This window comes from Achromobacter sp. ACM01 (assembly GCF_014851745.1).
In the GTDB taxonomy this organism is placed as follows: Bacteria; Pseudomonadota; Gammaproteobacteria; order Burkholderiales; family Burkholderiaceae_B; genus Achromobacter; species Achromobacter aegrifaciens.
In genome coordinates this window covers 854,042-1,080,362 of the sequence record NZ_JACVAF010000002.1, presented here as the reverse complement: position 1 = coordinate 1,080,362, position 226,321 = coordinate 854,042, and the positions used below count along the sequence as shown (strand labels likewise).

Sequence of the window (226,321 nt, the reverse complement as noted above, 5' to 3'; positions counted from 1 at the left end):
TGCAATTGCCACAGGAACAGGCCGCTGCCGCGCTGGCGGCGGGGCGGGTCGACCTGGTCCTGGCCGACGGCGCGTCGGCCCAACCGGACGCGGTCGCGACGCAAGCCACAGGCTATGCCGCCCGACCCAAGGCCGTGATCCGCAGCGACACCAGCCTGCGCAGGCCCGCCGACGTGCGCGGCCGCAGCGTCTGCATGGCGGAGGCCGCAAGCGCTTCCCGCGCCCTGGCCGAAAGCTGGGGCGCCGTGGTGCGCACCTACCGCGTGCCGTCCGATGCGCTGGTCGCCGTGCGCGAGGGCAGCTGCGATATCGGCCTGGTCGACGACGCGGTCTGGGAGCCGCTGGTGCGCTTCCCGGAATGGAAGAAGTTCTCCTCGACGCTGGCGGCCGATGGCGCGCGGCGTGAACGCGTGTGGCTGCTGCCGGCCTCCGACTCCGCCAGCCGCAACTGGCTGAGCCAGGAAATGCGCGCCTGGGACCGAGCGGGCGCCTGGAAGGCCATGACCGCGAAGTGGGCCCGCGACGTGGCCTTCGATGTCTATCTCGACCAGGAAGTGCCCGACTGCCACGGCTAGGGACTGCCGGCACATACAATGCCGGTCATGACGCACACGCTGACCGCCCCTTGCACCTACCAGGAAGACATCAAGAAAAGCCGCTTTGTCGCGTATGCAGCGCCCGTGTCCGGCGTGGACGAAGCCATGCGCTTCTTTGCCGAACATAGCGACGCCGAAGCGACCCACAACTGCTGGGCCTACCGCATCGGCCAGGAATACCGCTTCAATGACGACGGCGAGCCGGGAGGCACGGCCGGCCGTCCCATCCTGCAAGCCATCGAAGGCCAGGACATGGATCGCGTGGCGGTGCTGGTAGTGCGCTGGTACGGGGGCATCAAGCTCGGCGCAGGCGGACTGGTGCGCGCCTACGGGGGCTGCGCGGCCAACTGCCTGCGGCTGGGGGAGCGGACCGAGATCGTGGATCTTGCAACCGTCGCCTGCGCTTGCGGTTTTGGCGAACTGGCGTTGCTGAAGTCGCGCCTGGCTCAGGCAGGCGCGGCCATCCAGCAGGAAGACTTCAACGAGGAAGGGGTGGCGCTACGGTTCACGGTGCCGCGCGCAGCGGTGGCGGACCTGGAAGTGACCGCCGCCAACATCACGCGCGGGCGTGCGGCCTGGGAAGTCGAGTCCTGATCCCAGGAGCGCACGGCCCGCGCAGCGTTCAGGCGTCCTGCCCGTTCTGGGCAGCTGCGATTTCCTGATGGACCTTTTCCATGTCCACTTCCTTGATCTTGGCGAGCAGCTCATTGAGCTGGCCGCCCGACAAGGCGCCCGGTTGCGAGAACAGCAGGACCTTCTCGCGGAACACCATCAGGGTCGGGATGGAACGGATGCCCAGCGCGCCGGCCAGTTCCTGTTCCACGTCGGTATTGACCTTGGCGAAGGTGACGTCGGGATGCTCGGTGGCGGCCTGTTCGAATACCGGCGCGAAACCGCGGCAGGGGCCGCACCAGGGCGCCCAGAAATCGACGATCAGCGTACCGTCGGGGGTAATGGCTTCCTGGAAGCTGTCTTTGGTGAGTTCAACAATACTCATTTTGAATCCTTGCCGGCGAGCGGCGTAAAAAGCGGTGTCAGAGGCCCGGGGTATGCCCGTCCCGGACCCGATGGGGCGTTGCGGCGGCGTTCGGTGCTTTAAGAACGATAGTAGAGCGGGTAATGGCCGCGTCGCAATGGTTGGCGCCTGAGGCGCGGGCTGCGGCCCTCAGGCCGCGGTGCTTGCCGGGGCGCCGTTTTTCAACGACGCGACGATCTCGAAGGAACGCAGGCGGTCGGCGATATCGTAGAAATCCGAGACGATCATGACTTCGTCGGCCTCGGTCTCGGCCACCAGCGCTTCCAGTTCGCGCCGGACGGTATCCGGGCCGCCCACGATGGCCGCGCCCAGTCTTTGATGGACCGCCTCGCGCTCCCATTCGTTCCACAGGCCGTCCATGCTGTCCACGGGCGGTTGCAGCTGCAGGCGGTTGCCGCGCACCAGCGACAGGAATTTCAGCTGCTGGGTGGTGGCCTGGCGCCTGGCGGCTTCATCGGTTTCGGCGGCCACGACCGGCACGCCTATCATGGCGTAGGGCCGCGCCAGCGTTGCCGACGGCTTGAACAAATGGCGGTACAGGCGCATGGCCGCCATGCCTTCGGGCGAAAAATGTCCCGCGAAGGAGAAGGGCAGGCCCAGCTCCGCGGCAAGCCGCGCGCTGAAATCGCTGGACCCCAGCAGCCAGATCGGAATGTCCAGGCCTTCGCCGGGAATGGCGCGCACGGGCTGGCCAGGGCGCGAAGGCGCGAGGAAACCGCGCAATTCTTCCACCAGCGCCGGGAACTCCAATCCGCTGCGCGGACCGCGGCGCAATGCGTGTTGCGTGGCGCCGTCGCTACCGGGCGCGCGGCCCAGGCCCAGGTCGATACGGCCAGGGTAAAGCGTTTCCAGCGTGCCGAACTGCTCGGCGATGATCAGCGGCGCGTGGTTGGGCAGCATGACGCCGCCCGAGCCCACGCGCAGGGTGCTGGTGTGCGCGGCGACGTGGCCGATCAGTACGGCGGTGGCGCTGCTGGCCACGCCGTTGATGTTGTGGTGTTCCGCCAGCCAGAAGCGCTTGTAGCCCAGGCGTTCCACGTGCTGCGCGACCGCAACCGTGTTGCGGAAGGCGTCAGCCGCGTCGCGACCTTGCACTATCGGGGCCAGGTCCAGTACGGAGAAAGGGATGCGGGCCAGGCTGCTCATGCGGAAACCTCCGTGTACACGGTGGGACAGGACAGCGGGGCGGAAACAAAGCGGGTAAGGCGCAAGGCGGACTCCATATGCCGTTATACATGGGGAGTGTATCGGTGAAATCAAGCGGACCCGCCAGCAACCATATGGCGCGGCGGGTTGATTGATTTCCGCTATTGCCGCGATTGGCCCGCCTTGCGAGCGGCCTTGGGGCTTGGGCCTAGCCGGGGAAGAACGCGTAGCGGATCACGAACAGCGCCGCGACCAGCCAGGTGGCGGGATGCACGTCGCGGACCTTGCCGGTGGCCGTCTTCAGCACCACGTAGCTGATGAAGCCGAAGGCGATGCCATTGGCGATCGAGTACGTGAACGGCATGACCAGGGCGGTCAGCGCGGCCGGCGTGGCCTCGCAGACGTCGTTCCAGTCGATGTCGATCAGTTCGCGCATCATCAGGCCGGCCACGTAGAGCAGGGCGGGCGCGGTGGCGTAGGCCGGCACGGCGCCGGCCAGCGGCGAAATGAACAGCGCGGCCAGGAACAGCACCGCCACCACCAGCGCGGTCATGCCGGTACGGCCGCCGGCCTGCACGCCGGAGGCGCTTTCCACGTAGGCGGTGGTGCTGCTGGTACCCAGCATCGAACCGGCCACGATGGCGCTGCTGTCGGCGAAGAGTGCGCGGCCCAGGCGGTTGGGGCGGTTCTCGGGCATCAGGCCCGCGCGCTTGGCCACGCCGACCAGCGTGCCGGTGGCGTCGAACACTTCAACCAGCACGAACACCAGGATCACGTGCACGAAGCCGCTGTGCAGCGCGCCCAGGATGTCCAGCTTCATCAGCGTGGGGGCCAGGCTGGGCGGGGCGGCGAAGATGCCCTTGAATTCGTTGTAGCCCAGCGCCATCGACAGCACCGTGACCACCAGGATGCCGATCAGGATCGCGCCGCGCACGCGCAGCGCATCCAGCGCGGCGATGATGAAAAAGCCCAGGATGGCGAACAGCGGACCGGGCTGGGTCAGGTCGCCCAGGGTGACCTTGGTGGCGGGATGCGCAACCACGATGTTGGCGCTGGATAGCGCGATAATGGCAAGGAACAGCCCGATGCCGGCGGCGATGGCGCTGCGCAGCGAATGGGGAATGCCCTTGACCAGCCAGACCCGGATGCCCGAAAACGTCAGGAACAGGAAGATCACGCCCGAGATGAACACGGCGCCCAGCGCCTGCTCCCAGGTGTAGCCCATGGTCTTGACCACGGTGAATGCGAAGAAGGCGTTCAGGCCCATGCCCGGCGCCATGCCGATCGGCCAGTTGGCGATCAGCGCCATCACCAGCGAGCCCAGCGCGGCGGCCAGGCAGGTGGCGACGAACACGGCATCGCGGTCCATGCCCGTCGACGACAGGATGTCCGGATTGACGAAGATGATGTACGACATCGTCAGGAATGTCGTCAGGCCGGCGACCAGTTCCGTGCGCGCTGTCGTGCCGTGTTCACGCAGCTTGAATAGCTTCTCGAGCATTCGAGTCCCCAATGTGTTTGCAGGATTGCGGGTTGTTGTGGGCGGGCTGGGTTGCCCGCCGGTTTTTCATGAAAGGGCGTATTTTCGCATCAGTTGTAAACTCTGCCGCCATGATTATTCTCGGCTTTGAAAGCTCCTGCGACGAAACCGGCGTCGCTGCCGTCTGTACGGAACGGGGCCTGCTAGCGCACGCGCTGCATACCCAGATCGCCATGCACCAGGAATACGGGGGCGTGGTGCCGGAACTCGCCTCGCGCGACCATATCCGCCGCGTCGTGCCGCTGACCCGGCAGGTCCTCGAAGAAGCGGGCCTGCAAATGTCGGATGTCGGCGCCGTGGCCTATACGGCCGGCCCCGGCCTGGCCGGCGCCTTGCTGGTGGGCGCCAGCGTCGCGCAGTCGTTCGCCTGGTCGCGTCATTTGCCCGCCATCGGCATCCATCACCTGGAAGGCCATCTGCTGTCGCCGATGCTGGCGGATCCGCGGCCTGAATTCCCCTTCGTGGCGCTGCTGGTGTCCGGCGGACACACGCAGCTGATGCGCGTGGACGGGGTGGGACGCTACGAATTGCTGGGCGAAACGCTGGACGACGCGGCGGGCGAGGCCTTCGACAAGTCGGCCAAGCTCATGGGCCTGGGCTATCCCGGCGGACCGGCGCTGTCCCGGCTGGCCGCCAGCGGCGATGCCGCGCGTTTCGATCTGCCGCGCCCCATGCTGCACAGCGGCGACCTGGATTTCAGTTTCAGCGGCCTGAAGACGGCCGTGCTGACCCGGGTCAAGGCTGCCGAAGCCGCGGGCGGACTGGACGAACAGACCCGCGCCGACCTGGCCGCGGCCACGCAGGCCGCCATCGTGGAAGTGCTGGCGGCCAAGGCCATCAAGGCCCTGAAGCAGACCGGCCTGAAGCGCCTGGTGGTGGCCGGGGGAGTGGGGGCCAACCAGCTGCTGCGCGCCAAGCTGGACGCGGCGCTCAAGCCGCTCAAGGCGCGCGCCTATTTCCCGCCCCTGGAACTGTGCACCGACAACGGCGCCATGATTGCCTTTGCCGCCGCCGAGCGGGTCAAGGCTGGCCTGGCGACGCTGGATCCGGATGCGCACAGCTTCACTGTGAAGCCGCGCTGGGACCTGGCCGACATCGCCTGAAAATGAAAAGGGCGGCCATGCAGGCCGCCCCGAAGCGCATTCCTTGCGCGTTTATTTCTTCTTGCCGCCGCCGATGCGGCTTTCCGTGCCCTGGACCAGGCGCGTGATGTTGGCGCGGTGGCGGTAGAACAACAGCACGCCGATGACTGCAAGCGCCACGCCCATGGACGGCTGCGCATACCAGGCCAGGCCGGAACCGAACACGTAGTAGACGGGGGCGAAGAAGGCCGCCACCAGTGAAGCCAGGGACGAATAGCGGAAGAACACCGCGACGATCAGCCAGGTGGCCGCCGTGGCGACCGCCAGCCAGGGCTGGATTGCCACCAGCACGCCCAAGGCGGTGGCCACGCCCTTGCCGCCCTTGAAGCGCAGGAATATCGGGTACAGATGGCCCAGGAAGGCGGCCAGCGCCACCAGCGCCAGCGCGACGGGGGAGATCCCGGGAGCCAGTTTTTCGGCCAGCCAGATCGCGAACCATCCCTTGGCGGCGTCGCCCAGCAGCGTCAGCGCGGCGGCCGTCTTGTTCCCGGTGCGCAGCACATTGGTGGCGCCGGGATTCTTGGAGCCGTAGCTGCGGGGGTCTTGCAGGCCCATGAGCTTGCTGACGACCACTGCGAAGGGCACGGAGCCGATCAGGTAGGCCAGCAGGATGAGCGCAGCGCTGAAGACCAGGGAGGGGTCGTTTATCGCCATGGATAGGATCCGTTGTTGTTGTGTTGTTGCGGTAATGGGTGCGGATTCTACCGCGCCCGGGGCCGGGCCCGGCTACGGGTTATCGAGCGGGGCTGCGGCCCCCGTCCGCCAGTCGATCGCACGGATACCGGCCGCGGACGGTACAATCCGACGCGTTCACCCGCGTTTTATTTTCTTTCGGATGCACAATGCGAATTCTGGTTTCGAACGATGATGGTTATTCGGCCCCTGGGCTCGAGGCGCTGGTTGACGCGCTGCAGGGCCTGGGCGATCTCACTGTCGTCGCGCCTGAAACCAACCATAGCGGCGCGTCCAACTCCCTGACGCTGAACCGGCCGCTGTCGGTACGCACCGCCTCCAACGGCTTCATTGCCGTCAACGGCACCCCGTCCGACTGCGTGCACGTGGCGCTCACCGGCCTTATGGATACCCGGCCCGACCTGGTCGTGTCCGGCATCAACAACGGCGCCAACATGGGCGACGACACCCTGTATTCGGGCACCGTGGCCGCTGCCAGCGAAGGCTATCTGTTCGGCATCCCGGCCATCGCGTTCTCGCTGGCCGAGAAGGGCTGGGAGCACATCGATTCCGCCGCGCGCGCCGCGCGCCTCGTGGTGGAACGCCATCTGGCCCAGCCGCTGGCCGCGCCGGTGCTCCTGAACGTCAATATCCCCAGCCGCCGCTTCGAAGACATGCACGGCTTCGCGGTCACGCGCCTGGGAAAGCGCCATCCCTCGCAGCCGGTGGTGCGCACCACCACGCCGTATGGCGATACCGTCTATTGGATCGGACCCGTGGGTTTGGCGGCCGACGCCACGCCAGGCACGGACTTTCATGCCGTCGAGCAGGGTACGGTGTCGGTCACGCCGCTGCGCCTGGACCTGACCCAGCACAGCCAGCTCGACGAGATCCGGACCTGGGCGGAGCCACTATGCGTAAACGTGTAAGCCAGCCGGACGTGACCCAGCCGGTGCCCGGGCGTACCGGTCCGGTGCGCTACGACTCGGGTCGGCTCAGTCCGGGCGTCACGCCCGCCAACAGCAACACCCGCATTTCCGCAGCCACGCTGCAACGCCAGACCCAGGCGCCGACGCCTGCATCGGGCAGCAATCTGGGGCTGAATTCGGATCGCCTGCGCCAGGCCATGGTCGAGCGCCTGCGGGCGCAGGGCATTACCGACGAGCGCGTGCTCAACGCCATGGGCGCGGTGCCGCGCCATCTGTTCGTCGACGAGGCGCTGGCCAGCCGCGCTTACGAAGACGCCGCGCTGCCCATCGGTCATTCGCAAACCATCTCCCAACCCTGGGTGGTGGCGCGCATGATCGCCGCCGCCTGCGACGACCGCACGCCCACCCGCGTGCTGGAAGTCGGCGCGGGTTGCGGCTACCAGGCGGCGGTGCTCGCGCAGTTCGTGCGCGAGGTTCACACCATCGAACGCATCCGCGGATTGTATGAACTTGCGCGCGAGCATCTGCGCGCCCTGCGGCTCACCACCAGGATCCGCTTGATCTACGGCGACGGCATGCTGGGCCTGCCCGGCGTGGCGCCGTTCGATGCTATCGTTGTGGCTGCCGCTGGCCTTGCCATCCCGCAGGCGCTGCTCTCGCAGCTCGCACCGGGTGGCCGCCTGATCGCTCCTGAAGGGGGCGCCAACCAGCGCCTGGTTCTCATCGAACGCACAGGCGCGGCCAGCTGGAAACGCACAGAATTAGAGGCCGTGCGCTTTGTGCCGCTACGGGCCGGAATACAATCTTGAGCAAACAGGAGAAACGTATGCTCAACGGGCAGTTGCAACTGACCGATATCACCCTGGGCGCGTCCATGACGCGCCTGCGCCGCCCGCTCTTCATCGCGGGGGCTCTCAGCCTGTCCATCCTGGCTGGCTGCGCTTCCAAAGGCACGCGCGCCCCGGTGGTCGACATGACCGGCGGGCAACCCGCGCCGGCGACCCAGACCGGCGGCACCTATGTGGTGAAACCGGGCGACACGCTCTACAAGATCGCCCGCGCCAACAATGTGGATGTCGAAAACGTCAAGCGTTGGAACAACCTCAGCGACCCCAACCAGATCTCGGTCGGCCAGGTCCTGAAGATGTCCGGCAGCGCCAGCGGCGGGGCACAGACCGCGCCGGTCGCGGGCTCCAAGACGCAGCCGCGTCCGCTGGACCAACCGGAAACCCTGCCGCCGCCGACCACTGAAACCACCACGCCGCCGCCCACCGCGCCGGTCGAGACCAAGCCCGCCACGCGCGCGGCCGACGCGGCCGTCATCAATTGGGCCTGGCCCGCCAACGGCCAGATCGTGCAAGGCTTCAACAACAGCAGCAAGGGCATCGACATCGCCGGCGCGCTGGGCGATCCGGTCACCGCCGCCGCCGACGGCCTGGTCAAGTACAGCGGCAACGGTGTGCGCGGCCTGGGCAACCTGATCATCGTCGAACACCAGAACGGCTTCATCACCGCTTACGCGCATAACCGCGCGGTGCTGGTGAAGACGGGCCAGAACGTCAAGCGCGGCGCCAAGATCGCCGAACTCGGCCAAAGCGATACCACGTCGCCGCGCCTGCACTTCGAGATCCGCCGCCAAGGCCAGCCGGTGGACCCCATGCAGTATCTGCCTGCCCGATGACGCCCACTCTCGTCTTCGACCTGGAAACCATCCCTGACGCCGAGGGGCTGCGCAAGCTCAACGGCTGGGGGGCTGATGTTTCCGACCAGGAGGTGGTCGAGCGCGCGCTGACCGCGCGCCGCGAGGCCGTGGGCCATGATTTCCTGCCGCTGCATCTGCACAAGGTGGCGGTGGTGGGCTGCGTGTTCCGCGACGACCAGGGCTTTCGCGTCAAGACCCTGGGCCAGCCCGACGATCCCGAAGCCGCCTTGCTGGCGGGCTTCTTCAAGACCATCGAGCGCTACACGCCCAAGCTCGTGAGCTGGAACGGTTCCGGCTTCGACCTGCCGGTGCTGCATTACCGCAGCCTGATCCAGGGCGTGCCCGCGCCGCGCTACTGGGACATGGGCGAGGAAGACCGCGACTTCAAGTTCAACAACTACATTTCGCGCTACCACTCGCGTCACCTGGACCTGATGGACCTGCTGGCCAAGTACAACGGCCGCGCCAACGCGCCGCTGGACGAACTGGCCAAGCTTTGCGGCTTTCCCGGCAAGCTGGGCATGGACGGCAGCAAGGTGTGGGAAGCCTGGAGCCAGGGCCGCGCCGATGAGGTGCGGGCCTATTGCGAAACGGACGTGGTCAACACCTGGCTGGTGTATTGCCGTTTCCGTTTCCTGCGCGGCGAACTCGACCGTACTTCCTACGAAGCGGAAATCGCGCTGGTGCGCGACACCCTCAGCGCCAGCGATGCGCCGCACTGGAAGGAGTACATGGCGGCCTGGGACGCCAACTGAGCGGCGTCTCGGCCGGAGGATCCGTCTTCCGGCGGACAGGATCGAACGGGGCCCGCGAGGCCCCGTTCTTGCGTCTGGATCATGCGCAATCGACTGAAACATTGCTTGCGCCAGCGAAACCTGGATGAAACCGGGCCAATCGCACAATGGCCTCGCTTTCTTCACTTTCAGGAGACCTACATGTCCCGATTCGCTATCCGCTCCAATTTGGCCGCTCTTGCATTTGTCGCCGCGACGGGCGGCCTGGTGGCCGGCTCCGTCATGGCTGCGCCTCCTCCTCCCGCTGACGGCGGCCCCGCCGCCATGCACGATGGCCAGCGCGGCGGCTTCCACAAAGGCATGCGCGACGGCCTCTTCATTCCCGGCCTGGGTCCCGTGACCAAGGCGCAGGTCGCCGAGCTGAAGCTGGACGACAAGCAGCAGGCCTTGTTCAAGACCGCGCAGGACGGCCAGCGCAGCCTGCACGAAGCGATGCGTGCCTCGGGCGGCAAGCGCCACGACCTGCTCAAGGCGCAGCTGGACAGCGGCAAGCTGGATCCCCGCGCGCTGGTCGAACAGTCCGAAAAGTCGCGTGATGCCTTCGGTCCCCAGGCCAAGCAGGTGCGCGACCAATGGCTCGCGGTCTGGGACAGCCTGAACGACACCCAGCGCGGCCAGGTGACCAAGTTCGTCAAGGAACGCCAGGACCGCATGCAGGAGCGCCACGCCCGCATGGAAGGGCGCCACGGCAAGGGCAAGGCGGATGCGCCCGCTGCCGCCGCGCCGGCCAAGCCTGCCGCCAACTAAGCAGTGCGGCCGGCCGTCCCGGCCGGTGCACGCCAGCAACCCCGGACACGCGACCGCGTGCCGGGGTTTTTCATTTGGCGTCCGGGATGGCGGCTGGCGGCGGCTCGCCATGCGTACCGATAGGGAGCGGGTTCCCCGTTTTGACGCATAAGCGCGTGCGCCGGCACACGCGTCCGCACTGTTCTGGTGCGGCGCGGGCGCCGTCAGCGGACGATGCGCCTGCGTATCGGCTTGCCGCAGACCTGGCACGGACATTGCTTTGTGGAGTAGGAACCGGTTTCAAACGCTGCATCGCCGGTCCTAGTGATGCGCCTCGGCCATCTACCTACTCGACAAATCCGATCAGGACTCCGCACCATGAAGAAGACGTTGCTAGCCGTGCCCTTTGCGCTCGCCGCTTGTTTCACCGCGACGGCGCAGGCCGAACCCACCGACCTGGGCGGCGGATTTTCGCTCAGCGGCAACGCCGCCATCGTCAGCGACTACCGTTTCCGCGGCTACTCGCAGACCGACTTCCGGCCCGCCGTGCAGCTGGGCTTCGACCTGACCCACAGTTCCGGCTTCTATCTGGGCAACTGGAACTCCAATGTTTCCGATTTCGTGTTCACCGACGGCAACCTGGAAATGGATTTCTACGGCGGCTGGAAGGGCGACGTGGGCGGCGGCTTCACGCTGGATGCGGGCGTGCTGCATTATTACTACCCGGGCTCCAGCTCGCCGAAGGGCGGCAACTACAACAACACCGACCTCTATCTGGGCGCGTCCTACGGCAACTACAGCCTCAAGTACTCTTACACGCCCAGCGACTTCTTCAGCACGCCGGACAGCAAGGGCACCTGGTACCTGGACGGCACGGCCAACTTCGACCTGGGCGACGGCTGGGGCCTGGTCGGCCACCTGGGCTACCAGAAGCTCAAGAACCAGACCAATATGGACGGCGACTCGATCGGCCATTACGTCGACTACAAGCTCGGCGTGACCAAGGACCTGAAGGGCTGGATCCTGGGCCTGGCCGCCGTGGGGGCGACCAAGGACAACTGGCTGCCGACCAAGTACGGCCATCCTTCGGGCCGCCTGGGCGCCGTCTTCTCGGTGGCGCGTTCCTTCTGACCGATATCCGTGGCGGCGCCTGGCAGCGCCGGCTTTCGGGCTTGCCGACGATTGGCGGTGACCGCCGTCCGGGGCAAGCCCTTTTTTCATCGGGAGACCGTTCCGGCCCCACATCGCCATTTCCAGGATTGGCCGCAGTCCTTCTACAATAGAAGGTTGCGTGTAATTCTTCTGGACTGCGTGAGATGTCTGACGTTTTGAGTATTGAATCCCTGGACCTGGAAGCCAGGGGTATCGCCCGCCGCGACGGGAAGGTCGTCTTCGTGGAAGGCGCCTTGCCGGGCGAACGGGTCACCACGGTTACGCTGCGCCGCAAGCCGTCCTACGAGATTGCGCGCGTGGACGAGGTGCTGCGGCCCTCGTCGCAGCGCGTGGCGCCGCGCTGCCCGCATTTCGGCGTCTGTGGCGGCTGTGCCATGCAGCACCTGGAACCCAGCACGCAGGTCGCCATCAAGCAACGTTCGCTGGAAGACACCTTCTGGCACGTCGGCAAGCTGCGTCCCGCGCGCATCCTGGCGCCGCTGCAAGGCCCGACCTGGGGCTACCGCTACCGCGCCCGCCTGTCGGTGCGCGTGGTGCCCAAGAAGGGCGGCGTGCTGGTCGGTTTCCATGAGCGCAAGAGCAGCTATGTGGCCGACATGCGCGAATGCCATGTGCTGCCGCGCCACGTCAGCGACCTGCTTATCCCTTTGCGCGAAATGATCGGTTCCATGTCCGCGCCGGACCGCATGCCGCAGATCGAAGTGTCGCTGGGCGAGGGCGTGACCGCCCTGGTGCTGCGCCATCTGCTGCCGCTGACCGATGGCGACATCGCCATCCTGCGCGCCTTCGCCGCCAAGCACAACGTGCAATGGTGGCTGCAGTCCAAGGGTCCGGAAACCGTGCACCCGCTGGAGCGCGAGCACGGCGACACGCTGGCCTACACCATGCCGGAATTCGGCCTGCGCATGCCGTATCGGCCCACCGATTTCACGCAGGTCAATCACGCCATCAACCGTGCGATGGTGTCGCGCGCGCTGAAACTACTGGAGGTGCAGCCTACCGACCGCGTGGCGGATCTGTTCTGCGGGCTGGGCAACTTCACGCTGCCGCTGGCGACGCAGGGCAGGGAAGCCGTGGGCGTGGAAGGCAGCAAGGCGCTGACCGACCGCGCTTTCGACGCGGCATCGCGCCACGGCCTGGGCGATCGCACCAGCTTCGCCACCCTGAACCTGTTCGAGGTGGATGTGGAATGGCTGCGCGGCCTGGGCTACTTCGACCGCATGCTGATCGATCCGCCGCGCGAAGGCGCGCATGCCGTGGCGCAGGCCCTGTCGCTGTTGGAGGCGCACGAGCGCCCCGTGCGCATCGTCTACGTGTCCTGTAATCCGGCCACGCTGGCGCGCGATGCGGCCATCATGGTGCATGAAGGCGGCTATGTGTTGAAGAGCGCGGGCGTGATCAACATGTTCCCGCACACGGGCCATGTGGAGTCCATTGCGGTGTTCGAATCGCTGGACGCCGAAGGTATCCAGGCCGTGCGGGAACGCGCCCGCCAGCGCGCCATTCAGGCGGCGGCCGAAGCGGCAGCCGCGGAAGAAGCCAAGGCCGCGGCCGCCGCCGAGAAGGCGGCCGCCAAGCAGGCCGCCACCGACGCCTATCACGCCAAGGTCGCGGCCGAAGCGCAGGACTGACGCCGCGGGAAGGGCCTGGGCCGTTTCAGTGCTTGCAGCCCAGGCCTTCCAGTATCGGGCAGTCCGGCCTGTCATTGCCCTGGCAGTGTTCGGCCAGATGCTTCAAGGTGGCCGCCATGTCGCGCAGCGCCTCGGCCTTGCGCTCCAGTTCCTGCACGTGTTCCAGCGCGATGCGCTTGACGTCGGCGCTGGCGCGGCTGCGGTCCTTCCACAGCGCCAGCAACTCATTCATCTGTTCCACCGAAAAACCCAGGTCGCGCGCGCGGCGCACGAAGTGCAGCGTATGCAGATCGTGTTCGCTGTACACGCGGTAGCCGGAATCCGTGCGTCCGGCGGGGCTGATGAGGCCGATGCTTTCGTAGTAGCGGATCATCTTGGCGGAAATGCCGGAACTCCTGGATGCCTCGCCGATATTCATTGCTGTGCTCCTGTGTAGCCTGAGTGCGATTCTACGCTTGACCTTTCCATCATGGGAAGGTTTAAGCTGCTTTCCATGGTGGACGAAACGTAGTCCATCGCCCTTGAATCCTATGGAGATAACTATGAGCATCGAGTTCCAAGTGGCTGACATGACCTGCGGCCATTGCGCCAAGACCATTACGGCCGCGGTGGCCCAGGCGGCTCCGGGCGCGACTGTCACGATCGATCTGCCCACGCACCGCGTGACCGTGACCGGGGCCGATGACGCCGACAAGATCGAAGACGCGATCCGCGACGCCGGCTACCAGCCGCAGCCGGTGTAATTCCTCCAGGCGCGAGGCCGGGCTATGATAGATCCGGTCTCGCGCTGGTTATTTATTCATTGCTAAAATCTATCGATTCATTGAATTTATTAAATTTGAATAATTGATAGTAAGGATTTATCATTCTTTCCATGGTGGTTAATCAAACAACCCCGCTACCCCAAGGAGAGATTTGAATGCTGCAAAACCGCGAAGGCCAACGTGTTCCGAACGTAACGTTCCCGGTCCGTGAGGACAACACCTGGAAGAAGGTGACGTCCGACGACCTGTTCAAGAACAAGACCGTCGTGGTCTTTTCCCTGCCCGGCGCCTTCACGCCGACCTGCTCGTCGACCCACCTGCCGCGTTACAACGAACTGGCTCCCGCCTTCTTCGCCGCTGGCGTGGACAGCATCGTCTGCGTGTCGGTCAATGACACCTTCGTCATGAACGAATGGGCCAAGGACCAGGAATCGGCCAACATCACGCTGCTGCCCGACGGCAACGGCGAGTTCACCGAAGGCATGGGCATGCTGGTCGACAAGAGCGACCTGGGCTTCGGCAAGCGCAGCTGGCGCTATTCCATGCTGGTCAAGGACGGCGTGGTCCAGAAGATGTTCATCGAGCCGGAAAAGGAAGGCGACCCGTTTGAAGTGTCGGACGCCGACACCATGCTGGCGCACTTCGCCCCGTCGGCCAAGAAGCCCGACCAGGTGGTCGTGTTCTCCAAGCCGGGCTGCCCGTTCTGCGTGGAAGCCAAGGCGCTGCTGGATGCCAAGGGCTACGCCCCGATCGAGATCCCGCTGGAAAACAAGGTCCGTGGCCGCGTGATCGGCGCTGTCTCGGGCAAGGGCACCGCCCCGCAGGTGTTCATCAATGGCGCGCTGATCGGCGGCCTGGAAGACCTGAAGGCGCACTTCGCCTAAGCGTCTGCAACGCTACCGGTCCCGGGTTCGCCCCGGGGCCGGGCAGCAGGGCGGTTCGCCGCCTGCTGCACCCTTCACGAGTTTCCCTTTTTACGCATCTTTGTGCGCGGCCCCCGGCGGGCGCTGCGGGACTGTCCACGTCCATAGGGTGCGGAAAAAGGCGGAATCCGCCTTTGAATTCCTGCTCCACGCCACATCGGGGGATACCCAGTCATGAAAACTCTGCATACCGATATCGCTGTCATCGGCGCCGGCACGGCCGGCCTGGCCGCCTACCGCGCCGCCCGCGCCGCGGGCCAGCGCGCGCTGCTGATCGAAGGCGGTCCCTACGGCACGACCTGCGCCCGCGTCGGCTGCATGCCGTCAAAGCTGCTGATCGCCGCCGCCGAAGCGGCCCACAGCGCGGCCCACACCGAGCCGTTCGGCGTGCATGTGGGCGGCGAGATCACGGTCGATGGCGCCGAAGTGATGGACCGCGTCAAACGCGAGCGCGACCGCTTCGTCGGTTTCGTGCTGGAAGGCGTGGAAAGCATCCCGGCAGAGGACAAGCTGCGCGGCTATGCGCGCTTCGTGTCGGACACGGTGCTGCAGGTGGACGAGCACACCGAAGTGCATGCGTCCCGCGTGGTGATCGCCACCGGTTCGCGGCCGTCTGTGCCGCCGCCGTTCCGTGCGCTGGGCGACCGTCTGGTGCTGAACGATGACGTGTTCGCCTGGGATGATCTGCCTGGCCGTGTGGCCGTGTTCGGTCCTGGCGTGATCGGGCTGGAACTGGGCCAGGCGCTGGCGCGCCTGGGCGTGGAAGTGCGCGTGTTCGGCGTCAGCGGCAGCCTGGGCGGCATCAGCGATCCGCAAGTACGCAATACGGCCCGCAAGATCTTCCAGCGCGAGTTCTATCTGGACCCGGACGCCCGCGTGCTTGAAACCACCCGCGTAGGCGATGAAGTGGAAGTGCGCTACGTGACGCTGGACAACACCGAGCGCACCGAACGCTTCGACTACGCGCTGGTGGCCACGGGCCGCCGCGCCAACGTGGACGGGCTGGCGCTGGAAAACACCTCGCTGCAATTGGACAAACACGGCGTGCCGTTGTTCGACCGCGAAACCATGCAGGCGGGCGATGCGCCCATCTTCATCGCGGGCGATGCCAACGCCGACGCGCCGCTGCTGCACGAAGCCGCCGACGAAGGCCGCATCGCGGGCGAGAACGCGGCGCGCTATCCCGAAGTGCGCAAGGGCCTGCGCCGCGCGCCGTTGGCCGTGGTGTTCTCGGACCCGCAGATCGCCATGGCCGGGCTGGGCCACGCACGGCTGGTGCCGGGCACCTTCGTGACGGGCGAGGTGGACTTCAGCGACCAGGGCCGTTCGCGGGTCATGCTGAAGAACCGCGGCATGCTGCATGTCTATGCGGACATCGAAACGGGCCGTTTCCTGGGCGCCGAGATGGTCGGCCCCAGCGCCGAGCACATCGGCCACCTGCTGGCCTGGGCCGTGCAGCAGGAGCTGACCGTGGCGCGCATGCTGGAAATGCCGTTCTATCACCCCGTGATCGAGGAAGGCCTGCGCACTGCCTTGCGCGACGCGGCGGCCAAGCTGGCCCGGGCGCAGGAGGCGCTGCGGCGGGAAGCTCCGGAGAATGAACTGGCTTGAACGCCAGCGCGATCCGCGACACCAGCAAAAAGGCCACGAAACATCGTGGCCTTTTTGCTTTTCGTATCGGATCAATCGTCCGACTGCTTCTTTGGCACCGGGAACGGATTCTCGCGGAACTGCAGCGTGAAGCCGGCGCGCTCGTCCTGTCCCAGCGTGCGGGCCAGATACGGCATGGCTTGCTTCAAGGCGTCGTGCAACGTCCAGGGCGGATTGATCAGGAACATGCCGCTGCCGTGCAGGCCGTAGCCGTCGATGGCTGCTTTCTTGACCGTCAAGGTCGCGTGCAGCCAGCTCTTGACCTTCAGGTTCTCCAGGTGGCGCGCCATTTCATTGGCTTCGCGGCGCTGGACCAGCGGGTACCAGACGGCGTAGGTGCCGGTGGCGAAGCGCTTGACGCATTCCTTGACCGCGTTGAGCGTGCGGCGATAGTCGTTCTTGTCTTCGTACGAGGGGTCGATCAGCACCATGCCGCGGCGCGTGGGCGGCGGCAGCAGCGCCTTGACGCCTTCAAAACCGTCGTCGCCGTAGATCGTGGTCTGGCGTTGCGCGGCGCGGCCCTGGTGTTCCAGGTTGCCGACCAGCGTGTCGATCTCGGTAGGGTGCATTTCGAATAGGCGCAGCCGGTCGGACGGACGCAGCGCGTCCAGCGCCAGCCATGGCGAGCCCGGATAGCGCCTGAGGCGGCCGTTGGTGTTGTAGCCGCGGATCCGGGCGACGTAGTCGGCCAGGATGGGCGGCAGGTCCTCGGCTTCCCACAGGCGGCCGATGCCGTCGGCGAACTCGGAGGTCTTGGCGGCCCAATCGCTATCCAGGCTGTAGAGCCCGGCGCCGGCGTGGGTATCGACGACCCAGTAGGGCGCGTCTTTCTTGTTGAAGTAATCCAGGGTGTGGATCAGGATGGCGTGCTTGAGTACGTCGGCGTGGTTGCCGGCGTGAAAGGCGTGGCGGTAACTGAACACGGGCGTTCTGCCTCAGGCGGCGGGCCGGATCGCGGCCAGCTCGTCGGTGAAAATGCCGTCGATGCCCCAGTCGAGCAGCAGGCGGGCGCGCTCCGGGTCGTTGACGGTCCAGGCGGCGATACGGTAGCCGGCGGCATGCACGGCATCGATCAGCTCACGGGTGGCGTCCTTCTGATTGATGTTCAGGGCCACGCACTCGTACTTGGCCAGGCGTTCGCGCCAGTCGGCGGGTACCTTCTCCGCCAGCAGCGCGCGCGGCAATTCGGGGGCCGTTTCCAGCGCGGCCTGCAGCGCTGCTTCCGCGAACGAGGACAGGAGCGGCGCTTCGGCCGCGCCTTGCCACAGCTGGCGCGCGGCCAGCGCCACGGCGCGGCCGGTCTCGGCCTCGCGGCCCGGGCAGGGCTTGATCTCGACGTTGCTGGCGATGCCGTTGGCCACCGTGTAGCGGGCGACGGCAGCGAAGGTGGGCAGCGGCTCGCCCGCGTAGGCGGCGGAATGCCAGCTGCCGAAATCCAGCTGGGCAAGCTCGGCGTAGGTCTTGGCAGCGGCGGGTCCGCGGCCGTTGGAGGTGCGGTCCACGTCGTCGTCGTGCATCAGCACCAGCACGTTGTCGCTGCTCAGCTTGACGTCGTATTCGAACATCGTGAAGCCGTGCTCGGCGCCTACGCGCATGGCGGCCAGGGTGTTCTCCGGGGCCAGACGGCCGCCGCCGCGATGCGCGATGTAACGGGAGTAGGGCCAGGAGGGGAGTTTTGCGCTCATTTGGGGTGTTGCTTCGGGTTCTTTTGGTCAGGGTTGCAAGGATACTCCTTCTGCACGCTGTTTCCGCCCATGCCGCGGCGCAGGAAAACGCCGCGGCATGTCCATTGGCCTATTTCATGGGCGCCTTGTCCTGCGACACGTCCATGATCATCCGCGCCGCCAGGTACAGGCGCGGCACGATGCTGTTGATCTGGATGTACTCGGCGTCGTTGGAATGCGCGCCAAAGCCGCTCAGGCCCATGCCTTCGATTACCGGGCCGCGCGCCTTCAAGGCGGCAAAAGCGGCGTCGGTGCCGCCGCCGCTGGCGCGGTCCACGACCGTCATCGGCAAGTCCAGCTCTTTGTAGATCTGCACGCCGTGTTGGGCCAGGGCGCGCGAGGCCGGCGTGGCTTCCAAGGGCGGGCGGCGCACTTCGAACTTCACGCTGACCTTGGATTCGGGCAGCAGCTTCTTCTGTATGCGTTCTTCCAGCGTGCGCGACAGCGCATCGAAATCGGAGACGCGCAGGGCGCGCGCGTCCGCCTGGGCGGTGGCCTGGCCCGGAATGACGTTGCGGTTGGTGCCGGCCTGGGCCACGGTCCAGTTCAGCTTCAAGCCTTCCTCGGGCTTGGACAGCTTGTCCAGCTGCAGCACCTGGTGGGCCAACTCATACAGCGCGTTGACGCCGCCTTCGGGCCGCGCGCCCGCATGCGAGGTCTTGCCCTGCACGGTCAGGTAGGCCGCGCCGATGCCGCTGGTGGCCAGCGTCAGGCGCGCTTGCGCGCCGCCGCCTTCGAACGAGAACACCGCATCCTGGTCGGCGCCCAGGCGGGTAATGGTGCTGCGCGCGCCGGGCGAGCTGATTTCCTCGTCGCCGTTGATCAGCACGGTAATGGTGCCGTAGTCCTCGAAGCCCAGTTTTTGCAGCAGGGTCAGGGTGTGGATGATGGCGGCCACGCCATGCTTGTCGTCGGCGATGCCCAGGCCGTAGGCCTTGTCGCCGTCGATGCGGAAAGGCTGGTCCTTGAGCATGCCGTTGCGGTAGACGGTGTCCATGTGGGCGATCAGCATGATCTTCTTCTGGCCTTTACCCTTGAATTCGGCATGGACCATGGGGCCGACCTTCTCTGGCGTGTCGTCCAGGCGGAACACGTCGGTGGGCTGGATGATCTCCACCGTTCCGCCCAGCGCCTTGAGCCGGTCGCGGATCAGGACGGCGATGCGCTCCACGCCCTCGACGTCCTTGCTGCCCGACTCGATGCCGACCAGGTCGCGCATGGTGTCCAGCATGCCTTGCTGCTGGGCTTGCGCGGCTTCGTGGACGGCGGCGACGGGCGCGGCCAGCGCGGCGGGGGCGCCGCCGACGAAGGCCAGGGCGATGCAGGTGCGCAGGAGTTGCAGGCGGGGAGATGTGTACGGCATCAGTGTGTACCTCTGAGCGTGCGTGGAAGGGGCCGCATCCTTCGGGGGCGGCGTCGGGTAATGCGGGCTTACCCTGACAGGCCACGATACGAGGGCCGCAAGGGGCTGGAAATGGTGGTTCCCCGGGTTGACTCGGTCCCCGGTTTCGTGCCGTTTGAGCCCGGGGGCAGGCCCGGATGACATTCGAAAGATTCCTGGGCTGCGCGGCGAATGAGAAATGGTAAAATCCGCCCGCTGATCCGGTATTGACCGGTATGGGAACAGGGCGAATCTGGTTCGCCTTTTTTTATGCGTTTTCTTGCGGCTTTGGGCTTGCGCCCGGGGTGCGGCAACAGGGATTCCATGTTCGAATTTATTCGCAGCCATCGGCGCTGGATGCAGTTCATCCTGCTGCTTCTGATTGTGCCGTCCTTCTTCCTGGTCGGTATTCAAGGCTATGACAGCTTCATGCGCGCCGAGCCTGAATTGGCCACGGTCAATGGCCAACCCGTGTCGCGGGCCGAGTTCGATCAGGCGCACCGCAACCAGCTGGAGCAGTTCCGCCAGCGCCTGGGCGCCCAGTTCGATCCGGCCGTCATCGACACGCCGGCGCTGCGCGAAGGCTTGCTCAATCAGTTGATCAACCAGCGTCTGCTGGCCAACGTTGCCGTCGACAACCGTTTCTCGGTGTCCGACGAAACGCTGCGCAACACCATCGCCGCGATTCCGGAAGTCCAGGACAACGGCCGCTTCTCGCCCGAGCGCTACCGCCAGGTGCTGGCCGCGCAAGGCATGTCGCCGACCTCGTTCGAAGCCGGCCTGCGCCGTGACCTGGCGGTTGCGCGCGTGCTGGAACCCGTTGGCCAGTCGGCCCGCGCACCCGGCGAGGTCGTGACCGCGCTGGAAACGGCGCTGACGCAGCAGCGCACGGTGCAACTGCGCCGCTTCGCCGCCGCCGACTACCGCTCGCAAGTCACCGTCAGCCCGGCCGACATCCAGGCCTGGTACGACGCCAACAAGCAGCAGCTGCAGATTCCCGAACAGGTCCAGGTCCAGTACCTGGTGCTGGACGAGGCCGCCGCCACGCAAGGCGTGCAGGTCAAGGACGAGGACCTCGCGTCCTACTACGAGCAGAACAAGAACCGCTTCGGCCAGCCCGAACGCCGCCGTGCCAGCCACATCATGATCAACCTGGCTCCCGGCGCGTCGGAAGATGCCCGCAAGGCTGCCCGCGCCAAGGCCGAAGACCTCGCCAAGCAGGCCGCCGCCGATCCGGCGCAGTTCGCGGAACTCGCGCGCAAGAACTCGCAGGACGCGGGTTCGGCGACCAATGGCGGCGATCTGGGCTGGCTCGCGCCCGGCATGTTGACCGGTCCGCTGGAAAAGGCGATTTTCGGCCAGTCCAAGGACCAGGTGTCCGGCGTGATCGAAACCCCGTCCGGCCTGCACGTGGTCAAGGTCACCGAAATCCAGCCCGCCGCCATCAAGCCGCTGGCCGAGGTCAAGGACCAGATCACCGCCGAAGTCCGCAAGCAGCTCGCCGCCGTGCGCTTCTCGGAAATGGCCAGCCAGTTGAACAAGCAGGTCTATGACCAGCGCGACAGCCTGCAGCCCGCCGCCGACGCCGTCGGCCTGAAGCTGCGTACCGCTTCCGGCGTGACCCGCGAAGGCTTGTTGCCCGCCGACAAGGCGGGTCCGGGCTCGGCCGCCGCCGGCCCCGATGCCGCGCTGCTGGACAACCCGCGCGTGCGCCAGGTGCTGTTCTCGCCCGACGTGCTGCGTGAAAAGCAGAACTCCGGCGTGATCGAACTCTCGCCCGACACCATGCTGGCCCTGCGCGTGGCCGCTGTCGAGCCGTCCCACGTGCCGCCGCTGGACAAGGTCTCGGACACCATCCGCGCCAAGCTGCTGGACGAGCGTTCGGCCGAAGCCGCCAAGAAGGCCGGCGAAGCCGCGCTGGCTGCCGACAAGGCTAACCCCGCCGCAACGCCGGAAGGCTTTGGCGCGCCGGTGGTTGTGTCGCGCCAGGATCCCAAGGATCTGCCGCGTCCGGTGCTGGACGCCGTCATGCGCCTGCCCGCCGCCACGCTGCCGGCCTACGCCGGCGTGCAATCGGGTTCGGACTACACGCTGGCGCGCCTGGAGAAGGTCGAGGCCGGCACGGTCGATCCGACCGACAAGGAGCGCCTGGCGCAGCAGCTGTCGGGCGCCTGGGGCCAGGCCGAAAACGAAGCCATGCTGCGCATGCTGCGCGAAGAGTACAAGGTGCAGGTGCTGCCCGCCGCCGCCGCCGTCATCCGCGGCGATCAGCCGGCAGCCGGCTGATCAGCCCAGGATCAGTTCAACAGTGGTCGCAGCGTCGGCCACACGTTGTCCAGTAGCAAAGGCTGGGCATCCTCGTTCGGATGGATGCCGTCAGCCTGGAACATCGCCCGGTTCGTTGCGATACCTTCCATCAGGAAGGGCACGAGCCGGGCGTTTTCGTCTTTGGCGACCGTTGGGAACACCTGCGCGAAGCGCTGGGTGTAATCCCGGCCGTAATTCGGCGGAATCTGCATGCCGACGATCAGGACCTGCGCCTCGGCCTTGCGGGCGGCCTGGGCCATGGTGCGCAGGTTCTGCTCGGTCATGGTCAGCGGCAGGCCGCGCAACGCGTCGTTCGAGCCCAGCTCCAGCACCACCACGGCCGGCGCATGCTGGCGCAGCAGCGCGGGCAGGCGGGCCACGCCGCCGCTGGTCGTGTCGCCGCTGATGCTGGCATTGACGACCTGGTACTTGGGGTATTGTTCCGCTACGCGGGCCGAAAGTAGCGGCACCCAACCGGTGCCGCGCTTGATGCCGTATTCGGCCGACAGGCTGTCGCCCAGGACCAACACCGTGCGGGGCGCGGAACCCTGGGCCGCGGCGGCGGTCTGAGCGTGGGCGGGTGCCACGACGGCGGTCGCCATGGCGGTCATGAGTAGCAGACGGGAAAATAGGCGCATGGATAACAAGAATTCGATCGAGGTGAAAGGGCTGGGCAAGCAGGTGGCAGATGCCGGCGGCACGCTCTCCATCCTGGAAGGTATAGATTTTACGGTCGAGGCGGGCAGCGCCGTGGCCATCACCGGCAGTTCGGGGTCGGGCAAGTCCACCTTGTTGGGACTGCTGGCAGGCCTGGATGTTCCCAGCGCGGGCAGCGTGCGTCTGGCCGGGCAGGACCTGTTCTCGCTGGACGAGGACGGCCGCGCGCGTTTGCGGGCCAATCATGTGGGTTTCGTATTCCAGTCATTCCAGCTGCTGCCCAACCTGACGGCGCTGGAAAACGTGATGCTGCCGTTGGAGCTGGCCGGGCAATCGGCGCGGGACGCGGCCCAGGCCATGTTGGAGCGGGTGGGGCTGGGCAAGCGCCTGCATCACTACCCGCGCACCCTGTCGGGCGGCGAGCAGCAACGCGTGTCGCTGGCGCGCGCCTTCGTGGTGCAGCCGGACCTGCTGTTCGCGGACGAGCCCACCGGCAGCCTGGACGCCGCCACAGGGGTGACGGTCATCGACCTGATGTTCGACCTGCACCGCGAGCACGGCACCACGCTGGTGCTGGTGACCCACGATCCGCAGCTGGCCGCCCGTTGCGGGCGTCAGCTGGTGCTGGCGGCGGGGCGGATGGTCAACGGCGCCTGATGCCGCCGGCCCCACCGCCGGGCTTCCAAGTTGGACCAGCCCCTCGGGGGGGCTGCGAGCCCCGGAGGGGCGCGGCGTGAGGGCCTTACCCTCTTACTTGGATTTCGCGACCGCCTGGTTCCAGGCGGCGACCACCGCCTCATACTCCTTCGCCGCGGCATCCTGGCTGACCGGGAAGATCTTGATGGTCTTCAGGTCGGGCAGGGTGGTCAGGCTGGCCACGGCCACGTCCGTGCGCGTCGGGCGGCGGAAGTTCTTCACCAGTTGCGCTTCCTGCGACTCCTTGCTCAACAGGCCGTCATACAAGGCCTTGGCCGCGTCCATGTTCTTCGCGCCCTTGATGATGAACATGCCTTCCGGCGCCAGGTAGCTGCCCTCGGTCGGGTAGACCAGCTTGATTTCCTTCTGGCCGCCGGCTACGTATTCCTGCGCGGCGTACTCCAGCGTCATGCCCACGGCATACTCTCCCGCGGCCACGCCCTTGTAGGTGGTGCCGGACGATGCCGTGACCACCGCGTTGGCGGCGATCTTGTCCAGGCCTTCCTGGCCGAATTGCTTGAAGAGGCCATACACCAGCATGTAGGCCGTGCCGCTCTTGGACGGGTCGGTGATGGCGAACTTGTTCTTCCAGTGCGGCTGCATCAGGTCGGACCAGGTGGCCGGCGCGGGCTGGCCCTTGAGCTGGCGCTCGTTGACCATCATCACCATGACGTGCACGTTGGTGCCCACCCACAGATCGTCCGGACCGCGGAACTCGGCTGGGATCTTGTCCAGGTCGGCCGGGCGGTAGGGCTGCAGATGCTGGCGGTAGGCGCCCAGCGTGCCGAAGCCGCCGCTCCAGAACAGGTCGCCGCGCGGATTCTGCGCCTCGGCCTCGATGCGCTTCATCATCGTGCCGGTGCCGCCGGTGACGGGCTGCACGTTCAATTTCGGCGACTTCTGCTTCACCGCGTCCAGCGCGGTTTCGATCGTCTCCGTGTTGTTGGACGAATAGAGCACGACGTTCTGGGCCTGGGCGGCGCCAGTAGCCAGGGCGGCGGCCAGGACGCTGTACTGAAGTAGGTGCTTGAATTGCATGGTTAGCCTCTGTGCAAGTGGGTTATTTACCGGAGAACAGCTTGATGCGGAACGCCTTGACCGACACGATGATGGGCAGCACGATGACCGTGACCAGCGCCGCGCCATAGGCCGACGCCATGCCCAGCCTGCCGCCGTCGACCTGGCGGAAGATGGCGATAGGCATGGTCTCCAGGCCGCCGCTGTAGGCGACGATGGAGGCCGACAGCTCGGAAATGGTGGTGAGCCACATCAGGATGGCTGCCGAGATGATGGACGCCTTCATGGCGGGCAGGATCACCTTGAAGAAGGTCATGAGCGGCGACACGCCCAGGCTGATCGACGCTTCCTCGATCGACTCGGGGATGTTGAACAGCACCGACGAGGCGTTGCGCACCGCGAAGGGCAGGCGCCGCACCGTGTAGCACAGCACCATGATTCCCGACGTGCCCGCCAGCACCAGCCAGCCGGTGTTGAAGGTCTGCACCAGTGCGATGCCCAGCACCGTGCCGGAAATGGTCAGGGGCAGCACGACGATGTAGTCCAGCACCTGGGTCGAGGCGCTGCGCTTCTTGATCGTCAGATAGCTGACCAGCACCGCGAAGGCCACGCCCAGCACCGTGGCCAGCGAGGCGAACTTGAGCGAGTTCAGGATGGGCTCCGGCGCGCCATGCAGCGCGCGCTGCATGCTGGCCAGCGACCATTGTCCCCATTGCATGACCGGGCCGCTGGTCTTGGTGAAGGCAGCGATGAAGACCACGATCAGCGGCAGCAGCGAAATGAAGATGATCAGGCCGACACCGCTGGTGTAGAGCAGGGCGGTCCAGGAGCGCACGCGGGTAGCGGCCGGCGCGCGCCCCTGCGTCATGGTGTAGACCTTGCGTTCGACCACGCGTTTCTGGAAGAACAGCACGATGGCGACGATGGCAATGGACACCACCGACATCGCGCTCTGCAGGGTCGGGCTACCGCCCATTTCGCTGACAAAGGTGTTGTACGTCATGACCGACAGCAGCGGCACGCGGCTGCCCAGCAGCATGGCCAGCGCGAAGTTGCCCACCACCAGCGTGAACACCACCAGCGCGTTGACCAGGACCGCCGGCAGCAACACCGGCACCAGGACGCGCAGCTTGGTCAGCAACGGCGGCGTGCCCAGGCTCAGGCCCGCTTCTTCCAGCTGGCCGTCGAAGCCGCGCAGCGCCGCCAGCACGCCCAGGTAGATGTAGGTGTAGTAGACCAGCGTCATGGAGAACACCATGCCGGTCCAGCCGTAGAACGAGGGCAGCGAAATGCCGGCGTCGCCCAGCAGGTTGGTCAGGATGCCGTTATTGCCCAGGATCAGCAGCCAGGACTGGCCCACGATGATCTCGGGGATCACGATGGTCAGCACCGGCAGGATCGCCACCAGGTTCTTCAGCGGAAAGTCGAAGCGCGCCACCATGTAGGCGAAGGGCACGCCCACCAGCACCGTGCAGGCCGTGACCGCCAGGCCCAGGATCAGGGTATTGCCGAAGGCCTCGACGTATTGGGAGTCGGCCAGCAGGGCCTTGAAGCCCTCCAGCGTGAAACCGCCATCCTGCCCGGTGACGCTGTTGCTGAATAGCACGGCCAGCGGGTAGAGCACGAAGAACAGCAGCAGGGCCAGGCTGATTGCCGTCAGGACGCCCCAGGGCCACCATTTGATTTTCATGGTCGGCGCGTCCTCAGGCGTTGACGACGCGGCTGTCGGCGGGAATCAGCACCTGCACGGCTTCGCCGGGCTGGAACTGCGCCACCATGTTGCCGGCATGCAGCTCGACGCGGATCTCGGAGCCGTTGTCCAGCGCAATGCGGTATGCGGTCTTGAAGCCCAGGTATTGGCGTCGCAGCACCTTGCCCGGCAAGGTATTGGGCACGTAGGGAGCGGGCGCCATCAGGGCCAGCTCTTCCGGGCGCGCGATCAGCACACCCTTGCCGTCCAGCTGGTCGCTGCCTTGCACGCCGTCAAAGCCCAGGCCGCAGATCTCGTAGCGCACATGGCCGGCGGGGGCGCCGGCCTGGCCGTTGCGGGCGGGCACGGGGATCACGTTGGCCGAACCGATGAAGTCCGCGACGTAGGCGTTTACCGGCGTGCCGTAGAGTTCTTCCGGCGTGCCCAGCTGGGCGATGTCGCCGCGGTCCATGATGGCGATGCGGTCGGACATCGCCAGCGCTTCTTCCTGGTCGTGCGTGACGAACACGGTCGTGATGCCGGCCTCGCGCACCAGGTCCAGGATCACGTCGCGCATCTGCAGGCGCATCTTGGCGTCCAGGTTGGACAGCGGCTCATCCATCAACAGCACGCGCGGCCGGATCACCAGCGCGCGCGCCAGCGCCACGCGCTGGCGCTGCCCGCCGCTCATCTGCGCCGGATAGCGTTCGGCCAGCGTCAGCAGCCCGACCTTGTCCAGCGCCTCGTTCACGCGCCGCGTGATCTCGGCGCGCGCCACGCCGCGGGCGCGCAGGCCGTAGGCCACGTTGTCGAACGCGGTCTTGTCGGGGAACAGCGCATAGTCCTGGAACACCATGCCGATATCGCGGCGGTGCGCGGACACGTGGGTCACGTCGTCCTGGTCGAACAGCAGGCGTCCGCCGTCGGGAGCATAGAAGCCCGCAATGCAGCGCAGCAGCGTGGTCTTGCCGCAGCCGCTGGGGCCCAGCAGCGTGTAGAACGCGCCGTCGGGGATGTGCAGCGACAGATTGCGCAGCACTTGCTGCCCGCCGAAAGTCTTGACGATGCCGTCTACGGTGATTGATGCCATGTTTCGCTTCCTGCCTGAGGTTGCGGGCATCATAGAAACGCGCTGGGCGCCCGACCAGCGGTGTTTTTTAAGGGTAGTCGTTAGTTTTTCTAAGAGGTCGGCGCGCGGGCTATCACCTAGAATGCGGCTGGATAGGACAGGCGCGCGCAAGCAGCGCCGACAAAAAAATAGACGACAAGGGAAAACGTGGGAAAGAGCAGCACAGCGCGGCGCCGGGCCGGCGCGCGGGCGGGCCGCAACTGAGATGGCGGGGCAGAGCCTGCCGCCGCTGAAGGCCTTGCGCGTGTTCGAAGCCGCGGCGCGTCTGCGCAGCTTCACCGCGGCCGCCGACGAACTGAGCATCACGCATAGCGCGGTCAGCCAGCAGATCCGCATACTCGAAGAGTACGTGGGGCAGCCTCTGTTCGCGCGGGAGGCGCGCGGCGTGGCGCTGCTGCCTTGCGCCCAGGCCTACTTTCCGGAAATCCAGGCCAGCCTGGAACGCATCGCGGCCGCGACCGCCAAGCTGAAATCGCCCGCCTACGGCGGCGTGCTACGCGTCTGCGCCACGCCGTCGCTGACCATGAAGTGGCTGATCCCGCGCCTGTCGGCGTTCCAGGCCCGGCATCCGGGCGTGGACGTGCAGCTCACCACGCAAGGGCGGTCGTTCCTGGACCGCGGCGGCGACACGGGCAGCGACGTGCTGATCCGCCACGGCTACATGGCGCATTCGGACCTGACCTGCGTGCACTGCCTGGACGACTTCCACGTGCCGGTGGCATCGCCGCGCTTCATCGAGCGCAACCGCCTGGCCGCGCCCGCGGATTGCCTGGGGCATCCGCTGCTGAAGATCGCGGGCGGCATGGACCACTGGCCGCGCTGGTTCGCGCTGGCCAAGGTGGACGTGCCTGCGCAATTGCCGGGGCCGGTGTTCGACCACCAGTTCCTGTGCATGCAGGCCGCCATGAACGACCTGGGCATCGCCTTGGCGCCCTGGTGCCTGCTGGAAGACGACATCCGCGCCGATCGCCTGCGCCCGCTGTTCGACGGCCCGCAGCTGCCGAACGCCGGCATCCACGCGCTGTACCGCCAGGACGGCCCGGCCGCCGCGTCGGCGCTATTGTTCATCGAGTGGTTGCGCGAGCAAGGGCGCGACCCCTCACATACTGCATAGACCAAGGATCCCCCATGCATTCCGCCTCTACGACACCCGGCCTTTCCTGGCGCGGCATTACGCCTCCGCTTGCGCTCACGGACTACAAACTCATCGCCTTCGACATGGACTCGACGCTGATCTCGATCGAGACGCTGGACGAAATGGCGGACCTGATGGGCAAGAAGGCCGAGGTGGCGGCGCTGACGGAAGCCGCCATGAGCGGCGAGATCAAGGACTACAAGCAGAGCCTGCGCGAGCGCGTGGCGCTGCTGGCAGGCATGCCGGAAGCGGCGCTGGACGAGGTCTATGAGCAGCGTGTGCGCATCAATCCGGGCGCCGAAACGCTGATCGCGGCGTGCAAGGCCGCGGGCCTGACCTGCCTGCTGGTGACTGGCGGCTTTACCTGCTTCACCGACCGGCTGCGGGTGCGACTGGGGCTGGACGACGTGCGCGCCAATGTGCTGGAAATCGTGGACGGACGCCTGACCGGCCGGCTGCTGCCGCAAGCCTGGGGCGACATCTGCGATGGCGAGGAAAAGCGCCGCAAGCTGCTGGAAGTGTGCGCGGCGCTGGGCGTGGGGCCGGAGCGCGCCATCGCCGTGGGCGACGGCGCCAACGACCTGCCGATGATGCGGGCGGCGGGCCTGTCGGTGGGCTACCGCGCCAAACCGGCCGTGCGCGAGGAGGTCAATGTCGCAATCGACGAAGGCGGCCTGGACCGCCTGCTGGAGCTGATGGCGCGCTAGCGCCGGGGCTCAAGCCAGCCCGCGGATTTCCACGGCCGGATCGGTGTCGGCTTCATAGTCGACGCCTTCGATTTCGAAGCCGAACAGGCGCAGGAAGTCCTGCTTGTAGCCCGCGAAGTCCGTCAGCTGGTAGATGTTGTCGTTGGTGACCTGGCCCCACAGCGCCTGCACGCGGGCCTGCACCTCGGGATCCAGTTCCTTGTAGTCGGCGCGCAGGCGTCCGTCCTGGTCCAGGATCGGCGTCTTGCCGCACAGGCTGTCGCGGTACAGGCCATAGACCTGTTCGATGCAGCCCTCGTGCGTGCCGGCCTCCTTCATGGTCTTGAACAGCAGCGACAGGTAGAGCGGCATCATGGGGATCGCCGAGCTGGCCTGCGTCACCACCGCCTTGAGCACCGACACGCGGGCGTCGCCGCCGCGCGCGGCCAGCTTGGCGCGGATCTCCAGCACCTTCTGGTCCAGATCCTTCTTGGCGGCGCCGATCGAGCCATTCCAGTAGATGTCGTGGGTGATCTTCTCGCCCAGGTAGGTGAAGGCCGTGGTGGTGGCGCCTTCGGCCAGCACGCCGGCTTCCAGCAGCGCGTCTATCCACATCTGCCAGTCTTCGCCGCCCATGACGGCGACAGTCGCGTCGATCTCGGCCTGGGTGGCGGGTTCCAGCACGGATTCCTTGACCACTTCGCGGTCGGTGTCCAGGCCGCGCAGGTTGACCGCCTGGCCGATGGGCTTGAGGGTCGAATTGAAGACTTCGCCGGTTTTCGGGTGCGTGCGGCGCGGCGCGGCCAGGCTGTAGATCACCTGATCGACCTGGCCCAGATCCTGTTTGATGAGGTCTATGGTCTTGCGCTTGATTTCGTCGGAGAAGGCGTCGCCGTTGACGCTCTTGGCATAGAGTCCGGCGGCGTGGGCCTGCTCGTGGAACTCCGCCGTGTTGTACCAGCCCGGCGTGCCGGCCTTGGCGGCGTCGCCCGGCCGCTCGAAGAACACGCCCAGCGTCTGCGCGCCACAGCCAAAGGCCGCGCTGATCCGCGCCGCCAGGCCATAGCCGGTCGATGCGCCCAGCACCAGTACGCGTTTCGGCCCGCCAGCTATCGGCCCCTGGGCGCGGACGTAGTCGATCTGGTTGCGGACGTTGGCGGCGCAGCCGGCCGGATGGGTGGTGACGCAGATGAAACCGCGCACGCGGGGCTTGATGATCATGGGAGCCTCGATTCGGGGAAATGCCTGGATCGCCCATGCGCGAAAGCGCAAAAAGCGACCCGCATTGTACGGGAGGCGGCGCCTGCGCGCTGCCGGCTCAGCGTGCGTCGGCCCCGGCCAGCGGCGCGGCCTGGGCGCGGCTGCGGCGCCATTCGATCAGGCCGATGCCTATGCCGCTGGCGCAGATGATGGCGATGCCCAGCCAGGTCAGCGGGTCCGGGAAGTGGCCCCAGACCAGCCAGCCGACCGAGGTGGCGCTGATGATCTGCAGGTAGACGAAGGGCGCCAGGGTGGAAGCGGGCGCGCGGCGGTAGGCGGCGATCTGGAACAGATGGCCCAGGCCGCCGGTGATGCCGGTGGAGATCAGCACAACCCAGTCCAGCGGCGCCAGGGCCTTGAGCACGGGCAGGGCAGGCGGCAGGATGAAGGGCAGGGACAGGGTCAGGCAAAGCGTGCCGACGGCGCCGCTCCAGATCAGCGAGGTAAACGGGTCGTCGCCCGCCACGCGCCGCGTGGCGATGAACTGCACGGCGAAGCAACAGGCCGTGAGCAGGCCGAACACCGTGCCCACCGGATCCAGGCCGCCGCCCGGGCGGATCACGATGATCACGCCGATGAAGGCGATGCCGGCGGCCACGAAGCGCGACAGGTGGGCGGGTTCCTTGAGGACCCAGGGCGCGGCGGACAGCACCAGCAGCGGCGCCAGGAAGTTGATGGCGGTGGCCTCGGCCTGCGGGATGTAGCTCAGCGTGGTGAAGAACATCAGCGTGGCCAGGAACATCGAGCCGCCGCGCAGGATCTGTTCGCGCGGCTTCTTGCTGCGAAAAACGCCCAGGCCGCGCGCGGGCAGCACCAGGGCCAGCACCAGCGCCAGGTGCACGGCATAGCGGAACCACGACAGCACCAGCAGCGGCACGCCCGCATTCATGACCCACTTGCCGCTGGCATCCAGGCACGACAGCGTCCACATCGACAGCACCAGCAACAGCACCCCCATCATCGGGCCGCTGGAAGCGGGCGCTGAGCGGCGCGTGCGACCGTCATCGGCCGGGGTCATCGACAAACTCCTTTGTTGGCTGAAACGCCGGTTTGCAGGTACCGGGCGGCTGCCATGATACGCTCATCGCGCCGGGGGAACAGGCTCATGATAGAACTACGCAACATCGAAACTTTTTTTTGGGTGGCCACGCTGGGCAGTTTTCGCGCCGCGTCGGAGAAACTCAACACCACCCAGCCTGCGGTATCGCAGCGCATCGCCTCGCTGGAGGCCGACCTGGGCGTGCTCCTGTTCGAGCGCGAGGCGCGCGGCGTGAAGCTGACCGCCAAGGGGCATGAACTGCTGTCGCATGCCGAACGCATGCTGCAGGTGCGGCGCGACATGTTCGAAGCCGCGCGCGAGCAAAACGTCATGAGCGGCACCGTGCGCATCGGCGTGGCCGAGACCATCGTGCAGACCTGGCTGCCCACGCTGATCGAGCTGATCCATTCGAACTATCCGGCGCTGGTGCTGGAAATAGAGGTGGACACGACGCATGTGCTGCGCTCGCACCTGATGTCGCGCCAGATCGATCTGGCCTTCCTGATGGGGCCGGTGCTCGAGGCGCGTGTGGAAAACCTGCCCCTATGCACCTATCCGCTGGCTTGGGTCGCCAGCCCCCTGTTGGATCTGGGGCCGGAGCCGCTGACATTGGAGCGGATAGGCAAGCTGCCCATCATCACCTATCCCTCCAACAGCGCGCCTTACCGCGTGGTGCGCGACATGCTGACTCGCGCCGGTGTGACGTCGCCGCGCATGTACGGCAGTGCGTCGATGTCGATGGTGGTGCGGATGACGCAGGACGCCATCGGCACCAGCGTCATCGCGCCGGTGTTCCTGGGCAAGGAGCTGGCGCGCGGCGAATTGCGCATCCTGCGCGTGGAGGCGGATCCTTTGCCGGAACTGAGCTTCACGGCTACCTGGGTGCAGGGGCCGGATAGTCACGCGGTACGGGTCATCGCGCAGATGGCGCAGAAGGTGGCCGAGCAGGCTGCGGACGGGATTCCGCTCTAGGTGTTTACCCCAGCAGGGGCTGCGCCGCCGGCCGTAGCGGCCGTGCGACGCGGCCACGTTGCGACGCGCCCAACTGCCCGCCAAGCCGCGCCACCGCGTCGTTTGCGCGAAACGCGGGGCGCTTGCCGCACGAGACCAAAGAAAAATTTATACCCCCGTATCGCAACATACGATTGGACGCTCCGCGCCCCTGACGCTGCAATGGCGCCACATCAATAACGATCGCCTGGATGCATAGAGCGGGGGAAAGCATGAACCAGCGTATGTCCCATTCCCGGAACCGGGCGGCAAGCCATGCCGCGCAGGCGCGACGCGCGCCGCTGCGCGGCTGATCTCCAGACTCTTCGATTGCCACCGCGCGCCGCCAGGATAACGGGATCCGGCGCGCGGCATACCATCCCGCCAGCCAGGAGTTTTGTCCATGAAGAAGTCGCTAGTTTTCGCCGCCGTCGCCGCCAGCTTGTTGGCCGGCGCCGTCCAGGCCCAGGACCTCCCCAAGACCCAGTTGAAAGTCGTGGGCGGCCTGAGCAACCTGACCGCCTACAACGATTACGAAAAGCCGTTCTGGACCAAGACCATCCCCGAGCTGTCCAAGGGCCAGGTCACGGCCGACATCAAGGGCTTCAACGAAATGGGCTTGAAGGGCCCCGAATTGCTGCGCCTGATGTCGCAGGGCGTGGTCGAATTCGGCACCGCCACCCTGGCGTACTTCGCCAGTGACAATCCCATCAACGAAGCGATCGACCTGGCCGGCCTGGCGCCCGACGTCAAGACCGCGCGCGCCGTCACCGACGCGTTCGAACCGGTCTACGCCAAGCTGTATGGCGAGGGCAGCAACGTCAAGCTGCTGGGCATTTCCACCTATCCCGCGCAGGTGCTGTTCTGCAACGCCGAAATCAAGGGCCTGGCCGACATCAAGGGCAAGAAGGTCCGCACCAGCAGCCGTACCACCGCCGAGTTCGTCGAAGCGCTGGGCGGCTCCAGCGTGACCATGGCCTTCGGCGAAGTGGTGCCGGCGCTGCAGAACAAGGTGGTGGATTGCGCCATCACGGGTTCGCTGTCCGGCTATTCGGCCAAGTGGTACGAAGTGTCGACCCACCTGGTCGCGCTGCCGATCAACTGGAACCAGCAGATCCACGCCGTGAACCAGAAGGCCTGGGACAAGCTGGATCCCAACGTGCGCACTTTCCTGCAGACCAATGTGAAGACGCTGGTCGACAACATCTGGGACGCCGCCGCGCGCCAGACGCAGGAAGGCTATGACTGCAACACGGGCGCTGCCGCTTGCCCGTTCCCGGTCAAGGGCAAGATGGTCCTGGTCCAGCCCTCGGATGCTGACCGCGCGCTGCTGAAGAAGGTCACCGAAGAAGCCGTGCTGCCGAAGTGGGCCGCGCGCTGCTCGGCCCAGTGCGTGAAGGACTTCAACGCCACCATCGGCAAGACGCTGGGCGTGGTGGCGAAGAAGTAGTCTCCCCCCCGAAGCGCTACCGCGCTTCCCCCCCAGGGGGGCATGCCTGCGGACCGGCGGAGCCGGATCCGCGGCATCCCGATCGGGGGAGGGGGGCGATGGATCGGGAGAGCTGGCTCCGTGGGGCGTCCCGATAGGGCGGTTCTCGACATAGCTGGGGCGGCGATGTGTGCCTGGCCCTGCAAAGGTTTTACTCATGACTCAATCTGAACACTTCCGCCTGCTGGGCGGGCTATTGCGGCGCGCCGAGAGCTTTTCGCGCTTGGCCGTGTGGGCCGGCGGCGCGCTGACGGTGGCCAGCGTGCTGCTGATCTCGTTCGATGTGCTGGCCCGCAAATTCCTGGGCTTCACGACCGGCGGCGCGGACGAGCTGTCCAGTTATGCCTTCGCCATCAGCACGTCCTGGGCGCTGGCGTTCGCCACGTTGCAGCGCGCCAATGTGCGCGTGGACGTGGTCTACCAGTACATGCCGGTGCGCGTTGCGGCCGTGCTGGACTGGATTTCCATGGTGGCCCTGGCGGTCTTCATGGTGTACCTGACTTACTACGCGTCGGAGGTGGTGCAGACCTCCTGGGCGCAGAAATCCGCGGCCAATACGCCGCTGGCCACGCCGTTGTGGATTCCGCAGGGCCTGTGGCTGCTCGGCCTGGGCTGGATGTGCATCACCGTCGCGCTGATGCTGGCGCGCGCTTCCGCCGCGCTGGTCACGGGCGATATCGAACTGGTCAGGAGCATTTGCGGCGTGCGTTCGGCGCAGGAAGAAGCCGACGAGGAAGCCGCCGCCGGCGAGCGCATGGTGAAGGGAGAGGCCGCATGATTTCCACCGCATTGATACTGCTTCTGGTGCTGATCGGCCTGTCCATTCCGGTGGGCGCGGCGCTGGGCGTGCTGGGCCTGATCCTGGACCCGCTGTTCTCCATGCTGCCGCTGACGCGCGCCATCGGCGAAGTTTCCTGGAGCACCAACAACGAATTCCTGCTGGTGGCGATTCCGCTGTTCATCATGCTGGGCGAGGTGCTGCTGCGTGCGGGCTTCGCCGAACGCATGTATGGCGCGATGAGCCTGTGGCTGTCGTGGCTGCCGGGCGGACTGATGCACGCCAACATCGGCGCCTCGACGCTGTTCTCGGCCACCTCGGGCTCCAGCGTGGCGACTGCCGCGACGGTCGGCACCGTGGCGATCCCGCAGATCCGCAAGTACGGCTACAACGAGCCGCTCTTCCTGGGCAGCCTGGCCGCCGGCGGCACGCTGGGCATCCTGATCCCGCCTTCGATCAACCTGGTCATCTATGGCGTGCTGACGAATTCCTCGGTGCCCAAGCTCTACCTGGCCGGCATCATCCCGGGTTTCGCGATGGCCGCGCTGTTCATGCTGACGGTGGTCATCGCCTGCGTCGCCAAGCCGTCCTGGGGCGGCAAGAAGATCCAGGCGACCTGGGGCCAGCGCTTTGCCAGCCTGGTGCATCTGGCGCCGCCCATGGGGATCTTCTTCCTGGTGGTGGGTTCCATCTACGCCGGCCTGGCCACGCCGACCGAGGCGGCCGCGCTGGGCGTGCTGGGCGCGTTCATCCTGGCGGCCTGGTTCCGCCGCCTGTCGTGGTCGATGCTGCGCGAGGTCATGGAAGGCACCATGCGCTCCACGGCCATGATCATGCTGATCGTGGTGGCGGCCAGCTTCCTGAACTTCGTCATGTCCGCGACCGGCCTGACCGATGCGCTGACCAAGTCGATCACGGGCCTGGGCCTGTCGCCCGGCTGGATGCTGCTGATCGTGGTGATTTTCTACCTGGTGCTGGGCTGCTTCATGGAAACGCTGTCCATGATGATCACGACCATCCCCATCGTGGCGCCCATCATGATCGGCCTGGGTTTCGACCCCATCTGGCTGGGCATCGTCATCATCATCCTGGTCGAAGCCGCCTTGATCACGCCGCCCGTGGGCCTGAACCTGTTCGTGGTGCAGAGCCTGCGCAAGAGCGGTTCCATGAGCGCGGTCATCATGGGCAGCCTGCCGTTCGTGGCCGCTATGTTCGTGATGCTGGCGTTGCTGGCCTTCTGGCCGGACGTGGCGCTGTGGCTGCCGCGCGTGTTCGGCTGACCTTCGTTCCCTAGACATTCCGGGGCGCGGCGAACCGCCGCGTCCTTCATCCCCTTATTCTCAGCAGGACAGATATGAAAGCCGTATTCCAGATCGAAGACTCGCAACCCCGCCAGGTGGAAGTGGAGTTCAACACCCTGATCGTCGCCGGCTGGGCCGGACGCGACATGGCCGCGATCGAGCACCACATCGAAGAACTCGCCGCCATCGGCGTGCCGCGCCCCAGCAGCGTGCCGCTGTACTACCGCATCGCCGACAACCAGCTGACCCAGAAGGAAACCGTGCAGGCGCTGGGCGAAGATTCGTCGGGAGAAGTCGAGACCTTCGTGTTCTCCGTGGACGGCGAAATGTACGTCAGCATCGCGTCCGACCATACCGACCGCAAGCTGGAAACCTATAGCGTGGCGATGTCCAAGCAGGTCTGCGTCAAGCCCGTGGCCACGAGCGCCTGGCGTCTGGCCGACGTGGCGGACTACTGGGACGAGCTCATCATCCGTTCCTACATCGTCGAGAACGGCGTGGAAGTGCTGTACCAGGAAGGCCCGCTGGCGTCGCTGCGCACGCCGCAGGACCTGATCGCAGGCTATACCGGCGGCGCCACGGTGCTGCCGGCCGGCGCGGGCATGACCTGCGGCACGGTGGGCGCGATCGGCGGCATCCGCGCCGCGGCCGACTTCACCATGGAGTTGCACGATCCGCGGCGCCAGCGCAGCCTGCGCCACCGCTATCATGTCGAGACGCTCCCCGTGGTGGCCTGATTCAGGCCCCAGGCGCTGATCGCCAGGCGTGCCCGCTGGCGCGCCCGTTTGCACTCAAGCCGCAAGACGGCACTAGGATGACTATGGTTCCGACTTTGAATGATCTGACCCAGGCCCTGCAAGAGGGCCGCAGCACCTCCGTGGAACTGACGCAGGCGGCGCTGGCCCGCGCGCAGGACGAAGCGGGCGAGGGCGCCCGCGCGTTCACCCGCCTGTACGCCGAATCGGCATTGGCGCAGGCGCAAGCCTCCGACACGCTGCGCGCCGCCGGCATCGTCCGCTCCGCGATCGAGGGCCTGCCCATCAGCATCAAGGATCTCTTCGACGTCGAAGGCGAAACCACGATGGCGGGCTCGGTGGCCCGCGAGGGCGAACCGGCGGCCGACGCCGACGCCGAAGTCGTGCGCCGCCTGATCGCCGCAGGCGCGGTCATCATCGGCCGCACCAACATGACCGAATTTGCCTATTCGGGCCTGGGCATCAATCCCCATTACGGCACGCCCCTGAACCCCTACGACCGCGCCACCGGCCGCATCCCGGGCGGCTCGTCCTCGGGCGCCGCGGTGTCGGTTGCCGACGGCATGTCGGCCGCGGCCATCGGCTCGGACACCGGCGGTTCCGTGCGCATTCCGGCCGCGCTGTGCGGCCTGACGGGCTTCAAGCCCAGCGCCTGGCGCGTCTCCATGGAAGGCGTGCTGCCGCTGTCGGCCAACCTGGACTCCATCGGCCCGATCGCCGCCAGCGTGCGTTGCTGCGCCGAGCTGGACGCCATCCTGTCCGGGGACGGCGGCCCGGTGCCGGAAGCGGCCGTGCTGCACGGCCTGCGCCTGGCCATCCCGACCACGCTGGCGCTGGACGCCATGGACAAGCATGTCGCCGACAGCTTTGCAGTCGCCGTCAGCCGCCTGAAGGCCGCCGGCGCCCTGGTCGAAGAGATTGCGATTCCGGAATTCGCCGAACTGGCCGCCATCAACGCCAAGGGCGGCTTCACCGCCGCCGAGGCCTGGGCCTGGCACCGCGACTTGATCGCCCGCGCCGGCAAGCGCTATGACCCGCGCGTGGTGTCGCGCATCATGCGTGGCAAGGACATGAGCGCGGCCGACTACCTGGACCTGCTGGATGCGCGCGAAGCCTGGGTCGCGGCGGTGGACCGGCGCATCGCCGGCTACGACGCCCTGATCATGCCGACCACGCCCATCGTGGCGCCGGCGGTGGCCGACCTGCAGGCCTCGGACGAGGCCTACTACGCCGCCAATGGCCTGATCCTGCGCAATCCGACGCTGATCAATTTCCTGGATGGCTGCGCGCTGTCGCTGCCTTGCCATGCCGCAGGCACGGCGCCGGTGGGCCTGATGATCGCGGGCAGCAACGGCGCCGACCGCCGCATCCTGAGCATCGGCCTGGCGGTGGAAGCGCTCTACGCCGGCCAGTGACGCGCAGCGGGGGCGGGCGGCAGCCGCCGGGCCCGCCCCGGGCGCTAAGATGGCGGCTGCATAGCCGGATGCCGCCGCCATGATCGATCTGCGCAATATCGAAACGTTCTTCTGGGTCGCCACCCTGGGCGGTTTCCGGGCGGCCGCCGAAAAGCTGAACGCCACCCAGCCCGCCATTTCCCAGCGCATCGCGTCGCTGGAATCCGATCTGGGCGTGCGCCTGTTCGACCGCGATGCGCGCGGTATCAAGCTGACGGGCAAGGGACGCGAACTGCTGTCGCACGCCGAGCGCATGCTGCAGATGCGGCGCGACATGCAGGAGGCCGCGCGCGCCAAGAGCGTCATGAGCGGCATGTTGCGGCTGGGGGTGTCGGAAACCATCGTCCATACCTGGCTGCCGACCCTGATGGAGTATCTGCACGACGTCTATCCGGCGCTGATGGTCGAGATCCAGGTGGATACGACCACCGTGCTGAAGACGCAGCTCGCTTCGCGCCAGATCGACTTGGCGTTCCTGCTCGGGCCGATGGAAGAGCCGCGCATCGAAAACCTGTATCTCTGCAACTACCCGCTGAGCTGGGTGGCCAGTCCCAAGCTCAAGGTGGGGCGCCAGCCCATCCCCTTGAAGCGGCTGGCCGAATGGCCCGTCATCACCTATCCGTCCACCACCGACCCGCATCGCGCCGTGCGCCAGCTGTTGCAGCAGGCCGGCGTGGAGGCGCCGCGCATGTACGGCAGTTCGGCGCTCAGCGTCATCGTGCGGATGGCGCAGGACGGCATCGGCACCGCGGTCATCGCGCCCGTCATCCTGCACAAGGAGCTGGCGCAAGGCGAATTGCGCATCCTGGACGTGAAGGCGCCGGCCTTGCCGCCGCTGCACTACACCGCCTGCTGGATGCAGGGGCCGGACAGCCAGATACCGCGCGCGGTGGCCGAAGCAGCGCAGCAGATCGCGCGCGAAGAGGCGCTGCGCCATCCGGCATAACCCTGATAAGTAATTTTGATCGGGGTCTATCGCAACTTGTGATTGGACGCTGCTGCGCGGTTCCTGTGCAATGTCCCCATACTTGAATCGTCATTGAAGGGATGGACATGCATACGAACCCTGCCGCGCGCACTAGCGTGGAATTGGCCCGCCAGGCGCGCCTGGATGCGCGCAGCGGCAAGCTCACCGGCCCCACCGCCAACCTGGCGCCCGGCCATGTACAGGCCAACCTGGCTATCCTGCCGCGCGCGCTGGCGGCGGATTTCCTGCATTTCTGTCAACGCAATCCCAAGCCCTGTCCCTTGCTCGCCATGTCCGAACCCGGCGATCCCGCTGTGCCGGAACTGGGCCAGGACATCGACATCCGCAGCGACATCCCGCGTTATCGCGTCTGGCAGAACGGTGAGCTGGTGGCCGAGCCCACCGACGTGCGCGATCTGTGGCGCGACGATCTGGTGTCGTTCCTGATCGGCTGCTCGTTCTCCTTCGAGGAAGCGATGCTGGACAACGGCCTGCCCGTGCGCCACATCGAGCAGGGCTGCAACGTGCCCATGTACCGCACCAGCATCCCGACCCATGCCGCGGGCGTGTTCGGCGGCCCCTTGGTCGTATCCATGCGTCCCCTGAAGGCCGCGGACGCCATCCGCGCCATCCAGGTCACTTCGCGTTTTCCCTCGGTCCACGGCGCGCCGGTGCATATCGGCGACCCCGCGTTGATCGGGATTGCCGACGTCAACCGCCCGGACTATGGTGATCCGGTGGAGATACGCGAAGGCGAGATGCCTGTGTTCTGGGCCTGCGGCGTGACGCCGCAGTCGGTGGTCGCAGCCGTGCGGCCGGAGTTCTGCATTACCCACGCGCCGGGCCACATGCTGGTCACGGACCTCATCAATAGCCGGATGGCGGTGTTCTGACCGCCTGCGATCCGCTTTCTCAGCAGCGCGTAAGCGGGTAACGGTTAGAAGTCGTACTCGCGCTGCAATACCAGTTGTGCCACCAAAACGATCCATTAAAGGACAAGGGGAAATGGCGACAACCGCTTTGAATCTGGGGCCTTCCAGCTTGCCGGACGGTCTCGTGCCGCCGCGAACGCGGCCATGCATTGCTTTCATACCCAGCCGGTCCAATCCAGGAGTCCAGTTATGAAGATGAAGCTCATCGCGGGTGTCGCCGCGAGCCTGGCGCTGATGTGCGCCGTTCCCGCGCAGGCGCAACAGGCCGTGCGCATCGGCGCGATCTATCCGCTATCGGGCGCCTTGGCGTCGACGGGGTCTGAAATCAAGGCGGCCGTCGAACTGGCGGTCGAAATCATCAACAATCCGCATCCCGAACTGGAAGGCATACCGCTGGCCGCGGGCAGCGGGCTGCCGGCGCTGGGAGGCGCCAAGATCGAAGTGGTGTTCGGCGATTCCCAGGGCAAGCCCGAAGTGGGCCTGGCCGATGCCCAACGCCTGATCGACCAGGAAAAGGTCGTGGCCCTGACCGGCGCCTACCAGTCCGCCGTGACCAAGACCGCCAGCCGCATCGCCGAGCAGCGCGGCATTCCCTATGTAAACGGCGAATCCAGCAGCCCGGACCTGACCGAGCGCGGCTACAAGTGGTTCTTCCGCACCTCGCCCAATGACGATACCTTCGTCGAGAACATGATGCAGTTCCTGGACGGCGTGAAGGCCGTGCCGACCGCCAAGATCGCCGTGGTGTACGAGAACACCGACTTCGGCGTGAACACCTACAAGGCGGTCGAAAAGTTCGCCAAGCAGTACAAGCGCCAACTGGTCGCCAACATTGCCTATAGCGCGGGCTCGGCCTCGGTGACGGCGGAAGTGCAGAAACTCGCCGCCGCCAAGCCGGACGTGGCGATCTTCGCCAGCTATACGTCGGACGCCATGCTGTTCGTGCGCACCATGCGCGAAAGCAAGTACGCGCCGCCGGTGCTGCTGGCCAACGACGCGGGTTTCATCGATTCGCGCTTCGTGCAGGAAGTGGGGCCGCAGGTCCAGGGCGTGCTGACGCGCGACGTCTGGGGCAATGACGTGGCCGCATCCAAGGCCGGGCTGAAGAAGATCAACGACATGTACAAGGCCAAGACGGGCAAGGATCTGAACGGCAACAACGCGCGTTCGATGCAAGGGGTGCTGGTGCTGGCCGACGCGATCAACCGGGCCGGCTCGACGGACCCCGAGGCGATCCGCAAGGCGCTGGCCGCCACCGATCTGGGCGAGGCGCAGGTCGCGATGCCCTGGGCCGGCGTGCAGTTCGACGCCAAGGGCCAGAACACCAAGGGTTCGGGCCTGATCCTGGAGCTCAAGGGCGCCGCCTACCAGACCGTATGGCCGGAAAAATACCGTACGGACAAGAACCTGCCCACGCTGCCGTTCACCTGGAAGTAAACATAGTCTGACGCGGCGGGCCGCGGGGCCTGCCGCGAGGAGCACTCCATGTTCGAAGCTCTCTCGGCAGGCCTGTTCAACGGCCTGATCTATGCCGCGGTGGCGGTGGGGCTGGCGCTGATATGGGGCATCACCGACGTCATCAACTTCGCCCATGGCGAGTTCCTGATGCTGGGCATGTATGCCGCCTATTGGCTCTACACGCTGGGCCACATCGATCCCACGCTGTCGGCGCCGCTGGTGGCGGTCCTGCTCGCCTTCGTCGGCTTCCTGACCTATGCGCTCATCATCCGCCGCCTGCAAAAGGGGCCGGCGATGGCGGTCATCCTGGCCACCTTCGGTCTCGGGCTGGTGCTGCGTCAGATCGCCTTCATCGCCTTCAGCCCCGACTACCGCAGCCTGCCGGACACGCTGGTGTCGGGCAGCGTCACGGTTGCCGGCATCTCGCTGGGCAGGCCCCAGGTGGTCACGGGCCTGATCGCGCTGGTAGTGGTGGTGGCGTTGTTCATCCTGGTGTACCGCACGCGCTGGGGCCATGCCTTGCAGGCCGTGGCGGAAGACCGCCAGGTGGCGGCGCTGGTGGGCATTTCGCCGGACCGGGTCAACGCCCAGGTCTGGATGCTGGGCAGCGCGGCGGTGGGGCTGGCTGGCGCCTTGCTGACCACCTTCTTCTATGTGTTTCCTTCGGTGGGCACCGTGTTCGGCCTGCTGGCTTTCGTGGCCGTGTGCATGGGCGGCTTCGGCTCGCTACCGGGCGCCTTCATCGCGGGCATCCTGATCGGGATCATCGAAGCCATGACGGGTTACTTCGTCGCGCCGGCCTTGAAGACGGTGAGCGTCTTCATCCTGTTCATCCTGGTTCTCTGGTATCGGCCGCGCGGCCTGTTCGGGCGGTGGTGAGATGAACAAGACAGACAACATCGATACCCCGTCCGCCGGCGTGCCCAAATGGCCGGTCCTGGCCGCGGCCGTGGCCGCCATCCTGATGGCCCTGGTGCCGCTGGCGGTAAAGGACGCCTTCACCCTGCAGGTGCTGCTGCTGGCCATCATGTTCGGCGCGCTGGGCGCGTGCTGGAACCTCGTGGGCGGCTTCCTGGGGCGGATCTCGTTTGGCCATAGCGTGTTCGTGGGGGTAGGGGGCTACACCACCTTGCTGCTCCTGCACCATCTGAAGCTCACGCCGCTCTTGGGCATCCCGCTGGGCGGGGTGATCAGCGCCGCGCTGGCCTGGCTGGTGGGCGGACCTACGCTGCGGCTGTCCGGCCACTACTTCGCCATGGCCACCATCGCGCTGCTGCAGATCGGCCTGCTGCTGATGATCAACTGGGAATGGGCGGGCGGCGCGGTCGGCCTGGAGGCGCCCATCGGCGACGCCGCCTGGATGCTGCTGTTCCGCAGCAAGGTGCCGTACTACTGGATCGCGGTGGGCCTTGCCTTCCTGACCTTTTGCGCCACGTTCTTCCTGGTGCATTCCAAGACCGGCTTCTATTGGCGCGCCATCAACGGCGACGAGGCGGCCTCGCGCAGCCTGGGCGTGCCTGCGGACCGCTACAAGATGCTGGCTTTCGTGATGTCGGCGGGCATGACGGGCGTATGGGGCGGCTTCTTCGCCATGTACGTGGGCTTCATCGATCCGGAATCCATGTTCAACCTGACGATGTCGGTGCAGGTCGTGCTGGTGACCATCCTGGGCGGGGTCGGCACGTTGATCGGCCCGTGGCTGGGCGCGGCGGTGCTGCTGCCGCTATCCGAGGGTACGCGCGTGCTGTGGGGCAGTTCGGGCATGGGCCTGGACCTGCTGGTTTTCGGCCTGGCTATTTTGTTGGTCACCATGTTCCTGCCGGGCGGGCTGGTCACACTGAGGAGGCGCCGTGGCTCTGCTGGACGTTAAGAACCTGACCAAGCAATTCGGCGGCCTGGTCGCGAACAAGGACATCTCGCTGTCGGTCGAGGCGGGCGAGATCGTCGCCATCATCGGCCCGAACGGGGCGGGCAAGAGCACCTTGTTCAACGGCCTGGTGGGACATCACGAGCCCACCTCAGGCTCGGTGACCTTCGACGGCCAGTCGATGATAGGCCGGCGGCCCGAACAGGTGGCTGCCATGGGCCTGGTGCGCACTTATCAGATCCCGCGCAGCTTCGGACAGATGACGGTGTTGGAAAACGCCATGGTCGGCGCGCTGTTGCGCCATCCGCGCCTGCAGGACGCGCGCCGCGAATCGGCCCGTGTGCTGGAACTGGTGGGCCTGGCCGAGCGCGCCGACGTGAGGGCGTCCGAACTCAATGTGGCGGGACAGAAGCGGGTCGAGCTGGCCCGGGCGCTGGCCACCGAGCCGCGCATGCTGCTGCTGGACGAAGTGGCGGGCGGCCTGAATCCGGCCGAGGCCATCGCCCTGTCCGAGATCCTGCGGGGCATCCACGCGTCGGGCGTCACGCTCATCATCGTGGAGCATGTGCTGGAGGTGGTCATGCGGCTGGCGCAGCGGGTACTGGTGCTGAACTTCGGCCAGATGATCGCCGAGGGCGCGCCGCAGGAAATCGTGCGAGACCCGGCTGTGATCGAAGCCTATCTGGGGAGAAAGCACCGTGCCTGATGCGATGCTGAAAGTGGAAGACCTGAGCGTGGCCTACGGCGGCGTGCAGGCGGTGCGCGGCTTGTCGCTGGAGGTCAGGCCGGGCGAAATCGCTGCGCTGCTGGGCGCCAACGGCGCGGGCAAATCCAGCACCCTGATGGCGATCGTCGGGTCGGTCAAGCCCAAGAGCGGCCGGGTAATTTTCGAAGGCCGGGACATCACTGGCACCCCGCCGGACAGGCTGGTGACCCAGGGCATTTCCATGATCCCCGAAGGCGCCCGCGTCTTCGCGCGCCAACCCGTGGAACAGAACCTGCGCCTGGGCGCCTATACGGTGCGCGATGAGCGCGTGTACGGGGAACGCCTGGAGCGGGTCTATGCCTTGTTCCCGCGCCTGAAGGAGCGTCGCACGCAACTGGCCGGAACCATGTCGGGCGGCGAGCGGCAGATGCTGGCTATCGGCCGCGCGCTGATGAGCGGGCCGCGACTGCTCCTGATCGACGAGCCCAGCCTGGGCCTGTCGCCCCTGCTGGTGGAACAGGTATTCGACGCGTTGGCCGCCTTGAACCGCGACGACGGCCTGTCGGTCTTGCTGGTGGAGCAGAACATGGCCCAGGCGCTGGAAGTCGCGGCGCGCGCCTACGTGATGCAGAGCGGCAGGGTGGCGCTGTCGGGCGAAGCGGCGGAACTGGCAGCCTCGGACGAGGTGCGCAAGGCGTATCTGGGGATGTGAGGACGGGGGTGTGACGAAACCGCGCCGGACGCGCAAGGCGTCCGGCGCGGACTGCCATCAGAAGATGTGGCGGAAACCCACTGCGGCGCCGAGCTGGCTGGTCTTGCCGGCGATTTCGCCGCTGGCGGCATCGTTGACCTTGTTCCAGTCGACAGTGCCGTAGATCTGCGAGCGCTTGGACAGCGAGTACTCGGCCACGGCGACCAGCGCGTAGCGCTTGCCCTTGTCGCCATCTTCGACCACGTTCTTGCTCTGGTCGTAGTAGGCGGCGCCGGTGATGGCCCAGCGCGGCGTGGCCTGCCAGGTGACGCCGGCGAAGTAGCCGTTGTCCTTGCGATTTAGGCCGGGCGCCTGTTCGCCGCCCATGACGGCGTTGACCCAGCCGGTTTCGTCGCGGCCGTTGTAGTAGCCGGCGAAGACCTTGGCGGCTTCGAACTGGTAGGAGGCGTTCAGGTTCCAGACGCGCTGGCGCAGATCGGAATCCGTGCCGTCGTAGGTCTGCTGATAGGCAGCGCCCAGGCCCAGCTTGCCGACCGTGTAGCGCAGGCTGGCGCCGTACTGCTGGCCGGCCTTGTGGTCGTTGTAGTCGTCGCCGTTGGCCCAGGACAGCACGAAAGCCAGGTCTCCGATGGTGTTGGAGTACTTGGTCATGTTGTTGGTGCGCACGCGCGACATGGCGGCGGGCAGCCAGGCGTTCTGGTCGTAATTGCCCACGGTCAGCGGGTCGAAGTAGTCAGCCAGCAGGTCGAACATCGGGGTGTTCTGCAAACCCAGGGTCAGCGCGCCGATGTTGCCGCCGTCCAGGCCGATGTAGGCCAGGCGGCTGAACGTCTTGGACGGATCCGAGCCGCGGCCGTTCTGCATGTTGAAGCCGTTTTCCAGGCGGAAGAAGGCGCGGTTGCCGTCGCCCAGGTCTTCGGAGCCGCGCAGGCCCCAACGGCTGTTGGAGATGGCGCCGTTCTCCATCGACACGCGGCTGCCGTCTTGGCCGACGCTGCCGGCGCTGGTGCTCAGGTAGCGGATGCTGACGTCGGCGATGCCGTACAGGGTGACGCTGGTTTCGGCTTGGGCCGCGCCGGCGGCCAGGCCCAGGCTTGCAAGGGCGAGGGATAGGGTAATGCGTTTCATGCTGGGGGCTCCTCCTGGGTAGCGCTATTTTTTAGTGGCGCCGGGCTTTTGGCCCGGCTGTTTGCGCCTGGCGGATCGTCAGGCGCTGGGCCGTCGCACCGACGCTTACGGTAAGCGCGGGTCCGGGCGATGGCCGCATATGCACATATACGCTGTAATGTTGCAACGTAGCAGCGCCTGGGAATTCTAGAAAAACTGGGGCACGAACAACACCTGTTGTTTTTTGGAGTTTTCCCTGGTTTACAGGACGGCAAAACAGGGGGAGCGGGTAGGGCGCCAGCCCTGGCGAAAAAAAACCCCGTTTCAGAAACGGGGTTTTCCGGGTGACGTCGTCCTACAGCGTCATGTGCAGCGGCAGCCACGTCGCTATGCCAGGCACGGCATAGAGCAGCAGCACGGCCAGGATCATCAGGAAGAACATAGGCAGCGAGGCGCGCGCGATGTAGGGCAGCTCCCTGCCGCTCATGCCGGAAAGCACGAACAGGTTGAACCCGACCGGCGGCGTGATCTGTGCCATTTCTACAACGAACACGATGAAGATGCCGAACCAGATCAGGTCGATGCCGGCGGCCTGCACCGTGGGCAGCAGCACGCCCATGGTCAGCACGACGATGGAGATGCCGTCCAGGAAGCAGCCCAGGACGATGAAGAACACCATCAAGGCCATGATCAGCCCGAACTGCGACAGGCCCAGGCCTCCGATCCATTCGGCCAGCGCACGCGGCAGGCCGATATAGCCCATGGCCAGCGTCAGGAACTGCGCGCCCGCCAGGATCAGCGCAATCATGCAGTACAGCCGGGTGGCGCCCAGCAGCGACTGCATGAAGGTGGAGCGGTTCAGCGATCCCTGCAGCGCCGAGAGGATCAGCGCGCCCACCACGCCGACGGCCGCCGCTTCCGTGGCGGTGGCGATGCCGGTATAGATGGAGCCCAGCACCGCGCCGATCAGGAGCATCACGGGGATCAGATGGCGCGAGCGCGACAGCTTCTCCAGCAACGTCAGGCCGGGGTCGGCCGCCGGAACCTGGCCGGGATTGCGGATCGCCCACCAGGCGATGTAGCCCATGAACAGCAAGGCCAGCAAGATTCCCGGCACGATGCCCGCGATGAACAGCTTTGCGATGGACACGTCCGCCGCCACGCCGTACACGATCATGATGATGGAAGGCGGGATCAGCAGGCCCAGCGTGCCGGCGCCCGACAGCGTGCCCAGGATCTTGTCCTCGGGGTAGCCGCGGCGCGTCAGTTCCGGGATGGTCATCTTGCCGACCGTGGCGCAGGTCGCCGCGGACGAGCCCGAGACCGCCGCGAAGATGGCGCAGCCGATCACATTGGTGTGCAGCAGCCGCCCGGGCAGGCGGTTGAGCCAGGGGGCGAGGCCCTTGAACAGGTCTTCCGACAGCCGAGTGCGGAACAGGATTTCGCCCATCCACAGAAACAGCGGCAGGGCGGTCAGGGTCCAGCTGGACGACGCGCCCCAGATGGTGACGGCCATGGCATCGCCCGCGGGCCGGCTGGAGAAGATCTCCATGCCGATCCAGGCGGTGCCCGCCAGGGTCAGGCCGACCCAGACCCCGCAGCCCAGCAGCGCGAAGATCGAGACGACCAATAGGGTTATGACGAGTAGTTCATTCATGGGTTTGCTGCGAAGTGGCGGCGGCCAGGCCGCGTGAGCGTCGGATCAGCTCGTCGATCAGGGCGACCAGGAACAGCACCGTGCCCACGGCCATGCTGAGCTGGGGGATCCAGAGCGGCGTGGCGTCGTTGGACGTGGAGATGTCGTTGAACTGCCAGGAGTCGTAGGTCAGCTTGATGCTGAAGAACGCGAAGGCGGACGCCAGCAGGCAGCCGACCGCCAGGGCGAAGATATCCAGCTTGCGACCCGCGGCGGGCTTGAGCGAATTGAGCAGCAGCGTCACGCGGATGTGTTCGCCGTGCTTGAACGTACTGGCAAGGGCGAGAAACCCGGCGGCGGCCATGAAATACCCGGCATAGGCGTCCGTGCCGGGTATGTTCATGCTGAGCTGGCGCGCGATGATCGCGGCCAGCACCGACACCAGGACGCCGATCGTGCACAGGCCGGCCAGCAGGCCGGCCGCGCCGTAAAGACCATCTAGAAAGCGGCGCATGGAAATATCACTGCTTCTTGTAGGCGTCGATCATGGCCTGGCCGTCGGCGCCAGCCTTCTTCAGCCAGTCGTCCAGCATGCGCTTGCCGATCACGGACAGGCCTTCCTTCAGCTCAACCGTGGGCTGGATGGTTTCCATGCCGTTCTTGGCCAGTTCCGCCTGATACCACTTGTTCTTTTCCTGCGACAGCTTCCAGCCGCGTTCCTCGGCTTGCGCGCCAGCCTTCTTCAAGGCGGCTTGGGCCGCGGGGTCGAGCGCGTCGAACGCCTTCTTGTTGACGATGATGGCGTTCTTCGGCAGCCAGGCCTGGGTGTCGTAGAACTTCTTGATGTACTCGTAGGTCTTGGTGTCGTAGCCGGTCGACGCCGAGGACATGTAAGAATCGATCACGCCGGTGGCCATGGCCTGGGCCAATTCAGCCTGCTGCACCGTGACGGGCTGCGCGCCGACCAGTTCGGCGATCTTGGCCGTCACCGGGCTGTAGGCGCGCCACTTCAGGCCCTTCATGTCGCTGATCTGCTTGATGTCCTTGTTGGCGAAGATGCCCTGGGGCGGCCAGGCCACCGCGTACAGCAGCGTCATGCCGTGCGCGTTCAGCTTCTTTTCGAGGAAGGGCTTCTGCGCCTGGTAGAGCTTGAACGACGCGTCATAGCCGGTGGCCAGGAAGGGCAGGCCGTCCAGTTCGTAGATCGGGTCTTCGTTCGCAAAGTTGGTCAGCAGGATCTCGCCGATCTGCGCCTGGTTGCCTTGCACGGCGCGCTTGATCTCGGGCGCCTTGTACAGCGAGGCGTTGTTGTGCAGCGTGATCTTCAGCTTGCCCTCGGACAGCGTGTCCACGTCCTTGACGAAGGTGGTCAGGTTCTCGACGTGAAAGTTGCTGGCCGGGTAGGCCGTGGGCAGATCCCATTTGGTTTGGGCCTGTGCGCCTGCGCTGAACGCCAGGACGATGCTGCCGGCGAGCAGGGAGATTTTCTTGTGCATGGGTGGGTCCTTCTTTGCGAATGGTGAAGCCGGGTTGTGCCCGATAGGCATTGCGAAAAAGAGAGCGCCGCGGCGATGACGCGCAGCTGAAAAGCCGTGCCATTCTATGTTGCTATGCGGCGGCGGGGCGCGCGAAATCGCGTCTTTACGGGTTATTCCTAACAGGCGTGCGCACTGCCGATCATTGAGGGTTCAATCTTTGCGCAAACGCATTGCGGCAGCCGTTTTTCTTCTAACATTGCGCTATCGAAAGCGTGATGCCGAGGCATGTGTGAACTTCGTTTTTCGTCGTGATGAGTTGTTGGTGGAAGAGACTTCGGCCGTCCTGCCGGACACTGCATTGTGTGTACGGATAGGCGTGGCGGCCACGGCCCTGCAGCCGATCTGGACGCTGCCCGGTTCGCCGTACCGCACCGTGCACGTGGATCCGGGCGTGGAGCCGCCGCAAGGCTATGCGTTCAGGAAGCTGCGTTCGCTCTTTGGCGTGCTGGATGACGAGCGCATGGCGCTGGCCGGACGCGCCTACCAGATCGCCGAATGGGCGCGCACGCACCGGTTCTGCGGCGTCTGCGGTACGCCGGCGGAGCGGGTGCCCACCGAATTCTGTCTGCGTTGCCCGTCCTGCGGTTTTTCGGCCTATCCGCGCATTTCGCCCGCCATGATGGTGCTGATCCGCAAGGGCGACAGCATCCTGCTGGCACGCCATACCACCACCGCGACCTCGCGCTATACCGCGCTGGCCGGCTTCGTCGAACCCGGCGAAAGCATCGAGCAGACCATCCACCGCGAGGTCCACGAGGAAGTCGGCCTGAAGGTCGGCAACCTGCAGTATTTCGGCAGCCAGTCCTGGCCGTTCCCGCATTCGCTCATGGTCGCGTTCACAGCGGACTACGTGTCCGGCGACATACGCGTGCAGGAAGACGAGATCGCCGATGCGCGCTGGTTCGGTCCCGGCGACCCCATGCCCGATATCGCGCCGCGGATTTCCATCGCGGGGTGGTTGATCCGGGCGAACCTGCCCATGGGCTGGTCGGCGCCTTAAGACGGCCTGTTTCCGCTGTAGTCCTGTAGGGGTATTCCCTTGAAAGAGGGGATTTCCGGCGTCTTGTTCGTATTTTTTATTGATGAAATATAGATAAATTATTAGTATTTCGTTCAGATAAACTCGGCTTGCGTCTTCCATGACCCCCACTTTGATTGCATCGTCGGCCCATTTGGCCGGCGGCAGCGCGCCCGACCTTTCCGAAGTGGAATTCGGTCTGATGATCGCCAGCCACGCCTTCGACCGCTGGACCGTGCGCTGCATGGCGGCGGCCGGGCTGCCCGACCTGACGCCCACCGACGTGATGGTCTTTCATCATGTCTATCACCGCGAGCGCCCCAAGAAACTGGCCGACATCTGCTTCACGCTGAATGTCGAGGACACGCACATCGTCAGCTACGCGCTGAAGAAACTCGACCGCCTGGGTGTGGTCAAGGGCGAGCGCAGCAGCAAGGAAGTGTTCTACAGCGTGACCCCGGAAGGCGCGGCCATACTCAAGCGCTATGCCGAGGTCCGCGAGCAATGCCTGACCGCCGGCCTGGACGCGCCAGGCGGGGGCGGGCTGGACTTCAGCCGCCAGCTGGCGCATACGCTGCGCGCGTTGTCCGGCCTGTACGACCAGGCGGCCCGCGCGGCGACCTCTCTCTGATTCCGTTTACCCGTGCGCGGCCGCAGGCGCCGCGGCGACCCTTTGTTTGCAAGGACAGCTATGAAGTGGCAATTCTGGATTGACCGTGGGGGTACCTTTACCGACATCGTGGCGCGTCGCCCCGACGGCACGACCACCACGGCCAAGATGCTCTCGGAAAACCCCGAGCAGTACCGCGACGCAGCCGTGGCCGGCATCCGCAAGTTGCTGGGTATCGCGCCCGGCCAGCCCGTGCCCGCCGATCAGGTCGAGTGCGTGAAGATGGGCACCACGGTGGCCACTAACGCCTTGCTGGAACGCAAGGGCGAGCGCACCTTGCTGGTCACGACGAAGGGGTTCCGCGACGGTCTGCGCATTGCCTACCAGAACCGTCCGCGCCTGTTCGACCGAAATGTCGTCCTGCCCGAGATGCTCTACGAGTCCGTAGTGGAAGCGGATGAGCGCGTGGCCGCCGACGGCGAGGTGATCCGCGAACTGGATCAGGAAGCGCTGCGCACAGCCATGCAGGCCGCCTACGACAGCGGCATCCGCGCCGTGGCCATCGTCTTCATGCACGCCTGGCATGCGCCCGAGCACGAACGCATCGCGGCCCGCATCGCGCGTGAAGTGGGCTTCCCGCAGGTGTCGGCCTCGCACGAGGTCAGCCCGCTGATCAAGTTCGTGTCGCGCGGCGACACCACGGTGGTGGACGCGTATCTGTCGCCCATCCTGAAGCGCTATGTGGACCAGGTGGCCGGCGAACTGCCGGGCATCCGCCTCATGTTCATGCAATCGAGCGGCGGCCTGACGGACGCGCATCGCTTCCGCGGCAAGGACGCCATTCTGTCGGGTCCCGCCGGCGGCATCGTCGGCATGGTGCGCACCAGCGAGATCGCGGGCTTTCCCAAGGTCATCGGCTTCGACATGGGCGGCACTTCCACCGACGTGTCGCATTACGCCGGCGAATTCGAACGCGAATTCGAAACCCAGGTGGCCGGCGTGCGCATGCGCGCACCCATGATGAGCATCCACACCGTGGCGGCGGGCGGCGGCTCGATCCTGCATTTCGACGGCGCGCGTCTGCGCGTGGGCCCAGATTCAGCCGGCGCCAACCCGGGGCCCGCCTGCTACCGCCGCGGCGGCCCGCTGGCGGTGACGGACTGCAACGTCCTCCTGGGCAAGATCCAGCCCGACTTTTTCCCCAAGGTCTTCGGACCCGAGGCCAATGAACCTCTGGACCGCGATGCGGTCGTGGCGCGCTTTACGGCCATGTCCGACGAAGTGCGCGCCGCCACTGGCCGCGAAATGAGTCCCGAACAGCTGGCCGAAGGCTTCCTGGAAATCGCCGTGGGCAACATGGCCGAGGCCATCAAGCGCATCTCGGTCCAGCGCGGCCACGACGTGACCGAGTACGCGCTGACCGTGTTCGGCGGCGCGGGCGGCCAGCATGCCTGCCTGGTCGCCGACGCGCTGGGCATGACCACGGTGTTCGCGCACCCGCTGGGCGGCGTGCTGTCGGCCTACGGCATGGGCCTGGCCGACCAGACCGACATGCGCCAGAAGACGGTCGAGAAGGTTCTCGATGCCGAACTGATGCTGGCATTGAAGGGCGAATTCGACGAGCTGGCCGGCCAGGCGGTCGGCGAACTGCGCCGCCAGCACGTGGCGGAAAGCGACATCAGCGTGCAGCGCCGCCTGCATCTGAAGTACCGCGGCACGGACACCTCGCTGGAAGTGGCGTACACGGACCTGGAACAGGCGCGCAAGGAATTCGAAGCGGCCTACCGCCTGCGCTATTCCTTCCTGATGCCCAACCGCGAACTGGTGGTGGAAACCATCTCGGTCGAAGCCACGGGCGGCGGCGAGCGCGTCGGCGACGCGTCCGCGGCGCGCGTGCGCGACGGCGCGCTGGCTCCCAGCCGCGTCGTCAGCATGTACAGCGGCGGCGCCTGGCGCGACACGCCCTTGTACGTGCGCGAGGACATGGCGGGCGGCGACGTGGTGGCGGGACCCGCCATCATTTCCGAACCCAACCAGACCACGGTGGTCGAGGCCGGCTGGCAGGCGGAACTCACGGCGCAGGACCACTTCGTGATCCGCCGCGTGGAAGCGCGTCCGGAGCGCCGCGCCATCGGCACGCAGGCCGATCCGGTCATGCTGGAGGTCTTCAACAACCTCTTCATGTCGATAGCAGAGCAGATGGGTTACCGCCTGCAGAACACGGCGTACTCGGTCAACATCAAGGAGCGCCTGGACTTCTCTTGCGCGATCTTCGATGCGCAGGCCCGCCTGATCGCCAATGCCCCGCACATGCCGGTGCATCTGGGTTCCATGGGCGAGTCCGTGCGCACGGTCATGCACGCCAACGCCGGCAGCATGCAGCCCGGTGACGCCTACGTGGTGAACGATCCGTACCACGGCGGCACGCACTTGCCCGATGTCACGGTCATCACCCCGGTGTTCGACCGCGATGGGCGGGAGATCCTGTTCTACGTCGGTTCGCGCGGCCACCATGCCGACATTGGCGGCACCACGCCGGGTTCCATGCCGCCGGATTCCAAGACGGTGGAAGACGAGGGCGTGCTCTTCACCAACTTCCAGCTGGTGAAGAACGGCGAGTTCCGCGAAGCCGCGGCGCGCGGCATCCTGGGCTCGGGCCGCTGGCCGGCCCGCAATCCGGACCAGAACATCGCCGACATGCACGCGCAGATCGCCGCCAATGAAAAGGGCGTGCAGGAGCTGCTGCGCATGTGCGACCACTTCGGCCTGGACGTGGTCCGGGCCTACATGGGGCACGTGCAGGACAACGCCGAGGAGGCGGTGCGCCGCGTGATCTCGGTGCTGAAGGACGGCAGCTACGAGTACCCGCTGGACAACGGCGCGGTGATCCGCGTGGCCGTTAAGGTGGACACCGAGGCGCGCAGCGCCGTGGTGGACTTCACCGGCACGTCCAACCAGCTGGACAACAACTTCAACGCTCCGGGCGCCATCGCCGTTGCGGCGGTGCTGTACGTGTTCCGTACCTTGGTCAATGACGATATTCCGCTGAACGACGGCTGCCTCGTGCCGCTGTCCATCATCCTGCCGGAAGGCTCGATGCTGCGCCCGAATCCGCCGGCCTCGGTGGTGGCGGGCAACGTGGAAACGTCCATGTGCATCGTCAACGCGTTGTATGGCGCGCTGGGCGTGCTGGCCGCAAGCCAGGGCACGATGAACAACTTCACGTTCGGCAACGCGCGTCATCAGTACTACGAGACCATCTCGGGCGGCACGGGCGCGGGTCCTGTGCGCATCGACGCGGCGGGGCCTCGCGATGAAGGTTTCGCCGGGACCTCGCTGGTGCAGGCGCACATGACCAACTCGCGGCTGACGGACCCCGAAGTGCTGGAGTTCCGTTTCCCGGTGCGTCTGGAATCCTACGAAGTCCGCAAGGGCTCGGGCGGCGCCGGCCGCTACCCGGGCGGTGACGGCGGTGTGCGCCGCATCCGTTTCCTGGAGGACATGACCGCCGCCATCCTGTCGAACAACCGCCTGTATGCGCCGTTCGGCCTGGCGGGCGGGCAACCCGGCGCCATGGGACGCAACTCGGTCGAACGCGCCGACGGTTCGGTCCAGGAACTGGGTCCGCAAGACAGCGCACAGCTGCGTCCGGGCGATATCTTCGTCGTCGAAACCCCGGGAGGCGGCGGGTACGGGGCGGTGTAATCCGTCTGCACCGAAAGACAACGGCCGCGTCAGTGATGACGCGGCCGTTGTGTCGATGGGTCAGGCGGCAATCTCACTCCGTATCTGACATCACATCCAGCACGATCTCCGCTTTCGCCTTCCGGTCATACACCCGCAAGGTCACTTCGCTTTCCCCAATTTCAAAGACCGCCGTCGCCAGCGTGTTCTCGTCATCGGGATCATCCGGCGAGGTCCGCAGGATAGGCAGTTCGCCTTCGGTGTCGTGCAGCGCGGCGAGCAGATCCGCGCTGGCGGTCGCGCTGGACCAGCCGTCCACGATGCCCTCGATGCGGTTCTGTCGCGCCCGCGACGAGTCGGTGACGATCTGCGCGATGCCGCCCATGTCGGCATGCACCATGTGATTGGCATGGCCGTAGCGCGTGCCGATCTCCAGAATGGAAACCTCGCCCGGCGCCACTTCCGCGCTGAGCAGGCGGGCGTCGCCGGCCGCGCCCAGGGTGTGGTGAAAGCCGCCGGAGTGCGGTAGGTCCCGCAACAGGCCGAGCGCCTCGTCCAGCGTCGTGCAATCCAGCACCGCGCGCGCCATCAGCATGCGCGGCACGCCGGGATGCCGCTGCCGGATGCGCAGGTTGTTGATGGTCTGCACCAGTCCGGCGCGGTTGGCGCCGAAGGTATGGCCGGGCAGCGAGCCCGGATAGTAGAAGCTGAGGTAGCCGGGCGCGTCTTCCAGCGCCACGTCGACCAGATGGCAGCGCCCGCGCAGATAGGGATCGCCGTCCTCGTTGTGTGCGATCCAGCGCGTGCCGTCGGCCGCTTTCAGCGCGACGGACGTGCAGCCGTCGGTGGTGCTGTGCAGCAGGTCGCCGCGGCAGTTCCACAGCAGCACGTCCTCGATCGGCATGTGCAGGCCCTCGGCCATGCCTTCCAGTTCTTCCCAGATTGCGGGCAGCGCAGCTTGCGCCTGTTGCGCCAGCTCGTCGAGGAAGGCGTGGCCGCGCCATGGCCGCAGCGCGTCCCAGGTGCGGCTTTGGTCCAGGTAGGTCGCCATCAGGGGCCGCGCCAGCTTGCCCAGCGCGAGGCCCGTCTGACGCCGGTTTCCGGCAATGCGTACATGTTTGTAGGCCATGGGAATCCTCCGGGTGTCATGCGGATTGTAAATTTTCCGGCCGCTGCCGGGTGGGGACGTATGCGTTAAGATCGGCGGTAAGCCGTGCCGGAGACCCCGGCGCAGCCCAGGAATCATGCCCCTACAACAACCCCGGGGTGCCGACTGGTCCCCAAGAGGAGAGTTTCATGATCAAACGCAAAGTCGCCGCCGCACTGGTCGGCCTGTCCGTGGCCATGTTCGGTGCCGTCTCAGGCGCGCATGCCCAAGGCAAGGAATTGGTGGTGGCCACCGATACCGCTTTCGTGCCGTTCGAGTTCAAGCAGGGTAATACCTACGTGGGCTTCGACGTGGATCTGTGGGCGGCCATCGCCAAGGAACTCAACCTCAAGTACAAGCTGCAGCCCATGGACTTCGCGGGCATCATCCCGGGCCTGCAAACCAAGAACATCGACGCGGCGCTGGCCGGCATCACGATCCGCGACGACCGCAAGAAGGTCATCGACTTCTCCGATCCCTACTACGAAAGCGGCCTGGCCATCCTGGTCGGCGAAAAGAACACGGACATCAAGGACGCCAAGTCCCTGGCCGGCAAGACCGTCGCGGTCAAGACCGGCACCGCCACCGTGGACTTCCTGAAGGCGCAGGTGCCGGATGCGAAGCTCAAGCTGTTCCCGAACATCGACAACGCCTATCTGGAACTGGCCACCGGCCGCGTCGACGCCGCGGTGCACGACACGCCCAATGTCCAGTACTACGCCAACACCGCCGGCAAGGGCCGCGTGAAGGTGGTCGGCTCGGTCAAGAGCGGCGACTTCTACGGCATCGCCTTCCCCAAGGGCAGCGATCTGGTGCCGCAGGTGAACAAGGCGCTGGCCACGCTGAAGGCCAACGGCCAGTACGACGCCATCTATACCAAGTGGTTCGGCAAGAAGCCCTGAGCATCCGGGTCCGCATTGCATTCCGGGACCGCCCGGCATCGGCCTGCGCCGGCTGATGCCGGCAGCTACGCCGCAGTCGGGCGTATGGTCCCGCGCCGCTCCCGCCGCGCTACGGCGCGGCGCCGCGCCATAGGGGGAATATCGTGGAGTTTGACTGGACTGTAATCAGGGACGCGCTACCCAATCTGCTCGAGGGTACGCTGATGACCATCAAGATCACGTTCTGGGGCTTGTTCGGCGGTTTTTTGCTGGGCGCGCTGTCCGGCGTGACAAGGGCTTACGGGCATCCCATCCTGTCGGCCATCGCACAGGTCTACGTCGCGGTCATCCGCGGCACGCCGATCGTGGTGCAGGTGATGTTCATCTACTTCGCCTTGCCTTTGCTGGCGAACATCCGGGTGGACGCGGAGTGGGCGGCCATCGTCACGCTCATCATCAATTCCGGGGCCTACATTTCCGAGATCGTGCGCGGCGCGCTGCTATCGGTGCACAAGGGCCTGAAGGAAGCCGGACAGGCCATGGGGCTGCCGTTCCACAAGATCCTCTTCCACATCATCGGGCCGGTGGCGTTCCGCCGCATGATTCCGCCGCTGGGCAACCAGTGCATCATCAGCCTGAAGGATTCTTCGCTCTTCATCGTGATCGGCGTGGCCGAACTGACCCGGCAGGGCCAGGAAATCATGGCCAGCAACTTTCGCGCCGTCGAGATCTGGTCGGCGGTGGCGATCGTCTACCTGATCCTGACCGGCCTGATGGCGCTGGGCCTGCATCTGATTGAAAGAAGGATGCGCATACTATGAGCATGGTTGAATTCCACAACGTCACCAAGACTTTCGGCGAGTCCGTGGTGCTCAACGGGATCTCGCTGAACATCGACGCGGGCGAGGTCGTGGTGGTGGTTGGGCCCTCGGGTTCGGGCAAGTCCACCTTCCTGCGTTGCATCAACGTGCTTGAAACCATCAACGATGGCGATCTGCTGGTCGATGGCCTGAGCGTGAACGGCGGGGCCGCGCAAGTGCGCGAAATCCGGCGCGAGGCGGGCATGGTGTTTCAGCAGTTCAATCTGTTCCCGCAGATGACGGCGCTGGAAAACGTCATGTTCGGCCCGATCCATACCCGTGGGCAAAGCCGCGCCGAGGCGCGTGAGCTGGCCGAAAGCCTGCTGGCCAAGGTCGGCCTGGCCGAGCGCATGGACCACTATCCGTCCGAGCTTTCAGGCGGCCAGCAGCAGCGCGTGGCGATTGCGCGGGCGCTGGCCATCAAGCCCAAGCTGATGCTGTTCGACGAGCCCACGTCGGCGCTGGATCCGGAGCTGCGCCACGAGGTGCTCAAAGTCATGCGCGACCTGGCCGAGGAGGGCATGACCATGGTCGTGGTCACGCATGAGATGGAGTTCGCGCGCAAGGTGGGCAGCCGCCTGATCTTCATCGACGCGGGCAAGATCGCGCATGACGGGCCGCCTGGCGAATTGCTGAGCAATCCGCCCAGTCAGCGGCTCAAGGATTTTCTGCAGCACGTGACCTGAGCAGAGCAGTGCAGGGCTGGCGATTCAGCCCTGCACTGAAGAACTGCTCAACCCTTCACGCGCACGATCTTCTGCACTTGCGGCACGTGCCGGATGGCGCGGATCACCTGCGCCAGGTGCTTGCGGCTGTCGACCTGGATCGTCAGATGCAGCGACACCGTGGCGACCGCGTCGTCGTGCATGGTGACGTGCACGATGTTGGCGTCGGCCGCCGTGACTTCCGCCGCCAGCCGGCCCAGCACGCCGCGTTCGTTGCGCGTGACGATGTCCAGGCGCGTGGCCAGGTGCTTGGCGGTGTTGTTGGGGTCCCAGGCGACGTTGATCCAGCGTTCCGGTTCGCGCAGGCGCTGGCGCATGGCCACCGGGCAATCGGCGGTGTGCACCACCAGTCCGTGTCCCATGCGCATGCCGGCGATGATGGGGTCGCCCGGCAGCGGGCCGCAGCAAGGCGCCAATTGCACCGCCTGGCCCTCATTGCCCTGGATCAGGATGGGGGCGCTGCGCGCCGAGGTCAGCTCGTCCACGGCAGCGGCCGTGGTTGCGACCAACTGGTGTTCGGGCGCGAAGCGGCGCGCCACCACGGCGGCCAGGCGCTTGCCCAGGCCGATGTCGGCCAGGATTTCCTCGCGCGAGCTGGCGCCGGTGCTGCGCGCCAGCTTCTGCCAGGCCGGGTCGTCGGTGGCGGGCAGGGGCATGTGCAGCTCTTGCAGCGCCTGGCCCAGCAGGCGTTCGCCGAAGGCCACCGATTCTTCGTACTTGACTGTGCGCAGGTAGTGGCGGATTTCAGAGCGCGCGCGGCCGGTGCGCACGTAGTTCAGCCATTGCGCGTTCGGACGGGAGGCGGGGGATGTGACGATTTCCACCGTGTCGCCGCTGTTGAGTTCGGTGCGCAACGGCACGAACTCGCCGTTGACCTTGGCGGCCACCGCCTGGTTGCCGATGTCGGTGTGGATCGCGTAGGCGAAGTCCACCGGCGTCGCGCCGCGGGGCAGCGAAATGATCTTGCCGCGCGGCGTGAACACGTAGACCGCGTCGGGGAACAGATCGACCTTGACGTGCTCCAGGAATTCGCCGGAATCGCCGGTCTGGCTCTGGATGTCCAGCAGCGATTGCAGCCACTGGTGGGTGCGCTTCTGCAGGTCGTTGAGGGTCAGGTCCGCGCCCTTGTAGAGCCAGTGCGAGGCCACGCCTTCTTCCGCAACGTGATGCATGTCGCGGGTGCGGAACTGGAACTCTACCGGTGTGCCGTAGGGGCCGACGAGCGTCGTGTGCAGGGACTGGTAGCCGTTCACCTTGGGGATGGCGATGTAGTCCTTGAACTTGCCGGGCACGGGCCGGTAGAGCTGATGCAGCGTGCCCAGCGCCAGGTAGCACTCGGGCAGGGTGTGCACGATGACCCGGAAACCGTAGATGTCCAGGACGTCGGAGAACGACTTCTTCTGGTCGACCATCTTGCGGTAGATGCCGTAGAGCGTCTTCTCGCGGCCGGTGACCTCGGCTTCGATGCCGGCGGCGGGCAGCGAAGCCCGCACCGAATCGGCGATCTTGGTGATGACCTCGCGGCGGTTGCCGCGTGCGGCCAGCACGGCCTTGTACAGCACCTGATAGCGGTTCGGGTACATGGCCGCAAAGCACAGGTCCTGCAGTTCGCGGAACAGCAGGTTCAGGCCCAGGCGATGCGCGATAGGCGCGTAGATGTCCAGTGTTTCGCGCGCGATGCGGCGGCGCTTTTCCGGATTGACCGCGTCCAGCGTGCGCATATTGTGCAGGCGGTCGGCCAGCTTGATGAGGATGACGCGCACGTCGCGCGCCATCGCCAGCAGCATCTTGCGGAAGCTCTCGGCCTGTTGTTCGGCCTTGGTGGCGAAGTCCAGGCGGTCCAGCTTGGACAGGCCGTCGACCAGTTCTGCGACTTCAGGGCCGAATTTCTCGGCCAGCTCATGCTTGGCGATGCCCTGGTCTTCCATCACGTCGTGCAGCAGGGCGGCGGACAACGCGTTGACGTCGAGCTTCCAGCCTGCGCAGATTTCGGTGACGGCGATGGGGTGAGAGATGTAGGGCGAACCGCTGGCGCGGAACTGGCCCAGATGCGCCTGGTCCGCGAAGCGATAGGCTTCGCGCACGCGCTCTACGTCTTTCTTGTCGAGATAGCTGCCGATGATTTCGGTCAGCGGCGCCAGCGAAGCGACCGGCGAGGCGGTCGCGTCCGCCGCTTCTTGCGCGGCGACGGACGGTGGCGTGGGGGGAGTCTTGTCTTTCTTGCCGGTGCGGCGCCCGAGACGGGAGCCGGCACGCAGTGCGGCAAGCAGACCTGATGAAGCGTACTTCAGCCCGGGAAAAGCCATGCTTGCCGCCCCCGGAGATTATCAGGTGGGTACTTTACGCAGCATTTCCACGCCGGTGAGGCCGCCCGCGATTTCGCGCAGGGCAGTGACCGTGGGCTTGTCTTTGCTGTCCAGGCGCGGGGCATGGCCTTGCGCCAACTCGCGGGCGCGGTAGGTCGCGGCCAGCGTGAGCTTGAAACGATTGGGGATTTGATTCAGACAGTCTTCGACGGTAATGCGAGCCATTAGGACACCTGGTGCTGATGGAGGATAGGGAGAATGCGTTCGGCTCAGTGCTCGGCCGGGATGCCCAGCTGCGAGAACAACTGGCTGTGGCGGGCGGCCTGAGACGAAAAGCGCAGCCGTGCGGCGCTGACTATTTGAGTCAATTCCGACAAGGCCACGCTAAATTCTTGATTAATAATAACATATTCGCATTCAGGCGCGTGGGCGATTTCGCCGCCCGCGGCCATCAGGCGGCGCGCGATCACCTGGGGCGCGTCCTGGCCGCGCGCCTTGAGCCGGCTTTCGAGTTCATCGATGGACGGCGGCAGCACGAACACGCCGATCGCGCCGGGGAAGCGCTGCTTCACCTGGCGCGCGCCTTGCCAGTCGATCTCCAGCAGCACGTCGCGGCCGGCGCGCGTGGCTTCGTCGATGCGGTCTCGCGGCGTCCCGTAAAAGTTGCCATGCACTTCCGCCCATTCCAGCAGGCTGTTGCCCTCGCGCAGGAGCTTGAATTCCTCCGTGGACACGAAGCGGTATTCGCGGCCGTCTTCCTCGCCGGGGCGGGGCGCGCGGGTGGTGCAGGAAATGGAGAGCAGGATGGAGGGGTCTTGCTGGAGCAAGGCCTTGACCAGGCTGGACTTGCCGGCGCCGCTGGGCGCGACGACCATGAAGACGTTTCCGGGATTGGCGGACATGAATGTGGCAGGCGTGTGATGCTAAGACACGAAGAATAACAAATCACGCGGCCGGGCAGGGGGGAACCCGCAAGCCGGCCGCGTGATCTGCGCCTGCCGGACTCAGCCGCCCGCCTTGGCGGCGGCCTGGGTCAGCTTGCCACCGGCTGGCGGCGAGTCGCTGCCCAGCAAATGGCCGTTGACCTCGATACCGTAAAGCGAGTCGTCGGAGTCGTGGTACTTGGCCCGGGTTGCGGCGACAGACTCTGTATAGCGCGGATCCTGCGGACGCTCGTGCGCATTCATGAAGTAGGCGACGTCCCAGGCTTCCTGGTCGCTCAGCATGCCGGCCTGTCCGAGCGGCATGTTGGCCTTGATGAAGCCGGCGGCATTGCCGATCTGGTGCATGCCCGCGCCCCAGTTGAAGGAGTCCGCGCCCCACAGGGCGGGGAACACCCAATGCTTGCCGTTCTTCTGGCCTTGGCCCTCGGCCCCGTGGCAGACCGCGCAGTATTGCGCATAGACCTCGCTGCCGCGCAGGTAGTCGGCCTTCTTGGCTGGCGCGGGCAGCTTGCGGTAGCCCTGGCCCTCCAGCACCACGCCGGTGGGCGCCTTGCTGGCCAGCCAGAACATATAGGTCTGCAGCGCGGTCAGGGTGGGATCGTCCGCGGCGGGCGCCTTGCCATTCATGCTGAAGCGGAAACACCCTTGCAGGCGTTCGGCCAGGGTGTTGACGTGGCCGTTCTTGGCGCGATAGGCGGGGTAGAGCACGTAGGCAGCCCACATAGGCGCTGAGTCCGGCCGGCGGCCGGCGTCCAGGTGGCAGCTGACGCAGTTCAGGTTGTTGCCGACAAACTTGGCGGCGTTCTGCGGGGTGTGCAGGAAGATCTGTTCGCCTTCGCGCACGGCTTTGCCGAAATCGTTGTCGGGGATGGACGCGGCCGACGGCGGCGTGAAGGACGGGCGGGGTTCGGCCGCAAACGTGGCGGCGGACGCGAACAGGCAGGCGGCGGACAGCAGGCGCAGGCTGGTGGCGGTCATTGCTGGGCTCCCGCGGCGGTGTTGGCTTGCGCGGCAAGCTGGTCGGCGGCCTTGGGCAGGCCTGCATAGTAGGCGGAGACGGCGTCGATCTCGGCGCTGGACAGGCGCGTGGCCACGGCCGGCATCAGGCCCAGCGGACCCGGAGGGCGCTGGCCTTGCTGCCAGGCGCGCAGTTGGCCCGCGATGTAGGCAGCGGGCTGGCCCGCCAAGGCGGGGAAATTCGCGCCGACGCCGATGCCGCCCGGCCCGTGGCACTGGTTGCAGGCGGGCACGTTCTTGTCCCAGGCGCCGCGGGTGGCCAGCCAGGCGCCGGTGTCGGCCGGCTTGGCCGGATGCATGGCGGTGGCGGCCAGTTTGTCGATGTCCAGCGCGGAAGGCAGCGAGGCGTAGTACTGCGCTACAGCCTTGCGCTGCGCCGGGTCCAGCGCCTTGGCGGTGGCGGCCATGACCGGGCTGACGCGCGAGCCATTGGCCATGGCTTCGAGCTGTTCGTCCAGGTACGCACTGCCCATGCCGGCCAGTTGCGGAAAGCCGGCGGCGGGATTGCCCTCGCCACGGGCGCCGTGGCAGGTGATACAGGCGGGCGCGCCGTTGGCGCCCTGGGTGCTGATCTGCTTGCCGTCGGGCGCGCTTTGCGCACCGGCCGAGGCGGCGTACAACGCGCTCAGGACCAGTGCGGCGGGTAGGGACCTTGGGGTCATAGAACCTGCTCCGTGGGTGTTATTGGATTTTTGGTAATAAGCTAATTTCCAGGAATTATATAAAGACTTGTGACGGATCAACACGGGATTGTCGGCCCTGTGGCATGCGTTGCGCGGATTTTTTCTGCGCGGAATAGCTGAGCGGGCGCGGATCCGCCGGTCGCGATCGCTTCAGGAAAAACGGGTCTTCCGGCGCATTCGGCAGCTTGTCCATGCCGGGTAATTTTTGCTTGCGTGTGACGCGTTCGAATGTGTCACGGCTGGAACCTTCGCTTGCAGCATGGCCAGAATGATTGGGGTAGCATTCCGCCGATCGATAACAAGGAGAATCCGATGCAAGCGAACGAGATCGAACACCCGCGCGTGGCGCTGGTCACCGGCGCCGGTACCGGCATAGGCCGCGCGGTGGCGCTGGAATTCCTGGCGCAAGGCTATCGGGTCGTGTTGGCCGGCCGTCGCCGCGAACCGCTGGAAGCCACCCGCACCGCGGCGGGCGAGGACGGCGTGAGGGCGCTGGTGGTGCCCACGGATGTATCCGACGAGCAGGCCGTGCGCGAACTATTCGACGCGGCGCAGCGCGAATATGGCCGGCTGGACGTGCTGTTCAACAATGCCGGCCGCGGCGCGCCCGCGATGCCGATCGAGGAGTTGCCCGTATCGCTGTGGCGCGAGGTGGTGGACACCAACCTGACCGGCATGTTCCTGTGCGCGCAAGCCGCCATTCGCGTGATGAAGGCGCAGAATCCGCGTGGCGGGCGCATCATCAACAACGGTTCGATCTCGGCGCATGCGCCGCGTCCGTTCTCCATCGCCTACACCGCCACCAAGCACGCGGTGACCGGGCTGACCAAGTCCATTTCGCTGGATTGCCGGCCCTACAGCATCGCTTGCGGCCAGATCGACATCGGCAATGCCGCCACCGACATGACCGAACGCATGGCCGCAGGCATCCTGCAGGCGGACGGCAGCACCAAGGTGGAGCCGCGCATGGATGTGGCGCACGTGGCGCAGGCGGTGGCCGCCATGGCGCGCCTGCCGCTGGAGGCCAACGTGCAGTTCATGACCATCATGGCGACCAACATGCCCTTCGTGGGCCGGGGCTGAAACGCGGCAAGCCTGCGGCGGCGCGTCCTTGCTGGACTGGCCGCGGCAGGCTGTGGTGCCTCCCCCAAGGGGCGTCGGCAGCGACGCCCCGATTTTTTCCGTCAGCGGGCGGAAGCCTGGGCCAGCATCTGGCCCGGTTGCATATCCAGATAGCGCCGGGCGCCGACGTAGCGCTTGGTCCAGTACGAATTCTTCATTTCGTCCACACGCACCTTGGTGCCGCGGCGCGGAGCGTGGACAAACTTGTTCTGGCCGATGTAGATGCCGACGTGCGAGGTCACGCCGCGGCCGCGCGTGGCGAAGAACACCAGGTCGCCGGGGCGCAGATCCTGCTTGTTGGCGACGGATTCGCCAGCGGTGCGTTGAGCGCGCGCCGTGCGAGGCAGCTCCAAGCCGGCGATTTCACGGAAGACGTGCAGGACCAGTCCGCTGCAATCGAAACCGTCGGCATCGTCGCCGCCCCAGCTATAGGGGGTGCCGATGGCATCCAGGCCGGCTTGCACGACACGGTCGCGCAGGGTGGGGACGGTGGGTTCCTGGGCCAGGCGCAGGCCGGTAAGCGAGGGGCGGGCCTGCTCGGAGCGGACGGACGCCTGGGCGGCGTCGGGAATCCAGGAAAGGGTCAGGGCGATGATGGGCGCTGACAGGAATACGGGAATGCGTAGTTGGGCAATTCGGGCTTTTCGCGTGGGCGGCGTCATTACGTCACTTCAAGAATCGGAGTGGGCGGCATGGCTTTGCCTGGACAGGCAAGCCGGCGGAAAGGGGGGCAACACCGGGACGTAAAACCCCGGACTGCCATGTGATTGTAATGGAATAATGTTTCATTACATTTGTAGTGCAATGCAGCATTCTTGTCGGTGGAAGTTACGGCGCGCGCAGCTTCCCGGGCCGTCGAATATGACACTTCATCTGGCGCGGGCTCGGGCATAATCGTCGCAATCGGCCCTGCGGCCCGGCAAGCCGGCAGCGGCCGCGGTTACAGATAAGATGAGAAGCGGAGTAAAGCTCGATGATGAACGCAGTGCACCCTTTGTCTTCCATGAGCCGGCCAGAAGCCTTGCCCTTCGAGCCGTTCCAGGATGCGGTGGCGGCAGTGGAGCGCCTGATCGAAATCTATGCGCGCAATACCGCATTCCTGCGCGCCGCCTTCCGTGAAGTGCTGAAAGGCTCGACCAACGGCCGCGAGCGCGCCCGAGCCTACTACCCGGCCATCCGCATCGTGGTGGAAACCTACGATCCGATCGATACCCGGCTGTCCTACGGCCACGTCGCCGAACCGGGCATTTACCAGACCACCATCACCCAGCCCGCGCTGTTTCGCGACTACCTGATCGAGCAGGTCAGCCAGCTGCTGCAGAACCACCGCGTGGCGGTCGAAGTCGGCGAGTCCGATTCGCCCATTCCGCTGCATTTCGCCTTCCCCGAGGGCGCCTACGTCGAGGGCGAGCACCTGGAGGCACTCAAGCGGCCCCTGCGCGACCTGTTCGACGTGCCCGACCTGGCGGTGACGGACGATGCCATCGTCAACGGTTCCTGGCGCGGCAAGGAGGGCGAGCCCAAGCCGCTGGCGCCTTTTACGGCCCAGCGCGTGGACTATTCGCTGCACCGCTTGCAGCACTACACCTCGACCGCGCCCGCGCATTTCCAGAATTTCGTGCTGTTCACCAACTACCAGTTCTACGTGGACGAGTTCTGCGCCCGCGCCCGCGCGCTCATGGCCAGCGGCAACGAAGACTACGAAATGCTGGTGGAGCCGGGCAACCGCATCACGCGCCGGGGCGAAAGCGGCCCGGGCGACGAGGACCAGGCGGTCCGCCTGCCGCAGATGCCGGCCTACCACCTGGTGCGCGGCGACCATTCGGGCATCACGCTGGTGAACATCGGCGTGGGACCGTCCAACGCCAAGACCATTACCGACCACATCGCCGTACTGCGCCCGCACGCCTGGCTGATGCTGGGCCACTGCGCGGGCCTGCGCGATTCGCAGCGCCTGGGCGACTACGTCTTGGCTCATGGCTATGTGCGCGAGGACCACGTGCTGGACGCCGACCTGCCAACCTGGGTGCCGGTGCCGGCGCTGGCCGAGGTGCAGGTGGCGCTGGAGCAGGCGGTCGAAGAAGTGGCCGGGCTGTCGGGCTGGGATCTGAAGCGCATCATGCGCACGGGCACGGTCGCCACCATCGACAATCGCAATTGGGAACTGCGCGATCATCTGGAACTGGTGGAGCGTTTTGCACAGTCCCGCGCGATTGCGCTGGACATGGAATCCGCCACCATCGCGGCCAACGGCTTCCGCTTCCGCGTGCCGTACGGCACCTTGCTGTGCGTGTCGGACAAGCCTTTGCATGGCGAACTGAAGCTGCCCGGCATGGCCAGCGCCTTCTACCGCCGCCAGGTGAATCAACATCTGGAAATCGGCATCCGCGCCCTGGAGCGGCTGCGCGACATGCCGCCGGAACGCCTGCATTCGCGCAAGCTGCGCACCTTCATGGAAACGGCGTTTCAATAGGTTCGTCGATCCGTCCCCGAGGCCGTCCGATTTCACCGGATGGCGCCTCTTGCGCTATTCTCGCCGGTTGCTTGGAAATTCCCAGGCACCTGGCGTTGCGCACAGGTGCCTTCATGACCTGAAGGAAATGCATTTTGGCACCATCGGAACACGATGAACGTCGCTCAGGCGGCACGCGCGAGGCGAAGGCGAACCCGCCTTCCGAACTGCGCCGCACGCTGTCCGCGCGCCACCTGACCATGATTGCGGTGGGCGGGTCCATCGGCACCGGCCTGTTCGTGGCCTCCGGCGCGACCATCGCCAAGGCCGGCCCCGGCGGGGCGCTGCTGGGCTACGTGCTGATCGGCATCATGGTCTATTTCCTGATGACCAGCCTGGGCGAACTGGCCGCCGCGATGCCGGTTTCCGGTTCCTTTTCCACCTACGGCGCGCGCTATGTCGAGGACGGCTTCGGCTTCGCCCTGGGCTGGAACTATTGGTACAACTGGGCGGTGACCGTGGCGGTGGACCTGGTGGCGGCGCAGCTGGTCATGGCCTACTGGTTTCCGGACGTGCCGGGTTTCTATTGGAGCGCCTTGTTCCTGGCGATCACCTTCGGCCTGAACGCCATGTCGGCGCGCGGCTTCGGCGAGGCAGAGTTCTGGTTCGCGCTGATCAAGGTGATCGCGGTGCTGGCGTTCGTGGCCATGGGCGTGATGATGCTGCTGGGCATCATCCGCGGCGGAGAGACGGGCGGCCTGGCCAACTGGACCGTGGGCGATGCGCCGTTCTCAGGGGGCTTCGCGGCGCTGATCGGCGTGGCCATGGTGGTGGGCTTTTCGTTCCAGGGTACCGAGCTCATCGGCATCGCCGCCGGCGAATCCAAGGACCCGGCGCGCAACCTGCCGTGCGCGGTGCGCCAGGTCTTCTGGCGCATCCTGCTGTTCTACGTGGCGGCCATCCTGGTCATCGGCCTCTTGATTCCCTATACCGACCCGCACCTGCTGCGCAACGAGGTCGAGGACATCAGCGTCAGTCCCTTCGCGCTGATCTTCGAGCGCGCCGGCCTCCTGGGGGCGGCTTCGGTCATGAACGCGGTGGTGCTGACGTCGGTATTGTCGGCGGGCAATTCCGGCATGTACGCGGCTACACGCATGCTTTACAGCCTGGCCCGCGAAGGCAAGGCGCCGCGCATCTTCGGCCGCATCTCGCGCAGCGGCGTGCCGCTGTGGGCGCTGCTGGCGACGACGGTCGTGGCGGCGCTGTGTTTTTTCACCTTCATTTTCAGCCCCAACGCCGTCTACATCTGGCTGCTGAACACCTCCGGGATGACGGGCTTCATCGCCTGGCTGGGCATCGCCATCAGCCACTACCGGTTCCGCCGCGGCTACGTGAAGCAGGGCCATAACCTGGCCGATCTGCCGTATGTGTCGCCGTTCTTCCCGTTCGGGCCGATCTTCGCTTTCGTGCTCTGCCTGATCATCACCCTGGGGCAGAACTACCAGGCGTTCCTGCAGGACAAGATCGATTGGGGCGGCGTGGTCGCGACCTACATCGGGATTCCGCTGTTCCTGCTGATCTGGGCCGGCTACCGGCTGGCGCGCGGCTCGCGCTTCGTGAACTACCGGGACATGCATTTCCCGGATGCGCGGGCGCGTAGTGCTTATCTGGATTCAGCGCTGCGGGGCGAGCCTGCGGCGGGCGAGGCGAGGTGAGGGCTGGTCAAGCCAACGCTTCGATGACGGCCTCAGGGTTCCGTTCGATGACGTTAAGTAGTACCAGGGCAGGGCCGCGCGGTGAGCGATCACCGCGTTCCCAATGTCGCAGCGTGGCAGTCGAAAAGCCGAATCGGGCTGCGAATTGTTCCTGGGTCATTCCGACTTTGGCGCGTACGGCTTTGACGTCAACCTCGCGGGGGCGATGCAGGCGAACGCCGCGTGTATCTCCCTGCGCGTGGGCAATCGCTTCTTGCAAGCCTTGCTTGATGCCGTCGAATGCAGTGCTCATGATCTTGTTTGTCCTTTCCAGATATTCACCAGCAAAGTCACCATGCCGGCTAGCTCGTTGCGTTGGGCCTTAGTCAGATTGGCTTTATCGTTTTTCGCAAAAAGCGTCAGCAAATATAGCGGCATAAGATCATCGTGGTAGTAATAGATGATGCGCGCGCCGCCGCTCTTGCCTTGCCCGCTACGACGCCAGCGCAATTTGCGGACTCCACCGGTGCCCTCCATGATGTCTCCCGCCTTCGGATGCCCGGCCAGGTAGTCAATCAGGTCTTGACGCTCGTTTGGCAGCAATAGTCTGTCGGCAAGACGAATGTAATAGGGCAGTTCCGCAATGCCATGCATGGGTTGTCGCAAAGTTAATTCTAATCCATTGGATTAGTTCGGCAAGGTCAGACTTCCGGCATCGAGGCCAGGACGCAAGCACGTATATCAACAGCTACAGGCCAATGCGGGGCGGGCGAGCCCTTAAAACCAGACGAAAAGCAGCCCTTACGTACTGGATCATCCATCCAGCAGGTAAGGGCTGCTTTTTTTTACCCAGGATCCGGCGCCCATTCAGAGGCGCCATCGCGTATCCCGCTATTCGATGTTCTGCGCCTGTTCCCGCATCTGCTCGATCAGCAGCTTCAGGTCCATGGCGGCGCGGGTGACTTCCATGCTGCCGGCCTTGGAGCCCAGGGTGTTGGCTTCGCGGTTCATTTCCTGGAACAGGAAGTCCAGGCGCTTGCCCGCGCTGCCGGCGTTCTTTTTGCCGGAGGCGGGTTTGTCGCCGCCGTCGCCCAGCAGGTGGCGCAGTTCTTCCAGGTGCGAGCGCAGGCGGGAGAGTTCTTCGGCCACGTCGATGCGCAGGGCGAACAGGTTGGCTTCCTGGGACAGGCGTTCGGACAGTTCCGCGCCGGAAATGTGGGTGAAGCCGCCGGGGAAGGCGGATTCCACGCTTTCGCGCAGCTTGGAAGCCAGCTTGTCGCGGTGGTCCGCCAGCAGTTGGGGCAGGTGCGCCTGCACCAGCTCGACGATGCGCGCGACGCCGTCGGCGCATTCGCGCATCATGCCGGCCAGGCGTTCGCCTTCGCGCGCGCGGCCTTCCTGCAGCTGGGTCAGGGCCTGCTGGGCGGCCTGCATGCAGGCGGCGCCCCAGACTTGCGGGTCGAGCGCGTCGTTGGCGCGCTGGCCCGGCCAGTTGAACAGTTCCACCAGGCGCGGGGCGGCGATGTCGGGGAGGATGCGGCGCGCGGCCTGCAGCTGTTCGGCCAGGCTTTCGAGCCAGGCCGGTTCCAGTTTGGACAGGTCGGTGCTGGCGTTGCGCGTGTAGGAAACGCGGATTTCGACCTTGCCGCGCGCCAGATTGGCGGTCAGCAATTCGCGCAGCGGCGTTTCCACGTGGCGCAATTCGTCGGGCAGGCGGAAGTAGAGGTCAAGGAAGCGGCTGTTGACGCTGCGGAATTCGAGCGCAAGCGTGCCTTGCTCGAGATCTGCGCGGGCGTTGCCGAAGGCGGTCATGCTGCGAATCATGATGTGCGTGTCCTGGTAATGCTTTTTATTGGGAACCGGCGGGTGTGCGCGCCAGCCGGTTTTTCGGCGCGGACCCTTTCATTTGTACCGGTTATATCGCGGCAGGATACTCCAAGCGGCGTTTTCCTGCGGCGCCACCCCGTACAATGCGGCGGATCTAAGCCACGTCTGGAGTTTGCCTGTGACCACTACCCCCGCCATCGCCCGTCCTTCGGGCCGCGCCGTCGACGAACTGCGGCCGTTCAGCCTGGAGCGCGGGTTCACGCGCTACGCCGAAGGTTCGGTGCTGGTGAAGGCCGGCAACACCCATGTGCTGTGCACGGCCAGCGTACTTGAGAAGGTACCGCCTTTTCTGAAGGGCAAGGGGGAAGGCTGGGTAACGGCTGAATACGGCATGTTGCCGCGCGCCACCCATACGCGCGGCGACCGCGAGGCCGCGCGCGGCAAGCAGAGCGGCCGCACCCAGGAAATCCAGCGCCTGATCGGCCGCAGTCTGCGGGCCGTGTTCGACATGAAGGCGCTGGGCGAACGCACGCTGCACCTGGACTGCGACGTGCTGCAGGCCGACGGCGGTACGCGCTGCGCCAGCATTACCGGCGCCTGGGTGGCCGCGGCCGACGCCGTCGCGTTGCTGATGCAGCGGGGCGACCTCGCCGCCAACCCGATCCGCGATGCGGTGGCAGCGGTGTCGGTCGGCTTGGTACAAGGTCGCGCGGTGCTGGACCTGGATTACGAGGAAGACTCGGCCTGCGACGCCGACGTGAACGTGATCATGACCGGCAGCGGCGCATTCGTGGAAGTGCAGGGCACGGGCGAGGGCGCCACCTTCACCCGCGCGGAACTGGACACGATGCTGGTGTTGGCCGAAAGCGGCATCGCCGGCCTGGTGCGGGCGCAGCGCGCGGCGCTGGCCTGATCGGCGCCAAAAGAAACGGGTTGGACGCGCACCCCGCGGCCAACCCGTAGATTCGTCTGCAGGCTTTACTTCGACGCCAGCAGCATTCCCATTTTTTCCGCCTTTTCCAGATTCCAGATCGCGGCGATCAGCCCGCGCAGCTCTTGCTCGGTAGCGGCGTCCGCGTAGCGGCCCAGGCTTAGCGTCTTGTCCTCGATTTCCGCCCGGCTCAGGGTATTGCCCGGATCGCCCTTGGGTTCATCCACGCGGCCATGCAGCTTGCGGCCGTCGCGGGTGTAGACCGTGACCTTGCCGATCCAGCGCTGAGGGTAGGCCCCGTCGACCTCCGGGTCGAGTTCCATTTCGACCTTGCCGCGGAACGTGGCCACGCCCGGATCGTCCAGGCCGGCATCGAATTCCGCCAGGCCTGCGCGGCCCTGGCGGGCGATCAGGGCCAGGACGGTGCCCATCGAGAACTTGGACTGGTGCACGGTCTGCGGATTGACTACCGGCCCCAGCACGTCGATGGCGCCCTGGTGCACGTGGGCCACGACGCGCTCGATGTCGGCTTCGGTCAGCTTGTTGTCGCGCAGCGCTTGCTGTAGCGCGTCGGCAGCGGGGTGGGTGTGGCGGCAGGAAGCGTGGAACTTGAACGAGGTCTCGGCCAGCGCCCAGCGTTCGCCCAAGCGGTCGCACAGGCGGCTCGGGTCGGCGTCGGTGGACATGCCGGCCGCCATGCCCTGCGGACCTTCCAGGATGTGGCGCGCGCCGGTGAAACCTTCGCGCGCCAGATAGGCGGCGGTGATGCCGTCGGCCGCGGCCTTGGCGGTGTGCAGTTGCTTGGAGTCGGCGGCGTCGCGCAGGAACTCCCAGAGGCCCGCAGCCTGCGTGCCGGCCGAGCCCAGCGCGTGCAGCATTTCCTCGGGGGACAGGTTCAGCAGCCGGCCGGCGGTGACGGCGGCGGCCAGCGTGCCTGCGGTGCCGGTGGTGTGGAAGATCTTGTAGTGCGAACGGCCCAGGAATTCGCCGACGCGGATTCCCACTTCGTAGCCCGCAACAGACGCGACCAGCAGGTCGCGGCCCGAGCGGCCCAGCGCTTGCGCCACGGCCAGCGCAGGCGGGAACACCACGGCGGCGGGGTGGAACACGGAACCGTTGTGCACGTCGTCCTGCTCGACCACGTGGGCGGCCGCCGCGTTGACCATGGCGGCGAACAGCGGCGTGGTGCGGCGGCGGGTGATCAGGACTTCGCTGGGGCCGTCGGCCGGACCCATGGCGGCGGCGTAGCGGTCGATGGCCTGCACCGCGCGCGCCGAAGCGCCCGCCAGAATGGACGCCAGGCAGTCCAGCAACAGGTCCTCGGCGCGGCGCAGCACCGGCGCCGGGATGTCTTCATAGCGCAGGTTGGCGGCGAAGGCCGCGAGTTCGGCGCTCAGGTGCGGGATATCTTTGGCAGCGGTCATTGATGTCGGGGTCCGGTCAGAAGGAGCGGGGCAGGCCCAGGATGTGTTCGGCCACGTAGGACAGGATCAGGTTGGTCGAGATCGGCGCGACCTGATACAGGCGGGTTTCGCGGAACTTGCGCTCCACATCGTATTCCGTGGCGAAGCCGAAGCCGCCGTGGAATTGCAGGCAGGCATTGGCGGCTTCCCAGGACGCGTCGGCAGCCAGCAGCTTGGCCATGTTGGCTTGTGCGCCGCAGGGCTCGTGGGCGTCGAACAGGCGGCAGGCTTCGTAGCGCATCAGGCTGGCGGCTTCGACGTTGATGTGGGCGCGGGCGATGGGGAACTGCACGCCCTGGTTCTGGCCGATGGGGCGGCCGAACACCATGCGTTCCTTGGCGTAGGCGGTGACCTTGTCCACGAACCAGTAGCCGTCGCCGATGCACTCGGCGGCGATCAGGGTGCGTTCGGCGTTCAGTCCGTCCAGGATGTACTTGAAACCCTTGCCTTCCTCGCCGATCAGGTTTTCCTCGGGGATTTCCAGGTTGTCGAAGAACAGCTCGTTGGTCTCGTGGTTGACCATGTTGGGGATCGGCCGGATCGACATGCCGTGCTTCACCGCATGATGCAGGTCCACCAGGAAGATGGACATGCCTTCCGACTTGCGCGTGACCTGGTCCAGCGGCGTGGTGCGCGCCAGCAGGATCATCAGGTCGGAGTGCTGCACGCGCGAGATCCAGACCTTCTGGCCGTTGATGACGTAGCGGTCGCCGCGCTTGACCGCGGTGGTCTTGATCTTGGTCGTGTCGGTGCCGGTGGTGGGTTCGGTGACGCCCATGGACTGCAGGCGCAGTTCGCCGGCGGCGATGCGCGGCAGGTACTCGCGCTTCTGGGCTTCGGAGCCGTGGCGCAGCAGCGTGCCCATGTTGTACATCTGGCCGTGGCAGGCGCCGGAATTGCCGCCGCTGCGGTTGATTTCTTCCATGATGACAGACGCTTCGGTCAGGCCCAGGCCGGAGCCGCCGTATTCCTGCGGGATCAGCGCGGCCAGCCAGCCGGCTTCGGTCAGCGCGCGGACGAAGGCTTCGGGATAGCCGCGTTCTTCATCGACCTTGCGGAAGTATTCGGAGGGGAACTGGGCGCAGAGATCGCGCACGGCTTCGCGGATGTCCTGATAGGCGTGGGAGGCGTTGGTCATGATGCTGTTTTCTGTATGGGTAATGGATCGGTACACCGTGGAATGTGCCGCATGCCGCCGCCCCTGCCAATTCACAATTGCTTAATACGGGGTTCGGTTTCATGACGGGAGTTTGTCATCCCGGCGCCGGGGTTGTGTCAAGAAATTGCCAAACTGGGTGTCCATAATCCATGCGAACGCCGCCGCTGGCGGCAGGTTTTGTATGGACTGATATGCGGAAAAACATCAGGGTCACGACGGCGTTGTCGGCCATTCTTGCGTTGTTCGTGGTGCTGTTCGCGCTGGCGGCAGCGGCAGGAATCTCGGTGCTGCGGGAAAACCGGACGGACATAGAAGCGCTGGGCCGGGGCAGCATCGAACGGGCAGGCGACCTGGCGGACATGACCAGCCGGCTGTTCCAGGCGCGCGCGGCGCTGACGGATGCCAAGACGGCGATGGAAGGCGGGCTGGAAGAGGCGCGCAACGAGTCGCTGGCGCACGCCGAGGCGCTGCTCAAGCAGGCCGGGGAAAGCCTGGGACGCTTGCGCGCCAATCCCGACATCAGCGCCGAGGGCGCGCCGTTGTTCGATGGCGTATTGGCGGCCTACGCCGCCTTCGCGGACAAGACGCTGGCGCCCATGCATGCGGCGATCAAGGGCTGGAACGGGATCGAGGTGAACCGCCTGGTGGACAAGGCGCTGCCGGCCAGCGGCGCTGCCTACGTCAAGCAGGCCGACGCCTACCAGACCTACGCCCGCGATCAGGGGCAGGCGGCCGTGGCCAGCGCCAGCCTCACGCTGCAGCGGGTGATCGCGGTGGCGGCCGGGGTGCTGGCGCTGGTGCTGCTGTTGGCTGTGCTGATCCGCCTGGCGTTCCGCCGCAGCATCCTGCGGCCGCTGAATGAAGCAGGGGCGCATTTCGACCGCATCGCCGACGGCGACCTCACGGGTGCGATCGCCATGCGCGGCGACAACGAGATCGGTGTCCTGTACAGCGCCATGCGGCGCATGCAGAAAGGGCTGTCGGCGGCAGTGGCCTCGGTGCGCCATGGCGTCGAGGAAATCCATACCGGTTCCGGCGAGATCGCCGCGGGCGGGGCGGACATGTCGGACCGTACCGCGCGTCAGGCGGGCTCGCTGCAGGAAGCGTCGGCCAACATGATGCAGCTGGCGCAAACGGTGCAGCTGACCGCCGGCAACGCCGACCTGGCCAGCCGCCAGGCGCTGGGCGCGACCCAGCTGGCGCAGCGCGGCGGCGCGGCGGTGGAGGAAGTGGTGCAGAGCATGCAGGGCATCGCCGAAAGCGCCCGCCGCATCGGCGAGATCGTGGGCGTGGTCGACAGCATCGCGTTCCAGACCAACATCCTGGCGCTCAATGCCGCGGTGGAAGCGGCGCGCGCGGGAGAGCAGGGAAAGGGCTTTGCCGTGGTGGCGGGCGAGGTGCGCTCGCTCGCCCAGCGCAGCGCGCAGGCCGCCAAGGAAATCAAGGGCCTGATCGAGGACTCCGCGGCGCGCGTGGAGGCGGGCGTGCGTCAGGTCAGCGTGGCCGGCGACACCATGCGCGACATGATGCAATCGGTGGACCGGGTCACGCAGATCGTGGCCGAGATTTCCAGCGCGACGGCCGAGCAGGCGGCGGGCATCGCCTCGGTGAACCATGCGGTGGCGGACATCGAACGCTCGACGCAGGAGAATGCCGCCATGGTGGAGCAGACCGCGGCCGCTGCCGCCGCGCTGGAAGCCCAGGCGCAGGGTCTGCGCCGGGCCGTGGCGGTGTTCCAGATCGCCCAGCCGGCCGATGGCGCGGCCGGGCAGGGTTCAGCTATCCAGCTGCGGCAGGATGCCGCCGGTGTAGCGCTCGGCCACCAGCGACAGGTTCCCGTGCTTGACCTTGTGCTTGACGTGAGCGGCGGCCGACGCGATGTCCTCAGGGCGGATGCGCTCGCATAGTGATGGCGTGACGGTGAGGGCGCCCACGCCCAGCGTCACGAAGGGAAAGAAGCGCGGCACGCCGTAGCGGTCCTCGGCCTCGATCCCGCCGTTGCGGCGGCCCTGGTCGTCGTACAGGTCCATGGCGCGGTCGTTGAATTCCGCGATGATGCGCTGGGCGCGCGCCATCCAGTCGGGGCTGCGCAACAGCACCACGAAGTCATCGCCGCCCACATGGCCGACGAAGTCGCGCTGCGGATCGCAGTGGCGCTTGATGACTTCGGCGGTCAACATGATCATGTCGTCGCCGCGCCAATAGCCATAGACGTCGTTGAAGGGCTTGAAGTTGTTCAGGTCGCCATAGCAGATGGTGAAGTCGTCGGCGTCTTCGAGCAGCGTGGCGATGTGGCGGCTGATGGGGATGTTGCCAGGCAGCGAGGTCAGCGGATTGGCGTAGCGCGCCGCCTCGATGCGCATCTCGGTGACCGAGCGCACCAAGGTTTCGCCGGTGGCCAGGCCGTCGTAGCGGCCTTCGCGCGTGATGATCAGGCCGTCCATCAGATAGCGCTGGTCTTCCGAGATCAGCACGTGGCTCAACTGGTCGATGGATACGTTCAGGTCCACCAGCACCGGTTCGGCATTCATGAAGGTGGAGCAGGCGTCCCGCCCGAACAGCTCGCGCGTGTAGCGCTGGGCGTAATGTTCCGAGAAATCGCGCCGGTTGATGATGCCGACCGGCCGGTTGTCGTCGTCGATCACCGCCACCGCGTGCATTTCCTTGTGTTCGATGAACAGCCGGTGCACGTCGTCATTGGTGTGTCCGGTCAGCCGTACCGCCGGCGCTTCGACGCGCAGGCTGGCCGCCGTGCCGCCGACGCCGCGGGCGGGCGTTGCGGCCGGCGCGCGTTGGCGCAGCGAATCGCGCAGCGGCGGCGCCAGCTCGGTCAGCAGCATTTCCTCCGGCCGGCCCAGCAGCCAGCCTTGCGCGTAGCGGATGTCCAGCTCGCGCACCACGGCCAGGTCCTCGGCGGTCTCGATGCCTTCGGCAACGATGGTGGTGCCCAGGTGCTGCGCCACTTTCAGGATGGCGCGCACCATGTTCTGCTTGCGCTCGTCCTGGCCGATGCCGTCGAAGAAATAGCGGTCGATCTTGACCAGGTCCGGCTGCATCTCGGCCCAGAGCTGCAGATTGGAGTTGCCCACGCCGTAGTCGTCCAGCGCGACACGCATGCCATGCGCCCGCAGGCAGGCAAATGCGCTGGACAGCTCCGCCATGTGCTCGGACAGCGGATCCTGCTCGGTGAGTTCGACGATGATGCTGGAAGGCGCGAGCGAACAATTCTTGAGCAGGCGCTCGGGCATTTCCTCGCCCCACAGGGTCCAGTAGTGCAGCAGCGCCGAACCGGACAGGTTCAGGAACAGCATGCCGGAGGCGTCGTGCTGGTGAAAGCCCTGCGCGCCGGCGCGGAAGCTCGCCAGCTCCAGCTGCGGATGCAGGCCCTGGCGGCGGGCCTCGGCGAACAAGGCGTCGGGAAAGTGCAGGGCGGTGTCGACGGGGCCGCGGATCAGGCTTTCATGGCCGTAGATGCGGCTGTGCGAAAGATCGACCACGGGCTGGAAGCGTGGGCGCAGCAGCCGTTCCCGCAGGATGCCAGCCAGGCTCACGTGCGCTGACGCGCTGTCCAGGGGGGATGAGGGCGCGCGGGCCGCTACCGGCCGGGGCAAAGCGTGAATGGGGTCCATCGCCGGTGCGTTCAGATACTATCAGTGACAAGTTTGATCATGTTGACAACAAAATATGTCCGCGTTGTTTCGTCGATGGCAGGCGCGCCATATTCAATTAGGGTCAGTATCACTGTCAACCCTGGCGCAAGGTATATCCTTTCGCCTCGCGGGGGCATGCCGCCCGCGGGCGGCGGATGGGGCCCGCGCCCTATACAATTTGCCCCATGACTGCTCCCAAGATTCCCGATTCCCTGCGCCGCGTGGTGCTCGCCTCCAACAATGCCGGCAAGCTGCGCGAGTTTTCCGCCCTGTTCGCGCCCCTGGGCATCGAGCTTGTGCCCCAGGGCGAACTGGGCGTGCCCGAGGCCGAAGAGCCGCACGTGACGTTCGTCGAGAACGCGCTGGCCAAGGCTCGCCATGCCAGCCGCCTGACGGGACTGCCGGCCCTGGCCGACGATTCCGGCCTGTGCGTCGCGGCGCTGGATGGCGCGCCTGGCGTGTATTCGGCGCGCTATGCCAAGATGCTGGGCGGCGAAAAATCCGATCAGGCCAACAACGAACTGCTGGTGCGCAATCTGGCCGGCGTGACCGACCGCAGCGCCTGGTACGTGGCGGTGCTGGCGCTGGTGCGTTCCGAGAACGATCCGCAGCCCCTGATAGGCGAAGGCCTGTGGCATGGCGAGATCATCGACCAGCCCGAAGGCGCCAACGGCTTTGGCTACGATCCGCATTTCTACCTGCCCGACCAGGCCCTGACCGCCGCCGCCCTGGAGCCCGAGGAAAAGAACCGGCTGAGCCATCGCGCCCGCGCCCTGCGCGAACTGTTGAGCAAGCTGAGCCAGGCTTGACTAGGGCGCCGCGTGGCGCCCGGTTCAGGAATTACGCATGTCCATCATCATTCCCATCCGCAACGACATGGGCGCGCAACCGTCGCGCCTGAAGCTGCCGGCCGGCGCCACGCTGACCAGCCTGCCGCCGCTGTCCGTCTATGTGCACGTGCCGTGGTGCGTGCGCAAATGTCCCTATTGCGACTTCAATTCCCACGCGGCGCCGGGCGAAATCCCGGAACGCGCCTATCTGGATGCCCTGCGCAGCGATCTGGAGCAGGCGCTGCCTTCGATCTGGGGGCGGCAGGTGGTATCCGTCTTCATCGGCGGAGGCACGCCCAGCCTGCTGTCGTCCGAAGGACTGGACGAACTGCTGGCGATGCTGCGCGCCTGTCTGAACCTGTGGCCCGACGCCGAAATCACCATGGAAGCCAATCCCGGCACGGCCGAGGCCGGGCGTTTCCGCGACTACGCCGCCAGCGGCGTGACGCGGTTTTCGCTGGGGATCCAGAGTTTCGACGATGCGCAGCTGAAGAAGCTGGGCCGCATCCATGACAGCACGCAGGCGAGGGCGGCGATCGAGATGGCGCAGCGTGCGGTCTCGCGCGTCAACCTGGACATGATGTTCGCCTTGCCCGGCCAGACTCTGGAGGCCTGTGTGGCCGATCTGCGGCAGGCCGTGGCTTTTGGCACCGAGCACCTGTCGCTCTATCACCTGACGATGGAGCCCAATACCGTCTTCGCCAAGTTCCCCCCCCAGGACCTGCCCGACGACGACACCAGCGCCGCCATGCAGGACGCGGTGGAGGCCGAGCTGGCGGCGGCCGGCCTTGCCCGCTATGAGGTTTCCGCCTACGCGAAGCCCGGCGCGCGCTGCCGGCACAATCTGAATTACTGGGAATTTGGCGATTACCTGGGCCTGGGCCCGGGGGCGCACGGCAAGCTGTCCTTCCATGACCGCATCGTGCGCGAAGCGCGGCTGCGCGGGCCCGACTCGTGGATGCAGGCCGCCATGGCCCGCGACGGCAGCCACATCGCCGAAAGCCGCCAGGTCGGGCCGGACGAACTGCCGTTCGAGTTCATGCTGAACGCCCTGCGCCTGAAGGACGGCGTAGCCGCCACCGCGTTCAACGAGCGTACCGGCCTGTCGCTGGCCGCCATTGCGCACCAATTGGAGGCGGCCTCCAAGCGCGGGCTGTTGGACGCCGATCCGACCCGGCTGCGGGCGACTCCATTGGGCTGGAGATTCCTCAACGACCTGCAGGAAATGTTCCTGTAGCGTTCATGCACCATAGTGGGGCAATCATGCTCCACTATTTGCACCATGATGGTGCTACATTTTCCCATGATCGAGCCGATTTCCCCGGGGAATCCCGGAGAGGAAACCTGGCACGCTTATTGCTTCCCTCTTTTATGCCAGTCGACGGGCAAAGCCCTCGACCTTTTTATCTAATGGAGATGACATGGCAAGCCCGAAAGATGTCCTGAAACAGATCGCCGACAACGAAGTCAAATTCGTGGATTTCCGCTTTACCGATACGATTGGCCGTGAGCACCACATTTCGGTGCCGATCAGCCAGATCGACGAAGACAAGCTGGAAAGCGGGCAGGCCTTCGACGGTTCGTCGATCCCGGGCTGGAAGGGCATCGAAGCCTCCGACATGCTGCTCATCCCCGACCTGTCCACCGCCAACCTGGATCCGTTCCGCGAAGAGCCGACCATGATCCTGTCGTGCGACGTGGTCGAACCTTCCGACCTGAAGGGCTACGACCGCGACCCGCGCTCGCTGGCCAAGCGCGCCGAAGCCTACCTGAAGTCCTCCGGCCTGGGCGACACCGCCTACTTCGGTCCGGAACCCGAATTCTTCGTCTTCGACGGCGTGACCTGGAACAGCGACATGTCCGGCACCTTCGTCAAGATCAAGTCCGAAGAAGCCCCCTGGTCCTCGGGCCTGGAATTCGAAGGCGGCAACACCGGCCACCGTCCCACCGTCAAGGGCGGCTACTTCCCCGTGCCCCCGGTCGACTCGTTCCAGGACATGCGTTCGGAAATGTGCCTGCTGATGGAACAGATGGGCGTGCCGGTCGAAGTGCACCACCATGAAGTGGCCGGCGCCGGCCAGCTCGAAATCGGCACCAAGTTCAGCACGCTGGTGCAGCGCGCCGACTGGACGCAGATCGTCAAGTACGTGATCCACAACGTGGCCCACGCCTACGGCAAGACCGCCACGTTCATGCCCAAGCCCATCGTCGGCGACAACGGCTCCGGCATGCACGTCCACCAGTCCATTTGGAAGGACGGCCAGAACCTGTTCGCGGGCAACGGCTACGCCGGCCTGTCGGAATTCGCGCTGTACTACATCGGCGGCATCATCAAGCACGCCCGCGCGCTGAACGCCATCACCAACCCCGGTACCAACTCGTACAAGCGCCTGGTTCCGCACTACGAAGCGCCCGTGAAGCTGGCTTACTCGGCCCGCAACCGTTCGGCCTCGATCCGTATTCCGTACGTCGGCAACCCGAAGGGCCGCCGCGTCGAAGCGCGCTTCCCGGACCCCCTGGCCAACCCGTACCTGGCTTTCTCGGCGCTGATGATGGCCGGCCTGGACGGCGTGCAGAACAAGATTCACCCCGGCGATCCCGCCGACAAGAACCTGTACGACCTGCCGCCGGAAGAAGACGCCAAGATCCCGACGGTCTGCGCCTCGCTGGAACAGGCTCTGGAAGCGCTGGACAACGACCGCGAGTTCCTGACCCGCGGCGGCGTGTTCAGCAACGACATGCTCACGGCCTACATCGACCTGAAGATGGCCGATGTGAACCGTCTGCGCATGACGCCGCACCCGGTCGAGTTCGACATGTACTACAGCCTCTAATGTCCTGAGGCAGTGGCTGGAGGTGGCGCGATGATGCAGGCAGAAACCAGGGCCGGCAGCACGCGCACCGCCAGATCGCGGTTCGACGTGCTGTCCGCCAGGCCTTACGCCTGGTGGACAGGGCGCCGGCTTCCGGCGCGGCCGTCGCGTTCCGCCGTCCCCTCACATTCGGGTATGTAGAAAATGAATGTAGAAGCTCTCGATTTGCTAGCCACGTCCGTTTTCCTGGTCAACGAGCGCGGTCATATCGAATACGCCAATGCGGCCGCTGAAGATCTGTTCGGCCGCTCGCGCAAGCAACTGGGCGGGCAATCCGCCGCCACGCTGTTCGACAGTCCGGAAAACATCCAATCCTCCATCGACCGCGCAGCCGCAGGGCGCTATGCCGACGTCAGGCAACTGGCCTCGTTGCGCCGCGCCGCGGAATCCGTGGAAGTCTCCGTGACGACGGTCGGACTGACGGGCCAGCGCTGGCCCGTGCTGATAGAAACCCGCGAGATCGAGCAGCGCGTGCTGGCCGACCGCAACCACCGCCTGGTTGACGAGATCGAAGCCCACCGCGAACTGCTGCGCAATCTGGCGCATGAAGTCAAGAATCCCCTGGGCGGCCTGCGCGGCGCCGCGCAATTGCTCGAAGCCGAACTGCCCAGCGCGGCGCTGGCCGAGTACACCCAGGTCATCATTTCCGAAGCCGACCGCCTGCAGGCGCTGGTGGACCGCCTGAGCGGCCCGCAACGTGTGCCGCTGAACGCGCGGCCGGTGAACATCCATGAGATCTGCGAACGCGTCTGCGCGCTGATCCAGGCCGAATTCCGCAATGACGTCACGCTGCTGCGCGACTACGACGCCTCGGTGCCGGACCTGAAGGGCGACGCCGCCCGTCTGATGCAGGCCGTCCTGAATGTGGCGCGCAACGCCGCGCAGGAACTGGTGGCGCGGCCCCAGGGACCGCAGACCGAACCCGGCGTGGTCACGCTGCGCACGCGCGTCGCGCGGCAGGTGATGCTGGCCCACCGCCAGCATCGTCTGGCGCTGGTGCTGTCCATTACTGACAACGGTCCCGGCGTGCCGGATCAGATCCGCGACCGCATCTTCCATCCGCTGGTCACGGCGCGGGCGGGAGGCACCGGCCTGGGCTTGAGCCTGGCGCAGGACTTCGTGCAGCAGCACGGCGGCATCATCGAATTTGAATCCCGGCCCGGCCGCACCGAATTCCGCCTGGTCCTACCGATGGAGCCTGCACACTGATGAAACCCGTATGGATCGTCGATGATGACCAGGCCATCCGCTGGGTCCTGGAAAAAGCCCTGGCGCGCGCCGGTGTGCCCACCCGCAGTTTTTCGCAATCGGCCGACGTGCTGGAAGCGCTGTCGCACGAAGCGCCCGCCGCGCTGGTGTCCGACATCCGCATGCCAGGCGGCAACGGCCTGGAGCTGCTGCGCCAGTTGAAGGAACGCAACCCCGGCCTGCCGGTCATCGTCATGACCGCGTTCGCCGACCTGGACAGCACCGTTTCCGCCTTTCAGGGCGGGGCGTTCGACTACCTGGCCAAGCCGTTCGATGTGAACGAGGCGGTGGCGCTGATCCAGCGCGCCATGCAGGAATCCGCCGAGCCTGAAAGCCCCGAAGGGCAGGGCGAATCGGCGCAGAACAACGAGCGGTGGATGATGACGCAGTCCTCGTCCACCGCCATGCAGGAAGTGTTCCGCGCAATCGGCCGGCTGGCGCAGTCCAAGGTCACCGTGCTGATCACCGGCGAATCCGGCACCGGCAAGGAGCTGGTGGCGCGCGCCTTGCACGGCCATGGCGTGCGCGCCGGCGGACCCTTCGTGGCGCTGAACGCGGCGGCCATTCCGCGCGATCTGCTGGAGGCCGAGCTGTTCGGCCACGAACGTGGCGCGTTCACGGGCGCCAACAACCTGCGTCGCGGCCGCTTCGAGGAAGCGCATGGCGGCACGCTGTTCCTGGACGAAATCGGCGACATGCCGATCGAGTTGCAGACGCGCCTGTTGCGCGTGCTGGCAGAAGGCAGCTTCTACCGCGTCGGCGGCGCGCAGCCGGTGCGCGTCGACGTACGCATCGTCGCCGCCACCCATCAACCGCTGGAACAGCGCGTGGAACAGGGCCTGTTCCGCGAGGACTTGTTCCACCGCCTGAACGTGATCCGTCTGCGCCTGCCGCCGTTGCGCGAACGGGTGGAGGACATTCCGGCGCTGGCCGGCCACTTCCTGACCGCCAGCGCCCGTGCGCTGGGAGTGCCGGTCAAGCGCCTGACGCCGGAAGCGCTTGCCGTGCTGTCCAAGTTCGATTTTCCGGGCAACGTGCGCCAGCTGGAGAACTTCTGCCATTGGCTGACCGTGATGGCGCCCGGCCAGACGGTCGAGCCGGCGGACCTGCCGCCGGAAATCCGCGCCATGGAGCACCAGCCGCAGCCGAGTCCCGCGCCGTTGCGTCCGGCCGTGTCCATGGCCGGCGTGGGCACCGTGGTTCCGACCTCGGCGCCCATGGAAGCGGGCTCTCCACGCAACTGGCAGGACTCCCTGCTGCGCGACGCGCAGTACCGGCTGGAACGTGGCGAACCGGCGGTCATGGCCACGCTCACGCGCCAGTTCGAGAAGATCCTGCTGCAAAGCGCGCTGGATGCCAGCCGCGGCCGCCGGGTCGAGGCCGCCAGCCGCCTGGGCATCGGCCGCAACACCATCACGCGCAAGCTGCGCGAGTTGGGCATCGAGGACGAATAAGGCGCGCGGCCGCGCGCCTTATCCCATCCCCAACAGGCTCTCGCAGAGGCGCGGCGATTTCAGCTTCTGCAGCCACCATTTCAGGGCTTCGCCCGGCGGCTCCGAGCGCCAGGCGTATGTCAGGTGTTCCGTCAGGGACATGCCTTCGTCCGTTTCGCACACCACCAGCAAGCCTTGCGCCAGATACGGCGCGGCCAGGGTCAGCGGCAAGTAGCCGCAGCCCAGGCCGCGCACCTGGGCGTCTATCTTGGCCTGCATGGTAGGCATGACCAGGGTGGGCTGTTCGGCCAGGATGCCGCGCGTCTGCGGCGCCAGGTTACGCGACGTGTCCGCCACCACCACCGCGCAATAACGCGTGATGTCGGCGCGGCTCAAGGGCTGCGGCAGCGAAGCAAGCGGATGGTGCGAGGCCACGCAGAAGCCGAATTGGGATTGGCCCATGGCTTGCGAGCGATAGGGGCCGGTCGGCTCGCCCGCCGCGCCCGCGCCGATGACCAGGTCGGCCCGTCCTGAGGTCAGGGCGTCCCAGTTGCCGCTCAATACCTCGCTGGAAAAGCGCAGCGTGGTGGCGCTACCCAGCGCCTGGAACTCCTCGATCAGGTCGTACAGCGGCCGCCACGGCAGCACCGCGCTGACCGCGATGCGCAACTCCACCTCCCAGCCCGTGGCAATGCGCTTGACGCGGCAGGCCAGGTCGTCCAGCGATTGCAAGACGTGGCGGCCTTCCTTCAGCAGCGTTTCGCCCGCTGGCGTCAGCAGCGCGCGGTGTCCGGATCGGTCGAACAACAGCACGTCCAAGCCGTCTTCCAGCTTGCGGATGGAGTAGGTGACGGCCGAAGGCACCTTGCCCAGTTCGCGGGCGGCCTTGGCAAAGCTGCCGTGGCGGGCGATGGCGTCCACCAGGATCAGAAGTTCGGGGGTGATGGCTTGCATGGTCGGGGGCTTGGCACCAATGTTCAAAAAATTTGAATGGTTTCGTCAAAATATAGCGCCAAACAGGCCAGGCTGCACGCGCACAATATCACTCATGCCGGTGATGCAGCGGGTTCTCGGGAAATGAGGGCCAGGCTGCACAACCATTCACATTATTGAAACAGGAGTCCGCAATGCTTACCACTCGCCGCGCTGCTGAACGGGGTCACGCCAACCACGGATGGCTGGACTCGTTCCACACGTTTTCCTTCGCCAATTACTACGACCCGGCCCACATGGGCTTTGGCGCCCTGCGCGTGATCAATGACGACCGCATCGCGGCCGGCCGCGGCTTCGGCACGCATGGCCATCGCGACATGGAAATCATCACCTACGTGCTGGACGGCGCGATCGCCCACAAGGACAGCATGGGCAGCGGCTCGACCATCCAGCCCGGCAACGTGCAGCGCATGAGCGCCGGCCGCGGGGTCATGCACTCGGAGTTCAACCCGCTGGCGGACCGCGAAACGCACATGCTGCAGATCTGGATCGAGCCCGACGTCACTGGCATTGCGCCCGAGTACGAAGAGCGCAGCTTCAGCGACGAGCAGAAGCGCGGCCGGCTGCAAGCGCTGGTGTCGCCGGATGGCGCTGACGGTTCGATGAAGATCCATCAGGATGCGCGCCTGTATGGCGGGCTGTTCGACGGCGACGAGTCCGCCGCGCTGGAACTGGCCGCCGGCCGCCGCGCCTGGGTGCACGTGGCCCGCGGCAGCCTGACAGTCAACGGCGTTGAGCTGTCGGCTGGCGACGCGCTCGCCATCACCGGCGAGCCTCGCGTCGAGCTGTCGGGCGGCAAGCAGGCCGAAGTCCTGGTGTTCGACCTGGCGTGATGCGTCAAGGCGGGCGGGCTGGATCAGTCCGCCCGCCGCTGTTTTTTCCATGCAGGCGGCAGGCCTTAAGATGGTCCTAGTCCCCACAACCCGGAGAGTCCGATATGTCCACCTTGTCCGAAGCCGGCGAAAGCCAGATTGAAGCCGTCGTCGTGCCGCGCACCAGCGACCTGGGCGGCTTTTCCGTGCGCCGCGCCATCCCGTCCGCACAGCGCCGCACTGTCGGGCCGTTCGTGTTCCTGGACCACATGGGTCCGGTCGAGTTTGCCGCCGGTACGGGCATAGACGTGCGCCCGCATCCGCATATCGGCCTGTCCACGGTGACCTATCTTTACGAAGGCTCCATGGTGCATCGCGATGGCGCGGGCCACACCCAGACCATTTTGCCGGGCGAGGTCAACTGGATGACGGCGGGCCGCGGCATCGTGCATTCGGAACGCTCCTCGCCCGAAAGCCGCCAGGCCGCGCAGCGTCTCTGTGGCCTGCAGATCTGGGTGGGGCTGCCCAAGGAACACGAGGAAACCGATCCGGGCTTCACCCACTACGGCCTGGACGCGCAACCGGTCATCGAAGGCGAGGGCGTGCGCGCCCAGGTGGTGGCGGGTTCGTTGTTCGGCAAGACGTCCTCGGTGAAGACGCTGTCGCCGCTGTTCTATGGCGATCTGCAATTGCAGGCGGGCGCGACCACGGTGCTGCCGGCCGAGCATGAAGAGCGCGCCGCCTATCTGGCGCAGGGCACGGTCGAGATCGACGGGCAGGAGTTCGAAAGCGGCCGCCTGGTCGTGTTTGCGCCGGGCCGCCCCGTGCAGATCCGCGCCAAGACTGCGGCGCGCTTTGCGGTGATCGGCGGAGAGCCGCTGGACGGGCCGCGCTTCGTGTGGTGGAACTTTGTCTCCAGCAGCAAGGACCGCATCGAACAGGCCAAGCAGGATTGGCAGCGCAGCCGCTTCGACCAGATCGTGCCGGGCGACGAGACCGAGTACATCCCGCTGCCCGAGCCGCGCGCCTGAGTCAGCGCTCGAACCGGCCGCGCGCAATCGCCGCGCGGCCGGCGGTATGATGCGCCTCCGACCCTCACAACAAAACGGGATGGAGACATCATGCATCGCTACACATTCAACGCGCTGCGCGGCCTGGCCGCGCTGGCGCTGATCCAGGGCGCTTCGGCGGCGCTCGCTGCCGGCTATCCGGCCAAGCCCATCACCTTCATCGTGCCTTACACCGCAGGCGGCACCACCGACCTGGTGGCGCGCACCGCCGGCCAGAAGGTCGCGGAAAAATTGGGCCAACCCGTCATAGTCGAAAACCGTCCCGGCGCGGGCGGCAATATCGGCATGGACGCCGTGGCCAAGGCCGCGCCCGACGGCTACACCATCGGCTTCGGCGCCATCTCCACCAACGCGCTGAATCCTTTCGTCTACCCCTCCATGCCTTTCGATCCCACCAAGGATTTCACGGGCGTCAGCATGCTGGGCGCTTCCACCGTGGTGCTGGAAGTCGGTCCTGCGCTGAAGGTCGACAGCGTCAAGGACCTGGTCGCTTATGCCAAGCAGCATCCGGGCACCTCGTTCGGCACGCCGGGCACTGGCACGTCCATGCATCTGGCTGGCGTGATGTTCGACCAGCTGACCGGCGCCGGCATGCAGCACATTCCTTACAAGGGCAGCGCGCAGGGGCTGAACGACCTGCTGGGAGGGCACTTGCCGGTGATGTTCGACAATCTGCCGGCGTCGCTGCCGCACATCAAGGCGGGCAAAGTGCATGCGCTGGCCGTGACGGGCAGCAAGCGGGCGCCCGCCTTGCCGGACGTGCCGACGCTGGCCGAGCTGGGCTATGAAGCAGCCGTGGTCGATCCGTGGTTCGCGGTCTATGGGCCTGCGAAGATGTCGCCTGAAGCGACCAAGGCGCTGAGCGAAGCCTTCCAATGGGCGCTGGCCTTGCCGGAAGTGAAAGGCAAGCTGGAGCAGGCCGGTTTCATGCCCTACGGCTCCACGCCGCAGGAAGTGGAACGCCTGACCCAGAGCCAGCACGAGGCCTTCAAGGCCTTGTCGCAGAAAGTGAAGCTGTCGGCCGACTGAGCGGCCGGGACGACTTCAGCGGCCGCGGGCGTAGGCTTGCTCGCGCCGCTCTTCCAGCGCTTCGCGGCGGATGAAGTCGCGCACGAAGTCGCTGGCGGGATGATGGTGCAGGTTGTAGGGCGTGTCCCACTGCGCGATGCTGCCCTTGGACATGACGCCGATGCGGTCGGCGATGGCGAAGGCTTCGGCCTGGTTGTGCGTGACCAGGATGGCCGTGTGGCCGGTGGTCTTGAGGATGTCGCGCACTTCAAAGGCCAGGCGTTCGCGCGTGTCCACGTCCAGGTTCGAGAACGGCTCGTCCAGCAGCAGCAGGTCGGGCGAGGGCGCCAGCGCGCGAGCCAGCGCCACGCGCTGCTGCTGGCCGCCGGAGATCTCGTGCGGATAGCTGTTGGCGGCATGCGCCAGGCCCACCAGTTCCAGCATCTCTTCGACGCGGCGCGCGCGTTCCGGGCGCGCCATCTTGCGCAGGCCGAAGGCCACGTTCAGCGCCACCGTCAGGTGCGGGAACAGCGCGTAGTCCTGGAACATCATGCCCACCCGGCGATGTTCGGGCGCCACCTGCACGGTGGGCGAGGAAATGACGGCGCCATCCAGCAGGATGCGTCCGGCCCGCACTGGCTCAAAACCGGCGATGGCCCGGAGCACCGTGGTCTTGCCGCAGCCGGATTCGCCCAGCAGGCAACCGATATGGCCCACGGGCAGGCCCAGCGTCAGGTCCTGCACCACGGGCTTGAGTCCCGCCGGGGTCTCGTAGGCGAGGGAAAGGTGATCGAGTTCTAACAGATCGGGCACGATGATCAATGTCCCATTTTCAGATTGGTGCGCGCCAGCAGGATGACGGGGAACAGGCCGGCCAGCACGATGGCCAGCGCGGCGACGGCGCCTTCTTCATAGGTGCCGCGGGCCGCTTCGGCGTATAGCCAGGTTGCCAGCGTGTCGAAATTCATGGGCCGCAGCAGCAGTGTCGCGGGCAGTTCCTTCATGGCGTCCACGAACACCAGCAGGGCGCTGGCGGCCAGCGCCGGGCGCAAGAGCGGCAGGTGTACGCGGCGCAGGGTGCCGGCCGAGCTTTCGCCCAGCAGGCGCGAGGCTTGCTCCAGCGACGGCGGAATGCGGGCCAGGCCGGCTTCCAGTGCGCCAGTGGAAATCGCCAGGAAACGGATCGCATAGGCGCAGACCAGCGCGCCCATCGAGCCCATCAGGAACAGGCCCGTGCCGCCGAAGACCTTGGCGACCGCGGTATCTATCCAGACGAAGGGCGTCAGCAGGCCGATGGCCAGCACCGTGCCGGGCACGGCATAGCCCAGGCTGGCGATGCGCGCGCAGGCGCGGCCCGGGTTGAAGCCCGAGCTTTCGCGCAGCGTGCGTCCGGCCCAGGCCACGATCAGCCCGCAAAGCAGGGTGACGATGGTGGCGCTGAAGGCGACGATCAGGGTGTTGCTCAAGCCGTTCAACAGCTGGTGGGAAACGCCGCCAACCAGATGCAGGCGCTTGTAGGTTTCCACGACCAGATAGAGCGCCGGCGCGACAAATCCGATCAGTACCGGTATCCAGCCCAGCGCCGCGGCAACGGCCGCCGCCGGACCGCGCAGGCGGCGCGGCTGCATCGGGCGCATGCGCTGCGTGTTGGCGTAGCGCTGGCGCTTGCGGCCATGGCGTTCCAGCAGGATCAGCCCGATCACGATGGCCAGCATGGTCAGCGCGATCTGCGCCGCGCCCGCCAGGTCCGAACGCGTGACCCAGGTGGTGTAGACCGACACGGTCAGCGTCTGCACGCCCAGGAATTCGGAGGCGCCGATATCGTTCAGCGTTTCCAGCAACGCCAGGCTCACGCCCACCACGATGGCGGGCCGGGCCAGGGGCAGGGCGACCCGGAAGAACACGGCGATGCGGCCGGCGCCCAGCGTGCGGGCCGCTTCCAGGAGACTTGCCGCCTGCGTCATGAACATGACGCGGGTGCTCAGGTACACATAGGGATAGAGCACAAAGCCCAGCACGAAGATGGCGCCGTAGATCGAGCGCAGATCCGGCAGGCGGAACTGGCGCGGACTGTCATAGCCCAGCAGCGCGCGGATCGCCGACTGTATCGGACCGATGGGATGCAGCAGGTCCAGATAGGCGAAGGCGATGATGTAGGTCGGCACCGCCAGCGGCAGCAGCAGCGCCCAGGTCAGCACGCGGCGCGTAGGGAAGTCGTAAGCGGTCACCAGCCATGCCGCGCCGGTACCCAGCAGCGTCACCAGCACGCCCACGCCGGCCAGCAGCATGGCGGTATTGGCCAGCGCCTGGGGCAATACGTAATTGGCCAGATGCTGCCAATGCGAGAGTTCGCCGCCCAGCGCCCACCAGCCCAGCGTCAGGACGGGCGCCAATACGGCCAGCGCGATCAGGGCGGCGCCGGCCAGCCAGCCGGCCCCGCGTTCAGTCCAGCGCAGACGCAGCGGCCGGGGCAAAGAATCTGTGTGCATGCTTCAAAGTCGATTGCATCAATGGCAAGGCCTGCTCCCCCGAAAAGAAGGGAGCAGGCCCTACGCGTGAGCTTATGCGCAGCCCGCGCGTTTGTCACTGCCGCATGGTTTCGCCAAGCCGGCGGGCGTGGCGGTCCACAGGCCTATCAGTTGTCGAAACCGACTTTGTCCACCAGTTCGCTGGCTTGCTTGCGATGCTTGGCGATCTCGGTCAGCGGCAGCGGGTCCACCTTCAGTTCGCCAAAGCTGGCGATCACGGGGTCCAGCTTCACGCCCTTGCGGACGGGGTATTCATAGTTGGCCTGGGCGTACAGGGCCTGGGCGGGCTCGGACACCAGGAAGTCCAGCAGCTTGACCGCGTTGGCCTTGTTCGGCGCATGGGCGGCAACGGCGGCGCCGCTGACGTTCACGTGCGTGCCGCCGCTCTTGGCGTTGGCGAAGGTCGGGCGGATCACCTTGATGGCGTCGCCCCACTTGCGGGCGTCGGTGCCGGGTTCGGCGTTCTTCATGTGGCCGACGTAATAAGCATTGGCCAGGCCGATGTCGCAGATGCCGCCCAGGATGTCGCGGGCCACGTCGCGGTCGCCGCCGGCAGCCTTGCGGGCCAGGTTGGCCTTGACGCCGCGCAGCCATTTTTCGGTGGCTTCGGCGCCGTCATGCGCGATCATGGAGGCGACCAGCGCGGTGTTGTAGGGGTGTTGGCCCGAACGGATGCAGACCTTGCCCTTCCACTTCGGATCGGCCAGGTCTTCGTAGCGGAAGGCTTCCAGCTTCAGGTCCTTTTCCACGTACAGCACGCGGTCGCGCAGTGACAGGGCGTACCACTTGCCGTCGGCGCCGCGCAGGTTGGCGGGAATGACGGATTCCAGCGTTTGCGACTTGATCGACTGGGTCACGCCGCCGTCGACCAGATCCAGCAGGTTGCCGATGTCCACGGTCATCAGCACGTCGGCGGGCGACTTGGCGCCTTCGGCCTTGACGCGCTCCAGCAGGCCGTCCTTGACGAAGACCGTATTGACCTTGATGCCGCTTTCCTTGGTGAAGGCGTCCAGCAGCGGCTGGATCAGCTTGGGTTCCCGGGTGGTGTAGAGGCTGACTTCCTCGGCGGCGTTGGCCGACACGGTGAAGGCGGCGGCGCCGGCCAGCGCCAGGGCGCGCAGCAGCGAATTCAATTGGGGACGCTTGGTCATGACGAGGTGCTCCGGCTAGGGCTGCAGAGGAATTCCCGAGGCTTCAGGCCTTTCCGCTGCTCAAAACAGTCTGCTAACGAAAATGATTATCAAATGAGAACGCGACGATAACAGGAAGCAAAGCGGCGTTCAACTAGTCGTAAGTCAGGCAGGCTTCAGGCTTGATCCCCATCAATACGGCATAAGGGTATTACGGAATAATGAGAGCAGTTATCATCAAGACCCTGTAGAATAGGGTCAACCCTAATGCCGGCCGCGTCTTTTGTGCGGCACGGAATGACCCAGCGGCACAAGCCGGGCTCATGGCCCGGGGCGGTCGCCCCTAATTTGATACGACATGGCTGCTTTCAACACTGAGCGCGTACTAAGCGTGCACCACTGGAACGACACCCTGTTTTCCTTTACCACGACGCGTGACTCGGCCTTGCGGTTCCACAATGGCCACTTCGTGATGATCGGACTGGAAGTTGAAGGCAAGCCTCTGTTGCGAGCCTACAGCATCGCCAGCGCCAACTATGAAGAGAACCTCGAGTTCCTCAGCATCAAGGTGCAGAACGGCCCGCTCACGTCGCGCCTGCAGCATCTGAAAGAAGGCGACACGATCCTGGTCAGCCGCAAGCCCGTGGGCACGCTGGTCGTGGACGACCTGAAGCCGGGCAAGCACCTGTTCCTGTTCGGCACGGGCACGGGCCTGGCGCCGTTCATGAGCATCATCAAGGATCCGGACGTCTACGAACGCTTCGACAAGGTCATCCTGGTGCATGGCGTGCGTTGGGTCAGCGAACTGGCCTACGCCGACTTCATCGAAAAGGAACTGCCGAACAACGAATTCTTCGGCGACGTCGTGCGCGACAAACTCGTGTACTACCCGACGGTCACGCGCGAACCGTTCCGCAACCAAGGCCGCATCACCGAGCTGATGGAAAACGGCAAGCTGTGCGCCGACATCGGCATTCCGCAGATCAATCCGGAAACCGACCGCGCCATGATCTGCGGCAGCCCGCATATGTTGGCCGACATCAGCGCCATGCTGGACAAGCGCGGCTTCACGGTGTCGCCGGGCGTGGGCCAGCCGGGCGACTACGTGGTCGAGCGTGCATTCGTGGACAAATAAGTCCCGGCGCCGGCGCCAAGCCAAAAACCCATCGCAGCGATGCGATGGGTTTTTTGTTTTTTGGCGCGGCGCGACGTGATGCTGCGGCGCCCCTAAGGGTTAGCCCGCTGTAGCCGCCGGCAGGGCAGTTCTTATAATTCGTCCATAAAGTAAACATATTGTCCATAATATGGAAGGATTAAAGAAATGCCATTGGAACAGAGTGACACCGAGCCCCTGACCCCATACCAGTACCCGAATCCGCCCGAGGCCCTGCCAGAGATCGTGATTCCGCATGCGATCCCGACCGACGAAAGGCTGTGGGTACCGCAGGCCGAGAACGTCTGGTTCCGCCCGCTCTGTCTGAACGCCAGTCAGGGCTACTGGATGAACCTGCTGCGCGTGCGCAAGTCAGGCGTGCTCAGCCGCCATCGCCATCCGCAGGCCGTGCATGGCTTCGTCCTGAAGGGCCGCTGGCGCTATCTGGAACACGACTGGGAGGCGACTGAAGGCAGCTACGTGTTCGAGCCGCCAGGGGAGACGCACACGCTCTACGTGCCGCCCGACGTCGAGGAAATGATCACGTACTTCCAGGTCAACGGCGTCATGTACTACACCGACCCCTGGGGCAAGGGCATGGGTTACGAAGACGTGTTCACCAAGATCGACATGTGCCGCAAGCACTTCGCGGACGTCGGCCTGGGCGAAGACTACGTAAAGCAGTTCATACGCTGAAATTCCGCATTCCCACCCGCAGCACATAAACATAATCCGGAGACACCATGAAACGTCGTGCGTTCAATCGCTGCATTCTTTCCGCGCTGCTGGGCAGCGCCGCGCTGGCCGCGGGGCCAGTGGCGCTGGCGCAGAATTTCCCCAACCGGGCCATCGAGATCGTGGTGCCGTTTGCCGCGGGAGGCGGCACGGACGCCATGGCGCGGGCCATGGGCGACGCCTCGCGCACCCATCTGACGCAGCCCATCGTGGTGCTGAACAAGCCGGGCGCGGCGGGCGGGATCGGCCTGACGGAAGTGGCCAACGCCAAGCCCGACGGCTACAAGCTGGCGCTGGTGACGGCCGACATGGTGATCATTCCCCACCTGGGCCTGACCAAGACCACCTACGAGAAGTTCACGCCCATCATCCAGCTCAATGCCGATCCTTCGGCCATCACGGTGGCCGCCGATTCGCCGTACAACACCATCGAAGCGTTCCTGGAGGCGGCCCGCGCCAAGCCTGAGAGCATGCAGGTGGGGAACGCGGGCATCGGCTCGATCTGGCATCTGGCAGCCGCCGCGCTGGAGGACAAGACGGGCGCCAAGTTCAACCACATCCCCTTCAATGGCGGCAATCCGGCAGTGCTGGCCTTGCTGGGCGGACACATCGATGCGGTGGCGGTGAGCCCGGCAGAGGTCATGCAGTACGTCAAGGCCGGCAAGCTCAAGCCGCTGGCGGTCATGGCCGACGCGCGCGTGCCCGGTTTCGAGAACGTGCCCACGCTGAAGGAGCGCAACATCGATCTGTCGATCGGCACCTGGCGCGGCATCGCCGCGCCCAAGGGCACGCCGCAGCCGGTACTGGACGTGCTGGGCGCCGCGTTCCGGCAGGCAGCCGCCGAAAACAGCCTGAAGCGCTTCATGGCGGAGCAGAACCTGGGCTATGCGGTCGCCGATCAACAGACGTTCACGGCGCTGATGGAGCGCGACAATACGACGTTCAAGGCGCTGATCGAAAAGTTCGGCATGCGCCAATAGACTGCAGGCAACGACAAGGAGCAGGACATGGATCTGGGCATTACCGGCAGGACCGCGCTGGTGGGCGGCGCAAGCAAAGGCCTGGGCTACGGCTGCGCGCTGGCCCTGGTGCGCGCAGGCGTCAACGTGGTGATCGTGGCGCGCGGGGCAGAGGCTCTCGAGACCGCGCGGCAGCAACTGCTGCAGGCGCGGACGGACGACAAGTCTTTCGTCAAGGCCGTGGCGGCCGACATTACGACCGCGCAGGGCCGCGAGGCCGTGTTCGCCGCGCATCGCGACTACGACATCGTGGTCACGAACGCGGGCGGGCCGCCGCCCGGGGATTTCCGCGATTGGGGCAGGGAACAGTGGTTGAATGCAGTCGACGCCAACATGCTCACGCCGATCGAGTTGATCAAGGCCACGGTGGACGGCATGGCTGAACGCGGCTTCGGGCGCATCGTCAACATCACGTCCAGCGCGGTCAAGGCGCCGATCGACATCCTAGGTCTGTCCAACGGCGCGCGCAGCGGCCTGACCGGTTTCGTGGCGGGCGTGGCGCGCAGCGACATCGCGGCGCGCGGCGTCACGATCAACAACCTGCTGCCCGGCGCGTTCGCCACGGACCGGCTGAGCTCGGCGCTGGCGGCTTCCGCGGCCAAGACCGGCCAGGACGCGCAAGCCGTGCGCGCCCAACGCCAGGCGGCGATACCGGCAGGACGCTTCGGCAACGCCGAGGAGTTCGGCGCCATCTGCGCTTTCCTGTGCAGCGTCCATGCGGGCTACGTCACCGGCCAGAACGTGCTGGCTGACGGCGGCGCCTATCCCGGCACTTTCTGAGCGGACGGCAATGACGTATCAAGCGGATCTGTTTGCAGGCAAGACGGCGCTGGTGACTGGCGCCACGCAAGGCATCGGGGCGGCGGTTGCCAACCGGCTGGCGTCGCTGGGCGCGCGGACCATAGCCGCCGGGTTGCAATCCGACGCCGGCGAACTGGCGCCGGGTATCGAGGTGCGCCTGGGCGACGTCAGCGACGCGGGCGACGTCGAACGCCTGCTGCAAGGGTTGGACGAGCTGGACATCGTGGTCAACTGCGCCGGCATCATCCGCCGCGGCGCGGAGCATGATCCCGCCGTGTTCGAGCAGGTGCTGGCGATCAACCTGACCGGCACCATGCGCGTATGCGGCGCCGCGCGCGAGAAGCTTGCGCGGCGCGGCGGCTGCATCGTGAACACCGCGTCCATGCTCAGTTTCTTCGGCGGGGCGCTGGTGCCGGCGTATGCGGCGAGCAAGGGCGGGGTGGCGCAGCTGACGAAGTCGCTGGCGCTGGCCTACGCGGCGGACGGCATCCGCGTCAACGCCGTCGCGCCGGGCTGGATCGCCACGCCGCTGACCCGCGCCTTGCAGGACGACCCCGAGCGTTCGGGGCCGATTCTGCAGCGTACCCCGCTGGGGCGCTGGGGCAAGCCGGAAGACGTGGCCGAGGGCGTGACGTTTCTTTGCACGCCGGCGGCCTCGTTCATGACGGGCGTGATCCTGCCCGTGGACGGCGGCTACCTCGTGGCTTGAGCGTTGGCCGCCACCGTGTACGCGCGCAGGCGTTTGCAGGGATAATGGCGGGGCCGCGCCGCAGGGGCGGCCTCGTTACCGCCAACGCCACGTTTTCCGCCATGCCAGAACTGCCGCAAGTCGCCAACCCTCCCGCCGCACAGGTGGCGGGCACAGCCGCCTTCTCGAAGTTCATGCATGTGCTGCAAGTCGTGGCCGATACGCCGGAATCCATGACGGTGGCCGAACTCAGCAAGCGCAGCGGCTATCCGCGGCCGACCGTGTACCGTACGGTGGCCGCGCTGGTGGCCGAACGCCTGCTGGCCGAACATCCGGTCACCGGCAAGCTGAGCCTGGGGCCGCGCCTGATCCAGCTGGCCAGCCGCAGCTGGGGCCGTTCGGAAATGCGGCTGGCGGCCGTCGAGAACCTGAAGCAGTTGCGTGACGTCACCGGCGAGACCGTGCACCTGGCCGTGCCCAACGGTCAGCACATGGTCTACATCGAGAAGCTGGAAAGCCCCAGCGTGGTGCAGATGAATTCGCGCATCGGCACCAACGTCTCCATGTACTCGACGGCGGTGGGCAAGGCGTATCTGGCGATGTTGGACGAGGCGGCTCTGCAGGCCGCGCTGGACATGCTGCCGCAGCCGTTCGCCTGCCATACGCCCAATACCGTCAAGGATACGGCCGCGCTGCGGCGGCAGCTCGAACAGGTGCGCCAGCGCGGCTGGGCCGTGGATGATGAAGAGAACGAGGCCGGCATTTATTGCTTCGGCGCGCCGATTTTCGGGCAGAACGGCGTGCCGGTGGCGGCCATCAGCGTGAGCACGCTGCGATTCCGCCAGAAACCAGATCCGGAAGCGGCCTATGTGGCGCCGCTGCTGGAGGCCTGCCGTGCGATCAGCCAGCGCATTGCCGGCACGCCGATGCTGGCGAGCAGCGATCTGCTCTGACGGGCGGCGCGCCACCGCCCCGGGGGCGGTCTACTCGGGCTGGATGCCGGCCTTTTTGATGATCTCGCCCCACTTCTTCGACTCGGCTTGCTGGAACTGCGCCAGTTCTGCCGGCGTGGAGCTTGCCGCGTCCGTGCCCGTTTGCGCATAGAACTGCTTGGCAGGCGCGCTTGAAGTGGCCTTGACCAGCAATTCGTTCAAGCGCTTGACCACATCCGGCGGCGTGCCGGCGGGCGCATACGCGGCAAACCAGTAGCCCATTTCATAGCCTGGCACGCCAGCCTCGGCGATGGTGGGTACGTCCGGCGCCAGCGGCGAGCGTGCCTGGCCGGTCACGCCCAACGCGCGCAGCTTGCCCGACTTGACTTGCGGCAGGCCGGTGGCGGTGTCGGTGATCATCATGTCGATCTGGCCGCCCAGCAGGTCCGTGACCGCCAGCGGATTGCTCTTATATGGCACGTGCAGCAGTTGCACGCCCGCCATCTGTTGCAGCAGTTCGCCGGCGATGCGGCTGCTGGAGCTGCCGCTGCCGAAGCTCAGCTTGCCGGGCGCTTGCTTGGCCTGGGCCAGGAAGTCGCCAACCGTCTTGGCCGGCGAATTGGGATTGACCACCATGATCTGGCCGCCTTTGCCCAGCAGGGTCAGCGGCGCGTAGTCCTTGACCGGATCGTATGTCAGCGTCTTGTAGAGGTGCTCGTTGGCGGCATGCGTGGTGTTTGTGGTGATCAGCACGGTGTAGCCGTCGGGGGCCGCGCGGGCGCCGGCCGCGGCGCCTATCATCGCGCTGGCGCCGGGCTTGTTTTCGATCACCACGGCCTGGCCGGTCTGTTCGGTGACGCCCTGGCCGATGGCGCGGCCGATCTGGTCGGTGGCGCTGCCGGCGGCGAACGGCACGATGAAGGTGATGGGCTTGGCGGGGAACTGGGCCATTGCGCTCAAGGGCAGGGCGGCGGCCAGCAGCAAGGCCAGCCGGCCTTTGGAAGCAATGCGCATGTGTGTCTCCTGTGGATTTTTATAGGAATCGAAATCAGGCGTCCGCGGGACGGTCGCCGGGTATGTCGGGCAGACGGCTGGCCAGCGCAGGGCTGACTTCGACCGTCATGTCCAGCAATCTGAAAGAGAGGCTCTTGCCGTGCGTGTCCAGGTTGAGGGCATCGTTGACGCCGCCGTCCAGCACGCCTTCAAGCACAAAGTTCATCGCATGCAGCGTGGGCAGCGCGTAGCGGGTGACGCGGCTGGGGCGGCGGTACGCGAACCAGTCGGCGACGCGGGCCTCGGTGACCTGTGCATCCAGCACGTCGTAGCATTCCGGATCCCAGGCGATCAGGCTCAGGTTGGAGATGTCGCCCTTGTCGCCGGAACGGCTGTGCGCCAGGCGGTACAGGGGGACCGAGATCAGCGGCGGATTCATTGCGGGGCTTCCTCCAGGAAGGTCCAGCCGCTGGGCACGGCGTCGCGCGGCAGGGTGCAGGACAGCATGTTCAGGCGCGGGCGCAACGCGGTGCGCACGCCGCCGCCGCCGGCCGGGCCGCAGGTATACAGGGCAGTCACTTCGCGCAGCACGCTTTCGGCAAGCTTGCGGTCCATGTGTTCGGCCGCGACGCGCAGGCGCACGTCGCGCGCATGGCCGTCGGGCAGGGCGGACAGCATGCTGCCGGCGTCATCGCCCAGGATGCTGATGGCGCCGATGAGGTCGGCGCGCAGGCGCAGAGCCGGGTCCAGGCGCTTGCGCACGATATCGGCGGCCAGACGGGCGCGTGCTTCGGCCTGCACCCCGGCATAGGAGATCTCGGCTTCGGCCAGCCAGCCGCCGCGGTAGCAGACGTTGACCTTGAGTTCGGCGGGACGCGCGTGGCCGGTGATGCCGCGCACCGCCACCCGATCGCCGCCCAGTTCGGCCACCTCGGCGCGGCTCAGGTCGGCGACGACGTCCGGCGTCAGGTAGCGCGCGGGATCGTGCACTTCGTACAGCAGCTGTTCTTTGACGGTGCGCGCATCGACCATGCCGCCGGTACCGTCGGCCTTGCCGATCACGAATTCGCCATCCGCATCGATCTCGGCGATGGGAAAGCCGGCGGCGTGCACGTCTGGCACATCCTTCAAGCCGGGCACGCAGAAGTAGCCGCCGCTGACCTGCAGGCCGCACTCCAGCATATGGCCGGCCATGGTGGCACGGCCCAGGCGCTGCCAATCGTCCATGGCCCAGCCGAAATGGGCCAGCGCCGGGCCCAGCGTGAGCGATGGGTCCGACACGCGGCCCGCGACCACGATCTGCGCGCCGGCCCGCAGCGCCTCTGCGATCTCGGCGGCGCCGAGGTAGGCGGTGGCGCTGACCACGTCCCGCCCATCCAGCGCGCCGCCAAGGCGCTGGCGCAGCAGTTCGCGTTGCGCATCGCTGGAGAGCGCGTCGCCATGTACCACTGCGACGCGCGGCGCGGGCAGGCCTTGCTGCCGGGCCAGCGCGGCAATGCGCCGGGCCGCGGCGGCAGGGTTGGCCGCGCCGAAGTTGCCGACGATGCGGATCCCGTGGCGCAGACAGTCGGCCAGCACCGGGCCGACCAGTTCGTCCAGCAAGGGCTCGTAGCCGCGCTCCGGGTCTTCGTTGCGGGCCAACTGGGCCAACGCCAGCGTGCGCTCGGCCAGCGTTTCGTAAATCAGCACGCCGCCGCCGCGGGCGATCAGCGTGCGCACCACGGCGGCGGCGCCGTCGCTGCGGTCGCCGGAGAACCCGGAGGCGCAGCCTATGTGGAGGGGGGCTAGGGACATACGGAGTCAGGGCAGGGGTCTAGGTGTCTGAGGCCCACTATAGGCACGCTCGGCTCATCAGTAAAATAGAAAGATCAGATCAATTCATAGAGAAAAGCCATGAATCTGTCTGCCCGGCAATTGCGCGCGTTCGTGGCCCTGGCCGACGAAAAACACTTCACCCGGGCGGCCCAACGCTGCCACCTGACGCAGCCGGCCTTCAGCGCCCTGATCCGCCAACTGGAGGACAGCGCGGGCATGCGCCTGTTCGACCGCAACACGCGCCATGTGGAGCTGACGGTCGAGGGGCAAGTGCTGGACGCGACGGCGCGCAGGCTGCTGGCCGACATGGACCTGGTCATGGAGGATCTGCGCGACCACGCCGCCAGGCGTCGCGGACGGGTGGCGCTGGCGGCTTTGCCCTCGCTTGCCGCCGGCTGGCTGCCGGGGCTGCTGGCGCGTTTTCGCGAGTCCTATCCAGGCATCACGGTGGACCTGCGCGATGCCCTGCTGGATCCCTGCCTGGACCTGGTGCAGGCAGGGCAGGTGGATTTTGCGGTGGCCTCGCGACGGCCGGACATGAACGACCTGGACAGCGAGTTCCTGCATGCGGACCGTTATTTTCTGGTTTGTCGCGCCGATCATCCGCTGGCAGGGGCGGGCCGCGCCCGGCTGCGCGACATCCTGCGCTATCCCATGATCCAGCTTGCGCGCGGCAGCAGCGTGCGCAAGCATCTGGACGCGGCCTTGGGGGCCGACGCACCGGCGCCGGTGTTCGAGGTCGAGCACCTGGCCACGGCAACGGGGTTGGTGCGCGCGGGGCTGGGCATCTCGGTGGTGCCGGCGATGACGCTGTTCCATTTCGGCGGCGCCGACTTGCGCATCGTGCCGCTGGCGGGCAAGGCCTTGACCCGGCCGCTCTACCTGGTGCGGCGCAAAGGCCGCACGCTATCGGTAGCGGCGCAGGCCCTGTACGACCTGTTGCGGGAGCATCGGGGGGATATCGATAGCCCGGGATTGCCTGGTTTGGATTAGCCGGCTATCGGCTGGCCGACGCAGCGTTGGAACACCGCCTCCAGCGGCGCGTAGTCGCAGATCACGGCGGCGACGTTGGCGTCGACCCATTCCCGTTGCTCCACTGACCACCAACTGATCTCGTAGCCGGCATTGATGATGAGGTGTTCGAACAGGAGACGTTGAGCGCGCCCGTTGCCTTCACGGAAGGGGTGGATCATGTTCAAGTCGCCGTAGGCGACGGCTGCCTCGGCGATCAGCGCGGAGCGCGGCAGCTCCTTGAACCAGTTGGCCCGCGCCAGGGCCGCGAAAATCTTGTCGGCCTCGGGTTCGATCCTGCTTGTATTGCAGAAGCGCGTGCCGCCTTTTGAGATATCGATGGTGCGCAACTCGCCCGCCCAGTCGTAGAGATCCTGAAAGAGCGTGCGATGGAGTCGCTTCAGGTACGCAAGGTCGTAGGGAGGCAGGAAAAGATCGATCTGGCTGGCGGCGATCTCGGAAAGCTCTTGCTCAGCCTGCGCGAGCAGCGCATCGTCCCAGATGTTCAGTCAGTTGCGCAGCGCGAGACTGCCTGGGTAGCAGTACGGATCCTGTCCGGCGCCGTACTTGTCCAATGTCAGGCAGGCTTGCGATAGGCGCGCAACACGGCTTCGCGGGAGGGCAGTTCGCGCTGCGCGTGGGCGGGCGTGGCTGGGTAACCTTCGAGGCGCAGGCTAGCTGCGTAGTTGGAGCGGCGCACCTTTGCCCAATAATCCAACTTGGCTTGGAGGCTGGTGTTTTTCAAGGGAAACGCCTCATTTGAGAAGCTGCGGAGGTATAAGCGTGATTACACCGAAGCGCACATAGGACTTGGCCGGCTCAGCATTGCGGGAAGCCCTTATATTCCGTCGTGCGCCCATCCTACGGCATCCAGCCACTTTCGCAAATGTCTATTGCTGGATAAACTTCGATAGTTGTAGTTTCTATCCGACTTTCGAAGGATTCCGCCCATGAGCAAGCAAATCATCCATACCGACACCGCGCCCGCCGCGGTAGGCCCTTACTCGCAAGCGGTTGCCGTAAGCGGCACCAAGACTGTCTACCTCTCGGGCCAGATCGGCCTGGAGCCGGGCACTGGCGACCTGGTCTCCGAGAACTTCGATGCGCAGGTGCGTCAGGCTTTCGCCAACATGCAGGAAGTCATCAAGGCTGCCGGCGGCACGTTGGACAATGTGGTCAAGCTGACACTGTTCCTGACCGACCTGGGCAAGTTCACGGCCGCCAACGCCATCATGGCCGAGATCATTCCCCAGCCGTTCCCGGCGCGCTCGACCATCGGCGTGGCCAGCCTGCCCAAGGGCGCGCAGTTCGAAGTCGAAGCCATCCTGGTCCTGTAAGGCCCGTCCGGACTTTTCGATCCAGGGGTTCGTTTCTTCATGCCGGCCGCAGCCGCGGCTTCCAAGCGATCCGGCGCCGACAACAAAGGCGCCGGCCGTGCAATGACGGATACGGAGCGCAAGCTCCGTAACCTGGGTTTGGTGCTGCCCGAGGACTTCGTGCTGCACCTGCCGCTGCGCTACGAGGACGAAACCCGCATCATGCCGATCAGCGCCCTGCGGCCCGGTTTTGCCGGGCAGGTCGAGGGCGAGATCACCAAATCCGAGGTCCTCTACCGGCCCCGGCGCCAGCTGACCGCCACGCTGGCGGACGACAGCGGCGAACTGCAATTGCGCTGGCTGAACTTCTACCCCAGCCAGCAGAAGCAAGTCACCGTGGGCAAGCGCCTGCGTGCGCGCGGCGAGGTCCGCGGCGGCCTGTTCGGGCGCGAGATGGTGCATCCGCGCATGACCAATGCCGATGCGCCGCTGCCCACGGCGCTCACGCCGGTCTATCCCAGTACCGAAGGGCTGCCGCAACTGACGTTGCGCCGCGCCATCGCGCAGGCGCTGGACCGCGCCGACCTGTCCGACACCTTGCCCGACGAGGCGCGGGCGCGCTATGACCTGCCGCCGTTCGAGCCAGCCATCCGCGCGCTGCATACGCCTGCGCAGGGCGAGTCCGAGCAGGCCTTGCTGGACCGCGTGCATCCCGCCTGGCGGCGCATCAAGTTCGATGAACTGCTCGCGCAGCAATTGTCGCTGGCGGCCGCGCGGGCCGCGCGCCGGATAAAGGAAGCCGAGTCGCTGCCCGTGCGCAACGAGGCCGGCGGCCTGGTCGCCAGGCTGTACGAAACCTTGCCGTTCAAACTGACTGGCGCGCAGGAGCGCGTGGTTCAGGAAATCTCCGCCGATCTGGCCAAGCCGTATCCCATGCATCGCTTGTTGCAGGGCGATGTGGGCAGCGGCAAGACGGTCGTGGCGGCCATCGCCGCCGCCCAGGCCATCGCCAGCGGCGCACAGGTGGCGCTGATGGCGCCCACCGAAATTCTGGCCGAGCAACACTTCCGCAAACTGGTGTCGTGGCTGCAGCCATTGGGCGTGAATGTGGCCTGGCTGAGCGGCAGCCTGTCCGCCAAAGCGCGCCGTGAAGCGGCGGCCGCCGCCGCTGACGGCAGCGTGCAGTTGGTCGTGGGCACGCAGGCGCTGATCCAGGATCACGTCGAATTCCACCGCCTGGGCTTGTCCATCGTGGACGAGCAGCACCGGTTTGGCGTCGGACAGCGCCTGGCGCTGACGCGCAAGGGCGAAACGGTGCGCGGGCGCAACGTGCCGCACCAGCTCAACATGAGCGCGACGCCGATCCCGCGCACGCTGGCCATGACCTTCTTCGCCGATCTGGACGTGTCCGTCATCGACGAGCTGCCGCCGGGGCGCAGTCCCGTGCTGACCAAGCTGGTGTCGGACGCAAGGCGCGAGGAAGTCATCGCCCACATTGCCCAGGCCGCGCGCGGCGGGCAGCAGGCCTACTGGGTCTGTCCGCTGGTCGAGGAAAGCGAGGCCCTGGAACTCCAGACCGCCGTGGACACCTACGAAGGCATGCGGGTCGACCTGCCGGACCTGCGCATCGGGCTGGTGCACGGCCGGCTGCCGCAAGCCGAAAAGGCCGCCGTGATGCAGGCCTTCCGCGATGGCGAAGTCGACCTGCTGGTCGCCACCACCGTGATCGAAGTGGGCGTGGACGTGCCGAACGCCTCGCTCATGGTGATCGAACACGCCGAGCGTTTCGGGCTGGCCCAACTGCATCAGCTGCGCGGCCGGGTAGGGCGCGGCACCGCCGAATCGGTCTGCGTGCTGCTCTATCAGACGCCGCTGTCGCAAGTGGCGCGCGAACGCCTGCGGGCCATGTTCGAGACCTCGGACGGTTTTGAAATCGCCCGCCGTGACCTGGAACAGCGCGGTCCGGGAGAGTTCCTGGGTACGCGCCAGTCCGGCATGGCGCTGCTGCGCTTCGCCGACCTGGAAACGGACGCGGCCATTGCTGAAGACGCGCGCGATGCCGCGGTCTGGCTGCGCGCCGAACATCCGGCCGCGGTCGAGGCGCACCTGGCGCGCTGGATGCGCGGGCGCGAGGATTTCCTGCGCACCTGACCATGCAGCCAGCCGCCAACCTTAATCTAGCAAGCGCCAGCCGCAAGGCTGGGGCATAACCCCCGGGGGCGTAGTCCACCATGACTCTCACCGAACTCAAGTACATCGTCGCCGTTGCGCGCGAACGGCATTTCGGCCGGGCGGCCGAGGCCTGTTTCGTCAGCCAGCCCACGCTCTCGGTAGCGATACGCAAGCTCGAGGACGAATTGGGCGTGACGCTGTTCGAGCGTGGCGGCGCCGAGGTCGGCGTCACCCCCATCGGCCAGCGCATCGTGGCGCAGGCGCAGAAGGTGCTGGAAGAAAGCGCCAGCATCAAGGAGATCGCGCGCCAGGGGCACGACCCGTTGGCCGGCCCCTTGCGCGTCGGCGTCATCCACACCATAGGTCCGTACCTGTTGCCGCGGCTGGTGCCGGAGCAGATCCGCCGCACCCCGCAGATGCCGCTGCTGCTGCAGGAGAATTTCACGGTGCGCCTGGTCGAGCTGCTGCGCCAGGGCGAGATCGATTGCGCCATCATGGCTTTGCCGCTGCCGGAGGCCGGCCTGGTCATGCAACCCTTGTACGACGAGCCCTTTGTGGTGGCCGTGCCCAATGACCACGAGCTCGCCCGGCGCCCGGCGATCGACGCGCAGGACCTGAAGCAGCAGACCATGCTGCTGCTGGGCAGCGGCCACTGCTTCCGCGATCAGGTGCTCGAAGTCTGTCCCGAGCTGTCGCGCTTTTCGGCGGCCAGCGACGGCATCCAGCGCACCTTCGAAGGCTCCTCGCTCGAGACCATCCGCCACATGGTCGCGGCCGGCATCGGCGTGACCGTGCTGCCCGTGACCGCGGTGCCGGAGCAGCCGCCTTCCAACAGCCTGCTGCGCTATCTGCCATTTGACGGCCACGTGCCGGAGCGCCGCGTGGTGTTGGCCTGGCGCCGCAGTTTCCCGCGGCTGGCCGCCATCGAGGCGCTGGCGCAAGCGGTCTATGCCTGCGAGCTGCCCGGCGTGAAGATGCTGACCGACGAGGTCGCGGCAGTGCAGGATTGATTCCCGGGCCGCTTTCAGGCGGCTTCGCGCGCGCGGTTTGCGCCGCGTCAAAAGGTCGCAGGACTGATTGATAAAAGCGGCGGATATTGCGGCATTTCGCCGTATTTGCAGTGTTATCCTTGTTTCGCACATTCATCCCTAGGAGCTAGCAATGGCCAAGTCCCCCAAGAAGACCTCCAGCGTTCCGCGCATCAACATCGGTATCTCGGACAAGGACCGCGCCGCAGTCGCCGTCGAACTGTCCAAGCTGCTGGCCGACTCGTACACGCTGTACCTGATGACGCACAATTTCCACTGGAACGTCACGGGGCCGATGTTCAACACGCTGCACCTGATGTTCATGACCCAGTACACGGAAGAGTGGAACGCGCTGGACAGCATCGCCGAGCGCATCCGCGCGCTGGGCCACTACGCGCCGGGCACCTACCGCGAATTCAGCAAGCTGTCCTCCATCGCCGAGCCGGACTCGGTGCCGGAAGCCCTGGAAATGGTGCGTCTGCTGGTGACCGCCAACGAATCCGTCGCCAAGACGGCGCGCGCCGCTTTCGAGAAGGCCGATGCCGCCAACGACCAGCCCACGGCCGACCTGCTGACGCAGCGCCTGGACGTGCACGAAAAGAATGCCTGGATGCTGCGCAGCCTGCTGCAGTGATAGCGGCCGACGCCACATGAAAAACGGAGCCTCGCGGCTCCGTTTTTTTCAGCATTGGAAATGAGTCAGGCCTGATGCGACAGCGGCCGTGCCGGTATGGGCGCGATCCGCTCGGGCGGCGGCGTCACCCGCCACACCGCGCGCCGGCGCAGCGCGCCCAGGAGCTTCAGGCCCTGCGGCCAGTCGTCCAGGCCGCTCTCGGCGTTGATGTGGCCAGCGCCCGGCACGACCACCAGCCGGCTGCCCCAATCGCGCGCAAACGCGCGGGCGCGTTCCAGCTGGCAATAGGGATCGTCGTCGCTCGCCACCACCACGCTTTGGAAGGGCAGGGAATGCCGTGGCACAGGTCCGAAGCTTCTCAAACAGGCGGGAGCATTTTCGCGTTCCACGTCGGCAGGCGCCACCAGCAGCGCGCCCGCGACCTTGGCGCGCAGCGGCACCGGCAGGGCGGCGCTGATCAGGCAACCCAGGCTGTGCGCGATCAGGAGCACGGGGCTGCGGGCCTCGTTCACCTCGGTCGCCAGCGCCGCGATCCATTCGCCGGGAGCCGGATGTTCCCAGTCGCGTTGCTCGACGCGGCGCGCATGCGGCAGCAGGGCCATCCAGCGCGATTGCCAGTGTTGCGGTCCGGAGTTTTTCCATCCGGGGACGATGATCGGTTGGAGTCTCATGGCGGCCATGATGCCGCGCGGCCTTAGTAACGCAAACGAATAAATCGTCTTTTGCATATACGCCAGCGGGCATAAGGGCGCACCCCGAACAATGCCGCAGCGCAATAATCGGACGGGTATCAAAGTGGTCGAAAACTGGTCTTAGAAGGGCAATTTTTCAGTGTATGCTTGCCGTGCAATCGCAATGCAACCGGGCGTGACCAGGGCCGAAACCCCTGCAAAGGGCAGTCCAGCAGGCATGCTTGGCCTGGAGATGATCCGGCGTCCGACCCGGTGCAAAAACTAACGATTACAAATCATTAGAGGAGTCCACACATGAAGCCAGTATTTCGTCTGACCCCGGTCATTGCAGCGCTGGGCGTCGCAGCCGGTCTGGCGTTTGCCTCGGGAGCGCAAGCGCAAACCATCAAGATCGGCGTCGTCGGCCCCACCACCGGCGCGGTCACGCAGTATGGCGATATGGTCCGTGAAGGGGTCGATACCGCAGTCGAGCGCATCAACGCCGCCGGCGGCATCAACGGCAAGAAGCTGGAAACCGTCGTGATCGACGACGGCTGCGAACCCAAGCAAGGCCCGGTCGCCGCCAACCGCGTGGTCAACAGCAAGATCGGTTTCGTCGTCGGCCACGTCTGCTCGGGCGCCACCATCGCCGCCGCCGACGTCTACAACAATGAAGGCGTGGTCATGGTCACGCCGTCCGCCACGTCGCCGGCCCTGACCGACGGCAAGAACTACGAGTTCATCTTCCGCACCATCGGCCGCGACGACCAGCAAGGTCCTGCCGCCGCCAAGTTCATCCTGGACAAGATCAAGCCCAAGAAGGTCGCCGTGCTGCATGACAAGCAGTCCTACGGCCAGGGCATCGCCACCGCGGTCAAGAACGACCTGGAGAAGGACGGCGTGGCCGTCGCCGTGTTCGAAGGCATCAACGCCGGCGACAGCGACTACTCGGCCGTCATCACCAAGCTGAAGAGCCAGGGCGTGGACTTTGTCTATTACGGCGGCTACCACCCTGAAATGGGCCTGCTGCTGCGCCAGGCGGCTGAACAGGGCGTGAAGGCCAAGTGGATGGGCCCGGAAGGCACGGGCAACCCCGACATCAACGCCATCGCCGGCGACGCCGTCGAAGGCATGCTGTTGACGCTGCCGGCCGACTTCACCCAGAACGCCGCCAACGCCGACATCGTCAAGGCCTTCGAAGCCAAGAAGCGCAACGCCAGCGGCGCCTTCCAGATGACCGCCTACACGGCCACCCAGGTCATCGCGGACGGCATCAAGGGCGCTGGCAGCGACGACCCGACCAAGGTCGCCAAGTACCTGCACGCCAATTCCTTCGATACGCCGATCGGCAAGGTGTCCTGGAACAAGCAGGGTGACCTGACGAACTTCCAGTTCGACGTGTTCACCTGGCACAAGGACGGTTCCAAGACCGTCTACAAGTAAGTCCAGGCGCGGGCCGCCGGCCCGCGAGACCGGCGGACCCCCTGGCGGTTCCGCAGGAAACCGGGCCGGAAGCGACAGTCTTCCGGCCCGGTTTTTTTGTTCTTCCGACGGCCCGGGAACCGGCTCGGCGCGTTCCGGTCGAACGCGCGCCCGCCGCATTTGCGTAGAATGCGGCGCCATCGACCTCACTTTTTCTGTCTGGACACCATGACCAAGGCCTTGTTAGTCGAAGACGATCCGAAACTATCGCGCCTGATCGCGCAGTTCCTGGAGCAGCACGGTTTCCATGTTGCCCAGGCCTACCGCGGCGATCACGCGGTGGAGGCATTCCGCAGGCATGACCCGGCCATTACCATTCTGGACCTGATGCTGCCCGGCCGTGACGGCCTGCAGGTCTGCCGTGATCTGCGCGCGTTTTCATCAGCCCCCATCCTCATGCTGACGGCCCGCGAGGACGACCTGGACCAGATCCTGGGCCTGGAGTCGGGCGCGGACGACTACGTCATCAAGCCCGTGGAGCCGCGCGTGCTGCTGGCGCGGGTACGGGCGCTGCTGCGCCGGCACAGCCAGCTGGACGAGCCGCCGGAGCGCCTGGAGTTCGGTCCGCTGGTCATAGACCGGCGTACGCGCGCCGTGGTGCATGCCGGTTCCGAAGTGGACCTGACCACAATGGAGTTCGAGATGCTCTGGGCGCTGGCCAGCCAGGCCGGCCAGGTGCTGACCCGCGACGACTTGCTCAATGCGGTGCGCGGCATCGAATTCAACGGACTGGACCGCAGCGTCGACGTCTGCGTCAGCAAGCTGCGGCGCAAGCTGGATGACGACCCGCGCGATCCGGCGCGCATCAAGACCGTGTGGGGCAAGGGCTATCTGTTCTCGCCCAAGGCGCACGAGGGCGGTGATGCTTAAGTTTGTCCTGCGGCTGTTCGTGGTGCTGGCGGTGGGCTTCGTCATTTCCAACGAAGTCGTGGACCGATCCGCCAACTACTTCTTCGAACCCGTCAGCGACGCCTACGCGCGCGAAGCGGTGCGGGGCCAGATCCACAGCCTGGTGCAGGAACTGAGCCGCGTGCCGCCATCCGAGCGCGAGGCGCACGTGCGCGACGCGCTGGCGCCGTACTACGGCCTGGCGCTCAAGGTGGTCGACGCCGAAAGCTACGGCGCCACCGAGGACGAGCGCGCCATGGTGGAGTCCGGCAGTTTCTTCGTGCGCGACAAGCAGCAGACCTTTGTGGCGGCGATTCCCGGTCCGGGCAGGCAATGGCTGGAGGTCAAGCTGCCGCCCGAGCCGGACATCGGCCCCTGGCTGATGGCCGCGGTGTATTCCGCCCTGGGCCTGTTGCTGTGCGCCTTCATGCTGGTGTGGGCGCTGCCCATCTGGCGCGACCTGGAGGCCCTGAAGACCGCCGCCCTGCGCATGGGCCAGGGTGACCTGCAAGCCCGGGCGCGCCTGTCGCGCCATTCCAGCATCCGCAACCTGGGCGACACCTTCAACCAGATGTCAGACCGCATCAGCGCGCTGGTGGGCAACCAGCGCGACCTGACCAATGCCGTGTCGCACGAGCTGCGCACGCCGATCGCGCGCCTGTCGTTCGAACTGGACATGATGGACCGCGAGGACGACCCGGCCGCACGCAAGCGCCTGGTCGAGGAAATGAAGAGCGACGTGGCCGAACTGGACGCCATGGCCTCGGAATTGCTGATGTACGCGCGCCTGGAACACAAGGGCGACGGCGTGGCGCTGCAGCCGCAGGACGCGCGCGGCTGGCTGGATTCGGTGGTGCAGCATGCCGGCTTCGAGGCCGGCGTGTCGGGCGTGCGCTGCGAAGTGGCACTGTGCCAGGTGCCCGAGGTGCACTTGCACCAACGCTACATGACGCGCGCCTTGCTCAACCTGCTGCAGAACGCCATCCGGCATGCCGGCCGGCAGGTCCAGGTCAGCTTAATCAGCCCGGGCGCGCGCGAGTACGTGCTGATCGTGGACGACGACGGCCCCGGCATCCCGCCTGCCGACCGCGAGCGGATCTTCGAACCTTTCATCCGCCTGGACGAAAGCCGCGACCGCGGGACGGGCGGGGTGGGGTTGGGCCTGGCCATCGTGAGCCGGGTGGCTCGCTGGCACAACGGGACCGTGCAGGCAAGCGACAGCCCCTTGGGCGGCGCGCGTTTCGTGGTTGCCTGGAAGACCGCCTGAAGCCTGGCGGGGTGCGGCGCGGCACAACGTAAACAAACTTCACAATCCGCCGCCGCAATCTTCACAAACTCCATACAAAGCGGGAAAGATCGCGGGCAGGCGCCTGGATAGCATGACGGCAGTTCTCTTCAGAGGTCTTGCCGCCAGCCATGTTTTCCCTAAGCCGCCTGGTTGCCGTAGGTATGTTGCTGGTCGCCGCGGGCGGTTGCCAGGGCGTTCCTCCCGACGCGCCGCCGCCGATCGCCCAGGGCGACTACAAGGCGGTGGTGGGCTACCTGGCCCAGCGCATCCCCTATGACATGGACGCTTCCGACGTGCCGGGCCTGTCGATCGCAATCGTCGACGACCAGCGCGTGGTGTGGAGCACGGGCTTCGGCTACGCGGACCCGCTGCGCCACCGCAGCGCCACCAGCGACACGCTGTACCGCGTAGGGACCATCACCAAAATCGTCACGGCCGCGGGCGTGCTGCGCGCCGCCGATGACGGGCGTCTGGCGCTGGACCAGCCGGCCTCGCAGGCGCTACCCGATTGGGACATCCAGCCGCGCCGCGGCGCCATGCAATGGCTGGGCACGCATCCCTTCACCGCCCGCAATCTGCTGGCCGTGCACCCAGGATCGTTGGAAGACACCATGGGACGCGCGCGCGCTGACATGGCCTACGCCCTGCTGGGGGACATGGTTGCGCATGTGGCGAGCGAACCGTTCGACACCTACGTGCGCCGCACCATCCTGCAGCCGCTGAACATGCCGCGCGCCGGGTTCCATCCCGATCCGCGCATGCTCGAACTGCGCGCCTCGGGCTACCGTCGCGGCGCGCCCTGGACCGAAGCGCCTCAGCCCAACGAAGCGGCCGACGGCCTTTGGCTCAGCACTTCGGAGATGGCGCGCTTCTCCAGCATGCTTTTTGCCGACGGTCTTTACCAAGGCCGACGCGTGCTGAATGCCGACTCGGCCCGCGCCGTGCTCGACATGGAAACGGTGGAAGGCGGGTTGGCGCTGGAATGCCGCCTGGCCTTGTCCTGGCTCGCTGCGCCCTGTGGCGACGATATCGCCGGCACGCCATTGCGCCTGCATAGCGGCGCCACTGAAGCCTTCCATTCGCGTCTGGTGCTGGCGCCGCGCGACAAGCTGGCGGTGCTGGTCATGAGCAATTCCGACACCAGCGAGTCCTTGGTGGCCTCGGTGTCGACGATGGCGATGGCGCTGATGCGCCAGGCCAAGCAGGGCGCAATCACCCAATAGATGGGGCCGTTCCCGGCTCCACGGTTTTACCCCCCCTCAACCTCGTTTCTTGGAAGCTGTTATGAAGCGAAAAATCCGTTCCACCCTGCTTACGCGCGGCGCCGGCGCTGCTTGCCTGCTGGCTTTAGTCCCGGGACTGTCCCTGGCCGATGACGCTGCGAACAGTTCCGTCTACGGCCAGCGCGGGGCCAGCTCGCGCGGGTTGACGGTGGCGACGGGGGAGGGGCCGGCCGACGAATGGCTGTTCTACGGCACGCTGGGCGCGGGCTACGCGCCGCGCTACAGCGGCAGCGACGAGTATTCCGCCGTGCCGATCATCGGCCTGGGCGTGCGCAGCCCCGGTGGCTTCTTCCTCAGCACCGACCACGGCCTGGGCTGGGAAACCCAGGCCCTGGACAGCACGTTCCGCTTTTATCTTGCGCCCAGCGCTTCGCGCAAGGACCACAAGAAGGGGTTCCAGGGCTCGGACAAGCTGCGCGGCATGGGCGACATCGAAAGCCGCGCGCAGATCGGTATGGACGCTGAAACGACGATAGGCCCAGTGACCCTGTCGGCAACGGTGGCGCATGCATTCAAGAAGGGCGACAACCGCGACGTAGGCAGCGCTTACACCATGTTCAACCTGGGAGCCAGCACCACCGTGTACGAGGGTAGCGCCGGGGCGATTTCGCTGGCGCTGTCCGGCACTTTCGGCGACGGCAATTACATGCGCACCTGGTATGGCGTCAGCGGCAACCAGTCGGCAAAGTCCGGCTATCGCAAGTACACGCCCAAGGGCGGTCTGGAAAGCGTGGGCCTGGGCGCGACCTGGGCCGTGCCGCTCTCCAAGTCCTGGTCGTGGACCACGTCGGCGGAAGCGCGGCGCCTGTACGGCGACGCGGCGGACAGTCCCATCGTGCGGGATCGTGCGCAGTACACCATCGGCACCATGATGACGTACACGTATTGATCGGGGGGAAGCCCGTTCCCGGCCGGGAGCGGGTGAGACGGAAGCGGGCGGGCGCAGCCGCCGCTTCCGTCCAGCGATGGCTTTACAGGCCTTGCACGCGGCGGCCGCTGTCGGCCTCGAACCAGTGCAGCGGATGGCGGCCGTCCGGGCCCAGGCTGACGCGGTCGCCGACCTTGGCCGACGACTCGGACAGCTGGCGCGTGGTGCAACGCACGACCAGCATGTTCTTGCCGCAGCGGCTGTGGACCAGCTGTTCGGAACCCAGCGTTTCGACCATTTCGACTTCGGCCGGCACGCCCTGGGTGTTCAGCAGCATGTGCTCGGGACGCATGCCCATGATGATCTTGCGGCCGCGCACTTGCGAGGGCACCTGCAGCGGCGAGATGTCCAGCGCGATGCCGTCCAGCGTCTGCACCGTGCCGTCGCCCGCGACGTTGACTTCCATCAGGTTCATCGGCGGCGAACCGATGAAGCCGGCGACGAAGGTCGAGGCGGGCTTTTCGAACACTTCCATCGGCGTGCCGATCTGCTCGGGCACGCCCTGGTACATGACGATCATGCGGTGGGCCAGCGTCATGGCCTCGACCTGGTCGTGGGTCACGTACAGGCTGGTGGTGCCCAGGCGGCGATGCAGCTTCATGATTTCCAGGCGCATCGCCACGCGCAGCTTGGCGTCCAGGTTCGACAGCGGTTCGTCGAACAGGAACACCTTGGGTTCGCGCACGATGGCGCGGCCCATGGCCACGCGCTGGCGCTGGCCGCCGGACAGGGCGCGCGGGCGGCGGTCCAGCAGGTGACCGAGTTCCAGGATCTGCGCGGCCGCGTCCACGCGCTTCTTGATCTCGTCCTTGGAGAACTTGCGGATCTTCAAGCCGTAGGCCATGTTCTCGAACACGGTCATGTGCGGGTAGAGCGCGTAGTTCTGGAACACCATCGCGATGTCGCGCTCGGCGGGTTCCAGGTTGTTTACGACCTTGTCGTCGATGACGATTTCGCCGCCGGTGACGGTTTCCAGGCCGGCGACCATGCGCATCAGCGTGGATTTGCCGCAGCCCGAGGGGCCGACGATGACGATGAATTCACCGTCCTTGACGTCCATGTCGATGCCATGGATGACCGGCACATTGCCGGCATAGGTTTTCTTGACGTTGCGAAAGCTGAGAGTAGCCATGAGTTATTCGTGTTCGGAGTCGTGTTCGGGTGGGCGAGGGCGGGTGACCGTCACTTTTCAGTGTCGACCAGACCCTTGACGAACCATTTCTGCATCAGGATGACGACCAGCGCGGGCGGGATCATCGCAAGCATGGCGGTGGCCATGGTGATGTTCCATTCGGTCACGCTGTCGCCGCCGCTGATCATCCGCTTGATGCCGATGACGACGGGGTACATGTCTTCCTGCGTGGTCACGAGCAGCGGCCACAGGTATTGGTTCCAGCCGTAGATGAACTGGATTACGAACAGCGCGGCGATGCTGGTCTTGGACAAGGGCAGCAGCACGTCGCGGAAGAAGCGCACCGGACCCGCGCCGTCGATGCGCGCGGCCTCGATCAGCTCGTCCGGCACCGTCAGGAAGAACTGGCGGAACAGGAAGGTGGCTGTTGCCGAGGCGATCAGCGGCAAGGTCAACCCGGCGTAGCTGTTGAGCAGGCCGAGGTCGGCCACCACCTTGTAGGTGGGCGCGATACGGACTTCGACCGGCAACATCAGGGTGACGAAGATCATCCAGAAGAAGAACATGCGGCCGGGGAAGCGGAAATACACCACCGCGAAAGCCGACAGCAGCGAGATGGCGATCTTGCCGATGGAAATCGCCAGCGCCATGATCAGGCTGACGTACATCATGCGGCCCACGGGCGCGCCCGACGAACCGCCGGACGAGCCGCCGAACAGCGCCTGCATGTAGTTGTCGACGAAATGCTTGCCGGGGATGAGGGACATCGGCGCGGACGCCACTTCCTGCGCGGTCTGGGTGGACGCGACGAAAGTGACGTAGAGCGGAAATGCCACCATCGCCACGCCGCAGAGCAGAATGACGTGGGCCAGAATATCCAGCCAGGGACGGCGTTCAACCATTGTTTATAGCCTCGGACAAAATCAATACTGCACTTTGCGGTCGACGTAGCGGAACTGCACGACCGTCAAGGCAATCACAATGAACATCAGCACCACCGACTGCGCCGCGGACGAACCGAGGTCCAGGCCGCGGAAGCCGTCGCTGTACACCTTGTAGACCAGGATGGAGGTCGACGTGCCCGGACCGCCCTGCGTGGTCGTGTCCACCACGGCGAAGGTGTCGAAGAAGGCGTAGATGATGTTGACCACCAGCAGGAAGAACGTGGTGGGCGAGAGCAACGGGAACACGATGCTCCAGAAGCGGCGCGACGGGCTTGCGCCGTCGATCGCGGCGGCTTCGATGAGCGAGCGCGGAATCGATTGCAGGCCGGCCAGGAAGAACAGGAAGTTGTACGACACCTGCTTCCACACCGCGGCGATCAGCACCAGGGTCATGGCCTGGTTGCCGTCCAGGCGCGGGTTCCAGTCGACGCCGGCATGGCGCAGGGCCACGGCCAGGATGCCGACGGAAGGCGAAAACAGGAACAGCCACAGCACGCCGACCACGGCGGGCGCCACGGCGTAGGGCCAGATCAGCAGCGTCTTGTAGAGGCCGGCGCCGCGGATGACGCGATCTGCCATGACGGCCAGCAGCAAGGACACGCCCAAACCGACCACTGCCACGAGGATCGAGAATACGGCGGTGACGCGGAAGGAATCCAGGTAGGCCTGTTGCGAAAACAGGTCCATGAAGTTGTCCAGTCCGACGAACTCGGAGGACAGTCCGAATGCATCTTCCAGCCGCAGCGATTGCCACATGGCCTGGCCGGCGGGCAGGAAGAAGAAGACCACGGTAATGATGATCTGCGGCAGGAGCAGCAGATAGGGCAAGGTCTTGTGCCCGAATACAACACGTTTTTCCATAGGGGGAACCCAAGGTACAGAAAAGCGGCGGTTGGAGTAACCGCCGCCTGAAACCGCCTTCGTAAAATACGAGAGGCTTAAAGCCCTAAAAACCGCAGGGCCTTAAGCCTTGTACTGCCTGGCGCAAAACAGCCCAAGTCCTTGTCACGGCATGGAAAATACCGATTGACAGGACCGGGCCGGTATCGCGGAAGGGCGTTACTTTACACTCTTCTCGAACTTTTCCAGCAGCTCGTTGCCGCGCTTGACGATGTTGTCGGCGCCGTCCTTGGCGCTGACCTTGCCCGAAACGACGCGTTCGATTTCGGCGTCTTCGATTTCACGGATCTGCGGCAGGAAGCCCAGGCGCAGGCCGCGCGATTGCGCGGTGGTTTCGACGTTCAGCTGCTTGACGCCGACTTCGGTGCCCGGGTTCTTGTCGTAGAAGCCGTCCTTCTTGGTCAGCTCGTAGGCAGCCTTGGTGACGGGCACGTAGCCGGTCTGCTGGTGCCAGCGGGCGGCGATTTCCGGGCTGGCCAGGAACTTGAAGAACGCGGTCACGCCCTTGTAGGTTTCCGGCTTCTTGTTGGCGAAGACCCACAGCGAAGCGCCGCCGATGATGGTGTTCTGCGGCGCGCCTTGCACGTCGGCGTAGTAGGGCAGGGTCGAGGTGCCGAATTCGAACTTGGCGTTCTTGGCGATGTTGGCGCGCAGGCCGGACGAACCGGTGATCATGGCGCACTTGCCGCTGATGAACAGCGAGTTCGGCTCGTCGCCGCGGCCGCCGTACATGAAGATGCCTTCCTTGCCCAGCTTGGCCAGGTTTTCCAGGTGGCGCACGTGCAGCGGGGTGTTGATGGCGATGCGGGCGTCCAGGCCGCCGAAACCGTTGTCCTTGGTGGCGTACGGCACGTTATGCCAGGCCGAGAACGTTTCCAGCTGGACCCACGACGGCCAGGAGGTGGTGTAGCCGCATTCCTGACCTGCGGCCTTCAGCTTCTGGCCGGCGGCGGCCAGCTCTTCCCAGGTCTTGGGCGGCTTGTCGGCGTCCAGGCCGGCCTTCTTGAAGGCGTCCTTGTTGTAGTAGAACACCACGGTCGAGCTGTTGAAGGGCATCGACACCAGCTTGCCGTCGGCCGACGAGTAGTAGCCGGCCACGGCGCCGATGAATTCCTTCGGATCGATCGGGTTGCCGACTTCTTCCGACATCTGCTGCACCGGCTTGATGGCGCCCTTGGCGTACATCATGGTGGCGGTGCCGACTTCGAACACCTGGAGGATGTCCGGGGCGTTACCGGCGCGGAACGCGGCGATGCCGGCGTTCATGGATTCACCGTAGTTGCCCTTGTAGACTGCCTTGACTTGGTAGTCGGGGTTCTTTTTGTTGAATTCGTCGACCAGGCCGTTCACGCGATCGCCCAGCGCGCCTTCCATCGAGTGCCAGAATTGGATCTCGGTGGCGGCATGCGCGGAGGCGCCTGCAAAAGCCGTCATGATGGCGGCAAAGGTTAAGGCAATACGGTGGGATCGCATAGAGAGGTTCCTCCAGTTGGGCGTGACGCGACCGGGTTGTCCGGGCGCAGAAAACACGACACCTTATGAATTGTTTGTGACAAAACCGTGACTTTCACATCACTCCAAACGCCTGTCAAATTGCGCGTTTTAGGCGCGAACGAACATTTTTCTTTTTTTTCCCAACGAGAACTCCCGTTTACAATCGGCTCCTATGAAAAACGAACTTTCGATTGCGTTCATCGGCGGCGGCAATATGGCCGCTGCCCTGGCCTCGGGCCTGGCCGGCAAAGTATGCGCCGCCGGCAACATACATGTCATTGACATAAACCAGGATTCGCATGCTGCCTGGCAGGCCCGCGGCATGACCACCGCGACGGCTCCGGGCGAGGCCCTGGCGCGGTGCCGCGTCTGGGTGTTCGCTGTCAAGCCACAGAACATGAAGGACGTTGTGGCTTCCACGCGTCAATGGTTGCGCGAAGACACTTTGGTGGTAAGCGTGGCGGCCGGTATCCGCGCCGATACGCTGGCGGCCTGGCTCGGGACGCCCGAGGCGCCGTTCAAGCGCCTGGTGCGCTGCATGCCGAATACGCCGGCCCTGGTGGGCGCCGGCATTACCGGCCTGGCGGCGCTGGACGGGGTGGACGCTGCCGACCGCGACCTGGCGGCGCGATTGCTGTCCAGCGTGGGTGAAGTGGTGTGGGTCGCCGATGACGCCGCGCTTGATGGCGTGACGGCCTTGTCGGGCAGCGGCCCGGCTTATGTATTCCTGTTCCTGGAAGCGCTGGTGGCGGGCGGCCAGAAGGTCGGCCTGACGGCAGAACAGGCCAAGCAACTGGCATTGGGCACGCTGGCCGGGGCGACGCGCCTTGCCGCTGAGTCCTCTGAACCGCTGGCCACCCTGCGTGAACGTGTCACCTCCAAGGGCGGCACCACGGCGGCGGCGCTCAATGCGTTCGGCGCGGCCGGGTTTGCCGCCATCGTCGAAGACGCCATGGCGGCCGCCGCCCGACGCTCGCGCGAGCTGGCGGAGGAGTTCGGCAAATGACGGCCACGGACGGGGGCACAGGCTCCCGGCGCTTTGCGCTCATGAGCCGGCCGCAGTTCGCCATTGCCGTGTTGTGCATGCTGGTGGTGGTGGTCGGCTCGAACATCCTGGTGCAGGTGCCGCTGAACGACTGGCTGACCTGGGGCGGGTTGTCCTATCCGGTCGCCTTCCTGGTCACGGACGTGCTGAACCGCCGGTTCGGCCCGGCGGCCGCGCGCCGGGTGGTCTGGTTCGGCTTTGCCGCCGCCCTGGTGGTGTCGGTATGGGTGGCCTCGCCGCGCATCGCGCTGGCTTCGGGTCTGGCCTATATCTGCGCGCAACTGGTGGACATTCAGGTGTTCGACCGATTGCGCGACCAGCGCTGGTGGCGCGCGCCCCTGGTGTCGGGCGTGCTCGGCGCCATCCTGGATACGGCCGTGTTCTTCAGCGTTGCATTCGCGGCCACCGGCGCGCCCTGGATGACATGGATGATGGGCGACCTGGCGATCAAGCTCGCGGTCAATATCAGCATGCTGGCGCCGTTCCGCGCGCTGATGTGGAATCTGGCCAAGCCGGCCAGTGCCTGACCAGGCGGCGGGGCGCCTGCGGTTTTCGGGCCGCCCCGCGCTTGAATTCAGTGAATAACTACGCACGTTAATTATTATCCGTAAGTCCTGCGTAAGCACTGTATTTAAATGCGTCTTTAAACGGCGTATTAATCGCCCGCGATATATATCTCGAAGCACAATTTCGCGTGGCGCGCCAGATGATAAATACGATTTTCTTGCGGATTCTCCAACGATTTCAGAGGTTTGCCCCGGCTATCCGTCACGATTAAAGGCGCGCGCCTAAATATTGGGGATTACACGCAGTGACAGTATGACGGCTTGCTTTCAGAATACCGGCCACACCGTGTTTTTGCCCAAGAAGCCGGCGACGGGCGACGAGGATTAACGGATTACCCAACCGATAAACCGCGTCGGACAGAGCCGCTCAAAACCTCGCTGGAGAACTCCGCATGAAGTTTCTGAATCGCCTTACCCCGGTAGCCATGGCGCTTGGGGCACTTGCCTTGGCTGGCGCCGCGCACGCCGCCGACACGATCAAGATCGGCATTCCCCAGCCCATGACCGGCCCCAATACGCAATACGGCGACCAGATCCAGGCCGGCGCATTGACCGCGATCGAGACCATCAACGCCAAGGGCGGCGTCAAGGGCAAGAAGCTCGAACCCATCCTCATCGACGACGGCTGCGAACCCAAGCAGGCCGTGCCGGCCGCCAACCGCGTGGTCAATTCCGGCGCCAAGTTCGCCGTGGCCCATGCGTGCTCGGGCGTGACCGTGGCCGCCGTGAAGGTCTACGAGGAAGAGGGCATCGTCGGCATCACCCCGGGCGCGACCTCGCCGCTGGTCACCGACACGATCAAGCCGCATTTCTTCTTCCGCACCATCGGCCGCGACGACCAGCAAGGCCCGTACGCCGCCAACTACATCGCCAAGACCCTGAAGCCCAAGAAGGTCGCCGTGCTGCATGACAAGCAGACCTACGGTTCGGGCGTGGCCACCCAGGTCCGCGATTCGCTGGGCAAGGAAGGCGTGAACGTCGCCATGTTCGAAGGCATCAACGTCGGCGACAGCGACTACTCGGCCATCATCACCAAGCTCAAGTCGGCTGGCGTGGATCTGGTCTATTTCGGCGGCTACCACCCCGAACTGGGTCTGTTGCTGCGCCAGTCGCGTGAACAGGGCCTGAAGGTCCAGTTCATGGGTCCGGAAGGCACCGCCAACCAGGATCTGGTGGCGATCGCCGGCCCGGCCATCGACGGCCTGCTGGTCACGCTGCCGGCCGACTTCACCAAGCTGCCCGGCAACGAGAGCATCGTGAAGGCCTTCAAGGACGCCAAGCGCGATCCGGACGGCGCCTTCCAGATGCCGGCGTACGCCGCCGTGCAGATCCTGGCCGACAGCATCAACGCGGTGGGCGAAGACCCCGCCAAGGTGGCTGACTACATGCACAAGACCAAGTTCTCCACCGGCATCGGCCCGGTCGAGTACGACGCCAAGGGCGACCTGAAGAACTTCGAGTTCGCCGTCTACAAATGGGATAAGGACGGCAAGAAGACCCAGCTGTAAACTCGCGATCCCGCCGGCGTCGCCGGCGTGTAGGGCCTGTCGTCCTCGTTCTGCCGTAATCCGCGTAGCGAAGCGCCAAAAGCGCTGTGCGGCCGGCGGGCGCAGATGCCAGGCCCTTATAAAATACGCCCAGGTTTCCGGCTCCGGGTCTCTCCACCGGGGCCGGAACCATTTGGAGCAAGAGAAATAATGTCTGACCTCATACCCCAACTTACCCAGCAATTCTTCAACGGATTGTCTCTGGGCGCGATCTATGCGTTGATTGCCATCGGCTACACAATGGTCTACGGCATCATCGGTATGATCAACTTCGCTCACGGCGAAATCTACATGATCGGCGCCTATGTCGGCCTGGTCACCCTGACGGCCATCGGCACCAATAGCGGCTTGCCGATACCGTTCATCATCGCGGCCATGCTGGTCGTGGCCATCGTGGTCACGGGCATCTACGGTTTCAGCGTCGAGCGCGTCGCCTACCGGCCCGTGCGCGGCAGCCCCCGTCTGGTGGCGCTGATCTCGGCCATCGGCATGTCGATCTTCCTGCAGAACTGGGTGGCCCTGGGCCAGGGCGCGCGCGACATGGCCGTGCCATCGCTGGTGTCCGGCGCCGTGCAGTTCCACATGGGCTCCGACTTCGACGTCACCGTGCCGTATTCGCGCATCATGATCATCGTGGTCACTGTGGTGCTGATGATCGGGCTGACGCTGTTCATCAAGTATTCCCGCATGGGCCGCGCCTCGCGCGCCTGCTCGCAGGACATGCACATGGCGAACCTGCTGGGCATCGACACCAACCGCGTGATCTCGTTCACCTTCGTGATGGGCGCGATCCTGGCAGCGGTGGGCGGCGTGCTGATCGCCATCACCATCGGCAAGCTCAACCCCTTCATCGGCTTTCTTGCCGGCATCAAGGCCTTTACCGCGGCGGTGCTGGGCGGCATCGGCAGCATCCCCGGCGCCATGCTGGGCGGCGTGCTGCTCGGGCTGGCCGAGACCTTCGCGGCTGCCTACATCTCCTCACAGTACAAGGACATCGTGGCGTTCTCGCTGCTGATCCTGATCCTGCTGTTCCGTCCCACCGGGCTGTTGGGCAAACCTGAGGTGGAAAAAGTCTGATGTCGAACAACAATCTGAAAAACGCCACGATGGCGGCCGTGCTGACGGCTGTCATCGTCACCCCCGTCTTCGGCCTGCAGCTGATCCGGCAGGGCGCCCGCACCACGATGGAATCGAACTGGTCGCTGGTGGCGATTGCCGCCGCCATCGTGTTCGTGTTCCAGTTGCTGCGCCCCTGGATCGCCAAGCCGTTCCAGAAGCTGAAGACGGGCCTGCCGACCTTGCCGGCCGCGCCGGCCAAGAGCCACAAGCCGCTCGCCATTCTGCTGTTGGCCATCGCGGTCATCTGGCCGTTCTTCGCCGGGCGCAGCTCGGTGGACATCGCCACGCTGGTGCTGATCTACGTGATGCTGGGCCTGGGCCTGAACATCGTGGTGGGTTTTGCCGGCCTGCTGGACCTGGGCTTCGTGGGCTTTTATGCCGTCGGCGCCTATACCTACGCCTTGCTGTACCACTGGGGCGGCTGGAGCTTCTGGGAAGCGCTGCCGTTCTCGGGCGCCATGGCCGCGCTGTTCGGTTTCATCCTGGGCTTTCCGGTATTGCGGTTGCGCGGCGACTACCTCGCCATCGTGACGCTGGGCTTTGGTGAAATGATCCGCCTCTTGCTGATCAACCTGAACACGCTGACCGGCGGTCCGGACGGCATCTCGGGCATTCCCAAGCCGACGGTGTTCGGCCTGGAAATGACGCGTCGCGCCAGCACCGAAGGCGGCACCACTTTCCATGAATTCATGGGCTGGAATTTCCAGAACCAGGACATGGTGGTGTACCTGTACCTCATGGCTCTGCTGCTGGCGCTGGTGACGCTGTTCGTCTCCACCCGGCTGATCCGCATGCCGGTTGGACGCGCATGGGAAGCGCTGCGCGAGGACGAGATCGCCTGCCGTTCGCTGGGGCTGAATCCCACGCGGATCAAGCTGTCGGCGTTCACGCTGGGCGCCATGTTCGCCGGCTTTGGCGGCGCGTTCTTCGCGGCGCGCCAGGGCATGGTGAATCCGGAGTCCTTCACCTTCATCGAATCGGCGCTGATCCTGGCCATCGTGGTGCTGGGCGGCATGGGCTCGCAGGTGGGCGTGATCCTGGCGGCCGTGCTGCTGACGGTGCTGCCGGAAGTGGCGCGCGAATTCGCCGAATACCGGATGCTGATGTTCGGCCTGGTGATGGTATTGATGATGATGTGGCGTCCGCAGGGGTTGTTGCCCATGAAGCGTCCCCATGTGGAGTTGGCTAAATGAGCGAGGCATTGCTGAAAGTATCCGGGCTCACCATGCGGTTCGGCGGCCTGTTGGCCGTGGACAGCGTGGCGTTCGAAGTCAAATCCGACGAGGTGTTCGCCATCATCGGCCCCAACGGGGCAGGCAAGACCACGGTGTTCAACTGCGTGGGCGGCTTCTATGCGCCGACGGCGGGCGACATCACCATGGACGGCAAGGCCATCACCGGTCTGCCCAGCCACAAGGTGGCGCGCCATGGGCTGGTGCGCACGTTCCAGAACGTGCGCCTGTTCAAGCAGCTGACCGTGCTGGAGAACCTGCTGGTGGCGCAGCACACCCAGGTGGAGTCGCGGCTTTTGCCGGGCCTGCTCAAGCTCAAGTCCTATCGCCAGTCCGAGACCGACGCGCTGGCGCGCGCCGCGCAATGGCTGGATTTCATGGGGTTGCGCGAGTTCGCCAACCGCGAGGCGGGCAACCTGGCCTACGGCCACCAGCGCCGCCTGGAGATCGCGCGCTGCATGATCACCAAGCCGCGTCTGCTGATGCTGGACGAACCGGCGGCGGGCCTGAACCCTCAGGAAAAGCGCGATCTGCAGTCGCTTATCGACCAGTTGCGGCGCGAATTCGGCGTCGCGGTGCTGCTGATCGAGCACGACATGAGCCTGATCATGGGCATTTCCGACCGCATCCTGGTCATGGAGCACGGCAAGCCCATCACTACCGGCACCCCCGAGCAGGTGCGCAACGACGAGCGCGTCATCAAGGCGTACCTGGGGGAAGAGTAATGCTTAAGCTGGATAACATTCATACCTACTACGGCGCCATCCAGGCGTTGAACGGGGTGTCGGTGGAGGTCAACAAGGGCGAGATCGTCACGCTGATCGGCGCCAACGGCGCGGGCAAGACGACGCTGCTGATGACCGTCTGCGGCAACCCGCGGGCACGCGAAGGCACGATCACGTTCGAGGGCGAGGACATCACCCACAAGGACACGCACCACATCATGCGCAATGGCATCGCCATTTCGCCGGAAGGGCGGCGGGTCTTCAAGGACCTGACCGTTGCCGAGAACCTGATGATGGGCGGCTTCTTCGCCAAGCGCGATGAGATCCAGGCGGGCATCGACCACGTGTACGGGCTGTTTCCGCGCTTGAAAGAACGCGCCAGCCAACGCGCTGGCCTGATGTCGGGCGGCGAGCAGCAGATGCTGGCCATCGGCCGCGCGCTGATGACGCGTCCGCGCCTGTTGCTGCTGGACGAACCGACGCTGGGCCTGGCCCCGCTGGTGATCGCCCAGATTTTCGACATCATCCGCGAGATCCGCGAACAGGGCGTGACGGTGTTCCTGGTCGAACAGAACGCCAACAAGGCGCTGGGCGTGGCCGACCGCGGCTATGTGCTGGAAAACGGGCGCGTGGTGTTGCAGGACACCGGCGCCAACCTGCTGGTCAACGACCAGGTGCGCAAGGCGTATCTGGGCGGTTGATTGCTGTTCCCCGCGAAGGGAAATTGGGGCGCATTGGAAAATGCGCCTTTTTTTTCGCCTGTTTGGCGCGGGGAAGGGGCAGCGGGCTCAGGCCGCCAGCAGCTGTTCGGCCTGGTAATGCGCGATTGCGGCTCGCGCCAGCGCGTCGATGGAGTCGGTCAGCGTCACGCCCAGGCTGGGGCGCAGCGCGTGCGGCACGGCGAGGGGCAGTTCGGTGCAGCCCAGCACCACGGCGTCCGCGCCGCGCGCCTTGAGGCGGGCGATGCATTCGGCGGCTGGGGCGTAGGCGTCTTCCAGGCGATTGGCCTTGACCGCGCGGATCGAGCCCATGCAATAGCGTTCGACTTCGTCGTCGTCGGGCACGATGCACTCATAGCCTTGCGCTTCCAGATGCTGCTGATACAGGCCCAGCTTCAGCGTGGCGGCGGTGCCCATCAGGCCGATGCGGCCGGTGGGCAAGCCCAGACGCCGCAGGTCGTCGATGACGGCCTGGATGATGTGCAGCACGGGCAGGTCGGTGGACGCAGCGATCTGGTCGTACCAGAGGTGGGCCGTGTTGCACGGGATGGCGATGAGCTGCGCGCCGGCGTTCTGCAGAAAGCGCACGCCTTCCTGCATGTAGGGCAGAGGATTTTCGCCGCCCGCCATGTAGGCGCTGGACCGGTCGGGAATGCGGGGGTCGTTGCGCAGCAGCGTAGGGATGTGCTGCTGGTCGATCGCGGCGGGCGTCAATGCCGCCAGGCGCAGGGCAAAGGCGGCGCCCGCCATGGGGCCCATGCCGCCCAATACACCCAGGTAACAACCCTGGGAATAGCTGTTCACGTTATTTACTCCGAGCTAATGCCGTCCCGGGCGTCAAGACCTGGCCCGGGCGTTCGGCGCTGGTCCGTTCCCCGTCCCAGACCTGCCTGCCGTTGACCCAAACCGCTTGGATGCCCTGGCTTGCCTGAATGGGAGCTGAAAAAGTGGCCACATCTGTCACGGTGGCGGGATCGAACAGCACCAGATCAGCATGATACCCCTCCCGCAACAGGCCGCGCTCGGCGATGCCGTATTGGTCCGCGGCGAGGCCGGTCATTTTGTGGATGGCGGTTTCCAGCGTCAGCAGGCGCTGTTCACGCACCATGGCGCGCAGCACGTTGGTGAAGGTGCCCCATTGGCGGGGGTGCGGATGCGGATCGAAGGGCAGGCCGTCCGAGCCCACCATGGTCAGTGGATGCGAGAAGATGCGGCCGACGTCGGCCGGATCCATCAGGAAATAGATGGCGCCGGCGGGCGCGAGCCGTGCGATGGCGGCTTCGTCGTCCAGGCCCAGTTCGGCCATGACTTCGCTGAAGTCTCGGCCGGTGGCTTCGGGGTAGCCCTTGGACCAGGTGATCATGGTGCGGCTGGCCAGGCGCGCGCGGTCCAGCCGCAACATGGTGGAGGTGGCGGGGTAGGGATGGCAATCCAGGCACACCGCCTGGGTGGCGGCGGCGCGGTTGATCAGGTCCAGGGTTTCGCGGCTGCGGCCGTGGTTGCGCTCGCCGGCCAGCTTGTGGTGCGAGAACACCACGCGGCAGTCGAGTTCGCGGCCGATCAGCAGCGCTTCTTCCATGGCCGCAACGATGTGGTCGGCCTCGTCGCGCAGATGCGTGGCGTAGACGCCGGGACGGCCGCGCAACGGCGCGCAGACCTCGATGATCTCGTCGGTGGGTGCCGCGCTGGCCGGCGGATAGAAGGTGCCGGTGGAAACGCCGAAGGCGCCCGCGTCCAGTGCCTCTTGCAGCAGCGCGCGCATGGCGGCGCGTTCGTCCGCGTCGGCGGCACGCGAGGTGTCGTCCATGACCGCCACGCGCAGCGTGGTGTGGCCGACCAGCGGCGCCACGTTGACGGCGGCGGGCGTGGCGCGCAGTGCGTCCATCCAGGCGCGGAAGGTGCTGAAACGGAACAGTTCGGCCGGACCCAGCAGGTCCAGCGGCTGCGGGATGGCAGTGCCATCCAACGGGGCCAGGCTGATGCCGCAATTGCCGGTGACCACGGTGGTGATGCCCTGCGAGACCTTGGGCAGCATGTCCGGGTGCGCCAGCAGGTAGCCGTCGTCGTGGGTATGGGAGTCGATGAAGCCGGGCGCCAGTGTCAGGCCGCTGGCGTCGATGACGGGCACGCCGGCCGGGCGGGCGAATTCGCCCACCGCGGCGATGCGGCCGTCATGCACGGCCAGGTCGCCCTGGCGGGCAGGGCCGCCGGTGCCGTCGACGAGCGTGGCGCCTGCCACGATGAAGTCTGCTTGCAGCATGCGCGCGCTCATCAGTCGAGTTTCTCGATGCCGGCGCCGTCGATGATCTGTTGCCATTTGGCGGTTTCGCGGTCGATCAGCTGCTTGAAGTCGGCGGGCGAGCCGCTGGCCGGTTCGGCGCCCAGCGTGGCCAGGCCGGTGCGGACTTCAGGCGCCTGCAGCGCCTTCTGGATGGCGGCGTTCAGCGTGGCGACCACTTCCGGCGGAGTGCCCTTGGGCGCGACCACGCCGCCCCAGGCCACGGTTTCGTAGCCCTTCAGGCCGGCTTCGTCCAGCGTGGGCACGTCGGGCATCAGCGCCAGGCGCTTCAGGCTGCTTACGCCGATGGCGCGGACCTTGCCGCTCTTGACCAGCGGGGTCGCTTCCGAGGTGTTGACGAACAGGTAGTCCAGGCGGCCGCCCAGCAGGTCCTGGATGGCGGCGGGACCGCCGTTGTAGGGAATGAACATGACGTTGATCTTGGCCATGCTCTTGAAGAGTTCGCCGCCCATGTGGCCGGTCGTGCCCACGCCCGAGGCGCCATAGGACAGGCGGCCGGGTTCCTTGCGGGCGCGGTCGATCAGGTCCTGCACGCTCTTGACGGGGGAGTCGGCCGGCACGATAAGCGCGTTGTACAGGTCGAACAGATGGGCTACGGGCGTCAGGTCCGCGTCCACGTCGTAGGGCAGGTGCTTGAACAGCGAACGGTTCACGGCCAGCGTGTTGATGTTGCCGTAGCCGACCGTGTAGCCGTCGGGCGCGGCGCGCTTGACCAGGGCGATGCCGATGTTGCCGGCGGCGCCGGGGCGGTTCTCGACCACCACCGTGGCGCCGGTGTCGCGCGCCAGCTGGGTCGTGATCAGGCGCGACAGCACGTCGGGCGAACCGCCGGCGGCCGAGGGCACCAGGAAGGTGATGGGCTTGTCGGGATACGCGCCGGCGGTGGCGGCGGCCGACATGGCGGCGCCGAGCGCCAACGCGGAAAGGCCGCGGAAGAGTTTGCTACGCATGGTGGATTCCCCTTGGTTTTGTGGTGTTGAGGCGGGCAGGTTACACCCCGCGTCTCTGCGCGCCCTCATCGAAAAATGTCGAAAACCTATAATCGGGCGTTATCGGTTTGGCGCTGATTTGCCAGGGGAAAAAATGGATGAGCATGCCTATGCGGACGAGGTCGGACCCACTGCCGGACGGCCTTTGAACCTGCGCCAGATCGAGGTGTTCCGCGCCATCATGATGGCCGGATCGATCAGCGGCGCGGGCCGCATGCTGCACGTATCGCAACCCGCGGTCAGCCGCGTGCTGGCGCTGACCGAGAGCCGGTTGGGCTACAAGCTGTTCGAGCGCGTGAAGAGCCGGCTCTCGCCGACGGCCGAGGCCCGGCGGCTGTACGCGGAAGTGGAGCAGGTCTATGGCGGCATCCAGCGCGTGAACGACCTGGCTGCCAGCCTGGGCCAGTCGGGCGCGGGCATGCTGAAGATCGTCGCCAGCGCCAGTTTCGGGCAGCGCCTCATTCCGATGGCGCTGGATCGCTTCCGCGGCCGCAATGCGGACGCGCGCGTCGATTACCGCAGCGTGACCTTCGATGAGCTGGCTGCGTATTTTCTATCGGGCCAGGCGGACATAGGCGTTTCCATGCAGCCCCCTGATCATCCCAATTTGCGGTCCGTGCGCCTGGCGCGGGTGCCCATCGTCTGCGCGCTGCCTGCCGGGCATCCGCTGGCGGCGCGCGAGGTGATGCGGCCGGAGGATTTCTCCACCGCGGCCTGGATCGGCTATCCGCGCGATACGCCGCTGGCGCGCGCGCTCAAGCCCTTCTTCGGCGAAGGGCCGGCTTGCGCGGCGGCGGTGGAAGTGCATTCGCCCGTGACCGCCTGTTCTTTCGTGCAGCAGGGATTGGGGCCGGCGCTGGTCGATGCCTGGTGCGTGACGCCGGACCAGGCCGCGCACATGGTCTTGCGCCCGATATCGCCGGCGGCCAGCGTGGATATCTGGGCCACGCATTCGAATCTGAGCGCGCCGCCCTTGCTGGCGCGGCGCTTTCTGGCGGCGGTGAAGAAAACGCTGGAAGAGGGGGAGCCGTGCGAACTGGCGCCCGGCGCTTCCAGCTGAGGGCTTGCGCCGGAGGGGCAAGCCCGGCCGGACCTTACAGGCCTTCGGCCTTGAGCGCGGCCTGCACGCCCTTGTCGGCTTCCATGCGCTTGAAGAACGCGGCCAGATTGTCCAGGCCCGACAGGTTCACTTCCTTGGCGTGCGCCCAGCGCAGCACCACGTACAGGTAGGCGTCGGCGATGGAGGGCTTGTCGCCCGTCAGGTAGGACTTGCCGGCGAGCTGTGCGTTCAGCTGCGCGAAGAGCTTGGTCAGCAGCGCGGAAGCCGAGCCGGCCAGCTCCTTCTGTGCGCCTTCGTCGCCGACGAAACGCGACGCACCGAAGATCATCGAGAAAGTCTTGTGGATGTCCGAGTTGATGAAGCCGAGCCAGCGGCGCACTTCGGCGCGCGAGCGCGGCGAACCGTCGCCCAGCAACTGCAGTTCAGGCGCGTGTTCAGCCAGGTACTCGAGGATCGCCGCGTTCTGCGTGACGGTCCAGCCGTCGTGCGCCAGGGCGGGCACGGCGCCCAGCGGGTTGACCTTCAGGAACTCCGGGCCCTTGAGTTCGTCGCGGCTCAGCTTGTGCGTTTCGTAGGGTTTGCCGATCCATTCCAGAACGATATGGGAAGCGAGCGAGCACGCGCCGGGCATGTAGTACAGTTTCATCAGATGGGGTCTCCTGAGAGCAAGGACGGGGATCTCCGTTCCTGGCCGATATGGTACGCCACCCGTTGCCGGAGATGCCCATGCCGTCACGTCCCGCCGCGATCACGCGCGCGCTGTTCCTGTCGTTCTCTTTGTGCCTGGCGCTGCCCGCGTCCGCGCAGCCGGGGCCCGAACCCGCATCGGTCCCGGCCCGCGTCACGGCCGTGGTGGGCGGACTCAATCATCCCTGGGCAATGGCCTTTCTGCCCGAGGGCGGCGTGCTCATTACCGAGCGTCCCGGCAACCTCAGGCTGCTGCGCATCCCGGGCGGCTTGTCCAAGCCGCTGGCCGGCGTGCCCAAGGTCGCGGCGCAGGGCCAGGGCGGCCTGCTGGACGTGGCGCTGTCGCCCGACTTCGCGCAGGACCGGTATGTCTATCTGTCCTATGCCGAGGCCGATGGTTCGAAGAGCGGCACCGCCGTGGGCCGCGGCAAGCTGTCCGCCGATGGTTCGGCGCTGGAGGATTTCCGCGTGCTGTTCCGGCAGCAACCGAAGCTGTCGTCGGGCCTGCACTACGGATCGCGCCTGGTGTTCGACGGCAAGGGCTATCTGTACATCTCGCTGGGCGAGAACAACCAGCGACCCACCGCGCAGGATCTGGACAAGCTGCAGGGCAAGGTGGTGCGGCTGAAGGCCGACGGGTCGGTGCCGACCGACAATCCCTTCGTGGGCCAGGCCGGCGCGCGGCCCGAGATCTGGTCCTACGGGCATCGCAATCCCCAGGGCATGGCGCTCAACCCCTGGAGCGGCCAGCTCTGGGAAAACGAGCACGGACCGCGCGGCGGCGACGAAATCAACCTGGTCCAGCGCGGCAAGAACTACGGCTGGCCGCTGGCCACCCACGGCATCAACTACTCGGGCCAGCCCATCCCCGAAGCCAAGGCAGCGGAGCTGCCCGGCATGGAGCCGCCGCTCTATTGGTGGCCGAAGTCGCCGGCCATCAGCGGCATGGCTTTCTACAACGCGGACCGGTTCCCCGCCTGGCGCAATTCCGTGTTCATCGGCGCACTGGCCAACCAGAATCTCATCCGCCTGACCTTGGACGGCGACCGCGTGGTGGCGCAGGAGTGGCTGCTGACGGACCGCAAGCAGCGGATACGCGACGTGCGGCAAGGGCCGGACGGTTATGTGTACGTGTTGACGGACGCCTCGCCAGGCGAGTTGCTGCGCCTGGCGCCGGCCGAACAGGGAGAGTGAATGCCATGAAACCGTATGAGCTGATCGGGTCCGCCGGCTGCGGGTCCGCCATCGTCGAGATGGCGCTGGTACTGGCCAACGTGCCGCACACCTTGACGGACCTGCCGTACCTCAAGCCCGGCGCCGAGCGCGACAGGCTGCTGCAACTGAATCCGTTGGGGCAGGTGCCTACCCTGGTCCTGCCGGACGGCGAGATCATGACCGAGAGCGCGGCCATGATCCTGCATCTGAACGATGTGGCGCCCCAGGCCGGCCTGGCGCCCGCGCCCGACAAGCCTGAGCGGGCCCGGTTTCTGAATCTGCTGATCCGGCTGGTGGCGGCTATCTATCCCACGTTCACCTATGGCGACGACCCGCCGCAATGGACCACCGCAGGTCCCGCGGCCGAGCTGCTGAGGCAGCGCGTGCATACGCGGCGGACGGATATCTGGCAGGAGCTGGAACGCCAGGCTGGCGCCCCGCACATGCTGGGCCGGCGCTTTTCTGCGCTGGATCTGTACGTCACGGTGATGACGCATTGGCGTCCCGGGCCGGCGTGGTTCGCGTCCGAGTGCCCGGCGCTGACCGCTGTGGCGCGCGAGGCGGCGCAGGAGCCCAATGTGGCGCGCGTGCTGCAGCGGCATTTTCCGCCGCCTACGGAGTAGCCGGGCGTCAAGCCTTGGTTGGCTTGCGGGTCCTGGACTTGGTCCGTGCTTCACGCAGGGCGATGTAGACGCCGCTGCCGGCGATGAAGAGCGCGCCCAGATAGGCATAGGCGTCCGGGGTCTCATGCCAGAAGACCCAGCCCAGGATGGTGGCCCAGATCAGCCCGGTATAGTCGAAGGGCGCAACCACCGAGGCGGGACCGATGCGGAATCCCTGGGTGATCAACGCCAGGCCCAGGGTGCTGAACAGGGCGACGGCGCCGAAGTACGGCAGATCCTCCATCGCGGGCTGCTCCCAGACCAAAGGCAGGGCGACCGCGCTACAGACCAGCTGGCCCAGCACGATGTAGAGCGTGGTCGTCAGCATGCCTTCGTTGCGGTTGATGCCGCGCGCCGTGATCATCATCACCCCATAAAGCAAGGCGGTGACCAGCGGAAGCAGGGTGGCCGCCTGGAACGTTGCGGCCCCGGGCCGCACCACGATCAGCACGCCGGCGAACCCGGCCAGCACGGCCAGCCAGCGCTTGCCGTCCACGCGTTCTTTCAGGACCAGCACCGATAGCGCCGTCACGAACAGCGGCGCGGCGAAGGCGATGGCGGTGGCTTCGGCCAGCGGCAGCGTGCGCAGGCCCAGATAAAAGCAATAGGCCGACACGACGTTGATGGCGCCGCGCGTCAGGTGCAGGCCAGGGTGCGCGGTGCGCAATACTCGCCGTCCGCCCAGCCACAGCGCCAGCGTGGCGACGAAAGGCAGGGCGATGAGCGCCCGCAGGAACAGGATCTGCAGCGGGTTGTAGTTGGCGCCGAGCCATTTGGCGTTGGCGTCGCTCAAGGTCAGGAAGAAAATGCCGCCCACCACGCAGGCGATGCCTGCTGCGGCGGATTGGGCCTGGGCGGCGGGAAGTACGGAAGAGGTGGACATCTACAGCCTGGGAGGGCGGCGGTTCGGGCCGCCCGAAAGGAAAGGACGGGGGGGAGGATTCAGCCTTGGGCGCGATAGGCCGCCAGGGCGACCATGCCCCAAGACGCCAGGAAGGCGACGCCGCCGAAGGGGGTAACGGCGCCCAGCCAATGCGTGCCCGTCAGGGACAGCACATACAGGCTGCCGCTGAACAGCACGATGCCGACGAACATCACCACGCCGGCCGCGGAAAGCAGGGACGAACCGTAGCGGGCGCCCAGCAGCGCGACGACGAACAGGCCCAGCGCATGGATCAGCTGGTACAGCACGCCGGTCTGCCAGACGGACAGCAGTTCCGGCGTCAGCATGCGCTTGAGGCCGTGGGCGCCAAAGGCCCCCGCGCCCACCGCCACCATGAGATTCAACGCCGCAAGTATCGTCAGCTGCCGGTCCGTCATCGCCAGTCCTTATAAGTGTCTGATCAATCGTGTTACAGCCGCCTATGATATGCCCAAATCCCGCGCCTATCCGGAGGCATGGCATTGTTGGGGACGGATCTTGTGACGGTCTTTCCAAATGGGATATCATGAATTCAATTTGGAATTTCTGGTGCGTACGCAGTCGTGGCGCCCAGACTTGCAGGAGTCAGGCCATGAGCGTAGCCGCCCTCGAAAAAAGTCCCGCCAAGCGTCCGTCCCGCCATGCGGCGGCGCGCGCCAAGCAGTTGTTCCGCAGCCTGGTCGACAGCCCCCTGGTCGACATGGCGCGCGACGTGCGCCGCGGCCTGCCTGCGCAGATGGTCGACGACGCGGCCGACTACTTGCAAGTGCCCAAGTCGGAAATCATGGCCATCACCGAGGTCAAGGCGGCCTCGCTGTCGCGCTGGAGCCGCGAAGGCCTGATGCTGCCGCTGGGCGAATCCGACCGCCTGGCCCGCGTCGCGCGGGTGGCGCGGGTGGCGCGCCAGGTTCTGGGCAGCGACGAAGAAGCCGTCGCCTGGCTGAACACGCCAGTGCCCGCCCTGGGCAACGTCAAGCCGCTGTCGCTGCTGACCTCCGACGCCAGCAGCCGCATTGTCGAGGACACGCTGGCGCGCGCCGCGGCGGGCGTCTACGCATGACGGACGACAGCGTTTCGATCTGGCGTATCGGGACTACCGCAGGCAAATACCGCGCCGACGACCTGAGCGGGGCGGGCGCCGCGGCCGTGGGCGGGCGCTACAACAGCCCGGGCACGGCGGTGGTCTATGCCTCGGCCAGCGTGGCGCTGGCGGCGCTGGAAACGGTGGTGCATTTTGCGGCCCGTGCGTCCGAACAGGCCAACCGCTATCTGATCGAACTGGCGGTGCCGCGCGCCGTACACGAAGCCCGCCAGGCGCTGAGCCTGACGCAGTTGCACGAGGACTACCCGTTCTGGGATGCCGTGCCCTTCGCGGAAGCGTCGCAGGCGGTGGGCGACAACTGGGTGCAGTCCGGCGTGTCGGCGCTGCTTGAACTGCCCAGCGCCATCGTGCCTTACCGGGGCGTGCCGGACTGCAATTTCCTGATCAATCCGGCGCACCCCGACGCCGAGCACATCGTAGTGGTGCGGCGCGAACGCTTCATTTACGATCCGCGCCTGCGCCCCGTCTAGTTCAGTCCGTCAGTACCGCGCGGCCCACGACCTTGCCGGCCCGCAGCGATGCCAGCACGCTGTCGGCCTCGGCCAACGCATGGCGGTGCACGGGCATGGGCGGCACCTTGCCGGCCCGCACCAGCTCCATCAGTTCCTGCAGTTCGGTCAGGTTGCCGACGTAGCTGCCGATGATGGACAGGGCCTTCATGGGAATCAGCGCGATGGGCCACGACGAAGCGCCGCCGAACAGGCCCACGATGATCAGCTTGCCGCCCTTGGTCAGGAAGTCGAAGGCGAGCGAGGTAGTCGCGGGCGCGCCGACCAGGTCGATGGCGGCCTGCGCGGGTTTGCCGCCGGCCGCCTTGATGATCTGCTGCGCGGCGTCCGGCGCGGCGCCGTCGATGGCGGCGAGCGCGCCGGCTTCCAGCGCGGCCTGGCGCTTGGCGGGGTCGATGTCGACGACGATGGCGCCGGCGCCGCCCAGGGCCTTGATCAGCGTCAGGCTCATGAGGCCCAGGCCGCCCGCGCCGAAGATGACAACGGGGTGCGAACGGTAGATGTCCGGGCCAATTTTCTTCAGCGCGGAGTAGGTGGTGAGCCCCGAGCAGGCATAGGGCGCGATCTGCGCGGGATCGAGGTCGCCGATGTCGATCAGGTAGCGCGGGTGCGGCACCAGGATGTGGTCGGCGTAACCGCCGGCGCGGTGCACGCCCAGGCAGGCGGGCGCGGAGCAATGGTTTTCCATGCCGGCCAGGCAAGGCGGGCAGTTGCCGCAGCCGATCCAGGGGTACACCAGGTAGTTGCGGTCGGCCGACAGTCCCTGGGCATCGGGACCGGCGGAGACGACGGCGCCCACGGTTTCATGGCCCATGGTGAGCGGTAGCGAGACGCCACGGTCCTTCAACGACAGCGTGCGGCCCTGGCCCAGGTCGTAGCCGCCTTCCCACAAGTGGATATCGCTGTGGCAAACGCCAGCCGCGCGCACCTTCAGCAGCACCTGCGACCCTTGCGGCGTGGGCGTGGGCTGGTTCATTTCCTGCAAGGGCTCGCGGAAGTTCACGACGCAATAGCACTTCATGGGATGTCTCCTCCTGGGTGGTTTTACGGCCGGCCCGCGAGGCGGGCGCGGCGTGGCAAGGCTATTTCTTCACGGTCGGGCATTCACTGTCCGCCAGGGACACGAAGACCTTTTCGCCCGGCACCGTGGACAGGATGCGGTAGAAGTCGCCGGGGTACTTGGATTCGGCGGGCTTTTTCACTTCGACCAGATACAGATCCATGATGACGCGGCCGTCTTCGGGGCGCACCCGGGCATTCTTGATCAGTTTGGTGGTGATGGGCAACTCGCGCATCTTCTGGTTGACTGTCGCGCCGTCGAAGGTGCCGGCGGCCTGGGCGGCTTGCAGGTAATGGGTGGTGGCGACGTAGCTCAGGGCCTGCACGATGGAAGGCGCGCGCGTCACGCCCATCTTTTTCTGCCAGCGCTGGGTCCAGGCCCGGGTGTCTTCGTCCGCGTCCCAATAAAAACCGGTGGGGAAGGTCAGCCCTTGGGCCACGGGCAGGCCCATCGCCTGCACGTCGTTGATGAAGGTCAGGAAGGTCAGCATGCGCTGCTTGCCCCCGGTCAGCCCGAACTCCTGGGCCTGCTTGATCAGGTTGACCAGGTCGCCGCCGGCGCTGGCCAGGCCCACCACGTCGGCCTTGGACGATTGCGCCTGCACCAGGAACGAAGCGAAATCCAGCGCGCCCAGGGGATGGCGCGTGCTGCCCAGCACCTTGCCGCCGGCCTTGTCCACGAAGCGCGAGGCGTTGGCTTCCAGCGATTTGCCGAAGACATAATCGGTGGTGATGAAGTACCAGGACTTGCCGCCGCTTTCGACCACGCTCTTGACCACGGCATTGGCCAGGGCATAGGTGTCGGGCGCCCATTGCGTGCTGAGATTGCTGCACTGCTTGCCGCTGAAGTCGCCGGCGAAGCCGCCGCTGATGAGGGCGGTTCCGCCTTTTTCGCGCGCCACGCCCTGGGCGGCCAGGCCCGCGGAGCTGGCGCCGCCGTCCACCACGGCCACCAGGCCTTGCGTGTCGAACCAACGGCGGACCAGGGCCGAGGCCACGTCCGCCTTGTTCTGGTTGTCCGCGCCTATGACTTCGACGGTCTTGCCGGCGACCTTGCCGCCGAAGTCCTCGACCGCCATGCGCACGGCCATCTCGGAGCCCAGCCCGCCCAGGTCGGAATAGATGCCGGAGCGGTCGTTGGATACGCCCAGGCGAACCACGTCGGTTTGGGCTTGGGCCACGCAGGCGGCCAGCGAGGCGGCCAGCGCCGCCAACAGGGGTTTGATACGCATCTGCTTGCCTCCCGGCCCGATGAGGGCCGAATTATTGGTGTCTCGTTGGGATGCTGTGTATCTGCTTGCGGGGCGCCAGTTCTCCATCTGGCCGAAAACTATTTCACATTGGTGAAAGAAAATTCTTGTGCAAGAATTTAGGTTCGCACATATGAAAAGTCAACATGGTGGATTTCCCAAGTCGAAGCGCGCTTGCGCCGGCTGGAGGAATGCCGCGCGAGGGGTAGACGCATGGAAGTGAAGCTCGTCGCAAGAACGCTGGAACTGATCGAACTGTTCGCCCAGGAGCGGCGGCCGATGCCGCTGACCGAACTGGCGCAAGGCCTGGGCGCGCCCATGTCCAGCTGCCTGGCGCTGGTGCGTACGCTGGTGGCGCGGGGCTATCTGTACGAGGTCCGGCGGCGCGCCGGTTACTACCCCACGCCCAAGCTGCACGCCTTGTGCGGGCTGATCCAATCGGGCGACCCCTGGATGGAACGGGTGCGTCCGCAGCTTGCCGCGCTGCGCGATGCGGCCAATGAAACGGTGATGCTGGGCAAGATCCAGGACGGCGCGGTGCTGTTCCTGGACATGGCGGAATCCACGCACCCGGTGCACTACGCGACCCGACCCGGGGTGCGGCGGCCTTTGCATACCAGCGCCGTGGCCAAGGCGATTCTTGCGCGGCTGGGGGCGGCCGAGCGCGAGAGCATCCTGGAGGATGTCGGGTACGAACGCTATACGGATCGCACGCTGCTCACGCGCCAGGCGCTGCTGGATGAAATCGAGCGGACGGCGGCCAGGGGCTGGGCCGAGAACGCCGGCGAAAGCGTGGCTGACCTGACCGGGCTGGCGGTGGCGCTGGATCTGGGCGGCGAATGGTACGCGCTGTGCATGGCGGGACCCACGACGCGCGTTGCCGAGAGGCGCGCAGAGAACCTGCGCTTGTTGAGCGAGACGGCGGAAGCGATCCGTCTCGGCCGGGAAGCTTAGGGGCCGCGCAAGCGGCTCAGGAACCGCGGCGCATCAGGGTCGACTTGCCGAACAGGCTTTCAATGAGGTCCACCGCCAGTTCCGCGGTCTTGTTGCGCACGTCGAAGGCCGGGTTCAGTTCCACCACGTCCAGCGAGCGCATGAGGCCGGTATCGGCGATCATTTCCATGCACAGCTGGGCCTCGCGGTAGGTGGGGCCGCCGGGGACGGTGGTGCCCACGCCGGGGGCGATCTCCGGGTCCAGGAAGTCCACGTCGAAGCTCACGTGCAGATGCGTGTCGGCGTCCAGCCCGGCCAAGGCCGCTTCCATGGTGGCGCGCATGCCCATTTCGTCGAGGTAGCGCATGTCGAAGACTTCCAGGCCGGCCTCATGCACCAGGCGTTTTTCGCCCTGGTCCACGCTACGGATGCCGATCTGCCGCACCCAGCCCGGCTCGATGTCGGGAGTCTGGCCGGACAGGCCCGTGATCTGCGCCGGGCCGTAACCGCACAGGCAGGCCACCGGCATGCCGTGGATGTTGCCCGTGGGGGTGAGCGCGTTGGTATTGAAGTCGGCATGGGCGTCCAGCCACAGCACGCGCAGCTTCTTGCCCGCTGCGCGGCAGTGGCGCGCGACCGCGCTGATCGAGCCTATGCCCAGGCAGTGGTCGCCGCCCAGCAGGATGGGCAAGCGGCCCTGGCTCAATTCCTCGTAGACGGCATCGTGCACCGCACGGTTCCATGCCGCGACTTCGTCCAGGTGGCGGTAGCCGTCCGTAGGCGGCAGCCAGGGATTGGCGGGGCCGTAGAGGTTGCCGCGGTCGGTCACCTGGAAGCCCTGGGCCTCGATGACCGGGCCCAGGTCCGCCACGCGCAGGGCTTCTGGCCCCATGGACGCGCCGCGCGCGCCGGCGCCGATGTCGGTGGGCGCGCCGATCAGGGTGATGTGGTGGGGCAGGTTGGCGGTGTTCTGCAAGTCGCGGACTCCGGTAGGGTGCATCAAGTGGCGGATAGTACCGCGCTCAATTGATCGCAGGCCCAGTCGATCTGCTCGCGCGTCACGATCAGGGGCGGCGACAGGCGCAGCGTGTGGCCGTGCGTGTCCTTGACCAGCATCCCGCGTGCCTGCAGGCGTTCGCACCACAGGCGCGCGCCGCCGGCATCGGGCTCCAGCTCCACGGCCAGCATCAGGCCGCGACCGCGCACTTCGCGCACGGGGCCGGGCAGGGTGCGCAGGCGATCCAGGAAGTAGGCGCCCATGGCGGCCGCGTTTTCGATCATGCCTTCCTCGGTCAGCACGCGCAGCGCGGCGCGCGCGATGGCGCAGGCCAACGGGTTGCCGCCGAAGGTGCTGCCGTGCTGGCCGGGCTGGAACACGCCCAGCACGTCGGCGTTGGACAGCACCGCCGACACGGGGTAGAAGCCGCCCGACAGCGCCTTGCCGATCAGGGTGACGTCGGCTTCGATGCCTTCGTGCTCTTCGGCCAGCAGCTTGCCGGTGCGGCCCAGGCCGGTCTGGATCTCGTCCAGGATCAGCGTGATGCCGCGTTCGGTGCAGCGCTGGCGGACCCGAGCGAAATAGCCCGCAGGCGGCAGGACCACGCCGGCTTCGCCCTGTATCGGTTCCACCAAAAATGCCACGGTGTTGGGCGTGATGGCGGCGTCGAAGGCGTCGTAATCGCCGAAGGGAACGATCTTGAACCCCGGCGCGAACGGCCCATAGTGGCCGTAGGCGTCGGGATCGGTAGAGAAGCCCACGATGCCCAGCGTGCGGCCATGGAAGTTGTTGGCGCAGACGATGATCTCGGCCTGGTTTTCCGGCACGCCGCGCACTTCGTAGCCCCATTTGCGCACGGCCTTGATGGCGGTTTCCACGGCTTCCGCGCCGCTGTTCATAGGCAGGATCTTGTGCGCTCCGGTCAGGCGCGCCAGGTCTTCATAGAACGGCGCCATCTGGTCGTGGCGGAAGGCGCGCGAGGTCAGCGTGAGCTTCTGCGCCTGCTCGGCCATCGCGGCCAGGATGGCAGGATGGCAGTGCCCCTGGTTGACGGCGGAATAGGCCGACAGGCAATCCAGGTACTTGCGGCCGTCCACGTCGTAAAGCCAGACGCCGCTGCCGCGCGCGATGACCACATCCAGGGGGTGGTAGTTGTGCGCGCCGAGCTGGTCTTCGACGCGGTCGCGGTGGCTGGCGGCGGACGGTGCGCCGGGCTGATTGTTCAATACCGCGCTCATGAGCGTCTCCCGAGGAGGTATTGCAGCCATCTTAGCGCCGCAATCCGGTCCGCGGCATTGCCATTGCGTGACAAAGGCCATTGCCGGGCGACGCCGCGGGCTGCTGCACAATAGCGGCTGCGCGGGGCGATGCCCTGTTTTCCTACCTGGATGGTTCTCATGTTGTTGCACAAACTGCTACTGAAATTCACCCGCTGCGCGGCCGCGGCCGGGTTGGCGCTGGCCTGCGCCTCCGCCGCCATGGCGCAGGACAAGCCGCTGCGCATCGGCGTGATCCCCAGCGTGGCCAATGCCGCCACCGAGATCGCCATCGCCCAGGCCAGGAAAGAGGGTCTGGAGGTCAAGCTGGTGGAGTTCAACGATTGGGTGCTGCCCAACATCGCGGTCGCCGATGGCTCGGTGGACGCGAACTTCTTCCAGCATGAACCCTTCCTGGAACTCTTCAACCAGCGCCGCGGCGCGGATTTGAAGCCCATTGCCTACGGCTATTCCACCACCATCGGCCTGTTTTCCAAAAAGCTGAAGAAGGGCGACGCCGTGCCTGACGGCGCGACCATCGCGGTGCCGAACGACCCGGTCAACACGGGCCGGGCGCTGTTGCTGCTGGAATCCATCGGCCTGATCAAACTCAAGCCCGGCGTGGCGCACCAGGCCGCGCTGGAAGACGTGGTGTCCAATCCCAGGAAACTGAAGTTCGTGCAGATCGAAGGCTCGCAGTCGGCGCGCACGTTCGACGACGTGACCGCGTCCGTCACGTACACCACCTTCGCCAAGCAGGCCGGCTTGAACGAGAAGGACGGCCTGGCCTTTGACAACACCGATCCGGCCAATGTGCGGCGCTATGCCATCCGCTGGGTGGCCACGCCGGCCGGCGCGCAGGACCCGCGCCTGTTGAAGTTCATCTCGATCTACCAGAACTCGGCCGAAGTGAAGGCCAAGCTGCGCAGCCTTTATGGCGATCTGATCGACTTTCCCTGGTAACGGGGCGCGGGGGCGTGGGCATTGACGATTCTTGGCAGTTCGGCTCAGGGATAGCTCGTATACTGGCCCCAATTTTCCTCCCGCCCGGAGATGAGGCGCCGTCTTGGCTGCGCCGCAGGGCGCGCCCTCTACTCTCGAGCCCCACGCCATGCGTATTCCATCGTCCGACGATGCCGCCCATGCCCAGGTCCTGCCCGTCGATGACGGCCGCATCCTGGCCGCGGCGAGCGCGATTCTGGCGGCGGGGCCGCAGGCCGGCTTTTTCGAAACGCTGGTCAGCCGCGCGGCCGCGGACATGGGCGTGGACTACGCCTGGGTGCGGCTGCAGGACGCCAGCGGCGGGACGGAACTGATCGCCAGCGCCAGTTGCGGCGCTGGCCTGGCGGCTGGTCCCGCGGGCGCGGGTGACGCCTTGCACGCACGGTTGGCGGATCAGACCTCGCATGTCTGCCTGCATGACACGCCGCAAGACAATCCCTGGGTGGCCGAAGCCCGCGTGCGGGCCTGGGTGGCGCGTACGCTTTTCGACGCGAACGGGGTCGCCTGCGGTCACATCGCTTTCCTCTTCAGGCGCGAACTGGCCGATGCGTCAGCCTACGTCAGCGCGCAAGCCATACTCGCCAGTTTCGCGCAGCACGCTGTGCTGGACGCCGCCGCCCGCGAGCGCGAGCTGGCGCGGCTCAACGAAGTCATCGCGCAGTTCGGGGCGCTGTTCCGGTCGGCGCCGGTGCTGATCAACGCCTTCGACCAGGACGGCCGCTGCACCTTGTGGAACGACGCCTGTGCGCGGCGCTTCGGCTGGTCCGAAGCCGAGATCAAGCTGAGCCTGAACCCTTTTGCGCTGTTCTACCCCGATCCGGCCGTACGGGATCGTGCGATGGATAGCGTCGTCGCGCGGCCCGACCGCTCGTTCCGCGAATGGCAGCCGCGCACGCGCGACGGCGAGCAATTGTCGGTGCTCTGGTCCAACGTCAAACTGCCCGACGGCAAGGTTGTGAACCTGGGCATGGACGTCACCGAAAGCCGGCGTGCGGAAGCCGCCCTGGAGCGCATGGCCCGGGTGGATAGCCTGACCGACTGCTGGAATCGCGCCGAAATCCTCAAGCGGATGGAAGAGCGCCTGGCCGACGTCCGCCGTGGCGCGGGCGGTCCGACCACCGCGCTGATGCTGGACCTGGACTACTTCAAGCAGGTCAACGACCGCTATGGACATCTGGGGGGCGACATCGCTTTGCGGCATTTCTGCGATCAACTGCGCGCCTGTCTGCGCGAGGGCGATTCCGTGGGTCGGCTGGGCGGCGAGGAGTTCCTGGTGCTGCTGGCGGACGCCGATGCGGCGGTGGCGCGCGCGATCTGCGAGCGCCTGCGCACCAGCCTGCGGCAGCATCCGGCGGATATCGACGGGGCGGTGGTGACGCTGTCGGTGAGCGGCGGCATTGCGGGCTTTCTGCCCGGCGATGCCACCGCCTCGGACGTGCTGCGCCGTGCGGATTTCGCGCTTTATCAAGCCAAGCGGTCGGGCAGGGATTGCGCGGTGGAGTATCGCAACTGATCGATGTTGCTGCCGCCAGCCTATGGCATTCAGGCAGCCGCCTGGCCGCGCGCCGAGCGCCGGCCATTGAGCCGCCAATGCAGGCCCACCGCCGCGGCAGCCAGGGCGCAGGCCGCGGCCAGGCCCAGCGCTTCGAATCCCGCGTGGGTGTAGATGGTGCCGGCGATCGCGGTACCGACGCTTGCGCCCAGGTAGGTGGTGCAGGTGTTCAGCCCCAGCACCGCGCCGCGCTCTTCGGGCCGGGCGCGCGACAGCAGCAGCACCAGCAGGTTCAGGCTCAGCTGCGAGGCCGCGCCCCATAGCGTGGCGATGGCCAGCACCGCGCTCAACGCATGCGCGGCCGGCAGCAGCCCCAGATACACCAGCGCGATCACGCCCAGCGCCAACGGCAGGGCGCGGCGCGGCCCCAGCCGCTCGATCAGCGGCGCGCCAGCCACCCCCGCCAGCAGGAACCCCGCTCCGTAGGCGAAAGCGATGAAGCCCACCTGTCCTGCAGACAGCGCGAGCAGGCCGCGCACGTGGTCCGCCAGGAAGGCGTAGACGCCATAGAAGGCCGACGAGAACGCCAGGCAGCCCAACAGCAGGGCGGGCACGTCGCGGTAGGACAGCGGCGCCAGCAGGCGCGACAGGCGCAGCGGCGCGGGATTCCCGGCGCGGCGTTCCGGCAGCTTGCGCAGCCCGAGCACGGCAATGGCGGCGCAGAGCGCCAGCGTGGCGTAGGTGGCGCGCCAGCCCACCGCGTCGGAGATGAGCGCGGACAGCGGTACGCCCGCCACCAGCGACACCGACCAGCCCGCGATGACGCGTCCCAGGGTGCGCGCCTCCTGGCCAGGCGGTGCGATCAGCGCGGCAGATCCATAGGCGGCGGGCAGGATGACGCCCGCCGCGGCGCCCGCCAAGGCTTGCGCCAGCGTCAGCACAAGCCAGTGCGGCGCGCAGGCGGACAAGATCAACGCGGCGATCAGGACCGCCATCGCGCCCAGCAGCGAGCGGCGTACGCCGATGCGGTCGATGCGTGCGGCCAGGAAGAAAGCGCTGGCGGCCGTGGCCGCGCCATAGGCGGAAATGGCGGTGCTGATGGTCAGCGGCGAGGTGGAAAAGGAGCGCGCCACGTCGCTCAGGATGGGACTGAGCGCCAGGCCGTTGGAGCCTACGACGCTGACGGCGAACATCAGGGCGGGGACGGAAGAGGCGGGGCGGGCGCTGCGGGTGCTACGGTTCTGCATCGCGAAATTTTATTGGAATAAAATAAGGGTTAACGCTTATATTTCCTTATTCCGTAAAAGTTCGAATGCCGTTCGGCAGAACCTGATTCCAATGCCTGATCTTGATGACCGCGACCGAAAGCTGTTAACGCTGCTGGCCGACGATGCCTCCCCCAGCTACGCCGAATTGGGCAAAATGCTGAACCTCTCCGCCCCGGCCGTGCATGAACGGGTCAAGCGCCTCAAGCGCGATGGTCTGATCAAGGGCATTGCCGCCAAGCTGGACGGCGCGCGCATCGGCCGGCCGCTGCTGGCCTTCGTGCACGTGGACACCAACAACTGGACCATTACGCAGCAGGTGCTGGGGCTGGCCGAGCTGACCGAGGTGGAAGAGATCCACACCATCACCGGCAAGAGCGCCATGCTGCTGAAAGTGCGCGTGCGTGATACGCAGGCGCTGGAGGCGCTGCTGGCCCGCATCCATCAGATCGACGGCATCACCAACACCACCAGCGACATCGCCCTGACCAGCTATCTGGAACGCGGGCCCTTGCCGGACAACGGCTGAGCCGCGCCGTTCAGGCCGCGCGCAGCCGCAGGCGCGTGATCTCGGAGGGTGCGCCCAGGCGCTTGGGCGGTCCCCAGTAGCCCGTGCCGCGGCTGATGTAGATCCACATCTTGCCCAGGCGATGCAGGCCGGCCGTATAGGGCTGCTGGAAGCGCACGAAGAAACCCCATGGGAAGAACTGTCCGCCATGCGTATGGCCGGACAGTTGCAGGGTATAGCCGAGTGGCTCGGCCGCCGCCGCGCTGCGCGGCTGGTGCGCCAGCAGTATCCGGGGCATGGCGTCGGCGGGCGCGCCCGCCAGCGCCGCCTTGGGATTGCTGCGATGCTGCGGATCGAACGAGCCGGCGCTGTAGTCGGTGATGCCCGCCACCACCACGGGCAGGCCGGCGGGGTGGATGACCACGTGCTCGTTCATCAGCACGCGCAGCCCCATGCGGCGGAACTCGGCGATCCAGGGCGTGGCGCCCGAATAGTATTCATGGTTGCCGGTCACCAGATAGACCCCATGGGGCGCGCGCAGCTGGCCCAGCGGGCTGGCCTGTGCGGAAAGCTGCTCGACGCTGCCGTCGACCACGTCGCCGGTGATCGCAATCATGTCCGGCAGCTGTGCATTGACGGCGTCGACGATGGCCTGCACGTAGCGCTTCTTGATGGTCGGGCCAACGTGGATGTCGCTGATCTGCACGATGGTGAAGCCGTCCAGGTCGGGCGCGAGGCCGGCGATGGGCACGTCCACGTCGACCACGCGCGCCCGCTTGCGGGCGTTGTACAGGCCGACCAATGTTCCGGCGAGGGCCAATATGGGCACGGCCCAGGCGCTGACCCGGCGCAGCGTGGTCCAAGGCAGATCGGCGCCGATCAGTAGATTCGCCAGCCACGTCACCAGCAGCAAAGCGTCGCGCAGCACCGTCAGCACGAACAGCGACGAGAACAGACCCATCGCGAACAGCCCGACCCAGGCGATGCGGTCGCCCCAGGGCGGGTGCACGGACGAACGCCCCAGCATCCCCAGCGGGATCAGGATGCAGGACAGCAGCAAGGCAAGAATGGCGGCGGCGGAACCCGCTCCGCCCAATTGGGCGTCGGGGATCAGGCGGGCGCCCACGTAGACGTGAGCCAGGGCGCCCAGGGTCAGGAAGCGCAGGAAGAATGAGGATTGGCGTAGGGACACGGCGGCTCTGGGGCGCGCCAGGCCGGGAGCAGCGGCGCGCGGGGCAAGGGAACCGCCATTCTATGCCGGGTGCGGATACTCCCGCACGAGCAAATCCGGTCCCATCTCCCGTACATGGTTGATGCCCAGCATCGCCATGTTGCGGTCGACCTCGGCGCGCAGCAGGCCGATGGCGTGCGATACGCCGGCCTCGCCGCCGACTGCGGCCGCATAGTTGAAGGGCCGGCCGACGAAGACGAAGCTCGCGCCCAGCGCCAGGGCTTTGAGCACGTCGCTGCCGCGGCGCACGCCGCTGTCCATCATCACGGTCATGTTGCCGGCGGCCTCGGCGACGGCGGGCAGGGCGCGCAGCGGCGAGACCGCGCCGTCCAATTGCCGGCCCCCATGGTTGGACACGATGATGCCGTCGGCGCCGTGCTGGCGCGCCAGCGCCGCGTCCTGCGGATGCAGGATGCCCTTGATGATCAGCGTGCCTGGCCATTGGCGGCGGATGCGCGCCACATGTTCCCAGCTGAGGTGATCGCGCGCGCTGAAGTCGCGCAGCACCGACGACGACACGATCGGCGCGCCGCGCGTGGCAAAGGAGTTCTCGAAATGCGGCATGCCATGGGCCAACAGCGTGCGCATGAACGTGCCGGCCAGCCAGCGCGGCCGCGTCAAGCCATCCCAGGCCAGGCGCAGGCTGGGCTTGAGCGGGGTGGAGAAGCCGGTGCGCACGTTGTTCTCGCGGTTGGCCGACACGGGAATGTCCACCGTCAGCACCAGGGTTTCGTAGCCGGCGCGGCGGGCGCGTTCGACCAGCGCGTCGATGCGCTGCGGATCGCCAGGCAGATAGGCCTGGAACCAGGTGCCGGGCGCCGCGCGGATGACGTCTTCCAGCGGGATCAGCGAGGTGCCGCTGAGGATGGCGGGTATGCCTTGCTCACGCGCGGCGCGGGCCAGCACGATGTCGCCGCGGTAGGCCGACAGCGCGCTGATGCCCATCGGAGCAATGCCGAAGGGCGAGGCATAGCGGCGGCCGAAGAGTTCGGTTTGCTGCGTGCGGCGCGACACGTCCACCAGCACGCGCGGCGAAAACGCGTACTGCGTAAAGGCGTTGCGGTTGCCGCGCAGGGACTGGTTGTCTTCGGCCGCGCCCGCGACATAGCCGAAGATCGGCCGCGGCAGGCGGCGTTTCGCCGCCGCCTCGAAGTCGTCCAGCGACAGCATGCGCGCCAGCGCGCGCGGCAAGGGGCGGTGGGCCGAGGCGGCGCGGGGACTGGCGGAGGACGAGAGCAGGGATGTCATGGCGGGCCGGTAAAAGCCCGTAATCTAGCAACGCCGATTCATCGCATAAAGCGAATAAAACCAGACATCCAATTTCGAATAAATCGAATATTTGCGGAGAAAACTACGCAGGCAGCGCCATCAGTTCGCCCATGCGCACCGGACCCAGCACGGAAGGCGTGTCGGCCCAGCGGATCTGGTTGGGACCGAACAGCACGATGGCGGTGGAGCCCAGCTTGAAGCGGCCCATTTCCGCGCCCTTGGCCAGATGGATCGGGGCGCGCGCCGCGTCGTCGTAGCGGGTGGCTTTCACGCGGCGCTTGTGCGGCGTGACCAGGCCGGCCCACACCGTCTCGATGGACGCGACGATCATGGCGCCCACCAGCACCAGGGCCATCGGTCCGTGCTCGGTGTCGAAGATGCAGACCACGCGTTCGTTGCGCGCGAACAGGCGCGGCACGTTGCGGGCGGTCAGCGGGTTGACCGAGAACAGGCGGCCGGGTACGTGGATCATTTCGCGCAGGGTGCCGGCGACCGGCATGTGCACGCGGTGGTAATCCTTGGGCGACAGATAGACGGTGGCGAATTCGCCGCCCTGGAACGGGGCCGCGCGTTCGGCGTCGCCGCCCAGCAGGTCGGCCAGGCCGTAGCTATGGCCCTTGGCCTGGAAGATGCGGCCATGTTCGATAGCGCCCATCTGGCTGATGGCGCCGTCGGCCGGACACACCACCGAGCCCGGCTCGTCGTCCAGGGGCCGCGCGTCTTCTTTCAATGCCCGCGTGAAGAAGTCGTTGAAGCAGTCATAGGCCAGCGGGTCTTCCTGCAGCGCCTCGCGCATGTCCACGCCATAGCGGCGGACGAAGCGCGAAATCATCCAGTTCTTGACCGCGGGTTCCCGGCAGTCGGATGCGTACCCGAAGAGCCGCGACACCAGGTGGTGAGGGGCAAGATACTGGCTGGCGAGGAATAGTTGGTCTTTGATCGGCATCTAGGAGCGCTGAGAAATTACCCCGCGGCCGGCCGCGGCACGGGCCGGCCCGCAAGGGGCCCGCCTTCAGGCCCGGGACTGGCCGCGTCAAAAAACGTCGTCCCGCGTTGCAGCGGGACGATGTGGTGATGAGCAGAGGGGTGAATTCTACCGCTTTCAGGCGCACTTCAGGCATATGAATGCGCGCATGCGCCGCCGGGCGCAAGGGCGCGACATTGCAGGCACGCCAGCCGCTACAGCTCCAGCACGATGCGCTTGCCCTGGGCGCGGGAGCAGCAAGCCATCATGCGGGTGCCGGCCTCGCGTTCGGCGCGGGTCAGCACCACGTCGCGGTGATCGACCGCGCCGCCCAGCACGCGCACCTCGCAGGAGCCGCAGAGACCTTCCTCGCAATCGCTCTGCACGTCGATGTTGGCGCTGCGCAGCGCGCTCAGCAGCGTCTGGTCGGCAGGCACTTGCACGACGATGCCGGAGTCCTTCAGCTCGGCCTCGAAGGCGTGTTCCTTGGACGGGTCCAGCGTGGCGAGCGTGGAATGGAAGTGCTCCACGCGCAGGCTGTCCTCGGGCCAGGCGGCGCAGGCGGCTTGCAGGGCATCCAGCATGCGCTCGGGGCCGCAGGCGTAGATCTGGACGCCGGCCTCGGGACGGGACAGCAGGGCGGCGAAGTCGTTGCGGCTGCCTTCCTCGCTGACATGCAGATGCAGGCGCGCGCCATGCAGCTGCAGCAGTTCGTCCAGCATGGCCATGCAGGCGCGCGAGCGTCCGCTGTAGTGCAGTTCGTAATCCAGGCCCAGCTCGCGCGCGCGGCGCGCCATGGCGCTGATGGGCGTGATGCCGATGCCGCCGGCGATGAGGATCAGACGTTTGGCGCTTTCGTCCATGCGGAAATGGTTGCGCGGGCCGCGTGCGCGCACGATGCTGCCCGCGCGCAGGTGCTGGTGGATCCAGGCGGAACCGCCGCGGCCTGCCGTTTCCTTGAGCACGGCGATCTCCAATGCATTCGCGGCGGCCGGATCGCCGCAGAGCGAGTACTGGCGCGACAGGCCCGCGTCACCGCATTCGACGTCGATGTGCGAGCCGGGCGTCCAGCGAGGCAGCGGCTTGCCGTCAGGCGATTCGAGCCGGATGCGCGCAATGCCGTCGGCCGCGGCCGTGACCTGCGTCACCACCAGCTTGCGGCTGATCGCGTGGGTCGAGGGCTCGCCGATGCGCACCGGCTGCACCTGATCCAGCAGGGCGGCGTCGCGGCGCTCGGGGTTGTCGGCCGGGTTCCATTCCACCCACAGATGCTCGGGGCCGCGGAACGAGGTGTTCGGCACGTAGGTGAACTGCTGTTCGGCCAGGCGCATATGCGGCAGGCGGCGGGTCAGCTCTTCCAGGAAGATCTGCATCTCCATGCGCGCCAGGTTCTTGCCCATGCACTGGTGCGCGCCATAGCCGAAGGTCAGCTGGTCGCTGGCGTTGTCGCGGCGGATGTCGAAGAAGTCGGCGTCGGCGAAATGGCGTTCGTCGTGGTTGGCCGACGAGGACACGATCAGCAGCTTGGCGCCCGCGGGAATCGCCACGCCGGCGATCTCGGTGTCGCGCGTGGCCAGGCGGCGCCAGGCCGCGACCGAGCCGTTGTGGCGCAGGCATTCCTCGACCGCGTTGGGCAGCAGGCCGGGGTCCTCGCACAGTTCGCGCCAGGCGTCGGGATGCTGCAGCAGCAGCTTGATGGCGTTGGCCGAGGCGTTGGCGGTGGTCTCATGCGCCGCGACGATGCCGGCCATCATCATCGAATGCAGGTACGAGTCGGTGACGACCTCCGGATGGTCCTTCTGCTTGCGGATGCCGTACTGCATCCAGCCCGGGGCATCGGGATCCTGGCGCATCTTGTCGAGGATCTTGCCCGCCAGTTGCCAGAAATTACCTACCGCATGCGCCACCGCCACCTGTTCTTCCGGCTTGGGCCGGCCCCAGGTATTGACGGTGTGGGCGATGGAGTACTGGCGCAGCAGATCCATGTCCTCCTCGGGCACGCCCAGGAAGTGCAGGGCGACGGTCAAGGGCACTTCCCACAGCATCTGGTCGACCAGGTCGGCGCGGCCGTCGTTGATGAAACGGTCCACGTATTCGCGCGTCAGGCGCCGCACCATGGGTTCGTGGTGCTTGAGTTCGTCCGGCGTGAACGGATCCATCAGCACGCGGCGGCGCGGCATGTGGGCCGGTTCGTCCTCGTTGACCAGGGTGCGGTTCATCGCGTAGCCGTAGCTGGCCAGCACTGCGTTGGCCTCGGGGCCGGTCGGCGTGATCTTTTCCAGCGCGATCGAGGGGCTGTAGGTGTGGTTGTCGCGGAACACCGCCTTGATGTCGTCGTAGCGCGTGACCACCCAATAGCCCAGCTTGGGGCTGTAGAACACGGGTTCCTGTTCGCGCGCCCAGCGCACGTACTCGGGCGGGTCCTGCTGGTAGCCGTCGCCGAACGGATCGAATTCCGCGGCGCGCGGGCTGACCGGACAGCCTTGGGCACGCGCCAGCGCGGCATGGTCGATGGGACAGCCGCCGGTATTGGCGGGCGCGGGGGTTGCAGGGGTGGTTGGGTGGCCCATGTCGTCGCTCCGGATTACAATTGCGTAAATCATATACGCATTGCGTAATTATTCAATTGGGGTAATCTCCGGGCTGCATCCGCAGCCGCCTGGCAGCTCCCAACCCGCGTCCATGACCCAGACTCCCGAACCTTCGTCCGTCCCCGCCCAGACTACCGACGCGCCCCGGCCGCGCGAACGGCGCCAGCGCGTGCAGGCCGCTGAAACCGGCATGGCGGTGCTGAAGGGGTTGGGCCGGCTGGGCGGCCGTGCCAGCCTCACGCTGCTGGCCGCGCAGGTGGACGAAAGCCCCGCCAAAGTGCACCGCTACCTGGTCAGCCTGATGGAAGAGGGCCTGGTGGCGCAGGATGCCGCCACTCAACAGTACTACCTGGGACTGGAAGCGATGCTGCTGGGCCTGGCCGCGCTGCGCCAGGCCGATCCCATCCGCCTGGCCGAGCCCAGCCTGGTGCGCCTGCGCGAAGGCCTGGAAGTGACCTGCTTCATCGCGGTCATGGGCAACAAGGGGCCGACCATCGTGCGCTTTGAAGAACCGGGCCTGCCGGTGACGGTCAACGTGCGCATGGGCTCGGTGCTGTCCATGCTGTGGTCCGCCACCGGGCGGGTGTTCCTGGCCTTGCAGGACGATGCGCGGGTGCGGGCACTGGCCGAGGCCGAACTGGCTCGTGCGCCCGCCGACATGCGGGCGTTGCTGGACGCCTCCGACCCCATCGGCCGCCTGCGCCGCCAGGTGCTGGCCGACGGCTGCGCCACGGTGCGCGACACCAATCTGAAGGGCATCAGCGCGGTGTCGGCGCCGCTCCTGGACCACAACGGCCGCCCCTGCGCCGCGCTGACTGCGCTGGGCGCGACGGGCGGATTCGACGCCTCGGCAGACGGCCCGATCGCGCAGGCGGTACGGCGCGAGGCCGAAGCCGCCAGCGTGCTGCTGGGATATCAGGCGCCTGGGGTCGGCGCGGTCTGAATCGCGCCTGCCGGCAAGCCGCGCAGCCACGCAACCGCCGCCTGCACCACGGGCATGCCGGCCGTGTTGCGGTTGACCACGGCGCCGATGGCGCCGAAGTTGGCGTCCAGCCGTAGCGGCAGTACGGTCACGCTGCCTTGCCGCTCGCAGTAGCGCGCAATCGCCTGGGGCAAGGCAGCCAGGCGATCGTCCTGGGCCAGCAGGGCCAGGGTGGCCAGCAGCGAATTGGACTGGATACTGGAAACTGGTGCGTGCGCGCCGGCATGCACGAAAGCCTCGTCCAGACGCTCGCGCATCATGGTGGCTTCCAGCGGCAGCACCCAGGGCCAGCGCGCCAGTTCGGCGGCCGCGAGCGCCTCGCTTGCCGCCAGCGGATGGCCGGGGCGCGCCACCACCAGGATAGGTTCTTCGTGCAGGCGGATCACCTCGCAGTCCGCGGGCAGCAGGCGGCTGCCCAGGCGGCCCAGCACGATGTCCAGCTCGTCGCGCGCCAGCTTGTCCATGAGTTCGCCGAGCGCGCCTTCCACCAGTTTCACTTCCAGCCGCGGCGCCAGGCCCAGCAGATGGGCGATCAGTTGCGGCGCCAGATGGGGCGCGGCCGAGGGCAGGGTGCCCAGGCGCAGCAGGCTGGCGCCGCGTTCTTCGGCGGCCCGCAATTCGGCCGCCACGCGCTGGGCTGCGCCCAGGCTGTGCCGGGCGTGGCGGATCATAACCATTCCGGCATTTGTCGGCAGGGTGCCCCGGGTCCCGCGCTCGAATAGCGCGTAGCCCACCTGTTCCTCCAGCTGCGCCAGCGCCTTGGAGGCGGCGGGCTGGGACATATGCAGGCCTTCGGCCGCGCGCCCCAGGTGACGTTCGTCGTCCAGTGCGACCAGCAGTTCGGCATGACGTCGCTTGAGGTGGGTGCCGGCGCGGTCAGGCATGGGCGATACATATTCAAATGGTTATGAATCGTTCAGTTTATTTCATTTCACGCCGACACCGGGCGCTAGGCATACTTGCCGCTCTACGAAAGACAGGCGTTGCCCAGGCTGGGCCGGGCAGGACGCCGGGATGGAGACGATTCATGAAGAAGTTCTGGATGGGCCTGGCCGCGAGCTGGGCCTGTGGCATTGCGGGTGCGGCGGCGGCTGCGGATACCTACCCGGCTCGGCCGGTGCAGATCGTGGTGCCGTTCTCGCCCGGCGGCGCGGTGGACGTGCTGGCGCGCCAACTGGCGCAGCGCCTGGAGCCGCGCGGCTACACGCTGGTAGTGGAGAACAAGCCGGGCGCGGGCGGCAACATCGCCGCGTCCATGGTGGCGCGCGCCGCGCCCGACGGCTATACGCTGCTGATGGGCACCACCAACACGCACGGCATCAACAGCGCGCTGTATTCCAGCCTGCCGTACGACCCGGTGCGCGATTTCGCGCCGGTCGGCCTGGTGGCGGACAACGTGGTGGTGCTGCTGGCCAATGCCGAGTTTCCAGCGTCGACGCTGGCGGATGCCGTCAAACTGATCAAGGCCAATCCCGGCAAGTACACCTATGGCTCGCCCGGCCTGGGCACGGTGCACCAGCTGGCAATGGAGCAGTTGAAGCACGCCGCCGGCCTGGACGTGGTGCACGCGCCTTATAAGGGCGCCGCGCCAGCGATGGCCGATCTGGTCGCGGGCCACGTGCCGCTGATGATAGGCGGCATCGCGCCGGCCATTCCGTTCCTCGCATCCGGCAAGGTCAAGGTGCTGGGCGTGGCCAATACTGAAAAGTATGCAGCGCTGCCCGATGTGCCGCTGTTCTCGGACGTGGCCGCCGGAGTCGCCGTGCGGTCGTGGATCGGCCTGTTCGCGCCCGCCGGCACGCCGCCCGCAGTGGTGAAGAAACTGAACGCGGACCTGGAGGCGGTACTGACCGACAGCGCATTCGCGCAGGCCTTGCAGCCGCTGGGCATGGTGCCGATCTACATGACGCCCGATGCCTTCGGCGACATGGTCAAGCGCGACATGCCGGCCTGGCGTTCCGCCGTGGAGATGTCGGGAGCGAAGCAATGACGTCCGCTGCGAAGCCCGTCAACTTCCTGCTGTTCATTACCGACCAGCACCGCGCCGACCATTTGGGGTCCTACGGCAACCGCGTGGTCCACACGCCCAACCTGGACCGTCTGGCCGAGTCGGGGTGGCGCGCCGACAACATGCACGTGGCCACGCCCATCTGCATGCCGAACCGCGCCAGTTTGATGACCGGCCGCTATCCGTCCGCGCATGGCGCGCGCCACAACGGCATCGCGCTGTCGCTGCGCAGCCGCACCTTCGTCGAGGCCATGCGCGAAGCCGGCTACGGCACGTCGCTGGTCGGCAAGGTGCACCTGCAGAACATGACGGACATACCTCCATCGTGGCCGGTGCGCGCCGAAGACAGATTGCCGCGCGAGGCGGTCGAGCCCGACCCCGGCCGCTACGACCAGGAGCAGCGCAAGCTGTGGCTCGAACGCCCCGACCACGATCTGAGCTATCCGTACTACGGCTTCGAGCAGGTGGACCTGGTCGACGATCATAGCGACGACGTGCACGGTCACTACCGACATTGGCTGCGGCGCGAGCATCCCGAGGTCGAGGCGCTGATCGGCCCGGCTCACGCCATTCCCGCGCCGGAATACGAGCTGACGCGCATCCGCCAGGCCTGGCGCACGCGCGTGCCGGAAGAACTCTATCCCACTGCCTACATCGCCGACCGCGGCATCGAGGCGTTGCGCGGCTATGCGGCTTCCGGGCAGCCATTCTTCCTGCAATGCTCGTTTCCGGATCCGCACCATCCTTTCACGCCGCCGGGGCGGTTCTGGGACCTGCACAAGCCAGAGGACATGGAGCTGCCCGCGTCGTTCCACGGCCAGGGTACGCCGCCGCCGCACGTGGCCTGGCTGCGCGCGCAGCGCGACGCGGGCACTGCGGTCAAGCACACGCCCGCGATCTTTTCCTGCAACGAGCGCGAGGCGCGCGAAGCGCTGGCGCTGAACTATGGGTCGATCGCCAACATCGACAACCAGATCGGCCGCGTGCTGGCCGAACTCGACGCGCTGGGGCTGGCCGACAATACGGTGGTGATCTTCACCAGCGACCATGGGGATTACCTGGGCGACCATCAGTTGATGCTGAAGGGGCCCATCCATTACCGCGGCCTGACCCGCGTGCCGTTCATCTGGCGCGACCCCGCCGCGGCGCGAACGGCGGGCGCGGCCAGCGACGCCTTGCTCAGCACCATCGACGTCGCGCCCACGGTGCTGGCGCGCGCTGGCGTGCAGCCCTATAACGGCATCCAGGGGCGCGACATGGCAGGCCTCATCGGAGGAACCGAGGCTGCCGTGCGCGACGCGCTGATGATCGAGGAAGAAGGGCAGCGCGTGATACTGGGCTTCAACAGCCGCATTCGCTGCCGGACGCTGCTGGCCGACGGATTTCGCGTCACGGTCTACGACGGCGCGCGCTGGGGCGAGCTCTATGACCTGAATCAGGACCCGCACGAGCTGCGCAACCTGTGGGAAGACCCCGCGCATGCCGCCGACCGCGCGCGGCTGCTGGAACGGCTGGCCTACGGCATGCTGGAACACATCGACACCAGCCCCTATCCCAGCGCGCTGGCGTGAGGTGGCGCGGGCAGGCCGCCCGCGCCCGGCTTCAAACGGCCTTGGCGGCCAGCTTGGTCTTGTAGAGCCAGTCCTTGTAGTCGTCCAGGTCGCCGTCAAACGGGCTGACTTCGCCGTCGGCCACGATGATGAATTCATCGGTGGTGGCGCGCAGCAGATGGCGGTCGTGCGACACCAGCATCAGCGTGCCTTCGAACTGCGCCAGCGCGGTGGTCAGCGCTTCGCGGGTTTCCAGGTCCAGGTGGTTGGTGGGCTCGTCCAGCAGCAGCAGATTGGGACGCTGCCACACGATCAGGGCCAGCGCCAGCCGCGCCTTTTCGCCGCCGGAGAACGGCGCGATGGAGCTGGTGGCCATGTTGCCGTTGAAGTTGAAGCTGCCCAGGAAGTTGCGCAGCTCCTGCTCGCGCACGGTCGGCGCGATCTTCGTCATGTGCCATAGCGGCGATTCGTCATGGCGCAGCATCTCCACCTGGTGCTGGGCGAAGTAGCCGATGGACAGCCCCTTGTTGAACTGCGCTTCGCCGGCCAGCGTTGCAAGTTCGCCCGCGATGGTCTTGATGAAGGTGGACTTGCCCGCGCCGTTGATGCCCAACAGGCCGATGCGCTGTCCCGCCTGCAGCGAAAAATTGATGCCCGACACAATGATCTTGTCGGACTCGACTTCCGTTTCCTCGTCCGCGACGCGATACCCGGCGCTGACCGCGTCCATGGTCAGGAGCGGGTTGGGCGCGCGCAAGGGCTCGCGGAATTCGAACGAGAACTCGGCGGCCGCGCGCAGCGGCGCCACTTCCTCCATGCGGGCCAGCGCCTTGATACGGCTCTGCGCCTGGCGCGCCTTGCTGGCCTGGGCCTTGAAGCGGTCGATGAAGGATTGCAGGTGCGAGCGTTGGCGCATCTGCTTTTCCAGCATGCCTTGCGCCAGCTCCAGCTGCGCGGCGCGCTGGCGCTCGAAGGACGAATAGTTGCCCGAATAGCGCTTGAGCTTGCGCTCGTCGATATGGACGATGACGTTGACCACGCCGTCCAGGAAGTCGCGGTCATGCGAGATGACGATGAGCGTGCCCGGATAGCGCTTGAGCCAGTCTTCCAGCCAGATGATGGCGTCCAGATCCAGGTGGTTGGTGGGCTCGTCCAGCAGCAGCAGGTCGGACGGGCACATCAGCGCCTGCGCCAGGTTCAGGCGCATGCGCCAGCCGCCGGAAAAGCTCGTCAACGGCAGGTGCATCTGCGCCTGCGTGAAGCCCAGGCCAGTCAGCAGCTGTTCGGCGCGCGAATGCACGGTGTACGCGTCGGCGTCGGCCAGCGCGGCGTAGATGTCGGCCATGCGCAGGCCGTTCTCCGTGCTTTCCGGTTCGGCTTCCAGCTGCGCCAGTTCCGCCTCCAGCTTGCGCAGCGTCACGTCGCCGTCGATGGCGTATTCGATGGCCGGGCGGTCGAGCGCGGGCGTTTCCTGCGCCACATAGGCCATGCGCCAGCTGGCCGGATAGTCCAGGTCGCCCTGGTCCGCGTGCAGCGTGCCGCGCAAGAGACCGAACAGGCTGGACTTGCCGGCGCCGTTGGCGCCGATCAGGCCGATCTTGTCGCCGGGGTTGAGCAGCAGGTCGACCTTGTCGAGCAAGGGCTTGACGCCGCGCATGAGGGAAACTTGTTGGAAGCGGATCATGGATGGTGCAACAGGGGACGCGGCAGGATTCCCGCCGGCCAGGCGCAATGAAAAATAATCGGGGAAGTAGGGCGCTCAGGCGGCGCGGCGGGCGGACGGAACGGGCGTTCGTTCCGCGTCAAAGGCCGGTATTGTACCGGGCTTGGCGCGCGATGCCGTCAGTCAGCGTGAGGCGTACCGGCTGTCGAGCACCCGGCGCAGGCGAACCGCGTCGCCGAAGCGCGAGCCGTTGATGCCCTGCGCGTTGAGCAGCACCATGGCCAGGTTGCGCTTGCCGACCTTGACCGCCATCACCAGGCAATCGCCGGCTTCGCGGGTGGTGCCGGTCTTGGACACGAGGATGTCCCATTGCGGGCGGCCCACCAGGATGTTGGTGTTGCGGAAGGTCTGGCCGGCGGCCTGGTAGCTGGTCTCGCCGGTGTATTGCCGCAAAAGCGGCTGCGCGGAAATCGCCTGCAGCAACTTGACCAGATCCTTGGCCGAAGACTGGTTTTCGTTGGACAGGCCGCTGGGTTCGGCGAAGCTGGAGTCGGTCATGCCCTGCGCGCGGGCTTCGGCGTTCATTGCCGCGACGAAGGCGGCGGTGCCGCCGGTATAGGTGCGGCCCAGGGCCTGCGCGGCGCTGTTCTCGGACGGGACCAGCGCCAGGCGCAGCAGATCGGCGCGGCTCAGCTTGGTGCCGGCGGTCAGGCGCGAAGGCAGCTCGCTGGTGGAGCGGGTGTCGCTGGCGTCGATGGTGATGAGTTCGTCCATGGGCAGGCCGGCCTTGACCAGCGTCAGCGCCGCCATGAGCTTGGTGATGGAGGCGATGGGCCGCACGGCGTCCTCGTTGCGCGCGAACAGGACTTCGGAGGTGTCCATGTCCTGCACCAGGATCGTGCTGGATTTGAGCTTGCCGATTTCCTTGGCCGGGTCGCGCGTGACCAGCGAGGCGTTGACGGCCGCGTCCGGGTCCAGCGGGTCGGGCTGCGCGCCCCAGCGCTGCACTGCTATGCGCTTGCCATAGCCATGCAGGCACATCGGCAGGGAAGGCTGGGAATTGCAGGGATGGAAATTGGCGGCCTGGGCCCGCGCCGGCGCCGGCAAGCCCGCCGCCGTGGCGGCCCACAACGCCGCCACGCAGAATGAGATCGACATTTGCCGCAAGATCAACGTCACGACCGCTCCCCGATACGCCGATCACGCGCCTGGCCCGGCGTTACCGACAATATGCATTTGAAAGCCGATATTACTGCTGTCGCCGCTGTTGTCACCAGGCTTGTGCGATGGCCTCGGCCAGCGCCAGCACGCGTTCCGCTTCGCGCGCATGCAGGTTTTCCACCAGCGCGCCGTCGACCACGGCCACGCCCAGGCCGGCGGCCTGCGCGGCGCGCCAGGCGTCCAGGCGCTTGCGCGCGGCGGCAAGTTCTTCCGCCGAGGGCGCGAAGGCGGCGTTGGCTGCCGCTATCTGCCTGGGATGGATGAGCGTCTTGCCATCGAAGCCCTGGTCGCGTCCCTGTTTGCAGGCGGCCTCCAGGCCCGTGTCGTCGTGCAGGTCCAGATGCACGCCGTCCAGCGCCGCCAGGCCGTGGGCCCGCGCCGCCATCACCGCCATCGAGCGCGCCAGCAAGGTTTCTTCGCGTGACGGCGTGTGGCGCGCGTGCAGATCCTTTACCAGGTCCGAGGTGCCCACGACGATGGCCGCCAGCCGCGCGTGGCCGGAAGCGATGGCGTCCAGACGCAGAAATCCCAAAGGCGTTTCGGCCATGGCCCACAAGGGCAGGCTGGCTGGCGCGCCCGCCGCGTCCAGCGCCCGCGCGAGCGCGTCGAGCTCGGCGGGGGACTGCACCTTGGGCAGCAGCACGGCGTCCGCGCCCGCCTGGGCGATGGCCCTGACGTCGTCCAGGCCCCAGGCCGTGTCCAGCGCATTGATACGTACCACGCATTCGCGGTGCCCATAGCCGCCGGCGCGCAAGGCCGCGGCGACTTGCTCGCGGGCTTGTGCCTTGGCGTCCGGCGCGACGGCATCCTCCAGGTCGAGGATCAGGACGTCGGCGTCCAGGCTGCGCGCCTTGTCCAGTGCGCGCGGGTTGGCGCCAGGCATATAGAGTACGGAACGGCGAGGGCGGATAGGTAGCGTCATGAGGCGGTTTTCAGTTCTTGGTATTGCCGACGATCTGCACAGGCGTGGTGCACACATAGCCCACGCCGTACACCGTGCGTATGCCCATGTCGCCGCCGGCCTGCGCGCGCAGCTTGCGGCGCAGGCGGTGCATGTGGGCGTCCAGCCTGTGCGTGTCGTAGGCCTCCACGCTGGCGCCCAGCGCCTCGATCAGGCGTGCGCGCGACAGGGGTAGCGGCGCGGCCTGGATCAGCGCGCCGATCAGCCGGCTTTCGGTATCGGTGATGTCCACGCAGACCTGCTTGGGCGATACCAGCATGCGCCGCGACGGATCGAAACGCCAGGCATCCGATTCCGCGGCGTCGGCTTCGCCCGCCGGCACCACCCGCAGTCGGCGCGACAGCGACACCAGCGTGGCGCCAAGCTCGGCCAGATTGACGGGCTTGGTCAGGTAGTGGTCCGCGCCCAGGCTCAGGCCCGAGACCTTGTCTTCGCTCAAGAGGCGGCCGGTGAGCATGATGATGCCCATCGATGGGAAGGAGGTCCGCAGGTGCGAGACGCGTGTCAGCGCATCGCCGTCGGGCAGCATGGCGTCCAGCACCAGGATGCCGGGCGTCACGGTGAGCAGCAGTTGGTCCAGCTCCGCGAGGGAACCGGCGGTGAGGATGCTGCGGCCCAGGCCCAGATCCTCGATGTATTCAGCGATGGTGTCGCGCCAGTCTCCGTGGTCGTCGACGATGATGATGGTCACGGCGAATCCGGCGTCAGCGGTTGCGCGCAGGGACCTTCGAATGCAAACACGCTATCCGCTCCTTGTATGTGGGTCTTCTTGTATAGGGGGAGTCCGCGAGCGCGATATTTTTCGTATCGCGCGCTTGCGGAGAATATCATCATCGCCCCTGCGGCGCCGCGTCAAGAATCAAGGATGGCAGCCGCGCGCCGCCCATTCTTTTAGTGGTCAAAAAATGAGCAGCCCGTTGCGCATCGGTCGAACGGCCATCAGCCGTGGGTTCGAGGCTTTTTTATCCACAGAAATTGTGGATAAGGCCGGCCCTGTGGATACTGTGCTTTTTATGTAGGCAGGTGTTCGACGGCAACGCCCGGCGGTACCTTGCGCATGCGGTCGCGCTCGATGCGGGGCGGGGCGAAGCGGGTCTTGCGGGCAGCGGCGTTCTGCAGCAGCACGGACAGCACCGCGCCCTTGTCCTGTATCCACTGGTTTTTGCCACGCAGCAATTTCATCGCGTTCTCGGCCGTGCCGAGGCGATAGGTCATCGAGTTGATCTGGACCGAGGTCTTGCCATTGAAAAGGGACGCGTCCTGTTCGGTGATTGCCGCGGCGTCCAGATTGCTGCTGTCGTGATCGATGCGATAGACGAACTTCAGGCTGCTGTGCGGATCCTGCACCACCACGAGTTTGTCGGACCCCGATATGTCGGAGAGCATGCCGAGCACCAGCGACTCGACCAGCTGGTTGCCGCGCTGTTCCTCGGTGTAGATGTATATCGTGTGGCGCGCGGGCGCGGCGTAGGTCTGTTGCATAACTGGCTTCAATAGTGCGGGGCAGGCCTCGCGGCCCGGACAAGCTGCGAAATGAGCGGGAGGCGCGCGCTAACCGGCGCGGCGCATGCGCATCAGCAAGCGCGCTTTGACGGCCGGCCAGTCCTCGTCGAGGATCGCGAAGTAGACCATGTCGCGCGCGCGCCCCGATTGCGCGATCAGGTGCTTGCGGAACACGCCTTCCTCCACGCCGCCGATCCGCAGGATGGCCTGGCGCGATTGCATATTGCTCAGTTCAGTCTTGAATACAACCCGCATGATACCAATTGTTTCAAAGGCGTGCTGCAACAACAAGAACTTGGCCTCGGTATTGGCGCCGGAACGCTGGCTTGCTGGCGTGAGCCATGTGCCGCCGATCTCCAGGCGTTTGTGCGCCAGCGCGATGTCCATGTAGCGGGTCGCGCCGATGATCTGATCGTTGTCCTGCCGCACGATGACGAATGGCAGGCAGTTGCCGTCGCGTTGGCCAGCCAGCGCACGGTCGACATAGCGCTGCATATCGTCCAGCGTCTGCACGGGCTCGGGTTGCAGACGCCACAGTTCGGGGTGCAGGCCCACCTGCGCAAGCGGCGCGGCATGGCTGGCGGTCAGCGGTTCCAGGCGTACGACCTCGCCGGCGAGCGTGACGGGTTGCAGGCGGGGGCTGGTCATGACGTATTCCTCGATTGGAGCGTGGGCGCGGAGGGCAGGGCGTGCAGCCGGGGATTCTACGCGCGCGCGCCCTTGCCGAACACCGCACGCAAGCGCAGAATGCGCCGCATGAAAACAGACGCCTTGGTCCTGGGTGCGGGCATCGTCGGGGTGAGCACCGCCCTGCATCTGGCGGCGCGCGGCCGTTCAGTGGTGCTGCTGGACCGGCGCGGCCCTGGCGAGGAAACCAGCTATGGCAACGCGGGCCTGATCGAACGGGCCAGCGTGATTCCCTATGCCTTCCCGCGCGACTGGCGCAGCCTGTGGCGCTATGCCAGGAACAACACGCCTGACGTGAGCTATCACCCGCGCTTTTTGCCGCGCATCGCGCCATGGCTGCTGCGTTACTGGTGGCATTCGGCGCCGTCGCGGCTGGCGCGCGCGGCCGAGGCCATGCTGCCGTTGATCGAGCGCTGCGTCGCCGAACATGACGCGCTCAAGGACGAGGCCGGCATCTCCCACCTGTTCCGGCGCAGCGGCTGGATCGATGGCATGCGCAGCGAGGCCGGCCTGGCCCGGGCCGTGGCCGAGGCCCAAGCGCTCGCGCCTTACGGGCTGAACCACCGCGTGCTGGACCGCAAGGCGCTGGCGGCGCTGGAACCTTCGCTGTCGCGCATGGCGGGCGCGGTGCACTGGCTGGATCCGGTCAATGTGTCGGACCCGGGCGCGGTGACGCGCGGCTACGCGGCCTTGTTCGAGCGGCGCGGCGGCGTGCTGGCGCGCGGCGACGCGCGCAGCCTCAAGCCGTCAGGCAAGGGTTGGCAGGTGCAGGGAGAACAAGGGCCGATCGAGGCCCGCGACGTGGTGGTGGCGCTGGGCCCGTGGTCGCCGGACGTCCTGCGCCCGCTGGGCTATCGCATCCCCATGGCGGTCAAGCGCGGCTATCACCAGCATTACGCGTTGGAAGAGGGGGCGACCTTGTCGCACCCGGTGGCGGATATCGAAAGCGGTTTCGTCGTGACGCCCATGACCCTGGGCGTGCGCCTGACCACGGGCGCGGAATTCGCGGCGCGCGATGCGCCGCCTTCACCGATCCAGATCGAGCGCACGCGGACGCTGGCGCGGCAACTGCTGCCGCTGGGCGAGGCCGTGGAGCGCGAACCGTGGATGGGTTGCCGGCCTTGCATGCCGGACATGCGGCCGGTCATCGGACCGGTGCCGCGCCATCCCGGCTTGTGGCTGGCGTTCGGCCATGCGCATCATGGCTTCACGCTGGGTCCGGTGACGGGCAAGCTGCTGGCAAGCATGATCACCGGCCAGGCGCCGGACATGGATCCGGCGCCTTACCGCGTCGGCCGCTGAGGCCGTACGCGGCAAGAGACCCGAGAGCCGCGGTTCTCAGGCCGGTTTTGCGGCCTTTTCGCGGCGCTGGCGCACGGCCAGGGCCAGCGTTTCCAGCACCGGCGCGGTCTGCGACCAGCCCAGGCAGGCGTCCGTGATGGACACGCCGCGGCGCAGCGGCAGGCCGGGCTTCAGGTCCTGGCGGCCTTCTTCGAGATGGCTTTCGATCATCACGCCGGTGATGCGGCCGTCGCCCTGGGCGATCTGGGCGGCGATATCGTTGGCCACGTCGACCTGGCGCAGATGCGACTTGTTGGAGTTGGCGTGCGAGCAGTCGATCATGACCTGTTCGCGCTGGCCGGCGGCGCGCAGGGCGGCGCAGCAGGCGTCGACGCTGGCCGCGTCGTAGTTCGGGCCTTGCTTGCCGCCGCGCAGGATGACGTGGGTGTCCTGGTTGCCGCGGGTCTCGAAGATGGCGGCCATGCCCATCTTGGTCATGCCCATGAAAGCGTGCTTGGCGCTGGCCGCGACCATGGCGTCGGCGGCGATCTGCACGCCGCCGTCGGTGCCGTTCTTGAAGCCCAGCGGACAGCTCAGGCCGGAACTCAGCTGTCGGTGGCTGGGGCTTTCGGTGGTGCGCGCGCCAATGGCGCCCCAGGCGATCAGGTCGGCAATGTATTGCGGGCTGAGCAGGTCCAGGAATTCGGTGGCGATCGGCAGGCCCAGGCCGCTGATGTCCAGCAGCAGTTCGCGCGCGCGGCGCAGGCCTTCATTGATGCGGAAGCTGCCGTCCAGGCGCGGGTCGTTGATATAGCCCTTCCAGCCCACGGTGGTGCGCGGCTTCTCGAAGTACACGCGCATGACGATGAGCAAGTCTTTCTGGTGCTGTTCGGCGGCGGTGCGCAGCAGGCGCGCGTATTCCATGGCCTGGCCATGGTCGTGGATGGAACAGGGGCCCACCACCAGCACCAGGCGGTCGTCGCGGCCGTGCAGCACGTCGGCGATCTGGACGCGGCTTTGCTCGACCAGCGTCTGGATCTCGGCCGACACCGGCAGTTCATCCTGCAGCAGGGCGGGCGAGATCAAGGGGCGCACCGCGCTGATGCGGGTGTCGTCGGTGCGCGTGTTGTCCTGGGTGGAGTCGGCCGCGCCGACCTCGCGGTCGTGCAGGGGGTCGTCAATGCGGGTCAAGGGTAGCTCCGTGCCGTAGATGCGGAAAGAAAGACATCTATTATGGCACCGGCCGCGCCGTGGGGCGACGGAAGGCTGCCTCCGTCTGGCTGATGCCGCGAATACTACGACTATCGGCGATGGGGCTGCATTAACCCGTTAGCGATAACGACAGGGCGCGCGCAGATGCCTTAGCATGGTGTACACAGTTTTCCAGCGGCCGCCTGCGGGGGCCCGCCCTATATGAGTAGGACGGTAGACCATGCCTAAAACGGAACCCGGCGGGACCCGACGGATACTTCTCGTCGAAGACCATCCGGTTGAACGCGCCTATCTGCAGAACGTATTGCTGGCGCTGGGTTTCCGCCGGGTCGCCGGCCTGGGCAGCAGCATAGAAGCGGTCAGCGCGCTGGCGCGCCAGTTCTACGACGTGGTCATCAGCGATATCGTCACGGGCGAGGGCGACGGCACGCGGCTGCCGAACGAACTGCGGCGCCTGGTGGACGCCGGGCGGCTCAAGAGCATGCCGCCCATCATCTGGATCAGCAGCCTCAGCGATGAACTGTTGCAGTCGCATGTGCGGCTGGCCTTGCAGGCCGGCTGTCCGTCCGCGCAGGCGCTGTCCAAGCCGGTGTCCCGCACGGCCATGCAGCAGGCCATCAAGACGGCGCTGCGCAGCATCGATGAGGACGATGCCGCCTCGCCCCGGCCGCGCTCGCTTCGGCGCGACGTCATCGAGGCGGCGCTGGGCCATGCGCTGATCACGGGGCAGGGCATGAGCGTGGTGCTGCAGCCGCAGATGAGCTTGTCGACAGGGCGCGTGCTGGCCGCCGAGGCGCTGTCGCGCTGGGACCACCCCGAACTGGGCGCGATTCCGGCGGCGGACTTCGTGCCTGCGGCGCATCGGCTGGGACTGGACCGGACCTTGTTCTGCCGGGTGACCGACACGGTGCTGGAGCTGCAGCAGCGCATGCATGCCGAGGACATCGCCGTGCCCATCGCGATCAACGCCTCGGCCTCCACATTGTGTTCGCGCGACCTGCCGGGCCTGCTGGAGCAGCGCGTGGCGCAGGCCGGCCTGCCGGCCCGGCTGATCAAGGTCGAGCTGACCGAGGACGAGCCGGTGACCGATTGGCTGGCCTTGTCTTCGGCGCTGAACCTGCTGCGCGTGCGCGGCTTTGAATTGGCGATGGATGACTTCGGCGCGGGCATCGCGTCCATGCGCCTGTTCTCGGCCATGCCCTTCACCGAACTGAAGATAGACCGCGACTTCATCGTCCATATGCATCGCGAGCCCGCGTCGCGCGCGGTGGTCGCCGCCGCCATCGAAATGGGCCGCGTGCTGGGCCGGCGCGTGGTCGCCGAAGGGGTGGAGCACGAGCGCGACGTGGAGCTGCTGCGCGAACTGGGCTGCGACGTGGCGCAAGGCTACGGCATTTCCGTGCCGCTGGAACCCGACGCCTTCTTCGAATTCTGCCGCAGCCATTGAGTCATCCGCGCGGCGCAATGGGGTATCCTGGCGCAGGCCGGGCTCCTGCGGGCCCTCCCGATTGTCGGCGGACTTGACCCCGATCAAGACTGCGCCCGCGCATGGAAAATTGCCCCCACGGGCGGATTTACCATGGCTTCATGCGGGCTGCGCACGGTGGCGCGGTCCCCAAGATGGAGCGATGAACCGATGCGACGCATACTGGCCGCTGTTCTGCTGATTTCCCTGCTGGCCTGGGCCGGCGCCTATTGGGCGCAACCGCCGGCCGAACTCAACGTCTGGACCGCGCGCGATCAGCTCATCCTGCTGACGGGCCTGGGCGCCTACGCGGTCATGGCCCTGATCATGCTGCTGGCGGTGCGCCCCATGTGGCTGGAAACGCGGATGGGCGGGCTGGACAAGATGTACCGGCTGCACAAATGGAGCGGCATCCTGGCTGCCGCGCTGGCGGCGGCGCATTACCTGATCAAGCTGGGCAAGCCGCTGCTGCTGGCGTTGTTCGACCCCGTGCCCAAGACGCCGCGCGCGGCCGCTTTGCTGGACGTGTTCCGCGGATCCGCCAAGGACATCGGCGAATGGGCCGTGTGGATCCTGGCCGCGATGGTGTTGCTCACCTTGTGGCGGCGCTTTCCGTATCACATCTGGCGCCAGGTCCACCGCATCGCCGCGGTGATCTTCCTGGTGGTCGCCTTCCATGGCGTGGTCCTGACGCCGGCCGCCTGGTGGTGGCAGCCCGCCGGCTGGCTGGTGGCGCTGTGCACGGCGGTGGGAACGGTTTGCGCCGTCATGGCGCTGACCGGCAATATCGGACGCGGGCGCCGCTACAGGGGGCAGGTGCTGGCCATCGACCATCTTTCGGACGACATCCTGGCGCTGACCTGTAGGGTGGAGGGCAACTGGCACCATCGCGCCGGGCAGTTCGCCTTCCTGACCGCGGACCGGCGCGAGGGCGCGCATCCCTTTACGGTGTCCGGCGCGGACGACGGCACCGGCCGGGTGCAGTTCTCGATCAAGGCGCTGGGCGATTACACGCGGCGTCTGCAGCGCAGCCTGCAAGTGGGGCAGGACGTCATCATCGAAGGCCCTTACGGCTGCTTCGACTTCCAGCGCGACGATGGGCGGCCGCAGATCTGGGTGGCCGCGGGCATCGGCGTCACGCCGTTCATTTCATGGATGGAATCCTTGCAGACGGACCCGGATACCGCACCGGTCGCGACCCTGTACTACTGCGCCCGCAACGCCGACGACGCGCCGTTCGCGGATCACCTGAAAGCGCTATGCGCGCGCGTGCCGAACGTGACCCTGCATGTGCGCTACAGCGATACCCAACGGCCGCTGACGGCCGCCGAGCTGGCCGCGGACCACAAGCCGGGCGCGGCATGGCCCAGCGTGTGGTTCTGCGGCCCGGCGGGATTCGCCGATGCCTTGAAGGACGGGCTGCACCGGCGCGGCATGCCGGTGAGCGAGCTGTTTCACCAAGAGGCGTTCCAGATGCGCTGAGCGCGTCAGATGCCGGACACCTCGATGTCGCCCGGATAGTCGACCGAGAACTTCAGCACCGTCTCGCGCGACTTGCCGGGCTCCATTTCCCAGTCCCATACCAGCTTGCCGTCTTCCTCGCGCTTGATCTCGCGGTCTGCCGGCGACAACAGCTTGACCACGATCTTCTCGTTGCGCGAGATGGGCAGGCGGTCCTTGAACGACACTTGCTCCTTGGTGGCCTTGTTGTTCTTGACCGTGATCTTGTACTCGTAGGTCACGCGCTTGCCGCTGCCCGAAAAGCCGGTGCTTTCGGTATAGCGGTTGACCAGCTGGCGCTTGATCGAGATGCCTTCGTCGGCGCCCAGCGCCAATTCGAGCTTCTCGCCGGGCATCACCGCCTTCATGGAGCTGGCCGCGACGAAGGCGTCGTCCAGGAAGGTGTTCAGCGAACCGGCCAGGAAGGGGAACTCCGTGTTGTTGCTGGCGTGCGCGGTCAGGAACATGGCTTCGCGCAGCGCCGGCGTGGACTGGTATTGCAGCGTGGCGGGCAGCTTGGCCGTGGCGATGGCCACGCGCTGCGAGGAATTGTCGGACGGCAGGGTGGCCGGACTCTTGATCTGGAACGATGCGCTGGTCGCTTCGGCCTGCACCTGGGCGGTCGCCTGCTCCAGCGGCTCGGGAATCATCTCGGCGACCGGCGCGCCGGCGTCCTCGAAGGACTGGACGCGCTGGCGCGACATCTTGGCTTCGGCTTCTTGCCTGGCTGCCGCGACCGGCGCGGGGCTGGGGCGCGGGCGGGGCGGAGGCGGCGGGGCGGCCACGTCGACGATCCACGGCTGCAGCGCGGGCGCGCCGCCGCCCAGCGAGGGCCTTGCGGTGGACAGCGTGAGCTTGACGTTATTCCAGTCTTCACCGGTGTCCTGGCGGATGACGCCGAAATAGCCCAGGTCCACGCTGCGATCGGCCGGGCGCAGGCGCGCATCGTATGCGGGCGTCCAGCGGGCGCCGGCCACGGCGTAGGAAACGTTCAGGTCCAGCTTGCCCGCGCGGGCCAGGTTGACGCGCAGGGTGACGGTCTTGGTGCGGCGGTTGAGCGAGCTTTGCAGCTGATCCAGCTGGTTCTGCAAGGCGGTCAGCTCGCGCTCCAGCACCTCTTTCTGTTCGGCCACCCGGCGCAGTCCGGCCAGCGACTTGGCCAGGGAGTCCGCGCTCAGCGATTGGATCGCCTTCAGTTCGTCCAGCGTCAGGCGCGCGCCGTCCTTCGACGGTTCGGTGGCGCCCCGCTGCACCATCAGCACCAGCTCGCGCTGGTTGTCCAGCACCGCGGCCTCGTCGTCCAGCAGCGCCTGCTGGCCTTGCAGCTTGCGTACCTGTTCCTCCAGCAGCTTGACGCGCTCGTTGGCGGTGTCTGCCTGATAGGCGTCGCGCACCTTCACGTCCAGCAATGTCGCCTGGCCGGTGCTCTTGGCCGAGACTTGCAGCGAATTTTCCTGCAGGCTGGCCGGCAGCTTCTCCAGCACCAGCTCGTGTTCGCCGGCGGCCAGCTCGCTGCTGGCGGCGCGCGTCACGACGGCGCGGTCCTGGTAGACGGTCACGGAACCGATGGAGGAAGGCAGTCCGGCGGCTGCGGCCAGGCCGGGGATCGTCGCGATGGCCAAGGCCAGAAGGGTACGTCGCACTATTTCACCTTTGTACAGGTTGGAATCGCGCGACGCCGTGTCCTTGGACAGGGACGGACCGCCGCGCGCGCCAAATTTACATTGCGGCCCGGACGCTGATCTTACAGAAAATGACAAACGCGACAGGGCGATACCGTAGCGCGGCCTAGGGGTGGGCCAGCGCGCGCAGCATGTCCACGGCGTTGCCCGCCGCGGTCGAGCGGTCGTGGCGGCGGTAGGCCATGTCCAGCAGGGCGTGCGGCGCGTCGCCCTTGATGGGCCGGTACTCGATGCCTTGCGCGCCCATGTGCCGCATCGCCGCAGGCACGACCGAAATGCCCACGCCGGCAGCCACCAGACTCACGATGGAGGCCATCTGCGGCGCTTCCTGGATGACCCGCGGCACGAAGCCGGCGCGCTGGCACGCCGACATGATGGCGTCGTACAGGCCCGCGCCGATGGGGCGCGGATACAGCACGAAGTCCTCGTCCGCCAACGCGGCGATGGGCACGCTGCGCTTGCGGCTCAGCGCATGGTCTGGCGGCAGGGCCACCAGCATGGGTTCGTCCAGCACGCGCTCGGACTCGAACTCCGGGTCCAGCACATAGGGAGGCCGCACGAAGGCCACGTCGACGTCGCCGGCGCGCAGGCCGCGCAGCAGCGTGACCGTATTGCTCTCGGTGAGCGTGACGCGCACGTCGGGATACCGGTCCCGGTACGCCCGGATGGCGCGGGGCAGGTAGGGGTGGAACACCGCGGACGCCGTGAATCCCACGGTGATTGCTCCGCGTTCCCCGCGGCCCAGCCGGCGGGCCGTGTCGATGGCGCGGTCGGCGCTGGCGAGGATGGCGCGGGCGTCTTCCAGGAACTGGGAGCCGGCCTCGGTCAGCGCGATGCCTCGCGGCAGGCGCAGGAACAGCGGGGTGCCGATTTCGCGTTCCAGCTGCTGGATCTGCTGGCTCAACGGCGGCTGGCCTATGCCCAGCCTGGCGGCGGCGCGCGTGAAGTGCAGCTCTTCGGCGACGGCGGTGAAATACCGCAGGTGGCGCAATTCCATCGTTATTAAATATGGTCGGGACGACTTTCATATATTGGACATATGCAGGGGAAAAGTCTACCTTGGTGGCGTGGGCTGCATGCCCGCTGTTCTCGAGAATCCCGATGTCTGCCCCATTAGCCAGTCCCTCATCCCCAACCGCCGCGTCCGCGCCGGCGGAGCCTGTCTCTGCTTCCACCGATCATCTCGCCCGCGGCACGCCCGGTTTGCGGCGCGCCCAGTGGGCCTTGTTCGCGGCCGGTTTCTCCACTTTTTCCCTGCTGTATTGCGTGCAGCCGCTGATGCCGCTGTTCACCCATGCGTTCGGCGTGTCGCCCGCGCAGAGCAGCCTGGTGCTGTCCCTGTGCACCGCTTTCCTGGCCGTCGCCATCTTCTTCGTGGGCTTGTTTTCACAAGCCGTGCCGCGCAAACGCGCCATGGCGCTGTCGCTGTTCGCGTCCGCCGTGCTCGGCACCATCGCCGCCGCCGCGCCCGACTGGCACAGCCTGCTGGCGCTGCGCGCGCTGCAAGGGCTGGCCATGGGCGGCGTGCCGGCGCTGGCCATGGCCTACCTGGCCGAAGAGGTCGAGCCAGGAACCCTGGGTTTCGCCATGGGCCTGTACATCGGCGGCAGCGCGTTCGGCGGCTTGTCCGGCCGCGTCATCACCGGCCTGGTGTCGGATCATTTCGGCTGGCGCGCCGCGCTGGGCACGCTGGGCCTCCTGGGTATCGTGGCGGCGGTGCTGTTCGTCTGGCTGTTGCCTGCGTCGCGCAGGTTCGCGCCCCAGCGGGGCCGGGGCTGGGCTGGCGTGTGGGGCGATGTGCGCGCAGGCGCAGCCTCGCACCTGAAAAATGGCCCCCTGTGCGGGCTGTTCGCGCTGGGCGGCCTGCTGATGGGCGCGTTCGTCACGGTCTACAACTACGTGGGCTTTCGCCTGCTGCTGCCGCCGTTTTCGCTGAGCCAGACCTTCATTGGCTTCATCTTCGTGGTCTATCTGGTCGGCATCTTCGCCTCGACCTGGTTCGGCCGCCTGGCCGACCGCCATGGACGCGGCGCGATGCTGTCGGCCGCCACCAGCTTGGCGCTGGCGGGGTTGCTGCTGACGCTGTCCAACTGGCTGCCTCTGCTGATCGCCGGGATCGTGGTGTTCACCTTCGGCTTTTTCGCGGCCCACGCCGTCGCCAGCGGCTGGGTCGGACAGATGGCGCGCGGCTACAAGGCGCTGGCGGCGTCGCTCTATCTGCTGGTGTACTACGTGGGATCGAGCGTGCTCGGATCGCTGGGCGGACACTTCTGGACCACGGGCCAGTGGCCCGGCGTGGCCGCGATGGCCGGCGGGCTGCTCGCGTTGGCGCTGGCGATCAGCGCCGGCCTGTACAAGCGCACGGGCCGCGTGCCGGCATCCGCCGCGGTGGGGCGGGGCATATCCTAGGATGGCCTAAAAGCTAGTAATTCTCATTTATAATTTGCGGCACGCTCGGTGAGCGCCATCCCATCCAGTTCCGAGGGCCGCGATGAATCCTACCTCTCCCGACAGCCAGAACCTGCAACGCGAACATGCCGCGCTGCTCGCCGCCTACGGGCAGGCGCAAGCGCATTGCAGCCGGCTCCTGGCAGCCCAGGCCGCGCGCATCCTGTATCTGGAGAGCGAGGCCATGCGCCTGCGCGCAGCCGTCATCGTGCGCGACACCGCGCTGGCTTGGGCGCGTGAAGACCGCAAGACGCTGGAGACTTCCATTCCAGGCCTGCCCAAGCGCGTGGCGCTGGCGCGCAGCGTCGCCCAGCTGATGGAGCGCGTGCAGACGCTCATGCGTGAACGCCTGGCCTGGCAAGGGCGGACCGGCGCTGCCGCACGTGAACTCGAAACGCTCTCGGAACCGCCCGCCTGGCGTCCCGCGCCGTCAGCCGTGGTGCTGCGCGAGAAGGCGGTGCTGTGCGTGGGCGAGGACGCGGTGGCCCTGGCGCTGACGCGCAAGGTGGTCGAACTGGCCGGCGGGCGCTATCTCGGCCATGATGGCGGCGCGGATGCCGATGGCGACACGCTGGAAGCCAGCCTGGTGGCTGCGGACCTGGTGATCTGCCAGACCGGTTGCGTCAGCCACGGCGCCTACTGGCGCGTGAAGGACCATTGCACCCGCACCGGTAAACAATGCGTGCTGGTCGACAAGCCCGAAGCCTTGCAGGCGCTGCGGCTGGAGCGTGCACCGCTGAAGACGGACGCTTGATTCGTCCGTCTCCCGCGCGCTAACCGTAGCGTCGCGTTACCTAGCGTTTCGGCTGCGCGGCCATTGCCGCAATACAGTCTAGGGGCAAGGGGGCCGACATGCTGACCAAGCGGGACCGAGTGGCGCTACCCTGGACGGACACGCTTGCCCGCCTGGAAGACGAGCGCATCATGTTGCAGCGCATAGCCGCCGGCATGCCGCTGGCCGAGGTGCTGGAGCACGTGCTGCATGCCATCGAGGCGCAGTCCAGCGTGGAACTGCGCACTTCCATCGCGCTGGTGGATGAAAGCGGCGGCTTTCTGGTGCATGGCGCCGCGCCCAGCCTGCCGGCCGCCTACAACAGCGCGGTGCACAAGGCCGTTATCGGCCCGGACAGCGCGTCCTGGGGCGAGGCCGCATACACCGGCAGCCCGGTCTACGTCGAAGATATCGCCTTGAACCCCGGTTGGGCGCGCTGGCGCGACCTGGCCTTGTCCCACGGCCTGCGGGCCTGCTGGTCCACCCCGATCAAGGCGCCCGACGGCCGTCTGCTGGGCGTCTTCTCCAATTACTACGGCGTGGTGCGTTCGCCCTCCGCCCACGATATCGACGCGATCGCGCTGGTCACGCGTAGCGCCGCCCTGGCAATAGAACGCCATCTGACGGAGTTGGCGCTGCGCCAGAGCGGCGAACGCTGGCGCGCCATGTTTGCCGGCATGCAGGAAGCGTTTTTTCTCAGTGAGGCATTGCGCGACGACGCCGGCCGCATCGTCGATTTCCGCTTTCTGGAGGTGAACCCCGCCTTCGAGCGCCAGACAGGCATGAAGGAAGGCGATACCCTGGGCCATACACTGCGCGAGATGATTCCCGGCGTGCCCGGCCAGATCATGGATACGTTCGCCCAGGTCATCGAGACCGGCGAGCCGGCCCAGTTCGAGTTCATGGTGCCCGCGCCCACGGAGGCCTGGTACGAGGCCCGCGCGCGCAAGGACGGAACCGACAGGATGATGGCGTTGTTCCTGGACGTGACGGCGCGCAAGAGGGCCGAGGCCGAGCTGTGGGAAGGGCAGCACCGCAAGAATTACCTCGGCGCGCTGGGCGACCGCATGCGCGAGCTGCATCGCCAGGAGGACATAGAGCAGGCCGCGTGCGAAGGGCTGTGCCTGCATCTGGCGCTTGGCCAGATGGCGGTGCTGGATACGCAGGGCGAAGACCAGGCTCCCGCCATATCTTCGGTCTGGCCCCCGGGGTCCACGCTGCTTGGCCAGCCGCCGCACACGCTCGATGCCTTGGGCGACGACTATCACGCGGCCTTGCGGCTGGGGCGCACCACATACCTGGCGCCGCTGCTGGGAGAAGCCGGCGGCGAGATCCGACCATGGGCCATCGTCGTGCCGCTGCGGCGCTGGGGCCGGCATACCGGCGCGATGTTGGCATGTCCCGCATCGGGCAGCAGGCTCAAGAACAGCGATATCGCCTTCCTCGAGGAAGTGGCCGAGCGCATGTGCGGCGCGGTCGAGCGTTCGCAGTATTCGCGCATGCTGGAACAGCGCGTGGAAGACGCGATCGCGGAGCGCGACCGGATCTGGCGCCTTTCGCCGGAACTGCTTGCGGTGGTCGACCGCCAAGGGCGCTTCGTCAGCGTCAACCCTGCGGTGCGGCCCATTCTAGGCTGGACCCCTGAGCAGTTCATGTCGTTGGCGCTGGCCGACCTGATCCATCCGGACGATCTGGCGGCGACGCTGGCGGCCTGGGGCTGGTCTTCGGGCGACGCGGGTCCGCGTCCCGGCGCAAGGCATCTGGAAAACCGCCTGCTCAAGCGCGACGGCGGCTATTGCTGGATTACATGGAGCATGTCCTGGACCCAGGACAGCCTGTACATGACGGGGCGGGACGACACCGACCTGAAGCAGCAGGCCGAGGCCTTGCGCGACACCGAGAACGCGCTGCGGCAGTCGCAGAAGATGGAAGCGGTGGGACGCCTGACCGGCGGCATCGCCCACGATTTCAACAATATGCTGCAGGGGATCTCGGGCGCGCTCTACCTGGTGCAACGCAAGATCACGGCCGGCGCGCCGGAACAGGCGCTGCGTTTCGTGGACGTCGCCATGGATTCGGCGAACCGGGCGGCGCACCTGACCCAGCGGCTACTGACTTTTTCGCGCCGCCAGCCCATTGACCCCAAACCGTTCTGCGTGGCCTCCGCGCTGCAGTCCATGGTGGCGCTGTTCCACCGCTACACCGGCGAACGCGTGGCCCTGCGGCTGGACCTGCCGCAGGAATTGTGGGCGGTCTGCTGCGACAAGAACCAGTTCGAGAATGCCATGCTGAACCTGGTGATCAACGCCTGCGACGCCATGCCGAACGGCGGCGCGCTGACGGTTGCCGCGCGCAATGTGGAGCCGCACGATCCGCTCCTGTCGCTCTGCGCCGGAGAGCATGCGGGACGCTACGTGGAAGTATCGGTGACGGACGTGGGTTGCGGCATGCCGCCAGACGTGCTGGCGCACGCCTTCGACCCGTTCTTCACCACCAAGCCCTTGGGCCAGGGCACCGGGCTGGGCTTGTCCATGATTTACGGCTTCGCCAGGCAGGCTGGCGGCGCGGCCAGCCTGGAGAGCACGGTGGACGTGGGCACCACGGTCAGGCTATTCCTGCCGCGCTACGACGGCGCGCCCGAAAGCGTGCAGGATGGCGAACGCCCGGCGGCCGCTACGCCCGGCGCAGCGCGCAAGGAAGTCGTGCTGGTGGTGGAAGACGATGCGAACGTGCGGGAAATGGTGCGCGAATGCCTGGCCGAACTCGGCCTGGAGGTGCTGACGGCGGTGGACGGCGAGGCCGGCCTGGACCTGCTGCAATCCGCGCGCGGCATCGACCTGCTGGTAACCGATGTGGGGCTGCCGGGGCTCAATGGCCGGCAACTGGCCGACGCCGCCCGCGTGGCGCGTCCCGGCCTGCGCGTGCTGCTGATGACGGGATATGCCGAAAGCGCGGCGCGCGGCCAGGGCTTTCTTGAACAGGGGCTGGAGCTGATCGTCAAACCCTTCCAGCTGGACAAGCTGACCGAGCGCGTGCAGGGCATGCTGGACAGCGCGCCCGGCAGGCCGGGGCAGGAGTCCCGCCACTAGTCCGCGCAAGCCCTGGCCGGCGCCGGCCTAGTGACGGCGGCGCAGTTCCGCGGGAGGCACGCGCAATTGCCCGCGGTACTTGGATACCGTGCGCCGCGCCAGCAGTATGCCGCTGGCCGCCAGTTGCTGGGTCAAGGCCACGTCCGAGAGCGGCATGGCCGGATCCTCGGCCTCGACCATCTCCTTGATCAGGGCCCGCACCGCCGTGGCGGAGCAGGACCCGCCGGTGTCGGTGGCCAGTTCGCGCGAAAAGAAGTGGCGGAACTCGAACACCCCGCGCGGCGTCACCATGTACTTGCCGACGGTGGCGCGCGACACCGTGGATTCGTGCATGTCCAGGTCATCCGCGACCTCGCGCAGCATCAGCGGCCGCAAGGCCACGTCGCCATATTCGAAGAAGGTCTGCTGGCGCTTGACGATGGCTTCGGCCACGCGCTGGATCGTGATGTAGCGCTGTTCGACGTTGCGCACCAGCCAGCGGGCTTCCTGCAGCTCCTGGGCCATGGGGCTGCGGTCGTCCAGGCGAGCGCGCCGGAACAATTCGGCATAGGTCTGGTGCAGCCGCGCCTGGGGCATGGCGTTGCGGTTGGGCAGCACGCGCCAGCGCGATTGCCATTTGTCGACGAATACGTCGGGTACGACGTAGACAGGCGCTTCGGCGCTATAGCGGCCGCCGGGCTTCGGGTCCAGGCTGCGGATCAGCGCGCAGGCCTCGCGCAAGGCGTCCTCGGAGCAGCCCAGCTGCTGGCGCAAGCCGACGCAGTCGTTGCGGGCCAGCCGCTCGAGTTGCTCGTGCACGATGCGCAGGGCGAGCGTCCGCAACTCGTCGCTGATGCCGGTTGCCGCCGCCAGCTGCAGCGTCAGGCACTCGGCCAGATCGCGCGCGGCCAGGCCCGGTGCATCCAATTGCTGGACCAGGCGCAGCGCAGTCATCCATTCGCATTCATCCGGAACGGGCTCGGCGCCGCGCGGCGCGTCTTCCCACAGATTGGACAGCGGCGTGCGCAGATAGCCGTCGTCATCCAGCGCGTCGATGATGTACTCGGCAAGCAGGCGGTCGCGCGCCTGCAATTGATAGTTGCCCAGTTCCTGGGACAAGCGCTGGCTCATCGATATGGGTGCGCTGACCCACAATCCCTGGTCCCGGTCCGGGCCGTCGCCCTGCGCGCGCGTGGGGTAGTCGCCGGAATAGGCGGGAGCATCAGGCGGGGGCAGATCATCCTGGGGCGCAGGCTCCAGCGGCGCGGGCTGGGGCGGGTCAGCAGGAGGAAAGCCCTCCGCGGCGGCCGGCAGGTCGTCCTCCAGCTCGTCGGGATCCTCCAGGAATGGATTGCTGGCCAAGGCCTGTTCCACTGCCGTGGTGAATTCCAGCGCGGTCATCTGCAGCAGCTTGACGGATTGCTGCAGGCGAGGCGCCAGCGCCATCTGCTGGCGCAGGCGCAGTTCTTGCGTGGGGTAGACCAATCGAGCCTCCTGGGGACTGGCTGCCGGCGGCAGTCCATCCTTGTACTGAAGCAAAGACCATGCCAGGCGTCTCGGCGGGCGAGGCGGGTTGATTGCGCGCGCGGCGCTGCCCCAGTATTACAAGCCAGTGGTAAGAAATGCCTCTCGCGCCTCTCGCGCGCGGTGGCCGCAAGATCGGCCCTGGCGCTCAAGCCCCGGCGTCGTCCTGCCCGTTCTGGTCGTAGTCTTCGAGGCGGTTGTAGAGCGTCTTCAGGCTCAGGCCCAGCGTCTCCGCGGCGATGCGCTTGTCGCCCGCATGGTGCGCCAGCGTCGCAAGAATGAATGCGCGCTGCGCCTCGCCCAATGACATGCCGATGGGCAGGGTCAGCGCGCCGTTACGCAGCATCGGCCGCTGCGCCTCGCGCGACCGGGGCAATAGCTCGGTTTCGAGTTCACCGTCTGCCAGAATGAACGCCCGCTGCACCGCGTTGCGCAGTTCACGGACATTGCCCGGCCAATCATGCAGGGAGATCGCTTCCAGCATGCGGGGGGAGAACGACTTCCGCGTGCCGTTTGCAGCATTCAAGGTGTCGAGGAACCAGTGCGCCAGCACCAGGGCGTCTTCGCCACGCTCACGCAGCGGCGGCACGCGTAACGGAATCACCAGGAGCCGGTGCAGGAAGTCCTGGCGCAGGCGGCCTTCAGCGACCGAGGCGAAGGGATCGCGGTTGCTGGCGCAGATGATGCGGACATTGGCGCGCAACAAATCCGAGCCGCCCACGCGCTGATACGTGCCGGCCTCGAGCACGCGCAGGAAATTCACCTGAAGGTCGGGCGGCATTTCGGTGACTTCATCCAGGAACAGCGTGCCGCCGCTGGCGTATTCGAAGTAGCCGGCGTTCTGGGCGACCGCGCCGGTAAAGCTGCCTTTTTCATGCCCGAACAATTCGGCATGCGCCAGGCTGCCGCTGATGGCGCCGCAATTGACCGCCACGAAAGGCTGTTCGCGGCGTTCGCTGGCGTCATGGATGGCGCGCGCGACGATTTCCTTGCCGGTCCCGCTTTCTCCCACGATGAAGACGCTGGCGTCGGTGGCTGCGGCCAATTGGAGTTGCGCGCCGAGTTTCTGCATCACGGGGGACAGGGCTGATGGGTCCAGCAGCGCGTCGGACTTCGCGGACGCCGCTGCACGCGGGGCAGTAGTAGTGCTGCGATTGGGCATGCTGATTCCTGAGGGCCCGCGCGGGCCGTGAGTCTGTTTCCATGCTAGAGAATCGACGCAGTACGGTATGCGACGATTTGCAAGCATTCGAAAATGTTGATGGAAAGTGTCGAACATTTGCCACCGGGCCGGCGGTTATCGCTATGCTGAATCACTGACCCTCAACATCCGCGACACGGAGCAAGCATGCCTCATCTGTTGATCGTTGATGACGACCCGGCGATACGCGAAACCCTGGCCGAAATCGGGCGCGAAAGCGGCTTTTCAGTAGCCCTGGCCGCCAGCGTCAAGGATGCGCTGATCCAGCTGGAGCGGCACGCGCCCGATCTGGTGCTGACCGACATCCGCTTGCCTGAAGGCAGCGGGATGGAAATTTTCAAGAGCGACGCCGCCGCCAGCGCAGAGGTGGTGGTGATGACCGGCCACGGCACCGTCGACAACGCCGTGCAGGCCCTGCGCCTCGGCGCCACCGATTACCTGGTCAAGCCGATCTGCATGGAACGCCTGAACGGAATCTTCGCGCGCGTGAATGCGAATTCGAGCGGCGATCTGCGGGGGGCTCCGTTCGAAGAACCGGGGCGCTACGGAAAGATGTACGGCGCGTCGGCCTGCATGCAGGAACTCTACCGTCAGATCGGCCGCGTGGCCACCACCAATGTGACGACCTTGCTGATCGGCGAAAGCGGCACCGGCAAGGAACTGGCCGCGCATGCCATCCATGAACTCAGCGCGCGCCGCCAGCGTCCCCTGATCGCGGTGAATTGCGGCGCGATCTCGCCCAACCTGATCGAAAGCGAAATGTTCGGGCACGAGCGCGGCAGCTTCACCGGCGCGGACCGCCAGCACAAGGGCTATTTCGAGCGCGCTGACGGCGGAACCCTGTTCCTGGACGAAGTCACCGAAATGCCGCTGGACCTGCAAGTCAAGCTCTTGCGGGTCCTGGAGACCGGGCAGTTCATGCGCGTGGGCACCAATCGGGAGATCGCCTGCGATATCCGGATCGTCGCCGCGACCAACCGCGATCCCGAGCAGGCGGTGAAGGATGGCAAGCTGCGCGAGGACCTCTATTACCGGCTGAGCGTCTTCCCCATCAAGCTGCCGGCGCTGCGTGAACGCGGCGACGACATCCTGTTCCTTGCGAATCGCTTCCTGCAAGGCTTGAACCAGGAATCCGGCAAGAACAAGGAATTCTCGCCGCGCGCGCTGGCCGCGCTGCAGCAATACGCATGGCCGGGCAATGTGCGGGAGCTCAAGAACTACGTGCGCCGCGCCTTCATCATGGCGGATGGCGATACGCTGGAAGTGGATATGCTGACGCCCCGGGTGTCGCCGGCGGGCGAGGGCGCGGGCGGCCAGGTCAGCGTACCCGTGGGAGAAACCTTGGCGGAAGCGGACCGGCGCCTGATCCTGGCGACGCTGGAGCGTTGCAACGGCGTGAAAAAGCAGGCCGCGGCAGTGCTCGGCATCAGCCCCAAGACGTTGTACAACCGGCTTGAGGAATACGCCGCTGCGGACGCGGAAGGCGCCGCAGCGGCGCCTGGCCGGAAACAGGACCGGTCCTGATCTCATTTGCCGTACCGCGTTTTCAGGTCCGCCATGCAGGCGTCCTTGGCATTGCCGGACATGGCGTCGCATTTTTCCTTGCCGACCTTGTAGTCGGCATCGTTGCGCACCTTGGCCGCGTCATGCGAGGCCTCGGCCTTTTCCTTGCCTGCCTTGGCGTCGGCCCGGGCCTTGTCGCGCGTGGCTTCGGCCTGCTGCTGGCAGACGTCCTTCTGGTTGCCTTTCATGCCGTCGCAACGTTTCTTGTCCAGCTTGTACTGGTCATCGATCTGCGCGTTGCTGCGCACGGCGCCGCCGCTGGTCTGCGCGGTTTGGGCTTGCGCCTGAAAAGCCAGGGCGGAAAGGCTCAGGGCGACGGCGGGGAGAACGACTCGGGACAGATTCATGGCTGACTCCTAGGATGGGGACCCGGCATCGCCCGGGCCTGGCCGCATGTGCAAGCAAGCGGCGTTCCCGGGCCGGCCGGGCACGCCGCTTGCTCCGGCACCTTGCCGCAGGCGGTGCCCATGCGCACACTGCAAGCATCCATTGAACGAGCCCGGGGATACGAACATGCAAACCAAGCGCGCAGACCATGAAAAGGCGGACACCGAGCAAGGCAAGGCCAATGCGCCGCGCACGCAAACTGAGGCGGCGCATCGCAGCGGCCAGTTCGGAACCGACAAGCCGGGCTTCGGCAAGCCGGCCGCGGCGCCCAAACGCGAGTCGGACAAGAAGCCCAACGACAAGGGCGCGGAGTACGAGGAAGGCGGCCAGTATCCGGGCAAACGGCCCGGCTCAAAATAGCCGCTGGCGGCGGGTTCAATCCGCCGCTTGTTCCGTCTTTTCGGCGGGGATTGCGTCCGCCTCTTGCTCGCCCAGCCGGAACAGCAGCACCACGCTGTATAGCGCGGCCAGTCCGATCAGGCCGTAGACGCTGCGCGTCGCGGCGGCCGACGGCAGCACCTTCGCGAAGACATCCAGGCCTACCGCCGCGATCAGGCCGCAGTTCAGGCCGCCCGCAACCACCGCGATCAAGGCGGACCAGTCAAGCAAGGAAAGGCCGCGGGCCTCGGGAGGGACCGGGGGAGGAGCAGAATCCTCTTCCAATTCTGAAAGATCTTCTTGGTTGCCGGGCATGTCCATGTGGAAGTCCTTTGCGCAGAATGCGGGTAGGCGGGACTGCGGGCGGACTGCCTCTGAACCTGCCGGTCCAGGCCGCTCGCCAGCGCTACAGCAATTCCCATGCCTGGAACGGGCACGGCAGTTGCTGACCACAAGGGAATGATTCCCGATGGAGAGCACAATGTCCCTGATCGTTGCCGCCCGATTCGACACTTTCGACCACGCCGCCGAGGCGGCGCGCAAGCTGTGCGCCGAAGGATTCACCGAAGACGATATCCATACCTTCTACATCAACACGGCGGGCGAACACGCGCGCTTTCCGATAGGCGGCGACCGCGTGGCCGATCCCGATGCCCGGGGCGGCCATTTCGGCGCGGTGGCGGGCGCCTCCGCGCTGGGCCTGGTGTTTGCGCTGCTGGGCGGGCTGATCGCCGCCCGGGTGGGGGCTTCGGTCTTGATCGTCATTGCCGCTGCGGGCGTAGGCGCCTATCTGGGCGCGCTGGCCGGGGCGCTATGGGTGATCGGGCGCGGACGCCGCAGGCATCCGGCGGCCACCGTCGCCCGTGACGCGCATCCTGCCGTACGCCAGGCGGGCGTGATGCTGGCGCTGCACGTATCGCCGGACCGCGATGCGCTGGCAAGAACCGTGCTGACGCAGGCCGGCGGCACGGACGTCGAGCGCGCGCAAGGCCGCTGGTTGAATGGCAAATGGGAAGACTTCGACCCCTTGACGCCGCCGCGGCATGTGGACGCGTCGACGATGGCGAACTAGGCCGAGGGAGACACGGAGATGAAAAAGACCTTATGGCTCTGCGGTGTCGTCGCGCTATGCCTGCTGGCCGCGCCCGGTGTGCTGGGCGGCGTGCAGGCGCAGGAACTGGCGGAGCCGGAAGCGCGCTTCCTGCAGGCGGCGGCCGGCTCCGGCATGTTCGAGGTAGAGGCGGCGGAGCTGGCGAAGAAGCGAGCAGGGGACCGCGACGTGAAGGCATACGCCGCCCGGATGCAGGAGCAGCATGGCGCCATGAACGCCGAATTGAAGACCCTGGCCGGGCGCAAGCAGGTGAAGCTGCCAGCCGAACCATCCGAACCCGACCGGGGCACCCTGCAACAGCTGGGCAACAGGACCGGCCCGGACTTCGACGCGCTCTACATCGAAAAGGCAGCCGTGGACGCGCACGTCACCGCCAACCGCCTGTTCGAGACGGCGGCACGCGAGTCCAAGGATCCGCAGGTGCGCGATTTCGCGGTGCGTGCGCTGCCCATGGTGGCCGAACATCTGGCAATGGGCCGCAAGCTGCAAAGCACGCCGCCCGCCGACCCGGACAAGATCCAGCCGGCGACGAAGGGCGAAGCGCCGGCCGTGTCGCCAGCGTCGCGCGAGGCGCCGGCCTCGATCGCGCCGGCCAAGTAGCGGGACGCGCGGGCCTCAGTCGCCAGCGCTGCCGGTAATGGGCAGCACGATGCCGGTGATGTAGCTGGCGCACACGGGCGAGGCCAGGAAGACGTAGGCCGGAGAGATTTCCTCGGGCTGCGCCGGACGCCCCAAGTCCGTGTGCTTGCCGAATTCCTTGATCTTCTCCGGACTTTGGTCCGCAGGATTCAGCGGCGTCCATACGGGTCCCGGCGCCACTGCGTTCACACGCACGCCCTTGCCCGCGAGATTGGCGGCCAGCGAACGTGTGAAAGCATGGATCGCGCCCTTGGTGGTGGAGTAGTCCAACAGTTTGGCGCTGCCGCGCAGGCTCGTGACCGACCCGGTATTGATAATGGAAGCGCCAGCGTGCAGATGCGGCAGCGCCGCGCGCGCCATCTGGAAATAGGCGGTGATGTTGGTGCGCAGCGTCTTGTCCCATTTCTCGTCGCTGATCTCGGGCAGCGTGTCGGTGTGCTGCTGATAGGCAGCGTTGTTGACCAGCACATCGAGCTTGCCGTATTCCCGGATCGTCTGTTCCACCGCCTGTTCGCAGAACGCGGGTTCCTGTACGTCGCCTGCGATCAGCAGGCAACGGCGGCCTTCGCTTTCGACGGCGCGCCGGGTGTCTTCGGCATCCTCTTGCTCGTAGAGATAGACGACCGCCACGTCGGCGCCTTCGCGCGCATACAGCAGGCAGACCGCGCGGCCTATGCCGGAATCGCCGCCTGTCACCAGCGCAACCATGCCCTCGAGCTTGCCGCTGCCCTTGTACTGGGGCGCCTGGTACTGTGGCTTGAGAACCATGTCGGCTTCCTGCCCCGGCTTTTCCAGGTGCTGGGCCGGCATGGGCGGTGTGGGATGCGGGCGGGCGCCGGTGTCGGCTTGATCGGGCTTGCTCATGAGGGTCTCCTGGTGGGCAGGCGCGACAGGCGCCTCGCCCATTGCCGAGCAAATGCCATGCCCGGCCCGCCGCGCGCGCCGGAGCTACTGCCGTCCCACCACCACGCCGAAAAGGAAAGCCGCGCCGGCCACCAGGCCGATGGCCTGCCATGGCCGGGCGTGGATGTACTCCTCGATGCAATCTATGGTCTCCCGCATCAGGTCGCCGGCATGGTCTGAAGCGTCGCGCAGGCTGCGCCGCGTGGCGTGCAGCTGTTCGGACAGGCGCGCCTTGAGCGCCTCCAGATCGGTCGCCGAGGCGTCGCTGAGCGTGGCTTCCAGATCGTCGATCCAGGCCTCCGGGTGCCGTGCACGCCTGTGCGCGCCGCGGTTGTCCGGGCCGTTTTCCGGAAAGTCGGAGGGCAGGGGGGTGTTGGTAGAGGCCATCGGTAGCTCCTGGCTGTCGGGCGGGAAATACGCCTGCGCGGACCGGCCCGGGCGGCCGCGCTGCGGATCCGAAGGCTTCAGGCCTCCAGCATGTCGCGGCAGGCCAGGGTGCAGCTCAGGCAAGCGCCTGCGCAGACCTGGCAATGCTCTGCCTCGTGCGATGAACATTCGCGCGCGCAGGCATCGCAGATCAGCGCGCACAGCGTGCAAAGCGCATTGGCGAACTCGCCGTCGCGCGCCAGCATGGCCGCGCACAGCCGGCAAACCGCGGCGCAATCGGTGCAGAGTGCAATGCATCGCTGCATGTGGGACGGATTTTCCCGCAGGCACGCGGATGCGCAAATATCGCAGGCGACGGCGTATTCATAGCAGGCTTGCACACATTGCTCGAAATTTTGGTCTCGCATTGCATCTCCTTGTGTGTGCCGGGTACGCGCGGCAACCGGCGTGCCCGGAGACCGGGCCACATCCGCTTGCAATTTGATGCCGCACGGCGATGACCCGGGCAGCCTGGAGCCGTAGCATGGAAGTTCGAATCCCCGTCGGGGAGTCACTGCAGGAGCCACGCATGAAGCCAGCATCCGTACCCGGATCCGCGAAACCGGCGCAAGCCGGCAAGCGGGCGGAAGACAACGCTAAGATACTGCCGCCGCGCTCTCCCGTCGATGTTCCGCGCAGACCGGATAAACCAGACGCCTCTACCCCGAACGAGGCCGCGCGCGACAAGCGCATCGTGGCCGATACGCGCACCGAGTCGAACTGGGCGGACGGTTCCGCGCCGCAACCTCGGGCCAAGAACGCGCGCTCATCGATCCTTTGACGCCTGCCTGGCGTTCGCTGCCGCAGCGGCCTCTCCGCCCAGGAAGGCAAGCAGGCGCCGTTCGTCCGCATTCAGTCCGCGGGGACCCCGTGGCGCTGCCGAGCGCGCGGGCAGCGTGCCGTCCAGATAGGCGGACAGAATAGCCGGATGCACATAGCAGGCGCGGCACACGGCTGGCGTATTGGCCAGCCGCCGCGAGACCTGCTTGATCACTTCCACCACCGTCTTCTGCGCCTGGCTGGCGCTCTCGCTGGGGCATGCCTGCAGCGCGGCATAGGCCATGACGGAGCCTGCCCAGGTCCGGTAGTGCTTCGCCGTGAAATCGCCGGCGCCGGCTACACGCAGATAGGCGTTGACCGCGCCCGAATCGACCGGATGGCTGCCGCCGTCCTCGTCGAGATACTGGAACAGTTGCTGGCCGGGTATGTCCAGGCAGCGCTTGATGATGCGCGCCACGCGCCGGTCCGCAGCGCTGACGTCATGGGTCACGCCGCTCTTGCCCTGGAAGCGGAAACGGAACTTGTCGCCCGTCACGCTGGCGTGCCGCCGCTTGAGCGTGGTCAGGCCATAGGACTTGTTGGTTCTGGCGTACTCGCGAGCGCCGATGCGCACCAGCGTCGTCTCCAGCAAACGTACCAGTACGGCTATCACCTTGTTCTGGGACAACCCGGCGGTACGCAGATCGCGCTCGACCTGCCGCCGTATGCGCGGCAGCGTCTGGCCGAAGGCTGCAAGGCTCTGGTACTTGCTCGCGTCGCGCACCGCGGTCCAGTCCGGGTGATAACGGTATTGCTTGCGTCCCCGGGCATCACGCCCGGTGGCTTGCAGATGCCCGAGCGGGGAAGGGCAGATCCACACATCTTCGTAAGCCGGCGGTATCGCCAGGGCGTCGATCCGTTTGATTTCGCGCGCGCTGCGTATGCGCCTGCCTTGCGCGTCCAGGTAGTGGAAGGCGCTGCCGTTGACGCGGATCCGGGTATAGCCTGCCAGGCTGTCGTCGTAGTAGACCAGCGCTGCGCCGCCGCGGGCGGGCGCCGTTCGGGGACTTGGGTTCATGTCGTCTGCGGCTAACAGGGGCAGGGGCGCTGTCCTCAGCATGCGGCGTGCCCGCCACCCCTTGTGCGTAGCCAGGCACGCGGCTTGCTGATGCAGGAATGGACTTTCTCCGGAGACAGCCATGCACATCGCGTACCCGTACTACCTGCACGTTCCGCCCAAGCCAGATCCGATACCGCCAGGTTCGCCGCCCGGCGACCTGCCTGTGGATCCGGATACCGATGAACCGGACGTGGACCTGCCGCCCTTGTCGCCGCCCGGCAAGGAAATCACGCCGCCCAGCCCCTGACGCGGGCTTGTGGTTTTTCCCTGATCCCAACAAGAACTGAGGAGTCGCCATGTCGACCATCCTGCTGATTATTCTCATCCTGCTCCTGATCGGCGCCGTGCCCGCCTGGCCCCACAGCCGCGGCTGGGGCTATTACCCCAGCGGCATACTGGGCATATTGCTGATTGTGCTGATCGTGATGCTGTTGACCGGCCGGCTCTAGCAGGTCCCATGCGGTCATGGGCGCGCGGGCCGTGTCGGACGGCTCGCGCGCCGCCGGTCCGCCAGGCGGCCGTCTGGCGGACCGGCGGGTGGCGCGGGTTTGCGCCCAGGCGTAAGATCGCCGGGTTTTTGTGCAGCCCTCCGCCATCCGCGGCATTCCCGACATGACCATCCCCTTGCTTGTCTTGATAGAAAGCGTGCAGGACTACCTGCCCGAAATCGAAGCGCGCGGCTTTCGCGCGATTTTTGCGCCCACCGCCGAAGCGCGCGCGCAGGCGATCCGCGACCACGGGCCCGAGATCCGCATCGTGCTCACGCGCGGCGCCACCGGCCTGTACGCGCAGGAAATGGCGGCAATGCCCAAGCTGGAAATTGCCTGCTCGCTGGGGGTGGGGTACGAAAACATCGACCTGGCCGCCGCGGCGGAACGCGGGATCGTCGTGACCCACGGTCCGGGCGCGAACGCGGTGTCGGTGGCGGACCACGCCATGGCGCTGCTGCTGGGCGCGGCGCGGCGCCTGCCGCAAGCCGATGCGTCGGTGCGCCAGGGCCATTGGGGCGGCTTCATGGGACCGCAGGTCACCGGCAAGCGGCTGGGCATCCTGGGCCTGGGCACCATCGGACTGGAAATCGCGCGGCGCGGCGCCAACGGCTTCGGCATGAGCGTGGGCTATTACAGCCGCAGCGTCCGCCCGGAATCGGGCTATGCCTACTTCGACAGCCCGCGCGCGCTGGCCGCGGCATCGGATTTCCTGGTGGTGGCGACGCCGGGCGGAGCGGACACGCGCCACCTGGTGGACGCGCAGGTACTGGAAGCGCTGGGGCCGGAAGGCTATCTGGTGAACATAGCGCGCGGCAGCGTGGTCGACACGCAGGCGCTGATCGCGGCGCTGGCCGAACGCCGCATTGCGGGCGCGGGCCTGGACGTGGTGGATGGCGAACCCGACGTGCCCAAGACCCTCATTGAGCTCGACAACGTGGTATTGACCCCGCATAGCGCGGGGCGCTCGCCGGAAGCGGTGCATGCCACCGTGGCGCTGTTCCTGGACAACGCCACGGCGCACTTCGGCGGCAAGCCGGTGCTGACCCCGGTGCGCCGAGGCTAGCAGGCCAAGGCTAGTGCGAGAACATGACCGGCACGGTCATGCTCTTCAGGATGGATGCCGTCGCCCCGCCCAGCGCCCACTGGCGCAGCTTGCTGTGGCCGTAGGCGCCCATGACGATCAGGTCCGCGCTGTGGTCGGCGGCGGCATTCAGGATGGTGCTGCCCACGCCTACGCCCTTGATGTCGCGGCGCACGTGCTCCGGCGCCGGCATGCCCTGCGCCACGCAGTAGGTGGCCAGGTCCTCGAACGGCGCTTCATGCTTGGGGCTGGCGGCGCCTTCGTTCATGCTCAGCACGGTCATGTGCGAAGCCAGGCGCAATATCGGCGCGGCATCGGCCAACGCGCGGGCGGCCTCGCGGCTGCCGTCCCAGCAGCACAGCACGCGGTCGCCGATCACCGGAAACTCGCCGCTGGACGGAATCGCCAGCACCGGCCGGCCCGCCGTCAGCAGGGTCTGCTCGACGAACTCGATCTCGTGGGCGGCTTCGACGTCCTCGCGGTTTTCCTGGCTGACCACGATCAGGTCGGTGGTGCGGCCCAGCAACGCCACGGTCTCGCTGGGCGAGGATGTGCCCGCGCGCATGAAGGCGGGCACGTCGGCTTCGGCCGCGGCTTCCAGAAACGCGGTTTCCACCGCGTCGCGGCTTTGCGCCTGCAATTCCTTGATGATGCCCAGCGAACGCGACATGAGCACGGACTCGCCGTAGTAATACTGCGGCGGCGCGGCGTTGGCGTAGATGCCGACCAGCTCGGCCTTGTGGCGCTTGGCCAGGGCCAGGGCAGCTTCAATGCGGCGTTTGCAGTCGAATCCGTGGTCCAGGTGGACGGAAATGCGGCGGTACATGAAGGCCTCCTTGTTTAAGCGTGCCATGTGCATATGGTTACGCTTTCCGGCCTTTTCGCCCTTGATGCGCGTCAAGCCCGCGGCAGTTCGCCGGTGTGCGCGCAAACCGCAGGCTATGGCGCGGCGGGAGCCCGTTCCACGCGTTCGCGCAATTGGCGCAACTGGCGCGCCTGTTGCGCGATGCGGTCCAGCGGACCGGCCAGTTCCGGATAGCCCGCGGCCACCGCTGGCGGCACGGCCAACTGGCGGTCGTTGGCGCCTGGCGCGGGTTGCTGCGGATGCAGCGCATGCGCCAGCGCCGGACCGTACTCGGAGAGCGCCTGGGCGGCAGGCGTTCCGGCTGGCAGGGCCGGCTGCATTTCCAGCACCGTGCCCGCCGCCGTCACGCGCCGCATGGCGTTGAGCAGGTTTTCGGCGGTACCGACATTGCGGTCGCGATGCACCGGATTCTGCTGCAGCCGTTGCAAGGACGCCTGCGCATTGTCGGCGGAAAGGCAGGCCATGCGGCGCAACGCCACCAGGTCCTGTCCGTCGCCGGCTTCGCCGCTCTTGGCCCGCAACAGGGCGCGCGCATAGGCGGCGTGGCGCTCCAGCGCCAGGCTGAGGGCCCCGGCCAATTGCCGCGGCTCCTTTTCGGGCCAGACCAGAAAGCCTACCAGCAGCGCCAGGACGCCGCCCAGCACGCTATTGAACGCGCGCAGGGCCGCGAGCATCGGCTCCTGGATCTCAGGCTGCTGGATGTGGGTGACCAGCACGAATTGCGAAGTCAGGAAGAACGTGAACAGCGCGTAATGAATCGTGCGCGCGGCGAACGTGCCCAGCGCGATGGGCAGCACCGCCAGGGCCACGGACAAGGGGGTGCTGAGGAACAGGCCCAGCAGCGAGGCGCCGATGGCGCCAGCCACGCTGCCGGCCACGCGTTCCAGCGTGCGCTGCCAGGTGGTCGCGAAGTAAGGTTGCAGGATGAAGACCAGCGTCAGCGACATCCAGTAGCCATGGTTGACGGCGAAGGTCTTGGACAGCGCCACCGCGATGGTGGCGCCCACGCCCACCCGCAGCGCGTGGCGGAACGCGTCGGATTCGAAGCTCAGGTTCTGCCGCAACGCGCGCCACGCGTCTTGCGCAGGGTTGGCTGCGCGGCGATCGCGCGTGGGCGCCGCCGGGGTCTGTCCCTGGTCGAACAGGGACTGGGTGACGGCCTGCGCCGTGTGCAGCAGGCGGTCCAGCACCGGCGCCATGGTGGCCAGTTCGGGCGCGTGGGCCAGGGCGCTGCCGCGCAGTTCATGCAGGCCGGCGCTGTAATGGGCCAGGCGTTCGCGCAGGCACTGCGCCTGCTTGGCGTCGTTGACGTCGGAGGTGCTGGCGATGGCATTGCACAGGCTGGCGTAGCGGTGCAGCGCGTGCGACAGATGGGCGCCGGCGCCGCGTCCGAGCCAGCGCGGCGCATTCGATTCCATCAGGTCGGCTGCGGCCACCAGCGCAATGAAGCTGTCCTCGGCATTGTCCAGCAGGTACAGCAGTTGATGCGCGCGGGCGCGGCGCGATGGGCGCGCGTCCTGCACTTCGCGGATGCGCGTGCGGGCGGCTTCGAGCGCGGCGCGCTGGGCGCTGCGCTGCGGCCGCGTGACGGCGCTCCAGGCCTGGGGGCTGGCCGCGGGCGTCAACCCGGAATACATGCGGGCCAGCGCGTCGGCGAAATCCGCCAGGCCGCGGTAGCAGTGCGCCACCGCGTGAGTGGCGTCCTTCCAGGGACGTCGGCGCCATACCAGCGCCGTCATCAGGATGGCCCAGGCCGCGCCGGCCAGGAAAAACAAGGTGTAGGACAGGCTTTCCGTCCAGGTCGGGGCGGGCAGTTCCGCTGCCACCACGAAGCCTGCGGACAGCAGGGTGCCGACGATTGCCGCGGCCGGCCCCAACACGCGCAACAGGCCGCCGAATGTGCAGCACACGAAGGTCAGGGGCAGCAGCAGCCACAGATGAGCCGCGCTGACGCTGGCCAGAAAGCAGAACAGCGCGCCTATCAGCCCCAGCGCGAGCATTGCCCCCGCGCGCTGGCGCAGGGGACCGCCCGGATCGCCGAAGCAGGCCCAGAAAGCCGCGATGGCGCTCCAGCCCAAACGCGGCTCGTGCGCCAGCACGGCCAGGATGACAGGCGCGGCGCTGATGGCCGCGGCTTGGAGGGCGTCCAGCCACAGAACGTTGCGCAGGGAGGCGCGCCAACGGGAATAAAGATTCTTCACGCTAGGAATACAGCAGCGGCGGTGGGCCCGGCAGGGCGAAAGACGCAAACCCTACCATGTCGACAAGGCATTTCGGCGGGGGTGACGGCCGGGGCCGGAAAGCCGGTTTCATTCATGAATCCGAGCAGCTTAATACGTATGGATACATATATGTGACTTTGCCGCCGCAGCGGCGCAAAATTGCCTGGAAGAAAGTCTGGAAATCGCATACAAAAAGCGCTGTAGCTGGGAATACTCAGTCCAATGTGCCTCTTTCTGCGCCCGGACAGCGCAGGTTTTGACCCAGGGGCGCGCAAGGAGTATCGACATGATGTCGAATCACGAGGCTTCCACAGACTCGGTGGCGAGCGACGACGAGATCGCCGCCATGATCACCGGCAAGGATGGCCTGCGCATGCTGTTGCAGCCGCAGGTGGATTTGCTGACAGGCCGGATCGTGTCGGCCGAAGCGCTGGCTCGCTGGCGGCATCGCCGCCTGGGCATCATCATGCCTTCCGACTTCATCCCCGCCGTCAACCGCCTGGGCCTGGACAAGGTGCTGTTCGAGCGCGTCTGCCTGCGTGTCATAGACATGCTGTTGACGATGCGGCGCGCCGGCATCGCCATTCCGGTGGCCATCAATGCGCCTGCCTCCACCTTGTCGGACGAGGCTGCGGTCGATTTCCTGCTGGACCGCATCTACGCGGCGGAGCTGCCCGCGTCGCTGGTGCGCGTGGAACTGACGGAAGACCAGCCCATCCGCGAACTCGACGTGCTGCGCGCCACGCTGCTCAAGCTCGAAAATGCCGGCTGCGAGGTCAGCCTGGACGATTTCGGCACGGGCCATGCTTCGTTGAAGCTGCTATCGGCGTTGCCGCTGTCCGAGGTCAAGATCGACCAATATTTCGTGACGCGCATGCGCCGCAGCGCAGTCGCCTTCGAAGTGTTGCGCACCGCCGCGGAACTGGCGAACCGGCTGGGCCGCCGGGTGGTGGCCGAGGGCGTCGAAAACGTGGCGGACATTCCTGCCCTGCGCGCGGCCGGCTGCCGCTACGGCCAGGGCTTCGCGCTGGGCCGCCCCATGCCGCTGGACGAATTGACGGTGCGCCTGCGCACGCAACGCGACCAGGGCGAACCGCTGGCCGCGCCTGCCGCCTACGCGTCGTCCTGGCTCGATGCCTACGACGCGTCCGCCCAGGAGCCGCAGTCAACGCGCGGCAAGCGCCACGCCACCACACAATAAGGCTGGTCGCGCAGCGTATTTTTTACCAATCAGGCCGGACTTTACCCGCAGTCCTTGCGTCCCCGTGTCCGCGGGCTGCGGGGGCTGACTGCGGCGCGATTTGGGCACGCGGGTTGCTGTATGCAAGATGGCGGAGCTTTTTCCGTCTTCCAGGAGACTTGCAATGCCCAATCAGAACCAGCCCGACCAGCAAAAGCAGCAACAGAAGCAACAGGCCCAGGAAAACCCCAGGGACCGCAATCAGCCCGGGCAGCAGCCCGGCCAATCCGGCCAGCATGCCGATAAGGATCGGCAGCAACCTGGCCAGAATCAGGGCCAGCAAAGCAAGATGCCGCGCTGACTCGTAGACCGCGTGTTCCGGGCCCTCTAGTCGGGCGGGTATCGCGGTAAGAACGGCCTTGTCCCGCTGTGGGCGGACAAGGCCGTTTGTGCTTCATCATGGCTTCGGATTTCGGCATCAAGCCGCCGCTGGCAGCCACAGCGCAACCGGCAGTTCATGCAACAGTTCCGACAAGGGCAGCGCGCCACCGGAGCCGGATCTCGCTTTTTCGCCGCCCATTGCATCGCGCCAAGCCAGACCCTTGATGGCATCGGGCAGGCACAGCGCGGTGTCGGCCCAGAAGTCCCGCGCCGCCCGCGGCTCGCCGCGAGCGTAGCCAGACAGACGCAGCGCGCACAGCCGCGGCGCGACGATCAGGGCGTGCTCCTCTTCATGACGCCGCAGCCAGGCTACGACGTGCTGTGCATGCGTCCCGGTTACAGCCAGCGGGACGCACTCGCCCTGGCCGAACAATGCCGGGTGGCGCTGCCGCGCCGCCAGCAGGCGCTGGATCAGGGCCTGCTTCACCGCGCCGCTGCGCCAGTCCGTTGCGCTGGGTCGCACGGCGGCGCTGGCGCGCGTGCGGGCCATCATGGCGATCCGCGGCGGGTAGTCCACCGCGCGCCGGTTGTCGGGGTCGACCAGGCTGTAGTCCCATAGCTCCGTGCCTTGGTACAGGTCCGGCACGCCGGGCAGCGTGTTGCGCAACAGCGTCTGGGCCAGGCTGTTGATCATGCCGGCAGGGGCCAGTTCCAGGGCGTATGCGGCGATTTCGGCCAGCAGGCGGCGCCCGGGCGCCGCGTCCCGCAGAAATTCCAGTGCGCCAAGCCCGGCGGCTTCGTAAGCGGGGTCAGGATCCGTCCAACTGGTATGCAGCTTGGCTTCGCGCAACGCCTTGAGCTGCCATTGCGCCACGCGCTCGATCCATGCGGCCACGCTTTCTGGCCGCTGTTCGATGATGTCGGCCTCCCAGTCGGCGGGCCACGCCCCGATCAGCGTCTGCACGAGCAGGTAGCGGTCCGCCAAGGTAAGCAGCCCGGCGTCCGGCAGGGCGTGGGTCCAGCGATACGCGGTCTTGCGCCAGGCTTGCGGCATTTCCGAAACCACCGCCAGCCGCGCGCGCGCGTCCTCGCCGCGCTTGTGGTCATGCGTGGCCGTCGCCAACATGGCGTGCGGAAAGTCGCGCGCCCGCGCCTCGACCAGGGCATGAAATGCCTCGGGCGACAGCGCAAATCGCTGCGGCGATGCGCCGACTTCATTGCGCGACAGCAGCGGACCGTAGCGGTAGAACAGCGTATCTTCCAGCGCCTTGGCTGCCAAAGGCGGCGTCAGCTGCTGGAACCGCCGCAGGGCCTGGGCGGCGTTTGGCTCAGATTGCGGGAGCGGCGCGGTTGCCGGATCGGCGGGGCTGCCGCCCAGCCACCGGTCCATCTGCGCCAACAAGGCAGCGTCCGCTGTGCCGGGCAACGCGTGCAGCAGGGCGGCGGCACGTTGCGCTGCCGCTTCGCAGTGATGGCGGTCCGCATCGCTGCGGCCGCCGTCCTCTGCGTAGGTCCGGTACACCGGAAAGGCCGCCAGCCACGCGGACAACACGCGGTCCATGGCCGGCGCGGACCAGTCGCGGGTCCGGCGGTCCTGCCGCGCCAAACGTTCCAGGCAGCGGACCAGCGCCAGGCGTTCCGCGGGAAAGTGCCGCTGCAGCATGCGGGTGCGCGCCGCTTCCAGCTGCCGCGGCGGCGTGCGCAGATCGCCCGTGAGCATCTGCCAGAACGCCCGCAGCGGCGCCTCGGCCCGCGGGTCGTGCAGCAATGCGCCGACCTGATCCATGAAGTCATAGCCGGTGGTGCCATGCAGCTGCCAGCGCGCATCGGGCGCTTCGTCCGGCGCCAGGATCTTCTCCGCCACCAGGTAGGCTTGCGATTGGGCGCAAGAGGGTGGACGGCGGGCTCCGGCCTCGGCCAGGCATCGATTCAGCCTGCGCAGATAGGCGCCCGGCGCGGCCAGCCCGTCGATGTGGTCGATGCGCAGTCCGTCGAGCAAGCCTTCCGCATACAGGCGCAGCGGCAGCGCATGCACGGCATTGAAAACGGCTTCGTCCTCGACCCGTACGCCCACGAGCTCGCTGATCTCGAAGAAGCGCCGCCAGTTGATCTGATCGGCAGCGCAACGCCACCAGGCCAGCCGGTAATGCTGGCTCTCCAGCAGCCGGTGCAGGCGCTCGCGGCCGGCTGCGCGCGCCGGGTCGCAGCGGCGCAGCAGGGCCTGCGGATCCTGCCCGCGCGCAAGCGACTCCGGGGCCAGGGGATAGCGCTGCCCGGAGACCTCCAGTTCGATGCGTCCGGCATCGGCGTCATAGCGCAGCGCCATTGCGCCTTGAGCCAGCGACACACCGTAGGAGTCGGGCAGGATGGGCAGCAGGACTTTGCCGCGCAGGGCGGGATCAGGCGCGTCCCAGTCGATGTCGAAGCAGCGCGCATGCGCGCTTGCGGCGCCGTGTTCGAGCACATCGCGCCACCAGGCATTGGCGGGGTGGGCCGCCATGTGATTGGGCACGATGTCCGCGATGAGACCCAGCCCGCGCCGACGGGCCGCCCGGGCCAGATCCCTCAGTGCGGATTCCCCGCCCAGCTCCGGATTGACCGCGCCATGGTCGATGACGTCATAGCCATGCGTGGACCCGGGGCGGGCGCAGGTGATGGGCGACAGGTAGAGGTGGCTGACCCCCAGGTCCGCGTAGTAGTCCACGCAGGCTCGGGCGTCCTCAAATGTGTAGCCGGCATGCAATTGCAGGCGGGCCGTGGCGTGCGGCATGGTCATGGCCGGCCCCGTCCGGTGCGCAGGGCTTGCAGCCGGGCCTGCACGGCAGGGTCGGCGAAGCACGCCGCGCTGCTTGCGGCCAGGCGTTGACGCCAGTTGGGATGCTGGTCCACTGTGCCGGGCAGGTTGGGCTGTTCCAGTTCGCCCGCCAGGTCTTCCATGGGCACCAACAGCAGGGGACAAGGGCTGGAAGACACGAAGCGCAGCATGTCCTCCAGGGGCGCGCGCGCGGGCTCGGCGGCGCAGCCCAGGGCTTGCGCGAGCAAGCTGCGGTCCATGCGGCGGTTGCGCCGCAGCGTGGCTTCATCGTCGCCGCCGCCCAGCAAGTCCAGTTCGGCGCGCAGGTCGATGTCGCGCTCGGCCCACCAGCCGCGCAAGGTCGGCAGGTCGTGGGTCGAGGTCATGGCCACGGCCTGGCCGGGCCAGTCGCCGGCTGCAAGAAAAGGCGCCGGCGTGGACGGCGCAGATGGCGGCGCGTCAGGTTCCTGCCGCATGAACCACAGCACATTCATGCCCAGGATGCCGTGATCCGCCAGCTCGCGGTTGAAACCTTCAGGCACCGTGCCCAGGTTTTCGCCGATGGCAAGCGCGCGATGGCGCCAGGCTTCCAGCGCCGTGAGCGCCAGCAGTTCGCGCAGTGGATAGCGCAGATAGGCGCCCGCATCGGCGGCCAGTCCATCGGGCACCAGCCACAGCCGCGCCATGCCCAGGATGTGATCGATGCGCAGGCCGCCGGCGTGAGCCAGCGCGGCGCGCAACATGTCGATGTAGGCCGCGTAGCCCTGGGCATGCATTGCGCGCGGCGAGAACGCGGCCAGGTTCCAGTTCTGTCCTTGCGGATTGTGGATGTCGGGCGGCGCGCCTATGGACAGGCCGGGCATCAGGTCGGTCTGGCGGCTCCAGGCGTGGCTGCCGTCCGGACTGTCGCCCACGGCCAGGTCGGCGATCAGCCCCACGCGCATGCCGGCGCGTCGCGCCGCCTTCTGCGCGTGGTCCAGGCTTTCGGCGGCCAGCCATTGGGCGTAGCGATGGAAGTCGACCTCGACCGGATGCTGCCGCGCATACCGTTCGACTTCCGGCGAGTCCGGATCGCGCAGGCCGGCGGCCCATTGCGTCCAGGGCTGGTGGTCTGCGCCATGCGCTGCCCGGGCGGCATGCAGGGCTTCAAATACGGCGTGGTCGCGCAGCGCCTTGCCGCGCCGGGCGCAGTACGCCTCGTAGCGCTGGCGGGCATCCGCCGGTCCGCTTGTGCGGAACTGGCGGTGCAGCGCGCGCAGCAGGCGCTGCCGCCATATCCCGGCCGATGGCCAATCTATCAACGCCGTTGGGCGCGGCTGGGCGGCCAATTCGGCCAGCGCCCGGCGCAAGACATCGTCACCGACGATGGCGGCGGGATCTGCGTACAGGGTGTTCAGGAACAAGCGGCTGGATGGGGCGTAAGGACTGCAACGCTGCGGTTGCGCGGCGAACATGGCGTGCACCGGGCTGATGGCGAGCGCGTCCGCGCCCTGGGCCGCGGCGGCGACAGCCAGTTCGCGCACGGCGCCAAAGTCGCCGTAGCCGCCGTCGCCAGGTTGGTCGGCATCGCGCCTGAGACTGTAGACCTGCGCGCATAGTCCCCAGGCGCGCGGCCGCACGCCGTCGGTCAGATCATCAAGGCCAGGCGCTTGGCGGGGCGCCACCGCAAGCACGGTCTGGCCGCATGCCAGGTGCAGCGTGTGGTATCCGGGCTCCTGCGGTGCGATCAGGCTGCCGTCGTCCGCGACCTCGCCGTCGCTGGTCTGGCCTGACTCGCACACGATGCGGTAGCGGCCGCGCGCGCAAGCGGGCAGAAACGCGGCCATGCCGCTGCGCGCGACCAGCAGGGGCGGCAGCCGGGCCCCAAGCTCCACGCCCAGGCGATGGTCGCTGTCGCGGATGTCATGGGCGTTGCCCGCCGGCAAGCCCATGCCCTCCAGCAGCAGCCGTAAAGTATCCGGCGACACTTGCTGCGGACGCTGGCGCGCGTCGGTCCAGTGTTCGGCGATGCCGGCTTTGGCGGCCAGCGCGGACAAGGCCGGATCGCCGGCGGACGTTGCGGTCATGCCGGTTCCTCCAGCAGCCACACGGTGCTGTCGCCGCACACCTCGCCGTGGACCAGGGCGTCGCGGGCGCCGGCCACGGATTCAAAGAGCAGCGTGGCATAGGCCTCGGCGCCCGCCTGCAAGGCCTCGGGCAGCGCCACGCGATCGGGGCCGAAGTTCGCATAGACCGTCAGGCGCGCGCCGCCTGCCAGTTCCCAGCGCGCGAACACGCCGCGTTCGCCGATCGCGGCCGCACCCAGGCTGACCGCGCCGGCCAGCCGGGGCGCGATCAGGCGGGCGCGCAGATGCAGCAGGACCGCGTAGTCCCGCATCCAGGCATGCGCGTCGGCGGCGCTGGCCCGTGGTTTGCTGGCCACGTAGGTTGCGGGATCGTTCGGGTCGGACAACGCGCCCGCGCCCTGGAATTCGGGAAAGCGCGAGAACTCGCGCCGCCGGCCGTCGCGCACCGCTTGCGCCAAAGCCGGGTCGGCATGGCTGGTGAAGTAGTGGAACGGCGTGCGCGCGCCGCGTTCCTCGCCCATGAAGATCAGCGGGATCTGCGGCGCCAGCAGCTGCAACGCGACCGCGGCGCGCAGCCGGGCGGGACTGTCCACCAGGCTGGCCAGGCGTTCGCCGCCCGCACGGTTGCCGGTCTGGTCATGGTTCTGCAGGAACAGCACGAAGGCGCTTGGCGGCAGTTCCGCGCTGGGTTCGCCCCGCGGTTGTCCGCCGCGGTAGGGCGAACGCTGCCCCTGGTACAGCCAGCCTTCGGCCAGGCAGCGCGCCAGCGCCTGGGCCGGCTGAGCGCTGTAATCGGCGTAGTAGCCGTGGCTCTCGCCGGTCAGAAGGCAATGCAAGGCATGATGCGCGTCGTCATTCCATTGCGCATCGAAGTCACCTTGCAGCAGGCTGGCGCGGTTGTCGTCGTTCTCCAGCACCAGATGCACATGGCGTTCGGCAGGAATATGCTGCCGCAGGTACTGGGCCAATTCATGCAGCCATTCATGGCCCGCAATCACGTGCACGGCGTCCAGACGCAGCCCGTCGAAGCGGTACTCGGTCAGCCAGTACAGCGCGTTGTCCTTGAAGAACTGGCTGACCGCCGGCTGGCGGAAGTCGATGGCGTCGCCCCAAGGCGTGGCGACGTCTTTCCTGAAGAACGGCGCGGCATAGCGCGGCAGGTAATTGCCGTCGGGGCCGAAATGGTTGTAGACCACGTCCAGCATCACGCCCATTTCCAGCCCATGGGCCTCGTCGATCAGGCGCTTGAGCTCATCGGGCGTGCCGTAGGCCGTGTCGGGCGCGTAGGGCAGCACGCCGTCATAGCCCCAGTTGCGTGGCCCGGGGAAGTCGGCAATGGGCATCAGCTCCAGCAAGGTCACGCCCAGCGCCGCCAGCTCCGGCAGCCGCGCCAGCAGGCCCGCATAGCCGCCCTCCAGGCCGGCATGGGTTTCGTACAGCACGGCGTCTTCCCAAGGCCGTCCTCGCCAGGTGCCGTAGCGCCAGGGGTAGGAGTCCGGCGCGACCACGACGCTGTCGTCGTGCACGTCTCCGTGCTGCAGGCGCGAGGCGGGATCGGGCGCGACCGTGTCCGCGTCCAGGCGGTAGCGATAGCGGGCGCCGATGGGGCAGTCCACGTCGGCCTGCACGTAGCCGTCCGGGCCGGGGCTCAGGGCGATGGGAGGATGGCCTTCGACCTCGAGGGCGAAGCCCGCCGGCGCGGTCGGCGCCCACAGGCGAAAGCGCGTGACGCCGCTCTCCAGCGGGATTGCGCCTGAAGCATAGTCGTGTGTCATGGCGGATCTCCCGGCACGTAGGTCGCCGCCAGCAGCGCCACGCTACGCGCCGCCACCGTGACGGCGGCATCCGCCAGTGGCGCGGCAGGCGCCTGCGTGGCGGAATCCAGCTCGCGAATCCACGCCAGCGCGGGCGACGGCATCTGGAAAACCGTGTCCTCCGCGCCGGGATTCAATAGCAGCAGCGTCACATCGACGCTGCCGTCTTCGCGGCAGGCGGCGCGGCGCAGGACCATGGCATTGGCCTCCGACTCCCAGGCTGCCGCGTCCAGTTCAGCGCCCGCCGGATCGAACCAGGAGATGGCTTGTACGCCAGGCGCGAGCTCCTGCCCCGCATCGCCGTAGCGCGCGGCGCGCGTGCTGGGGTGGGCGCGGCGCAGTGCGATCAGGCGCGCCGCGTAGCGGGATAGCTCACGGCCGTCATCGGACTGCGCCTGGGTCCAGTCCAGCCACGACAGGGCGTTGTCCTGGCAATAGGCGTTGTTATTGCCTTCCTGGCTATTGCCGAATTCGTCTCCGGCCAGCAGCATCGGCGTGCCATCGGCCAGGAACACGCAGGCGAGCTGGGCCCGTTGCACCCGTTTCCGGGTGTCCAGGATGGCGGCGTCCTCGGTCGGGCCTTCGGCGCCCCAGTTGTGGCTGTAGTTCTCGCCGTGGCCGTCGTTGCCGCCTTCGCCATTGGCCTCGTTGTGGCTGGCGTCGTAGCTGACGATGTCGGCCAGCGTGAAACCGTCGTGCGAGGCGACGTAGTTGACGCTGCTCCAGGGCCGGCGGTGGCGGCGGTCGAACAGGTCGCGCGATCCGCACAAGCGCGCCGCCATCTCGCCGCGCATGGCGGGATCCCCGCGCCAATAGCGGCGCGTCGCGTCGCGGAATTTGTCGTTCCACTCGGCGAAGCCCGGTGGATGGTTGCCCAGCTGATAGCCATCCGGCCCCACGTCCCAGGGTTCGGAAATCAGTTTCAGGCGGGCAAGGGCAGGGTCCTGCAGCACGGCGTCGAAAAAGCCCGAACCCGGGTCATAGCCGGTGCCTTCGCGTCCCAGGGTCACGCCCAGGTCGAAGCGGAAGCCGTCGACGCCATAGGATTGCGCCCAATAGCGCAGCGAATCCGTGACCATTTGCAGGACGCGCGGATGTGACAGGTTGACCGTGTTGCCGCAGCCGGTGTCGTTGATGTAATAGCGTTCGTCGCCCGGCACCAGGCGGTAGTAGCTGGCGTTGTCCAGTCCGCGCCAGGACAGCGTGGGTCCCAATTCGCTGCCCTCGCAAGTGTGGTTGTAGACCACGTCCAGAATCACTTCGATGCCGGCGGCATGCAGCCGGCGTATGGCCTGGCGCAGTTCGTTCGGATTGTGCTGCAGGTAGGAGGGCTCCGGCGCAAAGTACGACAACGTGCTGTAGCCCCAGTAGTTGCGCAGGCCGCGTTCGGTCAGGAAGCGGTCCTGCAGGAACGCATGCACCGGCAGCAACTCCACGGCGGTGACGCCCAGCCGCTGCAGGTGTTCGATGAAGCGCGGGTCGGCCAGCGCGGAGCAGGTGCCGCGCAGGGGCTGGCGCAGGTCTTCGCGCAGCATGGAGGCGCCGCGCACGTGCACCTCGTAGATCACCGTATCGTTCCACGCCGTGGCCGGCGGCCGGCTGTTGCCCCAGGTGAAAGGCGCTTCTTCGGCCACGATGGCCTTGGGCATGGCGGGCGCGCTGTCGCGCCGGTCGATGCTGAGGTCGGCGCGCGCATGCTTCATGCGATAGCCGAACAGCGCGTCGCTCCAATGCAGCGGTCCGGTCAACTGCCGCGCGTAGGGATCGAGCAACAGCTTATGGGGATTGAAACGGTGCCCATTGCGCGGATCGTGCGGGCCGTGGGCGCGATAGCCGTACACCAGTCCGGGATGCGCGTCCGGCAGGTAGCCGTGCCAGATCTCGTCGGTGCATTCCGGCAGGTCGAAGCGGCGCAGTTCCTTGCGGCCCTTGGGATCGAACAGGCACAGCTCGATGCGCGTGGCGTTGGCCGAGAACACGGCGAAGTTCACGCCCAGGCCATCGCTGACCGCGCCCAGCGGATGGGGCTGGCCCCCGGCGATGCGCGTGAATTGGGAGGGATCCATATGGGTTCAGCCTTCGTAGAGCAGGAAGAGGGTGGACAGCGGCGGCAAGGTCAGGGATAGGGCCTGGGGCTGGCCATGGGACGCGCTGACGCCGGTGCTGGCGCCGCCCTGGTTGCCCTGGCCGGATCCGCCATAGTGCGTGGCGTCGGTATTCAGCTTTTCCGCCCAGCGGCCAGCCCGCGGCACGCCGATGCGGTAGTCGTGCCGCGCCACCGGCGTGAAGTTGGCGACCGCGAGCACGTGATGGACGCCGTCGCTGCGGATGAATGCGACCACGCTGTTGTCGCGGTCGTCCAGGATCGTCCAGGCGAAGCCCGCCGGGTCGGCATCCAGCGCATGCAGCGCCGGCACCCCGCGGTACAGGCCATTCAAGTCGGCAACCAGCCGCTGTATGCCCAGATGGCCGGGACGGTCCAGCAGGTCCCAATCCAGAGGTACGTCGTGGTTCCATTCCCGTGGCTGGGCCATTTCCCCGCCCATGAAGAGCAGCTTCTTGCCGGGATGAGCCCACATGAAGCCGAGGTAGGCTCGCAGGTTGGCGAGCCTGGCGGCCGCGTCGCCCGGCATCTTGGCCAGCAGCGATCCTTTGCCGTGCACCACTTCGTCGTGCGATAGAGGCAGGATGAAGCGCTCGCTGTACGCATACACCATGCTGAAGGTGATGTCGTGGTGGTGATGCTTGCGGTGCACGGGGTCCTCGGACAGGTAGCGCAAGGTGTCGTGCATCCAGCCCATGTTCCATTTGTAGTGAAAGCCCAGCCCGCCGTCGGCGATCGGCGCGGTGACGCCGGGCCAGGCCGTCGATTCCTCGGCGACCATGATGGCGTCCGGCACTTCGTGGCGCACGGTGCCGTTGAGCGCCTGCAGGAACTGCACCGCCTCCAGGTTTTCCCGGCCGCCGTAGCGGTTGGGGATCCATTGGCCGGGCTGGCGGCTGTAGTCGCGATAGAGCATGGACGCGACCGCGTCCACCCTCAGGCCGTCGACATGGAAGCGCTGCAGCCAATGCAGCGCGCTGGCGATCATGAAGGCCTGCACCTCCGTGCGGCCCAGGTTGTAGACCATGGTGTGCCAGTCCGGGTGATAGCCTTCGCGCGGATCCTCGTACTCGTAGAGCGCCGTGCCGTCAAAGCGGGCCAGGCCGTGCGCATCGTCCGGGAAGTGCGCAGGCACCCAGTCCAGGATGACGCCGATGCCTGCGTGGTGGCAGCGGTCGACGAAACGGGCGAATGCGGCGGGCGGACCATAGCGGGCCGCGGGCGCGAACATGCCCAGCGGCTGATAACCCCAGGACCCGCCGAAAGGATGCTCCATGACGGGCAGCAGCTCCACATGACTGAACCCCATGGCGCGGGCATAGGCCGGCAGCTTGTCGGCCAGCCGGTCCCAGATGCAGGCGTGCGATTCCGGTTCGTCAGGCAGCCAGGACCCGGCGTGCACTTCGTAGATGGACAGCGGCGCGTCCGTGGACTGGCGCGTGCGCCGCTGCGCCATCCAGGCCTGGTCTTGCCACGGATAGTCGGCGCCGTCTTCCACCACCGAGGCGGTGGCAGGCGGCGATTCGCTGCGTCGCGCCAGCGGATCGGCCTTGAGCCGTAGGTTGCCGGCGCGGTCGGTGATTGCGAACTTGTAGCGTTCGCCGGCCTGCACGTCCGGGATGAAGATCTCCCAGACGCCGGCGCGGTGCCGCAGCCGCATGCCGTGCCGGCGGCTGTCCCAGGCGTTGAAATCGCCCACCACCGCCACGCGTTGCGCGTTCGGCGCCCATACCGCGCAGCGCAGGCCGGCCACGCCGTCGACTTCCATCAGGCGCGCGCCCAGGGCCGTTCCCACGCTGCGCCATGCGCCTTGCGCCAGCTCTTCCAGCGTGCCGTCTTCCAGCAGGGTGCCGAAGGCATAGGGGTCGGCGGTGATCTGTTCGGCGTCGGGCCATTGGATCGCCAGACGGTACGAGGCGCCGTCGCCGGGGCGGGCGTAAGGAACGCGTCCAAGAAACAGTCCCTGGCCCTGTTCGCGCAAGGGGATGCGCGCGCCGTCGCCGTCCAGCGCCGCCACGGCCCGCGCGCCCGGGGCATACACCCGCACTTCGCCGTCGTGCGGCCCCAGGAAGGCATAGGGGTCGCTGTGCAGGCCGCTGGCCAAGGCGGCCAGTTCGACGGGCGCTATGGGGCTGATGCTGCCGCCTGCGGGCATGTCCTGGCTCATGATCGTGCATCCTCTTCGTCCACCGCGGCCGACAGCAGCAGGCTGCGCGCCAGTTCCGCCAGGGCGCACAGCGGTATCGAAATCCAGTCTGGGCGATGCGCGGCTTCATAGCTCACTTCATAGGCGGCCTTCTCCAGTTGGGCCAGGGCCAGCAGCGCGTCTTCATCCGCAGGCGGGATAAGCGCCGAGGCGCGCGCATCGCGGTAGCCTTGCAGGAAGGCCTGGCTGGCGGTCTGGCGAAAGCGCGCCAACAGCAGGTCGCGCAGTTCTGCTGGCGCGACAGGCGCGCCCGGCGTTTCGCCCGCGCCGGCATTGGCGTCGGTCGGCGCGCCGCCGATGATGTCGGTGCGGGCGATCGAGGCGGCGGCATAGTCGAACGAACGCAGCATGCCCGCCACATCCTTGTAGGGCGAGGCGAGGGCGCGGCGCGCGTCCACGCTGCTGACCGGTTCGCCTTCGAAGTCGATCAGATAGGCGTCCGCCTGCGCCACCAGCACCTGCCCAAGATGGAAGTCGCCGTGCACGCGCAGGCAAAGGACGCCGGTCTCGGCCTGCGCCATCGCCGCCACGCGCGCCGCCAGCCGGGCGCGGTGCTCGAAATACCATTCCGCGCAGGCGCGCGAAGGGGCTTCCAGTTCACCGAGCTGCGCGCGCAAGTCCTTTTCCGCGCGTTCGAGCAGGTCCTGGACGCGGCGCGTGCGCGCATCGGCGTCCGCCTGGCTGGCGGCGCGCGGCTGGAACGCGGGGTCGTCGGAGGCCTGCGACAGCAGGTTGTGCATCTGCGCCAGACGTTCGCCCATGGTGGCGGCCATTGCGGCGTAGCCCTGCAGGTCCTGGGCGAATTCGTCCGGACTCTGGTTCACCAGCAGCGCGTTGTCCAGCGTGCGCTTGAGCAGATCCAGCGTCCAGCTCCAGGCGTCGCCTTCGTTGGCGACGTAGCGGTGCGCCACCGCCAGCGTATGGACCACGCCGTCGGCATCCTCACGTTGGACCTCGCCCAGCAGCGCCGGCATGTTGGCGTAGCCGGCGCGCGTCAGATAGCGGGTCATTTCCAACTCGGGCGATCCGCCGGGCTGGACGGCGCGGATCAGCTTCAGTATCAGCTTGCCATCGACGACGACCGAGCTGTTGGATTGCTCGCCCGTCAGCCACTGCAGTTCGCCGTCCCCGGCGACCTCCAGGGCGGCCAGGCCAGCTTCGGGCAGGAAGCGGATCACGCCCGGCTTGTCGCCAGGCTTGCCGCCGCTGCGGCCGTCGAGCTCGCGGCCCTCTTGCATGGCCTGGACGATGCCGCGCACGAAGCCGGGCTGCAGAAAGGCGTCCGCCAGAATGCCGACCTCGGCCCCGCGCCGCACCCGCGCGATCGCATAATGCACCGCTGCCGTCTCGTCCCACACCAGCACGAAGGGCGCTTGCGCGCGCAGGCCCGTGACGCCGTCCTCGGGCTCGACCTCGGCCCAGTAATACTCGCCATCGGCCGCCGTGAACGGCGTGGCGTACGCCAGGCGTGCGCGGGCGGGCGGCTGTTTGGCCGGATACCAGCGCTGGCGCGCCAGGTACTGGGGCAGGACCTCGCGCTCCAGCGTAGCGCGGGAGACGTCGGTCAGCGCGGCGCCGCCGTGGGCGCGCAGCACCAGCGTGGTGAGTTCCGGCATCTGCGCGGGAGCGCTCGCATACCAGTCTGGCGGCGCGGCTTCGTTGCTCAGGTCCAGCCAGTAAAACGCGTAGGGCGGCAGGGTCAGCAGATACGGCAGTTCACCCACGGCCGGGAAGGGCGTACCGCCCAGCATTTCGACTGGCACGCGGCCATTGAATTCCTGCAGCTGCAGTTCCACGGGCTGGGCGGCGTTGGACAGGTTGGCCACGCACAGGATGGTGGTGTCCTGCCATTGGCGCAGATACGCCAGGATCTTCCGGTTGCCTGCGAAGATGAAGCGCAGCGTGCCGCGCCCGAATGCATGGCTTTGCCGGCGCTGCGCCAACAGGCGTCGGGTCCAGTTCAGGAGGGAATGCGGATCGCGCTGCTGCGCCTCCACGTTCACCGCTTCATAGCCGTACAAGGGGCCCATGAGCACCGGCAGCGGCAGCTGTTCGGGGTCGGCGCGCGAAAAGCCGCCATTGCGGTCGGGCGACCACTGCATCGGCGTGCGCACGCCGTCGCGGTCGCCCAGGTGCACGTTGTCGCCCATGCCGAGCTCGTCGCCGTAGTACAGGACGGGCGTGCCCGGCATGGACAGGAGCAGGCTGTTCATCAGCTCGACCCTGCGCCGGTCGCGCTCCAGCAGCGGCGCCAGACGGCGCCGGATGCCCAGGTTGATGCGGGCGCGCGGGTCCGCCGCGTACACGTTCCAGAGATAGTCGCGTTCACGGCTGGTGACCATTTCCAGCGTCAGTTCATCATGGTTGCGCAGGAAGATCGCCCATTGGCAGGACGCGGGAATGTCCGGCGTCTGGCGCATGATGTCGATAATCGGGAAGCGGTCCTCCTGCGCGATCGCCATGTACATGCGCGGCATCAGCGGGAAATGGAAGGACATATGGCATTCGTCGCCCGCGCCGAAGTATTCCTGCGCGTCCTCCGGCCACTGGTTGGCCTCGGCCAGCAGCAAGCGGTTGGGATACTCGGCGTCGATCACGGCCCGGATGCGCTTGAGCACCTCGTGCGTCTCGGGCAGGTTTTCGTTGTTGGTGCCTTCGCGCTCGACCAGGTACGGCACCGCGTCCAGGCGCAGGCCGTCCACGCCCATGTCCAGCCAATAGCGCATCACTGCCAGCACTTCCTTGAGCACATGCGGATTGTCGTAGTTCAGGTCGGGCTGGTGCGAATAGAAGCGGTGCCAGAAGTAGGCGCCGGCCTCGGGGTCCCAGGTCCAATTGGATTTCTCGGTATCGCAGAAGATGACGCGCGTGCCGGCGTAGGCCTTGTCGTTGTCCGACCAGACGTAGAAGTTGCGTGCGGCCGATCCGGGTTTGGCCGCGCGCGCGCGGCGGAACCAGGGATGCTGGTCCGAGGTATGGTTGACCACCAGCTCGGTGATGACGCGCAGGCCGCGGGCGTGGGCCGCGCGGATCAGCTTCCTCACGTCGGCCACGGTGCCGTAGTCCGCGTGCACCCCGCGGTAGTCGGCGATGTCATAGCCGTCGTCGCGGCGCGGCGAGGGATAGAAGGGCAGCAGCCAGATCGTGTTGACCCCCAGGCTGGAGATGTAATCCAGCTTGGAGATCAGGCCTGGCAGATCGCCCACGCCGTCGCCATTCGAGTCGAAGAATGACTTGACGTGCAGCTGATAGACGACCGCATCCTTGTACCAAAGGCCATCGTCCTGGAGAGGTTGGGTTTCACTGATCATGGCAATGGGCGTGCGGGGTCATCCATGCAGCGACAAGCGCCACACGCGATAGGGTTGATCGGGATGCAGGGTCAGTTCGCGGATCTGCCCCTGCCATGGCTCGCTGCGCTCGGCCAGCAGGTCCTCGGCGATCAGCCGGCCCGTGTCGGCCTCGCCGAACAGCCAGAAGGGCGCCTCGATGCGCGCCGCCTGCTGCTGGAAAGGATCCAGGCTGATGGCCGCGAGGATGAAATTGCCGCGGCCAGGCGTGGACTTGCAGAACGCCAGCACGCGGTCGTTGCCGCTATGCACCAAGGTCAGGCCCCGATGGCTCTGCAGCGCCGGGTTGGTCCGCCGGATCTGGTTCAGGCGGGTGATCTCCGCGCGGATGTTGCCCGGCGCAAACCAGTCGCGCTGGCGCAATTCGTACTTTTCGGAGTCCAGGTATTCCTCCTTGCCCGGCAAGGCCGCCGACTCGCACAGCTCGAAGCCGCTGTACATGCCCCACAGGCCGGATCCCAGCGCCGCCAGCGCGGCGCGTATCAGAAAGCCCGGGCGGCCCGAGGACTGCAGGAAGTAGGGATTGATGTCCGGCGTGTTGACGAAGAAGTGCGGGCGGAAGAAATCGGCGGCGGGCGGCGTGGAGACTTCCTCCAGATAGGATTCCAGTTCCGCCTTGTCATTGCGCCAGGTGAAGTAGGTGTAGGACTGGGTAAAGCCGATCTTCGCCAGCCGGTACATCATCTTGGGCCGTGTGAAGGCTTCGGACAGGAAGATCACGTCGGGATGCTGGGCATGGACCTCGGCGATCAGCCACTGCCAGAATGGCAGCGGCTTGGTATGCGGGTTGTCGACCCGGAAGGTGCGCACGCCATGCTGTACCCAGAACAGCACCACGTCGCGCAGCGCACGCCACAGGGTCAGCTTGCGCGCGCGGCGCGCGGCGGCGCCGTAGAAGGCGACATTGACGATGTCCTGGTACTTCTTCGGCGGATTTTCCGCATAGCGCAGCGAACCATCCGGACGCCAGGAGAACCAGTCCGTGTGCCGCGCCAGCCAGGGGTGGTCCGGCGAGCACTGAATTGCGAAGTCCAGCGCCACTTCCATGCCGTGGGCGCGGGCGGCATCGACCAGCCGAAGGAACCCGTCCAGTCCGCCCAGCAGCGGTTCAACCGCGTCGTGCCCGCCTTCGGCCGAACCGATGGCATAGGGACTGCCCACATCGCCGGGCTCGGCGCGCAGGCTGTTGTTGCGCCCCTTGCGGTTGCGTTGCCCGATGGGGTGTATGGGCGGGAGATACAGCACGTCGAATCCCATCTCGCGCACATCTGGCAGCCGTGCGATCACATCGTCGAAGGTGCCGTGTTGGCCGGGCAGCATGGATTGCGAGCGCGGAAACAGCTCATACCAACTGGCGTGGCAGGCCTGGCTGCGATCCACCCAGACCGGATAGGGCGCGGGGCTGACGTATTCGAAAGGGCGGTCGTCCAGTTCGCGCATGGTGCCGGCCAGGTCTTCGTCCAGCAGTGCATCGATCTGTTGCGGTGTGGGCGCAGCCAGCTCGCCTTCGGTGGCCTTGGCGAACCTTTGCAGGGTCTCGCGCAACCTCATGGCGCCGGGGTGCGACGCGTTGCGGGCGCGCGCCAGCGCTGCGCGCAGCATCAGCAGGCCTTCCTCCACTTCCAGGCGCAGGTCCACGCCGGCCTGGTGTTTCACCTCCAGGTCATGGCGGAAAGTCTGCCAGGCGTCGAGCCAGGCGTGCACCACGAACTCGTGCGGCCCGATGCGGCGCGGACGGAACGAGGCTTCCCAGCGGTCGTTCAAGCCGCGCGTGAAGGGCGCGGCGCGCCACGAACTTTCATCCGCCGCCCGCCAGCGCAGTTCTGCGGCCAGCAGTTCATGGCCATCCATGTAGATGTCGGCGCTGACGGGAATCCGCTCATGCGGGATGCTCTTGATGGGGAAGGCGCCACTATCCACGGTCGGACTGACCTGCTCGACCACGATGCGCTGGCTGATGGCGCCATCCATGCGGCGCGCCACGTGGCGCGAGGCTTCGCGCACCGGATGCGTAGGTTCGAGCAGATACATGGCGCAACCGGCGGGCGCAATGGCATTGCCTTGCAGCGCCAGGCCGTCCGGCACGCCTTCGGACAGGAAATCGGCCGGCGGCAGCAGCGGCGCCAACGCGTCCCAATCCACGCTTGCCTCCTCCGTATCCGAAGGATTGAGCGCCAGTACGGCGGTGCCGGCCGCGCAGTCGCGCAGCAGCAGGGTGCAGTGGCCGTCGCGCCCGCCGGCCAGACGCAGCGGGCCGCGCAATCCGGCTTGTTCAAACCAGCGATTGGCCTCGGCTACGTCGGGCAACCGGGCATCGTCCTCGTCGTCGAACATGAGGACATCCGCGGATAGCGCCGCGGCCCAGGCACCGCGCTTGTCCGGGGCCACGCGCGGCGGCGAAGCGATGACGGGAGCGATGGCGCGCAGCCTGCCGTCTTCCTCCGCCAGCCAGCCGGACTTGTAGTCCCACCAGGGCAAGGACGAGCACAGGCCGTCCAGACCCGCGCCGCGCAGGGCCGCCAGCGACTCGGGCGGCAGTCCCTGCGCCCAGGCAAAAAATTGCGCGGTGCGATCCGGGCCGCCCACTGCCGCTGCCAATGCCGCCCAATCCTGGGCCGGCAGGCATTGCGGCGCGTGAAAGACGTAGCCTGCGGCGCCGCGTTCGGTCCAGCGCTTCAGCCGCGCGCTCCAGGCCTGCACAAAGCCGGGCGGTGGCGGCCCCGGGCGCAAGTGCAGCGCCTCGCGCACGTCGATGCTCATGCGCGGATCGCGCGCGGGGTTTTCGGCGGGCGGTTGGTACCAGCCGGGGCCCGCCGTGTCGGCTACGGCGCCAATGGCGCAGCGGTCCATGACGATATCGAGGTACAGGGCCAGGCCATGTTCGGCAAGCTGCCCGGCTGCGTGCGCGATCCAGTCGGCCATGGCCACGCGCTTGCCCGCCAAAAGCGCGCTGTCGGCATCCAGCGGGGCGGGCGAAGCGCCTTCCGGCCCCGACAGCCAGGGCGCCGGCATCAGCAAGGCATTGAATCCGCGTTGCCGCAGGCGTGAATAAAGGGCCGGCCCCAGCTCGCCGCCACGGGCGCGGACGTCCCCGGTTGCGCCGCCACGGGCGTGGTAGAGGCGCAGGGGAGCGTGGGGATGGATAGGCGGGGCTGTGGGCACCTGCGGTTCCTCCTGTGGGCGAGCCTAGACCGCGGGCGCGGGCAGCGGCCCGCCAGAACGCTGGCCAGCGCGCAGGGCGGCCACCTCGGCCACGGTTGGCACGCGGGGCTTCCTGCCGGTATCGGCCAGCGCGCGATAGAGCTCGGCGTAGGGCGCCGCGGCGGCGCGCCAGCTGAAATCCGCGCTCATAGCGTTGCGCTGCATGGTGCGCCAGAGCATGGCGTCCTCGCGCAAGCTCAGGGCGCGGGCGATGGCCGCGGCCATGGCCGCAGGGTCGTCGCCGTCGAACAGCAAGCCGTTGGACCCGGCCATTGCCGAGAGCGGCGCGCGCGGCCCGGGATCGTCGATCGTGTCGGCCATGCCGCCCACCCGCGAGCCTATCGGGATGGAGCCGTAGCGCATCGCGTACAGAGGCGTCAGGCCGAACGGCTCGAAGCGGCTGCCGTGCAGCAGCATGTCGGAGCCCGCGTGCAGCCGGTGCGCCACTGCCTCGTCATAGCCGATGCGGGTGGCGCAGCGCCCGGGAAAGCGCGCGCACAACAGTTTCAGGGCCTCTTCCAGGCGACGGTCGCCCTGGCCAAGAATCGCGACCTGCAGGCGCGGGTGGCGTTCCAGCGCCTGCGGCAAGGCCTGCGCGGCGACGTCCGCCATCTTCTGTTCCGTCAGCCGGCTGCCCATCGCCAGGAGCACGGCTTCGGCGTCCTCATGCAACTCGAACTCGCGCTGCAGGGCCGCCTTGCAGCGAGCCTTGCGGCCCAGGTCGCGCGCCGAGAACCGCAATGAGCCCAGATGCGGATCGCGCACCGGATTCCACACCATGTTGTCGATGCCGTTGGGGATGGCCACCAGATCGGCGGCGCGCCGCCGCAGCAGCCCCTCCAGCCCGCAGCCGAAGGCGGGCGTCAGGATTTCCCGGGCGTAGGTATGGCTGACGGTGGTGACGCGGTCGGCGTAGCGGATGCCGGTCTTGAGAAAATTCAAGCGGCCCCAGGCGCCGGCGGCTTCGTCGTTACGGTAGCGTTCAGGGATGCCCAGGGCGGCGGCGCATTCCATCGGGAACTGTCCCTGGAACGCCAGGTTGTGGATGGTCATGATGCTTTTGACGTCGCCCGGGCCATATTCCCGCAGCAACAGCGGCACGAGTCCGGCGTGCCAGTCGTGCGCATGCAGCAGTTGCGGCCGCGCGATGCCGGGCAGGCCGCCCGCCACGCGCACCGCCGCATGGGCCAGCGCCGCGTAGCGCAGCGCATTGTCGGCGTGCTCGCGGTTGTCTTCGTCCAGATAGATGCCAGGCCGGTCATAAAGCGCGTCGTTTTCCAGTAGCAGGAAGTCCAACCCCGACTGCGGGCAATGCCCCGCGAGGAGCTGCGCTTCGCCGCCCGGCAGGTTGTGCAGCGGCGCCACTACCCGCAAGCGCTCCAGCCGCTGGCGCACGCCGCGGTAGGCCGGAAGCAGCACCGTCACGGGCACGCCGGCTTCGCACAGCCCGCGCGCCATGCCCGTTATGGCGTCCCCCAGGCCGCCCGTCTTCGCCAGGGGAAACGCTTCACCCGCCACTACCAGGGTTCGAATCTTTGTCATGCCAACTCCCTTTTAGGCGGATCGTCGAGCGCGTCCGCCGCAGGGATTTCATCCGCAAGCGCCGTGCCCGCGCCGGCACCGTCGCAGGCGTTAGAACGCCGGGAACGGCAATTGCTGATTCAGGCGTTCTGTCGGAATGCAGGCAAACGCGGGAGCATCGAATGAAGACTGTGGCGGACTTTGTGCTGGAACGGCTGTCGCAATGGGGGGTCAGGAGGATCTACGGCTACCCAGGGGACGGCATCAATGGCCTGATCGGCGCATTCGGCCGCACCCAGGAGCCGTTGGAGTTCGTCCAGGCCCGCCACGAAGAAGCCGCCGCGTTCATGGCCTGCGCCCACGCCAAGTTCACCGGCCAGGCCGGGGTCTGCCTGGCGACCTCCGGTCCAGGCGCCATTCACTTATTGAACGGCCTGTACGACGCCAAGCTGGACCATCAGCCTGTCGTGGCCCTGGTCGGCCAGCAAGCCCGCAGCGCCCTGGGCGGCGACTACCAGCAGGAGGTCGACCTGATCAGCCTGTTCAAGGACGTGGCGCACGATTACGTGCAGATGGCCGCGACCGCCGAACAGGCGCGCCACATGATCGACCGCGCCATGCGCATCGCCCTGGAGCGGCGCAGCGTGACCTGCGTCATTTTTCCAAACGATGTGCAGGATTTGCCGGCGGTTGAAAAGCCCGCCCGCGAACATGGCACCGTGCCGACGGGCATAGGCTTGACCTCGCATGCCGGCGTACCCGGCGAGGCTGCGTTGCGCAATGCCGCCGACATCCTCAACCGCGGCGAACGGGTCGCCATGCTGGTCGGGGCGGGCGCGCTGCAGGCTGGCGCGGAAGTGCGCCAGACCGCTGAACTGCTGGGCGCTGGCGTGGCCAAGGCGCTGCTGGGCAAGGCGGCGGTGCCCGACAGCCTGCCGTACGTCACGGGCTGCATCGGATTGCTGGGCACGCAGCCCAGCTGGGACATGATGAACGAGTGCGACACCTTGCTGATGGTGGGCACGTCGTTCCCGTATTCGGAATTCCTGCCGCCGCCGGGACAGGCGAGGGCGGTGCAGATCGATCTGGACGGCCGCAAGCTCAGCCTGCGCTATCCCGTGGAACTTGGCCTGGTCGGCGACAGCCGGCTGACCCTGCAGGCGCTGATTCCCTTATTGCAGCCCAAGACCGCGCGCCGCTGGCGCGAACGCATCGAGGCCAAGGTCGCGCGCTGGCACGAAACCGTGGAGGCCCGCGCAATGGTGCAGGCCAAGCCGCTGAATCCGCAACGACCCTTCCTGGAACTGTCGAAACGGCTGCCGCCGCGCAGCATTCTGACCTGCGACTCGGGCTCGGCGGCGAACTGGTACGCGCGCGACATCGCGCTGCGTGAAGGGATGATGGGCTCGGTATCGGGCGGCCTGGCCACCATGGGCTGCGGCGTGCCTTATGCGCTTGCCGCCAAGCTGGCGCATCCGGATCGGCCCGTCATTGCGCTGGTCGGAGATGGCGCCATGCAGATGCTGGGCATGAACGAGCTGATCACCATCGCCCACCGCTGGAAGGACTGGGCCAACCCGACCTTGATCGTCATGGTCCTGAACAACGGCGACCTGAATCTGGTCACCTGGGAGCAGCGCGTCATGGGCGGCGACCCCAGGTTCGCGGATTCGCAATGGCTGCCCCAGCTTTCCTATGCGGAGTACGGCCGCCTGTTAGGCCTGGAGGGCATACGGGTGGACAGCCCGGACGCCGTGGGAGACGCCTGGGATCAAGCCCTGGCGGCAACCCGTCCGGTCGTGCTGGAAATGGTGACCGACCCCGAGATGCCGCCCTTGCCGCCGCACATCCCGGCCAGGCAGGTGGCCGCGTACTTCCAGGCGCTGCGCAAGGAAGAGGGCGGCGCGGCGGGCGCGGCCTTGCGCGCGACCATCAAGCAATGGTGGGCCGGTTGAGGCCGCGGCCGCATCGATCGCATTCCGTCGTTCAGGAGCATGCCATGACCAAGTCCAAACCTTCCGGGCCCGCCCGGCCCGCGGACCCCAAGCAACCGGGTCCGGAGCAGCATCCCGCCGAACAGTCCAACCCCGACCCTGGCGGGCATGAGACCGACCGGCACGGCCGTTGGCCGCCCGACAGCCTGCCCAACCCCATGCCGGGACTGGATCCCCAGCAGACGCCGGGAATCGACAGGCTTTGACGGACCGCGGCCTTCCGCGGCACAGTTTTTTCACGAGGAGCACGTATGAACAAGCACCATGGATTGCGGGACATGTTTCAACCGGCCGACAACGCCACGCGCACGATGCGCGAGCTGATCTCCGGCACCGAGGCGCTCTTGCGCAGCACGGCTAGCTACGGCGGATCCGAGATCGAATCGGCGCGCGACAGCCTCAAGCACCAACTGGAGGCTGCCCGCGAACACGCCAAGGGCTGGGAACGGGCGGCCTGGGACCGCGCCAGGCATGCCTCCCATGCCGCCGACGAGTACGTCCACGAAAACGCCTGGAAGAGCCTGGCGGGCGCGGCGCTGATCGGCGTACTGGCGGGGGTGTGCCTCATGTCCGACCATAAACGCCGCTGAGCGCCTAATCCTTTTTGCCCATTGATGGGGCGGGGCGTTTCCAGGACCATGCTCGGATTGCGCCGCAACACCGGAATCCACGATGAACCTCGACCCAGCCGCGCCACGCCGCAGATCGCTATGGGGGAAAGCCTTCGCGGTCGTAACCCTGATTGCGGCCGTGGCCGTCGTGCTGGCGTTCGCCGCCCTGCGCATCGCCGAGCAACGCATCGCCAACATGCTGGGGCCGCGCGGCGAGGTGGGACAGGTGGACATCGGCTACCGGCAGGTGATCCTGAAGGACGTGACGATATCGGGCGGCACGGGGCAGGCCGGCGCTCGCGCGCGGCACGTGATCCTGGAGCCGGAGTGGTCTGCCTTTCTGCGGCACGAGACCGTCTTCAAGACCGTCATCATCGAAGGCTTCGACTTCACCGTGGTGCGCAGGGCGAATGGCGACATGGACATCGCGCCCGCCTTGCAGTCTTCCTTGCGGGCCGGCGCAGGCAATGACGGCCAATCCCGGCGCAATACTCCGATCCGCATCGCGCAACTGATCCTGCGCGACGGCCGGCTGGATTTCGAGGACGCGGCGGTCTCCCGGCCCGCGCATCGGATCCCGTTTTCTGGCGTCCAGGCGAGCCTGCGTCCGCTGACCCTCCCCGGCGACGGCGCGCGCAGCGAGATGGAATTCTCCGGCAATGTCGAAGGCAACCGCAACGGCGCGGCCACGGTACGGGCGCAAGGTTGGCTGGTGCTGGGCAGCACGGATGCCGACATCAAGGTGGCGGTGCGCAACATGGACATCCAGCATGCCGCGCCGTACCTTGCGGACAACGGCGCCACGTCCTTGGCTGCGGGCGCCATGGACCTGGACATGCGTACCGCCATCGCCAAGCGGCAACTGCAGGCCACGGGTACCGTGGCCCTGCGCGGCTTGCGCTTTGGCGGCAACGGCGACCTGTTTTCCTTGCCGCGCAAGGCGGTGCTGGCGGCGCTGAAGGACCAAAGCGGCACGCTGCGCTTCGACTTTGCCCTGGCGGGCGACCTGGACAATCCCAAGTTTTCCGTCACGCGCGGCTTTGCCGCCCAGGTGGCTCAGGGCTTCAGCCATGCGATCGGGGTGGGCGCCGAGGGCGCGGCCGAAGGCGTCACCGGCGCGGTGAAGGAATTGGGCAATGCCTTGTCGGACCTGCTCACGCCTAAACCTTGAACGACTGGCCCGTGTTGTTGCCGCGGCCGCCGTCCGCGGCGGGCTGAGCGTGGCCCCCCGCGTGCGCGCGCCGGCGCCTGAGCTTCACCTCCATCACGCCAAAGGCTGCCAGCGCCAGGAACAAAGGCGCGAACGCATATAGCGCGCGGTAGGCCAATACCGCGCCCAGCACCTCGGGGGCCGGGATTCCTGGCGCGAGCGTGGCCACGAAGATGGCTTCTGTCGTGCCCAGCCCGCCCGGCACGCGGATGATCAAGGCCGCGAAGCTGGCGCACAGCAGGATGCCGAGCACCGCGGGATAACTGGCCTTGCCCTGCAGCAGCAGGTGGATGATGGCGCCCATGATCACCCACGACAATGCCGCAACCGCGCTCTGCGCCGCCGCCATGCCGGCGCGGGGCAACACGGCGTGCTGTCCCATCAAGGTCCAGGACCGCCGCGTGGCCCGCGCACATACTGCCACGTAGCCGGCCGCCAGCAACAACAGCGCCGCACCCAGCACGCGCAGCAGATTCGAACCGATGGCCCACCCCTGCGGCACGGGCACGGCGCCCGCGACGAACAGCGCGCCAGCAACCCACGCGTAACCTACCCAGTTGGAGACCGCGGAAAACAGGGCCACCCGGGTCGCCACCGACTTGCGGCAGCCCAGCCGGGCGTACAGCCTGAGGCGCGCGCCCAGGCCTCCGAGCAGGACGCCCAGGCTCAGGTTCAGGGCGTAGCTCATCATGGCCACCCCCAGGGCCTTGGCCCAGGGCAGGGTATGGCGGGTGTAGCGCTTGCCCAGCAGATCCAGGGCGCCATACGCCAGGTAGCCCGCCACGACCAGCGCGGCGGCGATGGCTATCGTCCCCGGCGGTATCCTGCGCATGGCGACCCAGACCTGGGCCCAGTCGATCGAACGGCCAAAGTAGTACAGCAGCGCCGCCACCAACGCCAATACGATCACAGGCAAGGCACGCTTGACTCGCGGCCAGCGGTGGCGCCAGGCGCGCGTCAGCGTGGAGCGGAACACTCTCATGCCGACTCCTCTTGCGCCGCCATGGGCAGCGACTTCAGGCGGGGCTTGTGCGCGGGCAGGCTGCCGGCCCAGGCGGGAAAGCGCCGCAGGAAATGGAATACCACCACGCCGATCCACAGCCGCCGCAAGCGCCGCCTGGATCCCTCGGGCAGCTCGATGCGCCGGCAATCCTGTTCGATGAGCCGGTCCAGGCTGCGGCGCAGCGCGGCGTTCAAACCGGCGTCGCGCGCCACCACGTTGGCCTCCAGGTTCAGCGCCAGGCTGAGCGGGTCCAGGTTGCTGGATCCGATGGTGCTCCAGTCGCGGTCCACGCAGGCCACCTTGCCGTGCAGCGGACGCTTGCAGTACTCATAGATCTCCACGCCCGCATCGATCAGATAGTCATACAGCATGGACGCCGCCAGCCGCGCGACCAGCACGTCGGGTTCGCCTTGCAGCAGCAACCGTACACGCACGCCGCGGCGAGCGGCGTTGGCCAGATCGTGCAGCAACTGATAACCAGGGAAAAAGTAGGCGTTGGCGATCAGCACGTCTTCGCGCGCGGCGCGCACGCCGGCACGGTAATAACGTTCGATGTCCGTCTGGTGCTCGATGTTGTCGCGCACCACCAGACGGCCGCCGCCGTCGCCCTCCGGCATGGGATCCAGACGCGCCGGCCGCCGCCGCTTGCGGGTCCACGCATCCACCGCGAGCGCCTCGCGCGCGTAGTCCGCGATGTCCGCGGCCAGCGGTCCCTCCACCAGCACCGCATAGTCCTGCTTGGCTTGCGGCCCGTAGTCCGGCAGGTGGTCAGCGGAAAAATTGATGCCGCCGACAAAGGCCATCTGGCGATCCACCGCCACGATCTTGCGGTGCATGCGCCTGAACACATTGGTGCGCACGCCGAGAAAGCGCGGGCGGGGATCGAATACGTGGACGCGGATGCCGCTTTCGGTCATGGCGCCGACGAAGGCGCCGTCCAGCTCGTCCGAGCCATAGCCGTCCACCGTCAGGTCCACGCTGACGCCGCGGCGGGCCGCGGCGATCAGGGCGCGCTGGAATTCCTGCCCCACGGCGTCGTCGAACAGGATGAAGGTTTCCACCAGCACTTCGCCGCGCGCCGCGGCGATCGCATCGAGCACGGCCGGAAAGTAGCCCGTGCCATTCTCCAGCAGGGTATAGCGGTTGTTCTCGCGCCAGCGCAGGTTCATAGCGAGATCTCCGCGCAGATCGGCACATGGTCGGACAGGCGCGACCAGACCCGCGAGGCCAGCGGCACTGGTTGCCAATCCCGGACGTTGCGCACGTAGATGCGGTCCAGCCGCAACAGGGGCCAGCGCGCCGGAAACGTGCGGGCGGGGCGGCCCAGGCGCGACGTGAAGACCTCGCGTGTGCCGCAATCCCGCATCAGCGCGTCGGCGCGCAGGCGCCAGTCGTTGAAGTCGCCCGCGATCAGCAGCGGTTCGCCAGCGGGCACGCCTTGCGCCACCAGCTCGCACAGGCGACGCAGCTGCTTGCCCCGGTGGCCTTCCAGCAGGCCCAGGTGCACGCATATGGCATGGACGGGCATGTCCAGCGAGGGCACCCGCAGCACACAGTGCAATAGTCCGCGGCCTTCGTGTCCATGCACCGTCACGTCATGGTTCTCGTGCTGTTCAATGGGATACCTCGACAGCAGCGCATTGCCATGATGTCCCGCCGGGTAGACCGCGTTGCGGCCGTAGGCAAAATCCGTCCACAGCGAGTCAGCCAGGAATTCGTACTGGGACAAGGCGGGCCAGCCCTGGTGCCGTTCCGCGTGCCCCTGGTGTTCTCCCAGCACTTCCTGCAGGAAAACGATGTCGGGGCTCGCCATCCTCAGCGCCTCGCGCAGTTCGTGCAGCATGAAGCGGCGGTTGAAGCTGGTGAAGCCCTTGTGCGTGTTCACGGTCAACACGGTCAGCGTGGTGGCATCGATGTAGCGGGAGGAGGGCATGGATGCTCCGGATGGGTCGATCCGCACAGCGGAGCAATCCGCGTTCCCAAAACGTAAAGAGGCGTAACCGCCGGGGTGGCGCCAGGCTTGTTGCGTCACAAACCGAATGAGCAAATGCGAAATGCGCAGTTCTCATCCGTGCAGGCCAGGCCTACGATCCGAAGCTTCTTCCTGGTGGACGACCCATGACCGAACTGCTGCGCATCCAGAACCTGACCGTGGACCTGCCGCCCGGCGCCGACCGGCCGCATGCGCTGCAGGACTTGTCGCTGAACATCAGCGCGGGCGAAATCGTCTGTGTGGTGGGTGAAAGCGGCTCCGGCAAATCGCTGACGGCCGGCGCGGTCCTGGGGCTGCTGCCCCAGGACGTGCGCGCCAGCGCCGGCCAGGTGCTGTGGGAAGGGCAGGATCTGCTGCGGCTGGCGCCCGAGGCCTTGCGCCGGCTGCGCGGCCAGCGCATCGGCATGATCTTCCAGGAACCGATGACGGCGCTCAATCCGCTGCGGACCATCGGCGACCAGATCGCGGAAGTGTTCCGCACCCATACCCGCCTGGGACGTGCCGATATCCGGCGCCGCACGCTGGACCTGCTGGAGTCCGTGCGGCTGCCGGACCCGCAACGGGCGCTGGGCGCGTATCCGCATGAATTGTCAGGCGGCCAGCGCCAACGCGCCATGATCGCCATGGCGCTGGCCCTGGAACCCGCCTTGCTGATCGCCGATGAACCGACCACCGCGCTGGACGTCACCACGCAGGCGCAGATCCTGCATCTGATCCACGACTTGCAGCGCCGCAAGGGCACGGCCGTGCTGTTCATTACGCACGACTTCGGCGTGGTCGCCGAGATTGCCGACCGCGTCGCGGTGATGCAGCGCGGCGTGCTGGTGGAAAGCGGCGCGGCGCGGCAGGTGCTGGAGCATCCGCGGCATCCCTACACGCGCGCCTTGATCGCAGCGGTGCCGCCGCTGGCGCCGGCCGCGGTCCGACCGGAACTGCGGGGCGATGCGCCCATCATCCTGAGCGCGCAAGCCGTCTCCAAGACCTACCGCAAGCGCGGCTGGTTCGGCCGCCCGGGGCACGAAACGCGGGCGCTGGACGACGTGACGCTGGCACTGAAGGAGGGTGGCACGCTGGGCATCGTGGGCGAAAGCGGGTCGGGCAAATCCACGCTGGCGCGCGCCTTGCTGGGCCTGGCGCCGCCGGACGCAGGCCGCATCACGCTGGCCGGCGCGCCCCTGGCGCTCCATGGCGGCGCAGCACGGCGCGAGCATGCGCGGCGGGTGCAGATGGTGTTCCAGGATCCCTATGGTTCATTGAATCCGCGCCAGCGCGTCGGCGAAATCGTGGCGCGCGGCCCGATCGTGCACGGCACGCCCAGGCGGGAAGCGCTGGCGCGCGCACAGGAACTGTTTGAACTGGTGGGTTTGTCGCCGGACGCCGTGCGGCGCTATCCGCATGAGTTCTCGGGCGGGCAGCGTCAGCGCATCGGACTGGCGCGCGCGCTGGCCATGCGGCCGCGCGTGCTGATTGCGGACGAGCCCGTATCGGCGCTGGACGTGTCGGTGCAGGCGCAGGTGCTGGCGCTGCTGGCGCGGCTGCGCGAGCAATTGGGCCTGTCCGTCCTCTTCATCACGCACGATCTGCGCGTGGCCGCGCAGGTCTGCGACGATATCGCGGTGATGCAGAATGGACGGGTGGTGGAAGCGGGGGCCTGCGCCCAGGTCTTCGGGCAGCCCGCGCATCCCTACACGCAGGCGCTGCTTGCCGCCGTGCCGGGTCGGCGCTGGGATCCGGCCTCGGCGGCGTTGCGTCAGGCGGCCTGAGCCGCGCAACGCTATACCGTGCGGGCGGCCCAGAAGGCGGTGCGCACGGCGGGCGAGGCCGCGATGCTGGCGGTCACGCGGTCCAGGTCCAGCTCGTCGACCGAGGCTTCGCTCAATGCCGCTTCGATTTCGACTTCGTTCTCGCCGAACTGGTCTATCTTCAGTTCGGACAGGGGCAGCTGTTCGGTTTCGAGCACGTCCTCCAGCACTGTCATGGCCGCCTGCCGCTGCTCCACGTTCGCAATTACATGTATCACGGTCGTGACTTCCGTGGTCTGCGAGTCGACCGGCTGGCGGTTGACGTAGCTGACGACCGGGCGCAGCAAGGTGTTCGCCGCCAGCACGAAGGCGGTGGCGGCGACCGCTTCCAGGATCAACGATGCCCCCGCGCAGGCGCCGATGGCGGCGGAGCCCCACAGCGTGGCGGCGGTGTTCAGGCCGCGGATGCTGCCGCCTTCGCGCATGATGGCGCCGGCGCCCAGGAACCCCACGCCCGAGACCACGTAGGAAATGACGCGCGAGCCGCCATCGGCGCCGCCCACGCGAAACGCCAGGTCCACGAAGATGGCGGCGCCCACCGCCACCAGCACGTTGGTGCGCAGGCCGGCCGTGCGCTGGCGGAACTGGCGCTCAAAGCCCACCACGGAGCCCAGCACGAACGCGGTCAACAGGCTCACCAGGGTATTGGCCAGCGTGATGAATTGGATGTTTTCGAAGTTCTTCATCTTCTTCTCTCCCTTCTTCTACAGCATGTTATGGATGGGCGCGGACGGGCTCAGGGCAGGCGCCAGACCGACGCCAGGACCAGCAGCAGTCCGGCCAGCCAGATCAGCGCCAGCAGGACGACGCGCGCAATCATCAGGGTTTTGTACGGATCTTTCATGACAGCCTCCCGGCCGCGTTGGCGTCAGGCGGGCAGCACGGCGATGGCCGCGCCGGACTCGCATTCCCAGTGCACCCGGCGCACGTCCGGGCTCTGGCCCAGCCGCAAGGCGACCGCGCCCAGCAGATTGCGCAGATGCGGCGGGCATTGCAGCGTGACGACGGTGGACGCCAACTGACCCGATTCGGCGCGCGATATCCGCACCGCCTGCACGCGCAGGTCCAGGTCGCGCAGTTCGTAATAGAGCTGCTTGCGCAGCGCGTTGAGCGTGTCGCCCAGGCTCACGATGGTGAATTGGTAAGTGGAAGAGGCCGTCTTGGGCGCTGCCGCCATGGGCGCGGCCGCGCCGGTCCGGTCCGGGAAGGGCAGGAATTGCTTGATACGCATGATCGTCTCCTTAGCGGGGAGTACGGTGGAAGGTCCACATGCATGCGCCGCGTGGCCGATGCGCAGGCGCGCGCAACAAGGCGCAACGCATCGCGTCGGGCAAGCAGTAGGGAGAGGGCTGGCGGTCCCGCGTCGGGGACCGAAGAGCCGGGTCCTGGCTTTCAGGCAGGACCGGCGCGGACTATTTCCGCGGATCCTGCGTCAAGCGGCGCTTGCAGTCGTGTTCCGACTACATCCGTCGTTGTCCACATTGATCTCTGGTGAGTTGAAGGTGCCCGCAGTATATCGTCGACCTAGGGTAAACACCAGTAAAAATGCCGCAAAGAAGCGAGTCTGCAGCATGGCATTGCCTGGGGATCCTCGGATGCGGGAGAGTCCGGATTCATGTAGTATTCAGTTTCCCGTAAGAAAGAGAGCAAGGCGGGCGCTCTATCCGTTTGCTGCCCCGGCAGCCTGAGCCGTCCGCCATCTATGACTGAAGACCCACCCTCTAGCAGGGCGCCGCAAGCAAGCCGGCGCCCGGTGCCCCATCTTCCCGCCACGGCCCGGGCGCGCAGCCCGCAAGCCGATTCCATGTTCGCCGCCGCGGCCACGCCGCGCCTGGGCGGCCGCGCTCCGCCGGCCGTCCCTGGGGCCGTTCGCGCCCGCACTGAGTCTCGTGTCCGCATCCGCGGCGCATTCCCCTTGATCCTGTCCGGCGCCGCGTGGCGCACGGTCCCGATTTGCATGGAATCTCGATGATTTTCGATTGGATGTCCGACCCCACCGCCTGGCTGGGCCTGGCGACCCTGGTCGTGCTTGAAATTGTGCTGGGTATCGACAACCTGGTGTTCATCGCCATCCTGGCCGACAAGCTGCCGCCCGAACAGCGCAACCGCGCACGGCTGATCGGCCTGACGCTGGCGATGGTGATGCGCCTGGGCCTGTTGGCGAGCATCGCATGGGTGGTCACGCTGACCGAACCCATGTTCACGCTGCTGGGCGCTGAGATCTCCGGACGCGACCTGATCCTGATACTGGGCGGCCTGTTCCTGCTCTTCAAGGGCACCATGGAGCTGCATGAACGCGTGGAAGGCAGCGCCAGCCACGAGCAAGGCCAGAAGCCGCAGCATGCCGTGTTCTGGCAGGTGATCCTGCAGATCGTGGTGCTGGATGCGGTGTTCTCGCTGGACTCGGTGATTACCGCCGTGGGCATGGTGCAGGACCTCAGCATCATGATGATCGCGGTGATCGTGGCCATGGCCGTGATGATGCTGGCCAGCCGCCCGCTGATGGCTTTCGTGGGCCGCCACCCGACCGTGGTGATCCTGTGCCTGGGCCTCTTGCTGATGATCGGCTTCAGCCTGGTGGCCGAAGGCCTGGGCTTCCACGTGCCCAAGGGCTATCTGTATGCCGCGATCGGCTTCTCGATCCTGATCGAGCTGTGCAATCAGCTGGCGCGCCGCAATCGCGTGAAAGGCACGCACGCCCTGGGCCGCCGCCAGCGCACCGCGCAGGCCGTGTTGCGCCTGCTGCGCGCCGGCCGCGCCGGGCAGTCCGCCGGCCAGGCCGACGAGGTGGCCGCGCTGGTCGACGGCGCGGACGGCGAACCGGCTTTCGCGCCCGAGGAAAGCACCATGATCGAACGTGTGCTGTCCATCGGCGGGCGGGACGTGCGCTCCATCATGGTGGCGCGCGGCGACATGGTCTGGCTGGACGTGGCCGATACGCCGGAGGCCATCGTGCGAAAGTTCGGCAGCGGCCACTCCCGCCTGCCGCTGTGCGCGGGCGATCCGTCCAATGTGCTGGGCGTGCTGCACTTCAAGGACCTGCTGCCGCTGCTGCATAACCCTGGCCCGATCGACCTGGTGGAGCTGGCGCGCGAGCCGCGCTACGTGATGGAAACCATGCCGGTGCTGAAGGTGCTGGACGAGCTGCGCGGTTCGCGCGAGCACATGCTGATCGTGGTCGACGAGCACGGCGTGTGCGAGGGCCTGATCACGCCCATGGACGTGCTGACCGCCGTTGCGGGCGACCTGCCCGAGCATCAGGAAGACCAGCCCGAAGCCTTGCAACTGGCGGACGGAACCTGGCTGCTGGAAGGCCGCCTGGCGGTCGCGGAAGCCGCGCGCCTGCTGGACGCGCCGGACCTGGCCGAGGAGTATCCGGACGCCACGCTGGCCGGCTGCCTGTTGCGCGCCGGCGGCCGGATCCCTGACGCCGGGGACGCGATCGAGTGGCGCGATTGGCGCTTCGAGGTCACCCGCCGCGACGGCCTGCGCATCGACCAGGTGCGCGCCAGCCTGATGCGCGCAGAGGCGCCGCAAGCCGGCTGATATCGCTCGACCGGCGCCTGCACCACGATGGGGATGCCTGAAGGCATCCCCATTTTTTTGCCTGTGTGTTGCGCCTTATCCGTTCTTCGCCTTGAAAGCAATAGATCACAGCCTATGGCCAGTATTGGTGAAAGTAAAACTCTGTGCGAAGATTGCGACAGATTTCACGACTTTGGATCTCGGCGCGGTTTGCCGAAATCAGCATTTCCGTACGGCGCGTCTTTGCATTTTGTTATCTCTTTCCGGGGTACATCGCATGGGCAGTACGCAGTCTGCATTCAAGGAAATCAGTGGAAGAGGAATCGCGGCGTGGCTGATGGTGGCTGCGCCGCTGTGCTTTGCGCAGCCTGCGCATGCCCAGTCCCAGTCGGCGGATGACGCCAACAAAAGCAACAACCCGCTGAACCTGGCGGCGTCGTTGAATTTCCAGAATTACTACACGCCGAAGTTGTTCGGCAGCAACGCCCACACCAACGACTTCCTGATCCGGCCGACGATCCCTGTCGCGCCCGGCGAGCTTGTCGGCGTGCCGCAGATATTTCGCATCACGGCCCCAGTCAGTACGCGCCCCGAGGCCGACGGCAGCTACAAGACCGGCCTGGGCGACATCAATGTGTTCGACATTTTCCTGTTGCAGCAGGGCGCGGTGGACCTGGGCGTTGGGCCGATGCTGACCATGCCCAGCGCGACCAGCAGCGAGCTGGGAGCGGGCAAATGGTCCGCCGGGCTGGCCGGCGTGGCGGTGCATGCCAGCAAGGAAGGGCTGCTGGGCGCGCTGGTGCAATGGCAGCATTCATTCGCCGGCCAGAATGCGCGCGACACGGTGCACACCGCCACCTTCCAGCCGTTCCTGATACGCAATCTGCCGCAAGGCTGGTATTTGAGGTCCACCGCAACCTGGACCTTCGACCTGCAGAAGAACGACTACTACATTCCCTTGGGGCTGGGCGCGGGCAAGGCCTGGCGCGTCGGGAAGAACATCTTCAACGTGTTCGCGGAACCGCAATGGACGGTTGCGCACAAGGGGGAGGGCCTGCCTCAGTTCACGCTGTTCGCCGGCTTGAACATCACCTTCGGGAATTGATCCCGTCAGCGTTTTTCTGGTCTTTCGGAGTGTAGGGATGCGGAGCGCGATTGCGGCAGTTGCAGGGTTGTTGGCGGTTCTGGCCGGATTGGTCCTGCCGTCTGCCGCCTGGGCCACTGAAGGGGCGCTGGGCCGCCAGATCACCGGCACCAACGTGCAGCCCAACGCCGGCATCGTGTCTCCCGAGCCTATCTGGGCCGTCAACCTGTCGCAGATCTACCTGGACGGCACCGTGGGCGGCAGCCGCGAAGTGCCGGTAGGAGGCCGTACCTCGCTGGGCCTGGACGCGAAAGTCGCGTTCACCCTGGCTACGGTCCTCAAGACCTGGGACACCGGGCCAGGGCGCTGGAACTTCGCGTCCAGCTTCACCTTGCCCTACGTCTGGACCAAGGTGAATTCCACCGTGACGGGACCAGGCGGGCGCAGCATAGACCAAAGCGATACCGCCTCGAACCTGTTCGACCTGTACTTCTCGCCCATCATCGCGGGCTATCACTTTTCCGAAACGTCGCACATGGCGCTCAGCCTGAACATCTGGGCGCCCACCGGCAAGTACAACGCCGACGACATGGCCAACCCCAGCCTGAACAACTGGACCTTCATTCCTCAGGTGGCCTACACCAAGATATTTCCGGAATCCGGTTTTCAACTGGACACCGTGGCCGGCGTCCAGTTCTACACCCGCAACAACGCCACGGACTATCGCAACGCGCCGCTGTTCAGCATGGACGTGATGGGCCGCAAGATCTTCAGCAACGGGGTGAGCGCGGGCTTGATCCTGGGCACCATCCAGCAACTGGGCAGCGATTCGGGACCGACGGCCGACCGGCTCAACGGCTTCAAGGGGCGCGACTGGGCGCTGGGCCCGATCCTGACCTATGACACGAAGCTGGCGGACAAGCGCTCCTTGTCCCTCAGCCTGCGCTGGGTACCCACGATCAGCAGCACGAAGCGTCTGGACAGCAACGATACGGTCATGGCGACCGCGACGCTGGTGTTCTGAACGTCAGCACGATTTCAAGGGGCTGCCAGCCCCGGGCGCGGCACCGCCACGCCTGAACCATCAGCTTTCGGGTGATTGAAATGGCAAAGCAGACAACAGGAAAGACACGCTACGCCAGCGCATTGCTGCTGGCCGGCGTGGTGCTGGGCGCGGGCGCCAGCACCGCCTATGTGGTCATGGGCAAGGACGGGCCGCCCGAAGCGGTGAAGGTGGTGCTGGGCGACGGCAAGAGCGGCCCGGCGGGCATGGCCTGGGTACCCGGGCGCGAGTTCCTGATGGGCAGCAGCCACAAACTGGCCCAGCCCAATGAAATGCCGGCGCACAAGGTATCCGTCAGCGGCTTCTGGATGGACGTGAACGACGTGACCAACGCGCAGTTCCGCCGCTTCGTCGAGGCCACCGGCTACGTCACGACGGCCGAGCAGAAGCCGCGGTGGGAAGACTTGAAGGTGCAGTTGCCGCCTGGCACGCCGCGCCCGGACGACAGCCTGCTGGTGCCCGGCGCCATGGTGTTCGTCGGCACCGAAAGCGAGGTCTCGCTGCGCGACTATTCGCGCTGGTGGCGCTATGTGCCCGGCGCGAACTGGCGCCATCCGCAAGGACCGGGCAGCTCCATCGCCGGCAAGGACGACCACCCGGTGGTGCAGGTGTCGTACCAGGACGCCATGGCCTATGCCAAATGGGCGGGCAAGCGCCTGCCGACGGAATCCGAATGGGAAATGGCCGCGCGCGGCGGGCTGGAGCAGGCCACCTATGCCTGGGGCGAGGAGCTGCTGCCGCAAGGCAAGGCCATGGCCAATATCTGGGACACGCAGCAACAGCAGCCGTTTCCGGTGGTGAAGGATGAAAAGGTACAGGTCGGCACCATGCCGGTGGGCAGCTTCTCGCCCAATGGCTATGGGCTGTACGACATGGCCGGCAACGTCTGGCAATGGACCGCCGACTGGTACCGCGCCGACGCCTTCAAGATCCAGGCGCAGTACCGCCAGCCGCCCGCGGATCCGGCAGGGCCGGCCGACAGCTACGACCCCGACGACGGCATCGTGCCGCCGGCCGCGCCCAAGCGCGTGACGCGCGGCGGCTCGTTCCTGTGCAGCGACACCTATTGCATCAGCTACCGCACCAGCGCCCGGCGCGGCACGGATCCGATGAACGGCATGTCGCACCTGGGATTCCGCACCGTCATGACGCCCGCGCAATGGAAACTGGCCCAGACCGCCAGGAACGGCATCGCCAGCCGCTAGCCGGCATCACGCAGGAGAGGAAATGCCGATGAGCAACCGTGACAGCATTCTGGAACTGGAGCGCGCCATGGCGCGCGCGGTGCTGGGACAGGCCGCCGTCATCCGCGAGGTGCTGCTGGGCCTGCTGGCCGACGGCCACCTGCTGCTGGAAAGCCTGCCGGGGTTGGCCAAGACGCGCACCGTCAAGACGCTGGCGCAGCATCTGGCCGCGGCAATGAGCCGCATCCAGTTCACGCCCGACCTGCTGCCTTCGGACATCACGGGCGCAGAGGTGCTGCAGCAGGACGCGCAGGGCGCCAGCCGCATCCAGTTCCAGCAGGGGCCGCTGTTCGGCAACCTGATCCTGGCCGACGAGATCAACCGCGCGCCCGCCAAGGTGCAGGCCGCGTTGCTGGAAGCCATGGAGGAACGCCAGATCACCGTGGCAGGCACGACCCACCGCATGCCGCGGCTGTTCATGGTGCTGGCCACCCAGAACCCGATAGAGCAGGAGGGCACCTATCCCTTGCCCGAAGCGCAGATGGACCGCTTCATCATGAAGATCGTGCTGGACTACCCCGACCCCGCCAGCGAAAGGCAGATGCTGGCCATGCTGCGCGGCGAGTCGCGCCAGGACGCGGAACCCGCCGGCGCGCCGCTGAGCCAGGAGGACCTGTTCGCCTGCCGCGCCGAGGTCGACCGGGTGCACGTGTCCGAAGCGCTGGACCAGTACCTGGTGGACCTGGTCAACGCCACCCGCCACCCGGGCGGGCATGACGCCGACCTGGCGCGCTGGATCCAGGTCGGCGCCAGCCCGCGCGGCGCGATCGCGTTGGACAAGGTGGCGCGCGCCCACGCCTGGCTGGCGGGGCAGGACTATGTCTCGCCCGATGATGTGCGCAGCGTGGCCCGGCCGGTGCTGCGGCATCGCCTGCACCTGTCGTATGACGCGGTCGCCGACGGCGTCTCGGCGGACCAGGTGATAGACAAGCTGCTGGACACGGTCGCCGTGCCGGTCTGAGCCCGCCATGCCTTCCGCCGCTCCTTCCCCGGAAGTCCAGGTCCACATCAAGGACCTGATGGCGCTGGAACCTGCCGCGCGCGGCCTGGGGTTCTTCAGCCGCCAGCCGGTGCGCAGCATACTGGCCGGCCAGCATGGCTCGCGCCTGCGCGGGCGCGGCCTGGACTTCGAGGAGCTGCGCCGCTATCTGCCCGGAGACGATCTGCGCCAGCTGGACTGGCGCGCCTCGCAGCGGTTGGGCAAGCCCTATGTGCGCACCTACAGCGAGGAGCGCGACCGTCCGGCGCTGGTGGTGGTGGATCAGCGCATGGGCATGTATTTCGGTTCGGTGCGCAGCTTCAAGTCTGTCGTGGCCGCGCGCATCGCGGCGCTGTCGGCCTGGATGGCCTATCTGGCGGGGGACCGCGTGGGCGGCCTGGTGTTCAGCGATGCGGGCATCGACAACGTGCGTCCGCTGCGCAGCCGCGAACGCATCCAGGCCCTGTTCGCCGCCATTGCGCGGCGCAGCCAGTCCATGGGCGCGGACCAACCCGATGTGGACGCGTCCGGACGGCTGAACGAAGCGCTGCAAGGGGCGCTGGCGCACGCGCCGCACGATTGCCTGGTCTGCCTGATCAGCGATTTTGCCGGCGCCGATGACGCTACCTTGCGCCTCTTGCGCACGCTGGCCGCGCATAACGATGTGGTCGCAACGCTGGTGTATGACCCGCTGGCGTTGCGCATTCCCCTGAGCGGCCGGCTGGTGGTGACGCAGGGCGAGCTGCAGGTCGAAGTCGCCGCGGATCGCAAGCAGGTACGCGAGCCGCTGTCGGACTTTTTTTCAGGACGCCTGCACGACGTGGCCGAGCTGCTGCGCCGCAGCCGCGTGCCGCTCTTGTCCATCGATACGGCGGACGACACCGTGGCGCAGTTGCGCCGCGAGCTCGGCCGCCAGGCCAGTCGTGCGCAAGCCAGGGGCCGGGCATGAACGCCGACGCCGCTCCGTCCATCGAACAGCTGCGTCAGTTGCCGCTGCCCGAGCCGGTCAGCTACTGGCCGCAGACCTGGGGCTGGCTGGTCGTGCTGGCCGTGGTGCTGGCGCTGGCCACATGGGCCGCGTGGCGGATGGCGCGCCGCCACCGACGCAATGGCTACCGCCGCGCAGGGCTGCGCATGCTGGAAGCGCTGCGGCGCGAAACACAGGCGGATCCCCTGGCCGCACGCGCCTTGCCGGATCTGCTCAAGCGCGTCGGCCTGTCGTCGGTGGCGGCAGCGGACCGCGACCGGGTCGGCGCGCTGCAAGGCGCGGAGTGGGTCGCCTTCATGGATGCCGGCGTGGCCGTGTTTCCGCCCGACGCGGCCGTGCTGCTGCGCGCGCTGGCGTATGCGCCGCCCGAGACCTTGCGGGCCATCGACCCCGCGCGCGTGCGGACCTTGTTCACCGCCAGCCGGCAATGGATGGAGCGTCACCATGTGGCGGCTTGAATATCCCTGGCTGCTGGCGCTGCTGCCGCTGGGCTGGCTGGCGTACCGCTATCTGCCGCCGTATGTGCAGCGGCGCAGCGCCGTACGCATTCCATTCTTCGAATCGGTGGCGCGCAGCACCGGCCAGACGCCGCAGCGCCCCGGCGTGCGCGGCGACCGCTGGCAACTGGCCTTGAACGCGCTGGTGTGGCTGCTGCTGGTCCTGGCGCTGGCGCGGCCCGAACGGGTCGAGCCGCCGCTGGAGCATCGCCAGCCGGTGCGCGACCTGCTGCTGGCCATCGATATCTCGCAATCCATGGAGACCGAGGACTTCGTGGCGCCGGACGGCCGCCGCGAGGACCGCTTGAGCGGCGTCAAGGCCGTGGTGGCCGATTTCATCGACCGCCGCAAGGACGACCGGCTTGGACTGATCGTGTTCGGCACCGCCGCCTATCCCCAGGCGCCGCTGACCCAGGACCATGCCACGCTCAAGCTGCTGCTCGGCCAGGTAAGCACGCGCATGGCCGGGCCCAATACCGCCATCGGCGATGCCATCGGCGTGGCGATCAAGCAGTTCGAGCATGCCGGCGAACACGACCAGGTCCTGATCCTGCTGACGGACGGCAACGATACCGGCAGCGCC

The 226,321-nt window shown here is 66.8% G+C and carries 205 protein-coding genes and 1 pseudogene (2 of these 206 cut by a window edge); 113 read left to right on the top strand and 93 right to left on the bottom strand.

The window, feature by feature from the left end:
* Nucleotides 1-575, top strand: the 3' portion of a protein-coding gene (locus tag IB268_RS13360) for a transporter substrate-binding domain-containing protein (protein WP_192354364.1). The gene continues 232 nt to the left of window position 1, outside the view; the window shows 575 of its 807 coding nt (coding positions 233-807); its start codon lies beyond the left edge, outside the window; the stop codon is at nt 573-575.
* A 27-nt stretch (nt 576-602) separates the two neighbouring features.
* Entirely contained in the window at nt 603-1,190 is a 588-nt protein-coding gene (locus IB268_RS13355; RefSeq protein ID WP_175160413.1) for a YigZ family protein, read from the top strand.
* 28 nt (nt 1,191-1,218) lie between these two features.
* Here IB268_RS13355 and IB268_RS13350 read toward each other — a convergent pair whose 3' ends face one another.
* The 3 genes from IB268_RS13350 to IB268_RS13340 all read right to left on the bottom strand — a co-directional run bounded on the left by IB268_RS13350 (nt 1,219) and on the right by IB268_RS13340 (nt 4,279).
* Nucleotides 1,219-1,593 (bottom strand): co-chaperone YbbN, encoded by a 375-nt coding sequence (locus tag IB268_RS13350; protein ID WP_013394055.1) that lies wholly within the window; start codon nt 1,591-1,593, stop codon nt 1,219-1,221.
* A 168-nt stretch (nt 1,594-1,761) separates the two neighbouring features.
* Nucleotides 1,762-2,778 carry an LLM class flavin-dependent oxidoreductase gene (locus IB268_RS13345; RefSeq protein WP_125472293.1) on the bottom strand — a complete coding sequence of 339 codons (1,017 nt, stop codon included), beginning with the start codon at nt 2,776-2,778 and terminating at the stop codon, nt 1,762-1,764.
* 208 nt (nt 2,779-2,986) lie between these two features.
* Nucleotides 2,987-4,279 (bottom strand): NCS2 family permease, encoded by a 1,293-nt coding sequence (locus IB268_RS13340; protein WP_119449664.1) that lies wholly within the window; start codon nt 4,277-4,279, stop codon nt 2,987-2,989.
* Between the two features lie 110 nt (nt 4,280-4,389).
* Between IB268_RS13340 and tsaD the strand changes: the two genes are divergently transcribed.
* On the top strand, nt 4,390-5,421 hold the full coding sequence (gene tsaD / locus IB268_RS13335; RefSeq protein WP_054453971.1) for a tRNA (adenosine(37)-N6)-threonylcarbamoyltransferase complex transferase subunit TsaD: 1,032 nt from the start codon (nt 4,390-4,392) through the stop codon (nt 5,419-5,421).
* A gap of 51 nt (nt 5,422-5,472) precedes the next feature.
* On the opposite strand, the gene plsY is transcribed toward tsaD, so the two are convergent.
* On the bottom strand, nt 5,473-6,114 hold the full coding sequence (gene plsY / locus IB268_RS13330; protein ID WP_054453973.1) for a glycerol-3-phosphate 1-O-acyltransferase PlsY: 642 nt from the start codon (nt 6,112-6,114) through the stop codon (nt 5,473-5,475).
* Nucleotides 6,115-6,302: 188 nt separating this feature from the next.
* On the opposite strand from plsY, the gene surE reads away from it, so the two are divergent.
* From surE to rlmD, 7 genes are all read left to right on the top strand, one after another.
* Nucleotides 6,303-7,061, top strand: coding sequence for a 5'/3'-nucleotidase SurE (surE, locus tag IB268_RS13325; RefSeq protein ID WP_054453975.1), 759 nt, complete (start codon nt 6,303-6,305; stop codon nt 7,059-7,061).
* A complete protein-coding gene (locus IB268_RS13320; RefSeq protein ID WP_054453977.1) occupies nt 7,046-7,870 on the top strand; it encodes a protein-L-isoaspartate(D-aspartate) O-methyltransferase in 825 nt (274 codons plus the stop codon). The genes surE and IB268_RS13320 overlap by 16 nt, the downstream gene beginning before the upstream one ends.
* Before the next feature lie 17 nt (nt 7,871-7,887).
* Nucleotides 7,888-8,742 carry a peptidoglycan DD-metalloendopeptidase family protein gene (locus tag IB268_RS13315; protein ID WP_054453979.1) on the top strand — a complete coding sequence of 285 codons (855 nt, stop codon included), beginning with the start codon at nt 7,888-7,890 and terminating at the stop codon, nt 8,740-8,742.
* Nucleotides 8,739-9,518: a 3'-5' exonuclease gene (locus IB268_RS13310; RefSeq protein WP_054453981.1), complete on the top strand. Its 780-nt coding sequence runs from the start codon at nt 8,739-8,741 to the stop codon at nt 9,516-9,518. Before IB268_RS13315 ends, IB268_RS13310 begins: the two co-directional genes overlap by 4 nt.
* 180 nt (nt 9,519-9,698) lie before the next feature.
* Nucleotides 9,699-10,304 (top strand): hypothetical protein, encoded by a 606-nt coding sequence (locus IB268_RS13305; protein WP_119449666.1) that lies wholly within the window; start codon nt 9,699-9,701, stop codon nt 10,302-10,304.
* Nucleotides 10,305-10,661: 357 nt separating this feature from the next.
* Nucleotides 10,662-11,414, top strand: a complete 753-nt coding sequence (locus tag IB268_RS13300; protein WP_054453985.1) for a TorF family putative porin — start codon at nt 10,662-10,664, stop codon at nt 11,412-11,414.
* Between the two features lie 185 nt (nt 11,415-11,599).
* Nucleotides 11,600-13,087 carry a 23S rRNA (uracil(1939)-C(5))-methyltransferase RlmD gene (gene rlmD / locus IB268_RS13295; RefSeq protein ID WP_119449667.1) on the top strand — a complete coding sequence of 496 codons (1,488 nt, stop codon included), beginning with the start codon at nt 11,600-11,602 and terminating at the stop codon, nt 13,085-13,087.
* A gap of 25 nt (nt 13,088-13,112) precedes the next feature.
* Here the strand turns inward: rlmD and cueR are convergent, their stop codons facing one another.
* Nucleotides 13,113-13,505: a Cu(I)-responsive transcriptional regulator gene (gene cueR, locus IB268_RS13290; RefSeq protein WP_054453989.1), complete on the bottom strand. Its 393-nt coding sequence runs from the start codon at nt 13,503-13,505 to the stop codon at nt 13,113-13,115.
* A gap of 124 nt (nt 13,506-13,629) precedes the next feature.
* Between cueR and IB268_RS13285 the strand changes: the two genes are divergently transcribed.
* From IB268_RS13285 to IB268_RS13275, 3 genes are all read left to right on the top strand, one after another.
* Entirely contained in the window at nt 13,630-13,830 is a 201-nt protein-coding gene (locus IB268_RS13285; protein ID WP_054453991.1) for a heavy-metal-associated domain-containing protein, read from the top strand.
* Between the two features lie 176 nt (nt 13,831-14,006).
* Entirely contained in the window at nt 14,007-14,735 is a 729-nt protein-coding gene (locus IB268_RS13280; protein WP_054453993.1) for a glutathione peroxidase, read from the top strand.
* 213 nt (nt 14,736-14,948) lie between these two features.
* A complete protein-coding gene (locus IB268_RS13275; protein ID WP_192354363.1) occupies nt 14,949-16,385 on the top strand; it encodes a dihydrolipoyl dehydrogenase in 1,437 nt (478 codons plus the stop codon).
* Between the two features lie 71 nt (nt 16,386-16,456).
* Here IB268_RS13275 and IB268_RS13270 read toward each other — a convergent pair whose 3' ends face one another.
* The 3 genes from IB268_RS13270 to IB268_RS13260 form a co-directional block, all read right to left on the bottom strand.
* Nucleotides 16,457-17,347, bottom strand: coding sequence for a 23S rRNA (adenine(2030)-N(6))-methyltransferase RlmJ (locus IB268_RS13270; protein WP_054453997.1), 891 nt, complete (start codon nt 17,345-17,347; stop codon nt 16,457-16,459).
* 12 nt (nt 17,348-17,359) lie between these two features.
* Complete coding sequence (gene ugpQ / locus IB268_RS13265; RefSeq protein ID WP_192354362.1) at nt 17,360-18,109, bottom strand: glycerophosphodiester phosphodiesterase; 750 nt, start codon at nt 18,107-18,109, stop codon at nt 17,360-17,362.
* Nucleotides 18,110-18,218: 109 nt separating this feature from the next.
* Nucleotides 18,219-19,511, bottom strand: coding sequence for a M20/M25/M40 family metallo-hydrolase (locus IB268_RS13260; protein WP_054454001.1), 1,293 nt, complete (start codon nt 19,509-19,511; stop codon nt 18,219-18,221).
* Between the two features lie 342 nt (nt 19,512-19,853).
* Here IB268_RS13260 and IB268_RS13255 point away from each other — a divergent pair, with 342 nt between their 5' ends.
* The gene (locus IB268_RS13255) at nt 19,854-21,815 is read left to right on the top strand and encodes a SurA N-terminal domain-containing protein (protein ID WP_192354361.1); all 1,962 of its coding nucleotides are present in this window, start codon (nt 19,854-19,856) and stop codon (nt 21,813-21,815) included.
* Between the two features lie 11 nt (nt 21,816-21,826).
* On the opposite strand, the gene IB268_RS13250 is transcribed toward IB268_RS13255, so the two are convergent.
* Nucleotides 21,827-22,474, bottom strand: a complete 648-nt coding sequence (locus IB268_RS13250; protein ID WP_054454005.1) for an arylesterase — start codon at nt 22,472-22,474, stop codon at nt 21,827-21,829.
* Between IB268_RS13250 and IB268_RS13245 the strand changes: the two genes are divergently transcribed.
* Entirely contained in the window at nt 22,473-23,150 is a 678-nt protein-coding gene (locus IB268_RS13245) for an ABC transporter ATP-binding protein (protein ID WP_054454006.1), read from the top strand. The genes IB268_RS13250 and IB268_RS13245 overlap by 2 nt on opposite strands.
* Nucleotides 23,151-23,243: 93 nt before the next feature.
* Here the strand turns inward: IB268_RS13245 and IB268_RS13240 are convergent, their stop codons facing one another.
* From IB268_RS13240 to IB268_RS13230, 3 genes are read right to left on the bottom strand one after another with little or no spacing between them, the layout of a single operon-like run.
* Nucleotides 23,244-24,227, bottom strand: a complete 984-nt coding sequence (locus IB268_RS13240; RefSeq protein WP_192354360.1) for an ABC transporter substrate-binding protein — start codon at nt 24,225-24,227, stop codon at nt 23,244-23,246.
* Between the two features lie 22 nt (nt 24,228-24,249).
* Nucleotides 24,250-25,896 (bottom strand): iron ABC transporter permease, encoded by a 1,647-nt coding sequence (locus tag IB268_RS13235; protein ID WP_054454010.1) that lies wholly within the window; start codon nt 25,894-25,896, stop codon nt 24,250-24,252.
* A 13-nt stretch (nt 25,897-25,909) separates the two neighbouring features.
* A complete protein-coding gene (locus IB268_RS13230) occupies nt 25,910-26,986 on the bottom strand; it encodes an ABC transporter ATP-binding protein (protein ID WP_054454012.1) in 1,077 nt (358 codons plus the stop codon).
* A 244-nt stretch (nt 26,987-27,230) separates the two neighbouring features.
* Here IB268_RS13230 and IB268_RS13225 point away from each other — a divergent pair, with 244 nt between their 5' ends.
* Nucleotides 27,231-28,139, top strand: coding sequence for a LysR substrate-binding domain-containing protein (locus IB268_RS13225; protein WP_192354359.1), 909 nt, complete (start codon nt 27,231-27,233; stop codon nt 28,137-28,139).
* 14 nt (nt 28,140-28,153) lie between these two features.
* Nucleotides 28,154-28,867, top strand: coding sequence for a phosphoserine phosphatase SerB (gene serB, locus IB268_RS13220; RefSeq protein WP_054454016.1), 714 nt, complete (start codon nt 28,154-28,156; stop codon nt 28,865-28,867).
* A gap of 9 nt (nt 28,868-28,876) precedes the next feature.
* Here serB and fabV read toward each other — a convergent pair whose 3' ends face one another.
* Together fabV and IB268_RS13210 are read right to left on the bottom strand one after the other, a co-directional pair.
* Nucleotides 28,877-30,067 (bottom strand): enoyl-ACP reductase FabV, encoded by a 1,191-nt coding sequence (fabV, locus tag IB268_RS13215; RefSeq protein ID WP_119449673.1) that lies wholly within the window; start codon nt 30,065-30,067, stop codon nt 28,877-28,879.
* A 97-nt stretch (nt 30,068-30,164) separates the two neighbouring features.
* Nucleotides 30,165-31,124 (bottom strand): DMT family transporter, encoded by a 960-nt coding sequence (locus IB268_RS13210; RefSeq protein WP_192354358.1) that lies wholly within the window; start codon nt 31,122-31,124, stop codon nt 30,165-30,167.
* A gap of 87 nt (nt 31,125-31,211) precedes the next feature.
* Between IB268_RS13210 and IB268_RS13205 the strand changes: the two genes are divergently transcribed.
* The 13 genes from IB268_RS13205 (at nt 31,212) to IB268_RS13145 (ending at nt 44,554) form a co-directional block, all read left to right on the top strand.
* On the top strand, nt 31,212-32,117 hold the full coding sequence (locus IB268_RS13205; protein WP_054454022.1) for a LysR family transcriptional regulator: 906 nt from the start codon (nt 31,212-31,214) through the stop codon (nt 32,115-32,117).
* 421 nt (nt 32,118-32,538) lie between these two features.
* Nucleotides 32,539-33,585 (top strand): TRAP transporter substrate-binding protein, encoded by a 1,047-nt coding sequence (locus IB268_RS13200; RefSeq protein ID WP_054454026.1) that lies wholly within the window; start codon nt 32,539-32,541, stop codon nt 33,583-33,585.
* A 196-nt stretch (nt 33,586-33,781) separates the two neighbouring features.
* On the top strand, nt 33,782-34,402 hold the full coding sequence (locus tag IB268_RS13195; RefSeq protein WP_054454028.1) for a TRAP transporter small permease subunit: 621 nt from the start codon (nt 33,782-33,784) through the stop codon (nt 34,400-34,402).
* A complete protein-coding gene (locus tag IB268_RS13190) occupies nt 34,399-35,682 on the top strand; it encodes a TRAP transporter large permease (protein WP_054454030.1) in 1,284 nt (427 codons plus the stop codon). The genes IB268_RS13195 and IB268_RS13190 overlap by 4 nt, the downstream gene beginning before the upstream one ends.
* A gap of 74 nt (nt 35,683-35,756) precedes the next feature.
* Nucleotides 35,757-36,440, top strand: a complete 684-nt coding sequence (locus tag IB268_RS13185; RefSeq protein WP_054454032.1) for a DUF2848 domain-containing protein — start codon at nt 35,757-35,759, stop codon at nt 36,438-36,440.
* Nucleotides 36,441-36,523: 83 nt separating this feature from the next.
* On the top strand, nt 36,524-37,873 hold the full coding sequence (locus IB268_RS13180) for an amidase (RefSeq protein ID WP_119449676.1): 1,350 nt from the start codon (nt 36,524-36,526) through the stop codon (nt 37,871-37,873).
* A gap of 79 nt (nt 37,874-37,952) precedes the next feature.
* Nucleotides 37,953-38,858: a LysR family transcriptional regulator gene (locus tag IB268_RS13175; protein ID WP_088140712.1), complete on the top strand. Its 906-nt coding sequence runs from the start codon at nt 37,953-37,955 to the stop codon at nt 38,856-38,858.
* A 107-nt stretch (nt 38,859-38,965) separates the two neighbouring features.
* A complete protein-coding gene (locus IB268_RS13170) occupies nt 38,966-39,772 on the top strand; it encodes a putative hydro-lyase (protein ID WP_054454824.1) in 807 nt (268 codons plus the stop codon).
* A gap of 228 nt (nt 39,773-40,000) precedes the next feature.
* Nucleotides 40,001-41,248, top strand: a complete 1,248-nt coding sequence (locus IB268_RS13165) for an ABC transporter substrate-binding protein (protein WP_054454039.1) — start codon at nt 40,001-40,003, stop codon at nt 41,246-41,248.
* Between the two features lie 48 nt (nt 41,249-41,296).
* A complete protein-coding gene (locus IB268_RS13160) occupies nt 41,297-42,148 on the top strand; it encodes a branched-chain amino acid ABC transporter permease (protein ID WP_054454041.1) in 852 nt (283 codons plus the stop codon).
* 1 nt (nt 42,149) lies between these two features.
* Entirely contained in the window at nt 42,150-43,139 is a 990-nt protein-coding gene (locus tag IB268_RS13155; protein ID WP_192354357.1) for a branched-chain amino acid ABC transporter permease, read from the top strand.
* Nucleotides 43,120-43,842 carry an ABC transporter ATP-binding protein gene (locus IB268_RS13150; RefSeq protein WP_054454046.1) on the top strand — a complete coding sequence of 241 codons (723 nt, stop codon included), beginning with the start codon at nt 43,120-43,122 and terminating at the stop codon, nt 43,840-43,842. The genes IB268_RS13155 and IB268_RS13150 overlap by 20 nt, the downstream gene beginning before the upstream one ends.
* A 4-nt stretch (nt 43,843-43,846) precedes the next feature.
* Entirely contained in the window at nt 43,847-44,554 is a 708-nt protein-coding gene (locus tag IB268_RS13145) for an ABC transporter ATP-binding protein (RefSeq protein WP_119451598.1), read from the top strand.
* Between the two features lie 57 nt (nt 44,555-44,611).
* Here IB268_RS13145 and IB268_RS13140 read toward each other — a convergent pair whose 3' ends face one another.
* The 4 genes from IB268_RS13140 to IB268_RS13125 all read right to left on the bottom strand — a co-directional run bounded on the left by IB268_RS13140 (nt 44,612) and on the right by IB268_RS13125 (nt 48,793).
* Nucleotides 44,612-45,682, bottom strand: a complete 1,071-nt coding sequence (locus tag IB268_RS13140; RefSeq protein ID WP_054454050.1) for a porin — start codon at nt 45,680-45,682, stop codon at nt 44,612-44,614.
* A 334-nt stretch (nt 45,683-46,016) separates the two neighbouring features.
* Nucleotides 46,017-47,318 (bottom strand): TRAP transporter large permease, encoded by a 1,302-nt coding sequence (locus IB268_RS13135; protein ID WP_175181012.1) that lies wholly within the window; start codon nt 47,316-47,318, stop codon nt 46,017-46,019.
* Nucleotides 47,311-47,811 carry a TRAP transporter small permease gene (locus tag IB268_RS13130; protein WP_042793698.1) on the bottom strand — a complete coding sequence of 167 codons (501 nt, stop codon included), beginning with the start codon at nt 47,809-47,811 and terminating at the stop codon, nt 47,311-47,313. The genes IB268_RS13135 and IB268_RS13130 overlap by 8 nt, the downstream gene beginning before the upstream one ends.
* A 7-nt stretch (nt 47,812-47,818) precedes the next feature.
* Nucleotides 47,819-48,793 carry a TRAP transporter substrate-binding protein gene (locus IB268_RS13125; protein ID WP_054454053.1) on the bottom strand — a complete coding sequence of 325 codons (975 nt, stop codon included), beginning with the start codon at nt 48,791-48,793 and terminating at the stop codon, nt 47,819-47,821.
* 271 nt (nt 48,794-49,064) lie between these two features.
* On the opposite strand from IB268_RS13125, the gene nudC reads away from it, so the two are divergent.
* The 3 genes from nudC (at nt 49,065) to IB268_RS13110 (ending at nt 54,168) form a co-directional block, all read left to right on the top strand.
* The gene (gene nudC, locus IB268_RS13120; RefSeq protein ID WP_119451595.1) at nt 49,065-49,835 is read left to right on the top strand and encodes an NAD(+) diphosphatase; all 771 of its coding nucleotides are present in this window, start codon (nt 49,065-49,067) and stop codon (nt 49,833-49,835) included.
* Between the two features lie 139 nt (nt 49,836-49,974).
* Nucleotides 49,975-50,484, top strand: a complete 510-nt coding sequence (locus tag IB268_RS13115) for a winged helix DNA-binding protein (RefSeq protein ID WP_119451594.1) — start codon at nt 49,975-49,977, stop codon at nt 50,482-50,484.
* A gap of 60 nt (nt 50,485-50,544) precedes the next feature.
* Complete coding sequence (locus IB268_RS13110) at nt 50,545-54,168, top strand: hydantoinase B/oxoprolinase family protein (RefSeq protein WP_192354356.1); 3,624 nt, start codon at nt 50,545-50,547, stop codon at nt 54,166-54,168.
* Nucleotides 54,169-54,241: 73 nt separating this feature from the next.
* Here the strand turns inward: IB268_RS13110 and IB268_RS13105 are convergent, their stop codons facing one another.
* Nucleotides 54,242-55,276: a C45 family peptidase gene (locus tag IB268_RS13105; RefSeq protein WP_192354355.1), complete on the bottom strand. Its 1,035-nt coding sequence runs from the start codon at nt 55,274-55,276 to the stop codon at nt 54,242-54,244.
* Between the two features lie 167 nt (nt 55,277-55,443).
* Here IB268_RS13105 and glnH point away from each other — a divergent pair, with 167 nt between their 5' ends.
* The 3 genes from glnH (at nt 55,444) to glnQ (ending at nt 57,721) form a co-directional block, all read left to right on the top strand.
* Nucleotides 55,444-56,196: a glutamine ABC transporter substrate-binding protein GlnH gene (gene glnH, locus IB268_RS13100; protein WP_054454063.1), complete on the top strand. Its 753-nt coding sequence runs from the start codon at nt 55,444-55,446 to the stop codon at nt 56,194-56,196.
* Between the two features lie 143 nt (nt 56,197-56,339).
* The gene (gene glnP / locus IB268_RS13095) at nt 56,340-56,996 is read left to right on the top strand and encodes a glutamine ABC transporter permease GlnP (RefSeq protein WP_054454065.1); all 657 of its coding nucleotides are present in this window, start codon (nt 56,340-56,342) and stop codon (nt 56,994-56,996) included.
* Nucleotides 56,993-57,721, top strand: a complete 729-nt coding sequence (glnQ, locus tag IB268_RS13090) for a glutamine ABC transporter ATP-binding protein GlnQ (protein WP_054454067.1) — start codon at nt 56,993-56,995, stop codon at nt 57,719-57,721. Before glnP ends, glnQ begins: the two co-directional genes overlap by 4 nt.
* A 47-nt stretch (nt 57,722-57,768) precedes the next feature.
* On the opposite strand, the gene IB268_RS13085 is transcribed toward glnQ, so the two are convergent.
* The 5 genes from IB268_RS13085 to IB268_RS13065 form a co-directional block, all read right to left on the bottom strand.
* Nucleotides 57,769-60,066, bottom strand: coding sequence for a bifunctional (p)ppGpp synthetase/guanosine-3',5'-bis(diphosphate) 3'-pyrophosphohydrolase (locus IB268_RS13085; RefSeq protein ID WP_054454071.1), 2,298 nt, complete (start codon nt 60,064-60,066; stop codon nt 57,769-57,771).
* Nucleotides 60,067-60,087: 21 nt separating this feature from the next.
* On the bottom strand, nt 60,088-60,291 hold the full coding sequence (gene rpoZ, locus IB268_RS13080; RefSeq protein WP_006219679.1) for a DNA-directed RNA polymerase subunit omega: 204 nt from the start codon (nt 60,289-60,291) through the stop codon (nt 60,088-60,090).
* 44 nt (nt 60,292-60,335) lie between these two features.
* The gene (gene gmk / locus IB268_RS13075) at nt 60,336-60,968 is read right to left on the bottom strand and encodes a guanylate kinase (protein ID WP_192354354.1); all 633 of its coding nucleotides are present in this window, start codon (nt 60,966-60,968) and stop codon (nt 60,336-60,338) included.
* Between the two features lie 102 nt (nt 60,969-61,070).
* Nucleotides 61,071-61,988 (bottom strand): c-type cytochrome, encoded by a 918-nt coding sequence (locus tag IB268_RS13070; protein WP_054454073.1) that lies wholly within the window; start codon nt 61,986-61,988, stop codon nt 61,071-61,073.
* Nucleotides 61,985-62,689, bottom strand: coding sequence for a c-type cytochrome (locus IB268_RS13065; RefSeq protein ID WP_054454075.1), 705 nt, complete (start codon nt 62,687-62,689; stop codon nt 61,985-61,987). The genes IB268_RS13070 and IB268_RS13065 overlap by 4 nt, the downstream gene beginning before the upstream one ends.
* 333 nt (nt 62,690-63,022) lie before the next feature.
* Here IB268_RS13065 and IB268_RS13060 point away from each other — a divergent pair, with 333 nt between their 5' ends.
* Entirely contained in the window at nt 63,023-63,793 is a 771-nt protein-coding gene (locus tag IB268_RS13060) for an SDR family oxidoreductase (protein WP_119451590.1), read from the top strand.
* A 101-nt stretch (nt 63,794-63,894) separates the two neighbouring features.
* On the opposite strand, the gene IB268_RS13055 is transcribed toward IB268_RS13060, so the two are convergent.
* Nucleotides 63,895-64,494: a C40 family peptidase gene (locus IB268_RS13055; protein ID WP_054454079.1), complete on the bottom strand. Its 600-nt coding sequence runs from the start codon at nt 64,492-64,494 to the stop codon at nt 63,895-63,897.
* A gap of 311 nt (nt 64,495-64,805) precedes the next feature.
* Here IB268_RS13055 and IB268_RS13050 point away from each other — a divergent pair, with 311 nt between their 5' ends.
* A complete protein-coding gene (locus tag IB268_RS13050) occupies nt 64,806-66,305 on the top strand; it encodes an AMP nucleosidase (RefSeq protein ID WP_370127645.1) in 1,500 nt (499 codons plus the stop codon).
* 134 nt (nt 66,306-66,439) lie between these two features.
* Nucleotides 66,440-67,999, top strand: a complete 1,560-nt coding sequence (locus IB268_RS13045; RefSeq protein ID WP_192354353.1) for an amino acid permease — start codon at nt 66,440-66,442, stop codon at nt 67,997-67,999.
* A 7-nt stretch (nt 68,000-68,006) separates the two neighbouring features.
* On the opposite strand, the gene IB268_RS13040 is transcribed toward IB268_RS13045, so the two are convergent.
* From IB268_RS13040 to IB268_RS13030, 3 genes are all read right to left on the bottom strand, one after another.
* Complete coding sequence (locus IB268_RS13040) at nt 68,007-68,291, bottom strand: DNA-binding transcriptional regulator (RefSeq protein WP_082400972.1); 285 nt, start codon at nt 68,289-68,291, stop codon at nt 68,007-68,009.
* Nucleotides 68,288-68,632 (bottom strand): type II toxin-antitoxin system RelE/ParE family toxin, encoded by a 345-nt coding sequence (locus tag IB268_RS13035; protein ID WP_125471847.1) that lies wholly within the window; start codon nt 68,630-68,632, stop codon nt 68,288-68,290. The genes IB268_RS13040 and IB268_RS13035 overlap by 4 nt, the downstream gene beginning before the upstream one ends.
* Nucleotides 68,633-68,869: 237 nt before the next feature.
* Complete coding sequence (locus tag IB268_RS13030; protein WP_192327987.1) at nt 68,870-69,802, bottom strand: YicC/YloC family endoribonuclease; 933 nt, start codon at nt 69,800-69,802, stop codon at nt 68,870-68,872.
* A 181-nt stretch (nt 69,803-69,983) separates the two neighbouring features.
* Here IB268_RS13030 and rph point away from each other — a divergent pair, with 181 nt between their 5' ends.
* The gene (gene rph / locus IB268_RS13025) at nt 69,984-70,718 is read left to right on the top strand and encodes a ribonuclease PH (RefSeq protein ID WP_054454085.1); all 735 of its coding nucleotides are present in this window, start codon (nt 69,984-69,986) and stop codon (nt 70,716-70,718) included.
* Nucleotides 70,719-70,783: 65 nt separating this feature from the next.
* Here the strand turns inward: rph and IB268_RS13020 are convergent, their stop codons facing one another.
* Both IB268_RS13020 and IB268_RS13015 read right to left on the bottom strand, forming a co-directional pair.
* Nucleotides 70,784-72,160, bottom strand: a complete 1,377-nt coding sequence (locus tag IB268_RS13020) for an MmgE/PrpD family protein (RefSeq protein WP_175181005.1) — start codon at nt 72,158-72,160, stop codon at nt 70,784-70,786.
* A 16-nt stretch (nt 72,161-72,176) separates the two neighbouring features.
* A complete protein-coding gene (locus tag IB268_RS13015; RefSeq protein WP_054454089.1) occupies nt 72,177-73,337 on the bottom strand; it encodes an acyl-CoA dehydrogenase family protein in 1,161 nt (386 codons plus the stop codon).
* Between the two features lie 170 nt (nt 73,338-73,507).
* Between IB268_RS13015 and IB268_RS13010 the strand changes: the two are divergent.
* A pseudogene (locus IB268_RS13010) lies at nt 73,508-74,983 on the top strand (methyl-accepting chemotaxis protein); the annotation flags it as partial.
* Between the two features lie 150 nt (nt 74,984-75,133).
* Here the strand turns inward: IB268_RS13010 and IB268_RS13005 are convergent.
* Nucleotides 75,134-76,987: an EAL domain-containing protein gene (locus IB268_RS13005; protein WP_225588736.1), complete on the bottom strand. Its 1,854-nt coding sequence runs from the start codon at nt 76,985-76,987 to the stop codon at nt 75,134-75,136.
* A gap of 206 nt (nt 76,988-77,193) precedes the next feature.
* On the opposite strand from IB268_RS13005, the gene rdgB reads away from it, so the two are divergent.
* The 5 genes from rdgB to ntrC all read left to right on the top strand — a co-directional run bounded on the left by rdgB (nt 77,194) and on the right by ntrC (nt 83,413).
* Entirely contained in the window at nt 77,194-77,817 is a 624-nt protein-coding gene (rdgB, locus tag IB268_RS13000; protein WP_192354352.1) for an RdgB/HAM1 family non-canonical purine NTP pyrophosphatase, read from the top strand.
* 37 nt (nt 77,818-77,854) lie between these two features.
* Complete coding sequence (hemW, locus tag IB268_RS12995; RefSeq protein WP_192354351.1) at nt 77,855-79,075, top strand: radical SAM family heme chaperone HemW; 1,221 nt, start codon at nt 77,855-77,857, stop codon at nt 79,073-79,075.
* 184 nt (nt 79,076-79,259) lie between these two features.
* A complete protein-coding gene (gene glnA, locus IB268_RS12990; protein ID WP_054454097.1) occupies nt 79,260-80,672 on the top strand; it encodes a type I glutamate--ammonia ligase in 1,413 nt (470 codons plus the stop codon).
* 183 nt (nt 80,673-80,855) lie between these two features.
* Nucleotides 80,856-81,920: a nitrogen regulation protein NR(II) gene (gene glnL / locus IB268_RS12985; protein WP_054454100.1), complete on the top strand. Its 1,065-nt coding sequence runs from the start codon at nt 80,856-80,858 to the stop codon at nt 81,918-81,920.
* Nucleotides 81,920-83,413, top strand: a complete 1,494-nt coding sequence (gene ntrC, locus IB268_RS12980) for a nitrogen regulation protein NR(I) (RefSeq protein WP_054454102.1) — start codon at nt 81,920-81,922, stop codon at nt 83,411-83,413. The genes glnL and ntrC overlap by 1 nt, the downstream gene beginning before the upstream one ends.
* Nucleotides 83,414-83,431: 18 nt before the next feature.
* Here ntrC and IB268_RS12975 read toward each other — a convergent pair whose 3' ends face one another.
* Nucleotides 83,432-84,346: a LysR family transcriptional regulator gene (locus IB268_RS12975; protein WP_054454104.1), complete on the bottom strand. Its 915-nt coding sequence runs from the start codon at nt 84,344-84,346 to the stop codon at nt 83,432-83,434.
* 173 nt (nt 84,347-84,519) lie between these two features.
* Between IB268_RS12975 and IB268_RS12970 the strand changes: the two genes are divergently transcribed.
* The 3 genes from IB268_RS12970 to IB268_RS12960 all read left to right on the top strand — a co-directional run bounded on the left by IB268_RS12970 (nt 84,520) and on the right by IB268_RS12960 (nt 87,296).
* Nucleotides 84,520-85,218, top strand: coding sequence for a pirin family protein (locus IB268_RS12970; protein WP_054454106.1), 699 nt, complete (start codon nt 84,520-84,522; stop codon nt 85,216-85,218).
* Between the two features lie 104 nt (nt 85,219-85,322).
* Nucleotides 85,323-86,228, top strand: a complete 906-nt coding sequence (locus IB268_RS12965; RefSeq protein WP_054454108.1) for a pirin family protein — start codon at nt 85,323-85,325, stop codon at nt 86,226-86,228.
* Nucleotides 86,229-86,318: 90 nt separating this feature from the next.
* Entirely contained in the window at nt 86,319-87,296 is a 978-nt protein-coding gene (locus IB268_RS12960) for a tripartite tricarboxylate transporter substrate binding protein (protein ID WP_119451583.1), read from the top strand.
* A 15-nt stretch (nt 87,297-87,311) separates the two neighbouring features.
* Here IB268_RS12960 and IB268_RS12955 read toward each other — a convergent pair whose 3' ends face one another.
* The 3 genes from IB268_RS12955 to IB268_RS12945 all read right to left on the bottom strand — a co-directional run bounded on the left by IB268_RS12955 (nt 87,312) and on the right by IB268_RS12945 (nt 90,954).
* Nucleotides 87,312-88,088: an ABC transporter ATP-binding protein gene (locus tag IB268_RS12955; RefSeq protein WP_054454830.1), complete on the bottom strand. Its 777-nt coding sequence runs from the start codon at nt 88,086-88,088 to the stop codon at nt 87,312-87,314.
* 5 nt (nt 88,089-88,093) lie between these two features.
* Nucleotides 88,094-89,764: an iron ABC transporter permease gene (locus IB268_RS12950; protein WP_054454113.1), complete on the bottom strand. Its 1,671-nt coding sequence runs from the start codon at nt 89,762-89,764 to the stop codon at nt 88,094-88,096.
* A 146-nt stretch (nt 89,765-89,910) separates the two neighbouring features.
* Complete coding sequence (locus IB268_RS12945; RefSeq protein WP_054454115.1) at nt 89,911-90,954, bottom strand: Fe(3+) ABC transporter substrate-binding protein; 1,044 nt, start codon at nt 90,952-90,954, stop codon at nt 89,911-89,913.
* A 337-nt stretch (nt 90,955-91,291) separates the two neighbouring features.
* Between IB268_RS12945 and IB268_RS12940 the strand changes: the two genes are divergently transcribed.
* The 6 genes from IB268_RS12940 to IB268_RS12915 all read left to right on the top strand — a co-directional run bounded on the left by IB268_RS12940 (nt 91,292) and on the right by IB268_RS12915 (nt 96,282).
* On the top strand, nt 91,292-92,068 hold the full coding sequence (locus tag IB268_RS12940; protein ID WP_054454116.1) for a ferredoxin--NADP reductase: 777 nt from the start codon (nt 91,292-91,294) through the stop codon (nt 92,066-92,068).
* A 186-nt stretch (nt 92,069-92,254) separates the two neighbouring features.
* Nucleotides 92,255-92,782, top strand: a complete 528-nt coding sequence (locus tag IB268_RS12935) for a 2,4'-dihydroxyacetophenone dioxygenase family protein (RefSeq protein ID WP_054454118.1) — start codon at nt 92,255-92,257, stop codon at nt 92,780-92,782.
* Nucleotides 92,783-92,829: 47 nt separating this feature from the next.
* A complete protein-coding gene (locus IB268_RS12930) occupies nt 92,830-93,801 on the top strand; it encodes a tripartite tricarboxylate transporter substrate binding protein (protein ID WP_054454119.1) in 972 nt (323 codons plus the stop codon).
* A gap of 27 nt (nt 93,802-93,828) precedes the next feature.
* The gene (locus IB268_RS12925; RefSeq protein ID WP_192354350.1) at nt 93,829-94,620 is read left to right on the top strand and encodes an SDR family oxidoreductase; all 792 of its coding nucleotides are present in this window, start codon (nt 93,829-93,831) and stop codon (nt 94,618-94,620) included.
* 10 nt (nt 94,621-94,630) lie between these two features.
* Nucleotides 94,631-95,350 carry an SDR family NAD(P)-dependent oxidoreductase gene (locus IB268_RS12920; protein ID WP_054454123.1) on the top strand — a complete coding sequence of 240 codons (720 nt, stop codon included), beginning with the start codon at nt 94,631-94,633 and terminating at the stop codon, nt 95,348-95,350.
* 101 nt (nt 95,351-95,451) lie between these two features.
* Nucleotides 95,452-96,282 (top strand): IclR family transcriptional regulator, encoded by an 831-nt coding sequence (locus tag IB268_RS12915; RefSeq protein WP_054454832.1) that lies wholly within the window; start codon nt 95,452-95,454, stop codon nt 96,280-96,282.
* Between the two features lie 30 nt (nt 96,283-96,312).
* Here the strand turns inward: IB268_RS12915 and IB268_RS12910 are convergent, their stop codons facing one another.
* The 3 genes from IB268_RS12910 to IB268_RS12900 are packed head-to-tail and all read right to left on the bottom strand — an operon-like array spanning nt 96,313 to nt 99,048.
* Nucleotides 96,313-97,275 carry a tripartite tricarboxylate transporter substrate binding protein gene (locus tag IB268_RS12910; protein ID WP_054454126.1) on the bottom strand — a complete coding sequence of 321 codons (963 nt, stop codon included), beginning with the start codon at nt 97,273-97,275 and terminating at the stop codon, nt 96,313-96,315.
* 34 nt (nt 97,276-97,309) lie between these two features.
* On the bottom strand, nt 97,310-97,693 hold the full coding sequence (locus IB268_RS12905) for a hypothetical protein (RefSeq protein ID WP_054454127.1): 384 nt from the start codon (nt 97,691-97,693) through the stop codon (nt 97,310-97,312).
* A complete protein-coding gene (locus tag IB268_RS12900; protein WP_192354349.1) occupies nt 97,690-99,048 on the bottom strand; it encodes an acyclic terpene utilization AtuA family protein in 1,359 nt (452 codons plus the stop codon). Before IB268_RS12900 ends, IB268_RS12905 begins: the two co-directional genes overlap by 4 nt.
* Before the next feature lie 99 nt (nt 99,049-99,147).
* Here IB268_RS12900 and IB268_RS12895 point away from each other — a divergent pair, with 99 nt between their 5' ends.
* Nucleotides 99,148-100,062, top strand: coding sequence for a LysR family transcriptional regulator (locus IB268_RS12895; protein WP_054454131.1), 915 nt, complete (start codon nt 99,148-99,150; stop codon nt 100,060-100,062).
* Here IB268_RS12895 and IB268_RS12890 read toward each other — a convergent pair.
* Nucleotides 100,059-100,508 carry a Fic family protein gene (locus tag IB268_RS12890; RefSeq protein WP_255510281.1) on the bottom strand — a complete coding sequence of 150 codons (450 nt, stop codon included), beginning with the start codon at nt 100,506-100,508 and terminating at the stop codon, nt 100,059-100,061. The genes IB268_RS12895 and IB268_RS12890 overlap by 4 nt on opposite strands.
* A gap of 149 nt (nt 100,509-100,657) precedes the next feature.
* Entirely contained in the window at nt 100,658-100,825 is a 168-nt protein-coding gene (locus IB268_RS12885) for a YhfG family protein (protein WP_125471830.1), read from the bottom strand.
* 205 nt (nt 100,826-101,030) lie between these two features.
* Between IB268_RS12885 and IB268_RS12880 the strand changes: the two genes are divergently transcribed.
* The 4 genes from IB268_RS12880 to IB268_RS12865 all read left to right on the top strand — a co-directional run bounded on the left by IB268_RS12880 (nt 101,031) and on the right by IB268_RS12865 (nt 105,230).
* Nucleotides 101,031-101,417, top strand: a complete 387-nt coding sequence (locus IB268_RS12880; RefSeq protein WP_013393965.1) for a Rid family detoxifying hydrolase — start codon at nt 101,031-101,033, stop codon at nt 101,415-101,417.
* Between the two features lie 39 nt (nt 101,418-101,456).
* Complete coding sequence (gene recG / locus IB268_RS12875; protein WP_175160458.1) at nt 101,457-103,547, top strand: ATP-dependent DNA helicase RecG; 2,091 nt, start codon at nt 101,457-101,459, stop codon at nt 103,545-103,547.
* An 80-nt stretch (nt 103,548-103,627) separates the two neighbouring features.
* Entirely contained in the window at nt 103,628-104,578 is a 951-nt protein-coding gene (locus IB268_RS12870) for a LysR substrate-binding domain-containing protein (protein ID WP_192354348.1), read from the top strand.
* Between the two features lie 151 nt (nt 104,579-104,729).
* Nucleotides 104,730-105,230, top strand: coding sequence for a Dps family protein (locus tag IB268_RS12865; RefSeq protein ID WP_192354347.1), 501 nt, complete (start codon nt 104,730-104,732; stop codon nt 105,228-105,230).
* A gap of 65 nt (nt 105,231-105,295) precedes the next feature.
* Here IB268_RS12865 and IB268_RS12860 read toward each other — a convergent pair whose 3' ends face one another.
* Nucleotides 105,296-105,901, bottom strand: coding sequence for an alpha/beta hydrolase (locus IB268_RS12860; protein WP_054454834.1), 606 nt, complete (start codon nt 105,899-105,901; stop codon nt 105,296-105,298).
* 315 nt (nt 105,902-106,216) lie between these two features.
* Here IB268_RS12860 and IB268_RS12855 point away from each other — a divergent pair, with 315 nt between their 5' ends.
* The 5 genes from IB268_RS12855 (at nt 106,217) to IB268_RS12835 (ending at nt 111,731) form a co-directional block, all read left to right on the top strand.
* On the top strand, nt 106,217-107,344 hold the full coding sequence (locus IB268_RS12855) for a branched-chain amino acid ABC transporter substrate-binding protein (protein ID WP_192354346.1): 1,128 nt from the start codon (nt 106,217-106,219) through the stop codon (nt 107,342-107,344).
* 207 nt (nt 107,345-107,551) lie between these two features.
* Nucleotides 107,552-108,253, top strand: a complete 702-nt coding sequence (locus IB268_RS12850) for a response regulator (RefSeq protein ID WP_082400978.1) — start codon at nt 107,552-107,554, stop codon at nt 108,251-108,253.
* Nucleotides 108,246-109,538 carry an ATP-binding protein gene (locus IB268_RS12845; RefSeq protein ID WP_192354345.1) on the top strand — a complete coding sequence of 431 codons (1,293 nt, stop codon included), beginning with the start codon at nt 108,246-108,248 and terminating at the stop codon, nt 109,536-109,538. The genes IB268_RS12850 and IB268_RS12845 overlap by 8 nt, the downstream gene beginning before the upstream one ends.
* Before the next feature lie 149 nt (nt 109,539-109,687).
* Entirely contained in the window at nt 109,688-110,782 is a 1,095-nt protein-coding gene (locus tag IB268_RS12840; RefSeq protein ID WP_175160462.1) for a serine hydrolase, read from the top strand.
* A 61-nt stretch (nt 110,783-110,843) separates the two neighbouring features.
* Nucleotides 110,844-111,731, top strand: coding sequence for a MipA/OmpV family protein (locus IB268_RS12835; protein ID WP_175213441.1), 888 nt, complete (start codon nt 110,844-110,846; stop codon nt 111,729-111,731).
* A gap of 82 nt (nt 111,732-111,813) precedes the next feature.
* On the opposite strand, the gene IB268_RS12830 is transcribed toward IB268_RS12835, so the two are convergent.
* The 4 genes from IB268_RS12830 to ugpB all read right to left on the bottom strand — a co-directional run bounded on the left by IB268_RS12830 (nt 111,814) and on the right by ugpB (nt 116,219).
* Nucleotides 111,814-112,902 carry a sn-glycerol-3-phosphate import ATP-binding protein UgpC gene (locus IB268_RS12830; protein ID WP_054454148.1) on the bottom strand — a complete coding sequence of 363 codons (1,089 nt, stop codon included), beginning with the start codon at nt 112,900-112,902 and terminating at the stop codon, nt 111,814-111,816.
* 50 nt (nt 112,903-112,952) lie between these two features.
* A complete protein-coding gene (gene ugpE / locus IB268_RS12825) occupies nt 112,953-113,804 on the bottom strand; it encodes a sn-glycerol-3-phosphate ABC transporter permease UgpE (RefSeq protein WP_013393954.1) in 852 nt (283 codons plus the stop codon).
* Between the two features lie 21 nt (nt 113,805-113,825).
* Nucleotides 113,826-114,707 (bottom strand): sn-glycerol-3-phosphate ABC transporter permease UgpA, encoded by an 882-nt coding sequence (gene ugpA / locus IB268_RS12820; protein ID WP_054454150.1) that lies wholly within the window; start codon nt 114,705-114,707, stop codon nt 113,826-113,828.
* Nucleotides 114,708-114,905: 198 nt separating this feature from the next.
* Nucleotides 114,906-116,219 carry a sn-glycerol-3-phosphate ABC transporter substrate-binding protein UgpB gene (gene ugpB / locus IB268_RS12815; protein WP_054454152.1) on the bottom strand — a complete coding sequence of 438 codons (1,314 nt, stop codon included), beginning with the start codon at nt 116,217-116,219 and terminating at the stop codon, nt 114,906-114,908.
* Nucleotides 116,220-116,412: 193 nt separating this feature from the next.
* Between ugpB and proC the strand changes: the two genes are divergently transcribed.
* The 7 genes from proC to IB268_RS12780 all read left to right on the top strand — a co-directional run bounded on the left by proC (nt 116,413) and on the right by IB268_RS12780 (nt 123,175).
* Nucleotides 116,413-117,246 (top strand): pyrroline-5-carboxylate reductase, encoded by an 834-nt coding sequence (gene proC, locus IB268_RS12810; RefSeq protein WP_054454155.1) that lies wholly within the window; start codon nt 116,413-116,415, stop codon nt 117,244-117,246.
* On the top strand, nt 117,243-117,812 hold the full coding sequence (locus tag IB268_RS12805; RefSeq protein WP_054454157.1) for a queuosine precursor transporter: 570 nt from the start codon (nt 117,243-117,245) through the stop codon (nt 117,810-117,812). Before proC ends, IB268_RS12805 begins: the two co-directional genes overlap by 4 nt.
* Before the next feature lie 431 nt (nt 117,813-118,243).
* Nucleotides 118,244-119,359: a high-affinity branched-chain amino acid ABC transporter substrate-binding protein gene (locus tag IB268_RS12800; protein WP_054454159.1), complete on the top strand. Its 1,116-nt coding sequence runs from the start codon at nt 118,244-118,246 to the stop codon at nt 119,357-119,359.
* 189 nt (nt 119,360-119,548) lie between these two features.
* The gene (gene livH / locus IB268_RS12795) at nt 119,549-120,475 is read left to right on the top strand and encodes a high-affinity branched-chain amino acid ABC transporter permease LivH (protein WP_054454161.1); all 927 of its coding nucleotides are present in this window, start codon (nt 119,549-119,551) and stop codon (nt 120,473-120,475) included.
* Complete coding sequence (locus IB268_RS12790) at nt 120,475-121,710, top strand: high-affinity branched-chain amino acid ABC transporter permease LivM (protein WP_054454162.1); 1,236 nt, start codon at nt 120,475-120,477, stop codon at nt 121,708-121,710. The genes livH and IB268_RS12790 overlap by 1 nt, the downstream gene beginning before the upstream one ends.
* Complete coding sequence (gene livG, locus IB268_RS12785) at nt 121,707-122,474, top strand: high-affinity branched-chain amino acid ABC transporter ATP-binding protein LivG (RefSeq protein WP_013393946.1); 768 nt, start codon at nt 121,707-121,709, stop codon at nt 122,472-122,474. The genes IB268_RS12790 and livG overlap by 4 nt, the downstream gene beginning before the upstream one ends.
* On the top strand, nt 122,474-123,175 hold the full coding sequence (locus IB268_RS12780; RefSeq protein ID WP_054454165.1) for an ABC transporter ATP-binding protein: 702 nt from the start codon (nt 122,474-122,476) through the stop codon (nt 123,173-123,175). The genes livG and IB268_RS12780 overlap by 1 nt, the downstream gene beginning before the upstream one ends.
* 87 nt (nt 123,176-123,262) lie before the next feature.
* Here IB268_RS12780 and IB268_RS12775 read toward each other — a convergent pair whose 3' ends face one another.
* From IB268_RS12775 to IB268_RS12765, 3 genes are read right to left on the bottom strand one after another with little or no spacing between them, the layout of a single operon-like run.
* Nucleotides 123,263-123,997 carry an aspartate/glutamate racemase family protein gene (locus tag IB268_RS12775; protein ID WP_119451571.1) on the bottom strand — a complete coding sequence of 245 codons (735 nt, stop codon included), beginning with the start codon at nt 123,995-123,997 and terminating at the stop codon, nt 123,263-123,265.
* A gap of 1 nt (nt 123,998) precedes the next feature.
* Nucleotides 123,999-125,465: an amidohydrolase family protein gene (locus IB268_RS12770; RefSeq protein WP_119451570.1), complete on the bottom strand. Its 1,467-nt coding sequence runs from the start codon at nt 125,463-125,465 to the stop codon at nt 123,999-124,001.
* A complete protein-coding gene (locus tag IB268_RS12765; protein WP_192354344.1) occupies nt 125,465-126,442 on the bottom strand; it encodes a tripartite tricarboxylate transporter substrate binding protein in 978 nt (325 codons plus the stop codon). The genes IB268_RS12770 and IB268_RS12765 overlap by 1 nt, the downstream gene beginning before the upstream one ends.
* Before the next feature lie 133 nt (nt 126,443-126,575).
* On the opposite strand from IB268_RS12765, the gene IB268_RS12760 reads away from it, so the two are divergent.
* Nucleotides 126,576-127,541: a LysR family transcriptional regulator gene (locus IB268_RS12760; RefSeq protein WP_119451568.1), complete on the top strand. Its 966-nt coding sequence runs from the start codon at nt 126,576-126,578 to the stop codon at nt 127,539-127,541.
* Between the two features lie 34 nt (nt 127,542-127,575).
* Here the strand turns inward: IB268_RS12760 and IB268_RS12755 are convergent, their stop codons facing one another.
* Complete coding sequence (locus tag IB268_RS12755) at nt 127,576-128,187, bottom strand: glutathione S-transferase family protein (RefSeq protein WP_054454174.1); 612 nt, start codon at nt 128,185-128,187, stop codon at nt 127,576-127,578.
* A gap of 80 nt (nt 128,188-128,267) precedes the next feature.
* Between IB268_RS12755 and IB268_RS12750 the strand changes: the two genes are divergently transcribed.
* Nucleotides 128,268-129,422 carry a PQQ-dependent sugar dehydrogenase gene (locus IB268_RS12750; RefSeq protein ID WP_054454176.1) on the top strand — a complete coding sequence of 385 codons (1,155 nt, stop codon included), beginning with the start codon at nt 128,268-128,270 and terminating at the stop codon, nt 129,420-129,422.
* 5 nt (nt 129,423-129,427) lie between these two features.
* Entirely contained in the window at nt 129,428-130,066 is a 639-nt protein-coding gene (locus tag IB268_RS12745; RefSeq protein WP_054454840.1) for a glutathione S-transferase family protein, read from the top strand.
* A 7-nt stretch (nt 130,067-130,073) separates the two neighbouring features.
* Here the strand turns inward: IB268_RS12745 and IB268_RS12740 are convergent, their stop codons facing one another.
* Together IB268_RS12740 and IB268_RS12735 are read right to left on the bottom strand one after the other, a co-directional pair.
* Nucleotides 130,074-130,988 carry a DMT family transporter gene (locus IB268_RS12740; protein WP_054454178.1) on the bottom strand — a complete coding sequence of 305 codons (915 nt, stop codon included), beginning with the start codon at nt 130,986-130,988 and terminating at the stop codon, nt 130,074-130,076.
* Nucleotides 130,989-131,047: 59 nt separating this feature from the next.
* Nucleotides 131,048-131,425 carry a DUF423 domain-containing protein gene (locus IB268_RS12735; protein ID WP_192354343.1) on the bottom strand — a complete coding sequence of 126 codons (378 nt, stop codon included), beginning with the start codon at nt 131,423-131,425 and terminating at the stop codon, nt 131,048-131,050.
* A 194-nt stretch (nt 131,426-131,619) separates the two neighbouring features.
* On the opposite strand from IB268_RS12735, the gene IB268_RS12730 reads away from it, so the two are divergent.
* Nucleotides 131,620-132,087, top strand: a complete 468-nt coding sequence (locus tag IB268_RS12730) for an antitoxin Xre/MbcA/ParS toxin-binding domain-containing protein (RefSeq protein ID WP_054454182.1) — start codon at nt 131,620-131,622, stop codon at nt 132,085-132,087.
* On the top strand, nt 132,084-132,599 hold the full coding sequence (locus IB268_RS12725) for an RES family NAD+ phosphorylase (protein ID WP_054454184.1): 516 nt from the start codon (nt 132,084-132,086) through the stop codon (nt 132,597-132,599). Before IB268_RS12730 ends, IB268_RS12725 begins: the two co-directional genes overlap by 4 nt.
* 1 nt (nt 132,600) lies before the next feature.
* Here IB268_RS12725 and IB268_RS12720 read toward each other — a convergent pair whose 3' ends face one another.
* Nucleotides 132,601-133,659 carry an alcohol dehydrogenase gene (locus tag IB268_RS12720; RefSeq protein WP_054454185.1) on the bottom strand — a complete coding sequence of 353 codons (1,059 nt, stop codon included), beginning with the start codon at nt 133,657-133,659 and terminating at the stop codon, nt 132,601-132,603.
* 61 nt (nt 133,660-133,720) lie between these two features.
* Nucleotides 133,721-134,929 (bottom strand): ABC transporter substrate-binding protein, encoded by a 1,209-nt coding sequence (locus IB268_RS12715; RefSeq protein WP_192354342.1) that lies wholly within the window; start codon nt 134,927-134,929, stop codon nt 133,721-133,723.
* Nucleotides 134,930-135,160: 231 nt separating this feature from the next.
* Between IB268_RS12715 and IB268_RS12710 the strand changes: the two genes are divergently transcribed.
* Nucleotides 135,161-135,901, top strand: a complete 741-nt coding sequence (locus IB268_RS12710) for an IclR family transcriptional regulator (RefSeq protein ID WP_192354341.1) — start codon at nt 135,161-135,163, stop codon at nt 135,899-135,901.
* A gap of 16 nt (nt 135,902-135,917) precedes the next feature.
* Here the strand turns inward: IB268_RS12710 and rocF are convergent, their stop codons facing one another.
* Together rocF and rocD are read right to left on the bottom strand one after the other, a co-directional pair.
* Entirely contained in the window at nt 135,918-136,880 is a 963-nt protein-coding gene (gene rocF, locus IB268_RS12705) for an arginase (RefSeq protein WP_054454192.1), read from the bottom strand.
* Nucleotides 136,880-138,115 carry an ornithine--oxo-acid transaminase gene (gene rocD, locus IB268_RS12700; protein WP_119451564.1) on the bottom strand — a complete coding sequence of 412 codons (1,236 nt, stop codon included), beginning with the start codon at nt 138,113-138,115 and terminating at the stop codon, nt 136,880-136,882. Before rocD ends, rocF begins: the two co-directional genes overlap by 1 nt.
* Before the next feature lie 159 nt (nt 138,116-138,274).
* Between rocD and IB268_RS12695 the strand changes: the two genes are divergently transcribed.
* Complete coding sequence (locus IB268_RS12695) at nt 138,275-139,096, top strand: MetQ/NlpA family ABC transporter substrate-binding protein (RefSeq protein ID WP_119451563.1); 822 nt, start codon at nt 138,275-138,277, stop codon at nt 139,094-139,096.
* A 148-nt stretch (nt 139,097-139,244) separates the two neighbouring features.
* Nucleotides 139,245-140,648 carry a sensor domain-containing diguanylate cyclase gene (locus tag IB268_RS31050; RefSeq protein WP_225591367.1) on the top strand — a complete coding sequence of 468 codons (1,404 nt, stop codon included), beginning with the start codon at nt 139,245-139,247 and terminating at the stop codon, nt 140,646-140,648.
* 29 nt (nt 140,649-140,677) lie between these two features.
* Here IB268_RS31050 and IB268_RS12685 read toward each other — a convergent pair whose 3' ends face one another.
* The gene (locus IB268_RS12685) at nt 140,678-141,874 is read right to left on the bottom strand and encodes an MFS transporter (protein ID WP_192354340.1); all 1,197 of its coding nucleotides are present in this window, start codon (nt 141,872-141,874) and stop codon (nt 140,678-140,680) included.
* Nucleotides 141,875-141,965: 91 nt separating this feature from the next.
* On the opposite strand from IB268_RS12685, the gene IB268_RS12680 reads away from it, so the two are divergent.
* The gene (locus IB268_RS12680; protein WP_054454198.1) at nt 141,966-142,421 is read left to right on the top strand and encodes an Lrp/AsnC family transcriptional regulator; all 456 of its coding nucleotides are present in this window, start codon (nt 141,966-141,968) and stop codon (nt 142,419-142,421) included.
* A gap of 10 nt (nt 142,422-142,431) precedes the next feature.
* Here IB268_RS12680 and IB268_RS12675 read toward each other — a convergent pair whose 3' ends face one another.
* The 4 genes from IB268_RS12675 to IB268_RS12660 form a co-directional block, all read right to left on the bottom strand.
* The gene (locus IB268_RS12675) at nt 142,432-143,592 is read right to left on the bottom strand and encodes a metallophosphoesterase (RefSeq protein WP_192354339.1); all 1,161 of its coding nucleotides are present in this window, start codon (nt 143,590-143,592) and stop codon (nt 142,432-142,434) included.
* A gap of 60 nt (nt 143,593-143,652) precedes the next feature.
* Nucleotides 143,653-144,879: an alpha-hydroxy acid oxidase gene (locus tag IB268_RS12670; RefSeq protein ID WP_192354338.1), complete on the bottom strand. Its 1,227-nt coding sequence runs from the start codon at nt 144,877-144,879 to the stop codon at nt 143,653-143,655.
* Nucleotides 144,880-144,982: 103 nt separating this feature from the next.
* A complete protein-coding gene (asd, locus tag IB268_RS12665; RefSeq protein ID WP_175160481.1) occupies nt 144,983-145,846 on the bottom strand; it encodes an archaetidylserine decarboxylase in 864 nt (287 codons plus the stop codon).
* A 233-nt stretch (nt 145,847-146,079) separates the two neighbouring features.
* On the bottom strand, nt 146,080-148,434 hold the full coding sequence (locus tag IB268_RS12660; protein WP_192354337.1) for a cytochrome P450/oxidoreductase: 2,355 nt from the start codon (nt 148,432-148,434) through the stop codon (nt 146,080-146,082).
* 112 nt (nt 148,435-148,546) lie between these two features.
* On the opposite strand from IB268_RS12660, the gene IB268_RS12655 reads away from it, so the two are divergent.
* Nucleotides 148,547-149,398, top strand: coding sequence for an IclR family transcriptional regulator (locus IB268_RS12655; protein WP_192354336.1), 852 nt, complete (start codon nt 148,547-148,549; stop codon nt 149,396-149,398).
* Here the strand turns inward: IB268_RS12655 and IB268_RS12650 are convergent.
* The gene (locus tag IB268_RS12650) at nt 149,371-150,321 is read right to left on the bottom strand and encodes a LysR substrate-binding domain-containing protein (RefSeq protein WP_192354335.1); all 951 of its coding nucleotides are present in this window, start codon (nt 150,319-150,321) and stop codon (nt 149,371-149,373) included. The two genes, IB268_RS12655 and IB268_RS12650, sit on opposite strands and share 28 nt — an antisense overlap.
* Before the next feature lie 143 nt (nt 150,322-150,464).
* On the opposite strand from IB268_RS12650, the gene IB268_RS12645 reads away from it, so the two are divergent.
* Together IB268_RS12645 and IB268_RS12640 are read left to right on the top strand one after the other, a co-directional pair.
* Complete coding sequence (locus IB268_RS12645) at nt 150,465-151,427, top strand: tripartite tricarboxylate transporter substrate binding protein (RefSeq protein WP_192354334.1); 963 nt, start codon at nt 150,465-150,467, stop codon at nt 151,425-151,427.
* A complete protein-coding gene (locus IB268_RS12640) occupies nt 151,424-153,016 on the top strand; it encodes a sulfatase (protein WP_054454214.1) in 1,593 nt (530 codons plus the stop codon). Before IB268_RS12645 ends, IB268_RS12640 begins: the two co-directional genes overlap by 4 nt.
* A 31-nt stretch (nt 153,017-153,047) precedes the next feature.
* Here IB268_RS12640 and IB268_RS12635 read toward each other — a convergent pair whose 3' ends face one another.
* The 6 genes from IB268_RS12635 to IB268_RS12610 all read right to left on the bottom strand — a co-directional run bounded on the left by IB268_RS12635 (nt 153,048) and on the right by IB268_RS12610 (nt 158,991).
* Nucleotides 153,048-154,679 carry an ATP-binding cassette domain-containing protein gene (locus IB268_RS12635; protein WP_054454216.1) on the bottom strand — a complete coding sequence of 544 codons (1,632 nt, stop codon included), beginning with the start codon at nt 154,677-154,679 and terminating at the stop codon, nt 153,048-153,050.
* Between the two features lie 162 nt (nt 154,680-154,841).
* Complete coding sequence (locus IB268_RS12630) at nt 154,842-155,837, bottom strand: serine hydrolase (RefSeq protein ID WP_370540015.1); 996 nt, start codon at nt 155,835-155,837, stop codon at nt 154,842-154,844.
* A 91-nt stretch (nt 155,838-155,928) separates the two neighbouring features.
* A complete protein-coding gene (locus IB268_RS12625) occupies nt 155,929-156,801 on the bottom strand; it encodes a CoA ester lyase (protein WP_192354333.1) in 873 nt (290 codons plus the stop codon).
* 10 nt (nt 156,802-156,811) lie between these two features.
* Nucleotides 156,812-157,531: a response regulator transcription factor gene (locus IB268_RS12620; protein WP_054454219.1), complete on the bottom strand. Its 720-nt coding sequence runs from the start codon at nt 157,529-157,531 to the stop codon at nt 156,812-156,814.
* Between the two features lie 320 nt (nt 157,532-157,851).
* Nucleotides 157,852-158,322 carry a hypothetical protein gene (locus IB268_RS12615; RefSeq protein ID WP_054454221.1) on the bottom strand — a complete coding sequence of 157 codons (471 nt, stop codon included), beginning with the start codon at nt 158,320-158,322 and terminating at the stop codon, nt 157,852-157,854.
* 69 nt (nt 158,323-158,391) lie between these two features.
* Nucleotides 158,392-158,991 carry a GNAT family N-acetyltransferase gene (locus IB268_RS12610; RefSeq protein ID WP_054454224.1) on the bottom strand — a complete coding sequence of 200 codons (600 nt, stop codon included), beginning with the start codon at nt 158,989-158,991 and terminating at the stop codon, nt 158,392-158,394.
* Nucleotides 158,992-159,099: 108 nt separating this feature from the next.
* Between IB268_RS12610 and IB268_RS12605 the strand changes: the two genes are divergently transcribed.
* Nucleotides 159,100-160,332, top strand: a complete 1,233-nt coding sequence (locus tag IB268_RS12605) for an FAD-binding oxidoreductase (RefSeq protein ID WP_192354332.1) — start codon at nt 159,100-159,102, stop codon at nt 160,330-160,332.
* A 36-nt stretch (nt 160,333-160,368) separates the two neighbouring features.
* Here the strand turns inward: IB268_RS12605 and IB268_RS12600 are convergent, their stop codons facing one another.
* Nucleotides 160,369-161,502, bottom strand: a complete 1,134-nt coding sequence (locus tag IB268_RS12600; RefSeq protein WP_054454226.1) for a 3-deoxy-7-phosphoheptulonate synthase — start codon at nt 161,500-161,502, stop codon at nt 160,369-160,371.
* A gap of 241 nt (nt 161,503-161,743) precedes the next feature.
* Here IB268_RS12600 and IB268_RS12595 point away from each other — a divergent pair, with 241 nt between their 5' ends.
* Complete coding sequence (locus IB268_RS12595; RefSeq protein WP_125472102.1) at nt 161,744-162,970, top strand: EAL domain-containing protein; 1,227 nt, start codon at nt 161,744-161,746, stop codon at nt 162,968-162,970.
* A gap of 189 nt (nt 162,971-163,159) precedes the next feature.
* Entirely contained in the window at nt 163,160-164,470 is a 1,311-nt protein-coding gene (locus IB268_RS12590; RefSeq protein WP_175160516.1) for a ferric reductase-like transmembrane domain-containing protein, read from the top strand.
* A 5-nt stretch (nt 164,471-164,475) separates the two neighbouring features.
* Here IB268_RS12590 and IB268_RS12585 read toward each other — a convergent pair whose 3' ends face one another.
* Both IB268_RS12585 and IB268_RS12580 read right to left on the bottom strand, forming a co-directional pair.
* Nucleotides 164,476-166,131 (bottom strand): mucoidy inhibitor MuiA family protein, encoded by a 1,656-nt coding sequence (locus tag IB268_RS12585; RefSeq protein ID WP_370540014.1) that lies wholly within the window; start codon nt 166,129-166,131, stop codon nt 164,476-164,478.
* A 145-nt stretch (nt 166,132-166,276) separates the two neighbouring features.
* The gene (locus IB268_RS12580) at nt 166,277-167,167 is read right to left on the bottom strand and encodes a LysR family transcriptional regulator (RefSeq protein ID WP_192354331.1); all 891 of its coding nucleotides are present in this window, start codon (nt 167,165-167,167) and stop codon (nt 166,277-166,279) included.
* Between the two features lie 104 nt (nt 167,168-167,271).
* On the opposite strand from IB268_RS12580, the gene IB268_RS12575 reads away from it, so the two are divergent.
* The 3 genes from IB268_RS12575 to IB268_RS12565 all read left to right on the top strand — a co-directional run bounded on the left by IB268_RS12575 (nt 167,272) and on the right by IB268_RS12565 (nt 172,479).
* Nucleotides 167,272-168,579 carry an MFS transporter gene (locus IB268_RS12575; protein WP_192354330.1) on the top strand — a complete coding sequence of 436 codons (1,308 nt, stop codon included), beginning with the start codon at nt 167,272-167,274 and terminating at the stop codon, nt 168,577-168,579.
* A gap of 82 nt (nt 168,580-168,661) precedes the next feature.
* Nucleotides 168,662-169,372: a DUF2325 domain-containing protein gene (locus IB268_RS12570; RefSeq protein ID WP_192327943.1), complete on the top strand. Its 711-nt coding sequence runs from the start codon at nt 168,662-168,664 to the stop codon at nt 169,370-169,372.
* A gap of 98 nt (nt 169,373-169,470) precedes the next feature.
* A complete protein-coding gene (locus IB268_RS12565; RefSeq protein WP_192327941.1) occupies nt 169,471-172,479 on the top strand; it encodes a GAF domain-containing protein in 3,009 nt (1,002 codons plus the stop codon).
* A gap of 27 nt (nt 172,480-172,506) precedes the next feature.
* Here IB268_RS12565 and IB268_RS12560 read toward each other — a convergent pair whose 3' ends face one another.
* Both IB268_RS12560 and IB268_RS12555 read right to left on the bottom strand, forming a co-directional pair.
* The gene (locus IB268_RS12560) at nt 172,507-173,943 is read right to left on the bottom strand and encodes an RNA polymerase factor sigma-54 (protein WP_192354329.1); all 1,437 of its coding nucleotides are present in this window, start codon (nt 173,941-173,943) and stop codon (nt 172,507-172,509) included.
* Between the two features lie 187 nt (nt 173,944-174,130).
* Entirely contained in the window at nt 174,131-175,054 is a 924-nt protein-coding gene (locus IB268_RS12555) for a sigma-54-dependent Fis family transcriptional regulator (protein ID WP_054454242.1), read from the bottom strand.
* Nucleotides 175,055-175,330: 276 nt separating this feature from the next.
* Between IB268_RS12555 and IB268_RS12550 the strand changes: the two genes are divergently transcribed.
* A complete protein-coding gene (locus IB268_RS12550) occupies nt 175,331-176,707 on the top strand; it encodes a sigma-54 dependent transcriptional regulator (RefSeq protein ID WP_054454244.1) in 1,377 nt (458 codons plus the stop codon).
* A gap of 2 nt (nt 176,708-176,709) precedes the next feature.
* On the opposite strand, the gene IB268_RS12545 is transcribed toward IB268_RS12550, so the two are convergent.
* Nucleotides 176,710-177,093 (bottom strand): hypothetical protein, encoded by a 384-nt coding sequence (locus IB268_RS12545; protein ID WP_054454246.1) that lies wholly within the window; start codon nt 177,091-177,093, stop codon nt 176,710-176,712.
* A 166-nt stretch (nt 177,094-177,259) separates the two neighbouring features.
* On the opposite strand from IB268_RS12545, the gene IB268_RS12540 reads away from it, so the two are divergent.
* Nucleotides 177,260-177,493 carry a hypothetical protein gene (locus IB268_RS12540; RefSeq protein WP_054454248.1) on the top strand — a complete coding sequence of 78 codons (234 nt, stop codon included), beginning with the start codon at nt 177,260-177,262 and terminating at the stop codon, nt 177,491-177,493.
* Between the two features lie 15 nt (nt 177,494-177,508).
* Here the strand turns inward: IB268_RS12540 and IB268_RS12535 are convergent, their stop codons facing one another.
* Nucleotides 177,509-177,742, bottom strand: a complete 234-nt coding sequence (locus IB268_RS12535; RefSeq protein WP_225588734.1) for a DUF378 domain-containing protein — start codon at nt 177,740-177,742, stop codon at nt 177,509-177,511.
* Between the two features lie 250 nt (nt 177,743-177,992).
* On the opposite strand from IB268_RS12535, the gene IB268_RS12530 reads away from it, so the two are divergent.
* Complete coding sequence (locus IB268_RS12530; RefSeq protein WP_125472095.1) at nt 177,993-178,583, top strand: hypothetical protein; 591 nt, start codon at nt 177,993-177,995, stop codon at nt 178,581-178,583.
* 18 nt (nt 178,584-178,601) lie between these two features.
* Nucleotides 178,602-179,222: a DUF4142 domain-containing protein gene (locus IB268_RS12525; protein ID WP_119449614.1), complete on the top strand. Its 621-nt coding sequence runs from the start codon at nt 178,602-178,604 to the stop codon at nt 179,220-179,222.
* A 15-nt stretch (nt 179,223-179,237) separates the two neighbouring features.
* On the opposite strand, the gene IB268_RS12520 is transcribed toward IB268_RS12525, so the two are convergent.
* From IB268_RS12520 to IB268_RS12510, 3 genes are all read right to left on the bottom strand, one after another.
* A complete protein-coding gene (locus IB268_RS12520; protein ID WP_192354328.1) occupies nt 179,238-180,125 on the bottom strand; it encodes an SDR family oxidoreductase in 888 nt (295 codons plus the stop codon).
* Between the two features lie 84 nt (nt 180,126-180,209).
* Complete coding sequence (locus IB268_RS12515; RefSeq protein ID WP_192354327.1) at nt 180,210-180,551, bottom strand: YqjD family protein; 342 nt, start codon at nt 180,549-180,551, stop codon at nt 180,210-180,212.
* 77 nt (nt 180,552-180,628) lie between these two features.
* Nucleotides 180,629-180,958, bottom strand: coding sequence for a four-helix bundle copper-binding protein (locus IB268_RS12510; RefSeq protein WP_192354326.1), 330 nt, complete (start codon nt 180,956-180,958; stop codon nt 180,629-180,631).
* 161 nt (nt 180,959-181,119) lie between these two features.
* Here IB268_RS12510 and IB268_RS12505 point away from each other — a divergent pair, with 161 nt between their 5' ends.
* Nucleotides 181,120-181,371: a hypothetical protein gene (locus IB268_RS12505; RefSeq protein ID WP_082401045.1), complete on the top strand. Its 252-nt coding sequence runs from the start codon at nt 181,120-181,122 to the stop codon at nt 181,369-181,371.
* Here the strand turns inward: IB268_RS12505 and IB268_RS12500 are convergent.
* Nucleotides 181,357-182,427: a DNA topoisomerase IB gene (locus tag IB268_RS12500; RefSeq protein WP_192354325.1), complete on the bottom strand. Its 1,071-nt coding sequence runs from the start codon at nt 182,425-182,427 to the stop codon at nt 181,357-181,359. The two genes, IB268_RS12505 and IB268_RS12500, sit on opposite strands and share 15 nt — an antisense overlap.
* A gap of 121 nt (nt 182,428-182,548) precedes the next feature.
* Between IB268_RS12500 and IB268_RS12495 the strand changes: the two genes are divergently transcribed.
* The 3 genes from IB268_RS12495 (at nt 182,549) to IB268_RS12485 (ending at nt 184,023) form a co-directional block, all read left to right on the top strand.
* Complete coding sequence (locus IB268_RS12495) at nt 182,549-182,716, top strand: hypothetical protein (RefSeq protein ID WP_173148434.1); 168 nt, start codon at nt 182,549-182,551, stop codon at nt 182,714-182,716.
* Between the two features lie 49 nt (nt 182,717-182,765).
* Nucleotides 182,766-182,918 (top strand): DUF3309 family protein, encoded by a 153-nt coding sequence (locus tag IB268_RS12490; protein ID WP_082400986.1) that lies wholly within the window; start codon nt 182,766-182,768, stop codon nt 182,916-182,918.
* Nucleotides 182,919-183,081: 163 nt separating this feature from the next.
* A complete protein-coding gene (locus tag IB268_RS12485; protein ID WP_175160528.1) occupies nt 183,082-184,023 on the top strand; it encodes a 2-hydroxyacid dehydrogenase in 942 nt (313 codons plus the stop codon).
* A gap of 10 nt (nt 184,024-184,033) precedes the next feature.
* Here IB268_RS12485 and IB268_RS12480 read toward each other — a convergent pair whose 3' ends face one another.
* On the bottom strand, nt 184,034-184,867 hold the full coding sequence (locus IB268_RS12480) for a universal stress protein (RefSeq protein WP_054454849.1): 834 nt from the start codon (nt 184,865-184,867) through the stop codon (nt 184,034-184,036).
* Between the two features lie 113 nt (nt 184,868-184,980).
* Nucleotides 184,981-187,107 carry an FUSC family protein gene (locus IB268_RS12475; protein ID WP_192354324.1) on the bottom strand — a complete coding sequence of 709 codons (2,127 nt, stop codon included), beginning with the start codon at nt 187,105-187,107 and terminating at the stop codon, nt 184,981-184,983.
* A gap of 307 nt (nt 187,108-187,414) precedes the next feature.
* Here IB268_RS12475 and IB268_RS12470 point away from each other — a divergent pair, with 307 nt between their 5' ends.
* Together IB268_RS12470 and IB268_RS12465 are read left to right on the top strand one after the other, a co-directional pair.
* Nucleotides 187,415-188,329, top strand: a complete 915-nt coding sequence (locus IB268_RS12470; RefSeq protein WP_054454265.1) for an EAL domain-containing protein — start codon at nt 187,415-187,417, stop codon at nt 188,327-188,329.
* Nucleotides 188,330-188,492: 163 nt separating this feature from the next.
* Entirely contained in the window at nt 188,493-188,669 is a 177-nt protein-coding gene (locus IB268_RS12465) for a hypothetical protein (RefSeq protein WP_181953330.1), read from the top strand.
* Nucleotides 188,670-188,786: 117 nt separating this feature from the next.
* On the opposite strand, the gene treY is transcribed toward IB268_RS12465, so the two are convergent.
* The 8 genes from treY to glgA all read right to left on the bottom strand — a co-directional run bounded on the left by treY (nt 188,787) and on the right by glgA (nt 207,766).
* Nucleotides 188,787-191,459: a malto-oligosyltrehalose synthase gene (gene treY / locus IB268_RS12460; protein WP_192354471.1), complete on the bottom strand. Its 2,673-nt coding sequence runs from the start codon at nt 191,457-191,459 to the stop codon at nt 188,787-188,789.
* 2 nt (nt 191,460-191,461) lie between these two features.
* A complete protein-coding gene (gene malQ / locus IB268_RS12455) occupies nt 191,462-193,549 on the bottom strand; it encodes a 4-alpha-glucanotransferase (RefSeq protein ID WP_192354323.1) in 2,088 nt (695 codons plus the stop codon).
* Nucleotides 193,546-195,324: a malto-oligosyltrehalose trehalohydrolase gene (gene treZ / locus IB268_RS12450; protein ID WP_192354322.1), complete on the bottom strand. Its 1,779-nt coding sequence runs from the start codon at nt 195,322-195,324 to the stop codon at nt 193,546-193,548. The genes malQ and treZ overlap by 4 nt, the downstream gene beginning before the upstream one ends.
* On the bottom strand, nt 195,321-197,429 hold the full coding sequence (glgX, locus tag IB268_RS12445; protein ID WP_054454270.1) for a glycogen debranching protein GlgX: 2,109 nt from the start codon (nt 197,427-197,429) through the stop codon (nt 195,321-195,323). The genes treZ and glgX overlap by 4 nt, the downstream gene beginning before the upstream one ends.
* 6 nt (nt 197,430-197,435) lie before the next feature.
* Nucleotides 197,436-199,634, bottom strand: coding sequence for a 1,4-alpha-glucan branching protein GlgB (gene glgB, locus IB268_RS12440; RefSeq protein WP_192354321.1), 2,199 nt, complete (start codon nt 199,632-199,634; stop codon nt 197,436-197,438).
* Nucleotides 199,631-202,984, bottom strand: a complete 3,354-nt coding sequence (treS, locus tag IB268_RS12435; protein ID WP_192354320.1) for a maltose alpha-D-glucosyltransferase — start codon at nt 202,982-202,984, stop codon at nt 199,631-199,633. Before treS ends, glgB begins: the two co-directional genes overlap by 4 nt.
* 18 nt (nt 202,985-203,002) lie before the next feature.
* Nucleotides 203,003-206,035: an alpha-1,4-glucan--maltose-1-phosphate maltosyltransferase gene (locus tag IB268_RS12430; RefSeq protein ID WP_225591392.1), complete on the bottom strand. Its 3,033-nt coding sequence runs from the start codon at nt 206,033-206,035 to the stop codon at nt 203,003-203,005.
* A 174-nt stretch (nt 206,036-206,209) separates the two neighbouring features.
* Entirely contained in the window at nt 206,210-207,766 is a 1,557-nt protein-coding gene (glgA, locus tag IB268_RS12425; RefSeq protein WP_192354318.1) for a glycogen synthase GlgA, read from the bottom strand.
* A gap of 161 nt (nt 207,767-207,927) precedes the next feature.
* On the opposite strand from glgA, the gene IB268_RS12420 reads away from it, so the two are divergent.
* The 4 genes from IB268_RS12420 to IB268_RS12405 all read left to right on the top strand — a co-directional run bounded on the left by IB268_RS12420 (nt 207,928) and on the right by IB268_RS12405 (nt 211,521).
* Nucleotides 207,928-209,700, top strand: a complete 1,773-nt coding sequence (locus tag IB268_RS12420) for a thiamine pyrophosphate-requiring protein (RefSeq protein WP_175160545.1) — start codon at nt 207,928-207,930, stop codon at nt 209,698-209,700.
* A gap of 44 nt (nt 209,701-209,744) precedes the next feature.
* Nucleotides 209,745-209,945, top strand: a complete 201-nt coding sequence (locus IB268_RS12415; protein WP_054454284.1) for a hypothetical protein — start codon at nt 209,745-209,747, stop codon at nt 209,943-209,945.
* Between the two features lie 45 nt (nt 209,946-209,990).
* Entirely contained in the window at nt 209,991-210,329 is a 339-nt protein-coding gene (locus IB268_RS12410) for a YqjD family protein (protein ID WP_054454286.1), read from the top strand.
* Nucleotides 210,330-210,411: 82 nt separating this feature from the next.
* The gene (locus IB268_RS12405) at nt 210,412-211,521 is read left to right on the top strand and encodes a DUF748 domain-containing protein (protein ID WP_125472080.1); all 1,110 of its coding nucleotides are present in this window, start codon (nt 210,412-210,414) and stop codon (nt 211,519-211,521) included.
* On the opposite strand, the gene IB268_RS12400 is transcribed toward IB268_RS12405, so the two are convergent.
* From IB268_RS12400 to IB268_RS12390, 3 genes are read right to left on the bottom strand one after another with little or no spacing between them, the layout of a single operon-like run.
* Complete coding sequence (locus tag IB268_RS12400) at nt 211,511-212,542, bottom strand: lysylphosphatidylglycerol synthase domain-containing protein (protein ID WP_054454290.1); 1,032 nt, start codon at nt 212,540-212,542, stop codon at nt 211,511-211,513. The two genes, IB268_RS12405 and IB268_RS12400, sit on opposite strands and share 11 nt — an antisense overlap.
* Nucleotides 212,539-213,732, bottom strand: a complete 1,194-nt coding sequence (clsB, locus tag IB268_RS12395) for a cardiolipin synthase ClsB (protein WP_054454292.1) — start codon at nt 213,730-213,732, stop codon at nt 212,539-212,541. Before clsB ends, IB268_RS12400 begins: the two co-directional genes overlap by 4 nt.
* A complete protein-coding gene (locus tag IB268_RS12390; protein ID WP_054454294.1) occupies nt 213,729-214,496 on the bottom strand; it encodes an endonuclease/exonuclease/phosphatase family protein in 768 nt (255 codons plus the stop codon). Before IB268_RS12390 ends, clsB begins: the two co-directional genes overlap by 4 nt.
* A gap of 185 nt (nt 214,497-214,681) precedes the next feature.
* Here IB268_RS12390 and IB268_RS12385 point away from each other — a divergent pair, with 185 nt between their 5' ends.
* Nucleotides 214,682-216,319, top strand: coding sequence for an ABC transporter ATP-binding protein (locus IB268_RS12385; RefSeq protein WP_192354317.1), 1,638 nt, complete (start codon nt 214,682-214,684; stop codon nt 216,317-216,319).
* 11 nt (nt 216,320-216,330) lie between these two features.
* On the opposite strand, the gene IB268_RS12380 is transcribed toward IB268_RS12385, so the two are convergent.
* Nucleotides 216,331-217,044, bottom strand: coding sequence for an MgtC/SapB family protein (locus IB268_RS12380; RefSeq protein ID WP_119449206.1), 714 nt, complete (start codon nt 217,042-217,044; stop codon nt 216,331-216,333).
* A gap of 182 nt (nt 217,045-217,226) precedes the next feature.
* Entirely contained in the window at nt 217,227-217,589 is a 363-nt protein-coding gene (locus tag IB268_RS12375) for a hypothetical protein (RefSeq protein ID WP_054454299.1), read from the bottom strand.
* Nucleotides 217,590-218,326: 737 nt separating this feature from the next.
* Here IB268_RS12375 and IB268_RS12370 point away from each other — a divergent pair.
* The 8 genes from IB268_RS12370 to IB268_RS12335 form a co-directional block, all read left to right on the top strand.
* Nucleotides 218,327-219,904 carry a TerC family protein gene (locus IB268_RS12370; protein WP_192354316.1) on the top strand — a complete coding sequence of 526 codons (1,578 nt, stop codon included), beginning with the start codon at nt 218,327-218,329 and terminating at the stop codon, nt 219,902-219,904.
* 256 nt (nt 219,905-220,160) lie between these two features.
* Nucleotides 220,161-220,988: a hypothetical protein gene (locus IB268_RS12365; protein WP_225591366.1), complete on the top strand. Its 828-nt coding sequence runs from the start codon at nt 220,161-220,163 to the stop codon at nt 220,986-220,988.
* Nucleotides 220,989-221,025: 37 nt separating this feature from the next.
* Nucleotides 221,026-221,991: a transporter gene (locus tag IB268_RS12360; RefSeq protein ID WP_119449209.1), complete on the top strand. Its 966-nt coding sequence runs from the start codon at nt 221,026-221,028 to the stop codon at nt 221,989-221,991.
* 80 nt (nt 221,992-222,071) lie between these two features.
* Complete coding sequence (locus IB268_RS12355; RefSeq protein WP_054454307.1) at nt 222,072-223,235, top strand: formylglycine-generating enzyme family protein; 1,164 nt, start codon at nt 222,072-222,074, stop codon at nt 223,233-223,235.
* 28 nt (nt 223,236-223,263) lie between these two features.
* Nucleotides 223,264-224,235, top strand: coding sequence for a MoxR family ATPase (locus tag IB268_RS12350; protein ID WP_175160555.1), 972 nt, complete (start codon nt 223,264-223,266; stop codon nt 224,233-224,235).
* Nucleotides 224,236-224,242: 7 nt separating this feature from the next.
* Entirely contained in the window at nt 224,243-225,202 is a 960-nt protein-coding gene (locus IB268_RS12345) for a DUF58 domain-containing protein (protein WP_054454310.1), read from the top strand.
* Nucleotides 225,199-225,699, top strand: coding sequence for a DUF4381 domain-containing protein (locus IB268_RS12340; RefSeq protein WP_192354315.1), 501 nt, complete (start codon nt 225,199-225,201; stop codon nt 225,697-225,699). The genes IB268_RS12345 and IB268_RS12340 overlap by 4 nt, the downstream gene beginning before the upstream one ends.
* On the top strand, nt 225,686-226,321 hold the 5' portion of the coding sequence (locus IB268_RS12335) for a VWA domain-containing protein (RefSeq protein WP_192354314.1). Its footprint extends 387 nt past the window's final position; 636 of the gene's 1,023 nt are visible here — the first part of the coding sequence; the start codon lies at nt 225,686-225,688; the stop codon falls past the right edge of the window. Before IB268_RS12340 ends, IB268_RS12335 begins: the two co-directional genes overlap by 14 nt.

Bases quoted from the DNA above. Each gene is read 5' to 3' on its own strand.
- IB268_RS12680 (WP_054454198.1), top strand. From the start codon at position 141,966: ATGCCTGATCTTGATGACCGCGACCGAAAGCTGTTAACGCTGCTGGCC.
- IB268_RS13015 (WP_054454089.1), bottom strand. From the start codon at position 73,337: ATGACCAACGCCTCCCACGCCTATCAGGACATCCGCGAAGCCGTGCGC.
- IB268_RS12500 (WP_192354325.1), bottom strand. From the start codon at position 182,427: ATGAACCCAAGTCCCCGAACGGCGCCCGCCCGCGGCGGCGCAGCGCTG.
- IB268_RS12355 (WP_054454307.1), top strand. From the start codon at position 222,072: ATGGCAAAGCAGACAACAGGAAAGACACGCTACGCCAGCGCATTGCTG.
- surE (WP_054453975.1), top strand. From the start codon at position 6,303: ATGCGAATTCTGGTTTCGAACGATGATGGTTATTCGGCCCCTGGGCTC.
- IB268_RS12765 (WP_192354344.1), bottom strand. From the start codon at position 126,442: ATGCGTAGCAAACTCTTCCGCGGCCTTTCCGCGTTGGCGCTCGGCGCC.
- IB268_RS12925 (WP_192354350.1), top strand. From the start codon at position 93,829: ATGGATCTGGGCATTACCGGCAGGACCGCGCTGGTGGGCGGCGCAAGC.
- IB268_RS13200 (WP_054454026.1), top strand. From the start codon at position 32,539: ATGAAGAAGTCGCTAGTTTTCGCCGCCGTCGCCGCCAGCTTGTTGGCC.
- IB268_RS13110 (WP_192354356.1), top strand. From the start codon at position 50,545: ATGAAGTGGCAATTCTGGATTGACCGTGGGGGTACCTTTACCGACATC.
- IB268_RS12345 (WP_054454310.1), top strand. From the start codon at position 224,243: ATGCCTTCCGCCGCTCCTTCCCCGGAAGTCCAGGTCCACATCAAGGAC.
- IB268_RS12910 (WP_054454126.1), bottom strand. From the start codon at position 97,275: ATGCGCATTGCTTCCAAAGGCCGGCTGGCCTTGCTGCTGGCCGCCGCC.
- livH (WP_054454161.1), top strand. From the start codon at position 119,549: ATGTCTGACCTCATACCCCAACTTACCCAGCAATTCTTCAACGGATTG.
- IB268_RS13005 (WP_225588736.1), bottom strand. From the start codon at position 76,987: ATGGACCCCATTCACGCTTTGCCCCGGCCGGTAGCGGCCCGCGCGCCC.
- IB268_RS13280 (WP_054453993.1), top strand. From the start codon at position 14,007: ATGCTGCAAAACCGCGAAGGCCAACGTGTTCCGAACGTAACGTTCCCG.
- IB268_RS13355 (WP_175160413.1), top strand. From the start codon at position 603: ATGACGCACACGCTGACCGCCCCTTGCACCTACCAGGAAGACATCAAG.
- IB268_RS13240 (WP_192354360.1), bottom strand. From the start codon at position 24,227: ATGCAATTCAAGCACCTACTTCAGTACAGCGTCCTGGCCGCCGCCCTG.
- IB268_RS13205 (WP_054454022.1), top strand. From the start codon at position 31,212: ATGATAGAACTACGCAACATCGAAACTTTTTTTTGGGTGGCCACGCTG.
- asd (WP_175160481.1), bottom strand. From the start codon at position 145,846: ATGCCGATCAAAGACCAACTATTCCTCGCCAGCCAGTATCTTGCCCCT.
- IB268_RS12650 (WP_192354335.1), bottom strand. From the start codon at position 150,321: ATGCCTGACCGCGCCGGCACCCACCTCAAGCGACGTCATGCCGAACTG.
- IB268_RS12805 (WP_054454157.1), top strand. From the start codon at position 117,243: ATGACGGCCACGGACGGGGGCACAGGCTCCCGGCGCTTTGCGCTCATG.
- IB268_RS12695 (WP_119451563.1), top strand. From the start codon at position 138,275: ATGTTGTTGCACAAACTGCTACTGAAATTCACCCGCTGCGCGGCCGCG.
- IB268_RS12615 (WP_054454221.1), bottom strand. From the start codon at position 158,322: ATGCAACAGACCTACGCCGCGCCCGCGCGCCACACGATATACATCTAC.
- IB268_RS13275 (WP_192354363.1), top strand. From the start codon at position 14,949: ATGAAAACTCTGCATACCGATATCGCTGTCATCGGCGCCGGCACGGCC.
- IB268_RS12870 (WP_192354348.1), top strand. From the start codon at position 103,628: ATGACTCTCACCGAACTCAAGTACATCGTCGCCGTTGCGCGCGAACGG.
- IB268_RS13285 (WP_054453991.1), top strand. From the start codon at position 13,630: ATGAGCATCGAGTTCCAAGTGGCTGACATGACCTGCGGCCATTGCGCC.
- IB268_RS13315 (WP_054453979.1), top strand. From the start codon at position 7,888: ATGCTCAACGGGCAGTTGCAACTGACCGATATCACCCTGGGCGCGTCC.
- IB268_RS12900 (WP_192354349.1), bottom strand. From the start codon at position 99,048: ATGTCCCTAGCCCCCCTCCACATAGGCTGCGCCTCCGGGTTCTCCGGC.
- IB268_RS12405 (WP_125472080.1), top strand. From the start codon at position 210,412: ATGAACCTCGACCCAGCCGCGCCACGCCGCAGATCGCTATGGGGGAAA.
- IB268_RS12480 (WP_054454849.1), bottom strand. From the start codon at position 184,867: ATGTACCGCCGCATTTCCGTCCACCTGGACCACGGATTCGACTGCAAA.
- IB268_RS12895 (WP_054454131.1), top strand. From the start codon at position 99,148: ATGAATCTGTCTGCCCGGCAATTGCGCGCGTTCGTGGCCCTGGCCGAC.
- IB268_RS12670 (WP_192354338.1), bottom strand. From the start codon at position 144,879: ATGACATCCCTGCTCTCGTCCTCCGCCAGTCCCCGCGCCGCCTCGGCC.
- IB268_RS13245 (WP_054454006.1), top strand. From the start codon at position 22,473: ATGGATAACAAGAATTCGATCGAGGTGAAAGGGCTGGGCAAGCAGGTG.
- IB268_RS12755 (WP_054454174.1), bottom strand. From the start codon at position 128,187: ATGAAACTGTACTACATGCCCGGCGCGTGCTCGCTCGCTTCCCATATC.
- IB268_RS12720 (WP_054454185.1), bottom strand. From the start codon at position 133,659: ATGAAGTGCTATTGCGTCGTGAACTTCCGCGAGCCCTTGCAGGAAATG.
- IB268_RS12540 (WP_054454248.1), top strand. From the start codon at position 177,260: ATGCAAACCAAGCGCGCAGACCATGAAAAGGCGGACACCGAGCAAGGC.
- IB268_RS12835 (WP_175213441.1), top strand. From the start codon at position 110,844: ATGAAGCGAAAAATCCGTTCCACCCTGCTTACGCGCGGCGCCGGCGCT.
- IB268_RS13350 (WP_013394055.1), bottom strand. From the start codon at position 1,593: ATGAGTATTGTTGAACTCACCAAAGACAGCTTCCAGGAAGCCATTACC.
- IB268_RS12420 (WP_175160545.1), top strand. From the start codon at position 207,928: ATGAAGACTGTGGCGGACTTTGTGCTGGAACGGCTGTCGCAATGGGGG.
- IB268_RS12365 (WP_225591366.1), top strand. From the start codon at position 220,161: ATGGGCAGTACGCAGTCTGCATTCAAGGAAATCAGTGGAAGAGGAATC.
- ugpB (WP_054454152.1), bottom strand. From the start codon at position 116,219: ATGCGATCCCACCGTATTGCCTTAACCTTTGCCGCCATCATGACGGCT.
- hemW (WP_192354351.1), top strand. From the start codon at position 77,855: ATGTCCATCATCATTCCCATCCGCAACGACATGGGCGCGCAACCGTCG.
- rocD (WP_119451564.1), bottom strand. From the start codon at position 138,115: ATGAGCGCGGTATTGAACAATCAGCCCGGCGCACCGTCCGCCGCCAGC.
- IB268_RS12515 (WP_192354327.1), bottom strand. From the start codon at position 180,551: ATGGCCTCTACCAACACCCCCCTGCCCTCCGACTTTCCGGAAAACGGC.
- IB268_RS12640 (WP_054454214.1), top strand. From the start codon at position 151,424: ATGACGTCCGCTGCGAAGCCCGTCAACTTCCTGCTGTTCATTACCGAC.
- IB268_RS12685 (WP_192354340.1), bottom strand. From the start codon at position 141,874: ATGCAGAACCGTAGCACCCGCAGCGCCCGCCCCGCCTCTTCCGTCCCC.
- IB268_RS12505 (WP_082401045.1), top strand. From the start codon at position 181,120: ATGAAGCCAGCATCCGTACCCGGATCCGCGAAACCGGCGCAAGCCGGC.
- IB268_RS13320 (WP_054453977.1), top strand. From the start codon at position 7,046: ATGCGTAAACGTGTAAGCCAGCCGGACGTGACCCAGCCGGTGCCCGGG.
- IB268_RS12740 (WP_054454178.1), bottom strand. From the start codon at position 130,988: ATGTCCACCTCTTCCGTACTTCCCGCCGCCCAGGCCCAATCCGCCGCA.
- IB268_RS12945 (WP_054454115.1), bottom strand. From the start codon at position 90,954: ATGACCAAGCGTCCCCAATTGAATTCGCTGCTGCGCGCCCTGGCGCTG.
- ntrC (WP_054454102.1), top strand. From the start codon at position 81,920: ATGAAACCCGTATGGATCGTCGATGATGACCAGGCCATCCGCTGGGTC.
- IB268_RS12545 (WP_054454246.1), bottom strand. From the start codon at position 177,093: ATGAATCTGTCCCGAGTCGTTCTCCCCGCCGTCGCCCTGAGCCTTTCC.
- IB268_RS13105 (WP_192354355.1), bottom strand. From the start codon at position 55,276: ATGGCCTACAAACATGTACGCATTGCCGGAAACCGGCGTCAGACGGGC.
- glnQ (WP_054454067.1), top strand. From the start codon at position 56,993: ATGAGCATGGTTGAATTCCACAACGTCACCAAGACTTTCGGCGAGTCC.
- IB268_RS12960 (WP_119451583.1), top strand. From the start codon at position 86,319: ATGCATCGCTACACATTCAACGCGCTGCGCGGCCTGGCCGCGCTGGCG.
- IB268_RS12380 (WP_119449206.1), bottom strand. From the start codon at position 217,044: ATGAAGAACTTCGAAAACATCCAATTCATCACGCTGGCCAATACCCTG.
- IB268_RS12495 (WP_173148434.1), top strand. From the start codon at position 182,549: ATGCACATCGCGTACCCGTACTACCTGCACGTTCCGCCCAAGCCAGAT.
- IB268_RS12485 (WP_175160528.1), top strand. From the start codon at position 183,082: ATGACCATCCCCTTGCTTGTCTTGATAGAAAGCGTGCAGGACTACCTG.
- IB268_RS12410 (WP_054454286.1), top strand. From the start codon at position 209,991: ATGAACAAGCACCATGGATTGCGGGACATGTTTCAACCGGCCGACAAC.
- IB268_RS13195 (WP_054454028.1), top strand. From the start codon at position 33,782: ATGACTCAATCTGAACACTTCCGCCTGCTGGGCGGGCTATTGCGGCGC.
- IB268_RS13060 (WP_119451590.1), top strand. From the start codon at position 63,023: ATGCAAGCGAACGAGATCGAACACCCGCGCGTGGCGCTGGTCACCGGC.
- IB268_RS12750 (WP_054454176.1), top strand. From the start codon at position 128,268: ATGCCGTCACGTCCCGCCGCGATCACGCGCGCGCTGTTCCTGTCGTTC.
- glgB (WP_192354321.1), bottom strand. From the start codon at position 199,634: ATGAGCCAGGACATGCCCGCAGGCGGCAGCATCAGCCCCATAGCGCCC.
- glnA (WP_054454097.1), top strand. From the start codon at position 79,260: ATGGCAAGCCCGAAAGATGTCCTGAAACAGATCGCCGACAACGAAGTC.
- IB268_RS12780 (WP_054454165.1), top strand. From the start codon at position 122,474: ATGCTTAAGCTGGATAACATTCATACCTACTACGGCGCCATCCAGGCG.
- IB268_RS12610 (WP_054454224.1), bottom strand. From the start codon at position 158,991: ATGACCAGCCCCCGCCTGCAACCCGTCACGCTCGCCGGCGAGGTCGTA.
- rocF (WP_054454192.1), bottom strand. From the start codon at position 136,880: ATGCACCCTACCGGAGTCCGCGACTTGCAGAACACCGCCAACCTGCCC.
- IB268_RS12965 (WP_054454108.1), top strand. From the start codon at position 85,323: ATGTCCACCTTGTCCGAAGCCGGCGAAAGCCAGATTGAAGCCGTCGTC.
- IB268_RS12760 (WP_119451568.1), top strand. From the start codon at position 126,576: ATGGATGAGCATGCCTATGCGGACGAGGTCGGACCCACTGCCGGACGG.
- IB268_RS12490 (WP_082400986.1), top strand. From the start codon at position 182,766: ATGTCGACCATCCTGCTGATTATTCTCATCCTGCTCCTGATCGGCGCC.
- IB268_RS13020 (WP_175181005.1), bottom strand. From the start codon at position 72,160: ATGACCGCTGCCAAAGATATCCCGCACCTGAGCGCCGAACTCGCGGCC.
- IB268_RS12570 (WP_192327943.1), top strand. From the start codon at position 168,662: ATGAATCCTACCTCTCCCGACAGCCAGAACCTGCAACGCGAACATGCC.
- IB268_RS12530 (WP_125472095.1), top strand. From the start codon at position 177,993: ATGTCCCTGATCGTTGCCGCCCGATTCGACACTTTCGACCACGCCGCC.
- IB268_RS12465 (WP_181953330.1), top strand. From the start codon at position 188,493: ATGCCCAATCAGAACCAGCCCGACCAGCAAAAGCAGCAACAGAAGCAA.
- treZ (WP_192354322.1), bottom strand. From the start codon at position 195,324: ATGACACACGACTATGCTTCAGGCGCAATCCCGCTGGAGAGCGGCGTC.
- IB268_RS12935 (WP_054454118.1), top strand. From the start codon at position 92,255: ATGCCATTGGAACAGAGTGACACCGAGCCCCTGACCCCATACCAGTAC.
- IB268_RS12370 (WP_192354316.1), top strand. From the start codon at position 218,327: ATGATTTTCGATTGGATGTCCGACCCCACCGCCTGGCTGGGCCTGGCG.
- IB268_RS13305 (WP_119449666.1), top strand. From the start codon at position 9,699: ATGTCCCGATTCGCTATCCGCTCCAATTTGGCCGCTCTTGCATTTGTC.
- IB268_RS12520 (WP_192354328.1), bottom strand. From the start codon at position 180,125: ATGAGCAAGCCCGATCAAGCCGACACCGGCGCCCGCCCGCATCCCACA.
- IB268_RS12715 (WP_192354342.1), bottom strand. From the start codon at position 134,929: ATGCGTATCAAACCCCTGTTGGCGGCGCTGGCCGCCTCGCTGGCCGCC.
- IB268_RS13145 (WP_119451598.1), top strand. From the start codon at position 43,847: ATGCTGAAAGTGGAAGACCTGAGCGTGGCCTACGGCGGCGTGCAGGCG.
- IB268_RS12850 (WP_082400978.1), top strand. From the start codon at position 107,552: ATGACCAAGGCCTTGTTAGTCGAAGACGATCCGAAACTATCGCGCCTG.
- treS (WP_192354320.1), bottom strand. From the start codon at position 202,984: ATGATCAGTGAAACCCAACCTCTCCAGGACGATGGCCTTTGGTACAAG.
- IB268_RS13340 (WP_119449664.1), bottom strand. From the start codon at position 4,279: ATGCTCGAGAAGCTATTCAAGCTGCGTGAACACGGCACGACAGCGCGC.
- IB268_RS12840 (WP_175160462.1), top strand. From the start codon at position 109,688: ATGTTTTCCCTAAGCCGCCTGGTTGCCGTAGGTATGTTGCTGGTCGCC.
- IB268_RS12915 (WP_054454832.1), top strand. From the start codon at position 95,452: ATGCCAGAACTGCCGCAAGTCGCCAACCCTCCCGCCGCACAGGTGGCG.
- IB268_RS12790 (WP_054454162.1), top strand. From the start codon at position 120,475: ATGTCGAACAACAATCTGAAAAACGCCACGATGGCGGCCGTGCTGACG.
- IB268_RS12770 (WP_119451570.1), bottom strand. From the start codon at position 125,465: ATGAGCGCGCGCATGCTGCAAGCAGACTTCATCGTGGCAGGCGCCACG.
- IB268_RS12400 (WP_054454290.1), bottom strand. From the start codon at position 212,542: ATGAGAGTGTTCCGCTCCACGCTGACGCGCGCCTGGCGCCACCGCTGG.
- rlmD (WP_119449667.1), top strand. From the start codon at position 11,600: ATGTCTGACGTTTTGAGTATTGAATCCCTGGACCTGGAAGCCAGGGGT.
- IB268_RS12385 (WP_192354317.1), top strand. From the start codon at position 214,682: ATGACCGAACTGCTGCGCATCCAGAACCTGACCGTGGACCTGCCGCCC.
- IB268_RS13160 (WP_054454041.1), top strand. From the start codon at position 41,297: ATGTTCGAAGCTCTCTCGGCAGGCCTGTTCAACGGCCTGATCTATGCC.
- IB268_RS12340 (WP_192354315.1), top strand. From the start codon at position 225,199: ATGAACGCCGACGCCGCTCCGTCCATCGAACAGCTGCGTCAGTTGCCG.
- IB268_RS13180 (WP_119449676.1), top strand. From the start codon at position 36,524: ATGGTTCCGACTTTGAATGATCTGACCCAGGCCCTGCAAGAGGGCCGC.
- IB268_RS13230 (WP_054454012.1), bottom strand. From the start codon at position 26,986: ATGGCATCAATCACCGTAGACGGCATCGTCAAGACTTTCGGCGGGCAG.
- IB268_RS13040 (WP_082400972.1), bottom strand. From the start codon at position 68,291: ATGAGCACTGCATTCGACGGCATCAAGCAAGGCTTGCAAGAAGCGATT.
- rdgB (WP_192354352.1), top strand. From the start codon at position 77,194: ATGACTGCTCCCAAGATTCCCGATTCCCTGCGCCGCGTGGTGCTCGCC.
- IB268_RS13125 (WP_054454053.1), bottom strand. From the start codon at position 48,793: ATGCACAAGAAAATCTCCCTGCTCGCCGGCAGCATCGTCCTGGCGTTC.
- IB268_RS13135 (WP_175181012.1), bottom strand. From the start codon at position 47,318: ATGAATGAACTACTCGTCATAACCCTATTGGTCGTCTCGATCTTCGCG.
- IB268_RS12830 (WP_054454148.1), bottom strand. From the start codon at position 112,902: ATGGCTACTCTCAGCTTTCGCAACGTCAAGAAAACCTATGCCGGCAAT.
- ugpA (WP_054454150.1), bottom strand. From the start codon at position 114,707: ATGGAAAAACGTGTTGTATTCGGGCACAAGACCTTGCCCTATCTGCTG.
- IB268_RS12555 (WP_054454242.1), bottom strand. From the start codon at position 175,054: ATGCAGAAACTCGGCGCGCAACTCCAATTGGCCGCAGCCACCGACGCC.
- glgX (WP_054454270.1), bottom strand. From the start codon at position 197,429: ATGGATCCCTCCCAATTCACGCGCATCGCCGGGGGCCAGCCCCATCCG.
- IB268_RS13210 (WP_192354358.1), bottom strand. From the start codon at position 31,124: ATGACCCCGGCCGATGACGGTCGCACGCGCCGCTCAGCGCCCGCTTCC.
- IB268_RS12880 (WP_013393965.1), top strand. From the start codon at position 101,031: ATGAGCAAGCAAATCATCCATACCGACACCGCGCCCGCCGCGGTAGGC.
- IB268_RS12865 (WP_192354347.1), top strand. From the start codon at position 104,730: ATGGCCAAGTCCCCCAAGAAGACCTCCAGCGTTCCGCGCATCAACATC.
- IB268_RS13165 (WP_054454039.1), top strand. From the start codon at position 40,001: ATGAAGATGAAGCTCATCGCGGGTGTCGCCGCGAGCCTGGCGCTGATG.
- IB268_RS13070 (WP_054454073.1), bottom strand. From the start codon at position 61,988: ATGACCGCCACCAGCCTGCGCCTGCTGTCCGCCGCCTGCCTGTTCGCG.
- IB268_RS12360 (WP_119449209.1), top strand. From the start codon at position 221,026: ATGCGGAGCGCGATTGCGGCAGTTGCAGGGTTGTTGGCGGTTCTGGCC.
- plsY (WP_054453973.1), bottom strand. From the start codon at position 6,114: ATGGCGATAAACGACCCCTCCCTGGTCTTCAGCGCTGCGCTCATCCTG.
- IB268_RS12930 (WP_054454119.1), top strand. From the start codon at position 92,830: ATGAAACGTCGTGCGTTCAATCGCTGCATTCTTTCCGCGCTGCTGGGC.
- glnL (WP_054454100.1), top strand. From the start codon at position 80,856: ATGAATGTAGAAGCTCTCGATTTGCTAGCCACGTCCGTTTTCCTGGTC.
- ugpE (WP_013393954.1), bottom strand. From the start codon at position 113,804: ATGGTTGAACGCCGTCCCTGGCTGGATATTCTGGCCCACGTCATTCTG.
- IB268_RS13175 (WP_088140712.1), top strand. From the start codon at position 37,953: ATGATCGATCTGCGCAATATCGAAACGTTCTTCTGGGTCGCCACCCTG.
- livG (WP_013393946.1), top strand. From the start codon at position 121,707: ATGAGCGAGGCATTGCTGAAAGTATCCGGGCTCACCATGCGGTTCGGC.
- IB268_RS12470 (WP_054454265.1), top strand. From the start codon at position 187,415: ATGATGTCGAATCACGAGGCTTCCACAGACTCGGTGGCGAGCGACGAC.
- IB268_RS12510 (WP_192354326.1), bottom strand. From the start codon at position 180,958: ATGCGAGACCAAAATTTCGAGCAATGTGTGCAAGCCTGCTATGAATAC.
- IB268_RS12745 (WP_054454840.1), top strand. From the start codon at position 129,428: ATGAAACCGTATGAGCTGATCGGGTCCGCCGGCTGCGGGTCCGCCATC.
- IB268_RS12950 (WP_054454113.1), bottom strand. From the start codon at position 89,764: ATGCACACAGATTCTTTGCCCCGGCCGCTGCGTCTGCGCTGGACTGAA.
- IB268_RS12415 (WP_054454284.1), top strand. From the start codon at position 209,745: ATGACCAAGTCCAAACCTTCCGGGCCCGCCCGGCCCGCGGACCCCAAG.
- IB268_RS12595 (WP_125472102.1), top strand. From the start codon at position 161,744: ATGCCTAAAACGGAACCCGGCGGGACCCGACGGATACTTCTCGTCGAA.
- glgA (WP_192354318.1), bottom strand. From the start codon at position 207,766: ATGACAAAGATTCGAACCCTGGTAGTGGCGGGTGAAGCGTTTCCCCTG.
- IB268_RS12575 (WP_192354330.1), top strand. From the start codon at position 167,272: ATGTCTGCCCCATTAGCCAGTCCCTCATCCCCAACCGCCGCGTCCGCG.
- IB268_RS12580 (WP_192354331.1), bottom strand. From the start codon at position 167,167: ATGGAATTGCGCCACCTGCGGTATTTCACCGCCGTCGCCGAAGAGCTG.
- IB268_RS12725 (WP_054454184.1), top strand. From the start codon at position 132,084: ATGACGGACGACAGCGTTTCGATCTGGCGTATCGGGACTACCGCAGGC.
- serB (WP_054454016.1), top strand. From the start codon at position 28,154: ATGCATTCCGCCTCTACGACACCCGGCCTTTCCTGGCGCGGCATTACG.
- IB268_RS12970 (WP_054454106.1), top strand. From the start codon at position 84,520: ATGCTTACCACTCGCCGCGCTGCTGAACGGGGTCACGCCAACCACGGA.
- ugpQ (WP_192354362.1), bottom strand. From the start codon at position 18,109: ATGAGCGCAAAACTCCCCTCCTGGCCCTACTCCCGTTACATCGCGCAT.
- IB268_RS12565 (WP_192327941.1), top strand. From the start codon at position 169,471: ATGCTGACCAAGCGGGACCGAGTGGCGCTACCCTGGACGGACACGCTT.
- IB268_RS12635 (WP_054454216.1), bottom strand. From the start codon at position 154,679: ATGATCCGCTTCCAACAAGTTTCCCTCATGCGCGGCGTCAAGCCCTTG.
- IB268_RS13130 (WP_042793698.1), bottom strand. From the start codon at position 47,811: ATGCGCCGCTTTCTAGATGGTCTTTACGGCGCGGCCGGCCTGCTGGCC.
- IB268_RS13065 (WP_054454075.1), bottom strand. From the start codon at position 62,689: ATGACCCCAAGGTCCCTACCCGCCGCACTGGTCCTGAGCGCGTTGTAC.
- IB268_RS12710 (WP_192354341.1), top strand. From the start codon at position 135,161: ATGGAAGTGAAGCTCGTCGCAAGAACGCTGGAACTGATCGAACTGTTC.
- glnH (WP_054454063.1), top strand. From the start codon at position 55,444: ATGATCAAACGCAAAGTCGCCGCCGCACTGGTCGGCCTGTCCGTGGCC.
- recG (WP_175160458.1), top strand. From the start codon at position 101,457: ATGCCGGCCGCAGCCGCGGCTTCCAAGCGATCCGGCGCCGACAACAAA.
- IB268_RS13030 (WP_192327987.1), bottom strand. From the start codon at position 69,802: ATGATTCGCAGCATGACCGCCTTCGGCAACGCCCGCGCAGATCTCGAG.
- IB268_RS13255 (WP_192354361.1), top strand. From the start codon at position 19,854: ATGTTCGAATTTATTCGCAGCCATCGGCGCTGGATGCAGTTCATCCTG.
- cueR (WP_054453989.1), bottom strand. From the start codon at position 13,505: ATGAATATCGGCGAGGCATCCAGGAGTTCCGGCATTTCCGCCAAGATG.
- IB268_RS12550 (WP_054454244.1), top strand. From the start codon at position 175,331: ATGCCTCATCTGTTGATCGTTGATGACGACCCGGCGATACGCGAAACC.
- IB268_RS12605 (WP_192354332.1), top strand. From the start codon at position 159,100: ATGAAAACAGACGCCTTGGTCCTGGGTGCGGGCATCGTCGGGGTGAGC.
- IB268_RS13185 (WP_054454032.1), top strand. From the start codon at position 35,757: ATGAAAGCCGTATTCCAGATCGAAGACTCGCAACCCCGCCAGGTGGAA.
- IB268_RS13345 (WP_125472293.1), bottom strand. From the start codon at position 2,778: ATGAGCAGCCTGGCCCGCATCCCTTTCTCCGTACTGGACCTGGCCCCG.
- tsaD (WP_054453971.1), top strand. From the start codon at position 4,390: ATGATTATTCTCGGCTTTGAAAGCTCCTGCGACGAAACCGGCGTCGCT.
- gmk (WP_192354354.1), bottom strand. From the start codon at position 60,968: ATGTCCGCCAATCCCGGAAACGTCTTCATGGTCGTCGCGCCCAGCGGC.
- clsB (WP_054454292.1), bottom strand. From the start codon at position 213,732: ATGAACCTGCGCTGGCGCGAGAACAACCGCTATACCCTGCTGGAGAAT.
- IB268_RS13055 (WP_054454079.1), bottom strand. From the start codon at position 64,494: ATGACGCCGCCCACGCGAAAAGCCCGAATTGCCCAACTACGCATTCCC.
- IB268_RS12390 (WP_054454294.1), bottom strand. From the start codon at position 214,496: ATGCCCTCCTCCCGCTACATCGATGCCACCACGCTGACCGTGTTGACC.
- treY (WP_192354471.1), bottom strand. From the start codon at position 191,459: ATGCCGCACGCCACGGCCCGCCTGCAATTGCATGCCGGCTACACATTT.
- IB268_RS12375 (WP_054454299.1), bottom strand. From the start codon at position 217,589: ATGCGTATCAAGCAATTCCTGCCCTTCCCGGACCGGACCGGCGCGGCC.
- IB268_RS13310 (WP_054453981.1), top strand. From the start codon at position 8,739: ATGACGCCCACTCTCGTCTTCGACCTGGAAACCATCCCTGACGCCGAG.
- IB268_RS12660 (WP_192354337.1), bottom strand. From the start codon at position 148,434: ATGGGCCACCCAACCACCCCTGCAACCCCCGCGCCCGCCAATACCGGC.
- IB268_RS12730 (WP_054454182.1), top strand. From the start codon at position 131,620: ATGAGCGTAGCCGCCCTCGAAAAAAGTCCCGCCAAGCGTCCGTCCCGC.
- IB268_RS13235 (WP_054454010.1), bottom strand. From the start codon at position 25,896: ATGAAAATCAAATGGTGGCCCTGGGGCGTCCTGACGGCAATCAGCCTG.
- IB268_RS13035 (WP_125471847.1), bottom strand. From the start codon at position 68,632: ATGCATGGCATTGCGGAACTGCCCTATTACATTCGTCTTGCCGACAGA.
- IB268_RS13140 (WP_054454050.1), bottom strand. From the start codon at position 45,682: ATGAAACGCATTACCCTATCCCTCGCCCTTGCAAGCCTGGGCCTGGCC.
- IB268_RS13190 (WP_054454030.1), top strand. From the start codon at position 34,399: ATGATTTCCACCGCATTGATACTGCTTCTGGTGCTGATCGGCCTGTCC.
- fabV (WP_119449673.1), bottom strand. From the start codon at position 30,067: ATGATCATCAAGCCCCGCGTGCGCGGTTTCATCTGCGTCACCACCCAT.
- IB268_RS13300 (WP_054453985.1), top strand. From the start codon at position 10,662: ATGAAGAAGACGTTGCTAGCCGTGCCCTTTGCGCTCGCCGCTTGTTTC.
- IB268_RS12905 (WP_054454127.1), bottom strand. From the start codon at position 97,693: ATGAATCCGCCGCTGATCTCGGTCCCCCTGTACCGCCTGGCGCACAGC.
- IB268_RS12800 (WP_054454159.1), top strand. From the start codon at position 118,244: ATGAAGTTTCTGAATCGCCTTACCCCGGTAGCCATGGCGCTTGGGGCA.
- IB268_RS12645 (WP_192354334.1), top strand. From the start codon at position 150,465: ATGAAGAAGTTCTGGATGGGCCTGGCCGCGAGCTGGGCCTGTGGCATT.
- IB268_RS13170 (WP_054454824.1), top strand. From the start codon at position 38,966: ATGCATACGAACCCTGCCGCGCGCACTAGCGTGGAATTGGCCCGCCAG.
- IB268_RS13225 (WP_192354359.1), top strand. From the start codon at position 27,231: ATGGCGGGGCAGAGCCTGCCGCCGCTGAAGGCCTTGCGCGTGTTCGAA.
- IB268_RS12855 (WP_192354346.1), top strand. From the start codon at position 106,217: ATGAAGCCAGTATTTCGTCTGACCCCGGTCATTGCAGCGCTGGGCGTC.
- IB268_RS13260 (WP_054454001.1), bottom strand. From the start codon at position 19,511: ATGCCGTACACATCTCCCCGCCTGCAACTCCTGCGCACCTGCATCGCC.
- IB268_RS31050 (WP_225591367.1), top strand. From the start codon at position 139,245: ATGCGTATTCCATCGTCCGACGATGCCGCCCATGCCCAGGTCCTGCCC.
- IB268_RS12860 (WP_054454834.1), bottom strand. From the start codon at position 105,901: ATGAGACTCCAACCGATCATCGTCCCCGGATGGAAAAACTCCGGACCG.
- IB268_RS13155 (WP_192354357.1), top strand. From the start codon at position 42,150: ATGAACAAGACAGACAACATCGATACCCCGTCCGCCGGCGTGCCCAAA.
- IB268_RS13085 (WP_054454071.1), bottom strand. From the start codon at position 60,066: ATGGCTTTTCCCGGGCTGAAGTACGCTTCATCAGGTCTGCTTGCCGCA.
- IB268_RS12735 (WP_192354343.1), bottom strand. From the start codon at position 131,425: ATGACGGACCGGCAGCTGACGATACTTGCGGCGTTGAATCTCATGGTG.
- IB268_RS12940 (WP_054454116.1), top strand. From the start codon at position 91,292: ATGGCTGCTTTCAACACTGAGCGCGTACTAAGCGTGCACCACTGGAAC.
- proC (WP_054454155.1), top strand. From the start codon at position 116,413: ATGAAAAACGAACTTTCGATTGCGTTCATCGGCGGCGGCAATATGGCC.
- IB268_RS12655 (WP_192354336.1), top strand. From the start codon at position 148,547: ATGACCCAGACTCCCGAACCTTCGTCCGTCCCCGCCCAGACTACCGAC.
- IB268_RS13250 (WP_054454005.1), bottom strand. From the start codon at position 22,474: ATGCGCCTATTTTCCCGTCTGCTACTCATGACCGCCATGGCGACCGCC.
- rpoZ (WP_006219679.1), bottom strand. From the start codon at position 60,291: ATGGCTCGCATTACCGTCGAAGACTGTCTGAATCAAATCCCCAATCGT.
- IB268_RS12845 (WP_192354345.1), top strand. From the start codon at position 108,246: ATGCTTAAGTTTGTCCTGCGGCTGTTCGTGGTGCTGGCGGTGGGCTTC.
- IB268_RS12350 (WP_175160555.1), top strand. From the start codon at position 223,264: ATGAGCAACCGTGACAGCATTCTGGAACTGGAGCGCGCCATGGCGCGC.
- IB268_RS12625 (WP_192354333.1), bottom strand. From the start codon at position 156,801: ATGACGCTACCTATCCGCCCTCGCCGTTCCGTACTCTATATGCCTGGC.
- IB268_RS13050 (WP_370127645.1), top strand. From the start codon at position 64,806: ATGATGAACGCAGTGCACCCTTTGTCTTCCATGAGCCGGCCAGAAGCC.
- malQ (WP_192354323.1), bottom strand. From the start codon at position 193,549: ATGACCGCAACGTCCGCCGGCGATCCGGCCTTGTCCGCGCTGGCCGCC.
- IB268_RS12975 (WP_054454104.1), bottom strand. From the start codon at position 84,346: ATGCAAGCCATCACCCCCGAACTTCTGATCCTGGTGGACGCCATCGCC.
- IB268_RS12590 (WP_175160516.1), top strand. From the start codon at position 163,160: ATGCGACGCATACTGGCCGCTGTTCTGCTGATTTCCCTGCTGGCCTGG.
- IB268_RS12430 (WP_225591392.1), bottom strand. From the start codon at position 206,035: ATGCCGGCGCCCTGGCTGTCGGGGCCGGAAGGCGCTTCGCCCGCCCCG.
- IB268_RS13115 (WP_119451594.1), top strand. From the start codon at position 49,975: ATGACCCCCACTTTGATTGCATCGTCGGCCCATTTGGCCGGCGGCAGC.
- IB268_RS12525 (WP_119449614.1), top strand. From the start codon at position 178,602: ATGAAAAAGACCTTATGGCTCTGCGGTGTCGTCGCGCTATGCCTGCTG.
- IB268_RS12920 (WP_054454123.1), top strand. From the start codon at position 94,631: ATGACGTATCAAGCGGATCTGTTTGCAGGCAAGACGGCGCTGGTGACT.